Annotated in this window: 174 protein-coding genes (2 of these 174 only partly in view); 97 read left to right on the forward strand and 77 right to left on the reverse strand. The window is 53.0% G+C overall.

Annotated elements, in window-relative coordinates:
- Both FW415_RS19395 and FW415_RS19400 read right to left on the reverse strand, forming a co-directional pair.
- A protein-coding gene (locus FW415_RS19395) for a FecR family protein (protein ID WP_148388348.1) crosses the window boundary here: on the reverse strand, positions 1-166 show its 5' portion. Its footprint begins 848 nt before the window's first position; only the first 166 of its 1,014 coding nucleotides appear in the window; its start codon is at positions 164-166; the stop codon falls past the left edge of the window.
- An 82-nt stretch (positions 167-248) separates the two neighbouring features.
- Positions 249-797 (reverse strand): RNA polymerase sigma factor, encoded by a 549-nt coding sequence (locus FW415_RS19400; protein WP_256378920.1) that lies wholly within the window; start codon positions 795-797, stop codon positions 249-251.
- A gap of 285 nt (positions 798-1,082) precedes the next feature.
- Here FW415_RS19400 and FW415_RS25795 point away from each other — a divergent pair, with 285 nt between their 5' ends.
- Positions 1,083-1,631: an energy transducer TonB gene (locus tag FW415_RS25795; protein ID WP_371417007.1), complete on the forward strand. Its 549-nt coding sequence runs from the start codon at positions 1,083-1,085 to the stop codon at positions 1,629-1,631.
- Positions 1,632-1,637: 6 nt separating this feature from the next.
- On the opposite strand, the gene FW415_RS19415 is transcribed toward FW415_RS25795, so the two are convergent.
- On the reverse strand, positions 1,638-4,004 hold the full coding sequence (locus tag FW415_RS19415) for an ABC transporter permease (RefSeq protein ID WP_148388356.1): 2,367 nt from the start codon (positions 4,002-4,004) through the stop codon (positions 1,638-1,640).
- A 321-nt stretch (positions 4,005-4,325) separates the two neighbouring features.
- On the opposite strand from FW415_RS19415, the gene FW415_RS19420 reads away from it, so the two are divergent.
- Positions 4,326-6,767, forward strand: a complete 2,442-nt coding sequence (locus FW415_RS19420; protein ID WP_148388357.1) for a TlpA disulfide reductase family protein — start codon at positions 4,326-4,328, stop codon at positions 6,765-6,767.
- Between the two features lie 3 nt (positions 6,768-6,770).
- Here the strand turns inward: FW415_RS19420 and FW415_RS19425 are convergent, their stop codons facing one another.
- The 10 genes from FW415_RS19425 to FW415_RS19470 form a co-directional block, all read right to left on the reverse strand.
- Positions 6,771-7,229 carry a hypothetical protein gene (locus tag FW415_RS19425; protein ID WP_148388359.1) on the reverse strand — a complete coding sequence of 153 codons (459 nt, stop codon included), beginning with the start codon at positions 7,227-7,229 and terminating at the stop codon, positions 6,771-6,773.
- 45 nt (positions 7,230-7,274) lie between these two features.
- Positions 7,275-8,132, reverse strand: a complete 858-nt coding sequence (locus tag FW415_RS19430) for a sugar phosphate isomerase/epimerase (protein WP_148388361.1) — start codon at positions 8,130-8,132, stop codon at positions 7,275-7,277.
- Positions 8,133-8,175: 43 nt separating this feature from the next.
- Positions 8,176-8,523: a hypothetical protein gene (locus tag FW415_RS19435; RefSeq protein WP_148388363.1), complete on the reverse strand. Its 348-nt coding sequence runs from the start codon at positions 8,521-8,523 to the stop codon at positions 8,176-8,178.
- A gap of 114 nt (positions 8,524-8,637) precedes the next feature.
- Positions 8,638-9,747: a Gfo/Idh/MocA family protein gene (locus FW415_RS19440; RefSeq protein ID WP_148388365.1), complete on the reverse strand. Its 1,110-nt coding sequence runs from the start codon at positions 9,745-9,747 to the stop codon at positions 8,638-8,640.
- A 26-nt stretch (positions 9,748-9,773) separates the two neighbouring features.
- Positions 9,774-10,487 carry a ThuA domain-containing protein gene (locus tag FW415_RS19445; RefSeq protein WP_148388367.1) on the reverse strand — a complete coding sequence of 238 codons (714 nt, stop codon included), beginning with the start codon at positions 10,485-10,487 and terminating at the stop codon, positions 9,774-9,776.
- Between the two features lie 26 nt (positions 10,488-10,513).
- The gene (locus tag FW415_RS19450; RefSeq protein ID WP_148388369.1) at positions 10,514-13,813 is read right to left on the reverse strand and encodes a PVC-type heme-binding CxxCH protein; all 3,300 of its coding nucleotides are present in this window, start codon (positions 13,811-13,813) and stop codon (positions 10,514-10,516) included.
- Between the two features lie 40 nt (positions 13,814-13,853).
- Positions 13,854-15,413, reverse strand: coding sequence for a sugar MFS transporter (locus FW415_RS19455; protein WP_148388371.1), 1,560 nt, complete (start codon positions 15,411-15,413; stop codon positions 13,854-13,856).
- A 36-nt stretch (positions 15,414-15,449) separates the two neighbouring features.
- Positions 15,450-16,160, reverse strand: coding sequence for a DUF3823 domain-containing protein (locus FW415_RS19460; RefSeq protein WP_148388373.1), 711 nt, complete (start codon positions 16,158-16,160; stop codon positions 15,450-15,452).
- Positions 16,161-16,178: 18 nt separating this feature from the next.
- A complete protein-coding gene (locus FW415_RS19465) occupies positions 16,179-18,077 on the reverse strand; it encodes a RagB/SusD family nutrient uptake outer membrane protein (RefSeq protein WP_148388375.1) in 1,899 nt (632 codons plus the stop codon).
- A 21-nt stretch (positions 18,078-18,098) separates the two neighbouring features.
- Positions 18,099-21,296: a TonB-dependent receptor gene (locus FW415_RS19470; RefSeq protein ID WP_148388377.1), complete on the reverse strand. Its 3,198-nt coding sequence runs from the start codon at positions 21,294-21,296 to the stop codon at positions 18,099-18,101.
- A gap of 423 nt (positions 21,297-21,719) precedes the next feature.
- Between FW415_RS19470 and FW415_RS19475 the strand changes: the two genes are divergently transcribed.
- Both FW415_RS19475 and FW415_RS19480 read left to right on the forward strand, forming a co-directional pair.
- Positions 21,720-24,869 (forward strand): two-component regulator propeller domain-containing protein, encoded by a 3,150-nt coding sequence (locus FW415_RS19475; protein WP_148388379.1) that lies wholly within the window; start codon positions 21,720-21,722, stop codon positions 24,867-24,869.
- Positions 24,870-24,875: 6 nt separating this feature from the next.
- Complete coding sequence (locus tag FW415_RS19480; protein ID WP_148388381.1) at positions 24,876-25,634, forward strand: response regulator; 759 nt, start codon at positions 24,876-24,878, stop codon at positions 25,632-25,634.
- Here FW415_RS19480 and FW415_RS19485 read toward each other — a convergent pair.
- Positions 25,585-26,715 (reverse strand): DUF6597 domain-containing transcriptional factor, encoded by a 1,131-nt coding sequence (locus tag FW415_RS19485; protein WP_148388383.1) that lies wholly within the window; start codon positions 26,713-26,715, stop codon positions 25,585-25,587. The genes FW415_RS19480 and FW415_RS19485 overlap by 50 nt on opposite strands.
- Positions 26,716-26,980: 265 nt before the next feature.
- On the opposite strand from FW415_RS19485, the gene eat reads away from it, so the two are divergent.
- Genes eat through FW415_RS19505 form a run of 4 tightly spaced genes read left to right on the forward strand, consistent with a single transcriptional unit; the run spans position 26,981 to position 31,140 of the window.
- A complete protein-coding gene (gene eat, locus FW415_RS19490; RefSeq protein WP_148388385.1) occupies positions 26,981-28,300 on the forward strand; it encodes an ethanolamine permease in 1,320 nt (439 codons plus the stop codon).
- 6 nt (positions 28,301-28,306) lie between these two features.
- Positions 28,307-29,680 (forward strand): ethanolamine ammonia-lyase subunit EutB, encoded by a 1,374-nt coding sequence (locus FW415_RS19495; protein WP_148388387.1) that lies wholly within the window; start codon positions 28,307-28,309, stop codon positions 29,678-29,680.
- Positions 29,677-30,426: an ethanolamine ammonia-lyase subunit EutC gene (gene eutC / locus FW415_RS19500; RefSeq protein WP_148388390.1), complete on the forward strand. Its 750-nt coding sequence runs from the start codon at positions 29,677-29,679 to the stop codon at positions 30,424-30,426. The genes FW415_RS19495 and eutC overlap by 4 nt, the downstream gene beginning before the upstream one ends.
- A 39-nt stretch (positions 30,427-30,465) precedes the next feature.
- Entirely contained in the window at positions 30,466-31,140 is a 675-nt protein-coding gene (locus tag FW415_RS19505) for a hypothetical protein (protein WP_148388392.1), read from the forward strand.
- On the opposite strand, the gene FW415_RS19510 is transcribed toward FW415_RS19505, so the two are convergent.
- From FW415_RS19510 to FW415_RS19545, 8 genes are all read right to left on the reverse strand, one after another.
- Positions 31,112-32,209, reverse strand: coding sequence for a hypothetical protein (locus FW415_RS19510; RefSeq protein ID WP_148388394.1), 1,098 nt, complete (start codon positions 32,207-32,209; stop codon positions 31,112-31,114). The two genes, FW415_RS19505 and FW415_RS19510, sit on opposite strands and share 29 nt — an antisense overlap.
- A 20-nt stretch (positions 32,210-32,229) precedes the next feature.
- Positions 32,230-33,540 carry an OmpA family protein gene (locus FW415_RS19515; RefSeq protein ID WP_168208901.1) on the reverse strand — a complete coding sequence of 437 codons (1,311 nt, stop codon included), beginning with the start codon at positions 33,538-33,540 and terminating at the stop codon, positions 32,230-32,232.
- Between the two features lie 137 nt (positions 33,541-33,677).
- Positions 33,678-34,550: a helix-turn-helix domain-containing protein gene (locus FW415_RS19520; RefSeq protein WP_148388399.1), complete on the reverse strand. Its 873-nt coding sequence runs from the start codon at positions 34,548-34,550 to the stop codon at positions 33,678-33,680.
- 21 nt (positions 34,551-34,571) lie between these two features.
- Complete coding sequence (locus FW415_RS19525; RefSeq protein WP_148388401.1) at positions 34,572-35,600, reverse strand: hypothetical protein; 1,029 nt, start codon at positions 35,598-35,600, stop codon at positions 34,572-34,574.
- Positions 35,601-35,697: 97 nt separating this feature from the next.
- Complete coding sequence (locus tag FW415_RS19530; RefSeq protein ID WP_148388403.1) at positions 35,698-36,156, reverse strand: SRPBCC family protein; 459 nt, start codon at positions 36,154-36,156, stop codon at positions 35,698-35,700.
- A 7-nt stretch (positions 36,157-36,163) separates the two neighbouring features.
- Entirely contained in the window at positions 36,164-37,372 is a 1,209-nt protein-coding gene (locus FW415_RS19535; protein ID WP_148388405.1) for an exo-beta-N-acetylmuramidase NamZ domain-containing protein, read from the reverse strand.
- Positions 37,373-37,460: 88 nt separating this feature from the next.
- Complete coding sequence (locus FW415_RS19540) at positions 37,461-37,955, reverse strand: hypothetical protein (protein ID WP_148388407.1); 495 nt, start codon at positions 37,953-37,955, stop codon at positions 37,461-37,463.
- 11 nt (positions 37,956-37,966) lie between these two features.
- A complete protein-coding gene (locus FW415_RS19545) occupies positions 37,967-38,443 on the reverse strand; it encodes a hypothetical protein (protein WP_148388409.1) in 477 nt (158 codons plus the stop codon).
- A gap of 694 nt (positions 38,444-39,137) precedes the next feature.
- Here FW415_RS19545 and FW415_RS19550 point away from each other — a divergent pair.
- The 6 genes from FW415_RS19550 (at position 39,138) to FW415_RS19575 (ending at position 48,384) form a co-directional block, all read left to right on the forward strand.
- Positions 39,138-42,374: a TonB-dependent receptor gene (locus FW415_RS19550; RefSeq protein WP_148388411.1), complete on the forward strand. Its 3,237-nt coding sequence runs from the start codon at positions 39,138-39,140 to the stop codon at positions 42,372-42,374.
- A 156-nt stretch (positions 42,375-42,530) separates the two neighbouring features.
- Positions 42,531-44,294 carry a RagB/SusD family nutrient uptake outer membrane protein gene (locus tag FW415_RS19555; protein WP_148388413.1) on the forward strand — a complete coding sequence of 588 codons (1,764 nt, stop codon included), beginning with the start codon at positions 42,531-42,533 and terminating at the stop codon, positions 44,292-44,294.
- A 217-nt stretch (positions 44,295-44,511) separates the two neighbouring features.
- Entirely contained in the window at positions 44,512-45,018 is a 507-nt protein-coding gene (locus FW415_RS19560; RefSeq protein WP_148388415.1) for a VOC family protein, read from the forward strand.
- 207 nt (positions 45,019-45,225) lie between these two features.
- A complete protein-coding gene (locus tag FW415_RS19565) occupies positions 45,226-46,383 on the forward strand; it encodes an NEW3 domain-containing protein (protein WP_148388417.1) in 1,158 nt (385 codons plus the stop codon).
- Positions 46,384-46,385: 2 nt separating this feature from the next.
- Positions 46,386-47,360, forward strand: a complete 975-nt coding sequence (locus FW415_RS19570; RefSeq protein ID WP_148388419.1) for an ABC transporter ATP-binding protein — start codon at positions 46,386-46,388, stop codon at positions 47,358-47,360.
- Complete coding sequence (locus FW415_RS19575; RefSeq protein WP_148388420.1) at positions 47,344-48,384, forward strand: ABC transporter permease; 1,041 nt, start codon at positions 47,344-47,346, stop codon at positions 48,382-48,384. The genes FW415_RS19570 and FW415_RS19575 overlap by 17 nt, the downstream gene beginning before the upstream one ends.
- Positions 48,385-48,390: 6 nt before the next feature.
- Here the strand turns inward: FW415_RS19575 and FW415_RS19580 are convergent, their stop codons facing one another.
- Positions 48,391-48,615 (reverse strand): hypothetical protein, encoded by a 225-nt coding sequence (locus FW415_RS19580; RefSeq protein WP_148388422.1) that lies wholly within the window; start codon positions 48,613-48,615, stop codon positions 48,391-48,393.
- A 177-nt stretch (positions 48,616-48,792) separates the two neighbouring features.
- Here FW415_RS19580 and FW415_RS19585 point away from each other — a divergent pair, with 177 nt between their 5' ends.
- From FW415_RS19585 to FW415_RS19620, 8 genes are all read left to right on the forward strand, one after another.
- Positions 48,793-49,389, forward strand: a complete 597-nt coding sequence (locus FW415_RS19585) for a sigma-70 family RNA polymerase sigma factor (protein WP_148388424.1) — start codon at positions 48,793-48,795, stop codon at positions 49,387-49,389.
- A gap of 66 nt (positions 49,390-49,455) precedes the next feature.
- Positions 49,456-50,655, forward strand: a complete 1,200-nt coding sequence (locus tag FW415_RS19590) for a FecR family protein (RefSeq protein ID WP_148388426.1) — start codon at positions 49,456-49,458, stop codon at positions 50,653-50,655.
- A 108-nt stretch (positions 50,656-50,763) separates the two neighbouring features.
- On the forward strand, positions 50,764-54,111 hold the full coding sequence (locus FW415_RS19595; RefSeq protein WP_148388428.1) for a SusC/RagA family TonB-linked outer membrane protein: 3,348 nt from the start codon (positions 50,764-50,766) through the stop codon (positions 54,109-54,111).
- An 18-nt stretch (positions 54,112-54,129) separates the two neighbouring features.
- The gene (locus FW415_RS19600; RefSeq protein WP_148388430.1) at positions 54,130-55,416 is read left to right on the forward strand and encodes a RagB/SusD family nutrient uptake outer membrane protein; all 1,287 of its coding nucleotides are present in this window, start codon (positions 54,130-54,132) and stop codon (positions 55,414-55,416) included.
- Positions 55,417-55,433: 17 nt separating this feature from the next.
- Positions 55,434-56,342, forward strand: coding sequence for a phosphodiester glycosidase family protein (locus tag FW415_RS19605; RefSeq protein ID WP_210420738.1), 909 nt, complete (start codon positions 55,434-55,436; stop codon positions 56,340-56,342).
- Between the two features lie 11 nt (positions 56,343-56,353).
- On the forward strand, positions 56,354-57,673 hold the full coding sequence (locus FW415_RS19610) for an IPT/TIG domain-containing protein (RefSeq protein WP_168208902.1): 1,320 nt from the start codon (positions 56,354-56,356) through the stop codon (positions 57,671-57,673).
- A 173-nt stretch (positions 57,674-57,846) separates the two neighbouring features.
- A complete protein-coding gene (locus tag FW415_RS19615) occupies positions 57,847-59,139 on the forward strand; it encodes a glycoside hydrolase family 2 TIM barrel-domain containing protein (RefSeq protein WP_210420739.1) in 1,293 nt (430 codons plus the stop codon).
- A complete protein-coding gene (locus FW415_RS19620; protein WP_168208903.1) occupies positions 59,136-62,927 on the forward strand; it encodes a glycosyltransferase in 3,792 nt (1,263 codons plus the stop codon). The genes FW415_RS19615 and FW415_RS19620 overlap by 4 nt, the downstream gene beginning before the upstream one ends.
- A 12-nt stretch (positions 62,928-62,939) precedes the next feature.
- On the opposite strand, the gene FW415_RS19625 is transcribed toward FW415_RS19620, so the two are convergent.
- Together FW415_RS19625 and FW415_RS19630 are read right to left on the reverse strand one after the other, a co-directional pair.
- The gene (locus tag FW415_RS19625; RefSeq protein WP_148388433.1) at positions 62,940-64,538 is read right to left on the reverse strand and encodes a hypothetical protein; all 1,599 of its coding nucleotides are present in this window, start codon (positions 64,536-64,538) and stop codon (positions 62,940-62,942) included.
- Between the two features lie 34 nt (positions 64,539-64,572).
- Entirely contained in the window at positions 64,573-64,899 is a 327-nt protein-coding gene (locus FW415_RS19630; protein ID WP_148388435.1) for a hypothetical protein, read from the reverse strand.
- A 241-nt stretch (positions 64,900-65,140) separates the two neighbouring features.
- Here FW415_RS19630 and FW415_RS19635 point away from each other — a divergent pair, with 241 nt between their 5' ends.
- The 4 genes from FW415_RS19635 to FW415_RS19650 are packed head-to-tail and all read left to right on the forward strand — an operon-like array spanning position 65,141 to position 67,795.
- Positions 65,141-65,719, forward strand: coding sequence for a hypothetical protein (locus FW415_RS19635; RefSeq protein WP_148388438.1), 579 nt, complete (start codon positions 65,141-65,143; stop codon positions 65,717-65,719).
- Positions 65,720-65,722: 3 nt separating this feature from the next.
- Positions 65,723-66,385, forward strand: a complete 663-nt coding sequence (locus FW415_RS19640) for a hypothetical protein (RefSeq protein ID WP_148388440.1) — start codon at positions 65,723-65,725, stop codon at positions 66,383-66,385.
- Entirely contained in the window at positions 66,361-67,143 is a 783-nt protein-coding gene (locus FW415_RS19645) for a sensor histidine kinase (protein ID WP_148388442.1), read from the forward strand. The genes FW415_RS19640 and FW415_RS19645 overlap by 25 nt, the downstream gene beginning before the upstream one ends.
- Positions 67,136-67,795 (forward strand): response regulator transcription factor, encoded by a 660-nt coding sequence (locus FW415_RS19650; protein ID WP_148388444.1) that lies wholly within the window; start codon positions 67,136-67,138, stop codon positions 67,793-67,795. Before FW415_RS19645 ends, FW415_RS19650 begins: the two co-directional genes overlap by 8 nt.
- A 98-nt stretch (positions 67,796-67,893) precedes the next feature.
- Here the strand turns inward: FW415_RS19650 and FW415_RS19655 are convergent, their stop codons facing one another.
- From FW415_RS19655 to FW415_RS19675, 5 genes are all read right to left on the reverse strand, one after another.
- Positions 67,894-69,582: an FAD-dependent oxidoreductase gene (locus FW415_RS19655; protein ID WP_210420740.1), complete on the reverse strand. Its 1,689-nt coding sequence runs from the start codon at positions 69,580-69,582 to the stop codon at positions 67,894-67,896.
- Positions 69,583-69,681: 99 nt separating this feature from the next.
- Positions 69,682-71,127: a RagB/SusD family nutrient uptake outer membrane protein gene (locus tag FW415_RS19660; protein ID WP_148388446.1), complete on the reverse strand. Its 1,446-nt coding sequence runs from the start codon at positions 71,125-71,127 to the stop codon at positions 69,682-69,684.
- Between the two features lie 28 nt (positions 71,128-71,155).
- Positions 71,156-74,395, reverse strand: coding sequence for a TonB-dependent receptor (locus FW415_RS19665; protein WP_148388447.1), 3,240 nt, complete (start codon positions 74,393-74,395; stop codon positions 71,156-71,158).
- Between the two features lie 236 nt (positions 74,396-74,631).
- A complete protein-coding gene (locus FW415_RS19670; protein ID WP_168208904.1) occupies positions 74,632-75,771 on the reverse strand; it encodes a FecR family protein in 1,140 nt (379 codons plus the stop codon).
- Between the two features lie 118 nt (positions 75,772-75,889).
- Positions 75,890-76,489: an RNA polymerase sigma factor gene (locus FW415_RS19675; RefSeq protein WP_148388452.1), complete on the reverse strand. Its 600-nt coding sequence runs from the start codon at positions 76,487-76,489 to the stop codon at positions 75,890-75,892.
- 275 nt (positions 76,490-76,764) lie between these two features.
- Between FW415_RS19675 and FW415_RS19680 the strand changes: the two genes are divergently transcribed.
- On the forward strand, positions 76,765-78,591 hold the full coding sequence (locus tag FW415_RS19680; RefSeq protein ID WP_148388454.1) for a T9SS type A sorting domain-containing protein: 1,827 nt from the start codon (positions 76,765-76,767) through the stop codon (positions 78,589-78,591).
- A gap of 203 nt (positions 78,592-78,794) precedes the next feature.
- Positions 78,795-81,167 (forward strand): ABC transporter permease, encoded by a 2,373-nt coding sequence (locus FW415_RS19685; RefSeq protein WP_148388456.1) that lies wholly within the window; start codon positions 78,795-78,797, stop codon positions 81,165-81,167.
- Positions 81,168-81,231: 64 nt separating this feature from the next.
- Here FW415_RS19685 and FW415_RS19690 read toward each other — a convergent pair whose 3' ends face one another.
- Complete coding sequence (locus FW415_RS19690; protein ID WP_148388458.1) at positions 81,232-81,762, reverse strand: hypothetical protein; 531 nt, start codon at positions 81,760-81,762, stop codon at positions 81,232-81,234.
- A gap of 533 nt (positions 81,763-82,295) precedes the next feature.
- A complete protein-coding gene (locus FW415_RS19695) occupies positions 82,296-83,033 on the reverse strand; it encodes a phosphatase PAP2 family protein (RefSeq protein WP_168208905.1) in 738 nt (245 codons plus the stop codon).
- Between the two features lie 202 nt (positions 83,034-83,235).
- On the opposite strand from FW415_RS19695, the gene FW415_RS19700 reads away from it, so the two are divergent.
- The gene (locus FW415_RS19700; protein ID WP_148388462.1) at positions 83,236-84,195 is read left to right on the forward strand and encodes an arabinan endo-1,5-alpha-L-arabinosidase; all 960 of its coding nucleotides are present in this window, start codon (positions 83,236-83,238) and stop codon (positions 84,193-84,195) included.
- Here FW415_RS19700 and FW415_RS19705 read toward each other — a convergent pair whose 3' ends face one another.
- Positions 84,196-85,293, reverse strand: a complete 1,098-nt coding sequence (locus FW415_RS19705; protein ID WP_148388464.1) for a site-2 protease family protein — start codon at positions 85,291-85,293, stop codon at positions 84,196-84,198.
- Positions 85,294-85,374: 81 nt separating this feature from the next.
- Positions 85,375-87,780 (reverse strand): phosphoenolpyruvate synthase, encoded by a 2,406-nt coding sequence (gene ppsA, locus FW415_RS19710; RefSeq protein WP_148388466.1) that lies wholly within the window; start codon positions 87,778-87,780, stop codon positions 85,375-85,377.
- A 215-nt stretch (positions 87,781-87,995) separates the two neighbouring features.
- Here ppsA and FW415_RS19715 point away from each other — a divergent pair, with 215 nt between their 5' ends.
- Positions 87,996-89,087, forward strand: a complete 1,092-nt coding sequence (locus FW415_RS19715) for an abortive infection protein (RefSeq protein WP_148388468.1) — start codon at positions 87,996-87,998, stop codon at positions 89,085-89,087.
- A 47-nt stretch (positions 89,088-89,134) separates the two neighbouring features.
- Here the strand turns inward: FW415_RS19715 and FW415_RS19720 are convergent, their stop codons facing one another.
- Positions 89,135-90,907: a carboxypeptidase-like regulatory domain-containing protein gene (locus FW415_RS19720; protein ID WP_148388470.1), complete on the reverse strand. Its 1,773-nt coding sequence runs from the start codon at positions 90,905-90,907 to the stop codon at positions 89,135-89,137.
- Positions 90,908-91,077: 170 nt separating this feature from the next.
- On the reverse strand, positions 91,078-92,190 hold the full coding sequence (locus tag FW415_RS19725) for an AI-2E family transporter (protein WP_148388472.1): 1,113 nt from the start codon (positions 92,188-92,190) through the stop codon (positions 91,078-91,080).
- Between the two features lie 209 nt (positions 92,191-92,399).
- Here FW415_RS19725 and FW415_RS19730 point away from each other — a divergent pair, with 209 nt between their 5' ends.
- The 4 genes from FW415_RS19730 to FW415_RS19740 all read left to right on the forward strand — a co-directional run bounded on the left by FW415_RS19730 (position 92,400) and on the right by FW415_RS19740 (position 98,035).
- The gene (locus FW415_RS19730; protein WP_148388474.1) at positions 92,400-93,140 is read left to right on the forward strand and encodes an ImuA family protein; all 741 of its coding nucleotides are present in this window, start codon (positions 92,400-92,402) and stop codon (positions 93,138-93,140) included.
- Between the two features lies 1 nt (position 93,141).
- A complete protein-coding gene (locus tag FW415_RS19735) occupies positions 93,142-94,644 on the forward strand; it encodes a DNA polymerase Y family protein (RefSeq protein ID WP_148388476.1) in 1,503 nt (500 codons plus the stop codon).
- Positions 94,645-94,878: 234 nt separating this feature from the next.
- On the forward strand, positions 94,879-95,772 hold the full coding sequence (locus tag FW415_RS25455; protein WP_246858815.1) for a PHP domain-containing protein: 894 nt from the start codon (positions 94,879-94,881) through the stop codon (positions 95,770-95,772).
- Positions 95,708-98,035, forward strand: a complete 2,328-nt coding sequence (locus FW415_RS19740; RefSeq protein WP_246858816.1) for an error-prone DNA polymerase — start codon at positions 95,708-95,710, stop codon at positions 98,033-98,035. The genes FW415_RS25455 and FW415_RS19740 overlap by 65 nt, the downstream gene beginning before the upstream one ends.
- A gap of 140 nt (positions 98,036-98,175) precedes the next feature.
- Here the strand turns inward: FW415_RS19740 and FW415_RS19745 are convergent, their stop codons facing one another.
- Positions 98,176-99,240 carry a phage tail tip lysozyme gene (locus FW415_RS19745; protein WP_148388478.1) on the reverse strand — a complete coding sequence of 355 codons (1,065 nt, stop codon included), beginning with the start codon at positions 99,238-99,240 and terminating at the stop codon, positions 98,176-98,178.
- Positions 99,241-99,425: 185 nt separating this feature from the next.
- Here FW415_RS19745 and FW415_RS19750 point away from each other — a divergent pair, with 185 nt between their 5' ends.
- The 5 genes from FW415_RS19750 to FW415_RS19770 all read left to right on the forward strand — a co-directional run bounded on the left by FW415_RS19750 (position 99,426) and on the right by FW415_RS19770 (position 114,547).
- A complete protein-coding gene (locus FW415_RS19750) occupies positions 99,426-100,400 on the forward strand; it encodes a DUF1080 domain-containing protein (protein ID WP_148388480.1) in 975 nt (324 codons plus the stop codon).
- Positions 100,401-100,649: 249 nt separating this feature from the next.
- A complete protein-coding gene (locus FW415_RS19755; RefSeq protein ID WP_168208906.1) occupies positions 100,650-102,506 on the forward strand; it encodes a sensor histidine kinase in 1,857 nt (618 codons plus the stop codon).
- A gap of 3 nt (positions 102,507-102,509) precedes the next feature.
- A complete protein-coding gene (locus FW415_RS19760) occupies positions 102,510-103,289 on the forward strand; it encodes a response regulator (RefSeq protein WP_148388484.1) in 780 nt (259 codons plus the stop codon).
- A gap of 200 nt (positions 103,290-103,489) precedes the next feature.
- Complete coding sequence (locus FW415_RS19765; RefSeq protein ID WP_148388486.1) at positions 103,490-113,947, forward strand: LamG-like jellyroll fold domain-containing protein; 10,458 nt, start codon at positions 103,490-103,492, stop codon at positions 113,945-113,947.
- A 159-nt stretch (positions 113,948-114,106) separates the two neighbouring features.
- Positions 114,107-114,547, forward strand: coding sequence for a hypothetical protein (locus FW415_RS19770; RefSeq protein ID WP_148388488.1), 441 nt, complete (start codon positions 114,107-114,109; stop codon positions 114,545-114,547).
- A 3-nt stretch (positions 114,548-114,550) separates the two neighbouring features.
- Here the strand turns inward: FW415_RS19770 and FW415_RS19775 are convergent, their stop codons facing one another.
- Positions 114,551-116,935 carry an ABC transporter permease gene (locus FW415_RS19775; RefSeq protein WP_148388490.1) on the reverse strand — a complete coding sequence of 795 codons (2,385 nt, stop codon included), beginning with the start codon at positions 116,933-116,935 and terminating at the stop codon, positions 114,551-114,553.
- Positions 116,936-117,232: 297 nt separating this feature from the next.
- Here FW415_RS19775 and FW415_RS19780 point away from each other — a divergent pair, with 297 nt between their 5' ends.
- The 5 genes from FW415_RS19780 (at position 117,233) to FW415_RS19805 (ending at position 124,747) form a co-directional block, all read left to right on the forward strand.
- On the forward strand, positions 117,233-117,655 hold the full coding sequence (locus tag FW415_RS19780) for an OsmC family protein (RefSeq protein WP_148388492.1): 423 nt from the start codon (positions 117,233-117,235) through the stop codon (positions 117,653-117,655).
- Positions 117,656-117,825: 170 nt separating this feature from the next.
- Complete coding sequence (locus FW415_RS19790) at positions 117,826-118,386, forward strand: RNA polymerase sigma-70 factor (RefSeq protein ID WP_148388494.1); 561 nt, start codon at positions 117,826-117,828, stop codon at positions 118,384-118,386.
- A 61-nt stretch (positions 118,387-118,447) separates the two neighbouring features.
- Complete coding sequence (locus FW415_RS19795; RefSeq protein WP_148388497.1) at positions 118,448-119,383, forward strand: FecR family protein; 936 nt, start codon at positions 118,448-118,450, stop codon at positions 119,381-119,383.
- Positions 119,384-119,487: 104 nt separating this feature from the next.
- On the forward strand, positions 119,488-122,865 hold the full coding sequence (locus tag FW415_RS19800; RefSeq protein WP_148388498.1) for a TonB-dependent receptor: 3,378 nt from the start codon (positions 119,488-119,490) through the stop codon (positions 122,863-122,865).
- A 19-nt stretch (positions 122,866-122,884) separates the two neighbouring features.
- Positions 122,885-124,747 (forward strand): RagB/SusD family nutrient uptake outer membrane protein, encoded by a 1,863-nt coding sequence (locus tag FW415_RS19805; RefSeq protein ID WP_148388500.1) that lies wholly within the window; start codon positions 122,885-122,887, stop codon positions 124,745-124,747.
- Positions 124,748-124,813: 66 nt separating this feature from the next.
- Here the strand turns inward: FW415_RS19805 and FW415_RS19810 are convergent, their stop codons facing one another.
- Positions 124,814-125,365, reverse strand: a complete 552-nt coding sequence (locus tag FW415_RS19810) for a hypothetical protein (protein WP_148388502.1) — start codon at positions 125,363-125,365, stop codon at positions 124,814-124,816.
- Positions 125,366-125,370: 5 nt separating this feature from the next.
- Positions 125,371-126,042: a LemA family protein gene (locus FW415_RS19815; RefSeq protein ID WP_148388504.1), complete on the reverse strand. Its 672-nt coding sequence runs from the start codon at positions 126,040-126,042 to the stop codon at positions 125,371-125,373.
- Between the two features lie 172 nt (positions 126,043-126,214).
- Here FW415_RS19815 and FW415_RS19820 point away from each other — a divergent pair, with 172 nt between their 5' ends.
- From FW415_RS19820 to FW415_RS19830, 3 genes are all read left to right on the forward strand, one after another.
- Positions 126,215-128,239, forward strand: coding sequence for a tetratricopeptide repeat protein (locus tag FW415_RS19820; RefSeq protein WP_148388505.1), 2,025 nt, complete (start codon positions 126,215-126,217; stop codon positions 128,237-128,239).
- A 6-nt stretch (positions 128,240-128,245) separates the two neighbouring features.
- A complete protein-coding gene (locus FW415_RS19825; protein ID WP_148388508.1) occupies positions 128,246-128,995 on the forward strand; it encodes a LytTR family DNA-binding domain-containing protein in 750 nt (249 codons plus the stop codon).
- A gap of 190 nt (positions 128,996-129,185) precedes the next feature.
- Positions 129,186-130,298 (forward strand): transporter substrate-binding domain-containing protein, encoded by a 1,113-nt coding sequence (locus tag FW415_RS19830; RefSeq protein ID WP_210420741.1) that lies wholly within the window; start codon positions 129,186-129,188, stop codon positions 130,296-130,298.
- A gap of 907 nt (positions 130,299-131,205) precedes the next feature.
- Here the strand turns inward: FW415_RS19830 and FW415_RS19835 are convergent.
- Entirely contained in the window at positions 131,206-131,391 is a 186-nt protein-coding gene (locus FW415_RS19835; protein ID WP_148388510.1) for a hypothetical protein, read from the reverse strand.
- Positions 131,392-131,599: 208 nt separating this feature from the next.
- Between FW415_RS19835 and FW415_RS19840 the strand changes: the two genes are divergently transcribed.
- Both FW415_RS19840 and FW415_RS19845 read left to right on the forward strand, forming a co-directional pair.
- Entirely contained in the window at positions 131,600-132,952 is a 1,353-nt protein-coding gene (locus FW415_RS19840) for a glycoside hydrolase family 140 protein (RefSeq protein WP_148388512.1), read from the forward strand.
- 78 nt (positions 132,953-133,030) lie between these two features.
- Positions 133,031-134,569 carry a PepSY domain-containing protein gene (locus tag FW415_RS19845; RefSeq protein WP_148388514.1) on the forward strand — a complete coding sequence of 513 codons (1,539 nt, stop codon included), beginning with the start codon at positions 133,031-133,033 and terminating at the stop codon, positions 134,567-134,569.
- Here the strand turns inward: FW415_RS19845 and FW415_RS19850 are convergent.
- Complete coding sequence (locus FW415_RS19850) at positions 134,566-136,266, reverse strand: glycoside hydrolase family 9 protein (RefSeq protein WP_148388516.1); 1,701 nt, start codon at positions 136,264-136,266, stop codon at positions 134,566-134,568. The genes FW415_RS19845 and FW415_RS19850 overlap by 4 nt on opposite strands.
- Positions 136,267-136,371: 105 nt before the next feature.
- Between FW415_RS19850 and FW415_RS19855 the strand changes: the two genes are divergently transcribed.
- Positions 136,372-137,184, forward strand: coding sequence for an NYN domain-containing protein (locus FW415_RS19855; protein ID WP_148388518.1), 813 nt, complete (start codon positions 136,372-136,374; stop codon positions 137,182-137,184).
- A 113-nt stretch (positions 137,185-137,297) separates the two neighbouring features.
- Positions 137,298-137,735, forward strand: coding sequence for an Hsp20/alpha crystallin family protein (locus tag FW415_RS19860; RefSeq protein ID WP_148388520.1), 438 nt, complete (start codon positions 137,298-137,300; stop codon positions 137,733-137,735).
- An 87-nt stretch (positions 137,736-137,822) separates the two neighbouring features.
- Here FW415_RS19860 and FW415_RS19865 read toward each other — a convergent pair whose 3' ends face one another.
- The 3 genes from FW415_RS19865 to FW415_RS19875 are packed head-to-tail and all read right to left on the reverse strand — an operon-like array spanning position 137,823 to position 139,854.
- Positions 137,823-138,425 carry a hypothetical protein gene (locus tag FW415_RS19865; RefSeq protein ID WP_148388522.1) on the reverse strand — a complete coding sequence of 201 codons (603 nt, stop codon included), beginning with the start codon at positions 138,423-138,425 and terminating at the stop codon, positions 137,823-137,825.
- Positions 138,426-138,436: 11 nt separating this feature from the next.
- Entirely contained in the window at positions 138,437-139,276 is an 840-nt protein-coding gene (locus FW415_RS19870) for a universal stress protein (RefSeq protein ID WP_148388524.1), read from the reverse strand.
- Positions 139,277-139,332: 56 nt separating this feature from the next.
- Positions 139,333-139,854, reverse strand: a complete 522-nt coding sequence (locus FW415_RS19875; protein ID WP_148388526.1) for a flavodoxin domain-containing protein — start codon at positions 139,852-139,854, stop codon at positions 139,333-139,335.
- A 215-nt stretch (positions 139,855-140,069) separates the two neighbouring features.
- Here FW415_RS19875 and FW415_RS19880 point away from each other — a divergent pair, with 215 nt between their 5' ends.
- The 4 genes from FW415_RS19880 to FW415_RS19895 all read left to right on the forward strand — a co-directional run bounded on the left by FW415_RS19880 (position 140,070) and on the right by FW415_RS19895 (position 142,443).
- Positions 140,070-140,303 (forward strand): hypothetical protein, encoded by a 234-nt coding sequence (locus tag FW415_RS19880; RefSeq protein WP_148388528.1) that lies wholly within the window; start codon positions 140,070-140,072, stop codon positions 140,301-140,303.
- Between the two features lie 38 nt (positions 140,304-140,341).
- A complete protein-coding gene (locus FW415_RS19885) occupies positions 140,342-141,352 on the forward strand; it encodes a hypothetical protein (RefSeq protein ID WP_148388529.1) in 1,011 nt (336 codons plus the stop codon).
- The gene (locus tag FW415_RS19890) at positions 141,349-142,077 is read left to right on the forward strand and encodes a polysaccharide deacetylase family protein (protein ID WP_148388531.1); all 729 of its coding nucleotides are present in this window, start codon (positions 141,349-141,351) and stop codon (positions 142,075-142,077) included. Before FW415_RS19885 ends, FW415_RS19890 begins: the two co-directional genes overlap by 4 nt.
- 159 nt (positions 142,078-142,236) lie before the next feature.
- A complete protein-coding gene (locus tag FW415_RS19895) occupies positions 142,237-142,443 on the forward strand; it encodes a DUF2892 domain-containing protein (protein WP_148388533.1) in 207 nt (68 codons plus the stop codon).
- 85 nt (positions 142,444-142,528) lie between these two features.
- Here the strand turns inward: FW415_RS19895 and FW415_RS19900 are convergent, their stop codons facing one another.
- A complete protein-coding gene (locus FW415_RS19900; protein WP_148388535.1) occupies positions 142,529-143,287 on the reverse strand; it encodes an SDR family oxidoreductase in 759 nt (252 codons plus the stop codon).
- A gap of 169 nt (positions 143,288-143,456) precedes the next feature.
- Between FW415_RS19900 and FW415_RS19905 the strand changes: the two genes are divergently transcribed.
- Positions 143,457-143,642: a hypothetical protein gene (locus FW415_RS19905; protein ID WP_148388537.1), complete on the forward strand. Its 186-nt coding sequence runs from the start codon at positions 143,457-143,459 to the stop codon at positions 143,640-143,642.
- A gap of 1 nt (position 143,643) precedes the next feature.
- Here the strand turns inward: FW415_RS19905 and FW415_RS19910 are convergent, their stop codons facing one another.
- Positions 143,644-144,144 (reverse strand): hypothetical protein, encoded by a 501-nt coding sequence (locus tag FW415_RS19910; protein ID WP_148388539.1) that lies wholly within the window; start codon positions 144,142-144,144, stop codon positions 143,644-143,646.
- A gap of 132 nt (positions 144,145-144,276) precedes the next feature.
- On the opposite strand from FW415_RS19910, the gene FW415_RS19915 reads away from it, so the two are divergent.
- Positions 144,277-145,209 (forward strand): 1-phosphofructokinase family hexose kinase, encoded by a 933-nt coding sequence (locus FW415_RS19915; RefSeq protein WP_148388541.1) that lies wholly within the window; start codon positions 144,277-144,279, stop codon positions 145,207-145,209.
- On the opposite strand, the gene FW415_RS19920 is transcribed toward FW415_RS19915, so the two are convergent.
- Complete coding sequence (locus FW415_RS19920) at positions 145,206-146,210, reverse strand: DUF6528 family protein (RefSeq protein WP_148388543.1); 1,005 nt, start codon at positions 146,208-146,210, stop codon at positions 145,206-145,208. The two genes, FW415_RS19915 and FW415_RS19920, sit on opposite strands and share 4 nt — an antisense overlap.
- Before the next feature lie 252 nt (positions 146,211-146,462).
- On the opposite strand from FW415_RS19920, the gene FW415_RS19925 reads away from it, so the two are divergent.
- From FW415_RS19925 to FW415_RS19940, 4 genes are all read left to right on the forward strand, one after another.
- Positions 146,463-147,446 (forward strand): hypothetical protein, encoded by a 984-nt coding sequence (locus FW415_RS19925; RefSeq protein ID WP_148388545.1) that lies wholly within the window; start codon positions 146,463-146,465, stop codon positions 147,444-147,446.
- Positions 147,447-147,519: 73 nt separating this feature from the next.
- Entirely contained in the window at positions 147,520-148,380 is an 861-nt protein-coding gene (locus FW415_RS19930) for an AraC family transcriptional regulator (protein WP_148388547.1), read from the forward strand.
- 74 nt (positions 148,381-148,454) lie between these two features.
- Entirely contained in the window at positions 148,455-149,180 is a 726-nt protein-coding gene (locus FW415_RS19935) for a siderophore-interacting protein (RefSeq protein WP_148388549.1), read from the forward strand.
- 11 nt (positions 149,181-149,191) lie between these two features.
- Positions 149,192-149,635, forward strand: a complete 444-nt coding sequence (locus tag FW415_RS19940) for an isoprenylcysteine carboxylmethyltransferase family protein (protein ID WP_168208907.1) — start codon at positions 149,192-149,194, stop codon at positions 149,633-149,635.
- On the opposite strand, the gene FW415_RS19945 is transcribed toward FW415_RS19940, so the two are convergent.
- The 4 genes from FW415_RS19945 to FW415_RS19960 all read right to left on the reverse strand — a co-directional run bounded on the left by FW415_RS19945 (position 149,605) and on the right by FW415_RS19960 (position 157,344).
- Positions 149,605-150,849 carry a glycoside hydrolase family 88 protein gene (locus tag FW415_RS19945; protein ID WP_148388553.1) on the reverse strand — a complete coding sequence of 415 codons (1,245 nt, stop codon included), beginning with the start codon at positions 150,847-150,849 and terminating at the stop codon, positions 149,605-149,607. The genes FW415_RS19940 and FW415_RS19945 overlap by 31 nt on opposite strands.
- 231 nt (positions 150,850-151,080) lie before the next feature.
- A complete protein-coding gene (locus FW415_RS19950) occupies positions 151,081-152,001 on the reverse strand; it encodes a DUF5017 domain-containing protein (RefSeq protein WP_168208908.1) in 921 nt (306 codons plus the stop codon).
- Positions 152,002-152,080: 79 nt separating this feature from the next.
- Positions 152,081-154,132: a RagB/SusD family nutrient uptake outer membrane protein gene (locus tag FW415_RS19955; RefSeq protein WP_148388558.1), complete on the reverse strand. Its 2,052-nt coding sequence runs from the start codon at positions 154,130-154,132 to the stop codon at positions 152,081-152,083.
- Positions 154,133-154,152: 20 nt separating this feature from the next.
- Entirely contained in the window at positions 154,153-157,344 is a 3,192-nt protein-coding gene (locus FW415_RS19960; protein ID WP_210420743.1) for a TonB-dependent receptor, read from the reverse strand.
- A gap of 224 nt (positions 157,345-157,568) precedes the next feature.
- Between FW415_RS19960 and FW415_RS19965 the strand changes: the two genes are divergently transcribed.
- The 5 genes from FW415_RS19965 to FW415_RS19985 all read left to right on the forward strand — a co-directional run bounded on the left by FW415_RS19965 (position 157,569) and on the right by FW415_RS19985 (position 167,072).
- Positions 157,569-161,567 carry a hybrid sensor histidine kinase/response regulator transcription factor gene (locus FW415_RS19965; RefSeq protein ID WP_148388560.1) on the forward strand — a complete coding sequence of 1,333 codons (3,999 nt, stop codon included), beginning with the start codon at positions 157,569-157,571 and terminating at the stop codon, positions 161,565-161,567.
- Between the two features lie 91 nt (positions 161,568-161,658).
- Positions 161,659-164,553, forward strand: coding sequence for a polysaccharide lyase family 8 super-sandwich domain-containing protein (locus FW415_RS19970; protein WP_148388562.1), 2,895 nt, complete (start codon positions 161,659-161,661; stop codon positions 164,551-164,553).
- Between the two features lie 236 nt (positions 164,554-164,789).
- Positions 164,790-165,608, forward strand: a complete 819-nt coding sequence (locus FW415_RS19975) for an AraC family transcriptional regulator (protein WP_148388564.1) — start codon at positions 164,790-164,792, stop codon at positions 165,606-165,608.
- A gap of 92 nt (positions 165,609-165,700) precedes the next feature.
- The gene (locus FW415_RS19980) at positions 165,701-166,552 is read left to right on the forward strand and encodes an SDR family oxidoreductase (protein ID WP_148388565.1); all 852 of its coding nucleotides are present in this window, start codon (positions 165,701-165,703) and stop codon (positions 166,550-166,552) included.
- 4 nt (positions 166,553-166,556) lie between these two features.
- Positions 166,557-167,072: a DUF1772 domain-containing protein gene (locus tag FW415_RS19985; RefSeq protein WP_148388567.1), complete on the forward strand. Its 516-nt coding sequence runs from the start codon at positions 166,557-166,559 to the stop codon at positions 167,070-167,072.
- A gap of 30 nt (positions 167,073-167,102) precedes the next feature.
- Here the strand turns inward: FW415_RS19985 and FW415_RS19990 are convergent, their stop codons facing one another.
- A complete protein-coding gene (locus FW415_RS19990; RefSeq protein WP_148388570.1) occupies positions 167,103-167,633 on the reverse strand; it encodes an SRPBCC family protein in 531 nt (176 codons plus the stop codon).
- Between the two features lie 169 nt (positions 167,634-167,802).
- Between FW415_RS19990 and FW415_RS19995 the strand changes: the two genes are divergently transcribed.
- The 3 genes from FW415_RS19995 to FW415_RS20005 all read left to right on the forward strand — a co-directional run bounded on the left by FW415_RS19995 (position 167,803) and on the right by FW415_RS20005 (position 169,932).
- Positions 167,803-168,345 carry an AAA family ATPase gene (locus tag FW415_RS19995; RefSeq protein ID WP_148388572.1) on the forward strand — a complete coding sequence of 181 codons (543 nt, stop codon included), beginning with the start codon at positions 167,803-167,805 and terminating at the stop codon, positions 168,343-168,345.
- Between the two features lie 107 nt (positions 168,346-168,452).
- Positions 168,453-169,037: a TetR/AcrR family transcriptional regulator gene (locus FW415_RS20000; protein WP_148388574.1), complete on the forward strand. Its 585-nt coding sequence runs from the start codon at positions 168,453-168,455 to the stop codon at positions 169,035-169,037.
- A 46-nt stretch (positions 169,038-169,083) separates the two neighbouring features.
- Complete coding sequence (locus tag FW415_RS20005) at positions 169,084-169,932, forward strand: alpha/beta fold hydrolase (RefSeq protein ID WP_168208909.1); 849 nt, start codon at positions 169,084-169,086, stop codon at positions 169,930-169,932.
- A gap of 135 nt (positions 169,933-170,067) precedes the next feature.
- Here the strand turns inward: FW415_RS20005 and FW415_RS20010 are convergent, their stop codons facing one another.
- Positions 170,068-170,811 carry a GNAT family N-acetyltransferase gene (locus FW415_RS20010; protein WP_148388579.1) on the reverse strand — a complete coding sequence of 248 codons (744 nt, stop codon included), beginning with the start codon at positions 170,809-170,811 and terminating at the stop codon, positions 170,068-170,070.
- A 162-nt stretch (positions 170,812-170,973) separates the two neighbouring features.
- Between FW415_RS20010 and FW415_RS20015 the strand changes: the two genes are divergently transcribed.
- The gene (locus tag FW415_RS20015) at positions 170,974-171,141 is read left to right on the forward strand and encodes a phosphatidate cytidylyltransferase (RefSeq protein WP_148388581.1); all 168 of its coding nucleotides are present in this window, start codon (positions 170,974-170,976) and stop codon (positions 171,139-171,141) included.
- A gap of 15 nt (positions 171,142-171,156) precedes the next feature.
- Here FW415_RS20015 and FW415_RS20020 read toward each other — a convergent pair whose 3' ends face one another.
- Entirely contained in the window at positions 171,157-172,152 is a 996-nt protein-coding gene (locus FW415_RS20020; protein WP_148388583.1) for a helix-turn-helix transcriptional regulator, read from the reverse strand.
- Positions 172,153-172,525: 373 nt separating this feature from the next.
- Here FW415_RS20020 and FW415_RS20025 point away from each other — a divergent pair, with 373 nt between their 5' ends.
- The 8 genes from FW415_RS20025 to FW415_RS20060 all read left to right on the forward strand — a co-directional run bounded on the left by FW415_RS20025 (position 172,526) and on the right by FW415_RS20060 (position 181,008).
- The gene (locus tag FW415_RS20025) at positions 172,526-172,912 is read left to right on the forward strand and encodes a VOC family protein (RefSeq protein ID WP_148388585.1); all 387 of its coding nucleotides are present in this window, start codon (positions 172,526-172,528) and stop codon (positions 172,910-172,912) included.
- 81 nt (positions 172,913-172,993) lie between these two features.
- Entirely contained in the window at positions 172,994-173,575 is a 582-nt protein-coding gene (locus FW415_RS20030; protein WP_148388587.1) for a Crp/Fnr family transcriptional regulator, read from the forward strand.
- Positions 173,576-173,687: 112 nt separating this feature from the next.
- A complete protein-coding gene (locus tag FW415_RS20035; RefSeq protein WP_148388589.1) occupies positions 173,688-174,140 on the forward strand; it encodes a DoxX family membrane protein in 453 nt (150 codons plus the stop codon).
- A 57-nt stretch (positions 174,141-174,197) separates the two neighbouring features.
- A complete protein-coding gene (locus FW415_RS20040) occupies positions 174,198-174,566 on the forward strand; it encodes a hypothetical protein (protein WP_148388591.1) in 369 nt (122 codons plus the stop codon).
- A 73-nt stretch (positions 174,567-174,639) separates the two neighbouring features.
- Entirely contained in the window at positions 174,640-175,905 is a 1,266-nt protein-coding gene (locus tag FW415_RS20045) for a TolC family protein (RefSeq protein ID WP_148388593.1), read from the forward strand.
- A gap of 8 nt (positions 175,906-175,913) precedes the next feature.
- A complete protein-coding gene (locus FW415_RS20050) occupies positions 175,914-176,990 on the forward strand; it encodes an efflux RND transporter periplasmic adaptor subunit (RefSeq protein WP_148388595.1) in 1,077 nt (358 codons plus the stop codon).
- On the forward strand, positions 176,990-180,076 hold the full coding sequence (locus tag FW415_RS20055) for an efflux RND transporter permease subunit (RefSeq protein ID WP_148388596.1): 3,087 nt from the start codon (positions 176,990-176,992) through the stop codon (positions 180,074-180,076). The genes FW415_RS20050 and FW415_RS20055 overlap by 1 nt, the downstream gene beginning before the upstream one ends.
- A 92-nt stretch (positions 180,077-180,168) precedes the next feature.
- Positions 180,169-181,008 (forward strand): hypothetical protein, encoded by an 840-nt coding sequence (locus FW415_RS20060; RefSeq protein WP_148388598.1) that lies wholly within the window; start codon positions 180,169-180,171, stop codon positions 181,006-181,008.
- Between the two features lie 80 nt (positions 181,009-181,088).
- On the opposite strand, the gene FW415_RS20065 is transcribed toward FW415_RS20060, so the two are convergent.
- Entirely contained in the window at positions 181,089-181,985 is an 897-nt protein-coding gene (locus FW415_RS20065) for a bifunctional 2-polyprenyl-6-hydroxyphenol methylase/3-demethylubiquinol 3-O-methyltransferase UbiG (protein ID WP_148388600.1), read from the reverse strand.
- 203 nt (positions 181,986-182,188) lie between these two features.
- Here FW415_RS20065 and FW415_RS20070 point away from each other — a divergent pair, with 203 nt between their 5' ends.
- Positions 182,189-183,697, forward strand: a complete 1,509-nt coding sequence (locus FW415_RS20070; RefSeq protein ID WP_148388602.1) for an NAD(P)/FAD-dependent oxidoreductase — start codon at positions 182,189-182,191, stop codon at positions 183,695-183,697.
- 4 nt (positions 183,698-183,701) lie between these two features.
- Positions 183,702-186,023, forward strand: a complete 2,322-nt coding sequence (locus tag FW415_RS20075; RefSeq protein ID WP_148388605.1) for an ATP-binding protein — start codon at positions 183,702-183,704, stop codon at positions 186,021-186,023.
- A gap of 2 nt (positions 186,024-186,025) precedes the next feature.
- Here FW415_RS20075 and FW415_RS25195 read toward each other — a convergent pair whose 3' ends face one another.
- The 3 genes from FW415_RS25195 to FW415_RS20085 are packed head-to-tail and all read right to left on the reverse strand — an operon-like array spanning position 186,026 to position 187,626.
- Positions 186,026-186,205, reverse strand: a complete 180-nt coding sequence (locus tag FW415_RS25195) for a LytTR family DNA-binding domain-containing protein (protein WP_210420744.1) — start codon at positions 186,203-186,205, stop codon at positions 186,026-186,028.
- Positions 186,177-186,746 carry a LytTR family DNA-binding domain-containing protein gene (locus tag FW415_RS20080; RefSeq protein WP_210420745.1) on the reverse strand — a complete coding sequence of 190 codons (570 nt, stop codon included), beginning with the start codon at positions 186,744-186,746 and terminating at the stop codon, positions 186,177-186,179. The genes FW415_RS25195 and FW415_RS20080 overlap by 29 nt, the downstream gene beginning before the upstream one ends.
- A gap of 49 nt (positions 186,747-186,795) precedes the next feature.
- Positions 186,796-187,626 carry a sensor histidine kinase gene (locus tag FW415_RS20085; protein WP_148388607.1) on the reverse strand — a complete coding sequence of 277 codons (831 nt, stop codon included), beginning with the start codon at positions 187,624-187,626 and terminating at the stop codon, positions 186,796-186,798.
- Between the two features lie 127 nt (positions 187,627-187,753).
- Here FW415_RS20085 and FW415_RS20090 point away from each other — a divergent pair, with 127 nt between their 5' ends.
- Together FW415_RS20090 and FW415_RS20095 are read left to right on the forward strand one after the other, a co-directional pair.
- Positions 187,754-189,613 (forward strand): 7TM diverse intracellular signaling domain-containing protein, encoded by a 1,860-nt coding sequence (locus tag FW415_RS20090; RefSeq protein ID WP_168208910.1) that lies wholly within the window; start codon positions 187,754-187,756, stop codon positions 189,611-189,613.
- Between the two features lie 15 nt (positions 189,614-189,628).
- A complete protein-coding gene (locus tag FW415_RS20095; protein ID WP_148388611.1) occupies positions 189,629-190,261 on the forward strand; it encodes a response regulator transcription factor in 633 nt (210 codons plus the stop codon).
- Between the two features lie 256 nt (positions 190,262-190,517).
- Here the strand turns inward: FW415_RS20095 and FW415_RS20100 are convergent, their stop codons facing one another.
- From FW415_RS20100 to FW415_RS20130, 7 genes are all read right to left on the reverse strand, one after another.
- Positions 190,518-191,738 carry a thioredoxin family protein gene (locus tag FW415_RS20100; protein ID WP_210420746.1) on the reverse strand — a complete coding sequence of 407 codons (1,221 nt, stop codon included), beginning with the start codon at positions 191,736-191,738 and terminating at the stop codon, positions 190,518-190,520.
- Between the two features lie 3 nt (positions 191,739-191,741).
- The gene (locus tag FW415_RS20105; RefSeq protein WP_148388613.1) at positions 191,742-192,560 is read right to left on the reverse strand and encodes a thioredoxin family protein; all 819 of its coding nucleotides are present in this window, start codon (positions 192,558-192,560) and stop codon (positions 191,742-191,744) included.
- Between the two features lie 12 nt (positions 192,561-192,572).
- Entirely contained in the window at positions 192,573-193,991 is a 1,419-nt protein-coding gene (locus FW415_RS20110; RefSeq protein ID WP_148388615.1) for a RagB/SusD family nutrient uptake outer membrane protein, read from the reverse strand.
- Complete coding sequence (locus FW415_RS20115) at positions 193,988-197,104, reverse strand: TonB-dependent receptor (RefSeq protein WP_148388617.1); 3,117 nt, start codon at positions 197,102-197,104, stop codon at positions 193,988-193,990. Before FW415_RS20115 ends, FW415_RS20110 begins: the two co-directional genes overlap by 4 nt.
- Positions 197,105-197,115: 11 nt before the next feature.
- Positions 197,116-198,492 (reverse strand): DUF6242 domain-containing protein, encoded by a 1,377-nt coding sequence (locus tag FW415_RS20120; protein WP_148388619.1) that lies wholly within the window; start codon positions 198,490-198,492, stop codon positions 197,116-197,118.
- A 129-nt stretch (positions 198,493-198,621) separates the two neighbouring features.
- On the reverse strand, positions 198,622-199,707 hold the full coding sequence (locus FW415_RS20125; protein WP_148388620.1) for a FecR family protein: 1,086 nt from the start codon (positions 199,705-199,707) through the stop codon (positions 198,622-198,624).
- A gap of 77 nt (positions 199,708-199,784) precedes the next feature.
- Positions 199,785-200,357, reverse strand: a complete 573-nt coding sequence (locus FW415_RS20130; protein WP_148388622.1) for an RNA polymerase sigma factor — start codon at positions 200,355-200,357, stop codon at positions 199,785-199,787.
- 520 nt (positions 200,358-200,877) lie between these two features.
- Here FW415_RS20130 and FW415_RS20135 point away from each other — a divergent pair.
- From FW415_RS20135 to FW415_RS20150, 4 genes are all read left to right on the forward strand, one after another.
- Positions 200,878-202,116 carry an NAD(P)/FAD-dependent oxidoreductase gene (locus FW415_RS20135; RefSeq protein ID WP_246858817.1) on the forward strand — a complete coding sequence of 413 codons (1,239 nt, stop codon included), beginning with the start codon at positions 200,878-200,880 and terminating at the stop codon, positions 202,114-202,116.
- A 90-nt stretch (positions 202,117-202,206) separates the two neighbouring features.
- Positions 202,207-204,123: a PAS domain S-box protein gene (locus FW415_RS20140; RefSeq protein WP_148388625.1), complete on the forward strand. Its 1,917-nt coding sequence runs from the start codon at positions 202,207-202,209 to the stop codon at positions 204,121-204,123.
- Between the two features lie 54 nt (positions 204,124-204,177).
- On the forward strand, positions 204,178-205,764 hold the full coding sequence (locus FW415_RS20145; RefSeq protein WP_148388627.1) for an FMN-binding glutamate synthase family protein: 1,587 nt from the start codon (positions 204,178-204,180) through the stop codon (positions 205,762-205,764).
- Positions 205,765-205,906: 142 nt separating this feature from the next.
- A complete protein-coding gene (locus tag FW415_RS20150; RefSeq protein WP_148388629.1) occupies positions 205,907-206,938 on the forward strand; it encodes a winged helix DNA-binding domain-containing protein in 1,032 nt (343 codons plus the stop codon).
- 34 nt (positions 206,939-206,972) lie between these two features.
- Here the strand turns inward: FW415_RS20150 and FW415_RS20155 are convergent, their stop codons facing one another.
- The gene (locus tag FW415_RS20155) at positions 206,973-207,785 is read right to left on the reverse strand and encodes an ABC transporter permease (RefSeq protein WP_371417064.1); all 813 of its coding nucleotides are present in this window, start codon (positions 207,783-207,785) and stop codon (positions 206,973-206,975) included.
- A 97-nt stretch (positions 207,786-207,882) separates the two neighbouring features.
- On the opposite strand from FW415_RS20155, the gene FW415_RS20160 reads away from it, so the two are divergent.
- Entirely contained in the window at positions 207,883-209,076 is a 1,194-nt protein-coding gene (locus FW415_RS20160) for a DEAD/DEAH box helicase (RefSeq protein WP_210420747.1), read from the forward strand.
- Positions 209,077-209,165: 89 nt separating this feature from the next.
- Positions 209,166-209,978, forward strand: a complete 813-nt coding sequence (locus tag FW415_RS20165; protein WP_148388633.1) for a DUF1080 domain-containing protein — start codon at positions 209,166-209,168, stop codon at positions 209,976-209,978.
- 120 nt (positions 209,979-210,098) lie between these two features.
- Here the strand turns inward: FW415_RS20165 and FW415_RS20170 are convergent, their stop codons facing one another.
- From FW415_RS20170 to FW415_RS20190, 5 genes are all read right to left on the reverse strand, one after another.
- Positions 210,099-211,175 (reverse strand): erythromycin esterase family protein, encoded by a 1,077-nt coding sequence (locus FW415_RS20170; RefSeq protein WP_148388635.1) that lies wholly within the window; start codon positions 211,173-211,175, stop codon positions 210,099-210,101.
- Positions 211,176-211,248: 73 nt separating this feature from the next.
- Positions 211,249-211,638, reverse strand: coding sequence for a DoxX family protein (locus tag FW415_RS20175; protein ID WP_246858818.1), 390 nt, complete (start codon positions 211,636-211,638; stop codon positions 211,249-211,251).
- Between the two features lie 39 nt (positions 211,639-211,677).
- Entirely contained in the window at positions 211,678-212,268 is a 591-nt protein-coding gene (locus FW415_RS20180) for a YdeI family protein (protein WP_371417009.1), read from the reverse strand.
- A gap of 12 nt (positions 212,269-212,280) precedes the next feature.
- Positions 212,281-212,748 carry an SRPBCC domain-containing protein gene (locus FW415_RS20185; protein ID WP_148388639.1) on the reverse strand — a complete coding sequence of 156 codons (468 nt, stop codon included), beginning with the start codon at positions 212,746-212,748 and terminating at the stop codon, positions 212,281-212,283.
- A 6-nt stretch (positions 212,749-212,754) separates the two neighbouring features.
- Complete coding sequence (locus FW415_RS20190) at positions 212,755-213,078, reverse strand: helix-turn-helix transcriptional regulator (RefSeq protein ID WP_148388641.1); 324 nt, start codon at positions 213,076-213,078, stop codon at positions 212,755-212,757.
- A gap of 148 nt (positions 213,079-213,226) precedes the next feature.
- On the opposite strand from FW415_RS20190, the gene FW415_RS20195 reads away from it, so the two are divergent.
- The gene (locus FW415_RS20195; protein WP_148388643.1) at positions 213,227-213,556 is read left to right on the forward strand and encodes a hypothetical protein; all 330 of its coding nucleotides are present in this window, start codon (positions 213,227-213,229) and stop codon (positions 213,554-213,556) included.
- Here FW415_RS20195 and FW415_RS20200 read toward each other — a convergent pair.
- Positions 213,534-214,100 carry a 5'(3')-deoxyribonucleotidase gene (locus FW415_RS20200; RefSeq protein WP_148388645.1) on the reverse strand — a complete coding sequence of 189 codons (567 nt, stop codon included), beginning with the start codon at positions 214,098-214,100 and terminating at the stop codon, positions 213,534-213,536. The genes FW415_RS20195 and FW415_RS20200 overlap by 23 nt on opposite strands.
- Before the next feature lie 94 nt (positions 214,101-214,194).
- On the opposite strand from FW415_RS20200, the gene FW415_RS20205 reads away from it, so the two are divergent.
- Positions 214,195-214,941, forward strand: a complete 747-nt coding sequence (locus FW415_RS20205; RefSeq protein WP_148388647.1) for a DeoR/GlpR family DNA-binding transcription regulator — start codon at positions 214,195-214,197, stop codon at positions 214,939-214,941.
- Here FW415_RS20205 and FW415_RS20210 read toward each other — a convergent pair.
- The 3 genes from FW415_RS20210 to FW415_RS20220 all read right to left on the reverse strand — a co-directional run bounded on the left by FW415_RS20210 (position 214,936) and on the right by FW415_RS20220 (position 220,812).
- Positions 214,936-215,883 (reverse strand): YihY/virulence factor BrkB family protein, encoded by a 948-nt coding sequence (locus FW415_RS20210; protein ID WP_148388648.1) that lies wholly within the window; start codon positions 215,881-215,883, stop codon positions 214,936-214,938. The genes FW415_RS20205 and FW415_RS20210 overlap by 6 nt on opposite strands.
- A 49-nt stretch (positions 215,884-215,932) precedes the next feature.
- On the reverse strand, positions 215,933-218,338 hold the full coding sequence (locus tag FW415_RS20215) for a glycoside hydrolase family 127 protein (protein WP_148388650.1): 2,406 nt from the start codon (positions 218,336-218,338) through the stop codon (positions 215,933-215,935).
- Positions 218,339-218,451: 113 nt separating this feature from the next.
- Positions 218,452-220,812: a S9 family peptidase gene (locus tag FW415_RS20220; protein ID WP_148388652.1), complete on the reverse strand. Its 2,361-nt coding sequence runs from the start codon at positions 220,810-220,812 to the stop codon at positions 218,452-218,454.
- Positions 220,813-221,040: 228 nt separating this feature from the next.
- On the opposite strand from FW415_RS20220, the gene FW415_RS20225 reads away from it, so the two are divergent.
- Together FW415_RS20225 and FW415_RS20230 are read left to right on the forward strand one after the other, a co-directional pair.
- Positions 221,041-221,934, forward strand: a complete 894-nt coding sequence (locus tag FW415_RS20225) for an AraC family transcriptional regulator (protein WP_148388654.1) — start codon at positions 221,041-221,043, stop codon at positions 221,932-221,934.
- A 109-nt stretch (positions 221,935-222,043) separates the two neighbouring features.
- Positions 222,044-223,450, forward strand: coding sequence for an APC family permease (locus FW415_RS20230; protein ID WP_148388655.1), 1,407 nt, complete (start codon positions 222,044-222,046; stop codon positions 223,448-223,450).
- Here the strand turns inward: FW415_RS20230 and FW415_RS20235 are convergent.
- Positions 223,437-224,576 (reverse strand): aldose epimerase family protein, encoded by a 1,140-nt coding sequence (locus tag FW415_RS20235; RefSeq protein WP_210420748.1) that lies wholly within the window; start codon positions 224,574-224,576, stop codon positions 223,437-223,439. The genes FW415_RS20230 and FW415_RS20235 overlap by 14 nt on opposite strands.
- A gap of 301 nt (positions 224,577-224,877) precedes the next feature.
- On the opposite strand from FW415_RS20235, the gene FW415_RS20240 reads away from it, so the two are divergent.
- The 5 genes from FW415_RS20240 to araA all read left to right on the forward strand — a co-directional run.
- Positions 224,878-227,244, forward strand: coding sequence for a glycoside hydrolase family 127 protein (locus FW415_RS20240; RefSeq protein ID WP_148388657.1), 2,367 nt, complete (start codon positions 224,878-224,880; stop codon positions 227,242-227,244).
- Positions 227,245-227,275: 31 nt separating this feature from the next.
- The gene (locus FW415_RS20245) at positions 227,276-227,986 is read left to right on the forward strand and encodes an NUDIX domain-containing protein (RefSeq protein ID WP_371417010.1); all 711 of its coding nucleotides are present in this window, start codon (positions 227,276-227,278) and stop codon (positions 227,984-227,986) included.
- An 81-nt stretch (positions 227,987-228,067) separates the two neighbouring features.
- Entirely contained in the window at positions 228,068-229,708 is a 1,641-nt protein-coding gene (locus FW415_RS20250) for a ribulokinase (RefSeq protein ID WP_148388660.1), read from the forward strand.
- A complete protein-coding gene (gene araD / locus FW415_RS20255; RefSeq protein WP_148388662.1) occupies positions 229,698-230,399 on the forward strand; it encodes an L-ribulose-5-phosphate 4-epimerase AraD in 702 nt (233 codons plus the stop codon). The genes FW415_RS20250 and araD overlap by 11 nt, the downstream gene beginning before the upstream one ends.
- Before the next feature lie 35 nt (positions 230,400-230,434).
- Positions 230,435-230,686, forward strand: partial view of an L-arabinose isomerase gene (gene araA / locus FW415_RS20260; protein WP_148388663.1) — the 5' portion only. It continues 1,245 nt past the right edge of the window; only the first 252 of its 1,497 coding nucleotides appear in the window; it begins with the start codon at positions 230,435-230,437; its stop codon lies off the right edge, out of view.

Genomic DNA, 230,686 nt, shown 5'->3' on the forward strand with positions numbered 1-230,686 from the left:
TCAGCTGCAGTATCTCCTTTGCCTTCAGCACATCATTTTTTTTGTCAGGATGCTGCTGCATCCAGTCCGCCCAAAAGGCGGCAGCCACGGCATCCTGTTCCAGTACCCACTTGCGAAAATCCGGGTGCTGCAAAAAATCCTCTGTAGAAAAATCTCGAAACGTCATTATAGATACTTAACTGATAAAGCAGGCAACGGGCAAAATCTTAGCGCCTCCGGCCGCTTTTTTTAAAAATAATTTCAAGGGGCTAAAAATGAATGACTTGCAGAACGATGAGAATGTGTATCATCAGCTGGTCACTGTTCTTTTTCAGATAACTCAGCGCCTTTGACAATAGCACATAAGTGGAGTTCACGCTCAGTTCCATGATGGCAGCGGTTTCTTTCGTATCCAGCCCTTCGTAGAAGCGGAGATAGAGGATCTCTTTCTGGCGCGGGGGCAGTTGCTCCATTACCCTGGCGAGCTTTGCCCGCAATTCCAGGGTGGACTGCTCCCCGATGAGCGCCTCTTCCGGAGAATGCGAGAAGGCTGTTTCCCGGAGCGCCTGGGCAAAAAGCTGCTCCGGCTGCGCCTTCTGCGCCTGGCTGGCGATCTTCCTTTTCAGGCTGGCCAACAGGTAATATTTGATGGAATCGGTCAGGGACAGGCGTTCCCGGCTTAACCAGACCGAGACGAAAATATCGTGGATGCAGTCTTTCACCAGGCTTTCGTCCGGATTAAGCTTCATTCCATATTTAAAGAGAGACGGGAAATATGACCGGTAGATGAAAGCCAATGCATCCTTATCGCCTTCCATCAGCTTACGCCAAAGCGCTTTATCAGGCAGGGCGGCATATGATTCGCCCGGATTTAAGATTTTGTTACTATTGGTCACGCACCGCTAAAGATAAATATCGGATCGTTACCATGCAAACCTTGTTCTTAGTGCAGTGCTACCATAAAATTATACATCAAATTAACACTTAATATCATAAATTCAGGATGACTGTCTGATTTATCAACCCGTAACATTATAAATTACCGGCATCTGTCCTTGCCACATCTTCCAGGTATTGTCATCGGTTAAAAGTGTTGCCATAAAATGCGCCACGTTTATGCGGCTTGTTTTTCCCGGATTAAAAATGGCATCTCTTGTGGGGGAAGCGTGCAGCGAATATCCGGACACTTCTTCTTCATCAAACAAGCTATCCGGGCGAACGGCCACCCATTCCACAAACCGGTCCTTCTGCCCGATATTGACCCCAACCACCAATATTGTCATACTCTCCTTAACGAAACACCCCCGCGGTTCAAACAGGGAATCCCGGCATTGGCGAAAATACTTAAAGATAGCATCCGCTATCCCCTTACGGCAATTCAGGATGGAGTTGGCGGTACTGTTGAAGTAGGGTTCGTACTGGATACCTCCGGCAATATCAGGGATGTTCACATACTGAAAAGCGTCCGGGACGATATCGACCGGGAAGCAGCAAGAGTGATACAATTTATCAGCACGGGGTGGGAACCGGGCATCCAGAACGACAAAAAAGTGGAGGTCAAATTCCATATGCCGATTAAATTCAGCCCTCCTACCGGGAAGCACAAGAAAAGATATCTGCGAAAACACCATCCCGGATATCTGGACAGATAACCTCTCTCACGCTGCCTTCAGGCTCTTCACAGGGTTCATCAAAGCAGCTTTGATGCTTTGCATGGATACCGTCAGCATCGCCGTGAATACCGTGAGCGATCCGGCCAGCACCAACACCCACCACTCCATGCCGTTCTTGTAGGCGAAGCCATCCAGCCAGCGTTCCATCGCGTACCAGGCCATGGGCGAAGCCAGGATAATCGCTATTAGAACGGGTTTCAGGAAGTTGGCGGAAAGCAGCACAAAAATATCCGGAGCGGAGGCACCCAGTACCTTGCGCACCCCGATCTCCTTCATACGCTGTTCGGCCATAAAAGTGGCCAGGCCGAACAACCCCAGGCAGGAAATAAAAATTCCCAGAAAAGCAAAGTACCCTGAAAGCCTGCTGACGATCTGCTCGCTTTTATAAAGCTTCAGATATTCTTCATCCGAAAACTGGTAGCTGAACGGGAAATGGGGGTTGACCGACCGGCATAGCTTTTCCAGCCCGGCCAGCGCTTCCTTCGTTTTACCGGCTTGTACCCTTACCATGATCGTGCCCCAGGTCCAGTTTTCATCCAGGCGGATAATAAGCGGTTCAATAGCATGATGCATGGAATTGAAATGAAAATCCTTCAGTACGCCGATGATCTTCCCCTGCCGCCCTCCCCAGGATATGGGCTGGCCGACGGGGTCAGTATAACCGGTTATGGCTGCGGCGGCTTCATTCAGGATAAAACTGGCGGAATCCATTCCATATTCCCGGGAAAAATCGCGGCCTTCTTTCAGTTGCAGATCCAGGGTCTTCACAAAATCATATCCCACAACCGCATCGGCAAAACCGGTTTCCAGCGCGGGATCTTTACCCGGCCAGCTGACGCCGTTGGTATGATGCTCTATGTATGTTGGCGAGTTCCGCATCTTTGAGATATGCAATACGCCCGGAATGGAAGCGGCCCTTTCTTTGAAAAATGGATAGTTCTTCGCCAGCTCACCCTCTATGGGTAGGTACACCAGGTTTTCCCGGTCGTACCCCAGGTTGCGGGACTGGAAATAATCCATTTGCCGGTATATGACAATCATGCCAACGATGAGCATAATGGAAAGCGCAAACTGAAAGACCACGAGGCTGCGCCGGAAAATAACGCCGCCGGTACTGAACTTCAGGCTTCCTTTCAGCACCTGCACCGGTTTGAGAGAAGACAGGAATATGGCGGGATAACTGCCGGCGATCAGGCCGGTGATCAGCATCAATCCGGATAAAAGCACCCAAAACAGCGGTTGGTCAACGGGCAGCGCCAGCTGTTTCCCCGTGAGCAGGTTAAATGCCGGCAAGAACGCGACTACGGCCGTCACCGCAATGATCACAGCAAAAGCGGCAAGCAAAACCGCCTCGCCGGCAAACTGCCCGGCAAGTGCAAACCGGCTGGCGCCAACCACTTTACGCACCCCTACTTCTTTCGCGCGCTTGGCGGCTCTGGCGGTGGAGAGATTCATGAAGTTGATACAGGCGATCAGCAATATAAAACAGGAAACGATCGTGAACAGCCTTACATATTCGATGCGGCCACCAACGATCTCACCGTTCCTGAATGTTGAATGCAGATACCTTTCCTCATATGGCTGCAATTCCAGTTCCGTTGTCACATTCCCGTTTTCCTGCAAATACCCGTCGAGGAACTTTCTGATCTTTGCTGCTGCCTTAGCAGCATCCGCATTGGCCTGCAGCTGTACAAATGAAGCCGGACTGGTATTTGCCCAGTTCTCTACCCAGCGGTTCTCCTTCACATAGGCCGCCCAGCTTCTCAGAAAATCGAATTGCAGTGTTGAATTGGCGGGAACATTTTCGAATACGCCGCTCACCCGCAGATCGTCCCGGTTCTCATAGCGGATCAGCTTGCCGATGGCAGCTGCCGGGCTTCCGAAAAAGGTTTCGGCCATTTTACGGGAGATGGCGACCGATTCCGTTGTGGCCAGCGCGGTTGCAGGGGACCCGGCCAGCAAGGGGTAACTGAACATCCTGAAAAAATCCCCGTCCGCAAAGGAGCCCATCATCCGCTGCACATTCCCTTCCCGCTCAAATGTATAAGGCCGTATAGCCTCCAGCCCCGTTGCATGCTGTATCTCCGGTATATTCCGCTTTAGCTCCCCCGCCAGCAATCCCTGTGTAAGATAACCCGCTTCCGCCTTTCCGTCGGATGCCCGGCGGATATACACCTGGTACAGATCGTCCCCATTGGCATGAAAACCATCCACACTCCGCTCGTCCTGCACCCATAACATAATGAGCAGGCTGCAGGCAAGGCCTAATGCCAGACCGGAAATATTGATGGTCGAATACACTTTATTGCGGCGGATGTTCCGCCAGGCAACGAGAAAGTAGTTCTTTATCATGCGGATGCTGGCAGGAATAATATGCCAGTTTGGTCAGGCTATGACTATCAATGATTTGCATAACGGATTTTACTTAACCTGTCCGTATGCGAACAAGGACCGTCCGTAATTGAAAACTCCCGATCTGCGAAATGCTTTGATTGGAATATTGGCATGTTTGCCAAAGAAGCGCTTACCTGATTTACCGGCAGCAACTCCGGCACTGAGTCAAAATAGCCATTTTTAAAATAGCGACAAAAATAAATTACCTTAAATTTGAGCGCCGCCAGACAACAGCCTGAAAACACTGTCAATGCCGGTCACACCACCCAAATCACCGCCATGAAAATCAAGACACTGCTATCCCTTCTCCTTTGTACCGCCTTTACCGGTACCGCTTTTGGACAGGTTGTAACCTTGCAACCCGGTACGATAGTTCATTACAGAACTACGCTCAATTACAAAGCGCTCAATATGGAAAAAAATGAGCAGCTCAATGCCGGTTCCAACACCGCCATCTACCGCTTCAAGCTACTTGAAAAGTTGCCGGGTGGCCGCCTGCGGGTGGAAAGCACCTTGCTGGATTGCCGCAATATCTCCGGTGACATGAACTTTGATGCCCGCCGGTTGACGGAGGCCCGCATTAACAGTACCAGCGAGCTGTTCCAATTAACATTGCTGCAGGAACCCGTGGAACTGATCATCGGCAATGAACCTTCTGAGCAGCCCGCGCTTAAAGCTTTGCTGGAAAAACATGGAAAAGCATGGAGCATCCGGGAAGAATATAATAACATCATGGCTACCGGCATAAACATTTACCTGCTGAAGGAGACCAGCGCCGTTTTCTTCCGCTTCCCGCAACAGCCGGAAAGGCAAAGCAGCGAATGGCTGAGCCCCGATTCCACCCTGAAGTATTCCCTAAGCGCGGCCTCAGGCGGCGTAAGGCGTATCACGGCCACTAAGAATCCGGCGGCAAAAGGATACAATAAACAACAGGAATACCGACAGGAATATGACTGGAACGAAGCCAGCGGAAAGATAACAAGAGCGTTCATTACACAGCGCAACAATGATTCGGCCATGGTCAACGGCGGAAAATTTGCTTTTCAGTATGCAGACACCCTGTTGCTGGAACTGCTGGATGATCCCGAATCCTTACCCCGGATACCCGCCGATCTGAAAGACATGCTGGCCCTGTCCTCCAGCTGGAGCGACGCGCTGAAGGACGGGTTTGATACGGACTCCGCAAAGTTTGCCGCCTTTACACAAAGGTTCGATCCTATGTTCAGGCATGAAAAACGATATGCCCAGCAGAAGCTGGATATGATCCAGCACCTGGCCGGCCGGGACCACCATGATGTATATAGCGATTCCCTGAAAGCTACGCCTAACTATCTGCTGGAAGGCGCCAGCATACATCTGCACAACAAACTGCAAAGCATGGTATCCCGCGATGCGGACAGCGCCATGATGCTGATGCACTATCTTTCAAAGGCGCGGCATTCATCCTTCGCAGGCTGGATGCAACATAGCTTTGCGCAGCATCTCTTCCCGCCGGCAGACAGGAACCTGGATGAAGCAATAGCACACTTGCGCAAAAACGGCGTACCGGAAAAACGCATCAGGGAACTGATCTACGAAGCCAATAACAGCGAACGCGTAGCGGGTTTGCTGGTCAACAAAATGATCGGGGACGAAGACAGCGTTATCCGTAACGCCGCCTACCCCATGTACCTCACCAGCACCGCAAGAAAGACCCGGGATACGGATTCCCTGCGGGACATCGTACAGCAATTCAAATCCCTTTCCCCAGCCATCATCAAAAGCGGCAATGCCAACCGGTATGCGTTGATGCTGAGCAGGCAGCTTGCGGATAGCGGACGTGCGGCAATGGCGGACGAACTGCTGAATGACGCCATCGGAAAGCTGGAAAAAGGTGCGGAAGATTCCCTCAACAACACCCGGTATGCGGATAAAAATATGCTGGCCCATGCCTACAAACTCAAGTACGACCGCCTGGTGAAAACCAACCGGAAGGAAGCCTTCGTTTATCTTGCCAAAGCGGCGGCGGCCTCTCCCAAAACACCGGAAGAATCTGTGCATGACAGTTTCTATGACCGGGTATTCCTGCAATCAAAAGAAAGCTACCGCCGGGATTTCTCGGACGAGCTGCTGAAGGAAGGCGCTACCAAAGAAGCGCTGCAGGTGCTCAGCCAGCAGATCAAGGCGGAGCCGGGCATGCTGCCGGAAGTACAACAGTCGTTCAAGCAATACCTGCCCGAACGGGATTTTTCCGAATTTCTGCATGAGGCAGTCATAAGATCCTGGGACACGGCGCCCGATTTCACGCTGCAGGGAGCTGAGGGCGAGGTTTTCAAGCTGTCTGACTATGCCGGCAAATGGCTGCTGCTTGATTTTTGGGGAACCTGGTGCCAGCCCTGCCGCGAAGAGCTGCCGGAGATCAATAAAATGGTGGCCCGCATCAAAGACGATCCGGAAAAAGCATTCCTTTCCATTGCCTGCTTCGATACGCCGGAAAAGGTGAAAACCTTTTTCCGCAAGGAAGGATATGCGCTGCCCGTGGCGATGTCTGACCAGAAAGTGCAGGAAAACTACGGCGTGAAAGGATATCCCTCCAAGTTCCTCATTTCCCCGGAAGGTAAAATGATCTTCCTGCGGTATGGGAGCGAATGGGAAAAGGTCTTCGAACTGTTCAGCAATATTAAACCGGGGACTGATGCCGCTGGCGATAAAAAAACGACCGTTAGCAAAGACCTGCAATGATCATCAGCCGGATGATTTGTTGCGGAGCGGCAACAGGGTAGCAATGGCATATATCGCCGCGGCGAACTGCAGCATACCTGAACTCTCGAAAATGAAATCATCCGGCATCTCATACAGGTCCGAAGGATACAGGCGTTTCATGGTTTGCATGGAGGCGCCGCCGAAATAGACCACATTCTTGACCACATGATTATAACCTCCTTCGTAAAGACCGATCAACGCCACGGGAACAACTATCGTGATGAGGAGGAAAGCGACCAGTGCCGCTTTGCCGCCGGCTGTAGCACCATACCTGCGGTACAGCCAGTGGGTGAGCCATAGCAGCAGGATGACCGGAACGGCAAAATATACAACGTGCAGGCGGAAGGGAGCATCGTAGATCATGGCGCCGTACAGGTGGTGAAGGATCGTCAGCACCATGATGCCCATACCGGCGGTCAGTATTTTACTTGTGTTTTTCATGCCGGTAAAATTAGCCGGCATACCGTTGCGGAAATTGTATAAATTTTACATTTCCTGCGGGAACGCGCTTTTATAGAACTTCAGCCCTTCAAAAGCCAGTTCATCCGCACTATTGGCCAATGGCCGCCAGATACAGGCCGCACGGGCCAGTTCTTTCGACGGTGCGCCGAAGGTTTCCAGCACAATAGCCCCCTCATAACCGATCTCTGCCAGTGCGGCGTTGATGCCCTGCCAGTCCAGATGCCCGGTGCCCGGCGTTCCGCGGTCGCTTTCATTGCCCTGAATATGGCATAACAGCTTTTTACCAATGCGGCGGATAGCATCCGGGATATTCTTTTCCTCTATATTGGCATGAAAAGTATCGAGCAGGATGCGGATATGCTCCGTCCCTGTTTCATCTACCAGCGCTATCGCCTGATCTACCGTATTGATCATATCCGTTTCAAAGCGGTTGAGCGGCTCCAGCCCGATGATAACCCCATGGTCCCCCGCGACCTTATCGGCCTCGCGGAGATTCTCCACACACCATGCCCGCTCCTGCCGCTTCTGCTCTTCCGGCACGATCCGGGTTTTGCCTACCGCGGAATATACCGGCCCTCCGAAAACGGGACTGCCCATTTCTGCTGCTATCTTCACGCATTCCGTAATGTATTGCAAGCCGTTCCGGCGGATACGGGCATCGGTGGAAGAAATATCCCGGTCCGGCCCAAAAGCCCCGCTGACCGTGATTTTCAGATCAAGGTCCGCAGCCCTGGATTTCAGCTGTTTCCAGTCGATCAGCGCGGCATCTTCCACCGCCACTTCCACGATATCATACCCTGCTCCCTTTATTTTGGGCAGCAGATCAAATGCCGCTGTGGAAAAGGGAGATACCCAGACGAATGTGCTTACACCAAAAGTCATCAATTGTTTTTTAAGTTGAAAGAATAACGGAGAAAGCCACTTTCTAATAATAGATGTAATAGCGGGCTACCACAGTAGACGGGTAACTGCCGGGAATATAGAACTGGATGGCGATCTCATCCGCATACTGCGCACTGAAAACCGGGTAACTGATGGCCATGCTCCAGAAATCCCAGGGAGAATGCCTGATAAAATCCACTCTTTGTATCGATGCGCTGTAGCCGCTCAGGCCGCTGATGGTAACCTGGTTATAGTCATCGATAGACGCGGTGATGCCGGAGGGAAAACCGGAAGGTGCGCTGTAAAGAACAATAGAGGCTGCTGTCGATCTCAAAGAGGTCAACAGGCAGGAAGCTGTGATTAAAAAAGCAAACATCATGGATTTTTTCATAATAAACATGTTAGACGTGATGGAATCGGGTTTGTCATATCGGGCTTTCTCCGTTGAAATACTTGTTGTCACAATATGTATGCAGCAGGCGGAGAACCGCCTGCCTTTTCGCTATTATTCAAAATCCGGGATATCGATCCTTGCACCGCCTTTCATGGCGGATTCGTGTGCGCAGATGCCCGCGCAGGTGTAGTTGGCCGCAATGTGCGCATCAACGGCGGAATCTCTCCCTTCCGTGATCGCGGCCAGGAATTCCTGTACGAGGTGAGGATGGGAACCGCCATGCCCCGCGCCCTGCAGGAAAGAAACATGGTTCGGGTCGTCGATCTTTTCCCTTTTGGTAAAATGCGCGATCTCCGGTATCAGCAAGGGATCCGTATCCGGTACATCCAGCCGGTACGCATTTTCACCACCATCGAAGATCACATGATGCTCATCCTGCAGCTGCTCCCATTCGAAGGACATCTTTGTGCCGTACACATCGTAACTCTCTCTGTACTGGCGTACCACATCGAAAAGGGAACGGGTGGCCTCGGCGATCACATCCGAATTTTTGAGGGTGAAAGTGGCGGTTTCCACCGCGAAAGGCGAGCCATATCTTTTAGCCAGGTCATCACTCAATTTTCCGGAGCCATGGCAGACAACCGTGGCGGCTTTGGTGTTGTTGATCCGCAGCAGCGGTGAAATGGCATGCGTGCCATTCAGCATCGGGGGAAAACCTTTCCAGTATTCGTCCCATCCTTCCATGCTCATATCCTGTATATGCGATCCGCGCACGAACTGTATGCGGCCCAGCTGACCTGTTTCCGCCAGATTGAGACCGTACAGGAACTCGCGGGTGTACAGCGCGGTTTCCATCATCATATATACTTTGCCCGCCTTCCGTTTTGCTTCCACGATGGCCTGGCAATCGGCTACCGTCATGGCCATGGGAATAGTGCAGGCAGTATGTTTCCCGGCGTTCAGGGAAGCCAGTGTCATTTTCGCATGCTCCGGCACCGGTGTTACGATATGAATAGCATCTACATCATCGCGTTTGGGCACATCTTCATAGTTGGTGAACAGCAGATCCTCATCCAGGTTGAACTTCTCTTTCAACGCATCGAGCGTGGCCCGGTTGCGGGTGCAGATGCCCACCCGTTTGATAGCGGGGTGCTGCTGATAGATGGGAATAAACTCTTTACCAAAACCCATTCCTACAATAACTACGGTGATCTGTTTCATTACAAAACTTGTTAAGTATTAAAAAATTATTTCCGTGCGGCCCATTTTACCGCGTTCCGCAAAATGGCCTGATAGGCAGGCAGCTCATGTGATGCAGCATCGTGGCCCAAAGCGAAGCCTACGATCCTGGCAGCGGAGTGATTGACGATAAAAAGACTGGGACGGGTTTTGCCGTCTTTGTCCGCACTGGTAGTGGCCAGTACTTTGATGCCCGGCCCGGTGGTATCTTCCTCATAGTAATACAGCTCGTCTTTCAGCGTGAAAGTGGCCGGTACTTTTTTGGTAACGGGATGTTTTTTGTCATTCACCGTTACGGTAAATTCCCCGTACCTGTCGTGCCCCCTGCTGCCGCCGCCCACCAGCTGATGATTGTATGCCGGCCAGTCGGCCCAGTTATACCAGATGGCGGCATGGGCCAGCACGAGACCTTTTCCTTTGGCCGCAAAATCCATGATGGCTTTGCGGGTGAGTGAATCTTTGACAGGCTGGTTATTGCAGAGGAACAGCACATCGGCATGCGCCAGCTGCGGCAGGATGGTAGCGGGATCATCCGTATAGGTCACGGTAGCCAGCCCGTCTTTTTGCAGGGTTTCCGCATCGGCCTGTTTGTACCAGCGGTCAAAATCGTGGGAGCCGCCGCCGCCCACCATCAGCACCTGTATGCTTTTTGAATGGCGCTGGGCGCATGCTGCCGTACAGATCAGCATAAGGCCCATTAGCAACTTGATCATCATTTTCATACTTCCGGATTTTATTGATGTATATTTTATTTCGTTACCGTCATGATGCCGTTCATCCCTCTCCAGTGGCCGGGGAAAGTGCAAACGAAAGGATATTCTCCCGGCACGGCGGGCGCGGTGAATTTCAGCGACACCATTTCACCGGGATTGAGCAACCGGGTGGCGAACAGTACTTCCGGCATTTTGGGGACGTACTGCAGCTTCGAGGCATTCGGATCTCTCACCATGGCATCCGCGGCAGCGCCTACCTTTTCCAGCGTTCCGGGTTTGATGATGAGGAGATTATGCTGCATGCCATCCGGATTTTCCAGGCGGATGGTCACCTGCTGCCCGGCTTTTACGGTGATCTTTTTTTTGTCGTACTGCATAATGTCTTTCACCACTTTCATGTCTATCACCAGCGGCGGAATGGTTGAAGCGCCTGTTTTAGCTGTTGTACCGGGTGTTGCGGCCGGCAGGTTCAACTCAAGCGCCAGGCTTTGCATTCTTCCGGAGAAACGGAATTCTTCCGGATATGCTGCAATGTGGCTGTCTTCCAGCGGGTCTTCCCCCCATCTTACCGGTGCTTCCGGTGTAACGGTGAACATTCCCGGGGCTTTGGCCCTGGCGGTTTCCCTGCCATTCACGGCCAGTATCATTTCCCCGTTCTTCAACAGCGAGGCGGTGATCTCCAGTTCACCGGGCAGGGTCACTTTACAGCTGGCGGTATAATGCTGCCCTTTCTGGTTAACGGTCATATGCAGTTTGCCGTCTGCCATATACAGCCCGTAGCCGTTCTGCGCATCGCCATGCGCGAGGATGATGCCTTCAGGCATACGTTCCCGGCGGCTGTTGACTGCTGCACGGATCACGATCTCCCTGCCGGCCACATCGGCAACGAACGGCGTGCCGCCTCTGGCATCAAGGGTATAAACGGCCTGTTGCAGCCCTTTCATGATGGCTGTTCTGAATGCGCCGCGTGCCGAGGGTTGTGCGGCATGCGCTGCGGCCAGGAAACCTTTCTGATGGGTGTTGGCCGCTGCGAACAGGGCACGGGAAAGCCAGGGATCTGTTGCATTCGGGCTGTTAGCCGCTACGCGGTACAGCAATGCCCCTGCCTGCGCTGAAGCGGGAAAATCCGCCAGTACGCGGATAGCGGCTACCCGGGCATGAAGGTCCTTATCCTGCAGAATACCTGACTTCGCCATGATGCCAACGCTCTTCTCCTGCTTCGGCAATATTTCCACCGCAGCTTTGCGAACTCCTGCGGCAGGGTGTTTCAACGCGTTGCTGACTACCGCCAGCGCCGCCGTGCTCAGTTCCCCGAGGCCGTGCAGCGTCCATAATGCGTGTACAGCGGGACTGTTCAGCCCGGCTTCATCCACGGCGGGGTTCATAATGATATTGTACAGTTCGGGGATCACTTCCTTTTTTCCGGATTCCACCAGCAAACGCTGCGCGGTCATCCGCCAGAACATGTTGTCGTTCTTCAGCGCCGCCACCAGTCCGGGCACATCGTTCACCGACAGCGCCATGGGGGTATAGGGCTTTGCCTTTTTGTACACGATCCGGTAAATACGCCCGTGGGCATCATCCCGGAGATCGCTTTCGAAGGCATTCCCTTTGCCCTGCGGCTGCTCGGTGAAGGGCAGCACGGTTTCACGCGGGGCCTGCTGTTCCACGAATACGTTATGCTGGATGATGAAATTGTACCAGTCAGCCACCCATACCGCACCGTCCGGCCCCACCTCTGCCTGCACCGGTCCGAACCATTCGTCCGAGCTGGCCAGCAGGTTCCAGCCGTCCTTTTCCCTGAAGCCCGCGCCATCCGGCGCTATGATGGCGTTATGCACCAGCCGCACGGTAGGCTCATTGATGAAGGCAATGCGGTTCCAGTATTCCTTCGGGAAATCGCGTGCGGTGTACAGGTGATGGCCCGTTGCGGACGTAAATCCGCCCACAACATCCACCTGCCGCAGGTTGGGGGTCATGGCATGCACATCGTAATGCCCGTCGATCTTCTGCACAGCATCCACGGTTGGCTGATCTTTCCCCGGCAGGCTGCGCTGCATATGCCAGTAGGGCATGGAGTAATATGCGCTGTGCGTGTTGTTCGCCGTGGAAAGGAATACATGGTTATCTTCCGAAAAGCCCAGCCCCCAGGTGTTATTGGAACTTCTGCCCAGGAACTCGAACGCCGTTACATCCGGCTTGAAGCGGTACACGCCCATCGGGAAACGGAAAGCCTTGCCGTTGATCTTTCCGGAAAAACCGGAATAACCGACCACGCCCCAGATCTTGTTATCGAAGCCGTATTGCAGGTTGGAGGGACCCGCGTGAGTATCCTGTTTTCCCCATCCCGTCATGATCACTTCTCTTACATCCGCTTTATCATCCCCATCCGTATCTTTCAGGAAGATAAAATCCGGCGCCATGGACACGATGGCGCCGCCGTTGACCAGCACGATGCTGGTGGGGATATTGAGACTGTCCGCGAAGATGGTGAACTTGTCCGCCCTGCCGTCCCCGTCCGTATCCTCACATATCTTGATCCGGTCATTCGCCGCGCTGTCGCTTTCAATAAAAGCATTCGGGTAGTCAACGGACTCTACGATCCATAAGCGCCCTCTTTCATCCCAGGTCATGGCAATGGGCTTCGTGATATCCGGTTCCGCAGCAAACAGCTGAATATCAAAATCCACCGGCACCTGCGTGAGCTTGCAGGATTGCTCCGGAGAAAGGGCTTCCTGCATTTTGGGAACGATGTAGCGCTTTGTGTAATCGGAAATGGTATCTGAATTGTAGATGTCCACATCCGGGATGTTCAGCGCAGCGATGTTATCCCTTACTTCCGCGCCGAGCGACCATAACACACCATCCTTCAGGCGTCGCAGGAAATCTCCGTCCTTCCAGGTGGCATCATCGTTTTCCGCCGAGATGGAAAACAGGCGGCCTTTGCCGATATCGTGACGACCGCCGGCAAGGCCGGGAATCCAGGACGGTATTTTACCACCGGTTACATTCACCAGCACCAGCCCTTTGCCGCTTTCCACAAAACTGCGCAGAGCAGCGTCTGAAACCGGGGACAGCGCGGGATAAGTACCGTTGACCGCTACCGCATCGAACCTGTTCAGCATGATCGCGTCCAGGTCCCTTCCGGGTTCGGCATAGGTGAGGTTGACCCCGCTTTTAAACAATTTTGTGGCCATCCAGGTAGCGTACCTGCCTGCATCCTGCGATTGGCCATTCCCCAGGAACAGCACTTCCGCCCTCCTGCCGTTCTCCTGTGCGGAAAAGGCAAATAAACAGATCACTGCTGCCATCCATAAAACAAAACTCCTTTTCATGATCTCTATCGGTTTGAATATTGATTCTTTTCTTTTCCTGTCAGGTTTTCTGCTGTACCGGCGGCAACAATACCGCCTTATAACCGCCTTTTGAGCGGAAGTACAGGATCATGAAAACATATCCTGCCAGCATCACGAAGGGGAATATCGATACCGTTCGCAGGGCATCTTTCTTCGCATCTTCCCGAACCATATTGATGGTCTGTTTCGTCTCCGGCGGTGCAACGGCCAGCCGGTCCGGATCAATGACCCGGTAATCCCCGAAGAAGCCGGAGCGCTCTTCCGTAACATAGGTGCTATGCAGTGCCGTGCCATTGCCGGCATCATACTTTGCGAGGTTCGCATCCAGCTGTTTATCCTGTACGAAACCGAGGATGACGGCGCCGATGACGCCCACGCCCACCTGGCCGACGGCGCCCGTGAAGTTCAGCGTGAGCACCCCGCCTTTGGGGAACTGCTCGGCCACCACGCCAAGCATGGTGCCCCAGAGAAAAGTTTTTCCGAGGGCATACACCGTTGCGGCAATGATGATGAGCAAACCGGTTGCATAGGAAAGAAATTGCAGACCCGCCATCGCCACCAGGGCGCTGACCGCCAGCAGGCCCAGCGGAGCGAAGCGCTCCACAAAGGGCCCGGAGTAGAAGCGCAATACGGCCATGATAAGCGAGGTATAGATCAGCACCCATCCGCCGCGAAGGCCGATCTTCGCCATTTCCGGCGTCATCAGGTCCGTGATCCAGCTGTCTGTCCCCAGCTCCGTGGTGGCCAGCAGGATCATCAGCAATAACAGGAGGATGAACATCGGCCGGCCCCAGGAGCGCACAAAAGCACCCAGTATAACCGTTAACGTTAGGGTGATCACGATCTTCCAGGTCAGCGACCATTCAAAAAGGCTGCCCAGCTGGAAAGTGCAGAGCGACACGATAATGAAGATCCCGGCGATGCCTACTTCCTTCACCATTTCCAGGTAGCTCACACCGGCCTGTACCCGCTCGCTCACCGGGAATTTCCGTTTGAATATCATGATGCCGTACAACAGCACGGGCACCAGTATCACCGTGATGATCAGTTCCCAGCTAACGCTGAAGTGCATCATGGCGATGCCTGCAAGCCCCGCCAGCAACATTCCCGAAGGCCAGCCGGCATGGAGGATGTTCAGCCACTTGGTCTTCTCCTTCGGGTACATGGTGGCCACTACGGGATTGACGACCGATTCCGCGGCGCCATTGCCCAGTGCGAACAGCAGGGTACCGGCATACAACATCCAGTACCCGCTGGCCATGACCGTCAGCACTACGGACAGTACATGGCAGATAAAAGCGAAGATCATCGCCATTTTATATCCCACCTTGTCGATGATCAGGCTGAACAGCACGATGCTGATCCCGAAGGGCCAGAAGCTGACACCGAATATCTCTCCCTGCTGCGTTTTACTAAGACCGAACTGGATGCCCCATCCATCCATCAGGAAGGAGCGGAAAACAAAACCGAAGGCGGAGGCCACCAGCACCGTAAAACATCCCCAGAACAAAATGCGCTTGTCCTTTTCGTGATACAATGCCGGTTCCGTTACGTCCTGTGCCGTTGCAGATGATGCCATTCCCATTACGATGATTTAAATGTTCTGCAATGCGCTTTACAGTGTCAGCTTTACGACCGGCGAAAAGATCATATCCTCCACGCCTGCCATTTTCAGACCGATGCGTGCGAACACATAGGACTGTGCCGGCACAATGGCCGGTACGTTCACGGTCATGGATATATTGGCCGGATCAGTGATAGCCCCGCCGCTGATCACCGCGGAGCCTATGTTATAGTTGGCATTTCCGGACACAAAGGCCGTCTTGTTGATATAGAGATTCACCCTTTCAATATTCTTTGCATTGGCATCCGTCACGATCCTTTCCAGGCTGCAGGTGCCGGTAACCACACCGGAAGCAACGCTGAACTGCGGATTGCGGATCATATAATAGGGGGTTACCTCAATGTCCCTGGTCTGGCTGCCTTTCAGATTGATCACAATGGTATCGGAATCTCCCGCGGCATTCTTTGGCCAGAGAAAGGGGCCCTGGTTCTGTGCAACCGTGAACTTGTATTCACCGTCGAACACCAGCACGGAATAAGTGCCATCCTGTGTGAATGTGGTATTGGCGACCGGCCCCACTTTCCCGAAGCCGTACTGGAAGAGCTGGAAGGGCACCTGGTTGAATTCCAGGGGTATCGGATCACCATTGTACACAAGGCTGCCGCTCAGCACCGAACCGGGCGGATCGTAGTTGTCCTTCTCACAGGCAAACAGTGCAACAGCACTGAAAAAGAGTATGATATATCGCAATTGTGTTCTCATAAAACTTCTTTTTTTAGATTAATCCTGGTTCGGTTGTCTCACGATCTTCGGGTTGTTGGACAGGATATCGTTATTGATGGAGGAATAGTAGTTGCCGATACGGAAGCGGTTGGCGCCGGTAACGAGCGGTGATTTCAGTATCCTGTACAGCCATTTGCCGTTATCTGGACTGCCGGGGTTGTACAGTTTGTAGGACCAGAGGGCCCAGGGTTGCGTATTTCTTGTGGAAGCCGTGCCGATATTGGCCAGCAGGTCCGCTTCGGACATGGGCTGGCCATCCCACAGGGTATGCGCCTTTCTCCAGCGTTTGTTATCGAACAGCACATGCCCTTCAAAGCAGAGCTCCACGCGGCGTTCATGCATGATCCTTTCCAGGGTGATGTCGGCTGCGACCAATGGTATGGTCAACCCGGCACGTTCGCGCACTTCGTTCATGTATCCTGCGGCTACGCCTGGCTGGTTAAGCTCAAAGGCGGCTTCCGCTGCGTTCAGCAATACCTCTGCATACCGGTAACGGATAAACGGCGCTTCACTGCCTGTACCGCGGGAGCCTGAGCCAGCGGCGGGATCGAGATACTTGCGGATGTAAAAACCGGATTGCGCGGTAAATTCCATGCCGTTGATCGGCCCGTCGAAACCCACTACCTGTACTGGTGTGGTGGTACCGGGCAGCGGTTTCAGCTGGCCGCGCTGGTCGCCGGAGAATACGCTGCCATCCGCCAGGATGTACCCGGCCCAGATATCAACTGCCCTGCCTTTGAAGGTAGTGCCGGGAAGAATGACGGTACCGGCCAGGCGCGCATCACGACCGGCGAAAATATCCTGCTGGTTCGTATAGTAGATGGGGTTGCCCGCGCCATCGGTCACCGGCAGGGGCGCAAATGTATTGTCCAGCCGCTCGAAGGCGTGCACCAGGTTCAGCGAGGGATTGGTACGCCCGCCTTCTTCTTCTTCCGCTCCGAACCGCGGCTGATTGGAGATCGAAAAGCCATGCACTTTTCCGCTCCGCAGTTTGAAATCTTCAATGAAGATCGATTCCGGGTTGTTGGCCTTGTCGTAAAATATAGAGGCGAAATTCTCCGCGAGGTCCGGTTTCTTTTCATACAAGGCATACGCGCCTGCACTGCCGCCGATGATCTCCTGCGCCGCCTGCAGCGCTTTGGTGTAGTAAGCAACTGCCTGCGCTGCGGGAATGCCTACCTCACCGCCCGGTAGGGTCACCTGCGGGGTATTCACATTATAGCGGGCAATGGACCCTGCGTACAAAGCCGCACGGGCCTGCATGGCAAGGGCTGCGCCCCTGGAAGCCCGGGATTTCGTATTCGCATCCGCAGGCAGATCCATTTTAATGGCCTCTGCTTCACTGATCACAAAATCATATACCGCGGCTTCCGTTGCGCGCGGGTGCTGCAGGTAAGTGGGATCGCCCTTGAAATCATATTCCATGGATTCCAGGATCAGCGGCACACCGCCCAACCGTTTTACCATTTCGAAATAATAATTTGCGCGCAGGAAACGGGCTTCCGCCAGGAAACGGCTTTTGTTGGCATCCGACAATGCCGGTGCGGCAGCACATCTTTCGAGAAAAAGATTGAGGTGACGGATGTAGGTATAATCCCAGGTCCCCCACTCTCCATATCCCCAGTCTGTGCGCTGCACTTTACCAAGGTCGCCGTTCGAGGAAGGGAATGCTTCCGCAAAATCAGCCATCGTTCTCCAGTCTTTGATCGTGGCAATGTCCTGCTGCCGGTTGTACAGGTTGGCGAGAATGGACAATACCTGCGCCGGGTCGGAGAAGGCCTGCTCATTCGTCAGAATGGAGGTTGGCAGTACATTCAGGAACTCGCTTTCTTTTTTGCAACCGCCTGCGCCCATCAGCGTGGCGGCGAGTATCGTAACGGATAATATCTTTCTCATGATCTTCATAATAAGCGTGAATTAAAAGGACAGGTTGACGCCGAAGTTGAACACTTTGTTCTGCGGGTATTGCAGCCCGTTCGTATCGTTCACTTCCGGATCGATACCATACTCCTTCACATTATCAATGGAGAACAGGTTGAAGGTGTTCACATAAAAACGTGCGCGTTGCATCCTGGCCCGGTTGATGAGCGATACGGGCAGCGTATAACCCAGCTCGATGGTCCTGGCCCTGAGGTAGGTGATGTTGTGGGCCCAGAATGTGGAGGGGCGGGTATTGCTATGGCCGCCTTCGTTGTACCGGAGGGCGGGATATTTTCCCGGTATCCAGGCGCTGTTGCGGTCAAACGGGTCTTCCCGATGCCAGCGGTCCGTAAAGATCTTGCTGATGTTGCCGTCGTTCTGGAAAGGGTTCTTCAGTTCATTCTCCTGGAACCAGGTGTACTGTGTTGCCCCGGAGAAGTCCGCTGTAAAATCAAATCCCCTGAAAGTCATTCCCAGCTGCAGACCGATGCTGATATTGGGTTGCGAGCCTGTCGCCCATCCTATCGGGCGGCGGTCGTTATCCGTGATCCGGCCATCGCCGTCCATATCCTTGTAGATCAGGTCTCCGGGCAGCAAAGTCCTGTTGCCCTGCCCGTCTATATTCACGGGATAGTTGTTGATCTCTTCCTGGGAGGTGAAGCGGCCGATCTGTTCGAAGCCCAGCACAAAACCTCTCAACCGGTCGATATCGGAATTGAAATACTGGTCCAGCGAGTTGAAGAATACACGGCGATATGCGGTCAGGAACTTTGCGCGGGAATAGGACACATTGCCGCCTACCCTGAACTTCACTTCACCGCTCTGCCCGTTATATACTGCGGAGAACTCATGCCCGAAACGGGCGTCGCTGTTCAGGTTTTCGTTGGGCAGGCCGTAACCCAGTTCTGAAGGTATCAGCACATCTGTTTTTACATCACGCAGGCCGGTGCGTTTGCGGTAGAAGTAATCATATGAACCGGAGAGCTTTCCGCCGAACAGGCTGAAATCAAAACCCACATCGAACATGGAGCTTTTCAGCCAGGTGATATTGGTGATCGGCGCACCGCGGTCTTCCGAACCGATAACGGCTACACCATCCAGTATCGCAATACCGGCATTGTAGTTATAGCCTTCCACATAAGTAAAATCAGGCAGGTTCAGCGCTGATCCGTCATCACCCAGGATACCGTAGGAACCGCGGATCTTCAGGTCAGACAGTACTTTATTGCTGCCCAGCAGGCTCTTCATGAAAGGTTCTTCCGTTATCCGCCATCCGGCCGATACACTGGGGAAATAACCGATGCGGTGATCGGGAGGAAAGAGATAGGACGCATCGCGCCGCATAATGCCTTCCAGGAAATATTTATCGTCATATGCATAGTTGATCCTGGCGGCAATACCGGTCCTGGCCTGCCTGTTATCAGAATCCCGGTAGGTATCCGCCGTAGCAAAATAGATCAGGGGCAGCACATTGGTGGTAGGCACTGCATGTATCCAGTTTTCCAAAGTCTGGCTCTGCAGGCGCTCGGATACGATCATGGCGGACACGCCATGCCGGCCGAATGTTTTGTCGTACGACAGCCTTACCTGTGAGGTCTGGTTGATCACTTTCCGCTGGTTGCGTTCCCGCCAGGGGTTGGTGCTGCCGCCGGTCCTCGTGTAAGTATCGTCCGCCGGGTTGTACGTATAGGTATCGTATGTGTACTCGTGGTTATTCAACAGCTGGTCCGCCAGGTAATACGAATAGAGGCCGGACAGCTTGAGGCCTTCGATGCCGGGTATCTCCCACTCCGCATCCAGGTTCACCTGCATTACCCGCCAGTCCTCTTTGTACTTGCCGGCATATTTGGTATTGAGATATCCCCAGTTCGTTTCGTTATGCTTGATATCGTTCAGGTACATGGGGTTGTCATTGGCGAAAGGCCGTTCCAGCGGCGTATTGCGGATGATGGCGAACCGGGCCTGCCAGTAGTCGTCCACCTGCGGCACACCGGGGTTCTCCCGTGTTTCGATCCTTCCGTTCATATTGGCGCCTACTTTCAGCCCATTGGCCACCTTTGCCGAGATATTGGACTGGATATTTGTCCGGTGGAACTTGTATTCCCTCCCCAGCACAGAATTCTGGAAGGTGCGTGTAGCGGAAACGTAATACGTGATATTCTCCGCACCGCCGGTAAAGTTGAGATTATATACATTGAGCGGCGTATTGCCCTGCACGATATAATCCCGCCAGTTAAAGCTCTGGTAGCCGTACTCTGTGCCTATTCTGTATTTCTCCAGTTCAGCCGGCGTAATGTTGGTGGTGATGGGATTGCCACCAACCGGCGGCACGCGGTTCATTTCCGCTTCGGCTCTCAGGCTCATGTAGTCATAGGAATTTTCGAGCGGATCGATGAAGCGCGTCCAGTTCTGAATGCCCATGCTAACATCCAGGTTGATGGTGCTTCTTGCACCCTGGCGGCCTCTTTTGGTGGTGACCACCACAACGCCGTTCGCCGCCCGCACACCATAGATAGCGGCGGCTGCATCTTTAAGAAAGGAAATGCTCTCGATGTCCTGCGAAGCAATATTATTGAACTGCCCTGCATCCTGCTGCACACCATCGATCACATACAACGGATTCCCGAGGTTGCGTATCTGGATGTTGGCTGATGCTCCCGGCCTGCCGTCTGGCATCCGGAAAGACACGCCCGGTACTTTACCCGCCAGCGTGGAGCTGGTTGTGGAGCCGCCCCGCACATTTCCGATATCCTCTGCAGATATCGTGGAAATGGCATTGGTCAGCGATTTCCTTTTTGTGGTGCCGTAACCTACCACTACTACATCGGACAGTTCTGTTGCCGATGTACGGAGCACTACATTCAAAGTGGCCCGGTTGTTTACTGATACCTCTTCGGTGCCGAAGCCGACCATGGTAAACACCAGTATGCCATCTGGTTTCACCGAAATGGAGAAGCTGCCATCAGTGTTGGACAATGTACCATTCCGGGTGCCTTTCTCATAGATCGTAACATTGGGGAGCGTACCCCCTGTACTGTCCTTTACCACGCCGGTGACTTTGATCGCACCTGTTTGCGCGAATGCCGGCATAAAGACCGAAGAAAGAAAGAACAGCAGCAGCAACAGCCGTTGATCCCGGACAATGTTGCCGTAGCGCCATAAAACATGGAACTTTTTTTGTTGAATTGTTTTCATACGTGAAACTGATTTTGGTAGTTAAAAAGCATAGCATTCCCCTGCAGGCCGTTTACATCTTTTTTAAACGCCAGTCACCTTGTGTTAAAATATTTGTCAGCGGAATTGAATCACCTGCATAGCGATCCCGGACTGTATCTCAATTCCTGTTTACGTGGAAAAAATGTTACTGGTTTTTTGATTGAAAAAAAATAACAAAACGCTTGTCCGTATTGGTTTTCTCCGTGTCTGGTAATTTCGGGCGCAAAACATCTTCAGGTATAAATACGGCATTCAAAGAAAGAACAATGATTTCAGAACGATTCGCAGATTTCTTTCATTTTTGGGTTAAAATGTAACATTTTTACATCGCCGCATACAACGAGAACCAAAATCAAATTTCCCTTCAGTATAATTGTATCTGAAAAACAGTAAACAACCATCTTGTTGAAACGCAAATTCCACTGTTCGTTATTTATCGCGGTGCTTTTCTTTCTTTCCGGAAAGGCGCAGCAATATTATTTCCGTCATTACCAGGTGGAAGACGGGCTTTCGCACAATACCGTTTTCTGTGTATTGCAGGACCAGAAGGGATTTTTATGGATGGGCACCAAAGACGGCCTGAACCGGTTCGATGGTAATATATTCAAAGTGTTCCGGAATGATGAGCAGGACAGCACCACTATCGGTGAAGGATATATCTATTCCCTGCACGAAGACACTTTCGGCCAGATGTGGGTAGGCACAAGCAACGGGATATACAAATACATTGCGGAAACCGAAAGCTTTGCGCTGGTCAGGCAAACGAAAGGACAAGGCATCGGCACTATGGGGAACGATGCCAAAGGCGATATATGGTATATCTCCGGCGGCAGTCTGTATCAGTATATACCGGTGAGGGACACATTGCTGAACCATGGGACCGCCGGCGCGCCGGACTATGTTACGGCCATGAGATTCATGAAAGACGGATCACTGTGGACCGGCACTTACTCCGGGCTCGTGATGCAGTATGGCCACCCCGGACGTTCTTTTTATGTTTTCGGTCATTCACCGGCATCATCCTCACGCATCATCAACCGGCTGGAAGATGCAGGCAACGGCCGGATACTCGTGGGCACAACCAACCAGGGATTGAAGCTGCTGCATACGGACGAAGGGACGTATGAGGATATCCTGAGTTACAAGACGGATAACATTCCCATCTATATCCGGCATATTCATCAGACTGCCGAAAACGAATACTGGATCGCCACCGAATCCGGCATATATATTTATGATCTGGCCAAACGGCAATACATCAATCTCCGCAAACAATACAACAATCCGTATTCCCTGTCGGACAATGCTGTCTATTTCCTGGAACGGGACAAGGAAGGCGGCGTATGGGCAGGCACCTATTTCGGCGGGATCAATTACTATCCGCCGCAGTACACTTATTTCGAAAAGTATTTTCCTGACAACAGCAACCGGAGCATCAGCGGCAATGCCGTACGCGAGATATGCGAAGATCATTACGGCAATATCTGGATAGGCACGGAAGACAACGGCATCAATAAACTTGAGCCTTCCACCGGTAATATCACGCAATACAAACCGGGGAAAGACGGTTCAGGTCTCTCTCACACCAACATTCACGGGCTGCTGGCGGAAGGCAACAATCTGTGGATCGGCACGCTGGACAATGGCATCGACCAGATGGACATCCGCACCGGAAAGGTCATTCATCACTATTCCGCCGGTGAAGGTTCCTTCAGCCATAACTTCGTTGTAGTGTTCTACAAAACACGCGCAGGCGATCTGCTGACCGGCACCGGCGCCGAACTGGCCCGGTACGATCCAGTACAGCAGGCATTTGTGAAAGTAGAGGCGCTACCGCACTGTGCTCCCCGCGGCATTGATGAAGACACCACCGGTACGGTATGGGTAGCCACGGCGGACCAGGGATTGTTCTGCTACAACCCCGCCACAGGAGAGAAAGCACAGTTCACAGCCAGCCGCGGAGAAGCTTGTGCGCTGGTCAGCAACGAACTGCTGACGGTACTGGTGGATAAAGCGCAGAACGTCTGGGTAGGCACGGAAGGGCATGGCATGATGCAATACGATCGGAAAACGCAGTGCTTCAGGCGTTACACCACTGCGCACGGCCTGCCGAGCAACTACGTTTTCCGCATACTGGAAGACAACAGCGGCAGGCTCTGGATCACCACGTCCAGAGGCCTGGCCTGCCTGAACCCCGCCTCCGGAAAGATCCGTGTATTCACCACCATCAACGGCCTGCTGAACAATCAATTCAATTACAATTCCGGGTATAAGGACAAGCACGGTAAAATGTATATCGGCAGCGTGAAAGGAATGATCGTTTTCAAACCCGATGAATTCCGCAAAGACACCTTCGTAGCGCCGGTGTACATCACCGGTTTCACGCTCTCCGGCGGCGGCACCGCAACGAAAGACCGGAAATCCATTCTCTATACCCGAAAGATCACGCTGCCATACGACCAGGCCTCCTTCAACATAGATTTTTCCGCGCTGAGCTTCACCGCGCCGGAGATGATCTCCTACGCTTATAAAATGGAGGGGCTGGACCGGGACTGGACGTTTTTGAAATCGAACCGGCTGGCCTACTTCACGGACATCAAACCGGGAAAGTACATTTTCATGGTCACCACCACAGATGCCAACGGGCATCCCGGAAAACATCCCGCCACACTGGAGATAGAGATCACACCGCCCTTCTGGGCTACTTCGCCGGCCTACCTTTTCTACGCCCTGCTGGGGATCAGCCTGCTGTATTACCTCATCAGCCGTTACCACTACCGGCAGAACCTGAAGCAGAAACGGAAAATGGAAGAACTGCGGTACAAGAAAGAAAAGGAGCTGTACCAGGCGAAAGTGGATTTCCTCACCAATGTAGCGCATGAGATCAATACCCCGCTTACGCTCATCAAAGGCCCGCTTGAACAGGTTATCGAACATCCGGACGATGTGCAGGGCAATCAGCAGCATCTGCGGATCATGGAACGCAATACGGACAGGCTTGTGCAGCTCACCAACCAGCTGCTGGATTTCCGGAAAACGGAATCATCCAGCTTCAGCCTGCATTTCACCCATCTTAATATTTCCCGGATGCTGCAGGACACCTGCGATAACTTCAGGCTGCCTGCCCGGCAAAAGCGACTGGATTTCCGGCTTAAGCTCCCCGGCAAGGCGCTGTTCGCCTATGCCGATGAAGAAAGCATCAACAAAATATTCAGCAACCTCTTCAGCAATGCCGTGAAATATGCAGAGAAAACCGTACTGGTGGAACTATCGGAAACCGATCACGGCGCAACCATCCAGATCGAGATATCCAACGACGGCAACCTGATACCCGACGATATGCGGGAAAAGATATTTGCTCCTTTTGTACGGCTGAAAGAAAATGAAAAACAAAAAGGCACCGGCATCGGGTTATCTATCTGCCGCTCGCTGACGGACCTGCACAACGGCAACCTTTTCGTAACGCAACGCGATGGCAGGTTCAACACTTTCGTGCTCCGCTTCCCGGTAACCGCCGGTAAATTCAAACAACCTGCAAACCCTTCAAAATAATCACATATGCCCCCAGTTATTTTACTTGTAGACGACAACGATGAGATCGTGGAATTCATTTCCTCCATCCTTGCCCCGGCATATACCATTGTTACCGCGGAAAACGGGCAGGACGCCATGACCATCCTGCACGAAAAGACGGTTGACCTGGTGATCAGCGATGTGATGATGCCGGTAATGGACGGATTTGAACTGTGCAAGCAGATCAAAACATCTTTCGACATCAGCCATATTCCCGTGATCCTGCTCACCGCCAAGAACACGCTGCAGTCAAAAATAGAAGGGCTGGAAACCGGCGCCGATGCCTATATCGAAAAACCATTTTCTCCCGCCCACCTGAAAGCGCAGCTGACCAGCCTGCTGAAGAACAGGGACCACATCCGGCAACATTTCGCCAGTACGCCACTGGCGCATATCAACACGATTGCGCATACGCGGGAAGATGAAAAATTCCTCGAGCATATCCACAACTGCATATTGAAGGAAATCGAAAATACAGAGCTGGATGTGGAGTACCTGTCCAAATACGTGAACATGAGCCGGATCAGCCTGTACCGGAAGATCAAAGCTGTTTCGGACATGACGCCGCATGAGCTGATCAATATCACGAGATTGAAGAAAGCCGCGGAACTCCTGTCTTCCCAGCAATACAAGATCTATGAAGTGGCGATGATGGTGGGATTTAAATCACAGAACCATTTTGGCAAGAGCTTCATCAAGCAGTTCGGGATGAGCCCGAGCCAGTACATGACGCAGAAGAAATAGGGCGGGATGTGCGGATGCACTTGGGGCAGGAGCTGCCTGTTTCCAGGAACTTTGTGGGGGAATGACCCGAGAACTGGCTGAATTCCCGGATGAAATGCGCCTGATCGTAATACTGATGCCCGTGAATGATGGCGGACCAGTCAACCTTCCCTTTGATCGCCAGTATATCATTCAGCGCGGCACAATAACGATACAGGCGATGGAAAAATTTAGGGCTTGCGCCGACGTGTTTTTTGAAAAGATCGATGAGATGTTTCTGGGAATACCCGGTTTGTTTGACCAGCAGGGGAAACGGCGTAAAGATATTGGCCGATACATGCCGCACAACAGCCGCCTCCATTTCCCGCCGTTGCAGTCGCAGCAAAAGGAATGCTTCCGCCTTTGCGAACATCGGCCGGGGATCGGTGCAGCCCATGATCTTTTCCCGCAGCTCATCCACCTGTGGCCCGAAAAGGTGCGTGGCTTCCAGCAGTCCGTCTTTCAAAAGATGCTGCGGAATACCGGTAACGGCATACAGGCCGCCCGGCCGGAAACGAATGATCAGCGTTCTTTGCCGCATGCCCACATCGCAGGTGATGGCCTGCCCCTGAATCCCCATCACCCGGGCTTTCGGCAATACCCGCCGGTCCCGGCCCAAAAGCAGGTGCCGCTCCGCTCCTTCCAGCTCAAAGATCAGCTGCGTCGTACCGTCCGGCTGAATGATCTCCAGGGAATGACCGAAGTTATGGCCATCATAATACACCATGCTTTCAACACAATGGTCCAGCTGAGGAGCCGGACGGTGGACCTTTACCCGGAGTTTGCCATTCACCATTTCGGACAGCTCCTGCTGCATATGGCCGAAGAGGGCTCCGGCAGCGTGCTGCATCCGCTGGTACTGGTGGGCAATGAGTAGCCGGTTCTCATCCACGCCAAAATAACCGGCGAGGTGCAGCAATTGTTGACGGGTGGCATACCTGCGGCCGGATTCAATACCTGCCAGCTGTGCGGAGGTAGTGCCGGCAAAAGCTGCGGCATCCTGCAGTGAAACCCCTTTTCGGCGCCTCATCGCTTGCAGATAAAGTCCCGGTTCCTGTATCATATCCGCAAATTACGATCTCCTGCAAAAGAAGGTTTATATCCTTATGATGAAGATTTACATAATTTCTCCAGGCAGCCGTCCATTCCTTTACAGAAAAGAAAAAGAGCCGAAAAATATGTCAAATACAAATTATTTTTTATAAGAATAATTCCACTTAAAATAGGCATTTTTATTACGTCAATGGCAAAATAATTTGAGACCTGTACGGTTTTTTGTACTTTATTGAAATATTGAACAATATCACCATTTAAAAAGAGATACGCTTATGCCAGCCACCGACAGTTCCCTGAAAAAAGCCATCCGTCCGGTACATTTATGGGCCATCGCTGTAGGGTTGGTGATATCCGGCGAGTATTTCGGCTGGAATTACGGCTGGGGAGTGGCAGGCACGCTGGGGTTCCTGCTGGCCACCCTTGTCATTACCGTGCTGTACGTCACTTTCATCTTCAGCTTTACCGAACTGACCACCGCCATTCCGCAGGCAGGCGGACCCTTTGCGTATGCTCAAAGAGCGCTTGGCCCCGCAGGGGGACTGATAGCAGGTTACGCCACCGTGGTAGAGTTCCTGCTGGCCACGCCGGCCATTGCCTTTGCCCTGGGGAACTACCTGCATTTCCTGCATCCCGCCCTGCCCGTTTTATGGACAGCCATTGCCGTTTATCTCCTACTGACGCTGATCAACCTGTTGGGCATCAAGGAATCCGCATCTTTCACCCTGGTATTTACCCTGCTGGCCGTGGTGGAACTGCTCGTGTACCTGGGCATTGTGGCGCCGCATTTCAAAATGGAGAATTTCCTGAAAGACGCACTGCCATTTGGATATAGCGGCATCTTTGCCGCGCTGCCCTTTGCCATCTGGCTATATGTTTGCATTGAAGGGGTGGCGATGGTAGCGGAAGAAGTGAAAAACCCCTCCCGCAACATTCCCCTCGGGTATATCTCCGGCATCCTCACCCTGGTGGTGCTGGCCATTGCCGTGATGGTGTTTACCGGCGGTATTACCAACTGGCAAAGGCTTTCGGATATCGACTATCCGCTGCCGGAAGCTATCGGCATCGTGATGGGCAAAGACGCCGGCATTACCAAAATATTCGCAGGTATTGGTCTATTCGGATTGATCGCTTCTTTCAACGGCATCATCATCAGTTATTCCCGCCAGATCTTTGCACTGGCAAGGGAAGGTTACCTGCCCGCGATACTCGCCCGGATCAGCCGGAAGAGACAGGCGCCTTACACTGCGCTTATTGCAGGTGCGCTGGCGGGCATCCTGGCGCTGTGCCTCGGGAATACGGCGGAACTGGTGGTCATGTCCGTACTCGGGGCCATCGTCATGTATATCATCAGCATGATCAGCCTTTTTGTGTTGCGCCGGAAGGAACCCGACCTGGCAAGGCCGTTCCGCTCGCCATGCTACCCCTGGTTCCCGGCCATCGCACTCGGCCTCTCCCTGGTATCGCTCTTTGCGATCATCTGGTACAACCGCTGGATCAGCGTGATCTTCTTTTCGGGATTACTGCTGACATGGCTTATTTTTATGCTGGTGCAAAAACAGAAAATTAAACCAGCGCCAAAGCCGCTAACCTGATACAAGATGGCTTACCGCACAACAATACGGCAACACACATATCAGTTCAGCGACCTGAAAACGCTGCTCGCCAAAGCTACGCCCTATCGTTCCGGGGATGCGCTGGCAGGGCTTGCCGCGGAGACGTACGAAGAGCGGGTGGCGGCGCAGCTGGCGCTGGCGGATGTTCCGCTAAAGACCTTCCTGCAGGAAACAGTGATCCCTTATGAAACGGATGAGGTCACCCGGCTGATCATCGATACGCATGATGCCGCCGCTTTCGCCCCGGTATCGCACCTCACCGCAGGCGCTTTCCGGGACTGGCTCCTGAGCGACCATGCAGACGCTGCCAGCCTGCAACAGGTATCCAAAGGCATCACCCCGGAAATGGCCGCCGCCGTTTCCAAGCTCATGCGTAACCAGGACCTGATCAGCGTGGCCCGGAAAATATCGGTGGTCACCCGCTTCCGCAATACGATCGGACTAAAGGGGCGGCTGTCCGTCCGCCTGCAGCCCAATCATAATACAGATGATCCCAAAGGCATTGCGGCGGCGATCATCGACGGGCTGCTGTATGGCAGCGGAGACGCCGTGATCGGCATCAATCCCGCTACAGACAGTCCCGCCGCCGTTGCCGGCCTCCTGCAGCTGATCGATCAGTTGCGGCTGCAATACGACATTCCCACACAATCCTGCGTGCTCTGCCATGTGACCACCGCCTTGCAGATCATGCACCAGGCGCCGGTAGACCTCGTTTTCCAGTCCATCGGCGGTACGGAAAAAACGAACCGCAGCTTCGGCATACAGCTATCCCTGCTTGCTGAGGCCAGCAGCGCCGCCCTTTCGCTGCAACGCGGCACAGCAGGCAATAACGTGATGTATTTCGAAACCGGCCAGGGCAGCAGCTTATCCGCCAACGCGTATGAAGGCGTAGACCAGCAGACCTGCGAAGCCAGGGCCTATGCCGTAGCCCGGCATTTCCATCCCCTGCTGGTGAATACCGTGGTGGGGTTCATCGGGCCGGAATACCTGTTCGACGGCAAACAGATCATCCGCGCGGCGCTGGAAGACCATTTCTGCGGCAAGCTGCTGGGATTGCCGATGGGCGTGGATGTATGTTATACCAATCATGCGAATGCGGACCAGGACGATATGGATAATCTGCTGACGCTCCTGGGCGTGGCCGGATGCAATTTCATCATGGGCGTACCGGGGGCTGATGATATCATGCTGAACTACCAGTCCACCTCCTTCCATGATGCCCTGTATGTCCGGCAGGCACTGGGCCTGCGGCCTTCGCCCGAGTTTGAGCAATGGCTGGTTAAAAACGGGTTGATGGATGATCAGGGGCGGTCGCTGCCCGTGCCGCCTTCCCATCTTTTACTGAAATATACTGTATGACAGACCTTACCGTACCGGGGCCTTTTACAACGCCCGATCCCTGGGAACAACTTCGCGCTTTCACCTCCGCGCGCATTGCGCTGGGCCGTACAGGCGCCGCCGTGCCGCTGCGGGAAGTACTGCAATTCAGGCTGGCGCATGCGCATGCCCGTGATGCCGTGTATTCTGCGCTGGATACAACCCTGTTCCTGCACCAGCCCTGGGAAGTGAACATCCTCCACAGCCAGGCCGCCGACCGCTCCGAATACCTGCAGCGGCCGGACAAAGGAAGAAAACTGGAAACATCCTCCGCTGCGTCTTTATCTCCTGTGCATACAGACCTCGCTATTGTGCTGGCGGACGGACTTTCCGCCACTGCGGTCAACCGGCACGCCATTCCCGTTATGACATATCTCTATCCCATGTTGCAGGCCAAACACATCTCCTGCGCACCGGTACAACTCGTGCAACAAGGGCGTGTAGCCGTTGGCGATGAGATCGGTGCATTGCTCGGGGCAAAACTGGTACTGGTACTGATCGGGGAACGGCCGGGATTGACGACACCGGACAGCCTCGGCGCTTATCTCACCTGGCAACCCAGGCCGGGACTGACAGATGAGGCCAGGAACTGCATTTCAAATATCCGGCCGGAAGGACTGCCATATAGTACAGCAGCCGAAAAAATTTTTTACTTTGTGCAGGAAGTGCTCCGGCTGAAGCTCACCGGTGTAAAGCTGAAGGATAATTTTCGTGCTGCGATCTCCTGATATCATGGGGTTGCCGGCTCTGCAAACAAATATTTTACGATGTATATTGATCCGACCAACGAAATCGTAAAGCTCTGCGTAAAAGGCATAGAAGCTGAAGCGGCAGGTGACAGCGAGTATGCCAGGCAATTATCGCAGGAGGCGTGGGACAAGGCCTCCAATGATTTTGAGGCATTCATTGCCGCGCACTACCTGGCCAGGCACCAGAACCCGGAGGGTGCGCTGAAATGGAATATGGAAGCGCTGATCCTCGCCACGGGGATGAAAGATGACAACATCAGATCGCACCTGCCTTCTCTTTACCTGAATGTTGCCCGCTCTTTTGAAGAGCTGAAGGACCCTGCCGGGGCGGTGGGGTATTATAATCTGGGGGCGGATAATTGCGTTCATCTTCCTCCCGGCCCATACGGCGAGATGATCAAATCCGGCATACAGGAAGGGCTCAAACGCTGCGGGGCAAGCCGTTTCGCCAACCCGGCCCTTGAACGCCTCATAGACCGGTGGTGCGGGCGGAAAGAGCTGCGCCCGCTGGCGATGGTGCTTCCGGCCTATTTTGGCAATCTCGGCACCTTGCAGGAACGCAACAAACTGATCAGCGCCCTTTCCCGCCTTGCCGCAAGCCGGCAGCTCCCTGCTGATGAGCAGGATGAACTGAACGGGATCATCCGTTCTCTTGCAAAAGACGTCATGGTATCAGACCATGCTTCCGCTTGAATGCATCCACCTGTTCCTTTACCTCCTCTTTCAGTTGTTTGATCCGTATATCCAGCGCTTCGCGGCAGGCAGACCCGGCCGTTCCTTTCGGGCAGGCTTTCCGCTGCTGCTCCAGCTGTGCTACGCGCTGCAGCTTGTCCTGCATTTCGGCGGAAAGGGTTTTGGCGTCATTGATCCCTTTTTGAGTGCCAAATGTGGTGATGCGATAAGGTGAAGGATCGAAAACGGCCTCGGCGCGGTAAAGCCCCAGCAATTGACTGGTAATGTCCACCCGGCCGGAACCCTCCACCGGCACCTGTTCTGCGATGGAATAGATCAGCAGGCGGTTGGCATGATCGCGAAAATGTTTGAATACGCCAACACCGATGCCCATTACGGGCACGGAAGTATGCACCGATGAGGGGAAGTTGACGAAATACATTTTCAGGTATTGGTCCCGCCGCTCTTCCGGCAGGTACACCTTGCCGCGATAGGCCGTTACCGTATTCGCCCAGGCATCGTCAGGCGGTGTTACGGGATGCTGGGGCGTACTGGCAATGCTTCCCAGCCATTGCATCTGATCCAGGTAAGTATTGGTCCATAGTTCATTCGGATCGGCATCTGCGCCCAGCTCCATCCCTGCCCTTCCCAGCTGTGCATGATTTCCGCAGATGATAAAATCACCATTCGCTTTACGGATAGCAAAGTGCAGGTCAAAATCCAGGTTGGCCGTTGCGGGGAGATACCTGCGGAGCGCCTCACCCGGAATAGCGATGGAGCCGTCACGGCTGTTCACATAATACGTCAGCTCTCCACTGAAGCTGCCCGCATTGGTGAACTGCCGGATGGAAAAATCGAAGCGCCAGGGGGAGGTGCTGCCTGTGGGATTCTGCGGGAAGCTGCTCTGTGCTTCAAAATCCGCCCGGGCATTTGTCAATGGCCCATTAGCCGTTGCATCGTTCCGGGTGCCGTTCAGTTCCCATACGGTAGCCGTAGTACGTGCGGTATAACCTTGTTGTGCGATTGCCTCAGCCCCAGTAAAAACGGCGGCCAGGCACAATATCCTGGTAATACGGAATTGTCTTTTCATCTTCCTTTATTCATTTACGGTTACAGGCGGGTAAATTCCACTCTTCTGTTCTGCGCCTTCCCTTCCGCGGTAGCATTATCTGCAACCGGTGCGGCCGCTCCTTTCCCATCCGTTTCCATCCGCGCAGCGGCGATCCCGAACTGCCTGGCCAGATACGCCTTTACAGCCGCCGCGCGCTGGGCGGAGAGCTTCATATTCTGGTCGCTACCGCCATCACTGTCCGTATGCCCGGTTATCCTGACTTTCAATGAACCATTCTCCTTCAGCACTTCCGCGATCTCTTTGATCACACCATGGGACTCCGGTTTGATCACTGCCGAACCGGAATTGAAGTAAATGCCGGTGGTGCTGAATTTCCCTTCATTCAGCAGCTTGTGCCGGGTATCCGGATCTCCTGCGGCAAGGCGTATATTCGTGATATAATAGTGGTTGCCATCCTTCGAATTATGCTTGCTGAACACCAGGCTGTTGTACTTGCCGTTTGCAACAAAGGCCCGTGGCAGGTCCCATATCTTGTGCTCACCAACATATACCCGTAAACGTTGTTGCTGCCGCCATACGGATACATGAACGGTATGCTCCGATCTGCTGAAGCCCGGGCTCTCGCTCCGTTTATTCTCCATGATCTTCTTTCCGTTCTCCCATACCTGTATTTCCGTTCTGCCCGCATTATGCTTGTTGCCGGCATCAACAGGATGCAGGGTGAAATATGTGCCCGTTTTTCTGCCGCGCCCGAAATGCTGCCAGGCCGTAAAACCGTTCTTCCCTTCGGACTGTGCTATGGACACGAAAAGCGGAGCATCATAATAGCTGTAATCCGGGGAAACAGCCAGGTCGAATTCTATCGTGGCGTTCTCCGGAATACTGTTGATGAATTCCGGCGTGACGGCGCCCTTGGAAGTCAATGCCAGCCAGTGCTGACCGCTGCCGCCGAGCTGCACGATCTCTCCGGATGCATCGGTATTCCATTTACCCGGAAAATCCCCCACGGCATCCTGGGAGAAGTCCTCCAGGGCGATTACTTTTTCACCGGGAACGAAATCGTATTTCGACTGTGCGGAGAATACCTTCCCGGCTGCTGGGGCACCTGCGTCATTGATCCCGGTTCCCTTTCCTCCCGGAGCGGGACTGCTTTTACTGCCGCTTTTCTTTGCCGTTCCATCTATTTCCTCCTCCACTTTGTCAAGCCCCTTGTCGATCGCCCGGTCTGTTTTGCGTTCTACACGCTGTTCAACTTTTCTTTCTACTTTCTTTTGCAGTTTCTTCAATACCTGCGCATTGGCTGAAAATGCGGACAGGACAGTCAGTATCACGATACAAACACGCTTCATGATGATGATATTTACAGATGAATAGTTCCAAATGCGGCGCATAGGGCAAACGGGGTTAATTCCGGCCGCGCGGGCCGGTTAAATACTGATTAAAAATAAAGAGATCGGAGCATTGCCCTTGGTAAAAACCCGACAAATCATTTCATGCTTTCGAGATGGCGTTTCTGCACTTCGAGCAGGTAGGGGCTGTCAGACACCAGGTCGCGCAGCAGTGCGAATTTTTCCAGCAAAGGCTGGGTAGGCGCTGCATTGAAAAAGAACCGGTATTCCTTCGCGAAGTGCGGGAGATCGTAGTAGTTGTAGAGCATGGCCATGGAACCGAGTTGTCCGGCTACCTTTTCCCTGCTCAGTTCTATGAAGATGTTATTGAAGCGGGTGGTTTTGATATATTGATTGGGGCTTACACCGATCTTGTCCCGGAACAATCGTTGCAGATATCTTTCATTCAGCCGGAAGCGCTCACATAATTGTCTGACGGTAATGCATCCTTTTTCGGAAAAGATATGCCGCAGCACCTCCTGCAGCAGGCCGGTCTCAATGTTCACCTGCCGGCTGAGCTGCGTATAAAAATCCGTCAGCACTGCAATACGGGCGGCGAGGTCCCCGGTCTTACGGTACCGGTCGATAAACGCTGAAACCCCGGCCCAGCCGAAAAGCCCGGCCGTCTGCTGTATGCAGCTGGTAAAAGCAGTGGCGGGTGTACGGCACAATTGCGCCAGGGAACCGGGCTGCAGGGCTGCTCCACAAATTCCCGCCAGCGTTCCTTCCACAGAAAGGGTGTAACCCATCGTTTGCTGTCCTACCGTATAGAAATCAGGCAGCACATAGTCAAAAAGCTGCTTTTGATAGGTATATTTCACCCGCCAGTTGCCGGAATACTGCCAACCCATGATCTCCGTGCCTGAAGGCAACAGGGGTTGCAGCTGCTCATCCGCACTGTGATGCTCCATCACATAAAAAAAGCAGACCAGGTGCGCCAATGCTTTTGGAGGATCAATTTGCTGATACATGCTGCGCTAAAAAACGATTGATCATTGAACAATAAGCTGATGAAAACTTCCTTCCGGAATATCATTCGGCACAAGCTGAAGATTCTTCCACAACAGCGGTTTGCCGTTCAGGCTACCGGTGATATACAGATCGTTGTTGTACATGAACAGGGAACCGGCGCCGCCATCTCCATCCGCTTCCGCTGTCAGGTCCTGCCCCGTGCCATTCTTCCAATACCGGGCTTTGTAGTCAAGAGAGGCGTATTCATTTCCGCTGATATGCACATCATTGCCGGATACCAGTATAGCGCTTGCACCGGATGATTTGGTCCCGTTCCCCAGAACGGTCGCTACGCCGTTCTTCCAGTACTTTGCAACGGATACCGTTCCATTCGATTCGCTGCCGCAGACATACACATCGTTGCCTGATACGGCAATATCCATTGCAAAAGCTGAATGAGGACCATCGGTAAGGTTCACCGGCACGCCATTCTTCCAGTACTTTGCAACGGGACCTCCGCCCGGCCCGTTCTCATTCCCGCATATATATACATCCTTCCCGACAACAAGCACCTTGTAGGCATAAGACCAGTTACTGCCATCTGTGAGCGGCATGGAAACGCCGTTTTTCCAGTACCTCGCATTCATTCTCAACGTTGCAGTATTGTATTCATATCCCGCTACAAAGATATCGTTTCCGGCAATAGCAATGCTGTAGGCAACAGCATTGCTATTGCCGTCCGTCAACGCCACAGGCACCCCATTCTTCCAGTATTTAGCCACAGCCATATTGCCGGCATCATCCTTCCGCTCATAACCCGCCACATAAATATCGTACCCTGATACCGCGATGCCCAGCGCTTCAGCATCCGTATTTCCGGACGTCAACTCCTGCAGCACACCATCTTTCCAGTACGCAGCCACACTGGAGCCGGTCCCGCTCACGAGCATGCCTGCGGTGTATATGGCCGCCGGTCCGGTCGCCTTTGACGGGTTATTTTTCCGGCAGGCTGTAAATGATATCAGGACAACGAAAAAGTACAGGGCGGGGTTGTTTAACAAAGATCTCATCTTCATAGCTTATTTGGTATCATCGAAATTAACGCTGCTGTCATGCATGAGCAGGTATAATCCCGACAAAAAAACAGGCTTGCCGGACGGGATGATGCTACAACAACGAGGGGACGATCTTCCGGCGATAATCGAATATCGCCTCCAGCCGTTTACGGACGAACAGCCGATGCGCCAGTGTGCCCAGGGGGCCAAGAGGGAGCCGGTAATGTACAATATCTGTCATTTCCGTACCACCGTCCTTCGATTCAAAATGATGCTGATGATGCCAGAAGCTGTAGGGGCCAAACCGCTGTTCGTCTATGAAATACCGAAGCGGGGCTACCTGTGTGATCTCCGTCATCCAGTACACCGGGATGCATAGTAAAGGGCGAATACTGTATTCGATGATCAGCCCGGGATACATCTTTCCGGTATGCGGGCCGTTTTTCACGGTAAACCGCATATCCGGCGGGGTGATATGCCGCAGATTATCGGGATCGCAAAAAAATGTCCAGGCTCGTTCCAGGGTAACCGGAAGGAATTGCGTGGACCGGATGACATATGTTCTGGCCAAATGATGTTTATTTATACAACAGGTATTTTTGCCGCATGGTCTTGTAAGCAGAAAGCCCCGGTTCCCAGGACTGCTGTATTTCCTGCACAGATCTGCCCTCCTCGATCTGCTTTTTGAACGCATAATCCCCCGAGAGCTTGTTGATATCCCCGATCTCCCTGCTCTGTGACCGATCGAAGAATCGCTGTTTGTCCGGATAAGCCTTGTACATATCGATCATCCATTGAATGTGGATGCGCCCGGACCGGCGAAGCTTGTTGATATCGTATGCTCTGAAATCCACGCCATAACACACCTGGTCCATATGCAGCGGTGCTTCCTTCATGCCGGGTATGCTTACCGGTGTAAAGGAAAAGTCGTAGCGGCCTTTCAGCGCCGGACTGCCCAGTACGGTGAAGGGGAAATAGGTGCCTCGGCCCTGGCTGAGAATGGTGCCTTCGAACAGGCACATCGCGGGATACAGCATGACGCTTTGCTGGGTGTTCAGGTTGGGCGACGGCGGGACCGGCAGCTCGTAAGGCATATCGTGCGTATAATTGGCTACGGGGATGATCTTCAGCCGGCAGGGCTTTTTGACGGCCATCCATCCCTCGCCATTGATCATTTGCGCGAATTCGCCGTTGGTCATGCCATGAGCGATGGGGATGGGAAATTTCCCGATACCGGAAGTCAGCCGCATATCCAGCACGGGGCCGTCTACCAGGTACCCATTGGGATTGGGCCTGTCCAGTATCAGCAGTTCCTTGTCATACTCCGCGCAGGATTCCATCACATCGCGCAGCGTATTGATATTGGTATAGAACCGGCAACCTACGTCCTGGATATCAAAGATCATGACATCCACATCGGCGAGGTCCGCTTTTGTGGGTTTGCGTTTGGCGCCATACAGGGAAATGATCTTTATGCCGGTTGCCGGATCGGTCTCGTCATTCACTACGGTACCGTTGCTGGCATTGCCCCGGAAACCGTGCTCCGGCCCGAATACTTTTACGATGTTGATACCGGCAGCCATCAGGCTGTCCACCAGATGACGCTTGCCGATGATGGTGGTAGGATTGGCCAGCACGGCCACTCTTTTGCCCTTCAGGTATGAAATGTATTTTTCCGTCTGGTCCGCGCCGGTGATGATGCCTGTGGGCGCAGGGGGAGTATTATGGACATGCTGTTGTGATGTACAGATGCCTGCAAACAATATCAGCGCGAGGATTGCTTTCATACAATAAAGAGTATTTAGAGTTGTAATTTAATACTTTTATCGTATAAAAGACCGGTGAGCCTCGGGACAGTTCCGCTCGTTGCAGATACTAATTCTCTACCCTGTTCAGCGTATAGCTGAAATCTGCATTCCCTTTCAGAAAATGCCGCTGCGGGTCCAGAAAGAAAAGCACATGCTCATCTCCCTTGAAAAGGAACAGTTGCCCATTCTCCGCACCCAGGTCCAGCTGATACACCGTTGCCTGCGGGCGCCCGGCTGCTCCTTTTAGGATCCTCCATTTGCCCTCCCAGGTTTTGCCCAGGCCCTGCAGCCTGAAACCAGCAGGATCTTTGCTGATGGAATCCCGGAACAGCACGAGCCTCCATTTTACTTTAAAGCATTCCGGTCTCACCGGCACTTTGTAACTCACCGAAAACTCCCTGCACGGTGTTTTGGCATCAAAAACCCCGTAAACATCCGGCCCCTCCGGTACCAGTCGCCCGGAGGAAGCCGGCATTGGTTTATTGTCATAAGTGGCCGTTTGCGCGTACGCGCCCGCCAGTGCATAACAAAGTCCGGTCATCAGCAGGATAAAGATTTTCATAACTCCTTGTTTTAAGGGATACGGTTTAAAGTATAACTGGCTGAACCATCTCCGATCATCAGCGCACCATTTTTGTCCAGCACATGCAAATGGTCCGGCGAAAATTTATACAAACTGATCTGGCGCTGCGGTATGCCCGGATCCAGCTGATAGACGATAGCTTCGGGATCGTTTTTTGTTCCTTTGATGATGATCCATTTGCCTTCCGCGCTTGTTGCAGTGCCGGGCTTGGAATACATATTCGTTGCCTTGACCACAAAGCGGTGAACAGCTTCCAGCTTGTAGGAAGAAGGTTTCTGCGTAACGGGATCGCGGTACAAAGTCAGCTTCCATTCCACCAGTGCGCAATCGGCTTCAGGAGGAATGTTGAGGAGCGGCCTGATGATGCCGCCACATAACGTACTGCCGGCGAAGACTTCCGTACCCGGGCTTACGTCCCGGGCGGAAAGGCAGGCGACAGCGGCCAGGATGAATAGCGTTGATCGCATAATTCAAATGTTAGTTGCTCAAACGTAGCGAGAAAACAGGTATGTGTTTGGATATTTACATCAAAGGTGGTATTGGCTTGACGACCGGGGGATAATTATTCCGCATTCGCCAAAAATGAACGCATGGCTATACAATATCAAATTGAAGATGATATCGATAAAAATCCCCACACACTCCACCCCTCCCGTCCAAAAAATCCCCAACCGTTATAAAAACCCGCCGATTTGTTGTAATATTATAACGGATACCAAAAGATAAACCCGAGAAACCCGCCAGCACCGATAACCCGGCGGCGAACAGCGCAGAGAGTCAACCCGGTTTCCTTTTATAGACTGCAGTGAAGATGTTAGCCGTGCAGTATTGGATCATATGCTTTTGAAAAACATTAAAACCAGATTTAAACCAGACAAGTATTTTTTCGCTACTCGACATTGTTAGTACCGGTCATCTTTATTGACCTGTTTCTGACTCCGTTTTAACCGCAGCAGACCGCTGCGGGAAATCTCAGATTCAAGACCTTATGTGCGGAACAATTGCTCCGCCGATGCTATTGTTATGCCTTCCGGGCAATGACAAACCCTTTCGCTATTCGCAAAAAAACCGTCCGTATGATACCAACATCACGCAGCCCTTGAAGCAGCCAACTCACGCCATCTGCAAAACATTTAACCATCAACTAAATCCTCATTCATCATGATCAATTCTATCCACAGACCATTCCGGTCTTCCGGCAACTGCCCACCGGCCTGCCGGCTATTCATGCTGACTATTTCACTGCTTTTTTGTACAGCTGTTTCCCTGGCACAGGGCCAGCGCATCACCGGCAAAGTGACGGACGAAACCGGCACTACCCTGCCGGGCGTAAGCGTTGGCATAAAAGGCAGCAGCCAGGGCACGGTCACCGATGTCAATGGTGAATTTGCCATTGCTGTACCGGATACCAGCGCCGTACTGGTACTCCGTTTCATCGGCTACAATCCCCGGGAAATTACCGTCGGCGCAAGAACACGCATAGACGTAGTGCTCTCATCCAGCGCAGAGGGACTGGATGAAATAGTGGTGGTGGGTTATGGCACCCAGAAAAAGGTGAACCTTACCGGCGCCATAACTGCTGTTAACGCCGCCGACCTGAACAACATCGCCCCCTCCAACCTCTCCAACACACTGGCCGGGCGGGCGCCGGGCGTGAACGTAACCAATACCTCCGGCCTCTCGGGCGCCACTTCCTCCGTACGTATCCGCGGCAGCTTCGGCGATCCGCTTTTTGTGATCGACGGAATCGTGCGGGATAAGGAGGCTTTTGACGCGCTGGAAGCGGCGGAAGTAGATCAGATCAGCTTCCTGAAAGACGCTGCCACGGCCTCCATTTACGGCTCCCGCGCGGGCAATGGCGTTGTACTGGTCACCACCAAAAAAGGTGTCAGCCAGAAACCGGTCTTCAATTTCCAGTCCAACTACACCACCGCCCGGCCTACCATGACCTTGCTGTCAGACCTCACCACGGCGGAAGATGAGCTGATCTACCAGAACCGTGTTGCAGAATTCAACGGCACGCCCATTCCCAACGGCCAGGAGGAATTCGATTACTTCAGGGACAAACGTTATAATGTGCATGACTTCATCTGGCAGAACCCTTACAGCCACCGTCATTCCCTCAGCGTAACCGGCGGCAGCGAAAAGATCTCCTATTACTCACTGCTTAGCTACCGCGGGGAAGAAGGCTCTTACAAAAGCCTCGGCCATAACAAATTCAATATGCGCAGCAATGTTACCGCAAAGATCTCCGATGCCGTCAGCGTGAACCTCAATATCTCGGCCAACCAGCAGAATCTCGACCGCTTTTACTGGCCGTTCACGGGAGATGACGACTTTGATGTATCCGACCTCTACCGCGTAACCTTCAACTGGCCCAAGACCTATCCTTTTTATACGGAAGCGGACGGCACTCCGGCCAACTACGTAACGCCGTATCCCGTGCAAACGCCCATGGGCAGCTGGCAGGCCTGGAGCGTGATAGACCAGGTTATCGGGGACCGCTATATCCGTACCCGGCAGCGGCAACTGAATTCCATCCTCTCCCTGGACATCAAGCTGGACCAATTCATTAAAGGGCTTTCCACAAAGGTTACCGGCAGTTATACCGGGGAAGATTTCATGCGCAAAAAATACCTGACCTTCCAGAAGAACTATGTATTCAACCAGGCGGACCCTGACGGCAACCGCTTCATTCCCGGCCCTCCCGATCCGGACAAGATCAACATCTTCACCTTCAGCCAGAACCAGCCTTTCATGAGCTACGAGATCACCACCGGCTGGAATTATCAGCTCAACTGGTTCCTGAACTACAACCGCACTTTCGGCAAACACGGCATTGACGCGCTGCTGGTATTCGAGCAAGCGGAGAACGGCGGATATGCGGCCTTCGCGCGGGGAGAAAACCCCGTAACTTCATTTGACCAGATGTTCGTGTATTCATCAGACCGCCAGATGCGGGAAGCGAACGGATGGGAAGAACTTGGCGCGCGCCAGTCGTGGATAGGCCGTGCGAACTATAATTACGACAGCCGCTACATTGCGGAATTTTCATTCCGGTACGACGGGAACACCCTCTTTCCGAGCCATAAACGCTGGGGCTTCTTCCCTTCGGTTTCCGCCGCATGGCGCCTCTCCGAAGAAGCATTCCTCAAGAACTCCACCCGCATATTTGACGATCTGAAACTACGTGCCTCTTACGGCACAACGGGTAATGACCTGGATGTGAACAACGAGAAGATCGGTGCATTCGCTTACAACTATATTTACACCAATGCCGGCAGCTATATGTTCGGGGACAGGTTGTACCGCAGCATTGCACCGGGAGCAACACCCAACCCCAACCTCACCTGGGCCACTTCCACCACCTACAATGTGGGGCTGGACGTAGCGGTGCTGAAAAACAGGCTCAGCGGCACGCTGGACCTCTTCATCAAAAAGGAAACCGATATCCTCGGCTCAAGACTGGTGACCCTGCCGGACAATTACGGCCAAAGCCTCGCCCCGGAGAACTATGCGGCGCGCTCCTGGCGCGGAGGCGAACTGTTCCTGGAGTGGCGGGACAGGGCCGTGGGCAACCAGATCAATTATTCCGTTACCGCCAATGTGGGATACGCCCGTGACCGCTGGGATATTTACGATGAAACCGCGGCTTTCGGGCCCGGCGGGCTTCGCCATTTCGAATCCAGGATCGGCAGGCCGGCCAACCGTATCATCGGGCTGAAGGCGCTGGGCATCATCCGCACACAGGAACAATTGGATGAGCTGCTGGCAAAAGGTTTTACACAATACGGCCGGCAACCTTACCTCGGCGGCCTCTACTTCGAAGATGTACGTGGCGATGGTTATTCACCGGAGCCGGATGGCAAGATAGACGGGAACGATGTACAACTGCTGTCCGAAAACGCAGCACCGCGTATCAATTTCGGGATCGGGCTGAATGTGGCCTGGAAGAATTTCTCCCTGCAATCGCTGTTCCAGGGTGTGAGCGCATACGACCGGATCATCAGCAACCAGGAAGGCGCCGGCATGCGCCAGCACGGCGGTGCGGTAAGACCGTACTATCCCATCTGGGCTTCCGATGTATATACGCCGGACAACCCGGATGGCAAATACCCCCGCCCGATCGGCCAGAACTGGTTTGAATCGGGCACAGGCGCCACCTCCTTCTGGATACGAAACGGCGCATACCTCCGGCTGAAAATGCTCAACCTGGCCTACAACCTTCCCAAATCATGGATGTCCGCCATGCGACTGACCAGCGCACAGTTCTATTTCAATGGCACCAACCTGTTCGCCATTTCGAAAATGAAAGAATTCCATGATCCGGAACAGAAAAACTACGATTCATACCCCGTGATGAAAACATTCACTTTCGGGGTGGATCTGAGATTCTAGAAAGGCTGACACCTGAAAATATTTCCCTGGAAATTGTTTTCCCGGTTATGCCATCAAAAATAAACTGATGAAATCGAGCATGACGCATTCGACACACACTGAAATGATTATCCACCATGCGAGATTCCATGTGACCACTAAATGAATTATAAGCACATGAAAAAGATAGTCTATACAATCATGCTGATCGCCGGTTTATCCGCCTCCTGCAAAAAGGTGCTGGATATCGAAGATATCAACAACTACAGCCCTGAGCAGGTATGGAACGACGCAAACCTGGCGAATGCCTATATGGCCAACCTCTACACCATGTTCGGCAACTGGAGCCCCGGTCTGGAACAGAAAAGCGAACAGCTGGCGGGGATCTACTTCTACCCGGACAGGATCACCGTCTCCAACGGGGAGTTCAAAAGCTGGAACTACAGCCGCATCCGGCTGATCAACCAGGCCATCGTAGATATTGAACAGGGCGGGCTGGCGCAGGATGTGAAAGATAACATCTCCGGCCAGGCACTGTTCATGCGGGCCTGGACCTATTTCCAGATGGTGATGTACCACGGCGGTGTGCCTTACATTACTGTACCGCAGGACCGTTATGAGGACGACCTGTACGTACCGCGTAATTCCACCGCCGAGTGTTTCGACTTCATCATCAAAGACCTTGACGATGCCATCGCAAAGCTGCCGCCGCATATTCTCTCTTCCTCCCCGGACTTTGGCAAGATAGACGGGAATTTTGCGCTCGCCTTCAAAGCGAAGGTATTGCTGTACAAAGCTTCGCCCCAGTTCAATCCTTCCAATCCCTGGAACAATGCTTATTGGAATGATGCATATACCGTCAACAAGCAGGCATACGATGATCTGCTGGCGCAAGGCTACCGGCTGACGGACGACTACAGCAATATTGCGCTGGAGGAAAAAGGGCCGGAGGTAGTGTTCTCCGTAATTAACGCCTATCCGAATAAATCCACGGAATGGGACAATGGCGTGAGGCCCGGATCTGAAAGCCGCGGCCCGGCCAACTCCTGCCCTACCTGGGAATTTGTAAAAGCTTTCCCGATGAAGGACGGGAAATTGTACAATGATCCCGCCGGTGCTTACTACAAGACGGATGCGGCGTTTCTGCAGGACTACTGGACAGACCGGGACCCGCGATTCGGGAAATCCATTGTATGGAACGGCAAACCTTACCCGGTATCCGGTAAAGCGGGCAAGCGCCAGTACACCGCCCTGGGCGTTGCGCATGAGCTGGATGACTTCGGCATCAACCCGGCAGCCGGGGTAAACTCCACCAACCTGAACCGGTATACAGGTTTCTTCATTCTCAAGAACAGCCTGTTGCGGCTGGCGCAATCGGAAGTACAGCAATATGATGTGGACTTTGTGCTGATGCGGTTTGCGGAAGTGATGCTGAACTATGCAGAAACGGCCAATGAAACCGGCAGGCTGGCCGATGCGATGGACATCCTCCGTCAGATAAGGCAGCGTGCGGGCATAGAACAGGGAACCGATGGCAACTACGGCATTGTGGCCACTACCCGGGAGGCGATGCGCGAAGCCATTCTGGCGGAAAGGAATATTGAGTTCTGTTTTGAAGGCCATCGTTTCTGGGACCTGCGCCGCCTGCGCATGCTGGACCGGCTGGACGGCCTCACCAAACACGGCGTGGAAGCGATCGCCATTCAGCCAAACGGGCAGGATATGCCCATCAGCGAAGCCCGCAACAAAGCAGATGCCTACGAGCTGACGGAAGAGGATTTCAGATACAGCCTTCTGCAGGTGCCACTCTCCGGTGTGCGGACCACCTCGCTGCCGGAACGGTATTATTTCTTCCCCATCCAGAGCGATGTACTGGACCGTAACCACAACCTGAAACAAAATGCCAACTGGGGAGGGGATTTTGATCCCACCCTGGAATAACCCGGCATAACAAAAAAGCGCTGATCAAAAGTCTGCCGATATACGGACTGCTGATCAGCGCTTTGTTTTAAGCTTTATTGGACGCCTTGCTGTATCCGGTAAATCATGTCGCAAAAACCCCGTGAGAAAGTCCTTTTAGCACCTCGCAGGGCGAAATGAACAACGCTACTTTTGCATAGACAACATCAAAAATTTCCTAATGCTAAAAACACAACATATGAAAAAGCGAATCTCAAACCAGAAAATAACTCCCAATCTCTGGTTCAACACCAATGCGGAAGAAGCCGTGAATTTCTACCTGTCCATTTTCAAGAACTCCAAAATCAGCAGGATAGCCCGGTACGGCAAAGAAGGCGTTGACATTCACGGCATGCCGGAAGGCAGTGTAATGATCATAGAGTTTTTGCTGGACGGACAGGAGTTTGTGGCGCTCAACGGCGGGCCGCATTTCCGGTTCAATGAAGCCGTTTCTTTTATCGTTAACTGCGACACGCAGGAAGAAGTAGATCATTACTGGAGCAAACTCGGTGAAGGCGGTGATCCCAAAGCACAGATGTGCGGCTGGCTGAAAGACAAATTCGGGCTCTCCTGGCAGGTAGTGCCCACTATCCTGACGGAACTGATGCTGGACAAGGATCCCCGCAAGGCTGCCAACGTGATGAATACCATGTTGAAAATGAAAAAGCTGGATATCGCACCGCTGGAAGAAGCGTATGCACGATAGAAAAACTGCACGCAGAAGCGTATGACAATAGAAAAAATGCGGTTTTTCAGACCGCATTTTTTCATTCCCCTTTCCTCTCAAACATGCTTGCGAGAAAGGTTTCACTGCATCGCAAAAAAAAATTCCAAATATTTTTTTGATTTTTGAATCATTTTATAAATTTGCTGCCGTACCTGTTAGTCACTGAAAGTTATACTGAATTTTCTTATGCCAGCACGTGCCAACAAACTGACGCAACCATTACGCGCATTATTATTCGCGGGATTATTACAGAGCGGATTCCACAGCATCTCTTCAGCGCAAAACGTAACGCTGTACACTCCTTACACGAAAATTTCCGTTCCTCCCGGCCAGTCTATCGATTATTCCATCGATGTGATCAATAACGGCAAGACGGTAAAGAACGCCGATATTGCCGTAACAGGATTACCGAAAGACTGGACCTATGAACTGAAATCCGGTGGATGGAGCGTTAACCAGATCGCTGTACTGCCGGGTGAAAAGAAGAACCTCTCCCTGCAGGTGCAGGTGCCGCTGAAGATCAACAAAGGCGCCTACCGGTTCCAGGTACTGGCAAGGGGGCTCACACAGCTGCCGTTGTCCGTGATCGTATCCGAGCAGGGCACCTTCAAAACGGAATTCTCCACAGGCCAGGCCAATATGGAAGGCGCTGCCAACTCCACCTTCACCTATACCGCCACCTTGCGGAACCGCACGGCGGATAACCAGGTGTACGCGCTGCGCGCCAATACGCCGCAGGGATGGAATGTGGTGTTCAAAGCCAACTACAAGCAGGTTTCCTCCGTGAGTGTGGAAGCCAACCGCACACAGGATATCACTATCGAAGTAGACCCGCCGGACCAGCTGAAGGCAGGCAATTACAAAATACCGGTTGTGGCCGCATCCGAATCCACTTCCGCAGGCCTGGAGCTGGAAGCCGGCATCACCGGTTCGTATGCGCTGGAACTGACCACTCCGCAGGGATTGCTCAGCACGGATATCACCGCAGGCGACAGCAAACGCGTGGAACTTGTTGTCAGGAATACCGGTTCCGCCGCCCTGAAAAACATCGATATGCAGTTTGCCGCGCCCTCCAAATGGGACGTGACCTTCGATCCCAAAAAAGTGGAACAGCTCGGGCCGGGCGAATCAGCAAAGGTGTTTGCTACCATCAAAGCCGATAGAAAAGCCATTGCCGGGGACTATGTTACCAACCTCGAAGCAAAAACGCCGGAGGTCTCCTCACGGGCATCTTTCAGGATCTCCGTAGAGACGTCGATGTTATGGGGATGGGTCGGCATACTGATCATACTCGTTGCCCTCGGCAGCGTGTACCGTTTGTTCAGGAAATACGGAAGAAGGTAAATATGGAACAAAGCATCATCGCGCTCAACGGCCTTACCAAAAAGTACGGGACGCTGACAGCTGTTGATCAGCTGAACCTCTCCATCCGGAAAGGCGAAGTGTTCGGGCTGCTCGGCCCTAACGGCGCCGGAAAATCCACAACCATTCTCATGATGCTCGGGCTCACAGAACCCACCTCCGGGTCCGTAAAAGTCTGCGGCATCGATTCCACCGTAAATCCCCTCGAAGTGAAACGCAAGGTCGGCTACCTGCCGGACGAAGTGGGATTCTATGATAATCGCACGGGATTGGAAAACCTCGTCTATACAGCAAGGCTGAACCGGATACCCGCCAGCGAAGCGAATGACCGCGCCATGGAACTGATCAAACGGACAGGGCTATACGGAGCGGAGCATAAGAAGACCGGCACCTATTCCCGCGGCATGCGCCAGCGGTTGGGGCTGGCGGATGTGCTGATCAAAAATCCGGAGATCATCATCCTCGATGAGCCTACGCTCGGCATCGACCCGCGGGGCGTACGCGAGTTCCTGGACCTTATCCTGCAACTCAGCCGTGAGGAAAAACTTACCGTACTGCTCTCCTCCCATCACCTCCACCAGGTACAGCAGGTATGCGACCGGGTGGGCATTTTCGTTGCGGGCAAACTGCTGGCCGAAGGGGATATCCCCTCTCTTTCCGCAAAGCTCTTCACCGGAGAGCCATTTATCATCCACGCCGGTATCACTGCCGCAGCCGGGCATCCTCCTGCAACAGACCAGCTGCAACAGATGCTGAAAGATATCCAGGGCATCAGTTCGATACAATTCAGGGAGGGTATGTTTCACATCGGCTGCTCACGGGATGCCGCGGCGGACATTGCCAGACTGACGGTACAGTCCGGCCTGCAACTCTTCCATCTGCATAAAAAAGAGTACGGGCTTGATGATATATATAACCGATATTTTGAAGGAAGCACAGCTTATGAACAAACTGCATAATGCCATTTCGCTGCTGAAAGACTGGCGGACGATGATCAGTCCGGCCTTCCTTCGCCTGCAGGGCGAAGCGGATAACGCACCTCATCCCTTCGTGGTAATGGTGCGCAAGGAAATATCCGATCACGTCCGCAGCTGGCGTTTCAACATATTATTGGGGCTGATCCTGTTGACATGCCTGGCTTCGTTATATACTTCGGTCACCAATATTGCCGGGTCGCTGAAGCCCGATGATCCTGATGGCTCATTCCTTTTCCTGAAACTCTTCACCGTCTCGGACGGCAGCCTTCCGCCGTTTCATGTATTCATTGGTCTGCTTGGTCCCCTCTTAGGCATCAGCCTGGGATTCGACGCCATTAATGCTGAACAGAACAACGGAACGCTCAGCCGCATTATGGCGCAGCCCATTCACCGGGACTACCTGATCAATGCCAAGTTTGCCGCAGCCCTGACGGTGATCAGCGTACTGTTCTTTGCGCTTGGTTTCCTCGTGATGGGCACAGGGCTGATCATAACGGGCATCCCGCCTACGGCCGGAGAATTCCTGCGGGTTATTTTCTTTCTCTTCCTGAATATCCTGTATGTAGCGTTCTGGCTGAACCTTTCCATCCTGTTCTCCGTAAGGTTCCGGCAGGCTGCTACCTCCGCGCTGACCGCTATTGCGGTATGGCTGTTCTTCACCGTTTTTTACCCGATGATCATCAACCTGGTAGCCAAAGCCATCATGCCGCCGGAAACAGCAGCGCCGCAGCATATTGTACAATACCGGGAGCTGGTGCAGAACCTCTTGCGGATTGCGCCCAGTCAACTCTTCAGCGATGCCACCGTTACCTTGCTGATGCCCTCGGTGCGTAGCCTCGGGATATTAACGATGGAACAGGTGTACGGCGCCATCCCCAGTCCTTTGCCGCTGGGACAAAGCCTGTTGCTGACATGGCCGCAGCTTACGGGTCTCGTGGCCGCAACGGTGCTGTGCTTTGCCCTGTCGTATTTTTCGTTTATGAGAAAGGAGATACGCTCGAGGTAGGCGGGATCACAAATACCGGAACACCCGTTCGCGGTATTGCCGGAATCCGGTTTCATCCGTAATAGCATCGAATTTTTCCTGTTTGCCGCCAGCGCTCTCCCTGACGAGAATAACGGCAGCGCCGCCGATAATAGCACGCCTGGCCCGTTCCATGATGCTTTCCAGCGACTGGATATCTTTTATCATTTGCAATTCTTCGATCCTGTTGACCGATATGATGTAATCTTCCATAATATAAACGGCCCGATGGCCGGAAGCCCAATATACAAAGATCCCTAAAACCGGCCGGCCGGGATTTTAGTGCCGGATGTACGCCGGATATTATTTTTGTATTAATTTGGCATTATTCGTCTGGGCAATCAACCAATATTTCAAATATTTGCTGTCGCCTTAAAACAGTTCCAGCGCATGCAGTTCAGTGAGTCAGCAGAAATAGCACTAGTCAGGGCGTTAAGGGAAGAAGATAGTATGACAGCGTTCGACGCATTGTATCATCAGCACTTTCCTGCCGTATATGCCAATATTCTTCGTCTGGTCAGGGATGAGACCGCGGCGCAGGACATTGTGCAGGAAGTTTTCATCCGGCTATGGGAACGCCGGAAGCTCCTGCAGGAAGGCCAGCCGGCCGGCAACTGGCTTTTTGTGGTCAGCTACAACCGGTCTGTCAACCACCTGCGCTCCGTACTGCGCATGCGGCTGCAAACAGCGGACCTCAGCAATACCCCCGGCACTGAGGACGACTGGCAGGTCCATTCCATTCAGCTGGATATGCTGGAGAAAGCCATCGACCAATTGCCCCCGCAGCGGAAAAAGGTATTCCTGCTGTGCAAGATACAGGGCAAAACCTATGCGGAAGCCGCCACCGAGCTGAAGATATCCCACTACACCGTTAAGGAGCATATTGTGAAAGCCACCCGTTTCATCCGAGAATACATCCACCTTCAGCCCGAATGGCAGACGCTGGTAGCCACCATCCCCTTTTTTACCGCCATTCTGGAACAATAAAAAAAATCTGCACAGGGCAGCCCCCCTTTTTGTACACCCCGGTGTATTTATGGCAAAACGATCTGATTGAAGCATCCGGAATCATATATACGTGAGCTGCTGGCCAAAAAAAACTGGACAGACGAGGAGTGCCGCTGGCTGCTGCATTACCTGGAGCATACGCCGGGCACGGAGCTGAAAAGCTACCTGCTGGAGCGCTTCAGGGAGCAGGGCGTCGCTGTGCCGGAGGAGGAAGCGCATCCCCGCGGACAAGGGGCTGCCGTCCCGGATAACGGGCTTCAGCAAACGATACTGGAAAACATTCACCGGCACATTCAACCGGAAAAAACGAAGATCGTGCCGATGCACCGGCGCTTCCGGACCATTGGTGTGGCCGCCGCGGTTGCAGCCATCATCATCACCACCGGCGTGCTCATTTTCCCGCGTTCATCATCAACAACCCAACAGGCCATCGCCTATACTCCCGCTACGGAAGACATCGCACCGGGCGGCAACAGGGCGCAGCTTGTACTCGGCAACGGACGCGCTCTCCTGCTTGAACAGACAGCGGATGGCCCCATTACAGCCGGCAGCGAACAGGTGAATAAAGAAGGAGACGGCCTCGTGTACGGCTCCTCTTCCCATACCGGCATCAACAAACTCATCACTCCCAAAGGAGGGCAATACAAAGTACAACTGGCCGACGGTACAAAAGTATGGCTGAACGCAGCCAGCTCGCTGCAATACCCGGCATCTTTCAATGGCAGCGACCGTACCGTGGAGCTTTCCGGAGAAGCATACTTTGAAGTGGCTAAAGATGCAGCCAGACCGTTCTTCGTTAAAATGAACGGCATGAACGTACAGGTGCTCGGCACACATTTCAACATCAATGCGTATCCGGACGAAAAACGCTTTACCACTACCCTGCTCGAAGGCGCGGTAAGGGTGGTAGCCGGCGGCCGCCAGGCTACATTATCCCCGGGTGAACAATCCATACTGGAAAACGCTTCCGGCGTGCTGCGGCATAAACCTGCGGATACGGAAAATGCCGTAGCGTGGAAGAACGGCATCCTTACTTTCCGTAACGATGAACTTGCGGCCGTTATGCGGAATATCAGCCGCTGGTACGATGTAGATATCCGGTATGATGAAGGAATAGACGAAAAAATCCATGTAACAGGCGCCATGCGAAAACAGGAATACCTGTCCCAGGCGCTGAAAATACTCGAACTGACAACGGAATTGCATTTCAGTTTACAGGGGCGTACCATTACGGTCAGCAAATAAACAGCGCTATCACTAACCACAGGCTGAGCGGGCAGATCACTGCCGGCAACGCCATACGTATGCACAAAACCGATTTTCTCATTGCATTTATAAAAACCGGCGAAAATTATGAAACGATCATTACACAGGAAAGGCAGGAGAGGCATGCTCAAGGCACTGTTCGTTCTCGTGTTCCTCAGCGGGCTGCAACTGACCGTTGTGGCCAGGGGCAAGGGGCAGGACAAACGGCTGGATGTCCATGTGAACAATGCCAGCCTGGAAACGGTGTTCGACATCGTACGCAAACAAAGCAGTTATCTTTTTATGTTCAGAGATGAAAACCTTGCCGGGCTTGGTAAAAAAGTCACCCTGCGCCTCAAGGATGCTACTATAGAGCAGGTGATGGAACGCTGCCTGGAAAATTCGCCGCTGACCTACCGGATCGTAGACAACACGGTCATACTCGTCAGGCGTACCGGCGCTGATGTTCAGCCACAGCCGGTAAGGCTCACCGGTATGGTGAAGGATGCCACGAACGGCGAACCGCTTCCGGGTGTGACCGTTAGCGTGAAAGGCACCACCAATGGTACCCTCACAGACGCGGCAGGGCAATTCGCGCTGGATAACGTCAACACACCTGCCGTACTCGTGTTCTCCTATATCGGATTTACGTCCCAGTCCATTGATGTTGGCGACAGGAAGGAATTTTTGGTACAGCTGCAGCGCGAAAGCCGTTCCATGCAACAGGTAGTAGTGGTCGGCTACGGCACGCAGCAGAAAACGGAGCTGACCGGTTCCATCGGCACGTTCCGGCCGAATGAGCTGAATGCCCGCCCGGTGCTTGGTCCAGACCAGTTGCTGCAGGGGCGCATTGCCGGCGTGAATGTATCTTCCTCCTCCGGCATGCCGGGCAGCGCCGTGCGGGTAAGCGTGCGCGGCATCGGCTCGCTCAGCGCCAGCAATGAGCCTTTATATGTGATCGATGGGGTGCCGCTCATTCCGCATAGCGCGGATATGACCAGCCTTGGCACACCCATGAACCAGCTTTCGCAACTCAATCCGAATGACATCGCTTCCATAGAAGTATTGAAAGACGCATCCTCAGCGGCCATCTACGGCTCCCGCGCCACCAACGGCGTGGTGCTGATCACCACCAAAAGCGGGCGGAAAGGCAGCGGACAACTGGCGATCAACGCATGGGCCGGTATGCAGGAAGTCCCTAATCTCCGCAAGATCAAAATGGCCAGCTCCGAACAATACCTGGAAGTGGTCAATGAAGCGATCGACAACTATAACCTGCAGTACGGTTACATGCCGGGCAACAGCAGGTTCATTCCTGGTGTGGATCATCCCTATCCCGGCCTGCCGGATACTGATTGGGCCAATGTGGTGATGCGGAAAGCCTATACGCAGAATATCGATCTGTCTGTTTCCGGCGGCAACGACAAAACCACCTATTACATCTCCGGCGGCATGCTCAACCAGCAGGGAACTGTGATCACTAACGACCTGAAAAAATATTCCGGACGCATCAACCTGACCACCGAACCTTTGTCATGGTTACGCACCGGCATCAATGTCAGCTTCAGTTATTCCGACAATAACCGTGTGCCGGGCTCCAACATCGGCTCCACGGTGATGGGCAGAAGCATTCCGCAAAGGCCGTTCGACAGGCCCTACAAACCGGACGGCAGCTATTACGTTGGCGGTACGCCTGACCTGGTGTACCACAACCCGCTGCAGATCCTGAACGAAGAAGTTGCCAATCTCAAGAACTACCGTTTGCTCGGCAATGCCTTTGCGGAAGTGAAGTTCACGCCCGAGCTGACCTATAAAACATCTTTCGGTTCGGATATCGGTTATACACATGACTATATCTACTACAACCAGAAACATCCCTACGGCACCGGCAACGGGCGCATTGTGGATGAAAGCAGGCTGCTGACGAACCTGCTGCTGGAGAATACGCTCAGCTATTCCCGCACTTTCGGAGAGCTGAAAGTGGACCTTCTCGGTGGCCATTCATTCCAGCGGCTGTCGGTATCCACTACCGGCATTGACGGCAACGGGTTTCCCGCGCCTTCCTTTGATGTGCTGGCTGCCGCTTCGGTCATCAATAATGCCTCCACGAACCTGTACGGCAATGCCATGGAATCCTATTTCGGCCGGGCCAACCTGGCCTGGAAAGGCCGCTATCTCTTTGGCGCTTCTATCCGTACGGACGGGTCGTCCCGTTTCTCCCCGGATAACCGCTACGGCTACTTCCCTTCCGTTTCCGGGGGCTGGCTGGTGTCCCGCGAACCGTTCTGGACAATGCCGCGCACCGACCTCAAACTGCGCCTCAGCTACGGTTCCACCGGCAACCAGGAAGGCGTCAGCAATTATGCGTATCAGTCGCTTACCGGAGGCGGGTACAACTACAACGAAAAAAGCGGTATCGCCATTACCGGTTTCGGCAACAACACCCTCACCTGGGAAAAGGCCAACCAGTTCGATGCGGGGATGGACCTTGGGCTGATGGGCGGCGCCGTGAACCTTACGCTCGACTACTTCCGCAAGAACACCACTAACCTGCTGTACAATATGCCGATACCCGGCACTTCCGGTTTCACCAGCATAACCAGCAATATCGGATCGATGCTCAATCATGGTCTTGAAGCCGCGGTGAGCACAAACCTGACCTTCGGCAAGCTAAGCTGGAGCTCGGATTTCAACATTGCTTTTGTGAAAAACAGGATCACTTCCCTCATCGGCAATAACGATGTACTGTCCATCGGTGGCAACCGTGCATTACAGGTCGGATACGATATCGGCAGCATCTGGGTGTACAGGATGACCGGGATCTTCCAGGATGACAAGGATGTGCCGGAGCCTCTGCATACCATCGGTGTAAGAGCGGGTGATGTACAGTATGAGGATGTGAATAGCGATGGGAAGATCGACATCAATGACCGGCAGATCGTAGGCAGCTCCAATCCCGACTTCTACGGCGGATGGAACAACACGTTCCGCTACCGGAATTTCGACCTGTCTGTTTTCCTCAACTACATGTACGGGCAGGAGGTGTATGCCACTTACCGGATCACGATCGACCGGCTGGGCCAGAATGCGGTGAATGTCCGCGAAAGCGTTGTAAAAGACCGGTGGACCGGTCCGGGTACGAGCAACACCGTACCGCGCGCCATTTACAGCCATGGCTACAATCTTTATAATTCCAGCCGCTGGATGGAAGACGGTTCCTTTCTGCGGGTAAGGACGGTATCATTGGGATATGAGCTGCCATCCTCCTGGCTGTCCCGCATCAAAGTGAGCCGGTTGCGCCTTTATCTCCAGGCCGATAATCTCTGGCTGCTCACCGGTTACTCCGGGCTCGATCCCGAGGTCAGCGCCAATATGGACCCCCGTTTTATCGGGGAAGATAACCTGGTGCTGCCGCAGCCGCGTTCATTCAATGCAGGGATCAATCTGAATTTCTAAACGATGCAAAATATTCTCATGAAACGAAAACTTTTTCCCGTACTGTTTTCCGGCATGTGCCTGTTCACCTCCTGCAGTAAAATGCTGGATGTAAAATCACATTCCGCAGTAGGTACCAACACGCTGTCCGCCGCCGATGTGGAGGCATTCCTTGTTGGTATTTACAACCGTGTGCAGAACGCGCCCGGTGCGGAGGCCTATATTTCTTTTGATATCGTCGGCGGCAACCTGATCAACTCCGGCGCCACATCTGACGGAGGGCTGAATACCTTCATCAGCAATGTGCTGCGGCCGGAGAACGGGCTCATGTCAGCACCCTGGAACGGATACTATTCCGCGCTTTACCAGGTGAACAACCTCCTGGAAGTCGCCTCCTCCCTGCCGGAATCCCAACGCAATACCGAGATCGCGGGCATTGCGCATTTTTTCCGCGGATACATTTACTATAACCTCGTTGCCCGCTGGGGCGGTGTGCCCATCCTGGAAAGAAATACCAAAGAAAAGGTAAAGCGCAACACCGAGGCGGAAGTATGGGCATTCATCGAAAAGGAATTACAATTGGCGGTGGACAATGCTCCCGCCTTTACAACAGGCCAGTATTACCAGGTATCCTCCGTTGCCGCAAAAGCTTTGCTGGCAAGGGTAAAACTGGCGCAGAACAAAAAGGCGGAAGCAGCCGCGCTCGCAGAAGAAGTGATCACCAGCGGGCTTTTCAGTCTGGATGCCTTTGAAAAGATCTTCCGCGCACAACAGAACAATGAAGAGATCTTCTCCTTCAGGAACCTCACCATCGAATCATCCATCCGTGTCAGCACGCTCTTTTACACCTACGCACATGATGTCAAAGGCAGTTATGTGTACCGGCCGGTGCAGGAGGTGATGGATATGTTCAGCAGCGATGACAAGCGTGCCGCTATGTCTGTAGACACCTACCAGGGATTACGGGTACTGAACAAATATCCCAGCGGCCAGTCCGGCACAGACCCCATTGTGGTCATCCGCCTGGCGGAGATGTATCTGATCAGCGCCGAAGGGCAGGGATTGAACGGGCTTTACCGGCTGAACGAGCTGCGCCGCGAAAGAGGGCTTGGGGATATTGACCCTGTGGATGAAGCCGCTTATCTCGATGCCGTGTTGCTGGAGCGAAGGAAAGAGTTCCTGGGGGAAGGGTTCCGCTGGTATGACCTGGTGCGCACGAACCGTGCGGTAGAAACACTGGAGCTGCTGGACCGGGAAGTGAAATTCCCGCTTCCCATGAACGAACTGGCGCTGAATAACCTTCTGGACCAGAATGATGATTATTAACGAATAAAAGCAATGACATGAATACCATCAGATTTTTCGCCCTGCTCCTCCTGCTGGGTATGGCGGGAGCAAGCTGCAGGAAAGACACCCAGGCACAGATACCGGCGGTGACCATCAAAAGTCCGCTTACACAAAAGATAAAAGACAGTACAGACCTCATTGCACAGGTATTCTCCGATACGCTCTTCCAGGTCAGCGAAGGCATACAGGAAACAGATATCCATTACCTGAGCAAAGAAGGATATTCCATGCATGTGTATATCCTGGAAATAGATACGCGCCATCCTTCCCTCAAACTGGAAGCCGCGTCTCCCTACAACAATACCGCCTATGCGCTGCAAACCGTACCGGAGATGGCGAAATACATGCATTCGGCAGACAGCAGGGTAATCGCCGGCGTAAATGCGGACTTCTTCAGCACGGCAGGGGAACCGCGCGGCATCTATGTGAAGGACGGGCAGGTCATCAAGACCACCTGGGCCAGTGAGCGCAGCCGCAGTTTCCTTGGTGTGCGTAAAGATGGAACGCTGTTCATGGGAGACCGCAGTGACTTCGTGAATATACAGGATGAGCTGGAAGACGCACTCGGCGGCGGGCCGATGCTGGTGAAAGACAATATGATACTGCCGCAAACAGATCTCACCATAGAGCCGCGCACGGGCATTGGCCTGAATACGGATGGCAAGCTGTATTTCGCGGTGGTGGACGGGCGCAGTTTTTACTATTCCAATGGCATCACCATTACCCGGCTGGGTGAAATGCTGAGAGCCTGCGGCGCCACCAAAGCCATCAATGTAGACGGTGGAGGTTCCTCAACGTTCATGATCCGCCATCCGCTTGCGGAAGTATGGCAGGTACGCAACCGGCCTTCCGACGGAACAAACCGCGCCGTAGGCAATGCATGGCTGATCGTTTCCAAACCCTAAACCTGAAAAACATGAAGCAACTGAATATTTGTCTGCTTATACTGGCCTGCATACTGACACATGGCTGTGAAAAGAAAGATGGTGAAGAAGCGGCGGCCGTTCCGGTCATCAAAACCGTATGGCCGCAGGAAGGCACGCCGTCCACCATTGTAACGATCCGCGGCAAACACTTCAGCCCTGTGCGTACGGAAAATATGGTACAATTCAATGGTGCAGCGGCCATCGTGATCGAGGCTTCGGCCGGAGAGCTGCAGGTGGTAAGCCCTGCATCCGGCAGCACCGGCCCGATCACCTTATCAGTACGTAATACGGATATAACAGGGCCGGTATTCACCTATACTGAAGCGCCGGAAGAATACACTGTAAAGATATTTGCCGGTAACGGCACGGCCGGGTCGGTGGACGGCGCCCTCGCGGACATCCGGCTGAGAAGCCCCGAAGGCGTAGTGATGGACGCTGCCGGCAACCTGGTGATCACAGACCGGGGCAACAACCGCATCCGCAGGATCACACCCGGCGGGACCATGACCACTGTAGCCGGGGCCGATGCGGCCGGTTATGCGGACGGCGGTGCCGGCAATGCCCGGTTCAGGCTTCCCTGGCGCTCAGCCGTGGACGCAGCCGGTAATATTATTGTAGCGGACCGGGACAATCATTGCATTCGCAGGATCACACCCGATGGCACCGTCAGCACTATTGCCGGAACCGGGACCGCGGGGTTTGCTGACGGCGATAACAATACCGCTCTCTTCAACCAGCCGCTGGATGTGGCCGTGGATGCCGCAGGCAACATTTATGTGGCGGACAACCTGAACCACCGCATCCGCAGGATCGCGCCCGATGGTACGGTGAGCACCATTGCGGGCAACGGCACGGCGGCATTTGCGGATGGCACCGGCGCGGAAGCGCGGTTGCGCAATCCCAGCGGGATCGACATAGATGCGGAAGGAAATGTGCTGGTAGCGGACCGGCTGAACCACCGCATCCGCAGGATCACGCCCCAGGGTGTTGTGACCACCGTTGCGGGAGATGGCACGAAGGGCTTCAGCGACGGAGAAGCGCTGCTCTCCCGGTTCGCGGACCCTTACGGCATTACAACGGACAGCAAAGGCAATATCATTGTTGCCGATCTCAATAATGCAAAGATCAGGAAAATCGATACGGACATGCGTGTCAGCACCATTGCCGGAACCAGCCAGGGCCTGGCGGACGGCGCGGGCATTACCGCGCAGTTCAGGTCTCCGGTGGATGTTTGTGTAGATGCTGCAGACAATATCTACGTGGCCGACCTTGGCAACCATTGCATCCGCAGGATATCCCTGGTCAAATAAACCATGTGCTTCATCGACAAAGAACCGGCATGTTGCAGACAGCATGCCGGTTTTCTATTGTATGGCCGATCCCTGCTGCAACGGAAAAAAAATCTATATTAGTGCCGGAGAAATGTTACCTGATGGCCGGCCTTCTTATGAATAAACCGCGATTTCGAATCACCAATATCTGTTTGACTGTTTTCCTGGTCACCATCATGATGATTACCGGTTGCACCACCGTTCCTGCACCGCAGCAACACCGGAAGGTGTACATCAGTGAAGAGAACGGAAAATATGTGCTTTACCGTAATGACAGCCCTTATGTTATCAAAGGTGCGGCGGGGTTTGAGCAGCTGCAGTACCTGAGGCATGCCGGGGGAAATACCATCCGTACATGGGACACGCTGGACCTTGGCCGGATACTCGATGAAGCGCATGCCAACAATATTGCCGTCATTGCAGGGTTTCCCATGCCATCCAGCAACTACCTCCCCTTTTATAACGATAGCGCCAGAGTAACCCATCAGTATTCCGCCTTCAGGGATATCGTGCAACGATACAGGGCACACCCCGCCCTGCTGATGTGGTGCCTTGGGAACGAAATAGACTTTCCCTACAGCCCGCGGTTCAGGAAATTTTACAAAGCTTATAACCGCCTGCTGAAAATGGTCCATGCAGAGGACCCGGACCATCCCGTTACCACCGCATTGATCAACTTTAACCGCCGGTGCCTGTACAACATACGCTTTAAAGTGACCGGGCTCGATCTTGTTTCCTTCAATATATTTGGTGAGCTGCCCCGCCTGCGGCACAATCTCGATAAATTTTCCTGGTTCTGGAAAGGCCCTTTCCTCGTTTCCGAATGGGGCATCAACGGTCCCTGGGAATCCGCGTCCACCGCATGGGGCGCTCCCGTGGAAAATACCAGCACCAAAAAGGCGGAACAATACCGGCAACTGTACGAACAATTCATGCCGGTGGAGCATCCCCGCTTCCTCGGCGCCTGCATCTTTTATTGGGGCAGCAAACAGGAAGGTACGCACACCTGGTTCAGCCTCTTTTCGGAAGAAGGCGCGGTTTCCGGAACGGTGCAGGAGATGCAGTATCTGTGGACCGGCAAAATGCCGCCGCACAAAGCTCCGGCATTAAAATACATGCTGCTGAACGGCAAAGGAGCGATGGACAATATCATTTTCAGACCAGGTACAACACAGACGGCAGAAGTATTGCCGGACGGCATATCCGGAGATTCCCTGCATGTTCGCTGGGAAATACTGGAGGAAGACTGGTACACGAAGAACAGGTACGAGCCCAATACGCGAAAGCCTGCCGTTCCGGACAGCCTGCAGCTTTCCGCGCGGGAGCTGCAAGCGGTATTCCGTACACCGGCCAAAGAAGGGCCTTACCGGATCTTTGCCACTGTTTTTGACAACTATGGAAATTTCGCAAGCACCAACACACCTTTTTACGTAACAGGCCAATGATCAAAAAAACGGCACCTATCACCCCGCCTTCGCGGAAAGAGCGCCTCACATTGCGGCTGATGATCCTTCTGGGCGTTTGCAGCATCATATACCTGCTGTACCGCCTGTTTGACAAGGGCCAGATCGGCTATGCCCCGTTCTATTGGATACTGATGGCGTGCCTTGTTTTCAATTGCCTGCGGATACTGCACGAATGGTATCATTATTTCTCGATCTCGGTCCCCTCCACACCCGAGCTCCGGTATCCGTTTACGGTAGATGTACTCACAACATTTTGCCCGGGTGAACCGTATTCCATGATCGAGGAAACGCTGACAGCTATTCAGGCGATCCGTTACCCGCATACGACATATCTCTGCGACGAAGCCAATGACCCTTACCTGATCGAAGTCTGCCGGCGCCTGGGTGTAACGCATGTCACCCGCTATACCCATGAAAATGCCAAGGCTGGAAATATCAATAATGCATTACGGCAGGCTAAAGGCGAGCTTTGCGTGGTCATGGACCCGGACCATGTTCCTGCTCCGGATTTCCTGGATGCCATTGTACCGCACTTCAATGATCCGGAAACCGGTTTTGTGCAGATCGTACAGGCCTACAGCAACCTGGGCGACAGCCTCGTAGCCAAAGGGGCGGCGCAGCAAACATTTCAATTCTACGGCCCTATCATGGCCACCATGAATAGTTACGGCACAGTGCTGGCCATCGGCGCCAACTGCACTTTCCGGAGAGCGGCGCTTGACTCCATCGGCGGGCATGCAGCCGGCCTCGCGGAAGATATGCACACCGCCATGCAATTACATGCCAAAGGCTGGAAATCAGTTTACGTACCTGCCGTACTTACAAGGGGGCTGGTGCCTTCTACCCTCTCGGCATATTATACGCAACAACTGAAATGGGCCCGCGGCACGCTGGAACTCCTGGTCACCTCCTATCCACGGCTATTCCGGCATTTTACATGGAGACAGCGGATACATTACGGCACTATCCCCTTGCTGTATTTTTCCGGCATCGTTTTCCTGATCAATTTCCTGATCCCTGTGCTTTCACTGCTGACAGGGCGGATACCTTTCCAGGTGGACATGATCGATTTTGCACTGTTTGGCCTCCCAGCCGTGGCTTCCATTGTACTGATCCGCCACTATGTACAAAGATGGGTGATGGAAGAGACGGAAAGAGGGTTCCACGTCGTCGGTGGCCTGCTCTTCATCGGCACCTGGTGGATCTATATCCTCGGTGTTGTTTATACCCTGATCCGCAAAAAGGTGCCCTACATCCCCACGCCCAAAGACGACAGCGAGCCGGATAACTGGCAACTCAACATACCAAATATCCTGGTACTGCTGATATCTCTGGGCGCCATCATTTATGGATTGTGGTACGATATGAACCCCTATTCCCTTGTGATGGCGGGCATTGCAGGCATCAACTGCCTGATCATGGCATTCAACATCCTGGCCAGCCTGAGGGTCTACCGGCTGTCGGCACAATTCAGCTGGGTAAGAACAGTGCTTGTTTATCCCCTGCTGCTGAAGAAACAATTCTGGCTGTTCAGGCACCTGCATCTGTACACAGGCTTCAGAAAGCTGGGGCTTTCCCTCCTGCTGCTATCTGTCCTGATCACCTGGTACGCTACGGGAACCAGCACTGAGCCGGCGGCAGAAAACACGCCGGCATACCGACAAGGTGCATTCTATACCGGAATATATAGTCCCGGTGAAACCGACGGCCTTACCTCTACCGCCAGGATCAAAGATTATCAGCAACGGTACAATGCCCGTTTTGACATCATATCCCTGTACATCCCCTGGGGCGATGCTCCCGGTTGTTACCCGCAGGATTCTTTGCTGCAGCGGATCTACAGCAGCGGCGCCATGCCGATGATCACCTGGGAACCCTGGGCGGCACTGTTCAACCGCACAACCGCCAACAAGGAACTGGCCGGAGAACAACGGATATTTTCCTATATCCATTCCGGTTTTTTTGATGACTATCTGCATCAATTTGCCAACCGGATAAAAGCACTGAACCGCCCTGTGTTCTTACGCTTTGCGCATGAAGCGGACAATCCGGCATATCCCTGGTCCGCGACCGGCAACAATACGCCCGACGCATTCAAAGCAGCCTGGAAATATGTATGGCACTTTTTTGCACAGGAAGGGGTTGACAATGTTATATGGGTATGGAACCCCTGGCGCCCCGGTGCCGCAGCGGATTACTTTCCCGGGGAGACGTACGTGGACTGGATCGGCGTCACCTGCCTGAATTATGGTCAGCATAATGAAAATGAAACCTCTTATTCCTTCCGGGAGCTTTATACCCCTTTCCACCAGCAACCTGTTTTTCGTTCAGGCCTTCCCGTAATGATAGCAGAGATGGGCTCCCTTGCGGCCGAAGGCAGGCAGACGCAATGGCTGGATGAAGCATTCCGTTCGGTCTCCGGCAACTTCCCGGAGATCAGGGCCGTCGTGCTTTTTGACAGTGACAGGGATAAAAATATCCTGCGGCCGGTGGAAGGGAATGTGCTGGACTGGAGCCTTCAGCAACCGGAACAGGTATTTGCCGCACAACAAAAACAGGTCCCAGTCACTAACAAGCAATTCACATCCGGTATCCGCATCCCCAACAATCCAACCACCCAAACCCGGCGCCTGACGTTCCCGGATACCATCAGGGGATTGAACTATCACAAGGGAGAAAACTGGTTCAGGAACCTGCATGCGCTGACCAGGCGGAGGATCGCCAAAGACCTTCGGGGCATGAAAGCCCTGGGAGCGAATACGATCCGCAGGTACGGACCCGGGGTATATGACAGAAGCATCCTGCGGGAGGCGAAAGACCTGCACATCAATGTTCACTACGGATTCTGGATACCGGAAATAGCCGATATGCACAACACCGCCGAAACACTGGCAAAACTGGAGGAATCGATCATTCAGCAGGTAAAGGAACTGAAACATGACAGCACCATCAAAGCCTGGAATATCGGCAATAATCCCTGGCAGCAACTGGCCAAACGTTACTATAAACCAGGCCTGCAGGCCCACCAGCAACATTGCCTGGCATGGCTGCAGCAACTCACGGCCAGGATCAGGACAATAGACCCCGGCAGGCTGCTGACCCTTGATGTATATCTCACGGAAGATATCGCCGGCACGCTGCACACATTGCATCAGGCCTTGCCGGAGGCGGATGCTTTCGGCGTGGTGATCGACAGGGATTCATCCGGTCTCGCTACCCTCCGGAATGTAAATATTCCGCACTATCTGAGCCAGGTATCCGCGGATATCTATGCCAGCCTGCCGGACAAGGCCCCGTCCGCTTTCATGGTGTCGTGGCAGGACCAGGAAACGCGCGATTTCGTTACGTTCGACGGGCTGCTGGACCATTGGGGAAGGTACAAGCCGGCTTATTATCAGCTGGCCGTATCCTGGCAAAAAACACTACCATCACCAGCCCTGCCTGACATCCGTATCCTTCGCCCGGCCAAAGTGACTTACCCGGGCAGCCGGCTGACCTACCATGCCCTGATCTTTGACCAGGGCGAATGGCAGCTACCCGCATCCACCGGAAAAGACCTTCAGTTTGAGTGGCACCTCGTTAAAACAGACCGTTACGGCAATCCCATATTCCTTGAAAAACTCGGGACAGGCCCATCCCTTACCGTCAGCATCCCCGAAAACCCCGATCATTACCGGCTGTACCTGCAGGCGGTCAGCGGCATGCGGGTAAAAACGGTGCAGTCTACCCTGAATACGCCGCTCAGCTGGTATGCAGGAAACGAGTGACCTGCAATTTCCCTACCGCATAAAATTATAATTCAGCGATATGAACCAGGACACCACGCCCCGATTGCTCATATCGTTCTTCAGCTCCGCATCATCCTTTACCAGGTCGCCTACCTTCAGGTCCGTCAGGTCTTTCCGGTAACCCAATATGCCGCCGCCGCTGAACGAGAACCGGTTGCTGATCGCGAGGCCGCCGCCGAAGGGTACGAGGAAATCATTCACACCGGTAGACAGACCTACCTGCAGGAAAGGATAAAACCAGTCACTGCGCGTTTTGAACAGCATGTTCAGGAATACCGCAGGCCGTACCCGCACATGCGTAGCGCCGGTTTCCGCCACCCGCCTGATGCCTTCCTCTTCTGCTATCGCGTAATTGGGATAACTGAAGCCGGTGTAAAATGCGCCGGTGGATACAAACGGCACGATGGCCTGATCCTTGGCTATGGTGAATTCACAGGTATGATGGGATTTTTCTACTTCATTGCCTTCGATATCCAGTTCCCTTATTTCATACACGAAATTGCGGATGGTCTGCGTTTTCCAGTCGAAGGACGGTGCATTTTCCAGGCGGTAGCCTTTCTTGTCGGTCATGAAATCCCCGGTGAATTTTTTCAGCCGTGTCACCAGCTGATCGTATTTCGTCAGCACTTCCTTCTGCGGATCTGCCTTGCCGGCGAAATTCATTCCGAGCCAGTATGCGGCAGATGAAGAATAGCGGCTGAATGATTCCTTCTCATCCTCCCTTATAAGCGGCCTTATCTTCGCATTAAAATCGTCCGTCAGCAATTGCTGCAAGTGTTTCAAGGCCCCTTCGGCATCCTTGCGGGACTGCTGCAGCGCCTGCAGAACGGCATCTGCATCGCCCAGTTTGCTGCTGAACAGGTCCACGTCCGCCGGGCAGTCGAACAACATCTGCTTCTCGCCGGTGACCCAGCTGTTGAAGACTTTCTTCTCCGTTCCGCTATTGAGAGAAATGGATATTTCGCGGAACAGATAGTCTTCGGTCTTTTTTGTTTGGAGGTTGATGTCCTTTACCAGGGCGTTGAACAGGTTGAAACTGGCGACATCCGACTGCAACAGGTCATAGTCCACCTTGCCTGTAAATTCCTCCGCCCATTGAAAGAGCAGGATCGTTGCCTCGAACTGTTCCAGGTCATCCAGCGAAACCCTCCTTTTCTCCTCCTTTGTGGCCTTTGCAAAGGCCATTAACTTCATTCCCTCCTGTAGCTGCGGCGCTACCGTCGCTCCGGCCAGCGCCTCTCCTTCCGGCAGATTGGAGAGGAACTGCGACAATGCCTGGTACACCGGGTCTTCCACATCCGTAAAACTGGATTTGGTCACATATTTCAGCGGGTTGTAAAACCGTATGTGAAAACCGACGGTATTCCCGTGATTGTTCCGGGCATTGTACAAGGTACTTTTCCTTACACTTCGCCACAATGCGGTATCATTGTCCACCACATACTGAAATTCATCCGTCGCGTCGTTCCAGCGGAGCAGGAGGTTGTCCTTTACCACGGTGCCATGCAGGCGCCGCAGCGTTTCATCGTCCTGCGCGATAGCCTGACTGCTTATAATGGCCAGCAGCAGGACCGGTAACATGTGTTTCATAAGAGAAGATTTAGGGAATGAAGAATACAGCGGATCATTCGGCCCGCTGCGGAGCGGGCGCAAGCAGACCGGCCAGTGCGCCAATGGCCCCGGACCCGATGGCGGTGAAAATGGTCGGCAACTTGCCATCTCCATCGACACTGTCATTGAGCATCAGCACAACGACGCCAAGAATGATCAGGAGGATCGCCGCTCCAAGGGCGGACACCACCAACCGGTAGACCCATACATCATTACGGGGGTTCTTTGGTTCAAACTGCTGAACAGCTTTTAAAGGATCTTCCTTAAATTCGTTCTGGAGCTCGGAGTTTTTTTCCAACTCTTCCTTGAATTGCTTGAAGGTTTGCATTTCTTTGTTCATAGTGGGAGATTTTTATGTCTCAAAGCTACCTTACCCGTGAAAGGCCGTCAACGGGGAAAACACGGTATTAAAGGGGGGTGTTTTCCACGGTGCACTGAGCGAAGTTCCCGTTTCTGCCCGTTTTAGATTAAGTTTACATACTGATTATCAATCAAATGAATAAATCCCAGGCATTATCCCTTTTCCCGGTTCAAAACTCCGGCCTAAATTGATCCCATCATTAAACCTCAATCACTTCATCATGAAAACAACACACCTTTTTGCAGGCGCCTTTTTATCCCTTGGCGTACTCTTTTTAACCAGCTGCCGCAACTGTCCTGATAGCGGTGGTCAGAAGGCTTTGCAGGACTCATTGAGTTCCTACCGGGCGGCATTTTTGCAGGATGAGGCATTCGCGAAGATGTTCGAAGGAGCGGATGACGATGGGCAGGAAGTGCGGCTATCAGAAGCCAGGCAATGCATCGCCCTTTACGAGGAAGAAATGAAAAAACGCGGGATACTGCATAAAGACTCCAGCTTCAGCCCGCCCATTGTTATCAACAACAGGATGGACATTACCTATGCCGTCAAATTCAACGGCTTCAAATTCAAGGAGTGGATGCTGCGCCGGTATTATGGCAGAACCGGAGAGGTCCATTTCAAACTGGCTTTCGGTATTTACACGCCTGCATTCCTGAGCACTTATTTCCCAAATAGTCCCACTGCCAGGGGAAGCAGGTTGAACAGGATCACAGCTTTTGTCATTCCTTATTCCACAGATTCCACCCAATCGCTGAGAGACGACGAATTTGCCTATAACCTCGGCGGATTAGAACCCTGACCCATGCAACTTTACACCTACCAATACTTCCAGTTACTAAGCCTGCTGCTGGCAATCATTTGCTACAGCGGGCTTGGTAGATACCGGCTGTCCATGTTTCTGCCCATGCTGTTGATCGTTAACCTGATAGAGATCACCGGCACCAATTACCGCATGCTGGGCTGGCTCCCCTGGCTGTCCAACCATGCGATATACAATTACAACCTGCTGCTGGAAACACCGCTCCGGCTTTACCTGTTTGGACAAATGCTGCAGCTCCGGCCGAACGAGCGGCATACCTTCACCGGCATCGCCTTTATGTGTTTGCTCGTGATCGTACTGAACTACCTGTTTTTGCAGGGACCGGCCGTATTCAATACTTTTTCCTTAATATTGATACAGATCGTCACCATTGTGCTTTCCTGCTTTGTCTTGTTGCGGCTGGCCCTGAAAGAAGATATACAGTCAAGTCTCTGGAAAGACCCCTATTTCTGGATCAACGCAGGATTGCTGCTTTTTGCCCTGATCACGCTGGTATTACTTGGATTGCAGCAGTTCCTGCAGGCGCAAAAAGTGATGCTTTGGGGAAAAAGCCTGTACAAAGTCATCATGCCCGTCCCGAATATCATATTATACCTGTGTTACAGTTACGCATTTATATTATGCAAGACAGTCAAAGCCAGATAATCATCATCATTATCGCCATAACGGTGGTACTGCTTTTCATCGGGATACTTTTCCTGGTGATGATATGGTCTTACAACAACAAGAAGATGCAGATGGCGCGTGAAAAGCAGCAGATACAGGATGCTTTTGAGAAACAATTGCTGCAATCGCGGCTGGAAATGCAGGAAGAAACCTTTAACAACATCAGCCAGGAGATACACGACAATGTAGGCCAGTTGCTCAGCTTTGCCAAGGTGCAGCTGAATATCATGGAGCAGCAGGCCGCTAAAGGGCCGGAGGATATCAAAGCGGTAAAAGAAACGATCGGCACCGCCTTCAGCGCATTGCGCAACATTGCCAGAAGCCTGAGCAGTGACAGGATACAATCTTTCAGTTTGACCGAGAATATCCGGGAAGAGATACGGCGGATGGAACGCGCCGGGATCAGCATCGGCTTTACCGTAGAAGATACCGAACAACCGGTTAACCCCCAGTCCAAACTCCTGCTGTTCCGCATGATACAGGAAGCCCTGCAGAATATCCTCAAACACAGCAGCGCTACCAGCGTTGATATCCGCTTCTCATACCTTCCGGAGCGCCTGCATATCGTAGTGCGGGACAATGGCGCGGGGTTCGATGTAGACCAGGAGATCAGCAAAAAAGAAGGCCTTGGCCTGCAGAATATCCTCAACCGGGCGCGCCTGATCGGTGGTACGGCGTCCATCACGAGCCAGCCCGCGGAAGGAACATCCATTCACATAACCGCACCATATGCCTGATACCAGATATATCGCTATTGTAGACGATCATACCATGTTCCGCAAAGGCCTGGCAGCGCTGATCAACCTGTTCCCCCGGCATGAAGTGCTGTTTGAGGCATCCGATGGCCGGGAAATGATCGAGCGGCTGAAATATCAGCGCCTGCCGGATATTATCCTCCTGGATGTGACCATGCCCGGAATGGACGGGTATGAAACGGCCGACTGGCTGCGTACCCATCATCCGGATATACATGTGCTGGCGCTCAGCACCATGGAATCCGAGATCGCCATCATTAAAATGGTGCGCCACGGCGCCAAAGGCTATATCCTCAAAGATGCCGAACCGGATGAGCTGAAACTCGCCTTTTCCGAAGTATGCGCGAAAGGCTTTTTCTTCAACGATCTCATCACCCGGAAGGTCATGCAATCCATTACCCAGCTGGTGAATGAAAACTCGCCGCTGAATACCTTCGTAAAGTTGTCGCAACGTGAACTGGATTTTATCCGCAAGGCCTGCAGTGAAAAAAGCTACCAGGAGATCGCCAAAGAAATGTTCGTCAGCGAAAGAACAGTGGACGGATACCGGGAAGCGCTGTTCCGGAAGCTGAATGTCTCCACCCGTGTGGGACTGGTGATGTATGCGGTGAAGAATAACCTGGTGGTGCTTTGAGCAAATAGCGTACAGCAAACGGAATAAGAAGGGCTGTATCAAGATCGCATTACTTTTGATACAGCCCTTAATAGCATGACTAAAGTACTTGCAACACCCTAGGCCGGCAATTTCAGCACCTGCCCGGCTTTCTCCAGTCTTGCCGCCAGTTTCGCATAATCAAGTTGCTGCACCGTTACGCCTTCTTCTATTGCCAGTGCCGCAGCAATGCCCGCGCTCTGCCCAAGCACGATCCATGCCGGTTCTACCCTGACGGAGGAGAATGCCACATGCGAAGAAGAAAGGCATACCGGTACCAGCAGATTACTGCACTCCGCCGCTTTCGGCGTAATGGCGCGGTAGGGCATCTGGTAAGGCGGCCCGATCTTCCTTGTTTTCAGATGTTTCGGGAAGATGGTGCCTTCGTTGATAAAACCATCTTCCGTGGCAATGCGCTGGCAATCGTGAGAATCTATCGGGAAGGAACCGATGCCTATGGAATCCGGCTTCGCCAGATCATGCAGTATATCCTTCTCCGTTAGAAAATATTCTCCTTCCATTCTTCGCGCTTCCCGCACATACAACACAGGCGGAAAATGCCCGAAGGAAGTGAATTCATCCTTTGCATAACCCAGTCCGTCCATCTGCTTCCGGACCTTCTCCGGTATGTCCGGATCGGTTGTCAGGAAATGAAAAAGCCCTTTGCAATATTCCGTATGTGCGTCCCATATAGCCTGCCGCTGACGCGCCGAACCGTCGGGATAACCGGCATTCAGCCCTACCAGTCCAATTGACAATTGCAGCCCGATGCCATTGTTGCCGTCCAGCTTATTGCCGGGCAGCGGGTAAAGATCGATCAGGCGTTCCGTATCCGGATAGGCTTTCAGGTAGCGGCGGATCAGTTCATATGCTGCGGGGTCGTAGTTCTCCGGTTTCGTAAAGGGTACGCGGTTGGCGGGATCCCTGGTGAAACAGAAGCGGAAGCTGTAGGTCATGATCATGTTATCCCCCTGCCCTTCGGGGGCCAGGCGGGTGGTGGAGATGTACGGCAAAGGTTTCCCCTGCGCATCATACACATCCAGCTTTACCGGTTTTTTCGGATAGATGGCGCCGGCCAGCGGTTCATTGAACTCGTCCCTGCTTTCGCGGCCCACCCGGTATTTCACCCCGGCGGCGGCCATCAGGTCACCTTCATAACTCGCATCGATGAACACCTTTCCGGAGAATGTTTTGCCGGACAAGGTGCGCAGCGACCGGATGGCCGTGCCTTTACGCTTTACGCGGCGCAACGTTTCGCCCAACATCACTGTCACCCCTGCTTCGTCCAGCATCTGGTGGAAAATGCGTTCTGCTACATGCGGTTCATACGTCCATGGCTTGTTATCTTTTACGCTGACGCTGTATGGCAATTTGACGCCTTTGCCGGTATAATGATTTTCCACCCGCAGATGGAATTCCTCGAATATTCCTTTCAGCGCTTCGCGGGCCATCTGGTTGGAATCGCTGAAGCTCAGCCCTCCGCTCATCACGCCTCCTGCTATCGGAAGCGGTTCTATCAGCACAGCCCGTTTCCCTTCCCGGCCCGCTGCTACCGCTGCGGCAATACCGGCGGGTGTGGCACCATATATCACCACATCAAAATCATGCTGCAGGCCGCTCAGCTTCATCACAAAATCGGCGGCACTGGCTTTACCTGTTGAAAACAACTGCGGCAGTACCGTTGCTGCGAGCAGGGATGAACGGATGAATGTACGGCGGTCCTGTCCGGCGCCGGCATTTTGTTGATCAATTCCTGTTTTATGTTTCATCTGTTAATATAATTTTTCACGGGTCAGATGGAATGTTATTGCATCTGTTAATATAATTTTTCACGGGGCAGATGGAATGTTATTGCATCAATTCATGTTTTAATTATACCCCGGGTTCTGGTCCTGCGCAGGATCCAGCGCCTTATTGTAATTCATTTCCGAACGCGGGATCGGCCAGAGATAATTTTTCTCGGCGATAGAAAGACCTTTCACCGCCATGATGATCTCCTCTGCCCTGCCGGTACGTTTCAGCTCCAGCCAGCGTTTGCCTTCGAACTGGAATTCGTAGCTGCGCTCCTTCATCACCAGGTCCAGGAAACTGCCGGCGTTATAATCCTGCCAGTTAAAATCAACCGGCGAGGGCGTTTCCGGATCGAAGCCATAAGCGCGGCGATGCACTTTGTTCAGCGCTTCCATGGCGTCAGCAGTAGGCCCATTGCCGGCGCGGCTGGCGGCTTCCGCGTAGATGAGCAGCAATTCGGAATACCGGTAAATGGGCAGATCATTCCCCGCGCCCCGCTGGCTGACCGCCTGATTGTCCCGGTACTTGCTGCTCACGAGCGAATTGGCGCCCAGCCCGATATTAATATTGTTCCATAGCCCTTTCCGGAAATCGGCATCATCCCAGGTCTGGTACACGGGGTTGCGGTTGTCGCCATAAATAGCATAAGCCCCGCCAAAGTTGAAGTAACCGGTACTTGGGTGATTGGTGATCCAGAGCATGTAGTTGCCCTGTCCGTCCTGCCGCATATATTTCATGTAGAAGATCTCTTCCGGTGTGGTGATCACAGCCGGGCCGTATATTTTCTGATAGTCAGCGGTACTGGCCACCGGTACAAGCGCGTATTTGCCCGCAGTGATCACTTCCTGCGCTTTATCCCTTGCATCCTCGTAACGTTCCAGTTGCAGGTACACATCCGCCAGCAGGGTCTTGGCCGCCCATTTGGAGGGGCGCCCGGTTTGCGGTGCATTGTCCGGCAGGTCCGTTTCCGCTATTTCCAGATCTTCCAGGATCAGTGCGTATATCTCTTCCGGCGTGCTTCTAGGCAGATCGGTTTCCGAAATATTGTTCTCCGTGCGGAGCAGTACACCACCCCAGTTACGGACCAGATGGAAATAGCTGAACGCCCGCAGGAAACGCGCTTCACCTACGTACCGGGTAATGTCCGTTTCACTGATGGCGTTGCCGTTGGGGGCGTTGCGGATCACAAAGTTGGCGTTCCGGATGCTGAGATAAAAATCACTCCAGAACCCGCTCACACGGGTGGTATTCACATCATTCAATCCCTGGTATTCGTTCATCTGCGCCCAGCTGCCGCGGCCATAACCGTAATCCGACTGGCATTCCAGCGTGGCAATATAATTGGGTATGGTATTGGCCCGCAGGGGCGTATAAATCGCATTCACGGCTGATTCCACTTCTTCCCTGGTATTGTAAAAAGTTTCAACAGCCACTGTCTTCGGCCGCTCCTCCAGCGATTTCTGACAGGAAATCAGCGATAGCGGCAATATAAACTTCAGTAATATATCTCTGGTATTTTTCATGGCACATCGTTTAGTCGTTCAAGTGATTCTAGAAACCGGCCCTGATGCCGAAGGTGAAAGATCGCGCTGTGGGATAACTGTAATTGTCATATCCCTGTGCGGTTGAGTTCTCGCCGCCATTGGAATTCACCTCCGGGTCCCACCAGGAATATTTGGTGAACGTGAGCAGGTTCTGCCCGCTGGCGTATATCCGCAGGTTTCGCAGCCAGTTGATCCCCGCTTTCTGTACCGGAAGGTCATACCCCAGTTCCACATTTCTCAGCCGCATGTAGGAACCATCTTCCACAAACCTGTCCGATGCCCTTACCGTAGTGTTATAGCTGATGACGGGATATTTCGCATTCGGACTGGAAGGCGTCCAGTGGTTCTCGTAGACCTCCCGCGGCATATTCAGGCCAAAACCATAATCGATCGTATTGCCGATTGAGCTGATATTGAAGATGTCGTTACCCTGCGAACCCTGTATAAAAATGCTTAAGGAGAAATTGCGGTAAGACATGTTCGAATTGATGCCATAGATGAAATCCGGGTTGGGATCACCAATATAGGTCTTGTCCTGCGCAGTGATCGATCCGTCCTTATCCACATCCACAAAACGGATACGGCCATTGTCGTCATACCCGTCCTCCAGGTATCCCCAGAAACGGCCGATCGGCTGGCCTTCCCGGAGGATGTTGCTGATATCGCTCACAACAACGGCATTCACGCTTCCGCCCAGGATATCTTCGCCGTCATACAGTTTCAGCACTTTATTACGGTTCATGGAGATGTTCGTGTTCAGGTCCCATTTAAATGCACCGGTCAATATCCTGGCATCCACACCGAACTCAAATCCCTGGTTCCTGACCTCGCCCACATTGCGCACCGTTCTCTGGAAGCCCATGGAAGATGGCAGGATCACATTGTTGAGCAGGTCCTTTGTCGTCTTTACATAATAATCCGCGGTGACTACTACCCTGTTGTCCAGTATGCCGATATCCAACCCTATATCCTTCTGTTCGGTGGTCTCCCATTTCAGGTCACCTGGCAACACGGTGCCGGGCGCGTAGGTAGTGGCGAGCGCATCGTCAAACACGGTTTTCCCGGAGCCAAGCTGGTTAAGCGTGGCATATGGACTGATGGCCTGGCTGCCGGTATAGCCCCAGCTGGCACGGAGCTTCAGGTCTGAGAAGAAACCGATATCCTTCAGGAAATCTTCCTCCGAAACACGCCATGCAATGGCTGCGGAAGGAAACCCTCCCCATTTATTGCCCTCACTGTAACGGGAAGATCCATCCTGCCGGAAACTGATCGTTGCCAGGTATTTATTGTCGTAACTGTAGTTCACCCTTGCCAGCAATGATACGAGGGCTGATTTTGCATACCCTGAACCGGGTATGCCCGGCGCATCGGCCGCTCCCAGATCATAGGTTTGGGACGCATCGCTCAGAAAGCCAACGCCTCTGCCGTTGACAAAGGTGGTCAGAAAGTCCTGGTAGGTAAAACCCGCTACAGCTGCAATATTGTGCTTGCCTGCGGTTTTATTATAGCTGATGGTGTTCTCGCTCAGCAGGCTGGTGAACTGGCTGGCGCCCACGCTGGCCACACCCTGGGAATTGACGAAGCGGGTGGTGGTGTACGTGTCGGTCCGGTCGTCCCGGTTCTCTATGCCGCCGGAGATCTTCACGGTAAAATCAGGCAGCGGATGATAGATCAGTGCGGCATTCGCCAGTACCACATTCGCTTTGGTGCTGGTCGTCTGCTCATTGATAAAATTGATGGGATTGATAAGATCTGTTGCGATGAAAGGATAAGCCGTTGCCAGTACCCGGTAAGAGCCGTCATCGTTATAAGGCGTCAGCGTGGGCGGCGCTGAAATAGCCGCGGCGATCATGGAATTGCCCCGGCTTCCACCGCGACTATCCTTACGGTCTGTCTGCAAACGGGAGAAGGTGCCGGAGAAATTGACGCTGAACTTTTTGCTGATCTCATGATTGATATTGGTGCGCAGGGAATAGCGGTTATAATCGCTGCCCTTTACAATGCCGTTCTGTGCAAATACGCTGCCGGAAAGGGAGAACTGCGTTTTTTCATTCCCGCCGCTGACGTTCAGGCTGGTCAGCTGCATGGGAGCGGTCTGGAATACCAGGTCCTGCCAGTCATACCCTTCCCCGAAATTATCGATCTGTTCCTGCGTGAAATAGGGTTGCTGGTTATCGTTCACTGCCCTTTCATTATAGAAAATGGCATATTCCTTTGCGTTCATCAGGTCCAGTTTTTTACGCAGGGATTGCGTGCTGTAGCTGGTTTCGAAGTCCACTTTCGTTTTACCCGCTTTCCCTCTTTTGGTGGTGATGAGCACAACGCCGTTGGCGCCGCGGGAACCGTAGATCGCTGTGGCGGACGCATCTTTGAGGATGTCGATGGTCTCGATGTCCATATTGTTGAGCACGGTTGGATTGGTACCGGACACCGGAAAACCGTCCACCACATACAAAGGCTCGTTACTGCCCATGATGGAGTTGGTGCCCCTGATCCGTACGCTCACCGGGCCACCGGGCGAACCGTTGTTCTGCAGCACATGTACACCGGCGGCGCGGCCGGAAAGCGCCTGCAACACGTTGGCGGCAGGCACGGCATTGATCTCTCTGGACTTCACCTGGGTCAGCGAACCGGTAAGGTCTTTTTTCATCACTGTACCATAACCTACTACCACTACTTCGTTCAATCCTTCATTGGATGGCTGCAGCGTGATGTTAAAAACCGTTGTTGTGCCTACCGGGCGTTCCTGCCGGGCGAAGCCCAGGTAGGAGAATTCCAGCACGGCGTCACTGCCGGACACGGTGATGCTGAACTTCCCGTCGTTATCCGTGACGGTACCGGCAGAAGTGCCTTTTACCTGCACCGTAACCCCGGGCAGCGCCTGCCCCTTGTCATCGCTGACCAGTCCGCTGACCGGTATGGATGGCACCGTATCCCGTGTAGCGGGACGTTCATACAATTTGACGATCACGGTCTTTTCCACGATGTTGTACGCCAGCGGCTGATCTTTCATGACCAGGCGCAGCACCTCATCCAGCGTGGCATCCTGTACGGAAACGGAAACCGGCCTGGCAGAAGCCAGCACTTTGTTGCTGTAGAGAAAATCGTAGCCCGTTTGTTTGCGGATATCCTGGAATACCTGCCGGATGGCGGCATCCTTCCTGGAAAGGGTGATCCGCTGTTGCGAAAAGCCTTCAGCGCTTGATTCCATAAGAAAAGTCAGCAGAAGGATGGTTGTTAATCGCATACGCCATAAGATTTTGGATCGGTAAGAGCGCTTTATGCAATAGTCTTTGCAGCGTGCATAAATTTGCATACTTTTAAAAAGTTTAGGTGTGGAATGATGAATTCTGTCCGGAATTTTTAATGAAGCACCTGATCGGCCGGGAACACTTCCGATGTCCCGGCTTTTTCATGCGTGGCAGAAGCTTATGTTTTCATACGTGGTGTATTTATGATGTATATATCGATGTGGAACCTGGATCAGCGCCGGCCGCTTACCGTCACCTTTCTCCCCGTAGTGCTGAAATGCACTTCTCCCGTTAACTCAAGCATCCTGAATACCTGCGACGCGTTGACGCTCTTGCGGATATTCCCGTTGAGAAAAACGCGCAGGGAATCTTCATAACTGATCTCTACATTGTACCATCTGGACAATTGCCGCATGATGCTGTAGATGTCTGTATTGGAAAAATAAAATTCGTTGTTCTTCCAGGCAATCGCCTCTTCCAGGCTGGCCTTGCCCACCCGGATATCCTCCGGCAACGCCCTGTCCATCACTGCCTGCTGGCCCGGTGAAAGCATGGTCGTCCTGCTCCGGCTGGTAACCTTTACACTTCCTGTTACCAGGGTGGTTTTAATGAACGGCTCATCCTGGTAGGCCATGATATTGAAACTTGTGCCCAGCACTTCCACCGTTCTTTCCGGCGCACCATCCGGCTGCAGCAGCCTCACCCTGAAGGGCCTGGACGCATTCGGCGCCACCTCAAAGAACGCTTCGCCGTTCAGCACCACTTCCCTTTCCTTTCCCGGAAAAGCCACCGGGAACCGCAGGGAGGAAGCCGCATTCAATAAAACAGCAGTACCGTCAGGCAATACCACTTCATATCTGCCCCCTTTGGGTGTGGTGAGGGTATTATACTGCACGATGCCCGCGGCCTCATTCTCCACCTGGTAAGCCAGCTTTCCGCCGGCCTGTTTCATCACAATGGTATGGCCCTGTTTGGACAGGGAACCGGCGCCTGTGCTGTCCAGCGTAATGGTAGAGCCATCCGCGAGCGTCAGCACCGCATTGTCGGATCCGGGCGGTATCTCCTCCGGAAGGGTAGTTATATTTTCGATCAATGATTGCGGGCCTTCCCGCTGCTGCATCAGGTAAAAACCACCGCCGGCCAGTAAAATTGCGCCCATCACAGCCGCGGCCAGCCACATCCTGTGCAGGACAGGCCGTTTTAGCGGCATTTCCTTTCCTGCGTCATCCGGCAACCGGTCCATATACGCGATGATATACTCATCCAGCACTCCCTGCTGCTGCAGGTGAAAAAAAACTTCCAGCTCCTCATCCGAGGCCTGGTTCTTCATATATCTTTCCACCAGCTGGTGATAAAATGCTTTTTCTTCCATGGGCTTCATGACAATATGCTACACTGCAACACTACCCGATCACGCAGGCTTAGCGGCAGCTTGTAACTATACGACAAAAAAAACGGTGCTGAGGGTACCCCAGGGGAGAAAAAAAAATTTAAAGGCGGTGTATAAAAGTGAGGAGCAGGCCGAAAGAAATGCCCAGGTCCCTTTCTGCGGCGGATCGCAACGTTTTCATGGACCTTACCATATGCTTCTTGACAGCATTCCGGGAGATGCCCAGGCGCCGGGCCACATCTTCATAACTGTACTGCTGATCCCTGCAAAGACGGAATACCTTCCGGGTCTGCGGCGGCAGGGTTTCCAGTATCCGGGAAAAATGGTCCAGGTATGCCTGGGTGAGCATACCTTCTTCTGTATCGTTGCGCAGTGCTGAAAAATGATGGATGATCTCTGCCTTCACCGCAAGTTCGGATGAAGCCCGTTTCAGGCAATTCAGCGCATGATTGCGTGCGGAGATAAATACATATCCCTTCAGCGACTGCACGTTCGCAAACTGCTGTTGCGCTTCCCAGAGACTGATAAAGGTCTCCTGGGCCAGATCTTCCGCCAGTGCGGGCGATTTGACCAGTTGCTGAATGAATTGCGCCACAGGCCGGTAATAGCGGTCATACAGCAACGCAAAAGCCTGCTCGTCCCCTTTCGAAAGGCGAATCAGCAGTTCTTTGTCATCGTAATATGAAATATGCGCTGTCAATACCGTGGAATTTGCATGGTTGGTTAGTTAAAGCTACAAAAAACCGGCTAATCGGGCAAAGAAACACAGGGAATGGCCCAAAACGGCTATAGCGGCTCCGGTACTGTTATTTTTACAAACCCGTGAAAAAATCGGGTACTGCCTTCTCCCGTAATAAATGCAATACCACCGCAGTGTAATCCCAGTTTCGTGTTATTGCAGAGTTGATGCCGGCCTGCTTTCTTTACAGATAAAACCCTTTCCCTTTTCAACTTTAACCCGCAAAAAAACTATCAATGAAAAAATCTTTACTCTTTTCCCTGCTTCTCCTGCTCCATTTTGCCGCCATCGCACAACCCTCCGGATACACACCGGGCGAACAGGTATGCTGGAATTTCAACGGCCGTGATCACGGCTATTTTAAAGCGGCCGGCAACGGAGAAAGACATATCCTTATTTCCTTTACGGGCGATGGGGAAACCAATTGCTCCAACTACCAGAATCAGGCGCCGCAAAAATGGCTGAACGATGCGGGCCTTAACTGGGACGGGCGTACCGTACGGGGCCCAGGGGATACCATCATCTGGGAAGTGCTCACCATTCCGCATAACTCCGCTACTTTCATGGCCAATTATGCGGCGGACATCAACTATTTTTTCGCCAATATCGCTTTCATCGACACATCCGACTATTCCAGGTTTCACATGGAAGGATTGAGCGGCGGCGTAGGCCGGATGTGGGGCTTTATGACCAATTTGCAGGATCACAACAGTCCTTATCGCCATATATTTTCCACTACCATCAGTCAATCCTGTGCCTGGCTGGGCCAGACTACCGAGATGGCCGCTTACAGTCATAACCGGCGGCACTGGGTATGGTACGGAACTGCGGACGCCAATCCCGGCACTCCCCCCGCGGCATCCGTTTCATTGTACAATACGCTCAATGGCACCAAACACCTCACCGCCCAAAGCGGCTCAGGCCACGGGGCTTCAACCTGGGACAGCTGCATGTCCCTTCATGGAACGGATACCCTCACCAACCGCTGGCTATGGATGGTTGCCAAAAACGATACTGCCGTGCCTTGCGATATCGGTGGTGGTCCGGAGGGTTATGTGCCCGGCACACAGGTAAACTGGCGATTCAATGGGCGCGATCACGGCTATTTCCGCGCTGCGGGATGCGGAGAAAGGCATATCCTCATCAGTTTTATCGGCGATAGTGTGATTGATAGCACCAATTACCAGAGCGAATCCCCGCAGAAACTGCTGAACGATCTGGGGATCAACTGGGATGGCCGTACCGTGCGCGGCCCCGGGGACACCATCATCTGGGAGGTGTTCTCGATCCCTTACAACAGCGGTTACTGGCTCCCGAATTATGCCAGTGATATCAACTACTTCTTCTCGCATATCGCTGAAATCGACACCACGAATCGCGACCTGTTCCATATTGTGGGTGTAAGCGGCGGCGTGGGCCGCATGTGGGGGTATATCACGAATGACCAGTCTCACAACAGCCCCTACCGCGACCTGTTCTCCACGACCATTAGTGTAGCTACACACTGGTTCTCCAACTATGCCCCGCTTGCAACCTACAGCACCGGCAGACGGCACTGGGTATGGCATGGCGCGGACGATGCCAGCGGCACCAATCCGCCCGCTGCCTCCACGGCATTGTACAACACGCTCAACGGCGACAAGATACTTACGTTCCAGGCCGGAGCTGGTCACAGCGCTGTGACGGTGGACAGCGTTTTCAGCCTCGCCGGCACAGACAGCAGCAGCAACCGCTGGATATGGATGGTGCAATCCGGTACATCGGGCGGCAGCTTGCTGCGTGGTGGTGAACTACTGTCCTACAAACAGCCCGCAGCCCCGCTAAAACAGGCACGCCTCTATCCCAATCCGGCGACGAATTACGTGTACGTTGAGCTGGATGCCCTCCCGCAGGGAGCCTATCGTATAGCCGTAACCGATATGAGCGGAAAGGTACAAACGGTCATGAACAATGTAAAAGGAACCAATTGCCAGGTAGACGTATCCCGGTTGCCCAAAGGAATGTACATACTGCAGGCAGAAGGCGGCGGAAAAAATATCCGGCTGAAATTCCTCAAGGAATAATAACCGGGACCATGAAGTTGGCAAGGGGTTGAGCTGATCAGCCCCTTGTTGTTTTCGGGCATGTCCAATGCCCGCCTGTTCATATCCGGACACCCATCGTCCATATCCGAACAAAAAAAATGGTGATATTTGCCCATACCTGCATCTGGCGGGGCGCTTATAAAATGGCACGCCGATTGGATCAGGCCGGTAAATGTTCCCTGATGTTTAAACAACACCTGTTACTGACCTTCAGAAACTTCAAACGCTATAAAAGCTCGTTCTTCATCAACCTGACCGGCCTCAGCGCAGGGCTTACCTGTGCTTTGCTGATCTGTCTCTGGGTGATCAGCGAAATGGAGACCGACAGGTTTCACAGCAGCCGCATTTACCAGGTAGTGCAAAATGAGCATCTCGGCGGCGCAGTGAACACCGTGGAGGGCACTCCCGGCATCCTGGCCGATGCGCTGGCCGAAGAAATACCCGGCGTGGAAAGTGCCGTAACCGCTTCCCCCGGCTTCTGGCTGGCACAAAGCAGGATAGGCACTAAAGGTCAGCCCGCACTTAAAGCCGCGGGCAGGTTTGCAGGAGCAGACTTCTTCAAAGTGTTTTCATACCCGTTGCTGTCCGGCAATAAAGAGAACGTACTATCCGGCCGGAATACGGTCGTGATCTCGGAAAGCCTGGCCCGGAAACTGTTCGGCACAACAAACGTCACCGGGAAAGAACTGATATGGACCAATACGGAAATGGAAGCGGAAAGCCTTGCACAGATCACGGGCGTATTCAAAGACCTGCCTCCGGCCGCATCGGAAAAATTCGACTTCCTCGTTTCGCTGGATGTAATGCTCAGGGCCGGCAACGGCGCATACACCAAGTGGGGGAATTACGGGCCGCAAACATTTGTGTTATTGAAAGACAACACTGATCCCGGACAATTCAACGACCGCATCAGCGGCTTTATGAAAAGCAAAGGCCAGGAAAATTATACCTTGCTGGCCAGGCCATATGCCGATGCCTATCTGTACAACAGGTTTGAAAATGGCAAAGTGGCCGGCGGAAGGATAGATTATGTGCGGTTATTCTCGCTGATCGCGGTTTTTATTGTGCTGATAGCCTGTATCAATTTTATGAATCTTGCTACAGCCAGAGCTTCACGAAGGCTAAAAGAAATAGGCGTAAAAAAAGCAATGGGCGCGCCAAGGGCTTCACTCATCGTGCAATATCTCCTGGAATCGCTGCTGATCACTTTCATGGCACTGATCATCTCGTTAGTGGCAACGGGCCTGTTGCTCCCGGAATATAACAAGATCACGGGCAAGGCGCTTTCCCTGCAATTTGACGCAAGGCTGATCACGGGTCTGCTGGCCATTGCCATTGTCACCGGCCTGATATCGGGAAGTTACCCCGCGCTTTACCTCTCCGGCCTGAAACCGGTGAGAGCTTTGACCGGGAAGCTGAACCTCTCCGCCCAGGCGCTCTGGGCAAGGCAGGGGCTGGTAGTGTTCCAGTTCGCTTTCTCCGTGATACTGATCGTGGCCGTACTGATCGTGTACAAACAAATGGAATACGTACAGCACAAAAACCAGGGGTACGACCGGGAGCATGTGCTGTATTTCGAGATCGAAGGTACTTTCAGGAACAGGGTGAACTATGTTGTCGATGCCGTAAAAGGAATGAATGGCGTGGTCAATGCTTCCAGTATTGATCGTGAGCTGCTGGGAGATCTCAGTTACACAACAGGGACTTTCGGCTGGGAAGGGCGTAATGAAGAAGAGATGATCAGGTTCCAGCGCGCCGATGTGAACACCGGCCTGATAGAGACCTTAGGCATAACAATGAAGGAAGGGCGCAGTTTCTCGGAGAAGTTCGGCGCTGACACCACCGCCATCATCATTAATGAAGCCGGCATCCGCGCCATGCGGTTGAAAGACCCTGTGGGCAAGGTATTCACCCTCTGGGGAAACGATATGCAGATCATCGGCGTGATGGCGGATTTTCATTTTGAATCGATGCATAAAAAGGTAGGCCCGATGTTTATGCGATACAAACCGGGCAACACCAACAGGGTGATGGTAAAGGTGGCAGGCGGCAAGGCAAGTGAAGTCGTGACCCAGCTGGAGCGGTTCACCCGGGCCCAAAATCCCGGCTTCCCTTTCGACTACAAGTTCCTGGACCAGGATTTCCAGGCGCAGTATGCCGCTGAAAACAAGGTTGCGGCGCTGTCCGGTTACTTTGCCATACTGGCCATCGTGATCTCCTGCATGGGCTTATTCGGCCTGTCGGCTTTCGCGGCAGAACGGAGGTTCAAGGAAGTGGGGATACGGAAAGTACTAGGCGCAAGCAGCCTCAATGTCATCTTCCTGCTGTCCCGGGACTTCACCAGGCCGGTATTGCTGGCCATCCTGATCGCGTTGCCGTTGGGTTATGTATTGAGCCGTAACTGGCTGTCTTCCTACGCCTATCATATTGATATGCAGTACTGGTTCTTCCTGGCAGCCGGAGGCGTAGCATTCCTGATCTCCGCGCTGGCCGTATTGTTCCAGGCCTGGAAAGCAGCGGGCGCCAATCCTGCCCGGGCGATGAGAGCGGAATAATAATCAATTGCCATTTGCGCCCGCATCCTGAAATTGCAGACACAAATGGCATCGGCAGTTTCTTTTATAACTGCGTTACTTTTGCTTTGAATTTTCCATTCGTTATCTGTACAACTCCTTCGTCAATAGTGTAAGCTTCCCCGGAGAAGGTACCGTTTACCGTATTCGTAGTGCTGTCATAAGTATCTATACTGATATTTACGACTTGGCCATCCAATGGAGGCAAGGGCGCTGATGAGAAATTAGCAGCATAGATAACGGTCCCTTCCGGCAAAGTCATCAGTGCAAAGTCCGTTCCTGTTTCCTCCGTTTTATAGGTCCCCGTCTCGATCTTGCTGCCGGGAAACGCTACTGACAGGTTAAATGTGCTATCAGTAGTCCCATTTTCAAAGATGCCATACAAGGTCATTCTGGCGCCAATCAAATTCAGAAAGGCGGCGGTAACAATTTTTCCGCTGAAAGTCCTTCCATCTGCGGTAAACTGCCAGGTACCGATCGTTTCATCAAGAGGAATATCATCCTCTTTGCTTTCATTCTTTTTACAAGCTGAAAAGGCAATAAGGGTCAACAGTGCCACATACAACAGGTTCTTCATAAATAGTTAATTTCAAGGGTATAGAGATTATTTCAAAATACTTTCAATAAGAGCTTCGAAATATATAACATTTTTATATATTATTTTGATTCAAATTCACACAAACGTCAACCCATATCCAATCGTACTAAATATCAGCGCTACCATTAACATGGTTACGATGGAAAATATTCCTTTAGCCTCCCTGTGTAACGCCGGATTTTTACTAAATGCACCCATACGTGCTGACAGCCACAAGCCAACAGTAGCATCATATAGACCAATCAGGCAATTCGTGCCAATTGCAGGTTCCAGCCCAAAGTCCAATGAAACTATATAACCGATGTACGTGTACACTGACAATGAAAGGACTGTCAAGTACCCATACTCAAATCTCAATTTTCTGGAAGCAACTGCCCCCAACGTATCAATAACGGTGACACTTGCCATTCCGATAAGCAAAACCGGAAATAAACCCCTATAATTATCCATAATTGTCAGGTTCCATAAATATTGTATTTCCCTTCATACAACACAGCCCAAACACACCACACCTACAACTTCACACTCAGCGTAAACCCGCTCTGCTCCGTGCCATAAAATGGCGATAAGGACATCCGCTGACTCTTCCTGATGCTTTTATGCAACTGCGGCACAACAATGCCGGTGCCCGCCCCGATCAGGAAACCGGTGATCACATCCGTTCTGAAATGCTTTCCCGCCCGCATACGGTAATGCCCTACCAGCGCCGGAGGAACAGCTGCCGCCGAAAAGATGGCGATCCGCTTCCAGCCCCTGATCTGCTTGTAATCCGTCAGCACCTTCGCCAGAAAAAAAGTAGAGGTGGCCGCAAAGGAAACATGCCCGCTAAAGAAGGAATTGCTTTTGGCTACGCCGGTTTTCTCCTCCATCGTCAGACCCGCGTTATAGGTCAGCGGCCTGGCCCGGCGGATGGGAAAGGCGGCCGCAAAATACAAGGCATTATCTACCGTATGGGAAACGAGATATAAAGTAAGCAGATCGAGCCAGTCTTGCCGCATCTGTTTGTCCAGCATCAGCAGTACCGGGCTGAGAATGGAGATATTCAAAAAGAGATCGGAGGTCTTGTGCGATTGCTCAAACAATGCCGGGTCTTTGAAAGCGGCCGGCCGGTCAAATCTGTTAATATCGGCGGGATCAAGCCGGGCAACATCCTCCGGATCAAAAGCCGAACTGCGGTCCAGCGCCTGAAAACCGAAGGAGGACGCTCCTAATGCTACCACTGCCGCAGGCAACTCATATTTTACGTGCATGCGGTACAGTTTCACTTTTTCCGGGGCGGCCGAATCGCGCTGACACAAAGCCTCTACTGAGGAAAACAAAGACAGGAGCAGGATACAGCTTATTCTAATATATTTTGACCATAACATAGGCGGACATTATCTGCCTGTAAATGTAAAAGAATATTCTGATTTGCAGGATGCTGCGGTATCCCGGATAGTATTATTTTTACCCATGCGAAAATCCCTTTTCATCCTGTTGCTGCTCCCTGTAGCTTTGTCCGCACAGTTTACCGCGCGCCAGATCCGTGTGCATGATCCGGTAATGTTCCGGCAGGATAGTACCTGGTATCTGTTCTGCACAGGTCAGGGCATTGCCGTATGGTCATCCCCGGATATGAAAATATGGACACCGGAAAAACCCGTATTCCCGCAAGCTCCCGAATGGGCCGTTGCAGCGGTACCGGGGTACAAAGGCCATACCTGGGCGCCGGACATCAGCTTCCATAACGGTACCTGGTACCTGTTCTACTCCGTATCCACTTTCGGCAAGAATGGTTCCTGCATCGGTCTCGCTACCAATAAAACACTGCATCCCGGTTCACCGGATTTTAAATGGACAGATCATGGCAAGGTACTGCAGTCCGTTCCCGGCCGTGACGACTGGAATGCCATAGATCCCAACCTGGCATTCGATGAACAGGGCATTCCCTGGCTGAGCTTCGGGTCATTCTGGAGCGGCATCAAGCTGGTGAAACTTAATCCGGAGCTTACAGCGGCGGAGGGGCCTTTATTCTCCCTCGCCAGCCGCAGACCCAACGGCAACAGCGCCATTGAAGCGCCGTTCATCTTCAGGAAAGATGGGTTTTATTATTTGTTTGCATCGGTCGATTTCTGCTGCCGGGGGGAAAGAAGCGACTACAAAATGATCGTTGGCAGATCACGCCATATTACCGGGCCTTATACGGATCAAAAGGGCGAGGACCTGATGAAAGGCGGCGGCACCCTTGTGCTGGAGGGTGACAAAGACTGGTACGGCGTTGGCCACAATGCCGTGTGCACGTTCGATGGCAGGGATTATCTCGTGTTTCACGGGTATGATGCAGGAAACAGGGGCCGGGCCTGCCTCAGAACGGCGGTTTTGCATTGGGAGGACGGGTGGCCGAAGCCGGAGGCGCAACCGCTCCTGCCGTGATCACGCAGACCGGCCGGGTGAAGCCGCGGATGCATTCATTACCATAATATATTCAAGTATATTCTCCATATCCAGTATCCCGAGCAGTTGTTTGTTCTTTGTTACGATCAGCATGGTATGTTTATGCTGTTGCATCATCTGCAGCGCATTTTCCACGGGCTCGCCGGCCTCGATGAACCCGGGGTCCCTTTTTGTGGCCACATCCACAGCCGCATTTCCGGAATGTTGCTGCAAAGCCCTGATGATCCCGTCCCGGTCCAGCGTTCCAAAGGGCTGGTCCCCATCCATCACGAGAAAGTTCCTGGCCTGGCCGTTCAGCAACAGCTCCACCGCTTTGGCAATGGTATCCTGTCTTTGCAGCAGGGGTATTTCTTTCATGGTAACTTCCGCTACGGTATGACCTTTCAGCACAGTCTGCGTTTGTACCTGCTCCGATTCCGCCATCGCGCCAAGGAAAATAAACAGACCGATAAAAATGAGGAACGGGTTATAGAAAAAGCCGACAAATACAAACCCGATGGCCAGCGCCTGGCCGATCCTGGCGGCAATATTCGTGGCCACCGCTCTGCTCAGGCGGATGGCTAACAACGCGCGCAGCACTCTGCCGCCGTCCATCGGGAAAGCGGGAATAAGATTGAAGATCGCCAGCCACAAATTGACAATGGCAAGGCTCAGCAGGAAATTATCCGGACCAACGTGCGCAATGACGGAAAAGTCCGTGGGCAGTTTTGTGAGCTGCATGATCGCGAACAGCACAATAACGATCACCAGGTTCACGGCCGGTCCCGCCAGCGCCACGATCAGCTCCTGCATGGGCTTTTCCGGCATTTTCTCCAGCCGCGCCACACCGCCGATGGGCAGCAGGGTAATATCTTTTGTCTGGATCTGGAACCGGCGGGCCGCGAGCGCATGACCCAATTCATGTAATACAACGCAGACGAATAAGCTCAGCACAAAGATCACAGACCAGGTGATCTGCATGCTGTTCAGCCCCTGCCGAAGGTTGGCGAAGATGATCCAGAATATAATGATCGGGAACGTCCAGTGTATAAAAACCTGTATGCCTGCAATCCTGCCTATGTAAAGGGAATTTTTCATCGGTTTGTTTTTAGCTATGAATGAATCTGCCGCGCCTTCTGATCTGCCGCTGTACACAACAACCTTGTCCATTCCTGTTCATCATAGTTTATGAACTAATTCGCCTGTTGCCGGAACAAGTTCCGCCTGCGAGATATTTTCGATCCCTTTGATCAGCGCATCCGGCGTAAAGGAAATGGAATCGATACCCTGCTCCACCAGGAACCGGGAAAACTCCGGGAAATCACTGGGCGCCTGACCGCACAGCCCGATCTTGATACCGGCGCGCTTTGCGGCAGCAATCGCCTGTGCGATCATGGTAGTGACGGCTTCATCATTCTCGTCGAACAAATGGCTGACGATATCGGAATCCCTGTCCAGCCCCAGGGTCAATTGTGTAAGGTCATTGGAGCCGATGGAAAACCCGTCGAATAATTCCGCGAACTGATCCGCCAGTATCACATTGCCGGGGATCTCTACCATCATGTACACCTCCAGCCCCTGCTCGCCGCGTTTCAGTCCGAATGATTCCATTGTTTGCAGTACTTTCCTGGCTTCATTAACGGTGCGGCAAAACGGTATCATCACTTTGATATTGGTCAGCCCCATTTCATTCCTGACTTTCAGAACGGCATCACACTCCAGCCCGAAACCGGGCGCATACCGCGGGTCATAATACCTGGAAGCGCCTCTGAAACCGATCATCGGATTTTCTTCCTTCGGCTCAAAGAACTGCCCTCCGATCAGTGAAGCATATTCATTGGTTTTGAAGTCGCTCATCCGCAGGATCACTTCTCTTGGATAGAACGCAGCGGCGCATTTTGCAATGGATTCCGCCAGCTGATTTACAAAATACCCGGTTTTGCTCGCGTAACCTGCAGTCATCTGCGCAATGACGTTCTTCACCGGGCTTTCCGGCAGCTGGTCAAATTGCACCAGCGCCATGGGATGTATGAGAATGCTGTTATTGATAATGAATTCCATCCGCAACAGCCCAACACCGCCCACCGGATAATGCGATAATTCAAATGCCCGGTCCGGGTCCGCCAGAATGAACATCGGCGTTGTTTTCACCTCCGGCACTTTCGACAGATCGGTGGTGGCAACCTCGAAAGGCACGTTGCCTTCCAGCACCTGCCCTTCATCTCCTTCAATATTGGCGACGGTGATGATCTGCCCGTCTTGAATCACCCGGGTAGCGTCACCGGTACCCACAATGGCAGCGATGCCCAGTTCGCGTGCTACAATAGACGCATGACTGGTGCGGCCACCCTTGTTGGTCACAATACTCACCGCCTTGCGCAACAGCGAATTCCAGTCGGGATTCGTAATATCCGCCACCAGTATGTCCCCCTGCTGCAGTTTATGCGCTTCGCTCAGGGAATGGATGATGCAGGCGCGGCCGCTGATGATCTTTTTACCGACCGCTTTCCCCTTGCAGATCACTTTTCCTTTTTCCTTCAGCGTATAGGTCAATACTTCTCCGTGCTTCCGTTGAGAATGAACGGTCTCCGGCCTCGCCTGCAGGATGTATATCTTGCCGGTAATACCATCTTTTCCCCATTCAATGTCCATGGCCTGCCTGTAGTGCTTTTCGATCTCAAGGCTCCATCCGGCCAGTTGCAAAATCTCGCTGTCGGACAGTATCCACGCATTGCGTTGCTGCAATGGGGTTTCAACATTTTTTACCGGCCGCTCCGCTCCTCCTTCGTTATCATACACCATCGCATGTTCTTTCGCGCCCTTCTTACGGCTGATGATGGCATTTTTCCCCTGCTCCAGCGAAGGCTTGAACACCCAGTACTCATCAGGACTAACAGCCCCCTGTACAACATTCTCACCCAGCCCCCAGGCCCCGGTGATGTAAATGGCGTTCTGAAAACCGCTTTCCGGATCGATAGTGAAGATCACGCCTGCACAGCCTTCATCCGCGCGCACCATGTGCTGGATGCCGACGGACAAACCCGTTGTCATATGGTCAAATCCATTGTCGATACGGTATTTAACAGCCCTGTCGTTGAACAGGGAAACATAACATTTATGTACGGCAGTCAGCAGATTATCTTCTCCATGAACATTGAGAAAGGAATCATGCTGGCCGGCAAAACTTGCTGTGGGCAAGTCTTCCGCGGTGGCGCTGCTCCGTACGGCCACCGGCAGTCCTGTCCCGCCGCCGGATAACTCCCGGTATGCGGTGATGATGGCTGTTTTCACTTCATCCGGCAGTACCGCTTCGGAAACCAATGTCCTGCAGCGCCCGGCTACTTCCGGGAGATTGGAAAGCGATCCGCTATCCACCGTATCCAGCAAAATGCGAAGCTTGTCCGTCAGCCCGTTGTGCGCCAGAAAAGCCCGGTAGCCCGCTACGGTCACCGCAAAACCGTCCGGCACTTCAATGCCCAGGGGGTGCAGGTTGTTGAACATTTCGCCCAGTGAGGCATTCTTTCCGCCTACCTCGGGTAAATGAGCCAGACCGATACTGTTAAAAGGAAGGATGTATGTATTCATGATCATGATGTTTGAAACAGGATATTCCGCAATGCGGACAAGCGCAGGTAGCCAAATATGCTGCCACGGTTACCGGTTAAAATTAGCGGATACCCTGCTCCGGAATGATGATGCAGATCAACAGGTTCGCTGATCCGGGAACACTGTAAAAAGGATATTAATTTGATGTAATTTTAAATAAGGTAACCTTATTTGCATGATGCAAACAATATCCTGTGAACAGACGTGAGATCATTCGCCAATTAAGTCTTGCCCTGACGGCAGTCAGCCTTCCGATGCGGAATATCGCCCGTCCCTTCATCCGCTCAGGGGGCATGACATACAAAGGCATCAATTATGATACCGGTACACACTTCGATCCTTCCCGGCTTTCCGTAGAATGGAACAGCAGTGCCATGCAGCGGGACGTTAACGTCATCCGGGATGAGCTTCATTGCAATACGATCAGCCTTTTCGGCGCGGAGATAGCAAGATTGACCGAAGCGGCCGCTTTCGCCGCTGAAAAGGGCATGCATGTGTGGATACAGCCGCGGCTCTTCCATGCAAAGCAGGCCGATGTGCTGCAACATCTTGCCGCCACCGCCAGGGCAGCCGAACAGCTCAGGGAACGTTATCCGTCTATCATACTGAATACCGGCTGCGAAGCCAGCCTTTTTACGTCAGGGATCATTCCGGGGAACAGCCTGGAAAGCAGAATAGCCAGGCTCAGCAGCAACTGGCAGGAGATACCGGTTTACAATAAAAATCTGAACACCTTCCTGGAACAGGCCGCCGCCACCGCAAGAACACATTTTACCGGAACCATCACCTATTCCGCCGGCCTCTGGGAAGAAGTGAACTGGGAAAAGTTCGATATCATCGGGCTGGACCATTATATGGATGCATCCAATGAGCAAAGTTATGCCAGCAGCCTCCGCGCTTTTAAACGATACGGCAAACCGGTAGTGGTCACTGAATTTGGTTGTTGCTGTTATGAAGGGGCCGATAAAGCCGGTGCCGGCGGCCATGATATTATCGACTGGAAGATCAGCGGGCCGGTGATCAAACCCGGATATGTGCGGAATGAGCAGGTACAGGCGGATTATATTGCGCAGCTGCTGGAAATATTTTCGGAGGAACAGGTAGCGGGGGCATTTGTGTACGTTTTCAGCAACCCCTCACAGCCGCATACTGCTGATCCGGTATCTGATCTGGACATGGCCGGTTATAGCCTTGTCCGCACCATAGCCGCGACCGGCGGCAAGCCGGAACGCTGGGAACGGAAAGCAGCTTTTGAAACAGTAGCCGGATTTTATGACCGGCATTAAACCCGGCCACTGTTTGATAAAATCTCATCGGTGTTGTACCTGGAAGATCAGCGGATTACACGGAAGCTGCAATTGATAGGAATGGTGTTGCTCGTGAGCGAATCGCGCAGCATTCCCGCAAAGGTTCCGGTGATATAGCTGCCAGGGGTAGTCCCGTATTCAGACAAGGTGGTGGTGAAATTTCCTTCCCTGACATACAACAGCCTTCCTTCATCACTATATATATCCACCAGAAAAACAGGATAAGTGCCCGGCGCCTGTTCACCGGTGAACAAAAATATTATGTTCTCATACTGATTCCTGCCCCATCTGCCGCCAATGGCAGTGATACTGGAATTCTGCGACGGCCGGGAGAAAAAAACGGTATCCGCAGGCGGTAAGATCTCGTATTCCACTCCATTCAGGGAATATTTAATGTATGTGTCGATGGGCGTCCCGCAGGCAGCAAGCACACCCGCATCAACCGTTACGCCGGCAACAGACCGTTCAACTTTCGGGCCTGACTGACGCCCGTCAATGTCATATGCAGTCAGCGTAGCCGTAGTGGGACCGCTGCCGCAACGGGTGATCGTGGCATTAAAATTCCCGTTCTCAACAGGAATATTATAGTACATACCTTCCAGTGCAACCGTTACAAAACCTTGCGCCAACGGTGTATCAGCACAGTTTTTCACCGTGCCGGAAAAGGCGACCTGCGAGGGAGAGTAATTGACCGTTATGACCCCAAGATCAGCAGAGGCAGTAAAAGGCCCGATATTTTGGGCATGGATCAGCGCACGGCATTTGTCATATATATTCAGCTTCATTATCCTGTTAGCAGGGAACTTGCCCTTGATAACACCTTCCGCATTGGTAAAATCATGCCCTGAAATACTTCCGGATGTGTCATTGCCGGATGGCACGCTGATCACTACTTCCACCTTCTCCATATTGTCGCCTGCCTGGTTCCTGATGATACCGGTAAAATCCACAATGGAGAAAGGAGCATCACAATTCCAGAAAGAGAAATGGCTTACTGCACCCACGTATTCCGTACCCTCCCGGGTAGCCTGTCCTTCTTCTTTCCAGAGGCCCGTAGTTTCATCCAGGCTCCATAAAGGGATCGTTGCCGGCGCTTCCGCCTGCAGTTTAGAAGGGATCGGGAAATGCAGGGTGGCCTTTTTGCCGGGGGCCAGTTGCAGCTGCTCTCCCGCGGCACCAGTCAGTTCCACGGCCATCATACCAAAGGACTGCAATCCCGTTTCCTCGTCATTGGCAGTGATGCCACGCAACGCACCCGGCATGATGTCCCGGAAATCAGCAGCTTCCGGATCAATAAAAAAAGCGCTTACCGCTACAGCGCCTGTATAAGCGGCGTTGCTGACCGGATCAACAATGCTGTTGGCCTCAAAATTAATCGTACCTCCCTGGGATGGCACCATAACAGTTCCGCCACCGGAACCCGAAATTGTGCCGGCCAGTCTTTTCCGGATAAGCCGGATCGCCACAGGATTGTTCTTATTCGCACTGATCACAAAGGTTTTAGTCCCCATGAAGAATCCATTCTTCTTCACTTTCACAAAAGCAGCCTCTCTGCTTAAAGTAACATTGCTGATGGTAAATGCGCCGTCCACATCCGTGATCGTAGAATCGTCACCGGCTACCACCACAGCGCCGGCAACAGGCTTCGCCGCATCATCTGTTATCCTTCCGGAGATGGTCGCGGTTACATATTCGGGATCAGGGCCTCCATCGGGACCAGCCCCTCCTGTTTTATTGCAGGAAAAACAGGTGATAAGAACGAGCAGGCATAGTGGTGCAAGCAGGTGTAATTGTTTCATGGGATAGGGTTTTACGGAATTTTGCACAGCAAGATATAAATAAAACCTTATTTTATATTACATTTTATTTTAATTTATTTTATACTGTGAAGGGATACTCTGATTATCAACGGGGAAGTAAGACAACAAGTGTGGAGAATTCTACCTATAAATGACCTCCCGAGTGTGGCCTATCTTTTCCTTTTGAACAGGGCTTTTATCTTCTCTGCAAATTCCCCTGCTTTTTTCTTCCAGCGGCTTTCTTTTTTTTCCTGGCCGATGAGATAAGCATACGGCTCCAGGGCCGGAACATGCTCACAAACGATCCTGGCGATGCCCATCAGAGGGATAGCCAGGATCATCCCGGGAATGCCCCAAATCATTTCACCTGCCACCAGGCCCATGATCGTGGCCATCGGGTTGATATTCACCTCCGCTCCCACCACCAGCGGTTCCAGCAGGTAAGTCTGAATGAACTGCACAAGTGCATAAGTGATCAGAATACCGATCACAAGGTTCAATCCCCCTCCCTGAACCAGCGACATCGCCAGTGTCAATATCGTTCCGGTAATATTGCCAACGAAAGGAACAATTTCCAGCAGTCCGCACATCATCGCAAAAAAGAAGGCATTCTCCACACCAATTATGGAAAACCCGATACTATACATGACCCATAAACAAACGATCATCAGGGACAAACCGGACAGGTATTGCTGTACCACCTGCTGCGATTCATGAATGGTGGCCAATGCTTTCTTCCGCCGCTCCTGTGGCACAAGACGCAGTATAAACCCTTTGATCCGTCCCCGGAAATAAATAAACAGGAAAATATAGACCAGGACCAACAGCAAATTGGTCAGCAATGTTCCCAGTCCGCTTAAAAAGCCGGTTATCATGGCGCTCATCTTGCCGCTGGCTGAAGATTGCTGCGTTTCGATCATTTGTTGCTGCTCTTTAGGGCTGATGCCAAACTCCTGTGCCACAAGCTGTTGCACTTCCTGGTATTTCTCCCGGACCCGGGTTTCAACTTTTGATGCATTTGCTGCGATATCAGAAACCTGCCAGCTCACCAAAAAGATGACCAGCGCGAGGAAAGCCACCAGTGCAAGTATGGAAAGCAATACAGCCAATGCCTCTCCAATTCCCTTTGACTGCAGCCACCCGGCAACGGGCAGCAGCAGCATGGCCAGCAAAGCCGCAAAGGTGACAGGGACCAGGAAGGGTCTGGCATATACCAGAATAACAACGATCAATGCCAATATGGCCAGAATAGCGGCGGCTTTCAAAACTTTGGTGTATTGCATGCTTAGGCATGTCAATAAACATACCATCGGCCATGCCGGCAAAGCGTTTAATGATCTGAAAAATGATATACAGGGAAACCATCCTGCACAAAAAGTAATCTCCCCCGCTGAATTTTAAACACTTTTGATGAACTAATTTTTTTAGCATAAATTGCCAAAGAATTTAGCACACACGGACTTGCCGGTTTAGTGCCGGGAAATATTGAGACATGAGCGCTACGAAGAAAGAGATCATTCAGCAGTTGCAAAAGGAGTTGCTGCTTTTGCAGGGTTACAAACCACCGCCTGCAGGCAAGATCGGTTTTGGTCTTGGTCCGGTAGAAGCAGCTTTCCCCAATGCCGTTTTCCCAGTGGGCGCATTGCATGAATTTGTAAGTGCGGCAGCTGAACATACTGCCGCTACTGCGGGCTTCGTTGGCGGGCTGCTTGCTCCGCTGATGAAGGATGGCGGAGCCTGTATATGGATCAGGGCATCGCAGATGCTTTTCCCTCCTGCGCTGAAAACTTTTGGTATTGAGCCGGACCGGATCGTTTTCGTAGATCCGGCAAGGGAAAAAGATGTGTTGTGGGCCATGGAGGAAGCGCTCAAATGCGAGGGGCTTGCCGCGGTTGTCGGAGAAACCAGGGATATTGGTTTTACAGCGTCCCGGCGCCTGCAATTGGCGGTAGAGCAAAGCAGGGTGACCGGGTTCATCCTTCGTGACCAGCCGCGTAATCTCAACCCTGTGGCCTGTATAGCCCGGTGGCGGATCACCCCGCTGGCCAGCGACCCCGGAAACGGGCTGCCGGGTGTGGGATTTCCCAGGTGGCGTGTGGAGCTGATGAAAGTGCGCAATGGCAAACCGGGCATATGGCAATTGGAATGGGCGGAAGGGCGGTTCCATACGCTTGTTGAGCATGCTGACCATGCTGCGCAGCAACCGCTGATACGTGTACGGAAAACAGGATAAAATGCCGAAACGGTTCGTTGCCATATGGTGCTGTCATCTGATCACGGACTGGTTTGTGATCCGCAAACCGGCACTTGCAGGGAAACCTTTTGTGCTGGCTACACCGGATCATGGGCGAATGGTCGTTACCGCCGCCAGCACTGCTGCACAGGCACAAGGGATCAATGTTGGCGCTGTTGTCGCAGATGCCAGAGCGATCATCCCGGGCCTGGAAGTGTATGACGACAAAGCGGGGCTATCCCGCCAGTTGCTCAGGACCATCGGTAAATGGTGCATACGGTACACACCGGCAGTGGCGATCGATGAACCTGACGGGCTGCTCCTGGATGCCAGTGGTTGCGCGCATCTTTGGGGTGGTGAACAACCTTATCTGGAAGATATCGTTGCACGGCTGCGCAATTACGGGTATGATGTGCGCGCAGCAATGGCAGGCACCATTGGCGCAGCCTGGGCTATCTCCCGGTTTGGTGAACATGGGATGATCATCAGCAATGGCGCTCAGTCAGACGCATTGCTGCCTTTACCCCCTGCTGCTTTACGGCTTGAACCAGGCATATTGGAAAGATTGCATAAACTCGGGCTGAATAAGATAAGCAGTTTTATCGGCATGCCCCGTCCCGCGCTGCGCAGGCGTTTTGGCGGGGAGTTGCTGCTCCGGCTGGATCAGGCTTTAGGCCTGGAAGAAGAAGCGATACAACCGCTGGAACCAGTTCAGCCTTACCTCGAAAGATTGCCCTGCCTGGAGCCGATCCTCACGGCCACCGGTATTACGATAGCCCTGGAACGTTTGCTCGGTCAGCTTTGCAACCGCCTCAGGCAGGAAGGGAAAGGACTGCGCGCTGCTATTTTCAAATGTTTCCGGGTAGATGGCAAAACAGTACAGATAGAAATCGGAACAAACCGCGCATCGCAAAACGCCACTCACCTGTTCAGTCTGTTCAGCAACAAAATATCTTCTATTGAACCCGCACTCGGTATAGAGGTCTTTGTACTGGAAGCGCCGAAGGTGGAGGAAATGTCCGCCCCCCAGGAAACATTATGGGCAGGAGGATGCAGCGTGGACAGCATACGGTTGTCGGAACTGATAGACCAGCTGGCAGGCAGAGTAGGCAGTCAGGCGATCCGCCGCTATTTACCGGCCCAGCATTATTGGCCGGAACGATCGGTCAAACCGGCTTCTTCCCTGCATAAACAGCCCGATACAATATGGCGGGATGACCGGCCACGGCCGGTACGGCTGCTGCCGGAACCTGAACCCATAGATGTGGCTGCACCCATCCCTGATTATCCGCCCATGCTGTTCCGCTATAAAGGGAAACTGCATCGCATAAAAAAAGCGGACGGCCCTGAACGCGTGGCCTGCGAATGGTGGCATGAAGAAAAGCAGCATCGGGATTATTACATCGTGGAAGATGAGGACGGTTACCGGTATTGGCTTTTCAGATCAGGGCATTATACCGGGGATAAAACCCATCAATGGTTTATTCATGGATTTTTTGCATGAATGGATGATGCCGATGCAGTACACCGAATGACTGGTATTCAGGGAATGGATGCAATACACTTAATGACGGACATCCTTGGCGTTTCATTACAAGATGATGCCGATGCAGTACACCGAATGACCGGTATTCAGCGAATGGATGCTATACACTGAATGACGGACATCCTTGGCGTTTCATTACAAGATGCTGCGGATGCAGTAAACCGAATGACTGGTATTCACAGCATAATACGAATGCAATACACCGAACTGCAAATAACAACGAATTTCAGTTTTCTCCGGGGCGGCTCCCACCCGGAGGAACTGGTGGAACAGGCCGAGGCGCTGGGTTACAGGGAAATTGCGATCACAGACCGCAATACCCTTGCCGGTATCGTTCGTGCCCATACCGCCGCGAAAGCAAAAGGCATGCGCATCCTTCCCGCTGCCCGGCTCGATCTGCAGGATGGCCCCGCCCTGCTTGCCTATCCGGTGGATAAAGATGCATATGCCCGGCTTTCCGGCTTGTTGACCATCGGCAATCTCCGGGCAGAAAAAGGGGATTGCCTGCTGTGCCGTGCTGATGTGTACCAGCATGCAAAAGGGATCAAATTCATCGTTGTGCCACCGGCGGCGCTCAATACCACTTTTGATTTCGATCATGCATTTCTGCAAACGCTCGGCGAATACCGGGAAGCCTTCGGCCCGGAGCTTTACCTCGCAGCCTCCCGCGCCTACCAGGGCGATGACAACAAGCAACTCTACCGCCTCTCCCAACTCTCCGCGCAACTGAACATACCCATGGCAGCCACGAATAATGTGCATTACCACCATCCCGCACGGCGCCAGTTGCAGGATGTGCTGACCTGCATCCGGGAAAAATGTACGATCCAGACCGCTGGTTTCCGCCTTTTTGAAAACGCCGAAAGGCATCTCAAACCGATCCATGAAATGCACCGCCTGTTCCGCCAATACCCCGACGCGCTCCGGCAAACACAGGAGATCGCGCAAGCCTGCCGGTTTTCGCTGGACAGCCTGCAATATGTTTACCCGGAAGAGATCACATCCGAAGGGCGTACCCCCCATGGAAGAACTGACCTTTCTTACCTGGCAGGGCGCCAGGCGGCAATTCAGCGATCAGGTCCCTGAAAAAACAGTGAAAGCCATTCATCATGAACTGTCATTCATCGAACAGATGAATTATGCCGCTTATTTTCTGACCGTCTATGATATCGTGCGCTTTGCCAGGGAACAGCACATCCTTTGCCAGGGGCGAGGGTCCGCAGCCAACTCCACCGTTTGCTATTGCCTCGGCATCACCTCCGTCGATCCTGAAAAATTCGACCTTCTGTTTGAACGGTTCATTTCATCCGCCAGGAATGAACCGCCGGATATTGATGTTGACTTTGAACATGAGCGCAGGGAAGAAGTGATCCAGTATATCTACAACAAATATGGGCGGGACCGGGCGGCCATCGTTGCAACGGTCACCCAGCAACGGCAGAAAGGCGCCATCCGGGATGTAGGAAAAGCCATGGGATTGTCTGTAGACACCATCAATCGTCTGTCCGGCGCTATCCGGGATTTTTCGGAAGAGCGGTTCGATGAACAAAGCATCCTTGAACAGGGATTGAATCCGCATGATCCGCTGCTCCGGAAAGTATTGCAGCTCACCGGCCAGATGATGGGCTTTCCCCGGCAACTCGGGCAACATACCGGAGGCTTTGTGATCACCCGGGGCAAGCTTTCCGATCTCTGTCCCGTGCTGAATGCCCGTATGGAAAACAGGACCTGCATCGAATGGAATAAAGACGATATCGATGCTTTAGGCTTCCTCAAGATCGATGTGCTCGCCCTTGGTATGCTCACCTGTATCCGCAAGGCTTTTGACCTGGTAAAAAACCATTACGGCCGGGACCTGACACTCACCAATATTCCGCAGGACGATGCTGCCGTTTACGAAATGGTCAGCCATGCTGATACTATCGGCGTTTTCCAGATAGAAAGCCGGGCACAGCAGGCCATGCTGCCAAGATTAAGACCGACATGTTTTTATGATCTCGTGATCGAAGTTGCTATAGTACGCCCCGGCCCCATACAAGGCGATATGGTGCATCCTTACCTGCGCCGCCGCAACAAGCTGGAAGCAGTGGAATATCCTTCCAAAGAACTGGAAGATATCCTGCACCGCACTTTGGGCGTACCGCTTTTCCAGGAGCAGGCCATGAAGATCGCTATCGTAGCGGCAGGGTTCACGCCTTCCGAAGCCGACGAACTTCGCCGCAGCATGGCTACTTTCAAGGCGCATGGGCAGGTAAGCCGGTTCGAGGAAAAGCTGGTGAACGGCATGACCGCCAAAGGTTATACGGAAGACTTTGCCCGGCGTATTTTCCGGCAGCTGGAAGGCTTCGGCAGCTACGGTTTCCCGGAAAGCCATGCCGTGAGCTTTGCCCTGCTGGTATATGTATCTTCCTGGATCAAATGTTATTATCCGGATGTTTTTGCCACAGCCCTGCTCAACAGCATGCCTATGGGGTTTTACCAGCCGGCACAGATCATTATCGATGCCCGGAAGCATGGCGTGGAAGTGCGGCCTGTGGATGTCAACCATTCCTGCTGGGATAATACCCTTGAAGAAAAAGCCGGCAGCCATTGTGCGGTGCGCCTTGGCTTCCGGCAGGTAAAAGGAATCCGGGAAGAAGATGTACAAGTGCTGGTATCGGCAAGAACGGCAACCTATACCAGCATCCCGGCACTGCGCGATGCCGGTGTGCCGCATACGGCGCTGGAAAAACTCGCCGATGCGGATGCTTTCCGGTCAATGGGACTCGACCGGCGCCGGGCATTATGGGAAGTGTCCGCACTGCATGACCGGCCTGTTGCGCTGTTTGCCGGACAGTCTTCCGAAAGCGCTGCGGAAAAACAGATCTCATTACCGGAAATGTCCGCCCCGGAACATGTGATACAGGATTATGCCTCAACATCATTGTCACTAAAAGCCCATCCCGTCAGCTTTACCCGGGAAAAACTCCGGCTCCTGCATATCGTAACGGCACAGGAGCTTTCTGATATGAAAGACGGTGCACCGGTGAAAGTAGCCGGACTTGTACTGGTGCGGCAACGCCCCGGCACTGCCAGCGGAATATGTTTTGTTACGATTGAGGACGAGACCGGATGCGCCAACCTCGTTGTTTTCGAGAAACTGTTTGCCCGGTACCGGAAAGTGATCGTACAGGCTAAGTTGCTGATGGTAGAAGGAAAATTACAGCGCGAAGGGGAAGTGATCCATGTGATCGTGCAGCAATGTTACGATCTGACAAAATTCCTGCGGCAGATGAGCGCTCCGGCGGAAGAAGATGCACAGGCGACGGCGCAAAAGGATGTGTTTTATGGCGGGAGGAATTTCCGGTGAGGTGTGCGAGCATTAAGGCTTAACGCCCGGTTCCGGCAGACAGGTCACAACCTCGCTTCCCTTACGCATACATATAACCGCATTGCGGATTGATGCCCATTCCTTATCACCGGCCATCCACTTATATTCATCAAGCCTCATCAGGGATGTGCTTCACGATAAGTATTAAAGGCCGACTGGCTCAGGTTTCTTCGTCTCGTCAACACTCCCGCGATCGCCGGATCTGTTATAGGCCGCAATGCTCCGGCATTCAGCACAACGCCCGGCACTTCGAATCTCCTCAGCACGATATCGCTTGCATCGTTTACACTGGTAGCCGGATTGGTGATCGTGCTATATACAGCCCTGTAACGGGTTTGCAATTCTGTTACGAGGTAGTCTATCTGCGCATCCATGTTAAAAAGTATATCCACACCCTGCGTCATGCCGCAATACTGATGTTCGAACAAACCTGACCGACGGGAACCGGATGTCCACTGGGCTATTCCCACACCCGGCAGCAGGGGGCCGGTACCGGTAGCTGAGCTGCGGTTCATGATATCTTCCGGTGTAAAATCATGCACGGCACCATCAAAACCCTCCGCGCGCATGGGCGTATCACCAGCGCTGCCTTCCACGCGGCTGGGGATCACGCCGGATTCCGACCGGAGATTCCCCACAAGGCCCGCAGCGCCATTCACCGGAAAATTATACCGGTCGATCAGCCGTTCCATGGCATACAACACCGGGTTCGCAATGGTCCGCTGCTCCCAGCTGAGTATCGGCCCACGGGATGCTACATGCGTGGCAAGCGTCTGCACACGTGAATCTGCCATGGTCACTTCCGGATGGATGCACAACAGCGGGTCTTCCTGTGATTCATCAAATTCAGGAGAAAAAAGCATCCGCTCGCAGAACAGCGCCGCCGCCATCAGCAACGCATTCCTGTCCGGATCATCCGTGAGCGGGTCGATACCCACAAACCCGCAGGAACTCCAGGTTTCCACGGACCTCCATTCCGAATCCGTTAAGGGTGCACTGAGCGTACCTCCGGCCGTTGGTGCTGAAGCTGGCGGCGTGGCGACCTGCCGCTGCACAACAGGCGGTGAACCGAAAAAACTGTTTGCGGCATTGACGGGCTGAAAAAAAGGGCCCTGGACATTGGAATGAACTGCAGGGGACGATGCGGTCCGGCTGCCGCTCCGGGTTACTTCCGGGGTAGACATGATGCGGGGTTTTATGTAAGGAAGTTACACCTTTTTTCAAACTATCGTTGCAACAACCTGCCGGGAAAAAACCCGTAATACAGCAACATCCCCATTTGCGCAACAGGCAAATAAACCTTATCTTGTCATTTATTCTTCGACAGCTGCTCACATTATCTGATGAATATAAAAAATCACTCATTCTTATGTATAAAAAATTTCTTGTTTTGGGATTGAGCTATGCATTGATGGCATGCTCAGGCCCGTCAACACCGGATTCAGACCAGCATGCACCCGCTAACACGCAGACCATGACAGATACCACAAAACTCATAGGGCGCTGGGACATCACGATCGATCAGGACGGCAAACCCGCTCCCTCCTGGCTGGAAGTAAAACTTTCCGGCTATCGCACGCTTGTCGGATACTTCGTAGGCGCTTCCGGCAGCGCGCGCCCTGTTTCTAAAGTAACCTTCGAAAACGGCAAATTCAGCTTTTCCATTCCACCGCAATGGGAGAACGGTACGCAGGACCTGGTGATCGAAGGCCAGCCGACAGCGGAGGGCATCGAGGGCACGATCACTACCAGCGAAGGGAAGAAACATAACTGGAAAGGCGTAAAAGCACCTTATTTAAAGCGGACCTCAGCGCCGGAATGGGGCGAAACCATCGACCTGTTCAACGGAAAGGACCTCAGCGGCTGGAAAGCCATGGGCGAAAATCAATGGGAAGTACGGGACGGCATTCTCACCAGCCCGCGCTCCGGCTCCAACCTCATATCAGAACAAAAATTCACGGATTTCAAACTGCATGTGGAGTTCAGATACCAGAAAGGCAGCAACAGCGGCGTGTACCTGAGAGGCCGTTATGAAGTACAGATAGAGGACAGCCCGAAAGAGGCGCATCCCTCCAGCGTACTGTTCAGCGGTGTGTACGGATTTATTGCCCCCAGTGAGATCGCGGCATTGGGACCGGACCAGTGGCAAACTTATGATATTACACTTACCGGCCGGATGATAACCGTTGTCGTAAATGGCAAGACGGTGATCAGCAACCAGGAAATACCGGGCATTACCGGTGGCGCGCTGGACAGTAATGAAGGCGAACCAGGGCCCATCTATATCCAGGGAGACCACGGGCCGATCGAGTTCAGAAAGATCGTGATCACACCAGCTAAATAATTATCCAAAAGGCTGTCAGCTGTAAATACCTCTCCTTTCAGCATGAGGAATATGCGCCTGACAGCCTTTTATTTTCCTCCCGTTCTTCGCCGGCCATTCGCCTTCAGCATTTCCCCGCACCCCGCAACAGGTTGATAGTCTGTTTATTACCATGCTCCGGGCCGCCATTTTGGTGTTGCTGTCGCAATGAATTGCCGCAACCGCCCGAATAAAAGTGTAAATTTGAACTGCCCTGACTATGCTATCCTGATGCAACCAATGCTTTCCTTATATCGTTCGTTCATTCCACCACTGTTCTTTCGGGGCAATGCCAGGCTTCTTTTTGCAGCTTTCCTGTTGTGCATGATGTCCTGCAGGCAGGCAGCCCCTCTCACCCCGCAAAAGAAAGACAGCAGCGATACCGACAGCCTCAAAGCACTTGGCGCATATTACTGCAACTCGGGGAATGATTCGCTGGATATCGTTGCCAAACTCCTCATACAGGCAGGAACGGAACAGGGGAACGATGAACTGGTCGTAGACGGAAAGGTGCTACAGGCGAATTATGAATGGATGCGGGTGAACTATCCTGCCGCTACGGCCATTATCCTGGAAGCGCTGGACATTGCGCAACAGGCTGAACTGGATGCAAAAGTGCCGCGTATCTATGCCACTCTCGGCAATCTGCACAAAGAGAATGAAAACTATCCCATGGCGCTGGAAGCTGCCGAGAAAGGGCTCATACAAGCCCAAAGGAACAGGGATACCGCCGCCATCATTTACCTCACGCTCGTCCGGGCCATGTTCACGCACAGTTACGGCATGCTGAAAAAAAATGATTCCCTCCGCGATGCTTCGCTGCGTTTACATGAGGAAGGCTTGCGCCTGGCAGAAGCCAGCCCGCAGTATGAGCGCAACAGGATCGCCTACTACGATAACATCAGCCAGTACTACAAGATCAACAAAGATTACGAAAAGGCATTGCACTACGGCCATAAGGGCGCCGCCCTGGCCGAAAAATACGAACAGCGCCGCTCGCTCACCTTCGCCTACAACTGGCTGGGAGAAAGCTATTTCTATATGGGAGAACGGGAAAAGGGCATCCGTTATCTCCGGGATGCGTTGAAGATCGCCGGCGAGCTGAAATCGCCTTACCGCGAAGCGGAGATCAATTGTTCGCTGTACGAATGCTTCCAGGCTGCGGGTGACCACCGGCAGGCGCTGATGCATTACAGTCGCAATGTGGCCATCCGGGACTCCCTGCAGGTGCTGACGAACCACCGGCATATCGGGCAACTGCATATCGAATATGAATCCGGGAAAAAAGACGAGCAGATCGCCTCCCTGGGAATACTCAGCCGGGAAAAGACCAAACGGACCTACCTGGTACTTTCCGGGCTGGCTATTTTCGTTGTGCTATCTGTTATCCTGTACATACTCTACCGCGCCAACCTCCGGCGCAACCGGCAGCTGACAGAAAGCAACAGGAAGATCAACGAGCAATCGCAGCAGTTGCAAACACTGATGAAGGAACTGCATCACCGGGTAAAGAACAACCTGCAGATCGTTTCCAGCCTGCTGGAGCTGCAATCCAGCCACCTGAAGGATGACGATGCCAGGCAGGCCATCAGGATCGGGAAACAGCGCATCGAGGCCATGTCGCTCATACACCGCAGCCTCTACCGCGAAGATCAGCCGAACATGGTGAACATGCAGGAATATGTGACAGACCTGACCGAGAGCATTATGCAGACGTTCGGGATCGAAAAAGAGGCATTCGATCTTCAGCTGAATATAGATACCCTCAGCCTGGATGTGGATGTGGCGCTGCCCCTGGGTCTGATCATCAACGAATGGGTCACCAATGCCTTCAAACATGCTTACCGCCATACCGCCCATCCCCTGCTGAGCATATCCCTGAAACAGGGAGCCGGCCTTCACCTGGAGATCAGCGATAACGGCCCGGGCATGACCAGGGAAAACTGGGAACAACCCACCGGCTCATTCGGCATCCGGCTGGTGAAAGTGCTGAGCAAGCAACTGAAAGGCCGCTGTGAAATGGCATCCGGCAGCGGAACAACATTGATCCTGCAGATACCGCCAGAACCGCTTAAAAAAACAGTATAACCAATGGAAGAAAAAGTACGGATACTGATCGTGGAAGACGAGGGCATCGTATCGCTCAGCCTGGAAGATACCCTGACGAATGAAGGCTATCATGTTGTGGCTGTGGCCGACAGCGGAAGGGAAGCGCTGGAGATCGTCAAAAACCAGGTCATCGACCTCGTATTGCTGGATATCCAGATCAACGGGGAATGGGACGGTATTGAAACGGCCCGGCAAATATCCGCCGTAAAAGATATTCCGTTCATTTACCTCACCGCTTTCTCCGACAGTGAAACGCTGGCCCGCGCCAAGGAAACCGTTCCCGCTGCCTACCTGCTCAAACCCTACCAGGCCAAGAACATGCTCATCACCATAGACCTGGCACTGAATAATTTCGCATTCCGCAAAGTGCCGATGGCAAAAGTATTACCGCTTGCCTCAGCGAAAAAAACGCCGGATACGGGAGAGCAGAAAGAAGCCATCCTGTACTACAACGATGCCGTATTCATCAAACAAAATTATCGCTTTATAAAAGTCAACCTGGATTACATCTGCCACCTGGAAGCGGAAGGCAATCATACCGCCATTTTTACGCCGGACAAAAAATACGTCATCCGGCATGCCCTGAACACCATGCTGGAAAAGTTGAACCAGCAGACCTTCATCCGGGTACACCGGTCATATGCCGTGAATGTCAGGCATATCGACACATTCAACGACAACACCATCTGCATCGGCCGTTATGAGATCCCCATCGGCCGGGCCTACAAGGAAACCTTCTTCCGGCATTTTGATTTTCTGTAAGCTGTCCGCCTTTTTACATACGCACTCTTGTCGTTCACATACATAGTCCGGCTGCCTGCATATATTCCCCCCTTTTCCGCATCCCCGCATAGTACTTTTATCCGCAGGCACTGTTACCAGGACTGTTCTTACGCTTTTTTAACGTTTGGAAGTGCCGCTTTCCCCGTGTACAATCTCCCTTGCGGAAAATATAACTGATCATGAAAAAAATTTACTTCCTCCTCTCCTTTCTTTCCTTGTTCATGGCGGCCAGCGCCCAGTCTTATCAACCGGATGTGAATGGAACGCTCTATGTGAATGCAGCGGCGGCAGGCAATGGCGGCGGCAGCAGCTGGGCCAATGCCATTCCTCACCTGTCCGATGCGCTGGTGGCAGCACAAAACCTGAATGCCGTAACAACCGGCAGGGTTGCCCGGATATGGGTAGCACGCGGCAGTTATGCTCCGAAATATAGTGCAGGAGGCGCTACAGGATCTTATCACCAGGCTTTTGTGATGGTAAAGGACGTGATGCTTTACGGCGGTTTCAGCGGAACGGAAACCACGCTTGCCCAGCGCGACACCACCCTGCTTTTTACAACGAACCGCACCTTGCTGGGCAGCGAATCCCAGATCATGCACCACGTAGTTATCGCCGCCGGTGACATGGGCGTCATTGGGCTGGACGGGTTCGAGATCACCGGAGGCACCCCTTTCGGCAGAACCGGCACCATCACCGTCAATGGTGAAACCATTGATATCACAAAAGGCTCGGGCATATATAACGCCGGCACATCACTGTCCGTCCGGCATTGCTACATACGCCGGAACAACGGTTCCACCGGTGGCGGGATGTACAATGCAGGCGGTTCTCCCCTGATCGATCAATGCCGGTTTTCGGACAATTATGGTAACGGCGCAGGCATCTATAACGATATCGGCACAAACGCCGTGATTCAGCATACGGTTTTCAGCAACGGTATGGGGAGTAATGGCGGCGGTATTTACAACCGGCAATGCTCTCCCCTCATCAGTCATTGTACATTCAGCCAGAACAAGGCATCAAGTGGCGGCGCAGGAATATACAATATCGCATCTTCTCCGGTGATCACGCACTGCACGTTTACCAATAATACGGAGACCACCGGCGACCCGGCGACCGGCGGAGGCATCCACAACGCCAACGGTTCCTCACCGCAGATCAGCCACTGTACTTTCACCGGCAACTCCGCCCTCAGCGGCGGCGGCGCTATCTATAACGCAAACGCGTCCATGCCGGCCATCACCAGCTGTACATTCCTGAATAATATCGCACCGGGCAGCAGCGGCAACGGGGGCGCCATTTTTAACTCCGCCTCCTCTCCGGTGATCGCGCTCTGTATATTGCGGGGCAATGTGGCCGAAATAGGTGGCGGCGCCATTTACAATACCGGTAACGCTTCTCCCCGGATCATCGGGTCTGTGTTCTCCGGGAATAATATCGGAGTCGGTGGCGGCATCAATATCTATAACCAGAATTCCAATCCTTCCATTATCAACTGTACGTTTTCCGACCTTCATCTTGCTACGGAAAAAGGCGGCATCTACAACAACAGCGCTTCCCCTGTTATCATCAACTCCATCCTGTGGGGCAGGAACAGCAGCATTATCAATTTAAACGGCAGCAATCCCACAGTGAGCTACAGCATTGTGCAGCAGGCGCAGAATGCGATCTATCCCGGCACAGACAACCTGAATACCGATCCGCTGTTCATTGCACCGGCAACGGGCGATTACCGGTTACAGCAGAACTCCCAGGCTATTCATAACGGGAATACCAACATCACGCAATACGGCGTGCCGGCTGTTGACATTGAAGGGAACAGGCGGTCCGTTGGCGGCCAGATCAATATCGGCGCCTATGCATCCGCCTATGAATGGCCACAGGTGTTGACAGCCGCTTATGACGGACGGGATACGGTGATGCTCTCCTGGCAGGTCAACAAACCGGGCGCCAGCTACCTGGGGGGAGACAACTTCGAGCTCCGCCGGTCTACCGACAGCCTGTTCGCCACCAATGTAAAAGTGGTGACGGCCAGTTACAGCTATGATCCCGACATCAGCGACTATTCATTTACAGACGATATTACCGATATCCGCGGCGGGCAACGCCTCTTTTATCAGCTGCGCCGTACCGCTACCGCAACGGACTGGGGCTGGGATACCTCCCGCAGGGCCGGCACACCTGTAACCATACATACCGCGCTTGCTGTAGATACCAGTATATTGACAGAGTCAGACGGCCCCAAAGGCATCGTCACCTGGGAAGGCATCAAAGGCGTTTGGGTGACCGGCACAAAGCTGACCATCCGGAAGATGAACGTGACCACCAGCGCCACACAGGAAACCATCGAGCTGAATGAAGAACAGGCCCGCTCGGGAGAATACATCGATGAGAACATTTCCTATTGCAGCGAGTTCAGGTACTACCTGAAGCTCACACTGGGCAACGACTACGCTTCCCCTCCCGAAGCACAGGTGCCGGGTACCGTACTGGCCGTGAACATCGGCACGATACGCGACCTGGTGGCTTCCAAAGGATATTTCCCGGACCGCGCGGAATTGCGCTGGAGCGCACAGGGCCGCTTTGAGAACTATATCATCAAAAGGAAAGTGTACGGATCGGCGGATGATTTTGTGCAGATAGAGATCGTGCCGGGTACCAGCACCAGCGAGATACAGACGGACGACCTGAAAGGTGTGCCTGGTGTGTATTACCAATACATGGTCGTTGGTGCGGTCAACTGCAACAATGCCATGAAACATTCGCGGGACACGCTCTACGCTATCGGCTTCCGCAGTCCCACCGGCACCATCTACGGCAGGGTGACCTATGAAAGCGGCCAGTCGGTAGAGAATGTAGCGGTCAGACTGCAGAGCAATGACGAAACAAGCCTGGGGCGCAGCATTTATCTGAACGGGAATAACAACAGCTACCTGAAACTCGATTCCCTGTACACGCCGTTTACTGACACGGCATTTTCTGTAGAAGCCTGGATACGTCCTGATGATGCGGCCCCGGCCAGCCAGACCATCTTTTTCCGGGAAGGAGTATGCGAACTGGGCTTTGACGCAGCGGGACAGCTGGCTTTTCAATATAACGGTGTTAGCGTAACAGGCGATTACCGGAACCCCAATCATACCTTTGTGCATGTTACCGCCGTATGCGCAGCCGATTCGCTCTTCATTTATCTGAATGATTCCCTTCTCGCTAAAACCGCTTATCAGCCGGCAGCCATGCCGTCTCCGGGAAAGGCCGTGCATATCGGTCGCCATGCCACCGGGAATAATTTCAAAGGGCATATCGATGAAATGCGCGCCTGGAATGTTGCCCTGAGCCGGGAGCAGATCGCGCGCAACCATACCCGCCTGCTGGCAGGCGATGAAAAAGGCCTTGCCGCGTACTGGCGGTTCGATGAGACCATCACCGATCAATTCTACGATCTCTCCTATCGCAATCATCAATACCACAAGAATGACGGCGGCATGGACCCTGCATCGGTAATCCGATCCGCACTGGTGCCAACACCGGAACAGCTTTCCCTGAAATCCTACACCGATGCTACCGGCAACTATATGATCACCGGCATTCCCTATACGGGGAACGGCATCACCTATACCGTTGTGCCGCTGTTCGGCACACACCAGTTCGACCCGGTATCCGTGAACCGGCTGGTATCCGCCAGCACCCCATCTTTCACGGTGGACTTCAAGGACAAATCATCCTTCCCGGTGTCTGGCTATGTATATTACCAGCACAGCACCGTGCCTGTAAAAGGCGTGCAGTTCCGGATAGACGGGATGTTTGCGCAGCAGAACAACGGCGATATCATTGAAACGGATGCTACCGGCAGGTTCACGATCGCTGTACCGGTAGGCACACATGAAGTAAAGGCGGTAAAAGTGAACCACGTTTTTGCCAATGAAGGGAAGATCACGGACCGCTTCGGGCGCAATCTCAATTACCAGGAACCTTTGAGCGAACGCGTGTTGTACGACAGTACCACCATCCGCTTCATCGGCCGTGTGGCCGGCGGAGCGATAGAGGAGGCAAGGCCGCTGGGGCATTCACTGTCCGTCAACAACCTGGGGAAAGACCTTAGCGTAGTCATGGAACTGCCCTCCGGCAGCGTGTACGAGCTTTACAAAGGCACACCGGAAGCGCCGGAGAAAACGGTGACCGTCAATCATCTGCTGCCCTCCAACGAAACGGACTCCGCAAAGATCCACCGGTCCACCGTCGTGTACCAGTCCACCCGCATCGTGATCTACCCGGACCCGGAGACCGGCGAATTTGCAGCAGACCTGATCCCGGAACCATTCCTCGCTACCACGGTCAATGCCACCGGCTGGGGCGACCTGCTGGACGGACAACCGGTAGCGCTGAATTTCAGCAACAAATTCGTGGAACAGCAATCCCCCCACGGTTACAAGGATTCTACACAGAACAGTACCGGTGACTGGATATACACATCATACGCAGACACCGTAAAATATAACGATGCCTACCAGTTCATCAAACGGGTCACGCCATCTGTGAGCATTACGCAGGTGACCAACAGCGGCCATCAGCTGCCGTATTTCGGCGATGCAATGTACGAGGCGCGCTCCGTCAGCGGCATCCTTACGCAAGTGCCGCTGGTAGACAGCCTGCAATCCGGAAAGGACATGTACCGGTTCGGGCATCCGGTGTTCAGCCAGAACGGCCGCTACCGTTTCAGGATCGCCGCGTTTGAAGCTTACCCTTACTACGAGAACGTACTGCCCGACGGCACCAAAGTGATCGCGCAACAGAACGGCAGTGACCGTATTGACGAGGTGCCCACGCAGGACGGTCACGTTTCCCTGCTCAACGGGCTGCGCGACGGGCCGGCGAGCGCGGATACCATTTCCCTCGATGCATCCGGCGTTGCGCTGTACAATTTCGTTGTGGGCGAACCGGATATCGCTACCGCCGGACTGAAGAACTTTGCCGCCAATATCCGTTTCGGGCAGGCCACCAATATAGGCTGGCGCTGGCATGGTGAGCCGCAGATGCAGGCCTATGGCATGGGCTTCAGAATGAGCGGCACCACCTTCGTCACCGCCGGTCCGGATAACCTGCTGATGGTCTTGCGCGACCCTCCCGGCTCCAGGAGCTTCTCCTTTGCCGAAAGCGGCACCACCTTCACCTCCAGCAGCACTTACAGCGGGTCGGTGGACCAGGTAGGCGAAGAAACGTTCGTCAACCAGCTGGGCTTTGTACTATCCACTTTCACCGGTGTGGGCGCAGGCGTGATCAAACAGGTAGATGCCGCCACCGGCATCGGTTTTGGCCTGCGGCACGAAGAGCATTTTACCGGCACCAACTCCAAAACCGTTACCTCCACGCTCACAAGCCGTTACCAGACCAGTGACGCCCCGGTGTTCGTAGGCGCCGCGGCGGACCTCTTCGTAGGCTACTCCACCAATATCACTTACGGAGAAAGCAGGAACATTACCATCATCAAAAGAAGCGACCTGAAGGCGGCGGACATCCTGTTATATGAACCGGGCCCCGCCAGTGAATACATCATCATACAACGGGATGGTGTGAACTTCGGCGAAAATTTCGGCACGCTCTTCGCTTATCCGCAACAGCATATCGAAAAAGTGCTGATCCCGGACCTGCTGCGCATCAGGAACTCCGCCCTGCTGCCGCCCACCACACCGGCCGCAGAAGCGCAGGCGGCAGCCGACAATACCGGCAAACAGGTGTACGTTTCCAAACTGGCGGCGGATGACCCGCGCTTCGGCAAATCCAATAACGACAGCATCACTTTCGGCGCAACAGGTAAAAACGCGGTGTTCGGGGACGGGCCGAGCTACAAGATCTACATGCCGCAGCAACCCGGCTACCGCAACGATACCATCATGACCCTCAACCAGTTTGTGGACAACTGGAAGAGAAGGATGGCCGATAACGAAGAAGCCAAACTGAAATCCTCACTGATCCAGAACTATTCCTTCCACGCCGGCTTCCCGGTTTCCCACACGGAGCAAACCTCGGTGAAAAAGGATACCACCTATTCCTTTAATATCATCGTATCCGGCAGCGTCTTCGGTTCCACGGAAACAAAAGTGGATGGCACCGGCATCGAGATAAAGTTCAATGAATCCATCGGCACGAACCAGGGCGGGTCTTTCGGATCGTCCACGGACAATGTATCCACTTTCGGCTTTACCCTGGCATCGGACGGCACGGATGATTTTGTAAGTGTGGATGTGAACCGGGCCGCGGATTCCAGCTTTGTGTTCCGCACCAAAGGCGGCGCTACCGCCTGCCCCTATGAAGGCGCTGTTGCTACAAAATACTATCAGCCCGGAACGCTCATCGATCAGCCGACGCAACGGATAGAAGTGCCGCGGCTGTCTGTGGAAAACCCGGTGGTCAGCAGCATTCCCTCCTCGCGGAAAGCGGCCTATACGCTCTACCTGAGAAATGAATCGGAAGCCAGGCTGCCCGCCATCTTTGTGCTCGGCTATACGGATAACGACAGCGTAAAAGGCGCTACCATCGCCGTGGACGGCACGCCCATCGGCGGTTCAGGCAGGGCTGTAGTGGTGCAATACGGCGAAACAGTGACCAAAGTACTGACGCTGACCAAAGGTCCCGATGCAATGGATTACCGCAACATACAGGTACTGTTGCGCTCTTCCTGCCAGTACGATCCTACCGGCTACCAGGAGACCATCGCGGATACGGTGCTCATCTCCGCGCATTTCATTCCGTCCTGCTCGGACATCCATATCAAATCCCCGGCGGACAAGTGGGTGCTGAACCGGGAATCCCCCGTTAACACCCAGGGTGAGCGGTACCTTCCGCTGACGATAGACCAGTTTGATGTCAATAACAGTCTCTTCAGCCATATCGAGCTGCAATATAAACCGGCATCGGACAGCCGCTGGATCACCGCAGTGAAGTTCTTTGCCGATTCCGCCAGGCTCAATGCAGCCGATGGTGAAAAACAATTCATCACCAATGCCGAAGCGATCCTTTACAACCTCGTGATGAGCGATGGCAGCTTTAACGATCAGGCATACGACATACAGGCGGTGAGCTATTGCGAGATCGGGCCGGCCAATTTCGTGACCACCGTTTCCAACAGGGTCAGCGGGATAAAAGACACCTACGCACCGCGGCTTTTCGGCAGCCCGCAGCCGGCCAACGGCATTCTGGGCATACAGGACGAGATACTGCTGCGCTTCAATGAACAGGTATCGGCCGGGCTGCTGACGTTCGCGGACTTCCAGGTGACCGGCATCCGGAATGGCGCCAAAGGCGACCATACGGTGTCCGTAAAACTGGATGGTGAAGGGGATCACCTGGCTACGGAGTTCTCCAAGAATCTCCATGGAAAAGATATCACCGCCGAAATGTGGATACTGGCGGACAGGCCGCAGAACAGCACCTTGTTCAGCCACGGCAGTACCGGCGAATCCATGGAAATGGCAATCACTGCGGACCATTACCTGGAAGTGACCATTGGCGCAAAAGTGATCCGCAGCGACCGGCCGCTGCCCTACCGGCAGGGAGAATGGGCGCATGTGGCCATGGTGTACAACGCCGCCACGGCCAAAGTATCGGCTTACTACAATTTCACGGAAGTCATACACGATGCGGAAGCCGCAGCCTATACCGGCACCGGTCACTTTGAAATGGGCAGCAGCATTAAAGCACAGGGCAATACTTTCGCCGGAAGGATGCATGAAGTGCGGATATGGTCTGCGCGCCAGACCGCCACGCAGCTGCAGATCAGCAGCCTGGCCCGCCTCTCCGGCGCCGAAAGCGGACTGATGGCCTATTATCCCATGACGGAAGCCAAAGGCAGTGTTGCCTTCGACAAGGCGCATGGCGCCAATGCAAGGCTTCAGGGCAGTTGGAGCCTGCCTCCCGGAAAATCCCTTTCCTTCGGTAACGGCAACGGCTATCTGAAAATAAACACTGCTTTTGCTCCGGTCACTTCCGCCATGGATTACACCATTGAACTATGGTTCAGAGGCGCTCCGGACCAATCCAATGCCGTGCTGGCCTCCAATGGCAAAGGCGACGGACAGGACCCCGGCGGTTCATTCAATTGCTTCACCCTGGGCTTCGAGAACGGCCTGCTCACCTTCCGGCAGAACGGGTTTAAAACGCAGGCGGAAGGCAGTTACCTGGATAACAACTGGCACCATGTGGCCATCGCCGTGAACCGCAACGCCGGCAACGGGCAATTCTTTGTGGACGGGGAACTGAAGCGGTACTTCGATGTAGATGGACTGGGAGGCATTGCCGCCGCGCATATGTACCTGGGCGCAAGGGCATGGCAGGATGAACAGGATGTGACCCTCACGCATTTCGACCGGCATTTTAGCGGCCGGGTAGATGAATTCAGGTTGTGGAATTCCTATCTCAACCACGCTATCATCAACAGCAACAACAATGTGCGGCTGAAAGGAGACGAGCTTGGACTGCTGGCATATTATCCCTTTGAACGCTACTTCGAATTCCAGAACAACGTGGAAATGGGCTATACGCTGTCGGATATGAAGATACAGGAACAGCCCAACGTAACCGTGCCGGATGCCATAGCGCTGAATGCCGCTGAAGACGATGAAACCGCCCCGGTGAAAGACAGGGGCCCGGTAGAGAACCTGCAGTTCGATTATGTCGTGAATAACGATGAGCTCATCATCAACATGCTGGAGCCAAGGCAGGCGATTGACAAGACCATTGTGACGTTCAAAGTAAAAAGAGTGAGGGACATGAACGGCAATGCCATCGTCTCCCCCGTTACCTGGACGGCGTATATCGACCGTAACCAGCTGAAATGGAGCGAGGATGCGCTGAACCTCACGAAAGCGCTGTACGCATCGCTGGAATTTGAATCCGATATTGTGAACAGCGGCGGCAGCATTCAGCATTTCCGGCTGGACAATCTGCCCGCATGGCTCACGGCAACACCCTCCAGCGGTGTAGTGAACCCGGCCAGCCGGCAGAAGGTGACCTTCAAAGTGAATGAAGGATTGAATACCGGTACTTACGATGAGATCATTTACATGCATAATGACAACAACGAAGCGGAGGCGCTCTCCGTTAACCTGAAAGTAAAAGGCAACGAACCGGACTGGAAGGCAGATCCCGCCATGTTCAAATACAGCATGACCATCTACGGGAAGATCCGCATTCAGCAGACCTTCTCCATTGACCCGGAAGACATGCTGGCTGCGTTCAGGAACGGTGTATGCGTGGGCGTTACCAGGAACACCTATTTCTCTTCCAACGATATGTGGTACGCTTTCCTGACGGTGTACAGCGATTCCCTGCAGCACGATGGACTGGAGTTCCGCATCTGGGACGCCAGCACCGGAAAGACCCTGCAGGCCCTGCCCTCCATGCCGGTGAGCTTCAGCAACGACGCCATTGCCGGCACACCGGCCAACCCGGTGATCTTTGATGGCCTGGACCTGTTCTTCCGGGACATGGAACTGAAACGTGGCTGGAACTGGGTATCCTTCAATCTCGCCAGCCCCTCCCTGAACAGCACCGGCGCTGCACTCGCCAATGGCAGCTGGAGCTCCGGCGATATCGTCAAGAACAACGACCTGGGCTTTGACCAGTATTCCGCCACACAGGGCTGGACGGGCTATCTGCAACGTTTCAACAACATCAATATGTTCATGCTGAGCACGAACAACGCGCAGACACTGAGCATCAGCGGCACGCCGGTGAATGTGGCCGCAACGCCCATTCCGGTGAAAGGCGGGCGCTGGAACTACATCAGCTATCTGCCACAGGTGAACCTTACGGTAAAAGAAGCGCTGGCGGGTTATGCCGCAACAGCGGAAGATGTGATCAAATCGCAGACCGGCTTTGCCATGTATGATCCGCAGAACGGATGGGTAGGCAACCTGCAATACCTGGAGCCCGGCAAAGGATATATGCTGTACCGCAAAGATGCGGGCAACACACAATTCATGTACCCTGCCATCACCGGCGGGCAGACAGGCGGGCGGCTCAACCCGCTGGAAATACCGGTACAGGGCAACTACGGCTATGCGGAGAACATGACCGCCGTAGCTGTGGTGGACAAAGACTTTACACTCATGCCGGATGACAAGCTGCTGGCCTTTGCAGGGGATGAACTGCGTGGCAAAGCGCAGCTGATAGACAACCGCGCCAGCGGCGAACGGGCCCTCTTCTTCAATATTTCCGGGGACACGGAACTGCCTTTGCATTTCAAGGTGGAACGCGGCGGCGCCGTCATCGCGGAATCAGGAACGGCCACCGTCTTCCGGGCAAACGGCACACTCGGCACACTGAAACAACCTTTTGTGATCGGCATGGAACAGCTGTCCAATCACATATCCATCTATCCGAACCCTTTCCGGGAACAGCTGTACATCAGGCTTAACCTGGGCAAACTGCCCTCCGGCGGCACACATGACATCGCCATTGCGGTACACAACGCAAACGGGCAGCTGGTTTATCAACGGCCTCTGGAAAAAGCCGCCACAGGCCAGTTGCTGATAAGCTGGAACGGAAGGAATACGGAAGGTGCGAAAGCAACGCCCGGCATTTACTTTATCCGGATCACGATAGACGGAAAACAACAGGTGTACAAGGTCGTGAAGATATGATGAATACCCGGCACGGCGGGTTAGCCATTCCGCTGTGCCGGTTTTACCGCGTTGATCATTTAAAAGATCAGATCGATGAAGAGATCCATGGAGGCAATTAAAAGGGCATAACGGACGAGATAATCGTAATGCCGAAAAACAATGAATAAATATTAACAGATGAAAACTTTCATTACCACCGGACTGATACTGCTGTTGATAGGCGCCGGCAGTTGCCGGAAAGATAAAAAGTCCGGCCCGAAAACAACACCGGCCCCCACCTGGGCGGCGGACACTACGGGAAAATATGCGTCCAGCATGACCGCCGTCATGCGGTTGCCGGATGATCTGCAACCCTTTGCCAATCCATCAGACAAATATGCGGCCTTTATGAAAGAGGAATGCCGCGCTACCGGTACTATCGTCAGTTCCGGGGGAACCACGCTGGTGTATTTTCTTATACAAGGCTCCGCTGCGGAGCAGGACAAGATCAGCTTCCGGTATTACAGCACCCGGCGCGCCTGGCTGTTTGCCACCGGCGGGATGCTGGACTTTGTGGCGGACGGGAATCATGGCACGGTTGACCAGCCGGTAGTACTGCAACTGAAGCAGGTGGAATGATGATCATTCCGAACGGAGGCTCTTTACCGGGTCCATCAGCGCCGAGCGGATACTCTGGAAACTGACCGTCAACAGGGTCAGTCCCAATGCGCCCAGGCAGGTAGCCCCGATGATCCACCAGGATATGCCGGTACGGTAATCGTATTGCTGCAGCCAGTTGTGCATCAGGTACCAGGCAGCCGGCACCGCCAGCAACAGGGAGATGACCACAAGCCTTACAAAATCCCTGGTCATCAGTCCCCATAGATTGAAAACGGATGCGCCAAGCACTTTTCGTACACCGATCTCTTTCACCCGTTGCTCTGCCATGAAAGAAGCCATACCGAACAGGCCGAGACAGCTGATGAAAATGGCAAGCAGGGCAAAGCAACTGGACAGTTTGCCAATACGCTGCTCGGCATCGAACTTGTCAGCATACATTTCATCCACGAAGCTGTAGCTGAAAGGTGCGTCCGGATTAAACTTCCTGAAAACCGTTTCCATCTGCGCCAGTGCTTCCGATGCAGGTTTCGCCGGGTTGATCCGGGCATTGATGCTGGCGGGATCTTCATAGTCCAGTGTAAAAACAGTACGAAATACCGGTTTATAGGGCGATTGCATGATCATGTCCCTCACCACACCTATCACGGTAAACGGGCGGTCGTCTTTTCTTACGATTTCGCCTACCGGGTCTTCGAGGCCCATGAACTTCGCTGCGGATTCATTCAGGATCATAGCGGAGCTGTCCATTGCAAAATCCCTCGAAAAGTCCCTGCCGGCAATGATCTCCCAACCGATGGTCTTGCCGTAATCGTGCGTTACGCCAACGGCCCCGAAATTCCCCTGCGTTCCCGGCTGTATCCCCTTCCAGGTATAGCCGTTATTGATAGCATTAAGACCAGTCGGGGAAGCAGATGAATAGGCCATATCCGTCACCGCTCCCGTTGCCATCAGCTCCTCCCGGATCAGCGCGAAGCGCTCTTTCAGCTCGGGTGTGGTCATGGGAACGGAAATCAAACCCTCACGGCTATACGCTACCGGTCTGTCCTTGGCAAAATGTATCTGCCTGAATACAACGATGGTGCCGATGATCAGGATGATGGATACCGTGAACTGCACCACTACCAGCACTTTTCTCGGGAAAGCCGCGTACCTGCCCGCCCGGAAAGTGCCTTTCAATACCTTAACCGGCTGGAAAGATGACAGGTATAAAGCCGGATAGCTGCCTGCGATCAATCCGGTAAAAAATGTGAACCCGAGGCCGGCCAGCCAGAACACGGGGCTGCCCACCGGGAGGCTGACCTTTTTATCCGCCACTTCATTGAACAGCGGCAGTGCGGCCTGTACCAGCAACAGTGAAAATGCAAAACCGATAAAAGCCAGCAACAGCGACTCCGTAAAGAACTGCGTGATCAGCTGCCCGCGTACAGAACCGATTGCCTTGCGTATGCCCACTTCTTTTGCACGTTTCTCAGAACGGGCTGTACTGAGGTTCATGAAATTGATGCAGGCCAGCAGCAGCACAAATATGCCAATGGTCACAAAAAGCCATACGAACTGTATCCTTCCGCCGATATTCTTTCCATTTTCCCAATCGGCATACAAATGCCATTTACTCATAGGATGCAGAAATACTTCCGCCTTGAACACCTTTTCCTCTTCCCGGACCTTGTTCAGCTTCACATCTTTTATTTTGGCGGACACTTTTTCCAGGTCGGCATGATCGGCCAGCTGTGCATAGGTCTGCGTAAAATTGGAACGCCAGGGATTGTCCATCTGCCTGATCTCCGGGAACGTCTGCAAATACAATTCCCAGGGAGCAATAAACTCCAGCTCCCGGAAAGCGGAATTGTATGGAAGGTCTGCATACACGCCCGTTACCTTCACATCCGTACGGCTGTCAATTTTCACCAGCTTGTCCAGCGGGTCCGCATCCCCGAACAATGCCTTCGCTGCGGAAGCGGACAGGATGATGGAAGCAGGGTCTTTCAGCGCATCACGGGTGCCTTTCAGCATCTTCAGCGTCATCATCCCGGGAAAATCAGGCTCAAAGTAGTTGCCCACCTTGGAAATGGCCCTGTCGCCATACTTCAGCACATGCTCATTCGGCCAGGAAGACATGATCACGTATTTGAAATCACTGCCGTATTTTGCCCTGATCTCATCTCCCAGCAGATAGGGATTGGCCGTTTGGGTGGACTTTACGCCGTTGGAAGTCTGGTGCTGCATCACCGCTACTATGCGGTCGTAATTCGCATGGTTCCTGCTGAAGGTAAGTTCATCGCGGGCCCACAAACCGATCAGTATGGCCACGGCCATTCCTGCTGACAGACCGGCGATATTCACCAGCGAGAAGGTTTTATTCTTCAGGAGGTTTCTCCAGGCGATCCTGAGGTAATTCTTGATCATGCCGGGGGTACAGCCAAGAGAATGCCAGACAGAAGAGCGGTTTTCAAATAAGACGTTATGTATTAAAAAATAGTTACAACTGTCCGGTTTTGATACATGGGATGTCCGGTTCGGGGAGCTGCGGACCGTTCAGGTATCTGCGATTAACGCCGGCATAAACCTTATCTTAGGCGCATAATTTTAACCCGGGTTAAAATCTGTTCCCTTTTTTCGCCCCAATTTTACATCAGCAAAAACAATTCACATGAAGCCGTCAGCAAAGGCTCCATCTAATTCGTAAAAATTAAATACAAACACATGAAAAGAACTGCAAACGCCCATTGGAACGGCAACCTTAAAGAAGGTAAAGGTAATATCTCCACCCAGAGCACGGTGTTGAGCCAAACGCAATATTCATTCAACACCCGCTTCGCGGATGGTGTAGGCACAAACCCCGAGGAACTGCTCGGCGCCGCGCATGCGGGATGTTTCACCATGGCGGTGAGCGCCGCCCTGGCACAGTCCGGCTTCACGGCCGGGGATCTGGACACCAAAGCCATCGTGGAACTGGATATGGTGGCGCTGAAGATCGCCGGTATAAAACTGGAGCTGAAGGCTGCGAAGATCGAAGGCGTATCCGAAGAACAATTCCTGACCATCGCCAATGGCGCCAAGGAAAACTGCCTTATCTCCAAAGCGCTGGGCGGCACGCCCATTTCGCTGGAAGTGATTTACGGGTAATATCATGATCGGGGGCTGACGGAAAAGTATCCCGGTCAGCCTCCGATTCTCATCCGAAATTTTGGGGAATGGTAAATTAATTATAATTTGATCCCGCGTAGAGCAGACTTCTTTTAGCTTTACACCCACGGAATGAGATACCTAACCATCCACACGCTTCGGGCTGTTTTATGAAAACAGGGGAAAACACGTTCCTCCCGGACGATATGCTGCTCGAAAGGATCAGGCAGGACGATGCCGCCGCCTTCGAGGTTGTGTACAACAGATATGCAGCCCGGCTTTTCCATGTTGCACATGGCATCCTTAAAGACCGGGAAGCCTGTGAAGATATCATCCAGGAGCTTTTCACCACCTTCTGGATCAAGCGGCAGCGCCTGAACATCCTTGATCTCAAAGCTTACCTCTTTACCGCTGCAAAAAACAATGTGCTCATGAGCATCCGCTCCGGCAAAGTGAGGATAGACCTCACCGAGCTGGAACAGTTGGTGGAAGGCCGCAGCGCATCCGATACCGTTATGGAAAAAGAACTCCGGCAGCATATTGATGACAACGTAGCGCAGCTCCCCCAAAAATGCCGCACCATCTTTACCCTCAGCCGGGAAGAAAAGCTTTCCCATAAAGAAATAGCCAGCCAGCTCAATATTTCCGCCAAAACAGTGGAAAACCAGGTGACCATTGCCCTGAAAAGGCTAAAATCCTCCCTTGGAGACTTCATGTCCTTCTTTCTCTGAAAAAAAATCCGTCCTGTTTTGGGGGATAGGTCCAATTCCTGCATCTTAATGTATATCGGCAATGAAAAGAAAAAGAGTTATAAAGAAAACGGATGATGGCAAACTGGAAGATCTCGTAGGCAGATACTTCCGGGCAGCAGCGGAATCCGGCGCACAGCAAAGCGGGGATTTCGACAGTGAAGGCGTGTTTCGCCGGATACAGGCCGGCATTTCCGGCGGTGCGAGGCGGATAAAGATGCAGACCAGGATGTTCTGGGCGGCGGCGGCCGGTATTGTGCTGCTCCTCGGCGTGCTGGGGATCATGCAGCAGCGGCCTGCAGGAGAGCAGGCCAATACGGTGATGGCCGAAAGATCGGCCGGCGCGGGGGAAACCATACAGGTCACCCTGCCGGATAGTTCCGTTGTATGGCTCAATGCCGGCAGTACGGTAAGCTATCCCGCAACTTTTGCATCAGACAAAAGAGCGGTGTTCATTGAAGGCGAAGCTTACCTGGAAGTGCAGCAGGACCCGGAAAGGCCATTCCTCGTGCATACCGGCAAAGTAGTCACCACCGTGCTGGGCACTTCTTTCAATGTAGCCGCATACGCCGCAGACCAGCAGGTGGAGGTGACGGTACTGACCGGCAAGGTCAGCCTCTCCACTACTTCCGGCAGCGCCCCAGGCACATTGCTGACGCCGGGCCAGCAGGCAGCCTGCACAGCGGATGGAAAGCTCGTGGCTTTCCGGGAAAATATCGACGCTGCGGAAAGCATTCTCTGGAAAGACCATAAAATGATATACAACGGCAAAAGGCTGTCGCAGGTCATCGCGTCACTGGAACACTGGTATGATGTAAAGATCATTGCCGATGCTCCCCTTTACGGATGCACCATCTCCGCAGACTTTACCGGGGAGCCGGTGGAAAGCGTTGTGCATGTACTGGCGCAGCTCGTCAACGGCAAAGCCGTACGTGATGGCGATACTTACCGCATTACGGGCGAAGGATGTACAGACTAGACTAACCAATATGGAATAATGACATAAATACAGCAAGCCAGGGAAATTCCACGTACCTGAAATGCCCGGGAACAATCTCTATCGTACACTTTAATGCTTGAATCATGAAAAGAACTCTATCTGCAAAGCGTAGAGCATGCCCTCTTTTGTCCCATACCAGGGGATACCTGATGTTACTGGTGTTTTTGCTGACCGGCGCAACGGCCGGCGCTGCACAGGATATATTGCAGCAGGGCGTTACTGTCACACTGAAAGAAAAACCCTTGCAGGAGGCGCTGCAGGAGATATCTGCCGCCGCAAAGGTCAAGTTCGCGTATCCAGACAAACTGGTAAAGCAATCGGCGCTGATCTCCCGTCAATATAACAACACTCCCCTGCAACGGGTGCTGAACGATCTCCTGCAAACCAACGGCATGCAGTATGCGCTGGTGGGCAATATGATCGTTATCAAAAGAGCTGTCGCCAGCCAGGTGCCCGCATCCGGCGATGAAGAAAAGATCACGGCAAGGGGCCTCATCACGGATTCCCTTGGCACGCCGCTGTTCGGGGTTTCCGTCATGCTGAAGGGCAGCCCCGCTACCGGCACCAGCACAAACGAAAGCGGCGCTTTTTCCCTGCAGGTGCCGCAAAATGCGTCCCTGGTGATATCGATGATCGGGTTCGTGCCGCAGGAAGTTGTCGTAATGGGTACGCAGCTGCTCCGCATTTCCCTGAAAGAGAACATGACGGGGTTGAACGAAGTGGTCGTAGTGGGCTTCGGCACGCAACGCAAGATCACGCTCACCGGTTCGGTGGCTTCCATTCAGACCAAAGAGCTGAAACAATCCGCCGTATCCAACCTGTCCAGCGCCCTGGTGGGCAGGCTGCCCGGCCTCATGGCCCGCCAATCCAGCGGTGAGCCCGGCGCCAACGGTTCTGCTATCTGGCTCCGCGGCCAGTCCACCTACTCCGGCGGCAACGGCCCCCTGATCATGATAGACGGCGTGCCGCGCGATGGATTTGAATTCATCGATCCCAACGAAGTGGAATCCATCACCATTCTCAAAGACGCTTCCTCCACAGCCGTGTACGGCGTACGTGGCGCCAACGGCGTAGTGCTGGTGACCACCAAAAGAGGCACCGTAGGCAAACCTGTTGTGCAGTTCAATGTGGAATCCGCCACCAACACCCCTACCCGGCTGCCGGAATACCTCAACTCCGTGGATTATTTCCGGTACTTCAGGAACGGGCTGATCAACGATGGCCGTTTGACCGAAGCGGAGAAATATACGGATGAATATATATCCCGGTACGACCGCAGCATCGACTGGCCGGCGGAACTGGAATACGAATACCTGTACCCCAGTGTGGACTGGCTGGATTACATGCTGAAAGACAATTCCTGGCGCACTACCGCCAATGTGAACGTAAGAGGCGGCGCACCGAAGTTCAAATACTTCATATCCGGCTCCTATTTCACGGAAGACGGCATCTACAATCATGATAATGCCATCAAGGATTATAATATCCAGGCCAATGAAAAGCGGTTCAACTTCCGGTCTAACGTAGACCTGGAGATCAGCAAATGGTTCCGGGCGGAGCTGGGGCTGTCCACCATCGTACGGTACCGGAACTACCCCACACCCACCGCGCAGGATTATTTTATTTCACTGAAGACCACCGCGCCGTATGAAATGCCCGTATTCAACCCCGATGGTTCCATTGCCGAGCCTACACGCGGCAGCAGCAACCCCTATGCACAGCTGACGCAAAGGGGATATAAAAGGATGCTCAATTCCTACCTGCAAGGCACCGTAGGTTTCACCGCCAACCTGGGCTTCATCACGAAGGGCCTTACCGCCCGCACCAGGTTTTCCTACGATGCGCAAAGCAACGGAGGCTTCAGCCGCACAAAAGATTACTGGTCTTTTCTCTATGAAGGGAACGGGGATTACGAGCAGGTGAAACAGGGGCAGGACTTCCTCAACTATTCCGCCAGCAACGACTACTGGCAGACGCAGATCAACCCGGAATTCTATATCAATTACGACCGCCGTTTCGGCCATCACGATGTTTCCGCCATGATCCTGTACCGTTTGAAGAATGAGTCCCGCAGGGCTACCAACTTTGTGGACGCGCTTCCCAGAAGGGAACAGGGGCTGGTAGGCCGGCTGGCTTACGGTTACAAGGAGAAATACTTTGCGGAGGCCAATTTCGGGTACAACGGCTCCGAGAACTTCATCACCGGCAGGCGCTTCGGTTTTTTCCCTTCGTTCTCCGCAGGATGGGTGATCAACCGCGAAGCCTTCCTGGAAGATGTTAGATGGATAGACCTGCTGAAGGTCCGCATTTCGCATGGCATGGTGGGCAACCAGGACCCCGGCACCCGCTTCGCTTATCAAAGCCAGTGGAACCTTTCCGCCGGCGGTTATAATTTCGGGTACGATTACCAGAACAATAAAGGCGGCGCACTGGAAGGCAAGACCGGCAACCCGCTCACCTCCTGGGAAACCGCGCGCATGACCAATATCGGGCTGGACTTCAACATGAAGAACAGCCTCCTGCAACTGACGGCCGATGTGTTCTATGAAAAGCGCAGCGGCATATTCACCACATCCTCCCGTATTACCTCCGCGCTGATGGGCATCCCCGCAAACAACCTGCCCACGATCAACGCCGGCATGGTAGAGAACAAAGGATTTGAGGTAGACCTGAAACACCAGAAACAGCTGGGCAGATATTTTTCCTATTTCGTGCGCGGCAACTATACGTATGCCCGCAACAAGATACTGGACTACCTGGAAGAGCCCACATCAGACCGTCCCTGGCAGACCCGCCAGGGCCGCTCCCTGAGCGATATCCAGACGTATGTGTCCATGGGCTACTTCCAGAGCTGGGATGAAATTTCCAAAGCGCCCTCCCAGGCATTTTTCGGCGCCGTGCAGCCCGGGGATATCCGGTATAAGGACATCAACGGCGATGGCATCATTGATTCATACGACATCACTTATATTGGTAAGGATTCCGAACCGACCTCCATTATGGGCGCATCCACCGGCTTTTCGTACCGCGGCCTGGATTTCAGCATCCTGTTCCAGGGAGGTTTCGGCAGATGGCTGTTCACCGATGGCAGCACCATGTTCGGCTCCAACTACGAATTCCGGCAAGTGATGTATGCCGTAGGCACGGATTACTGGACGCCGGAAAATCCCGATGCCGCCTTCCCCAGGGCCATGAGCCAGAAAACGCCCAACAATACGGAACGCAGCACACATTATCTGCGTAATGGCAACTACGTCAGGCTGAAGAACATGGAAATAGGATACTCCCTTCCCTCCACGCTGATCAGCCGGTTCGGCATGAGCAACGTCCGCATCTATGCCAATGGCAACAACCTCTACACCTGGGACAAAGTGAAGCTTTTTGATCCCGAGGAAAACTACGGTTCGCCTACTTATCCGCTGATGACAACTTACAATTTCGGGATCAACGTAGGATTCTAGGATATTAAAAACTACCGGTATGAAAAAATCAATTGCATATATACTCTCCTCCGCCTTCTTTTTTATCTCCTGCAATAAATTCCTGGATGTAGTGCCCCGGGAATTTCACCAGGAAGAAGACCTTTTCACAGACATCCAACAGGCGGAAAAAGAAATAGCGGTACTGTACAGCCGCCTGCCCTGGGACCACAATGCCGGGGACGGCAGCAACGGCATGATCCTCGCTGCCGGCTCCGACGAAGCCTATCACAACTGGGACCAGAGCAACGCACGCCTGTATGAACAAGGCGCCTGGAACCCCATTTCCAACCCGCTCGGCAACTATAACGCCATGTACGAGAACATCCGCATCGCCTGGCATTTCCTGGAGAATATCGACAAGGTGCCGGTGCTGGAGGAAAGGATACGGGAACAATATGAAACGGTGGTCATACCCCGATACAAGAACGAAGTGAAGTTCCTGCTGGCCTTCTATTACTTCGAGCTGTTCAAGCGTTACGGGCCCGTGCCGATTGTAGACCGGTATTACCAGGTATCGGAGATAAATGAACTGCTGCAAAAAGATCGCCGCCCGGTGGATGAATTGGTACAGTTCATTACAACACTTTGCGATGAAGCGGCAAGCGGCCTGCCGTTATCTTATGATGACGACCCGAACGAGATCGGCCGCGCGACCAAGGGGGCAGCGCTGGCATTGAAAGCGAAAACCCTGTTATACGCCGCCAGCCCGCTGTTCAACGGCGGTGAGGTAGACGGGCAACCGGTATCTGTAAATGGGCAGAATGTGAAAAGCACGCTGCTTGGCGTAAAGAACAGCGACGGAACGCCGCTTTTTAATCCGCAATATGACGCCAATAAATGGAAACTCGCCGCCGATGCGGCCATGGATGTGATCAACCTCGGCATTTACAACCTGCATCCGGTGCAACAGGAGCTTTTCTACAAAAGGAACCTCACGGAAGTGATCTGGCACAAACAGGGCGGATCTTACAATGCCGGTGCATGGGACCGCCAATTGATGCCCAATGGTACGGATATGGGCGGTTCCGGCGCCCTGAGCATGACCAACGCCATGATCAATTCCTACGAAATGGATAATGGCCTCCCGATAGACGATCCCCTTTCCGGATATGTTGACAATGCCTGGGTAGACACTACGATGCGGGTATTCCGCGACCGTACCTGGAAAACGGCCAATGTGCGCATCCGCAGCATGTATCATCACCGGGACCCGCGTTTCTACACCGATGTGTACTTTAACGGCATGCCGCTGCTGCACCGGAATGTGATCACCGAGTTCGTGACCAACGTAGGCAGCAATAACGATGGATGGGGCAGCAAGACAGGGCAGAATACCCGCACCGGTTACTATGTGCAGAAATGGGTAGACCCTACACAAAATCCGAAAGACCGCCCCAATACCAATATGCGGAATTTCCCGATCTACCGGCTGGCGGACGTATATCTCTGGTATGCCGAAGCCATGAACGAATTCCTGCCCTCCCCCAATTCAGCTGTTTATTTCTATATCAATGAGGTGCGCAACAGGGTAAATATGCCGGCGCTTCCCATCAGCGGGAGGGTGGAAGATGCCACGAAGCAGGGTATGCGCCAGCGCATCCGTAATGAAAGAAAGATCGAATTATCGATGGAAGGGCACCGGTTCTTTGACACCCGGCGCTGGCTGATCGCCCATACGCCGGAATGTACGGAGCTGATGGGCCTTAACATCAACGGCAGCGGGGAAAATTTCTATACGCCCGTGCCTGTCCGCAGCGGCGCAAGGGTATTCAATAGCTATCACTACCTCATGCCTTTGCCTACGGTGGAGATCACCAAAGCCCCCGGAGTGCTGGTACAGAATTTCGGCTGGGAACGGTAATACCGGACTGACGCAGGGCAACCGCCCCGGAAGCGATACAGCGATGTGTTGCTTTTGGGGCGATTGTCATTTATAGACGGCGAGATAGAACTCCCCGTCCGTCACCTTCAGCTCCGCCCGTTCCGGCAGCATGGAAAATGCCAGCCCTGAGAAAGTGCCTCTTACATATTTGTCCGTGATCTCCGTGAATTTCACTTCCGCGGCATCATCGAACTGAAGGCCGGTAACCGGCAGGAACTGTGCAGTATAGGGTTTGCCGCTTTCCGTGAACATGGATATCATCACCTGCGGCATGATGGCATTGGTCTTGGGCATTTCGATCTCGTTGCGCAGATGATAGCGCTCCCCGGTTTTGTAGGCCGTTTTGCTTAGCAGGAACAGGGAAAGCGCATCTTTGCCCAGTTCCGCCGTTTTGAGACTGGAGGTCATATTACAGTGATAGGAGAGATTCTCCGGATCGTAGTACAACTGTGCCAGCGTATGCGCCTTGTATTCCTTCTGTACCCCGTCGGCTTTGAACCGGAGGTAGTACGTGCCCGGCGCTGCCGGGTTATCTGATTTCTTTGAACAGCCGGCCAGTAACACCATGCTGAGCAGCAGAAGCGTATATTTTGTCATATCAATCAGTTTTTTGTCTGGTTCTTATCCGGCAGCTCCCTGATCTTGTCCACCAGGTCCGCCCCCGCTTTCCCGGCCTGTGAGGCCAGTCCCGCTATTTTGCTGCCCGCGCCGGAAAGCAGTTGCTGAAGGCGTTCCCCGTCATCTGTTTTGAAAGCCTGCAATGAAGTAACGTCCTGGTTCCCGGAAATATCGAACTGGAGGTAAGGCGCTTCAGGGAATCCCATGGTTTTGGCGAAGAAAACGGTGGGGATCTTTGAGCGGCGGGTATTGTATTCCTTTACGGCATAATTGTATTTCTCCCGGCAGTCCTGGATGTTCTGCTCACATTGCTGAATGCTGTCCACCAGCCGGTGATATTGCTCGCTGGCCTTAAGGTTTGGAAACTTGTCCGCAATACCCTGAACGGCCGCCATGATAGCCCCGGTTTGCTGATAGGAATTGGCCAGATTTCCGGTGGTGGCATCCTGCGAAATTTTCAGCTGCACCAGCTGCTCCCCTTCCTGGTAATTTTTCACCACATCGATGAGCTGGTTGATGAGCGTCAGCTTCTTGCTGATGGCCACCTGCGTGTTGGAAGCCTTCTCCCGCACATTCTGTCCCTGTTTCTGCAATGCGTTGTAAGAAATGACCGCCATGGCGACGGCAACGATCAGGAGAAGCACTAAAAAGATCATATTATCATATGGTTTAGAGATGGCAAAAAAGTGTGGATATTCTTCCTGTTGTCAAAGAAAGACCTTATTTTGAACCCGTTGAGCGACACCTATTACCTGCTGAATACAACCTATTAACTGCGCCGGCTTGACGGATAAGTGTTTTCATGAGCCATCCCTAAACCACGGCAAGATGATAAAAAGAATATGGATGCTGGTCTGCCTGATCTCTGTCCTCAGCGCCACTGCGCAACAACAGGCGGTAGATTCCCTGCGGAAAATGCTGGATGGGCATCCCGGGCAGGACACCGTACGGCTGCATCTCCTGAATGAACTGGCCTTTGCGTATTATGCCGTTGATCCGGCCGAGGGAGTCACCATCGCGGAAGAAGCCATTGCCCTGGCCCGGCGGATAGATCACCCCCGCCTGCTGGCAGCCGCCTACAACAGCAAGGGCACGAACCTCTGGGCGAAAGGGGAAGACTCCCTGGCGATGGAAGCCGGAGAGACCGCCCTGGGCATTCATCAAAAAGCAGGCAACAAGCTCGGCGCTGCCAAGGCATTGAATAACCTGGCGCTGAACTATTACAATCTCTCTGATTTCGGCAAAGCGCTGGAATACCATGAAACAGCGCTGGCGCTCTTCCGGGAACTGAACCATCATACCGGTATCGCACATTCCTTTTCCAATATGGGCGTTGTGTATCTCTCCCTTTCGGATTACCCGAAAGCGCTCCGGCATTTTCTGAATGGTGCGCGCTACTGGGAAAACGGGGACAGCGCGGCGCTGGCGAATACTTATCTGAATGTGGGCCTGGTGTACAAGAACATGAAAGACTATCCCAGGGCCATGCAGTACGCCAGCGATGCGCTGGATATCTACGTACGCATCGGCCAGAAGCAGGGAGAAGCCAATGCCTGTGGCAATCTCGGCACCATCAGCAGCGAGAACGGCGATACGGCAGCTGCCTTGCGATATTATGAACGGGCGCTGGAACTGAACAATGCCATCGGCAATAAACGCCGGATAGCCAGCGACCTGGTGAACATTGCCGTGGCCTACCGGAAAATGAACGATATCCCGGCCGCGGCCGCCTACCTGCAAAAAGGCCTGCAGCTGTATGAGCAGACCAATGACAAGGAGAATACCGCATTTACGCTGATCAACCTGGCGGGGCTATATCCTCATGCCCCCACCACACTCCCTACGCTCCGGAAAGCACTGCGCCTCGCCGAAGAAGCCGGTTCCCTGCAGAACCAAAGCCTTGCCTGGGAAACCATGAGCAAGACCTATGAAAGGTCCGGCCGGCATGCCGCCGCGCTGGATGCCTACCGCCGGCACATTCTGCTGCGGGACAGCATCTACAACTCCGCCAAAACGAAAGAGGTCGCCAGGCAGCAGATACAGTTCGAATTTGAAAAGAAAGAAGCCCTGCTGAAAGCCGCGCATGAAAAGGACAATGCCCTGGCGCAGGCAGAGATAGAACGCAGGAAAGCCATAGAGGTCGCCATCATGGCAGGCGCCATCATTCTGCTGGCCGCATCCGCCGCCGGTTACGCGCTTTTCCGGAAAAAGAGGAACGCGGAATTCCGTGCAAAGATCGCCGATACGGAAATGAAAGCGCTGCGCGCACAAATGAACCCGCATTTCATTTTCAACTCCCTCAACGCCATCAGCAATTTTATTGACCGGAACGAACCGCAGCTGGCGGATGATTATCTCATGCGGTTCTCGAAGCTGGTACGGATGATCCTCGAAAATTCCGGGTTGAAAGAAATATCTTTAACGGACGATCTGCAGGCGCTGCAGCTGTACCTGGAACTGGAAGCCCTGCGGCTGAAAGACCGCTTTACCTACGAGGTGAAGGTAGATGAGGCCGTTGACCCGGACAACACGCTGGTGCCCCCGCTGATATTGCAACCCTTTGTGGAAAACAGCATCTGGCACGGCGTATCCAAACGGGAAAACGGCGGCAGAATACTGATCGATATCCGTCAACATGACGGAAAACTCCGCTGCCGGATAGCGGATAATGGCCCGGGAAGGAATAGCGGCAAGCCGGCGGAAGCCGGTAAAAGATCGCTCGGCACGCACATCACGCAATCCAGGATCGATATTCTGAATGCGCAGCAGAACGGCGGGGCGGACATCACCTTTACCGATATGCCGCAAGGCCTGCAGGTTACCGTCAGCCTCCCGCTGATGCTTAAATTTTAAAGGAACATGATCAACGCGATAATCATAGACGATGAAGCACACTGTATCGAAAGGCTGGAACGCCTGCTAAGGGAAAACTGTGACGATACAGTAAGGTTGCTGGGAAGCTGCACGACCTTTGAAACAGGAGAAGAAGCCATTGCCCGGCTTAAACCGGAACTGATCTTCCTCGACATCCAGCTGCACGACAAAAGCGGCTTCGATCTCCTGCAAAAGATCGACCTAACGCAGGCGCGCGTGATCTTCACGACCGCATTCGAGCAATATGCCATTACCGCATTCAAATTCAGCGCAACAGATTATCTGCTGAAACCGGTGGACAGAGAAGAGCTGATCCGCAGCGTACAAAAAGCCGGCGACAGCATGGAACGGCAACAAGCCGCCATGAAATACGAAGCGCTGCTGCACAACCTGAAACCCGGAGCCGAGACGGCAAAGAAGATATGCCTGCCCACAGCGCAGGGGGTGGACTTTGTGCTCACCAGCGACATCATCCGTTGCCAGTCCAGCGGCAACTACACCGTTTTCTTCCTGAACAACGGCCAGAAGATCACCGTAGCCAGAACGCTGAAGGAATATGAATCCCTGCTGGAAGCGCATCAGTTTTTCCGGGTGCATCACTCCCATCTCGTCAATCTCGCCTATGTGAAGAAATACCACCGGGGGAAAGGCGGGTATGTGGTGCTGGCGGATGATACGGAGATTGAAGTGTCTGTGCGGCGGAGGGAGGCGTTTTTGGAGCGGATTGCGATGTAGGCACCTGATATGACATCGCGGTTAAAGACGGATAGCAGACGTGAAGTTGAATAAAAGGAGGGAAACTTGTATATTCGTTACAAGCATCAATCTGTGAAACCCAAAAACAGTTCCCAATGAAAAAAACATTCCTTCCCGTTACACCAGGTTTCTTCATTTATTACCTTATTGCATGACCAGTTCGGCCGGAATGAACACTCTGATTTTCAAACTGGTAAAAACAGCCTCCTTCAACAGGTTACGGTGTCTGTTCATGCTGTTGCTGATACATTGCCCCGGCTTTTTGTCAGCGCAGCAACCCGATACAACATCTCCTCTTAAAGTAGGCGTTTATGTAAGCCCGCCTTTTGTGATGAAGACGGAGCAGGGGTTTACCGGCATGTCTATAGAGCTTTGGGAGACGATGGCCGATGACCTCCATCTGGCATACCGTTATGAAATGGTGCCTACTTTCCGGGAGCTCGTGCAGCGCACCGCGAAAGGCGGGTTTGATATAGCCGTTACGAACCTCACGATCACGCAGAACCGGGCTAAACAGATAGATTTCACGCAACCCTGGTATGATGCAGGGCTTAGGATCATGATAGATAAAGACCGGAAAACCGGCATTTCCGATGTTATTGCCGGCTTGTCCGATGCCGGGCACCTGAAAGCATACGCCTGGCTGGCACTGGTTATTCTTCTGGCAACAATTCTCCTCACATTATTTGACCGCAGATTTGACGAAAGCTATCCCAGACGATGGCGGGAAGGCCTTGCTGAAAGCTTTTACCAGGTAATGTCTGTCGCCACCTCGGGGAATGCCGGCAGAAAGAACCTTTTCGGCTGGCGGGGGCGTATTTTCTCCGCTTTTTGGCTGGTATGCGGAGTAGCCGTTCTGGCGTATATCACCTCCTCTGTTACCAGTGTTATGACCACGCTGTCTTTAACTAATCAGATCAACAGCCTCGCCGACCTCTCCGAGAAAACAGTCGGGGTTTTCGCAGGGAGCACTTCCGAGGAATACGCACGTTCCAAAGGGCTGGAGATCCGCTCCTACAACAATATCGATGATGCAGTAAGCGCTTTGCACCAGCAAAAGATAGCTGCTATCATCGGGGATGCACCCGTACTGGAATATTATGAGCACACACATGTGGAATCTCCTGTTGCAGTGGTAGGCCCTATTTTCAGTCCGGATAAATACGGATTCGGACTCACCCTTCACAGCAGCCTTTCCGACCGCTTGACCATAGAGCTTTTGGGCGCTCATGAACGTGGGTTGATAGCCAGTTTGCGCAGAAAGTATTTTGGAGAAAGGTGATGCCGGCAAGTGCCGGCGGCTTGCATAGGGTTTTTAATGGCCCCGTGATAAAGCCGTGATTTACTCCCTGGTATTGCTGCTCCTTGTGGCGTTGCCCTTTGTTTATCTTGCCGCCGCACGGGGCCGGTATGCGCAAGCTTTCGTGGAGCGACTAGCGATGCAGGACTAGGCCCGGGAAGGCAAAGGATCAATAACAATATCCTCCCCCATCATATCCTTCAAATTAACTGAAGGAACGATTATCGAACCCATCGGAAGATGCTCTGCTCAGCCGGGGCCGCTCCGCTTAAAACAGTATGGTCTTCGTGCTGCAGTCCTTTTGGAAGATCGATTGCAACTAATGTAGTATCCAAAAACATACGATAAAGATACCGTAACCTTTTCCCTGGTGGGTTACTCGGAATATAATCTTCCGCTTCAGACACTGAAAAGCAACAAGCCATTGCACATTCAACTCATGCGAAAAAACATGACATTGGAAGAAGTCAACATAACCGGCCACAAGCCTGAAGAACACCGGTTCGGAATAAAGCGCAGAGGCTCTTTGATGCATTTCTCAGACGGCATGTTTAACCAGGATGACAGTTTCCAGATCGGTCAGTTAATTAAACTTGGCAATACGTCTGTAAAGCTTACCACTTTAAATCTATACATACTGAATTCACGCGACGACAGTGCTACTTTCCGTATCCTTGTACGATCCTCCCACTATGCTGCTGATCCATCTGCTTTATGCACTATTTAAAACCACACTATTGATCTATCACCTCTGCCATGCGCTATCGCCAGATCCCATTATAAAACGATGCTACACTAACAGCAGTAATCTGCTTCGATCCAACTGATCCACTCACTCCCGGCAGCATCACCGCAAAAAAAATGCACCAGCCTGAACTGATGCATTCATTTACTCCTCTTCTTTCTTCTCAGTATCTTTCTCCTCCTTATCCTCTTTTTTCTCTTTCGGCACAACGATATTCAATGTATCGTCCTGCTGTTTCTCCCGGGTGATATTCCGGCTGTAGTCGTTTCCGAGATTGGCGCCGCCCTGTTCCAGGCCATCACTGCCAATCGATCTGTCTCTGGGTGCCATAACATTTGATTTTAGGTGAATAAAACCATTATCGCCCCAAAACCATGCCGCCGGAAAACAACCATAACACCGGCCGTTAACAGGGAAAAACCTCGCCATTCCGTGCATATTTTCCCCGGGGCATTATCTGCACAATCTCTTCCCGATCTCACCTGTCATTATCTGCAATGCCGGATTTTTCCTATCTTATATTCCTCATTCCATGTCTATGCGCAAATCCCTTCTGCTCTTCTTTGCCCTTTTCCATGCCGCTACGCTATCCGCTCAGTTACAGGTCAGCGATAACCAGCGCTACCTGCTGTATAACGGCCGCCCCTTCTTCTGGCTGGGCGATACGGCCTGGGAGCTCTTTCACCGCCTCACGCTGGATGAAACGGACCATTACCTGAAACATCGTTCGGAACAGGGCTTTACCGTGATACAGGCGGTTATCCTCGCGGAGTTCGATGGATTGCATACTCCCAACGCCCACGGCGCCCTGCCGCTGACCGGTGATGATCCGGCCCGCCCGGATGAAGCCTATTTCAAACATGTGGATGAAGTGATCGCAAAAGCAGCGAAATACGGCCTGGTGATCGGGCTATTACCCACCTGGGGCGACAAAGTATGGAAAGCTGGATGGGGCAAAGGACCGGAGATATTCAACCCCTCCAACGCCAAAACGTACGGCAAATGGCTGGGTAAACGTTACGGGCAAACGAAAAACATCGTATGGATCATCGGCGGTGACCGCAACCCGCAAAACAAACAGCATGAAGATATCTGGCGGCAAATGGCCGCGGGCATCCTCGAAGGCGCGGGCAGCAACGTAAAGCCGGTCATGACCTTTCACCCGCAACCCACCCCGCTTGGCTCCGCCACCTGGTTCCACAACGATGCCTGGCTGAGCTTCAACATGTTCCAGAACGGGCATTGCCGGAATGCGGCGGTGTACGACAGGATACAGGCGGTCTACCATAAAACGCCCGTTAAACCGGTGCTGGACGGGGAGCCGCTGTATGAAGACCATCCCGTTTGCTTCAACGCGAAAGACCTTGGTACATCAAACGCCTATGACGTAAGGATGTATGCGTACCTCGACCTGTTTGCCGGCGCTTTCGGACACACTTACGGCTGCCACGATATCTGGCAGTTCTTTGCCCCCGGCCGCGAAGCGGTCAATGATCCGCATGTGCCCTGGCAACAGGCGATGGACCTGCCCGGCGCCAGGCAAATGGCCTTCGTGCGGAAATTGATGGAAGCTGGTCCCATCCTGGAAAGGGTGCCGGACCAGTCCGTTATTGTGGAGAACGGCCTCCCGGCAGCCGACCGCATACAGGCCACCCGCGGAAAAGATTACCTCTATGTGTACGCCTGCACCGGCAGACCGTTCACCGTTAACATGGGCAGGATCAGCGGCAGCATGCTCCAGTCCGGATGGTACAACCCCCGCGATGGCGTTTTCAAACCTGCCGGAAAGGTAAAGAACGAAGGAAAGCTGAAATTCTCGCCGCCGTCTTCCGGGTATGGGCAGGACTGGGTTTTAGTACTGCAGGATGACAAGCGCAGGATCGCGCTGTAGCATCATTTCCCTTTCGCGTAAATCATTTTCCCTTTTGCGTAAACAGCCCGTCGCTTTTTTTGGCAGCTTTACGGCTTTATGGGCTTTCTACGATCACTCCGCCTGCAATGGGCAAGACACCAGCAACGCTGGTTCGGGAAATGGCATGTGTACCTCGGCATCATCGCCGGCGCCATCGTGGCGTTTGTAGGCGTTACGGGCAGTATCCTCGTCTTCCAGGATGAAATAGACCGGGCATTGAACCCGGAACTGTTCTATATCATGGAACAGGAAAAGAAAATGTCTTTCGACGAGATCATTCCCGTCATCCACCGCCGGTACCCTGATCTGTCATTCAATTACATCATGAGCGATCTGGAAGAGCGGCCCAACCGCGCGTACCAGCTGTTCAACTTCGCTACGGAAGACGAATATTTCATCAACCCCTACACCGGCGAGCTGAGCGGAAAACGGCTGCATGAAAGCTCCTTTATCCATATTGTAACGGAATTGCACCGCACTTTGCTGATACCGGCTGCGGGAAGGTACATCGTTGGCCTGGCCACGCTTTGCCTGCTGATCCTGACCATCAGCGGCCTTCGCTTGTGGATCCCGCAAAAATGGAAGCAGCTGAAAGATGTGTTGACCGTGAAGTTCAGCGCCGGGCTGAAGCGGCAGAATTACGACTGGCACAATGTGCTGGGCTTTTATTCCGCGCCGGTGGTCAGCCTCCTGTCTTTAACTGGCATCTGTTTTACTTTCTCGGCCCCGGTGATCGCCTTGCTTTTTATGCTGGATGGCCGTTCCCCGCAGGGCGTGGCACAACTGCTGGGCGCAAAGTCCGCATACACGGAAAATGCAAATCCCCTGCCGCTTGAAAATATCATGGAGATCGGCCAACAGGCCATGCCGGACGGCAGGATCGGCGGAATAAGCCTTCCGGCGGACAGTCTCGGCAGCTACCGGCTGGATATGCTGGGTAAAAATCCCCCGAAAAACGGCAAACGGGAAATGCTCATCATCGATCAGTACACCGGTAAAGTGCTGCTGAACAGCCGGCTCGACTTCCCGGAATCCGGGGACGCTTACCTCGGCTGGCTGGCAGCCCTTCACTACGGCAGCTTTGGCGGAAGGCCTACGCAGATACTCGCCCTGATAGGAGGGCTGATGCCGCTGATATTATTTGTCACCGGGTTCATTATCTGGTGGCCGCGTTACCGGAAACAGCGCCGCAATGGCAAGTCCCGCCCCGATGCACCGCCCGTTCCCCGGCGGCTCGCTAACAACCAGGCTGCGGTTCCGCAGCAGGCCTTGCCGGCCTTTATGGCCAACCTGAAAAAAGGTTTCCGCTATGCGTTATGGGTTTTGCTCATCACCGCGCTGATGGGGGCTTTATATGGATTGATCTCCGGCATCATCATACCGCCTGCGGTATTCGCCGTGATCTACACCGCCGTATTTGTTATCCTCAACTTCGTTGTGGCATTGGCGGTATGGGTGTTCAACCTGCTTTTCCTGGTGCCTTTCCGGAAGGGAAGCCGCGGTATCAACCGGTATTTCGCACTGTCCTTATCCTTCACCATCGTATTCCTGGCCAGCTATCTGCTGCTGATGAATACGGGCATGCAGATCTTTTAAAACTCTTCCTCCAAGGCTTCCAGCGCCGCTGCGAGGTACACCAGCGGCGCGTTCCAGTTGATGGCGATCTCGTTGGAGGCATAGGAGCAATCATCATCTGTATAGGCTTCGTCCGCCGCGGCGGATGGATATTTGCAGCCATCCTGCCGCCCGGGGTTGGGGCCGCCGGCCAGCAATCCCGGTACGGGTGCTGTAATGCCGTCTGCCTGGGAGGGGCGGTGATGCGGATGCATGGGCGTTCTTGTACCGATGCCGGTCACGAAGGAATACCCGGTAGCATTACGGCCCAGGAGATAATCCAGGTTAGCGAGCGCGTGATGCAGGTATGATTTGTTGCCCGAGATCCGGTAAGCATACAACAAGGCAATGCCCTGGTTAGCGGCCACCGCATTACTGCCCCAGACGAAGTCCCGCGCCGAAGCGCCCATTACTGTCCGGTAAGGGTTTTGCGCCGCCTGCTTTACCCGGTCCCCTGCCCACTGTTCCAGCTCCCGCTTCAGGCTATCCGTTGCATATCCGGAGCGCAACACCCTGTAGCAGCCCAGCCAACGTACCTGTGACCATGTGGGTATTTGCAAAGGCATTGGCATCTCCGGCCGGTATTGCTCCTTTTTTGTGGTGATGAACAATTCCGCTCCGGCCCAGGCGAACTCGTCACGGACATTCCTATCGCCATACCCGCCTGTGCTGATATCGGGATCGGAATGCCGATTGATCTTTTGCTGGTCATAATAGATTTCAGGATGTTGAACAGCCCATTGCCAGGCCCGCTCCGCGGCTTGCACGCAGGAGTCTGCCAGGCCGGGGAGCTCATCGGGGAAGGATGCGAACACTCTCGCCGCCTGCGCCGTCACGGCCGCAAAATCCAGCGCCGCGGCAGTACTTTTCTGCACGACATACCTGGGTTTTCGCGCCTCATGCGGCATCACCGTCCCATCGAATGCGGCATTGGTCAGCTTGTGATAAACACCACCATCATCGGGGTCCTGCATCGTCAGCATCCACCGGAGATTGAACAGTATCTCGTCCAGCAGGTCGGGCAAGGCGTTCCCGCTTTCCGGGATGCCGGTACGCAGCTGCCTGCAATAGGCCGGATGATCTTCGTATAGTGATAACAGCGTACCCATGGTGATCCCGCAGTTGACGATGTATTTATTGTAATCCCCGGCATCGTACCAGCCGCCGGGAGAAGAGATCACGGTGCCGGATACACGTTTGGGCCCTGCGGCGGAGGGATGCACCAGCACTGCCGTGTCCGGATGCCCCGCCGGCCGGCTCCACGGCCCGGCGTACGCCTTTGTCAGCTCCGTGGCCGTACGCTGATAATAGAACCCTTTCAGCGCCGCTACGACCAGGGGAGCATGCACTGCCGGACGGATCACGAACACGCCGGAAGTACCCGCACCCGGCACCTCCAGCACAAAGGAACCGGTATCCTGCAAGGCTGAAAAATCCGCCACCCGGCTCTCCCTGCCGGAATAAGCGGAGCGCTGCGCCGCGCCGGCTGCTCCCCGGAACACCACGGCCATATCCCCTGCCCGGCGAACCATGAAAGTTTGCCCTGTTACCACTGCCATCTTCGGTGCAGCGGGATAAAAGCCTGCCTGGTTCAGCCGGATATCGCCGGAAGGGGACTGCGCTTGCAGGAATGATATTGGCGCCAGCAACAGGATGGAAAAGAAACGGGAAGTCCGCATAACGATGGTATTTATCATATCAAAAATAAGCGCCGGCCCGTTAAAAAACGACCCCGAAAAAAAATACCGCCGTACCTTACTCTGCCGAAAACCGTATATTTAAAGATGGAAAATACAGACCTTAGACTGGCTGTGCTGATCGATGCCGAGAATGTTCCCCCGGCAAAAGTCAAAGCCATGCTGGAAGAAATAGCCAAATACGGCACCCCTACTTTCAAGCGTATTTATGGCGACTGGACGCAGCCCAGGGTAGCCGGCTGGAAATCTACCCTCCTGCCGCATGCCATCACGCCCATTCAGCAGTACAGCTATACCTCCGGTAAAAACTCAACGGATTCCGCCATGATCATTGATGCCATGGACATCCTCTATTCAGGGAAAGTGGACGGCTTTTGCATCGTATCGAGCGACAGCGATTTCACCCGCCTCGCCACCCGTCTCCGGGAAGCCGGCATGCGGGTGTTCGGCATGGGAGAGAAAAAAACGCCGGTTTCTTTCATCGCGGCATGCGACAAGTTCATTTACATCGAGATACTGGAAAACGATGAACCGGTCACCAAACGCACCATAACCGTATCCCGGAAAAAATCAGCCGTAGTGACCACCCCGCCGGAGCCCGTAGCGCAGGAACGCCCCAAACCCATGTCTACCGTCACACCCGGACTGGTCAGACTGATCGCGGACAGCATCAACGATATTGCCAATGAGGACGGCTGGGTATTCCTGGGCGTATTGGGTGGCCTTATCCTTAAAAAACAGCCGGACTTCGACCCCCGGAACTACGGTTTTAAAAAACTGTCGCTCCTGATCAAAAGCATGCCGCAGTTCGAAACCCAGGAACGCGTTTCGGGGAAAGACAACGAACAGCAGTCGGTGTACGTCCGCGTCAAACCCTCCGCCACCAGGTCCCGGCGCTGACGAGGATCATCCTGCTTACTGACCGCCATCCTTTATCCTCCCTTTACGATGGATTAAATTTGTGATGAACGTTAATCAAAAACTTCATCACAACTTTAAAAAAGGAGGTCGATATGTCTGCATTATCATTATGGAGAAAATCCGCATTTACCCCTTCACTGCTCGATGAACTGTTCCCCTGGTTCAATGACGAGAACCTTCCCGCCAGAACCATGACCGTTCCCGCTGTGAACATTACGGAAGAAAACGGGCAGTACAAACTGTCCATGGCAGCCCCCGGTCTGCAGAAAGAAGATTTCAGCATCGATGTGGATGACACCGTGCTTACCATCAGTGCCAGCAAGGAAGAAGAGAAAAAGGACGAAAAAAAGGAAAATGGTTACACCCGCAAAGAGTACAGCTATCATTCATTCTCCAGGAGCTTTACATTACCTGATTCCATCCAGAAAGACAAGATCGAAGCCAGCTACAAAGATGGCGTACTGGAGTTGAAGATGCCCAAAGTGGCGGCAAAGGCCAGCAACGGCACAAAGAAAATAAGCATAGATTAACCGGATATGGTTCTTAAGTGTGGGCCCCTGCAGCATTATGCGCAGGGGCCCTTTTTTTGCTGTTTGCCAATGAAAAGATATCAGCCGCTAACGTTGCCTGCGGATCACCTTGTGCTGCTGCATGCATTTCACTACGACTTTACCATATTCGTGAGACAGCTTTTCGATGGATTGCGGATCAAAAGTGGTGGTTTGCACCGCGTACAGTCTTGAACCGCTGGCAATATCATAAAAGCTGGTTTCCCAGGCATATTTTACGCCTTCCCGGTACCAGTCCGGCGCATAGAGGCCGTAGTAGAGCGAAGAATAATAGCTGGTCAGCAAGTGGTACATACTGCCGGGCAGAAAGAACCCCTCCGTCCGCTGGTCCAGCAAAACGATCGTCAACACCGCATCAATCCCCTTTTCACTGAATTGCAACAGGGCATCCCGGTCTTCCGTTCTGGTGAATGCCAGCGCGTCAAACTCATCCGATGCCGTAACAGCCACATAACCCAGCTCATGCAGATCTCCCGCGATGTGCAACTCCATCCGTTGCCGCATCAGCGAATCTTTCATCAGGCCAAGTACAAGTATCTTTTTATACTTTTTCTCCGGTTGGTCCACGGCACTCCAGTATCCGGTGATATTGGTGGAATAACAGCCGGTAAGTATCCCCAGCGGGATCAGGCATAAGAGCAGGTATTTCATGATAACAGGGTTTAGCAGTGTGTGATAAATACGGGAAAAGGAAGGTTGTTGATAAACAGGTCTGCCTGGCTTTGCCGGAAGAACCGGGAGACGGCATTGCGGCCGTATGCACCCATAACCAGCAGGATGTTCTTTTTCCTCAGCAGAAAATTGAACAGTTCATCTTTAGCATTACCCTGCAGCAATACAAAATCAGAGTAGTTATAATGACCGCTCAGCCATTCTTTCAGGCGCTTCTTTTCCTGCGGGCTGATCGTACTGTTTTTGCTCACTTCAACGATCGTGGCTTTCACCTCATCCAGCGAAGGAAACAGGCTGACCAGCTGTTTCATGGCGAAAAATGCGGAGGCGCCGCCATCGTAACAAAAAACGATCTCCTCTATGGGGTCCACCCCGGCCGCGGCGATCAGTACAGGGCACTCTGCGCGGGACAGCAATTCCCTGACAAAGGGAGTGGGAATTTCCTCCGTTTTTCCGTTAAAACCGGTGGCAGGGTCTACTATGATCATATCCGCAAAACGGCTCTCGCCCAACAGTTCATCAACAGATACCGTGCGGTCGCGGTACACGGCCGATCTCACGTTCTTCTGTTCGCATATCTTCTCAAAGATGCGGATATTGTTTTCCACTCTTTCATTATCCTTTGCATACCCGGGTATATCGGACGCCACAATGGTTTCAACATAGGGAACGCCCATCACTTGCTGCAATTCGGGTTTTTCACCGTAACGCAGGTTCTCCAGGAAAACACCCACCAGCTTTGCGCCGGAGAGAGATGCCATATAACAGGCAAAATCTGTGGCATGAAACGGCATCTGAAGGCCGTTCATGATGAAGAGTATCTTTTTCATCAGTTCATGTTTAATTTTTCACGGGTCAGATGGAATGTTATTTCATGAGTGCATATTTAATTTTTACGGGTCAGGTGGAATGCTATTTCTTCGGCCGCCGCAAGCACGGGATCCAGGTGTTGTTCCTTTACGTCATCATACTCCGTCATCATGGCCGCCCCTTCTTTCCCTGCCAGCATAGCCCCCATTTTGAGCATGAATTTATCTTTCCAGCTGAGCGCGGAAAAATTCATCCTTCCCGGTAAAAAGAAGCAACGGCAGCGGGCCAGCAACTCGGCAGGGACGTTCTGGCGCAGGTACTTGTCCAGTTCCTCCGTTTTACTGATGGATGTACCGCAGACCACGAACAGGATGATCCTTTTGCCGGACAACAGTTGCTGATGCTTCAACAGCCATTTCTTCACCTGGAATTCACCGATATAGATACTGGTGCCGATCATCAGCCAGTCGCAGGCGCCGATCTGCTCCGCTCCTGTTTCATCGGTGGTATTGACCGGCATTTGCAACGCCTGGCCTGCCCATTCGGCATACTGCCGGGTAGCGCCGTATTTTCCTTTATAAATAATGATTCCTTTCATCTGTGCATTTTGATTTTTTACGGGTCAGACGGAATGCTATTTCATCTGTGCATGTCACATAAAGGTATCTGCATATCACCGCCCGGGAAATGACTGCCGTTCGGGTACAGCAGGATATTCGTCGCCTCCGGGCATGACGACGATCAACAGCAGCGGCCTGCAGGGTCATTTCCCCGGCGGAGCGGAGGGGTTATCTTGCAGGAAAACCTTCAGTCATGAAAACGGAACAATATGATGTGATCGTTTCCTATAAAGGGAAACAGCAGACGATCCCCGTTGTCATCAAAACGGAAGAAGAAAATATCAGCATTTATGCCGAGATCGAAGGCTTCAAGGTGCACTTTGTGCCGGATATGCACAACGGGCTGCGCTGTGCCAGCACCGAATACTCGCTGGACGAGGAATTCCTCTACCAGGTAGGCAAAGCGATCCGGGAGCAGCGCCCATGACCGGGATGCCGGTTATACTTCATTTTGAATCTCTTTTTATGAAAAGGATCATCCAGGGCATCCTGTTCTCCGCCTTTACCAGCCTTCACTGTTCTTCGGCAGACTCCCGCCTGCAGGATATGCATGCCGGTGTGGCGCTGATACCCGGCGAACAGCCGCAGGTAGCCGACACTACGGGCTTTTACCGGGAAAGGATACTGTTGCTTGCGCATAACAAACCCTCCGAAAAATGGCCGGTACAGGCCCCCGCTCCATTGCCCGGCGCAATACTGCCCTACCGGCGTATCGTGGCATATTATGGCAATCTCTACACTCCCCGCATGGGCATCCTGGGAGAACGGCCACGCGAGGCCATGCTCGAAAAACTGCGGCGGGAGGCTGTGCGCTGGGAAACCGCTGATACTGCATTCCCGGTAAAAATGGCGCTGCATTACATTGCTGTTACAGCACAGCGCAGCCCGGGAAAAAACAGCAAATACCGCCTGCGCATGCCTTTCCACCAGATAGATACGGTGCTGACCATGGCGAGGGGCATCCATGCCCTCGTGTTCCTGGACGTGCAACCGGGACACAGCACCCTGCAGGAAGAGCTTCCGGCCCTGGAAAAATACCTCCTGATGCCGGATGTGCATCTGGGCATAGATCCGGAATACGCCATGAAGAACGGAGACGCTCCGGGCAGATCGATCGGTACGCTGGATGCGCGGGATATCAACTATGCCGTCAGTTACCTGGCCGGACTGGTAAAACAATATCAGCTCCCACCCAAAACGCTGGTGGTGCACCGTTTCACACAGGCCATGATCACCAATTACAAGGCCATCAACACCTGCCCGGAAGTGCAGATCGTCATCAACATGGACGGATTCGGGTTTGCCGCAAAAAAGATCAGCACCTATAACAGTTTTATTGCCCGGGAACCGGTGCAGTTTACCGGATTTAAGTTATTTTACAGGAACGATACCGCCGGTACCAAAGCGGCTGCGGTCATGCTACCGGAGGAAATACTGAAATTGTATCCCAAACCTGTCTATATCCAATACCAATGATGTGGCCGTTATTCATGATATGGGCCCTGATGAACGGACCGGCAGACCTTCCCTCCCTGCCGCAGGTGCCTGTATTATGCTATCACAACATGGTGCCGGAAAAGCACGCCAGCAACCCCTTCCTCTTCATTACGCCCACACAGTTCCGGGAGCAGATGAAAGGCCTGCGGGACAGCGGGTACCAGTCTATTCATCCCGACCAACTGGCGGCGTACATCCTTGACGGCAAGCCCCTGCCGGAGAAACCCGTACTGATCAGCTTCGACGATACCCGGACGGAACACTTCTACGTGGCCGCGGGAATACTGCAGGAACTCCGCTTCAGGGGAACGTTCTTCATCATGACCGTCTGCATCAACAAACCCCGCTACCTCAGCTCCCATGAAATAAAACTGCTGGCAGACAGCGGGCATACGGTAGCCGCTCACACCTGGGACCATCCCAATCTGAAAACCGCCCATCAGCCGGACTGGGAAAAACAGCTTTCCGCGCCCCGTAAAACGCTGGAAAAGATCACCAGCAGACCGGTACACCATTTTGCTTATCCCTTCGGCGCCTGGAACAGCCAGGTTGTGGAAGAACTGCAAAAAGCGGGATACCGCACCGCTTTTCAGCTGGATCAGGCGATGGATCCCCGCATGCCGGCATATACGATCCGCCGCATCATGGTTTCGGGTGAATGGTCTGCTGCCCGACTGCAGGAAGAAATGAAGAAACGCTTCTGAAGGCGCGTTATAAATCCCGCTCCATCCTGATCCCTTAGTCCCGTTTCAAGTTCAGCGGAACTTGCATTATTGCACATCCGGTATCATCAACAACACTGACGGCTGTCATTGCCCTGCTGCTGTATGGTGATTAACTTGCCTGTATAAAATCTCATTACCATGAAAATCAATATGGGCCTGCTGGACAGGCTGATCCGCATCGTAGTCGCCCTGGTGGTTGGCTACCTCTATTATACAGGCGTTATTTCCGGAACATTGGCAGTTGTGCTGCTGATCGTTGCTGGCGTTTTTGTATTGACCAGTCTGCTAGGCGTTTGCCCGATCTACCGGTTGATGGGTGTCCGTACCTGTTCCAGGAAGGATTGATGGGGGCTGCGGGTGTAAGGGGGTAGCAAACAAGGGACTGCCCGGAAAATCCGGACAGCCCCGCTCATTTCTATAACCATACTTTTCAACTCGCCAACCATCCGCCGTCTACCGGCATCGCATGCCCGGTCACAAACGAGGCCTCTTCGGAACAAAGCCACACTACAGCAGCAGCCACTTCTTCCGGTTTACCCATTCTGCCTATCGGCTCCATATCCTCATATTGCTTTTCCACCGCCTTGTCCTTTCCCGTCAAACGATCTACCATTGCTGTTTTGATCACACCCGGGCAAACGGCATTGATCCTTACCCCTTCTTTGGCATATTCCAGGCCGGCTGTTTTCGTAAGGCCGACCACGCCATGTTTGCTGGCAACATAGGCCGGCAGGCCGGGAAATCCCATCAATCCAGCTACAGACGCGCAATTCACGATAGCGCCGCCCTGCTTCAGCAAATGCGGCAACTCTTCCCTCATGCAAAGCCATACCCCTTTAAGGTTCACCCCGATGGTGCGGTCCCAGTTCTGCTCCGTACAATCCAGGGTATTGCCATTCTCTCCCTCCACACCAGCATTATTGAAAGCAAAATCAAGCCTTCCGAATGTTGCTATCGTTTTTTCCACCATGGCTTTAACCGATGCCGCATCGGCCACATCGCATTGTATGAAGACCGGCTTTCCGCCTGCGGCAGCAACAGCTTTGGCCGTTGCCTGTTCAGGGTCTTCCACGATATCCGCGATCACTACATTAGCGCCCCTGGACGCAAATGCTATGGCCGTGGCCTGGCCGATGCCGTAACTTCCTCCGGTAACGAGGGCTGTTTTACCCTTAAATGTATTCTGCATAAGGCATTGTTTTAAATGATGAAACTGAAGTAAAGATAACGCTCCGGAACTCCCTCTCCGGTGACGGCCATCAACGGAAAAGAGGATAGCCGTCATGATTCCTGCCGGCGTGACTAAAGTCACAAGCCGGAAAACGGGATACCGGTATCTTTATACAAAACACAGCATCATGACAAACGATGAAAAACTCTTTTTATGGGTAAACCGGATCATCCGCTGGGGAATAGGGCTTTCGCTGATATGGTTTGGCGGGGGACTGGAAGGGAAATGGCCTGCGCTTCTTTTCGGCGGCATATTCATATTATCAGGTTTCTTCCGGCCGAGGGGCTGCATGGGAGGCCAGTGCAACAGATGATCTACATCTGACCGCTATCCGCTACCCTGTTCTTCAATAAAGGCAGGTTCGTCAGCGAACGTTTCTTTTTGAAGATGAGAATGATACATGCCGCGGCCATCAATACTGTAGAAGGAAATGCAGATCCCGCGCCCAATGGCGCAATTGCCAGCAGGAAAAACGCTGCTCCCCCCAATGCGATATTCGATATTGCCGCCCTGCCGGTGATAGACATTCCCACGAACATCTGGGCACCCGCAATACTCAGCACGATCGCCCGTATGTGCCTGCTGAAAAAACCATTGATAAAATCCTCATAGACCGCCAAACCGGCGATATCCGCATATCCCAGGTAATCTTCCGGACTATACGCCGCCGTAAGCGCATTGAACGCCGCAGCACCGGTGAACACAAAACTGAATATCCAGCGGGTAGTGTTCGGCCTGGTTATTGCCAAAATAATAAGGGTAAAGCCGGCAAGATTGGCTATCATGTACGTAGGGGAAAAGATATTACCACTCATGGAACAGGATTTAATAACCACCAAGTTACACCCACTGCTGGCGGAGCGCAATGACTGCGATCAATACGTTGCTTGAAACTGGTCATCCCGCATTTACCATATTACTGTAACTTCAGGGCATAAAACAGGCATATGATCCTTACCATTACCATGAACCCGGCTGTAGATAAAAGCACCACCATTGAACAACTGGTGCCGGATAAAAAACTGCGCTGTTCCGAACTGCAAATGGATGCAGGCGGCGGCGGTATCAATGTCAGCAAAGGCATCAGCGAACTGGGCGGCAAAAGCATTGCCCTGTTCCCTGCCGGTGGCCCCAACGGCGAAACGCTGAAAAGGCTGCTGTCTGAAAAAGGGATCGATTGCGCCATCATAGCTGTAAAGGCAGAAACAAGGGAAACCTTTATGGTCACCCAGCTGTCCGGCAACAAGCAATACCGCTTCGTAATGCCGGGCCATGAGCCGGACGCCGGAACAACGGAACGCTGTTTATCGCAACTGGCATCCATGGACCCATTTCCTTCCATTGTTGTAGCCAGCGGCAGCCTGCCGCCCGGCGTGCCGGAAGACTTCTATGCACAGGTGGCCCGGACCGTCAAGATGAAAGGCGGAAAACTGATCGTGGATACATCCGGCGCAGCACTGAAAGCCGCGGTGAAAGAAGGCGTTTTTCTACTAAAGCCCAACCTTGGGGAACTGGCGTCACTGACCGGTACAGCTTATTTGCAGGAAGATGATATATTACCAGCCGCAAGGCAGCTGATCAGCGCAGGAAGTTGTGAAATAGTGGTGGTATCGATGGGCGCTTCCGGCGCCATGCTCGTCAGCCAGGACTTCCACGGCACCGCCCCTGCCCCGGACGTGAAAAAACAAAGCACGTCCGGAGCCGGAGACAGTATGGTAGCCGGAATGACCTGGATGCTGGAGCAGGGGAAAACGCTCTCGGAAATACTGCGGTTCGGCATTGCCTGTGGCTCCGCAGCTACGATGAACCCCGGCACTCAGCTTTTCAGGAAAAAAGATGTTATGCAGCTGTTTGTCGCAAATGAAGAGGAAAGACGTTAGTGCGTACACTCATGATAGCTGTCCCCGGCCGGATAACTGAAAGCGTTCACCAGCTTCCAGCGGGCCTTGTATAAGCCGAAGGAAGAATTCATGTACACAGCACTGCCGGTAACCAGATCAGTAACACGGTCGGTACGCCATGTTTCTCCGCCATTGCCATTCGCAACGGCTACGATCGTTTGATAACCTGCCGGGCCGGAAGTAACGGACTTCACCTTACTGAGGGTCTTCACCAGCGTGAACGTTCCCGTCACCACATTAAACTTATATACATAATTGGAGTTGGAGAGCCAAAGCTCCGTTGTGCTGCCATGCACCGGAAAAAGGTCATGCGCATTGCCCTGCGGCAACGTATAGGTCGCCAGCAAGGTCAGTGACGGGGACATGCAGCTGCCGTTGTAGCTGAATTTCTTCAGTTTGTTTTTTCCTGCGGCATATAACACCTGCCGCTGATGGTCCCACACTACATTATGCACATCCTCAAATGCAATAGGCCCGGTCTGCGCAGACTGGTCATTAATGTAGGAGTCCACAGAGAAGATCCGCAGGTAACCTCCGGTGGAGGAGGCCGTCACCACATTCCCATTGGGCAGCAGCTCGGCGGAATGAGTGTTGCCACCGGCATAATCGTACCAGACGGCCTTTTTGGTAGATACTTTGATCAGCGCCACACCGCCGCCGGATGCCGTGGCCAGCACATACGTGCCATTATATACCAGTTTGGCGTCACTAAGGTTGGAAAACCAGGCTTCCGCCGCCGTATGGATCATCGCATACGAGGCATTGGCCTTCCATTCCCAGGTAATGGCATTGCCATTCGCAATGTCCACCATTACGATGCGGGCATTCTTCTGATCACAGATAATGATCTCTTTCGGGGTGGCCGCTGCAGTTACAGCGGATTGAAGGGTTTCGGGCAAAACAGTGCTCACGGCATCAGCATTATCGCGCTTGCAGCCGAATGACAGCATTACTGCTGCTACAACAAAGAGTGATTTCATGAAAAAGGGTTTTGGGTAAATGAAGGTTAAATTATCATACAAACAGCTACATAACGGAACTGAAAGCAATATAGCGATTAAAAATCAATAAATGCAGGCTCACTGCCACACACACGGAAAAAGAAAGCCCAACAAATGGCTTCCGAAAATATCATTCTTAGTATTGACCATGTTAAAAATAGATGATAATTTACTTGCTGAAATCCACTGCAATACCAGAAACCTTATATGCCACCTCTAGACAACACAACAATGAAACAACTGATAGAAAAAATATTGCCAGCCAACCACAATAAACGCAAATGGACAGCAGTCGGGCTGACGGTTGCAATTTCTGGGCTATTGACACTTTGGGGCATTTACGGAATTGGGCAGTACGGAATTGCATTGTTCATTTTGACACCTCTTTTCATTGGCACAGGTTCTGTAATTTTATACGGGTTTAAAAAAGAAATAACTTATAAACAGGCCTGGAGAATTGGATTTTTGACACTTGGAATTTATACAGCAGGGCTTTTAGTGTTTGCCATTGAAGGAATAATCTGCATTGCAATGGCTGCACCAATTGGGATTCTACTAACTTGGGCAGGAAGCTCGATCGGCTACGCAATCATCAACAAGACACCAGGCAACGCACCAACAACAATGCTTTTCTTAATCGGCATCATTCCGACAATGGCGTTTATTGAAAAAGACAATAAGCCAACTTTGATCTCAGTTGTAACTTCAATAGAAATTAACGCAGACCCGCATGCGGTTTGGAAAAACGTAATAGAATTTCCGCAACTTGACGAGCCGACTGAATTTATTTTCAAGACAGGAATTGCATATCCGATTGACGCCAAAATTGAAGGGACAGGAGTTGGCGCGGTCAGACATTGCAACTTTACAACAGGGAGTTTCGTAGAGCCGATAACAGTTTGGGACGAGCCTCGACTTTTAAAATTTGACGTAGCGGAACAGCCCGAACCAATGAAAGAATTGAGTTTCTGGGACATTGACGCACCCCACCTACACGACTATTTTGTTTCTAAACAAGGACAATTCAAACTAACTGAATTACCAAACGGGAATACGCTTCTGGAAGGAACAACTTGGTATTATCACAACATCAGACCAACTTTTTATTGGCGATTATGGAGTAACCATATCGTTCATAAAATACACGAACGAGTATTGGCACACATAAAGAAAAATGCCGAGGCTGAAAAGAAACCGGCATACAACAAACGTTAGGCCCAATGGCGGATAACTCCCCCCACAACCGCCATATCCCGTTTTATCCCTACTTTAGCCGCCAATTGCACCCATGAGCAAACGATCCTCCATACCACTATACTCGCTTGACAGCAACGCGAAGCAAGGCCTCTACCTGAAGAAATTCTCCGGCATCAACGCGGAAATGCCCAGGGTCAGGGAGGCCCACCGGGACGATCACTATATCTTCATCCTCCAGGAGAAAGGAGATAGCAGGATGATGGTGGATTTCCGGGAAGTAAAGGTGAAAGGCCGCCAGGTGTTCTGCATTCTGCCCGGACAGGTGCATCACGTTATTTCGGTGAAGGATACGGATGCCTGGTTCGTTGCCATGGATGTAGCGCTTGTGCATGAGGGCTGCCGCCAGGTGTTCGGGCAACGGCTGCAACCACTTCCGCCCATGCCGGTCAAACGTGCGGATGCGGAAAGGATCAGCGGCTGTATCGGCCTGCTGGAAAGCTTGCACCGGCAGGTAAATGACAGCGTGCTCCACCAACAGGTGATCCGTTCCCTCACGGATGCTGTTACCGGGATGTTTGCCGCAACGTATATGCCCCTCATGCCGGAAGGCAATCCCGGCGGACGGCGCCCCGCCATCATCACCCGCCAGTTCAAAGAACTGCTGCAACGCAGCTATAAAAACATGAAAACTCCATCCGCCTATGCCGCCGCGCTGAACATCTCCCCCTCCTACCTGAATGAAGCGGTGAAACAGACCACCGGCCTTCCCGTAAGCTACTGGATACAACAAGAGATCATGACGGAAGCGAAACGGATGTTGTATTATACCGATCTGACCGTAAAAGAGATCGCTTATGCGCTGGCGTATGAAGACCACACTTATTTCTCCCGGCTTTTTCACAAGACGACCGGCATGCCTCCCCTCAGCTTCCGGAAAAAATACCGCGAATAGTCCAATCCTTCCAACCGTCTGCCCATTGTTCAAACAGCCGGCATCACCGTGCTTTGCAGGGTAAATAAAGTACAATGCCACATGTTCCGAAATGGATGGGCGATGTCATGGAAAATCTGCTGGCATCCAAATTATTGCACCTGCGGGTGACTGATACTACTCCTTTAAGCACCGCTGTCAGACTAGTCCGATTTACGGGAGACCTCCGCGGAGCATCGAACGAGGCCGGTTATGCCATGGCCTTCAGGGTTAACGGCACGGAGTTCAGGAATTATACGCCCTCGCTCTTCCTGCCTGAAAAAGGCATCTGCGAAGTCATTTTTCATCTGCATGGCAACGGCCCGGGAAGTGAATACGCATCAAAACTCACCGTTGGCGATACGCTCAAGGTTAGCCTTCCTCGCGGGCGGAAATTATACCGGGAGAATCCTTATCATTTTTTCTTCGGTGACGAAACGACCCTTGGTGTGTATAAAGGACTGCAGCGGGAAGTGACCCGGCAGGGCGGTTTATGCACCGGCATTCTGGAGCTGGATGCTGCCAATGCATTTCTGCCCGGCGACATGGGGCTGACCACGGATATTGTGGACAAAGGCAAACCGGATAAAGCAGATCACCTCGGCGAATTGCTGGATAAAAATCTAGGCGCCTCCGGCATGCCTGCAGATGCTTTCCTGTACTACCTGATGGGCAATGCCAGGTCCATACAATCCTTCCGTAACATACTCAAAGCCCGCGGCGTGCAAAACCGGAATATCCGCACACAGGCCTACTGGGCGCCGGGGAAAAGAGGATTATAAAACACATGCCCATGAAAAAACTGATCCCTCCGTTTCTGTTATTCATTTGCCTCCTGCTGATGGTTGCCGCATCCCTGCTCATTCCCCAACCGCATTTCATCAACCCGCCCTGGCATCTCACCGGCCTGACGCTCCTTGCCGCGGGGGCGGCTATGGCCATATGGACCAGCCGGAAATTCCGCCAGCGCAACACGGCCATCCATACCTTCCGGGCGCCGGGAACCTTGGTCACGGACGGCCTGTTCCGCTTCAGCCGGAATCCTGTCTATCTGGGTTTTTCGATGATATTGGCAGGTGTAACGCTGCTGCTCGGTGTGCCATCCTCCTTATACATACTCCTGCTCTTCATACTGATCACCGACCGGTGGTATATCCGTTATGAAGAACAGGAGATGGAAAAGATATTCGGTGACGCGTACCGGCTTTACAAAGCGCGCGTCAGAAGATGGTTGTAGCGCTGCAGGGCTTCTATGAAGTAGTAATCAGCATACACCAGCGGCACATCTATTTCTGTGTTATGCGGAATGCTGCCTACGCTGTGCATCAACAGGAAATTACCGTTTTTGCCCGCAGGTGCGCGGTAAGCGGAACTGGCCAGGGAATGCAATATACGGATGGCAGCTTTGCGATATTTGTCTTCCTTCCCTTTCGCATAACCGCTCAGCTCAAATAGAGCAGAAGCGGTGATGGCTGCGGCCGATGCATCCCTGTACCTGCCAGTTACCTTGTTAGCGTTCGAGTTGATGCCGGGCGTGAATCCCGGTTGATTTGCATTGAAATCCCAATAAGGCACTTTGTCTTCCGGCAGGTCCGAATGGTCGAGGAACCAGTCCGCCATCCCTTCCGCAGTCCGCAGAAAACGCGGGTCACCGGTTTCGCGGTACACCATGGTAAAACCATAGATCCCCCAGGCCTGGCCCCTGGCCCAGGTAGAGTTATCGGCATAGCCCTGCGCCGTTTCGCGCCCTTCCACTTTGCCGGTGATCGTATCGTAGCACACCACATGCCAGGAGCTGTAATCCGGCCGCACCTGGTTTTTCATCGCCTGTTCCGCATGCGTCACCGCAATATGGCGGAAGCTGGTATCGCCGGTGACCTTTCCGGCAAAGAACAGCAGTTCCAGGTTCATCATATTGTCGATGATCACCGGGTAATAATAATTGCGGTTGCCATGCCATGATTTGAATACGTTCCAGGATTTGATGCTGCCGGTCACTTCATTGAACCGGGTGCTGAGGGAACGGGCTGCCTGCACGAGAATATCGCGGTAGGCGGTATTGCCGGTGAGCCGGTAGGCGTTCCCGTAGCTGCAATACACCATAAACCCAAGATCGTGATGGCGGGTGAAGTCTTTCAGCGGCTCCAGCTTTTCCGTCCAGGCTACGGCCTGCTGCCGCAGCTTGCTGTCTTTCGTGTATTCGTAGGCGTACCAAAGGCTGCCGGGAAAGAAGCCCGGCGTCCAGTCATACATATTGGTCAGCACCATTTTTCCTGTTGCATTGATGGTCCGGGGGAATGTGAGGGCCTTTTCGGCCCCGGTTTCCCGGAGCATCAGCTTCAGCTGTTGCTGCGCGAAGGAAAAGTTGCTTTTCACAAAATCATCTTCGCTCCTGTCTGCCGTAAATGCAAGCAGGCCTGTCGTCACTAAAAAATAGGTCCAAAGTTTCATCTGTTCATTTAATTTTTACGGGTCAGATGGAATGTTATTTCATCTGTTCTTGCTTATTTTTATCAATCAGATGGAATGTTATTTCATCTGTTCTTGCTTATTTTATCAATCAGATGGAATGTTATTTCATCTGTTCTTGCTTATTTTATCAATCAGATGGAATGTTATTTCATCTGTTCATTTTAATTTTTATCGATAAGATGGAATATCAGTTCATCTATTCATAAGCTGTTATGGTATCACTTTGATAATAAACTCCCTCATTACGCTCTTCTCCTCATCCAGCGTATGGTTAAACGCTACAAAAGTGGCAGTGTAGATGCCGGCAGCAGTGTACATATAATTATGCCCTTCCTTGTCCGGCTCATTGATGCTTTTGATGCCGGTGCTGACATCCGGGGCGATGCGGCCCACGTACATCGGTTTGCTTACGATCCAGCTGGTATTGGTAGGACTGGTACCGCCGCCGCCAATGATCTTCAGGTCGGAAGCCGTTGCCGTCCACCTGGCGCTCGCAGGCGTCCAGACGTTGCCATACCGCAGCCAGTAGCTGGCATCCGTAGCCAGGGAAGCAACGGTGTATTGCTGGTCAGGCAGTATATTTTTGACGAAAAAATTCGTGATCGTCCAGGTGCGCTGCGTGGTGCCTGTTACTCCACTGTATTTGAATGCAATGAACAGGGAATCATCGGCGCCGGACACGAGGTCCGTCAGATCGATGTTCCCGGAATTCACTACCGTGGCATTTACGGCAATCGCTCCGCGGGAAGTGATATCCGTCCAGTCCGCATTCACAACCGTAGCAGAATCCGCGGAAGCCAGCTTGTTGGTCGCCAGTACCTGCAGGGTATTGGTCTGCGTGCCCCATTCCGCTTTGGAAGCAAAGGAAAGCATTACGGTGCCCAGGCGGGAAGCCACGCTCCTGTTCGCATAACTTTTGCCGGACTCCCCGGAATAAAAGGCAATATTCCCGGCGCTGCCGCTGAAGATAAAACGGGTGGTATCCCCCAGCCTGTAGGTGAATGTATCGGCTACAAGCCTGGCAGGATCTAGGCTCACCTGGAAAGACGGCACATCCACTTCCATATTTTTATTGCAGGACGCGGTAATAAAAGCGATACCAGTGAGTATGATGATGAATGATCTTTTCATCTTTTTATTTTTTGTTTTTGAACAGGCCGGATGATATACTGCCGGCTTTTTCATTTTGTTATACTGTTGTTTTCGAACATCACCACCCGTCGTTCTGTATAAGCGCACGGTTCAGGTTCAGTTCATAAGTAGGCTTGGGCAGCAGCACATGCCTCGGCGCTACGTTCTGCACGCCCTGCAGTCCGTTTGGATTGCCGCTGGCGGCAACGGAGGCGCCATTGGCAGCGGCCCAGGACGCGAACGTCTGCATATCTTCATAAAAATTCCCCCAACGGATCAGGTCCGCTTTACGCACGGCTTCAAAGCAAAGCTCTCTCATCCGCTCGTCCCGTATCGCCAACTGAAAGGCCTCCTTGCCGAGACCGGGCGTCAGGTCCGCTTCATTGCCCACGGTAATGGTAGCCGCGGCTGTAGCGGCTTCGCCGGCCCAGGTAAATTCCGCGCCGGTCAGTACCGGGTCGGAAGCGCCGGAGGTATGCGTGGGTGCTGTGGTTGTTGCCGTACCGGCTGTGGTAACGGTGTACAGGTTACCGCCGTTGGTGATCTGCGTACCGGCGGCATAAGTAGCGCCGGGCATCCATGCGGTGCCGATCACGACTACGGGCGCGGAAGAATAATAGGTGCCGGGAGCCAGCGCACCGGGACTGTTCAGGTAAATGCCGGTCACCTTCCCACCGGTCACCACTGCCGACGCTGTTGCACCGCTTCCGCCGCCACCGGAGATCGTTACCGCCGGAGCGGCTGTGTAACCGCTTCCCTGGCTGGTGACCGAAACGGATTTCACCACATTGCCGTTCATGATGCCGTAACCGCGCTTCCTGACGAGATTGATATCTTCATAGGCCGCAGCGGGACCGTTCAGATAGTTCTCCGCTTCCGCGCGCATCAGCAATACATCCGCGTAACGGATCACCGGCCAGTTGATATTATACGTTCCGCCAACACCATTGGTATTCCTGATCGAAGCGGGACAATACTCTCTTCTGAATTTTCCGGCGCTCATCTGCCAGGGGTTAGTTCTGGCCCTGCGCAAGCGGGGATTGCCGCTGAAAATGTAATCGGCACAGTTCCAGTCCCGCCGGGTATCCAGCGATGATTTATTGGGAGTGGCCGTGCTGGCCGGGTCCACTTCATACGCGTCATAGAGTTTTTTGGTGACCCATACCCATCCGGCGCTGCCGTATGAGCTGGTATCCGCCGCCGTAAGGTTGGACGTGATGCCCACAAAATTCCCGATATCATTCCCCCCTTTGTTCACCACACCTGCGGCTGCGCCTACGGAACCCAATTCCCAGATGTTCTCCTTCACATCATACTGGTCCTGGCAGAGATTGATGAATATCTGGCGGTAACTGGGGTTCAGCGCATGCATGCCGGAACTTTCCACTTTGTCAGCATATTTGATCACTTCTGCATATTTGGAAACATCGTTCTGCGGATAACCGGCCCAGTAGAGGTACACCCTTGCCAGCATGGCCTGCACGGCGGTGAGCGTCACCACATCGTTATACCCGAGCTTTGCTACGGTATAATCCTGCAGCAGGGTCTCCGCTTCCTTCATGTCTTTTTCTATCTGCTCATACACCTGGCGCTGCGGAGCGGCAGGAACCGTTACATCACTGATGCCCAGCGGGCTCAATACCAGCGGCACATCCCCGTAATTGCTGGTAAGGATGAAATACAGGAAGCCGCGCAGGAACAGCGCCTGGCCCCGGATAATATCCCTTCTCGCCTCATCCATCGCCGGTTTATCGATATGCTGCAACAGCGAATTGATGTTATTGATACCGAGATAGGAAAAACGCCAGATGCCGCCGACGTACACCAGCGAAGCATCATAATTATAGCGCAGCCCTCTCGCATCGCCGTCCGCCGTGCGGCTGGACATAACCTCGTCCGTAGTGGACACAAAATTGAAATGCATCACCTGACCATACATCTCGGACCGCATCAGGTCGCCGTAAATACCGTTCAGCGCCTGTTGCAGCTGCGCTTCGGTAGTGTAGTAGTTACCCGGTGAATAGAAATCGGTCGGCTTCGTATCCAGGAATTTTTTGCAGGAAGTCAATCCCGCTGCGGAGACTGATGTGATGATACAGATACGGATGAATTTTATCAAACTCGGTTTCATGCTGTAGAATTTTGTGTTGATCAGAAGGTTACGTTCAATCCCGCCACACAGGAAAGGGAATGCGGATATACGGCGTAGTCAAAACCAGGCGTGAGGTTGCTCTGGCGGCCGGATACCTCCGGATCCTTGCCGGAATAGTTCGTCCACGTATAAAGGTTCTGTGCCGATGCATATATCCTTACACTGTTGATGTTGGCGCGTTTCAGGATGGATGAGGGCAGGTAATATCCGAGCGATACCGTTCTCAGCTTCAGATAAGAACCGTCTTCCACCACACGGGAAGAATACGCTGCGTTGCCCATACCGCCTGCGCGGAACATGGTGTTGCTGGGGTTCTCCGGCGTCCAGCGGTTGGCGTAGCTGGCAAACTGGTTCAGGTTCGGATTGTTCACAATACCGCCTTCAAAAACGTAGCGGTTGGCATTGATGATATCGTTGCCGTAAGACCATTGCAGCAATACATTCAGATCGAAATTGCCGTAACGGAAATTGTTGCTGAAGCCGCCGACATGTTTAGGCAGGCCGCTGCCGATAATGGTATAATCCTGGTTATTCACCTGCAGATCGCCGTTCAGGTCTTTATACTTTATGTCACCGGGGCGAATGCTCGCTCTTGCCGTGCCATTCGCCGTGATCTCCGGTTTCAGCTGGTAGCTGCCATTGGGCATCACATTGAAATCCTCAAACTGGTACACACCTTCGAACACCAGCCCGTACATCTCTCCGAGCGGGCGACCGGTCACGGAAATATAGGGGAACAGGCCGGAGTATGTAGTATTGAAGAAGGTGCCGGAACCGGAGAGAATGGAAGCCTGCCCTTCTGCCAGGGCCAGTATCTTGTTGCGGTTAAAGCTGATATTGAAATTGCTGCTCCAGTTGAAATTCTTCTGCTCCACAATCACGGCATTGACCGTAAATTCCAGCCCCTTGTTCTCCAGGCGGCCCACGTTCTTGAAGCCCCGGGAACTTTCAATGCCGTGCATGTAAGGCAATGCGGCTTCCAGCAGCAGATCTGTTGTGGTGCGTTTATAGGCGTCCACCGTCAGGCTCAGGCGGCTTTTAAAGAAAGCCAGGTCAAGCCCGATGTTCGTCTGCTCATTGGTTTCCCATTTCAGGTTGCTGTTGCCGGAAGAAGTGATCACCGAGCCGATAGCCAGCGGGTTGCCGCCCTGCGAATACCAGTAGTTCATACTGGTCAGCTGCAGTTGCGGCAGATAAGCAAAATCGCCCACCCTGTTATTGCCCGAAGCGCCGTAGCCGATACGGATCTTGGCATCGGAAACGAAACGCAGCTCCTTCATGAACTCCTCGCTGCTGAAACGCCATGCTGCCGAAGCGGAAGGAAAGTACCCCCATTTATTGCCATCGGAGAATTTGGATGAGCCATCCGTGCGGATGGAGGCAGTGAGCAGGTATTTCGATTTGTAATCGTAATTCAGCCTGGCGAGCAAAGAAGCCATCGTCCAGCGGGTGCTGCTGGAGGTAAGGGTAACATTGGCCGCCGGTGCGAGGTCGATAGCATCCAGACCGAGGTCTTCATTCGGTATCTGGGTGGCGTACAGCCTGCGGTCCGAGCGGTTGTTGCCCTGTGCTTCAAAAACGCCCAGCACGGTAATATTGTGTGCATTCGCAATACGCTTGCGGTAAGTGAGCGCATTCTCGCTCCGCCAGGTGACATTCGGCTCAAAACGAATGGTACCGTTCACGCCCGCGGCACTCCATTTGCTGCCGGATTGCGTTTTGGAGTTATTGAAAATGTTCGTTTCCCTGTGGATACTATTGATACCTCCGGCTACCCGCAGTGTCAGCTCTTTGGTAAAAGCGTATTCTGCGTAGGCGTTAGCGATGAGATTATTGGTCTTGACACGCGTCAGCTGGTTCTCGATGTTCTGCAGCGGGTTCACCCGGTAATCCTGGTTGTTCCCCAGTTCATTGGTAGGGTCATAAAACTGGTCCAGCAGGTCTACCGCGCTGTCACGCCCCGCAATACTGGTAGTAGGGCGGTATCCCCATACCGAATACAAGGTGGTGGCAGAAGCATAAAAATTGGTGGCGGACACCGGTATGCCGTAGGATTCATTGTAGGCGTAGTTCACATTCACCCCTGTTTTCAGCTTGCTGCTCACCGTCTGGTCCAGCGTGATCCGGCCCTGGTAACGCTTGAAACCGCCATTGATGATGATGCCTTTCTGGTTGTTGAAGTTGCCGGAAAGAGAATACCTGGTCTTGTCCGTTCCCCCGCGCACAGAGATATCATGGTTCTGGTTCTGACCGGTCTGATAGATATAGTCCTGCATATCCAGCGTTTCCCTGTTCCTGTAATCTTCCAGTTTTACGCCGTTGGCGAGATAAACGGAATCGCGGATGGCAGGGTTGATCTCCCCTACATAACGCACAAATTCATAAGCGTCCATCAGTTCCACTTTTTCCGGTATCATCTGCCAGCCGTAATAGGCATTGTAATTCACCACCGGCGGACCCTGTTTGCCTTTCTTGGTCGTAATAAGGATAACGCCATTGGCACCCCGGGCGCCATAAATGGCCGTTGCCGAAGCGTCTTTCAATACGTCGATGGACTCGATATCTGCCGGGCTGATGGCATTGGCATTGGAGCTTTCGGTGGGGAAGCCATCGATCACATACAATGGTGAATTATCCTGTGTGATGGAGCCGGCGCCGCGGATCACGATATTGGCAACGGAACCGGGCTGCCCGTCGTTGCTGGCTACTGCCACTCCCGCTACCCGGCCGGCCAGCGCTTCATCGAATGATTTCACCGGCGCCTTTTCGAAATCCTTCATATTCACGCTGCCCACCGCGCCGGTGAGATCTTTACGGCTTTGCGTGGCATAACCTACCACCACCACATCGCTCAATGTACCGGCTTTCTGTTTCAGCCGCACATTATACACGATTTTACCATCTACGGCAGACTCCGCCTTCTCAAAGCCTATAAAAGTAAATACCAGGGTAGCTCCCGGTGCGGCGGCAATGGTGAACCGGCCCGCCGCATCGGTAGCCGTACCGCCTTTTTCATTTTTAATGGTCACCGTTACCCCCTGCAACGGTGTGCCCTCATCGTCCAGCACGGTGCCGGTAACATTTTTTTTCTGGGCAAAAAGTAAAAGAGGAAAGAGTAGCATCCATATGATCCCTCCAAAGAGCTTGATAGAAAAACGCGAATTTTCTACATCAATTTTCAGCAATTGCATATCAGAAAGTTTAGTGGAACGGTTGAATTTGGTTGAATTGGTTGATCCTTGCCGTACAAATATGTAGTTACCGGAGGGGAAGACGGGGGGAGTATCGTAAATGATTAGGGGGAATATTATAAACGTCTTGTAATAAATTGATTATCAATATGCTGAAAAATCAGGTTTTTACAAAAAACACCCTCCGGGAAATGAAAAAGTAGCATCAATGCTTATATTTAGGTATGATTTTCCGGCGTGGGGCTTTTATCAACCTGATCATTTTATGGGTATTCGGGAATGTTGCGGGGCAGAACATTGCTTTCAATCACCTGATGGTGGAGCATGGCCTGTCCCATAACGCGGTGCTGTCCATTGCGCAGGACAACCGCGGATTCATGTGGTACGGCACCCGTTACGGCCTGAACCGGTTCGACGGGCAGCGCTTCAGGATATACAGAACACAGCCGGATGATAGCACCAGCCTGTCCGACAACCTTGTGCTGTCTGTTTTCTCCTCTTCCCGGAACGGCCTTCTGGCCGGCACTACACGGGGACTGAACCGGTATATCCCTGAAAAGGATGCTTTTGAACGGATACCCGTGTACCCCGGCGCACAACAGGCCGGCATCTTTTCCATTATGGAAGACAGCAAAGGCAGACTGTGGCTGGGCACATTATCCGGACTCTTCATGCAGCCGGATACGGGAAGGACGGCCTTTACCACGCTGCCGGGAGTGGAAGTGGCCGGAAATATGGTGCGCTGCGTGCTGGAAGACCGGAAAGGCAACTTCTGGGTAGGCACCAATAACGGCCTCACCCTGTTAACGGAAACCAGCGGCCGGTTCACGGCCGAAACCTTCCGGCATGAAGAAGGGAACCCGGCGAGCCTGCCCATGAACTATGTGGCCACCATTGCGGAAGACCAGACCGGCAGGATATGGATCGGTACGCAGACCGGCGGTGTCTGCCTGTTCGACCCGGAAAAACGCGTGTTCACCCGCCTCGTTCGCCCCGCTATCGTGAATAATATTGTCCGCCGGATCATCGTTGACCGTTCGGGAAAGATATGGATCGGCACACAGGAAGGCCTGAGCCTGATAGACCCGGTCACCCAAACGGCCACAGCCTACCAGCATAACCCCGGCAACAAAAAAAGCCTGAGCCAGAACTCCGTTCACAGCCTTTTTGAAGATAACAGCGGCTCCATCTGGATCGGCACTTACTTCGGCGGGGTGAACATGATACATTCCTACGGCACCTATTTCACCATCTGGCAGAACGGGGCCGCCCGTTCCGGCATCAGCAACAACGTGGTCAGCAGCATCGTGGAAGACGAACAGCAGCACCTGTGGATCGGTACGGAAGGCGGAGGGCTGAATCATCTCGACAGGGAAAGCGGGACCGTTACCTGGTATAAACATGATCCGGCCAACCCCGGCAGCATAGGCTCCAACCTGATAAAAGTGGTGTATGAGGATGGTGATCATAATATATGGGCAGGCACACACGGCGGCGGGCTCAATCTCCTGCAGAAAGACCGGCGGTTTAAAAAGTTCTTTTATAATAACAAAGATCCGCAAACCTTCGCACTGGAAGTCACCGCCCTGCTGGAAGATACCGAAGGGCGCTTCTGGGTAGGCACCAATACCGGCCTGCACCTCATGCATCGCAACGGGCATTCCCTGGAAAAGATGCAGGATTCCGGCAAAGCCGGTATCGCGGCAGACCGGTCTATCCGCTATCTGCTCCAGGATTCCCGCCGCAGAATATGGATCGGCACCACCCTCGGCCTGTACGCTTTTACCGGCGATACTCTGCAAACGGTGCACAGGAACTGTTACGTCAATTCCATACAGGAAGATCACCGCGGCAACATCTGGGTAAGCCTGTATTATGGGGGGCTGGCAAAGTACACGGCGGACCTGCAGCAGATGACGCTCTACACGGAAAAAGACGGCCTGCCCAATAATAATGTCATGGGCTTGCTGGAGGATGATCAGCGGAACCTCTGGATCAGCACGGACAACGGCCTCGTGAAATTCGATCCGGGACAGCAAAATTTCCAGACCTACACTACCAGCGATGGCATTGCCGGGAATGATTTCAATTACAATTCTTTTCTGAAAGACAGCCGGGGGGAATTTTTCTTCGGCGGGTACAATGGCATGACCAGTTTCTTTCCGGCAAAGATCATCGCCAATAAATACTCCGCTCCCATCGTGTTCACGGGCCTGCGCCTGTTCAACGAACCCGTAGGCATCGGTCGGGAAGACGGACTGCTGCAGCAGGACATCGGGCTTACGCCGAGCCTGCGCTTCCGGCACGACCAGGAAGTGTTCACCATAGAATTTGCCTTGCTGAACTATATCAAAAGCAACAAGAACCGCTATGCCTACCGGCTGGAAGGCGCGGACCGCGACTGGATCGAAACCGGGAACCCTGCCGTGACCTATACCAACCTGGCCCCCGGCAGCTACACCTTTTGGGTAAAAGGCGCGAATAACGACGGCATCTGGAGTGAGCCCGCGCGGCTGGACATCCGTGTACTGCCGCCCTTCTGGCGCACCTGGTGGGCCTACGGGATTTATGCGGTACTGCTGGCCGCCATGTTCTTCCTGCTGATCCGGTTCATCTTTCTCCGCGCACTCCTGCGCAAAGAAGAAGAGCTGCACCAGGTGAAGCTGAACTTTTTCACGCACGTTTCCCACGAGATCCGTACGCACCTCACCCTGCTGATGGCCCCCGTGGAAAAAATGAGCGGAACGCTGAAGAAGAACGATCCCCTGCAACAACCGCTCTCCCAGGTCCGCAACAACGCCAACCGCCTGCTGAAACTGGTGAGCGAACTGATGGATTTCCGGAAAGCGGAAACCCGTCACCTGAACCTGCATGTACAGCAGGAGGACCTGGTCCCTTTCCTGGAAGATATCCTGGCCAGCTTCGGGGAGCTGTCGCAACGCCGCGGTATCCGGTCATCTTTCACGCACGACCGGCATGAAGCGCCGGCGTACTTCGACCGGGAGCAGCTGGACAAGGTTTTCTTCAATCTCCTGAGCAATGCCTTCAAATTCACGCCGGACGGCGGCAGCGTGCGTTTGCACCTCTCATCCGGGCGGAATGCTTATACTGTGACCGTAACGGATAATGGCCGGGGCATTGCACCGCAGTACCTGGACAAGCTGTTCAATAACTTTTTCCAGGTGGACGACCATGGATTGCAAAATACCGGTTACGGCATCGGCCTGGCCCTCTCCCGCAACATCACGGAATTGCACAAAGGAAAGCTGACAGTGGACAGCGAGCCGGCCACCGCCACACAGGAAGGCCGCACGACCTTTACCGTCACCTTGCTGCAGGGAAAGCAGCATTTCGAAGGAGCGCGGCATGTAATGCTGGAAACAGCAGAGACGCCGGAACCGGTGGAGACGCCGCCCCAATCGCCGCAGGTGGAGGAAAAACCCTCCCGGCAACATTTTACCATACATATTGTGGAAGACAATCCGGAACTGCGGGCGCTCGTCCGCCAGACCTTCGGTGACCGCTACCAAGTGCTGGAAAGCGCGAACGGCGCGGAAGGCCTGGCACTCGCCACCGCACAGATACCGGATCTCGTGATCAGTGATGTGATGATGCCTGAAATGGACGGCCTCAGCTTCTGCTATCAGCTCAAGACCGATGAGCGCACCAGCCACATCCCCGTCATCCTGCTGACCGCCAAAAGCTCGCAGGAAGATCATGTGAGCGGCCTGGAAACCGGGGCCGACCTCTATCTGACCAAACCTTTCAGCACCAGGGTACTGGAACTGAACGTGAGGAACCTGCTGGCCTCCCGGGAAAAGATGCGCCGCCGGTTCAGCCGCCAATTGCAGACCGGCAGCCAGCCCGTTGCGGGAGACGCTGTGCCCAACACGGTAGACACCGCCTTCCTCGAAAAGGTCATCCAGCTGGTGGATGAGCATATGGACGACCCGGAATTCGGGGTGGATATGCTAGCCCGCAAGGTAGCCATGAGCCAGCCCGTGCTGTATAAAAAGCTCAAAGCCCTCACCAATATGTCCGTTAACGACTTCATCAAATCCCTCCGCCTGAAGAAAGCCGCCGGCCTCATCCGCCGGAAACAGCATACGGTGTATGAAGTGGCTTATATGGTGGGGTATAACGACCGTAAATATTTCAGCCGCGAGTTCAAGAAACAATACGGAAAAACGCCCACCGACTTCGCCGCGGCACCCGACTTATAATAATCCCCCCCTTTAGTCGGGATATTCACCCCTCCCCCGCGGGATTGTTCCTTACATTTAATGTTATATCCACGAACCAAAGTCAACCACTATGAAACGAACACTACTCGTCCTCTCCTGCCTGTTTTTATGTATGATGCCATCCAGGGCACAAACGGAATACCATACCATTATGGAGCGCATCCGCACGGATCAGCTGGCCATGGTATCCAATGTCACCACGCTGGACAACGGGGTCACCAGCACCCTCGCCACCCTGCAGACCAACGGCTCCTGGCCGGACGTGAACTATACCTACAGCTCCACCACCTACACGGCAAATGTGCATCTGACCAGGGTAAAGAACTTCGTGCTGGCCTATTCCCACACCGCCAGCACCCATTATCACAGCACTACCCTTTTCAATGCCATCAGCAGCAGCCTGGGGTATTGGGATACGGCAGACCCGCAAAGCTGGAACTGGTACCATAACCAGATATCCAACCCGCAGATGCTGGGGGAAATCCTCATCCTGCTGGAAGCCGCCCCGCTTTCCCTGTCCACCACCCTCCGCAGCAACCTGTTATCCCAGATGAACAGGGGCAACCCCGCTGCACAGACCGGCGCCAACAAACTGGATGTGGCCACACACTTCATCTATCGCGCCTGCCTGACGGCGGACAGTGTGTTGATGCAGACCGGGGTAAGCGAAGCCTTTTATCCCATCTCGCTCACTACCCAGGAAGGCATGCAGCACGACCTGTCTTATCAGCAGCACGGCCCGCAGCTGTACATGTTCGGCTACGGCTTCGTATTCGTTGGCGGGGAGGTAAAGATCGCCTACTACCTGCGCGGCACCTCCTATGCGTTATCCGGCAGCCAGTTATCCCTTTTCAGTGATTTTGTGCGTAATGCCTACCTGAAAGTGATGCGCGGCCGGTATATCGATTTCAGTGTAAATGGCCGCAGCATCAGCCGGGTGAACAACATGGGCCAGTCCGGCGTAGCCTCGCAGCTGACCAAGCTGAAAGCGCTGGATACGGCCTACACCGCTGCTTACGATCAGGCCATTGCCCGCATCCAGAACAGCCAGCCGCCTTCTTATATGATAACGCCAACGCATACGCATTTCTGGCGATCCGATTATACCGTACACCACCGGCCGGGGTATTTCTTCGGCCTCCGCAATGTATCCACCCGCACGTCCAAATCGGAGAACGGGAATGGGGAGAACCTGAAGGGATATTACCTGTCTGAAGGCGCCACCAATATTGCGGTAAGCGGCAGCGAGTATCTGAATATCTTCCCGGTATGGGACTGGGCCAGGATTCCCGGCACCACTACGCCTTACATCACCACTTTCCCGCTGCGGGCAGCCTGGGGCGGCAATTACGGCACTTCCACGTTCTCCGGCGGCGTATCCGATTCGCTTTACGGCGTTACCGCGCTGGCCTTTTCCGATTACAATACCCAGGCCCGGAAAGCCTGGTTCTTCTTCGATAACGAGATCGTTTGCCTCGGCGCCAATATCAACTCCACCGCCGCCCAGGCCATTAATACAACGGTGAACCAGTGCCTGCTGAGCGGCAACGTCACCGTGTCTGCAAACGGCACGGAAAGCACGCTTTCCATGGGTGCGCACAGCTACAATAATAACCTGAAATGGGTATCGCATAACGGCATCGGCTACTATTTTCCCGCCGGAGGCAACATACAGTTGAGCAACCAGGCCCGTACCGGCACCTGGAGCAGCATCAACAACGGCGGCGCCACCACAACGCAAAATATGAATGTTTTTACGCTGTGGTTCGATCATGGCGTACAACCGGCAAACGGCAGCTATGCCTACTACGTGTTGCCCGGCCAGCACATGCCGTCCTACGACACTACCGCTGTACGCGTATTACAGAACGATGCGGATATACAGGCCGTGCGGCACACCGGTCTCAACAACTGGCAGCTGGCTTTCTACAAAGCCGGCACTTTCAGTCAGGATTCCGTGACCATTACGGCAGACAGACCCTGCGCACTGATGTTGAAACAAGTAGGCAGTACCAGCGTCACCGTGTCTGTGGCGGACCCTTCACAGTCTTCTCTCCCGGTCAATCTTTACCTCAATCTCCCCGGCATCCCGCAGACACGCCACCTGGCCTGTACGCTGCCCTCCGGCCCGACAGCAGGATCTACCGCCACTTTCCAGGTGAATCTTTCCACACCGGTCTATCAACCCTCGCTCGTCACTGCAATAGCAGACGCTTACGTTCGGAACGGCAGCTATGCGGGAACGAACTACGGTTCCGTTACCTCGCTGGTGATTAAGAAGGATACAGAAGGTTACGCCCGTGAAGTGTACCTGAAATTCAACATCACCGATATTCCTTCTACTACAGACAATGTGAAGCTGCGTTTATATGTGCCTTATGCCAACACCGGCATCGCTGCCGTGCCATGGATATTGCAGTACGTCAGCAACGACAGCTGGACGGAATCCGGCATTAACTGGAACAATAAACCCATCGGCACATCCGCCATAGATACGGTAACCGGCAGGCCTGCAGGCAATTATGCGGAATGGGACGTTACCGCTATCGCATTATCGCAGCAACTGGCGGACGGCATCCTTTCACTCAGGGTGATCTCCGATGCTACCGGCAGTACAACGGATGCGTCATTCAGCTCGCGCGAGACGGCGAATACGGACTTCCGGCCTGTGCTCGTTTGCACCAGCGGGTCTTCTTTTCTGTCCAGTCTTCCTGCTGTGAAATCCGCCGCATCGTCCGCCGTCAGTATCTATCCCAACCCCACGCAGGGATCTGTGCGGGTGGAAACGGACAAGCTTTACCGCAGGGCGGCAGTGCTGGATATCAGCGGCAGGCTGATCAGCCTCGAAGAGTTGGGGGGCCGCAAACGCTTTGAGCTGGACCTGCGGCATGTGAAACCCGGGGTGTACACGCTGCAGCTGAGCGGGGACGGGGAACCTGTGGTGAAAAAGATCGTCAAGCTTTGAGATATTGGCAATATGCCTTTATACAAAAGCCCCGGTGAAACCGGAAATCTGTGATGAAAAGATACACAAGCACTGGGATACCGGCAATATGCCTCTATACAAAAGCCCCGGTGAAACCGGAAATCTGTGATGAAAAGATACACAAGCACTGAGATACCGGCAATATGCCTTTATACAAAAGCCCCGGCGGAAACCGGGGCTTTTGTATGCCCGTAATTCCTTAAATTGCATCAGCGATGGAATATCAGAAAATACTCCCACCCCCGCAGCTCAGGAACCATGTCCGCTATTTCTGGACACTGGAAAGCCATGCCGCGGAAATCACCCCCAAAACATTCAAGACCTTCGCAGACGGGTCACCCGGGCTGATCTACCAGCAATCGGACAAAGGCTGCTTCTATCAGGAAGAAAAAAAACTGCCCCCCATTTTTCTGTACGGGCAAACAACGAAACATACCAATATTTACTCCCCCGCCACCTTCCGCACCGTGGGCGTGTACTTTTACCCGCATGCCCTGCAGTCCGTTTTCGGCCTCAATGCCAGCGAACTGACGGACACCTGCCTCGACCTTGATGCCCTCGCCCGGGAAGAACGCGCGCCCCTGTCGGAACAGCGGCTCGTGGATTCTGGTTCATTCGGCACCCAACTGGATCTCCTGACCAATTACATTCAGCACCAGATCAATAAGTACGACAAGCCGGGCGCTTCCGTCCTGCCGCATGCCATATCCCGCATCATCGGGTCAAAGGGAAACATCCCTTTAAAAACATTGCTGCAGGAACTGCAGCTCACGGAAAGGAGTTTTGAGCGGAAATTCCAGCAGGGCGTAGGCATGTCTCCCAAACTGTTTGCCCGGATATGTCGTTTCCAGGCCTCGCTGAGCCAGTTGCGGAACAATGCATTCAATAAACTGTCCGATATCGCTTTTGAAAATGAGTACGCCGATCAGTCGCATTTCATCCGCGCCTTTAAGGAATTTACCGGGTTTACACCCAACAAATACCAGCAGCGTTCCAGCGAACTGGTGGAAAATTTTCCGGAAATGATATTCTGAGTCCCTGATTACCCCTCCACCCGTACTGTCGGTTTTGTTCTATTTTACGTTTACGCCCCATCCTAGTTTTGCTGCATAAAAAATAACAGACCATGATAGCAATTACAGGAGCCAGTGGCAATCTCGGCAAGGCCACCATCTCATTCCTCTTGAAGAAAACAGATCCTTCCAACATCGTAGCCGTGGGCAGGGATGCCGCTAAAATGCAGGAGTACGCAGGTATGGGCGTTCAGGTCAGGATAGCGGATTATAATGATCCCGCCTCACTCCGCAAAGCGTTTGAGAACGTTAGTAAAGTGATGCAGGTATCCGCCGCCAGTTACGGAGAACAGGCCAAACAGGAAGAGACCAATGTGGTGCAGGCCGCGAAGGCACAAGGCGTAAACCATATCGTCTACACCAGCACCCTGCAACCCGGGGAGCAGGCGCTTTTCCACGCGGGGCGCACCTGCATGCATACCGAAAAAGCCATCACCGCATCCGGTATGCCGTACACCATATTCCGGAACAGCATGTACATTGAAACGATCCCCCTGTTCATCGGCAGCGCCATGGAAAACGGACAGGTATATTATCCCGGCGGGAGCGGCAAAGTGAGTTTTGTGTACCGGCCGGATATTGCCGAAGCACTAAGCAATGTGCTGACCGGAAGCGGGCATGAAAACAAAGTGTACAGCATTACCGGAAGCGGATCTTTCAGTTTCGGGGACATTGCCGGGCTGCTGCGGTCTGAAAAAGACATGGAGGCATCTTACACAGACATCCCCAATGAAGCCTACCGCGAAGAACTGGTAAAATACGGCATGCCGGAACCGGATATCGAATTTTACATGAGCATGGCGGACAGCATCAAAGGGAATGAATTTTCCAAAGCAGATGATACACTGGAAAAGCTGTTGCAACACCAACGCTTTACCGTACAGGAATACATTAAAAGTATCTGATCATATGTTACTGACACCCGTGAACATAACACTCATCATTACCGCTACCGTTACCGCGCTGATAGCCGGACTGTTCTACGCCTGGTCTTGCTCCGTTACGCCGGGGCTGGGCCGCCTGCTGGATGCATCTTACATCGAGGCGCTGCAAGCCTGCAACCGGGCCATTCTGAACCCGGTATTCTACGCCTGCTTCTTCGGCGCCATGTTCCTGCTGCCGGTCAGCACCTACCTGCATTACACGCCATCGCCCTCCATCCGGTTCTGGCTGTTGCTGGCAGCTTCCGCATTGTACCTGGGCGGTGTGATGGCCGTGACCATCGGGGGAAATATTCCGCTGAACGAAGCGCTGGATAAATTCGATCTGCGGCATGCCTCCGCAGAAGCCATTTCGCAGGCCAGGCAGCAATTCGAAAAAAGATGGAATATGCTGAACAACATCCGCACCGTTACGTCCGCATTGTCCGTCACCCTCATCGTTATGGCCTGCCTTAGTCATGATAACACACAGGGGAGCCGGTAAAGCTCCCCTGTTGTATCGTTGCAAAGCCCGTTATTTTTCGAGGATGGCCTTCAACTTCCCAAGGCTTTCTTCCAGGTCGCTGCCCAGGGAACCGCTCATCAGATGCGTCATCAGGTTAAACGGATAAGGAGATCTGCCTTCCATGCTCCATTTTACCAGCGTCTGCTGCGGGGACACCTCGGTAGTGCTCATGTGCGTATAGGCAACGCTTTCCATGGGCCGCTTGAAGCGCAGTTCCATATCTATTTTTTCGCCTTCCGTCAGCCGGATGATCTCCATCTCCCCCTCTCCCGCTTTTTTGTCCCCATTCCAGCTGTAGACAAAGCCCTCCGTTGCGTCCGTGCCGCTGTATGCCTTCTTCATTGCCGGGTCCATCATCAGCCATTTGTTGTAATTATCCTGGTTGCGCTGCACTTTTACATAATCAAAGACAACCTGTTTCGGCTGATTGATCGTGATCTCCCGTTCGATCTTGTACGACTTGCTGACGAATAACGCAATGATCAGGAATAAGATGATCAGGCCGGCAATAACGCCCAGGATACCGATAAGTATTTTCATAATTCAAGGTTTTAAAAAATGGTCAATTGGATTGTGTTGCAAACATATCGTCAATTATCGGGTTTGAAACTGTGCAAATGCGACAGCATGAGGGGCTGATTGCGACATATTTATTATCTTCACGTATCTACACTTCATTCCGTTACCGGAACCCTTTTCCATCAATTTTATGCAACACAATAATTATTACATCATTACGGGCGGGCCTGGCGTGGGTAAAACCACTTTGCTGCACGAGCTTGGCCGGAGCGGTCTGCACTGCGTACCCGAAGTGGCGCGCCGGATCATTCAGGAGCAAATGGCGCAGCACGGAGACGCCCTGCCTTGGGAGAACAGGGAGTTATACAAAGCGCTGATGCTGGAAGGATCATCAGATGCTTACCGGCAGGCCGATCCGGCAATTATCACTTTTTTTGACAGGGGTATACCCGATGTGCTGGCCTATGCAAAACTGGCCGGCCTCACCATCACGGATACACTGTTATCCGCCACCGCCCTGTTCCGTTATAATCCCGTGGTATTCATCCTGCCGCCCTGGAAAGCGATCTATACAACAGATACGGAAAGAAAACAGACCTGGGAAGAAGCGCTGGCCACTTTTGAAGTGATGAAGGAAACCTATTCAGCCTGCGGGTATACGCTGGCCGAAGTACCGAGGTTGCCCCCAGCGGAAAGAGCCCGCTTTGTGCTGGAACATATTTCCCTCACCTGATCTTTTTCCACATTAACCGCACAGGCATCTTCCTGCAACCCATCATCAAAATTAATTTTGTACTTATCAGTACACAATATACCTTTGCTGTAACAAAAGCGAAGAAAATGGCAGGCAGACCAAGGGTATTCGATGAACAGGCAGTGATAGACCGGGCTATTGACGTATTCTGGATGAAGGGATACGAAGCGGCCAGCGCGGATGAGCTGCTGGCGGCGATGAACATGGGCAAAGGCAGTTTTTACCTCGCGTTCAGGGGCGGTAAAAAAGAGCTTTACGAGCGGTCGCTGGAACAATTCAACCGCGTGGCCATGAAGAAATTCGAAGCGGACCTGGCAAAGAGCAACGACAAGATCCTGTTCATCCGCAATTTTTTCCTCTCGCTGGCCACATCTTCCAAAAACCGGCAGATGAAAGGCTGTTACCTGGGCAATGCCCTGGTGGAAATGGCCGGTCAGGATGCCCCGCTGCAAAAGAAAGCCGCACATTTACTTGGCGTGCTGGAAGATCACTTCCTGGATATCATCCGGCAGGCACAGCAGGAAGGAAAGCTGAAAACGAAAGAAAAGCCGGAAACCCTGGCCCGGCATCTCATCAACCTCTGGAACGGTATCAATATCACGAGGCGAATGCACCCCTCCGATCCCGGGCTGGAAGCGATGATACAACTCAACCTCAGTGTGTTGCACTGATTTTTTTTACTCATTTATGTACCAAATAGTACAAAATAAACATCGTATGACATTTAAAACACTACAGGTCAATGACCTGCACATTTTTTACCGGGAAGCCGGCGACCCGGCACAGGAAACGATCCTTTTCCTGCATGGCCTTCCCTCTTCCTCACACATGTACCGGGATGTGATGGCCGGTTTATCAGAACGGTATCATGTTATTGCGCCGGACTACCCGGGCTTCGGGCTTAGCTCCCTTGTACCGGTCACATTTGACCGGATAGCGGAGGTAATGTTGCAGTTTGTGGACAAGATCGGCCTGGAAGCAGCATACTTTTATATGCAGGATTACGGCGGACCGGTGGGTTTCAGGATGGCCGGCGCACGGCCCGGCCTGGTGAAAGGCCTGATTATCCAGAATGCGAACGCTTATATGGAAGGGCTGGGGGAATTTCCCATGCAGCTCGCAGAACACCAGCAAAAGAACGATATGGCGGCGGTAGAAGCCATGAGGCAATACCTGTTCTCCTTTGAAGGGATCAGGGACCAGTACGTACATGGCGTGAAAGATCCCCGAAAGATAGCCCCGGACGCCTACCTTTCCGATCATTATTTCATGCAACGCGAAGGCGTGCTGAATATTCAATACAATCTGTTCGATAATTACGGCTCCAACTTCCTCTTATACCCGCAATGGCAGCAATATTTCAGGGAGCATCAGCCGCCGGCGCTTGTGACCTGGGGAAAAAACGACCCCTTCTTTACGGTGGAAGGCGCAAAGGCCTATGGCAGGGACCTGCGGAATATCAGTTACCATTTCTTTGACAGCGGGCATTTTTTGCTGGAAGATCATTGCCAGGAGGTGGCGACGTTGATCGATACATTTATCAGGCGGCAGGAAAGCAGCATGTAAATACGTCAGCGCATTTATCCAGTGAAAGGAAGGATGCCGTCATGTACAGCAGACCGGTGGCTACACCGCACAAACCGGCAGCGCTTGTGCGCCCTTGAGCCGGAACATTGCTGTTATTGAAGAAGCCGCCGCCGGTCATGGAGCAGCTTTTATACTTCCCTTGAGCCGGAACCCGCAGGTGCGGAATCCCGCTTTCAGCAAAGTGGCTTTGGAGGCATGATTGCCGATGTTGCAACGCGCCGCCGGCACACGGCCCATAAGATAGGCTTCGCGTTTCAGCTCCTGCACGATCAGGCTGCCCAACCCCATTCTGCGGAATGGTTCGCGGACGTTCATGTAGATATCCGCATAGGGCAGATTATAATTCAGCATCAGCCCTCCACTCGCAGCGATCCTGCCATCCTTCACCAGCACATAATCGCTGTCATCATCTCCCATGTCGTCATCCGTTGACCGTTTTCGGAAGGTCACACCGGATACCGGCAATGCCGTGACCGCATCATCTTCAAACAGAACGGCTTCTGCATGAATATGCTCCGCATAGGCATACAGCATGGAGGCCAGCAAAGGGTCATTGCTTTGGCATTCGATATACGTCGCCGCCGTCAGGGCATGAAATTGCGGAAAAATAGTATCGGCAAGATGCCGGAACGGTCTGGTGAGAAAATATTCGAATATGGTATCCCTGTCCTCCCGCCGGTCGGTGCCCCATACTGCGCCATACCCGGCCCCTTCACCGTCAACAATAAACAAATAGGTATCCGCCCAGCCATAATCATGGCATTTATTGCAGATGAACTGGAAATTCCTTTCCTGCAGGAAGACAGTGCGGAAGGAACGAATCTCATCCAGCGGAACTTTAACGATCCTGATCTCCATGAGCGTGGTTTTGACGGCCGGGAATGATCGAAATTAAACATCTTTTGTAGAATAATCTACCCGGAATGCCCATGGCGCCCCCCTTCCATACAACGCTGGCAGCGCTATTCCCGAAACGGCACAAAATATGTTCCTGTACCGGTGTCAACAAAACAAATGCTCATGAAATATGCTCCCTATTATTCGATAATGGCCTTTTTGCTCATTATGCTGACCGGTTGCGAGATCGTAGGCGGGATTTTCAAGGCCGGGATATGGACCGGTTTGCTGTTGGTAGCTATTGTAGTGGGGCTGATCATCTATTTGCTGTCGAGAGGCCGGGGGAAATAAAATTCCCCCCAGGCATTATTGTGCGTTTCTCAGTTCGAGAAAACCAATACCATAGTAATCCCGGAACGCTTTGTAGAATACCTGAACATCGGAAAAACCCGTTTCCACGGCGATCCTTTCTGAATAAAAATCCGATTCAGCCATAAGTTGAAAAGCGCGTATCATTCTCACCATATGAAGAAAATCAGGGACAGTGATGCCATAAGCAGATTTAAATGCTTCCTGAAGAGTGATGCGGGGTAGTCCCAATCTGAATGCCAGTTTACGGATGCTTAACGGCAGATGAAACTCTTCAAGTATGATCCTGAAACATTTTCTTATCACCTTTTCTACAGAAAGATCGGGGACAATTACAGCATCTGCTGCAGAAATATCCTGCTGTAGAAAATTGCTGAACAGGTCGGCACCCACCTTAGTGAGAAAATACTTTGCCTGAATCTCAATGTATTTACATTTTTCCACCTCGCGACGCAGGAATTCACAAACGGCGTTAAGCCGGAAAGGTTCGAAATTAAGCGGGCCGCTTTGCTCCGGAACAGGCCGGTCAAGAAGAGGCCTGAGTGCCGGGTAACGACGGACAATGCCGGGAAGATCTTCGGGAAAAACATTTACGTGAAAACTTATGAATTGCTGCCCTGCATTCACGGGCGCCAACTGCGCTTCTGCCAGAAGACTGAAAAGGTTACCCTCTTCTTCCCGTAATTCGAACGGAGTTCCATCCGGCTGCAATACCGCGGTCACACTATCTCCCAGCATGATATGTGCAACATAAATATGACGGGGAGTTCTGGGCGAAAGGTAAATATCCTTTTTCGCGAATATCCGATGTATCCATATCCTGAATCCGAAGAGTTCCAACTGCTGACAAAGAATATCGCAATCCTCGTCACTGTAGTAGTACACCTTGGCGAACCGGATGATATGTTCATGATATTTTTGCGGAATACCCGTAAGGGATGTCGGAACTCCATTCAATCGCTCGATCCACAATGCTTTTACCGGTCTATACATTTCGCAAATAAATAAATTAACGATTAATTTAACGTTTAATTCAGTTTATTGTCAGAAGCTGAAATGTGGAGAAAAAAGCCCGGAAAAAACACCGGATGGTTTATGATTAAAAGACACTCAAAATGCTAGTTAGGGTGAAGAAAATGACGAATAAATTTTTATCACTACCGGGAAAAATCCAGTATCCTTCCTCCGCCATATTCCATCTCTAGCTCTCCTGCCATTACATTATTCTGTCCGATACTTCCCACAGGATAGAGTCGTTGTCAGAACTTTGCACCCACCCCTTCATCTTGTCCCAATCCCCCCGTTTGATTGACCAATATACCCCGCAGGACAGTCTGCAAACCACCTATCTTTACCAAAAAGAGTTATGAGCAGACTTATCACCGGTTTCGGCGGCTTTTTCTTCCGCGCCAAAGACCCCAAAGCATTGGGCGCCTGGTATGAACAATATTTCGGCATCAATTCCATGCAAAGCGGCGAAATATGGAAACAGGATCACGGCCCTACCGTGTTCGCGCCCTTTCGTGCGGATACCGACTATTTCGGGCAGGAGCAGCAGTTCATGATCAACTTCCGCGTTACGGACATGGAAAGCCTGCTGGAACAATTAAAAGCCGGTGGCGTGCGCATAGATGAGAAACGGACGGACGACAGCATCGGAAAATTCGCCTGGGTGTACGACCCCGAAGGGAACAAGATAGAGCTCTGGCAACCGGCCCCCGAAAGCGAATGGAGCGCAGGCTCCGCAACATAAAGCAGCTTCTCTCCGGCGCAGGCATTCAGCCCCTCCGCCGGAGCTGCCGGAAACCTTGGGAAATCGTACCTTCAGGGCTTTATGGATCACTTTTCAGCACTGAAACAGGCTATCGCCGCCATTGCCCCGCTGTCCGCCGAAGAATGGAACGCCTTCAGCGAAGCCCTCACCACCAGGCGCTTCCCCAAAGGCGAATACCTCTGCCGCGAAGGACAGGTGGAACATTACATCTATTTCCTAGGCAAAGGCGCTACCCGTCACTATTTCCAGCGGGAGGGCAGGGAGTTCACGGTAGACTTCCATTTCGAGGGCGAATTTGTAACTGCTTATTATTCCTTCCTCACCCGCAAACCTTCCCCCGTCAGCGCCACCGCTATTGAAGACACGGAAGCCATACTCATCCCTCACCAGCAGCTGCATGAATTTTATGACCGTCACCATATGGGCGAACGGATCGGGCGGCGCATAGCCGAATACCAATACATCCGCCGGCTGGAAAGGGAAATGGCGCTGTTGTCCCTCACCGCGGAGGAACGGTACGCGGCGCTGGTGATGCGGAATCCCGCCCTGGTGCAACAGATATCCGTCAAACACCTGTCATCCTACCTGGGCATCCAGCCGGAAAGCCTCAGCAGGATCAGGAAACAGTTCGGGAAACCCTGAACATACAACCGCCGGCAGTAATACCTCGCGGAACAGGCGCAAAATAAACTAACATACATCATTTTCTCCCGGCCACGCATGGCTCAACTTTGCGGTAAATAACACGCTAAAAATGGTCGAGATCATTCTTATTGCCACGTTCTTCCTTTCCCTGGCCGTTATCCGGCTCACTACCCGCAAATGGGACTTCCCGCGCAGCGGCCGCATCGCCATGTTCGCCATGCTGAGCTTTACCGCGCTCGGGCATTTCATGTTCCCGAAGGGCATGGCCATGATGATCCCGCCGTTCATCCCGTTCCGGCTGCCCCTGGTCTACATTACCGGCCTGCTGGAAATCGCCGGCGGCATCGGCCTGCTGCTGCCCAAATTCAGAAAGATCACCGCCATATTACTGATCATATTTTTTGTGATCATTACCCCGGCCAATATCTATGCCGCCATGCACCACATCAACCTGCAGACAGCCGCCTATGACGGCAACGGCCCCGCCTACCTCTGGTTCCGCCTGCCCCTCCAGGTTTTCTTCATCGCCTGGGTCTGGTATTTCAATTTAAGAAAGCCTTAACATCATTTTAAGGCTATTTTAAGGCGCACCGGCCGGTTTCGTATTATCTTTGCCCCCATGCGCAAAGCACTGGCATACATATTCCTTGCCCTGTACCTGAATACCGCCATGTTCCTGCCGGTAACGGGCGACAATGCGTATGAGACCAGCGGACCGGTGAAAGATCATATCAACAGCGGTGTGGAATACCTGGTACAATCCCTCCTGGGCTGCAGGGATACTACCCCGGAGGATGAAGAAGAAGACAACAATTCCGCCAATTACCTTTCCCAGGCCGGCGCACTGGTTTACATTGCTGCCACGCCCATTCAATTAGAGGAACAACCCGGATACGGTCATAACAGGATATCCTATCCTCCCGGCATTACGGAAAAATTGTACTGCGTACCGCTGGACATCCTGTCCCCTCCCCCTGACATCGCCTGATCTTCCCCATTTCCATTACCTCATTCTTTCATGACCGAGGGGCATATAGTCATGCCCTGAAAAAAGCAGCAACATGTACTGCATTCGTATATTCCTGTGCGTTACCAGCCTGCTGGTAACTACGGGCCTGCATGCACAGGACACCCTGCATATTACCCTGCAACAGGCAGAACAGCAATTCCTGGAACGCAACCTCGCACTGATGGCGGAGCAATACAATATTTCCATCGCACAGGCAGAAGTGATACAGGCAAAACTTTACAACAATCCTTCCATCTCCTTCGGCGGGAGCATTTATAATCCGGACCTTCGAAAGTTCGCCGATATCGGCAACAGAACAGGCCAATATACCGTTGGAATAGCGCAGCTGATAACGCTGGCGGGCAAACGCAACAAACAGATCACGCTGGCCGGAACAGAAGCCGCCATGGCGGAAAGCCGTTTCTTTGAATTGCTGCGCACACTCGGCTACACGCTCCGCAGCAACTTCCACAAAGCCCGGTACCTGCAAAGCTCCATCCGCGCATTTGACGTACAGGTAAGAACACTGGAGCAACTCGCCTCCACTTACCGCGATCTGCAAAGCAAGGGACTGGTAACGCCGAAAGACGCGATCAGGATACGGTCGCTCTTATACAGCCTGAAAGCGGAGCAAACCACCCTGCAAAACGAATTCAACGACGTTGAGGGAGAACTGCAACTGCTATTGCAGGATAACCGGAACCGGTACATTCCCGATGCGCAAAACCTGCCGATAACACCGGTAAAATCCGTTGCCTTGCAAAGCCTGCTGGATACGGCATTCGCCAACCGCCGGGACCTTCGCCTTGCACAACAGGGCCAACAGTACAGCGAAGCGGACTATTCCCTGCAAAAGGCACTGGCCGTACCGGATATGACCATCGGCGCCATGTTCGACAAACGCAGCGATTACATCGAAAATGCCAGCCTGCTCAACATCGCATTCGACCTCCCCCTTTTTAACCGCAACCAGGGCAACATCCGGGCAGCCAGACTCCGCATTGCGCAAAGCAAAGCTTTACTGGAACTGCAGTCCGCCACCGTGGAAAATGAAGTGCGCACCGCCTATGCTAAGGCAGTGAACGCGGACAATATGCTCTGCTCCGTAGACCCCGGCTTCCGGGAAGAATTTGAGCAACTGCTGCAAAGCGTTACGGAACATTTTATAAAGAAGAACATCAGCCTGCTGGAGTTTACGGACTTCTGCGAATCCTACAAGGAAAACCTGCTGCAACTCAACCAGGTGCATAACGAAAGGATGCAGGCCATCGAACAGCTCAACTTCGCACTGGGAAAAAATCTATTCAACAACAAATGATCATTCACATGAAACCGCTTTTCGCATTTATCATACTCCTCATGCTCAACGCCTGCAGCTCCGGCACACCGGCCACGGACAAGCATGATGACCCGCTTACCGACAGCCTGATACATCAGCTGCAAACCGCTCCGGTAACCCTGGAAGAAATGGAAGACGTGATCAAGCTGAACGGGAAAATAACAGCGGCGGAACAACAACAGGCCAGAGTCTATGCTCTCGTGAGCGGGCGGGTACAATCCGTCAAAGCAGAACTGGGAGACAAGGTGAAACAGGGGCAGGTGCTCGCAGTTATCCGGAGTCCGGAAGTTGCCGGCGTAACGAATGAGCGCTCACTCGCGGAAGCCAACCTGGAAATGGCGAAAAAGAACCTGGACACACGGAAATCCCTATACGAATCCAACCTGGTCACCGAACAGGAATACCTGGCGGCGCAGATCGAATACAACAAAGCCAGGTCGGAATACATCAAGGCGGAGCAAGTGTCTGCTATCACCGGAGGAAATACGGCAGGGGGATACACATTGAAAGCTCCCATCAACGGGAGTATCATCGAAAAGAACATCACCGGCCATTCGGAAGTAAGGCAGGACAATGACAACACCCTCTTCACGATAGCAGACCTCTCCACCGTTTGGGTCATCGCCAATGTTTACGAATCGGATATCCCGAACATCCATACCGGCGATCCGGTGAAGGTAACCACCCTTGCCGGGCCGGACAAGGAATACTCCGGGCGGATTGACAAGATCTATAACGTGCTGGACCCGGCCAACCGCACCATGAAAGTACGCATCAGCATGCCCAATCCGCATGAAGAACTCAAACCGGAAATGTTCGCCCGCGTTTATCTCACTTCCCGCAGCAAAGGCGGTAAAAGGCTATGCATTCCCGCCCGGGCTATTGTGCTGGACAACAGCAAACGATATGTGGTCGTAAAGAAAGACGGCGCCCTGTCCATACGCGGGATAACACTCATCAAACGCATCGGTGAAAAAGCCTTTATCGAAGGGCTGCATGAAGGGGAGCTGGTGGTTACGCAGACCCAGGTATTCATTTATGACGCATTAAATGTTAAACAGTAATGACCAAAGCCATCAAAAGGATCATCGCCTTTTCCCTGAAGAACAGGCTTTTCATATTTCTGGCTACGCTGCTGCTGGTGATCTGGGGCAGCATCGCCTACAAGAACATTCCCATAGAAGCTTTTCCGGATGTAACCAATACACAGATCACCATCATCACCCAATGGCCCGGCAGAAGCGCGGAAGAAGTGGAAAAATTCGTGACCGTACCGATAGAAATAGCCATGAACCCGGTACAGAAGAAAACCTCCGTCCGCTCCACTACCGTATTTGGCCTCTCCGTCGTAAAAGTGATCTTCGATGATGGGGTGGAAGATTATTTTGCCCGGCAGCAGGTGAACAACCTCCTGCGGGACGTGGAAGTGCCGGACGGCGCCGTTCCCAACGTACAGCCGCCCACCGGCCCCACCGGTGAAATATTCCGTTATACGCTCCGCAGCGAAACAAGAACGGTGCAGGAACTGAAAACGCTGCAGGATTGGGTAATAGAACGAAGGTTGCTCGGCGTTCCCGGTGTGGGCGACATCGTAAGCTTCGGCGGCGAAGTGAAGACCTACGAAATAAAGGTAAACCCGCATAAGCTTGCTTCCTATGACATTACGCCGCTGGATGTGTACGAAGCCGTTTCCAAAAGCAATATCAATGTTGGCGGTGATGTGATCGTGGATAATTCCCAGGCGTATGTCGTGCGCGGCATCGGCCTGCTGAACAATGTGGAGGAGATCGGCAATATCATTGTCGATAATATCAACGGTACACCTATCCTCGTAAAGGAGATCGCGGAGGTGGACATCTCTTCCCTGCCCCGCCTCGGCCAGGTAGGGCGCGACCTCTCCAACGACGTGGTGGAAGGCATAGTGGTGATGCGCAAAGGCGAAAACCCCAGCGAAGTGATCCGGCGGGTACAGGAAAAGATCGATCAGCTGAACGAGAAAATACTGCCGCCCGATGTGCAGATAGACACTTTCTACAACCGCAGCAACCTCATCGGGTACGCCACAAATACGGTGTTGCACAATATGCTGGAAGGCATCATCTTCGTAACGGTGATCGTCTTCATCTTCATGGCGGACTGGCGTACCACCCTGATCGTAGCGCTTGTAGTGCCGCTGGCCCTGCTGTTCGCATTCATCTGCCTGACGCTGAAAGGCATGTCTGCCAACCTGCTCTCCATGGGGGCTATCGACTTCGGCATTATCATAGACGGCGCTGTGGTGATGGTGGAAGGGATCTTTGTGCTGCTGGACCATCAGGCGAAGAAAGTGGGAATGGAAAAATTCAACCGCATGAGCAAGCTCGGGATCATCAAGAACACCGGCGGAGAGCTGGGCAAGGCGGTATTCTTCTCCAAGCTGATCATCATTGCGGCACTGCTGCCCATCTTTGCATTCGAAAAAGTGGAAGGCAAGATGTTCTCCCCGCTGGCCTGGACGCTGGGCTTCGCCCTGCTCGGCGCATTGGTGCTCACCCTCACGCTCGTTCCCCTGCTCAGCAGCCTTTTGCTGCGCAAAAATGTGCGCGAACGGCATAATCCTTTCGTGGAAGCCATCACTAATGGCGTGATGAAAATGTTCAGCTTCACGTACCGCCGGAAAGCCTTTACCCTGCTGTTTTCCACGGCGGTCGTGGCTATTGGCCTCTTCCTCTTCAGGTTCCTGGGCACGGAGTTCCTGCCGGAGCTGGATGAAGGCGCCATCTATATCCGCGCCACTTGTCCGCTCAGCATTTCGCTGGAAGAATCCCGCGACCTGGCGAACAGGATGCGCCGCAGCATCCGCGAATTCCCGGAAGTGAGGCAGGTCATGTCACAGACCGGCCGGCCCAACGACGGAACAGATGCCACAGGTTTTTACAATATCGAACTGCATGTGGATATTCACCCGAAAAAAGAATGGAAAAGCGGGAGGACGAAAAAAGAACTGATCGCCGCCATGCAGGAAAAACTTGCAACTCCGGGGGTGAACCTCAATTTCTCCCAGCCGATCATGGACAATGTGGAAGAAGCCGTGTCCGGCGTAAAAGGCTCGCTATGCGTGAAGATCTACGGCGACAGCCTGCATTATACCGAAGCCCGCGCCAATGAAGTATATGAAGTGATGAAAGATATCGCCGGGGTGGAAGACCTCGGCGTGATCCGCAACATCGGCCAGCCGGAGCTGCGTATTGAGCTGGATGAGAACAAGCTTGCCCTCTACGGCGTTACCACAGCGGATGCCAATGCCACCATCGAAATGGCCATCGGCGGCAAAGCTGTTTCACAGATATACGAAGGGGAACGCAAGTTCCAGCTCCGCCTCCGGTATATGGACAAGTACCGGGAGAATGCGGAGAACATCCGCAACCTGCTCATTCCTTCTATCCACGGCACCAAAGTACCCATCAAGCATATCGCGGACATCAGCACGCTCACCGGTCCAAGTATCGTATTCCGTGACGATAACGAACGTTTCACAGCCGTGAAGTTCTCCATTCGGGGCCGTGATATGGGCAGCACTATCGCAGAAGCACAACAGAAGGTCAATGCGGCCGTACAGCTGGAAAAAGGCTATGAAATGCAATGGGCGGGTGATTTCGAGAACCAGCAGCGGGCCACCGGCCGGTTGACCCAGGTAGTGCCGGTGAGCCTGATCATTATTTTCCTGATCCTCTTCGTCATGTTCGGGAATGTCAAGGATGCGGGCATGGTATTGCTGAATGTGCCTTTCGCCATCATCGGCGGCATAATGGCGCTGCTCATTACCGGCACCAATTTCTCCATATCCGCGGGTATCGGCTTCATTGCCCTGTTCGGCATCTGTATCCAGAACGGTGTGATCCTGATCTCCGTATTCAAGAAGAACCTGCTGAACAGCAGGGAGAATATGGAAGACGCGGTTAAATCCGGTCTGCGCACAAGGGTACGGCCGGTGGTGATGACGGCATTGATGGCTGCCATCGGGTTACTGCCTGCCGCCATGTCTACCGGCATCGGCTCGGAAACCTCCAGGCCGCTGGCCATTGTGGTGATCGGCGGGCTCATCACCGCTACTATCCTTACCCTGCTGGTATTCCCGCTGTTCTTTTATATCGGCTACCGCAAAAGGTAACATACGGGGCCGGCTGAACGAATTTGGTTAATCATTTGTGAATTAACGGTCGTTTGGCCGGCTGCCTTATGTTTTGTTGCTATTTTCACCGCATGCGATGCCTTTGGTGTTTACTACTGCTGGCGTTCAACAGCAGCTACGCACAATCCAGCCATTTATTACAGGGTACCTGGGAAGGTGTGCACCATATCGCGCACATCAAAGACAGCGCTTACATCAGCATTACGATCCATAACGTTTCCGGACAAACATTTAGCGGCACTTCCTATGGGCACTTCTTTGAAAATCCCGGCCAAAACTATTACCGCAGCAACATCAAAGGCCATATCAACGGCAACAAAGTGATCATCGATATGCTCCCGCACAGGGAAGCAAAACTGGCATCCTACCCTACCTTCTACTGGTGTACCGGCCGCTCGGTGCTGCTGCTGCAAAAGGATAGCAACAACTATGTACTGGCCGGACAACCTGATCCGGACGGATGCCTGACCGGCCCGATGCAGCTGAGGAAAAAGGTGGAGGCGCAGGCTGATGAAGCGGACAAAAGAGCGGAACATATCCCCGGTGCGGCAGAAAAATACATGACGCGCCGCAACATCCTCACGCAAACCATTCCGCTGCAAAACCGCATTTTCCGCATCGCCTTGTCTGATAACGGCACCATCGATGGCGATACCGTTTCTGTTTACTTCTCAGGAAAGCTGGTGGCGGACCGGCTGGCATTGACGGCAACACCATTCATCATTCACCTGGAAGCCAGTGACACAACAGACAATGAGCTGATCATGTACGCGGAGAACGAAGGCAGCGTGCCTCCCAATACCGCATTGATGATCATCTATGCCGATAACAGGACTTACCCGGTGAACCTGAAAGCCGGATACCGGAACAATGCGCTCGTCAGATTCGTGCTGCCATCCAATCCAAAATAACGATCATCTGTACTGGTAACAGTCCCTGTTCGATAACCCTGAAAGCAGGTTGCCGGACCAATGCCGTCGTCAGCTTTGTGTTATCCTCCCACCCGCACATGCAAGAACAGGTTCACGCCTTCCAGCTCCTTCCCTACGCGGATATGCCGCCTGTCCGCCCCGGCTTCCAGTGCCATGGCCTGCAACGATTCCGCGGAGCGGTGATGCAGGTACCAGTCCCCTGCCAGTTCCATACAGCTGCGGCTGGGGTTCTGATCGCTGAAATTACCGATGATCACTTCGCCGCCGGGCTTCGTCCAGCTGATGAACTTGCGCAACAGCTTCACGAACACACTGTCCTCGAAATAATCGAACAGGCCGGCGCTCCACACCAGGTCGAACTGCTCGTCCGTCGCAAAACGGAATATATTCTGATGGATGAAACGGATGTGCTGCAGGTTTGTCTCATTCAGCTCAGTGGCATAAGCGATCGCATTTTCATCGGCCTCCACACAGGTGGCCTGCAAAGCGCCGGAAGGAATGCGGGTGAAAACTTCCGCAAGATCACGCGCCGGGCCGCTGGCGACATTCAGCAGGCGCAACGGGGCGGATGAGAGACGGTTGAGGATCATCCGGATAAAATAATCCTTCCTGTTCCTGACCGCTTTTGTTGCCGGCTGATTGTTCCAGTAGGTGTCCCATTTCGCAAAACGGCGGTCCGCCGAAACATGCTGGCGGTAGATCTTGTCGATGATCAGGAAATCGCCTGCATAACCGAAGGGCTTCTGCCGGCAATGGCCGTGCAGCGTGTTTTCCATGCCTTCCACATCAAAACCGCTTTGCAGCTGCTCCATTTCTCCGGCACTAAGCCTGCCGCACTTGTAATCATGGGAAAGCTGATCGAAAATACTGTTGAGGGCATCATACTCTTTCGTATCAGGACCGCCCTTGGCGATGACCTCCTGAAGAAAAGCGAGGGGTTGATAAACTGTTTCCATTCGGGGTTGTGTTTTAAGATTTTCAATACGTGTTGACGGTGTAAAGATGGGATGATAACGGGGCGGGAAGTTGGCACGATTAACGGAAAGGGCATTCCGGTTAATGACTTGCAAATCCGTTAAGTGAAACGGCAGCTGCGTTAATTCGCCTGCTTCTGCATCTTTGACCGGAATTAGTTTAGCGGTATAAAACACCCCAAATCATGAAAAACATCGGCATTATCGGGGCAGGCCTCAGCGGCCTGGCAACCGCGAAAGCATTCTTACAGGCGGGATACCGCGTTACCGTTATTGAAAAGGCCGCAGCCATCGGCGGCGTATGGGAAAAAAGCCGTTCCTACCTGGGCGTGGCCACACAAACCACCCGGGATGAATATGCTTATTCTGACTATCCCATGCCTGCGGATTATCCGCTATGGCCTTCCGGGGAACAGGTGCAGGCATACCTCACCGGTTACGCCCGGCACTTCGGCATCCTGCCGTTTATCCGCTTCCGCACAGAGCTGGTCAGTCTTCAGTATCATCATGGCCAGTGGTACATGCAGGTCCGCAATCTCAACGAAGGCACAGACGATATCATGAGCTTCGATTTTGTGGTGATCTGTACCGGCACGTTCCACAAACCGCACATCCCGGCTTTTCCGGGCCTGCAATCGTTCCGCGAAGCGGGAGGGCAGGTGTTGCATTCCAGCCAGGTGAATGATGAAGCATTATTGAAAGACCGGTCTGTAGCCGTTATCGGGTTTGCCAAGTCCGCCACGGACATCGCCACGCTGGCAGCGGACCGCAGCCGGGACTGTGCGCTGGTGTACCGCAAGGCGCAGTGGAAAGTGCCGCGGTATTTCGGGAACCTGGTGAACATGCGTTACCTGCTCTTCTCCCGTTTTTCAGAAGCATTTTTTGATGCGCCGCACAAAACCGGTTTCCAGCGCTACCTCCATTCAGCCGGCAGGGTGATGGTATGGATGCAATGGCGCGGACTGGAACTGCTGCTGAAAAAACAGTTCTCCCTGAAAACCTGCGGCATGGTGCCATCCCACCGGATAGAAGACCAGATCAGCTGCAGCCTGGGCGTAGCGCCGGAAGGTTTCTACGAAAAAGTAAAGAGCGGCCGCATCAGGGCTATCAGATCGGAGATCGCGCATTTCGAGGGAAGGAAAATGGTATTGCGCAACGGTGAAGAACTTACGCCGGACCTGGTGGTTTGCGGCACCGGCTTTACACAAGGGCTTCCCTTCCTGGAAAAGATCCACCGGGAGAAGATCATTGCGCCGGACGGCAGCTACCAGCTGTTCCGCAATCTCATTCATCCGGACGTGCCGCAGCTGGGCTTTGTGGGCTTCAATTCCAGCCTCTTCACCACGCTGACCTCTGAAGTGGCCGCCAACTGGATGGTGCAATACGAAAAGGGCATCCTGCAGCTGCCGGGCCGCGGTAAAATGGCGGAAGATATGCGTTACATCGCCCGCTGGCGCAAACAGGGCCGGCCCATATCTTCCGAGTTCAGCGGCACCTGCGTGGCGCCTTTCAACTTCATGCACCTGGACCAGCTGATGCGGGATATGGGTTTGCGTACCAGGGCTACACGCTGGCTGCCTTATGAATTTTTCAAGCCTATAAACCCGAAAGATTATCGTATTTTGCTGGAGCAAATACGCCCCGGGGGCCACAAACAGGTCCATGTCCACCCCCAACCAGGTCTAATCCGTTAATTGTATGCACGAATCCACCAGCATAGCCATGCTGCAGCAAAAGATCAGAGCGCTGGAAAAAGAGAATGCCCTGTTACGCCGCCAGAATATTCACCAGGCGAGTGGCAGCGCCGTAAAGGTGCCGGAACATTTTAAACCTTTATTCGTTGAAGCCGAAGCTGCCGTAAAGCAATATTTTTCCGACGTCAGGATGGACCCCACCAAAGGCACCATCGAGATCAGCGATGAAAGATATGTACTGGTGCGCGCCTCCGCTTTATCCAAAGACTTTCTGGGCAGCGTGCTGAACCTGTATGCGGACAGAGGGGAAACAGAGGCCTTCAACATCGGGCGGAACTTCCTCTTCGATATATCCCATGCCATCGGCATGAACGATGCCAAGGCATTCCATGAAAAGATGCAGCTCACCGATCCTATTTCAAAACTCTCCGCCGGCACGGTACACTTTGCCTATGCCGGATGGGCCTTTGTAGACATCCTGCCGGAAAGCCATCCATCCCCGGACGATAATTTCTACCTGGTGTACAACCATCCGTATTCCTTTGAGGCAGATGCCTGGAAGCGCGCGGGAGAATTGTCCAAATGGCCGGTATGCATTATGAGCGCCGGTTATTCCTCAGGCTGGTGCGAAGAGAGTTTCGGCATTCCGCTGACGGCGGTGGAAGTAAGCTGCACAGGGCAAGGGCATGAACAATGCACCTTTATCATGTCTCCCCCGCACATGATCGAAAAACACCTGGAGCAATATCAGCAGAAGCAGGTAAAAAGAGAGCAGACGGCCATCCCGGCATTCTTTCAGCGGAAGGTGGTGGAAGAGCAGATGGAAAAAGCGCGGATGATGGCGGAGGAATCATCAAAGGCCAAATCCGATTTCGTAGCCAATATGAGCCATGAGATCAGAACGCCGCTGGGGGCTATCATCGGGTATGCGGACCTGCTGAACAAAACGCCGCTCAGCGCCCGGCAGCAGGAATATCTTCATGCCATCCAGACCTCCGGCAACAGCCTGCTGGCGATCATCAATGATATTATGGACCTCTCCCGGCTGGACGCCCGGAAGATAGATATAGAATGCAGCCCGGTCTCCCTGCCGGACCTGTTCCGGAATGTGCAGACCATGCTGGAATCCAAGGCCAGGGGCAAAGGCCTGCAATACCGTTCGCACATCGATCCGCGCCTCAGTTTTCCTGTGCTGGGAGACAGCCTGCGCCTGACGCAGATATTGCTGAACCTCATCGGCAACGCCATCAAGTTCACCGAAAAAGGAGGAATAGATATTCAGTGTTTGATCACATCTGCCGGCGCCACATCGGTGCAGGTACAGATACGGATATCGGATACCGGCATCGGTATCGCTCCTGAAAAACTGGCGTTGATATTCGACCGTTTTACCCAGGCGGACACCACCATCACCCGCAAATATGGCGGCACCGGGCTTGGGCTGGCCATCACCCGGGAACTTGTTGCCCTCCACAACGGCACCATCGATGTCAGCAGTGAAGAAAACAAGGGCACCACTTTCCTGATCAGCATTCCGTTTGAAAAGGCCGAACCGGCCCAGGTCACCACCGTTTCCCGGAAGCCTGCTACCTGCAGGGAGCACCGGCATGTGCTGCTGGTAGAGGACAATCCCGCCAACCAGCAAGTGGTAGATTACATGCTGAAACAAAGCGGCTACACCGTGAGCGTTGCCAGCAACGGGGAACAGGCGATCGACTATCTTCGCACGGCGCATGCGGACATTATTCTGATGGACCTCCATATGCCCGGAATGGACGGCTATGAAACCACGGTCGAGATCAGAAAGACCCTCGGGCTGCATACGCCCGTCATCGCCTTTACCGCGCACGTCTTCGGCAAAGACGACGACAAATACCTGGAAGCCGGCATGAACGGCTATCTCACCAAACCCGTCAGGCAGGAAGAAATGGTGGAGATGATCACCCTGCACACGCAGCCGCCTGTAACGGACCTGGGTTACCTGCTGGAGCAGACCAGGGGCAATCATGTTTTTATCATGAATATGATCGGAACGTTCGTAGCGGACAATCCCCCCGCAATAGCAGCCCTGGAAAAAGCCATCAGCGCAAATGACCGGGAGAACATGTACAAGATCGCCCATACCCTGCGTACATCCACGGGGCTTTTTGGCCTGCAATCGGCTATCGGAGAAGCTTTGCAGCATATAGAACAGGCCGGGCCGGATGTGGCCGCGGCATTGGATAAGGTAAAAGCGATCTGTGCCAGGGCAGTGGAAGAACTGCAACGGATGACACCGGAAAAACTGCAGCGGCTTACACCGTCCGGTGAGACATCAGCAGAATGAACTCATCTTTTTTCTTGGGGAGAAATAGCCACCATGGCTTCATCGCTCATAACGGCATAACCGCCGTCCGTTTTGATCCAGCGTTTTACTTCCTTCAGGTTGATGATATAGGAATTGTGAATGCGGAAGAAACCATGCCCGCCCAGGATCATCTCATATTCCTTCAGGTTCTTGCTCACCATGATCTGGCGGCCGCAGGAAAAAGATCGTGTAGGGACCTTTGGCTTCCAGCCGGATGATATTGGAAAGGGAAATATAATCCACTCCTTCCGAAGTAGAGAGGCTGATGGAATAGTCCTCATCCGAAGCCTTCCGGAAATTCCGGAGCAATACCTCCAGCCGCTGGTCCTCTCCCTGCCCGCCAAGTTGCTTCACCGCTTTGGCTACCGCCTGCTCCAGCTCCTCCAGGTTGATAGGCTTGAGCAGGTAATCCACCGCGCTGAACTTGATGGCCTGGATGGCATAATGATCAAAGGCGGTGGTAAAGATCACATGGAACTGGTGGTCGCTGACCTGCTGCAGCACATCAAATGCAGTACCTGTTTGCATTTCAATATCCATGAACACAATACGGGGATGATGCTGGTTGATAAAAGCAACGGCTTCATCCACGGAAGATGCGGTACCGGCTACTTCCAGCTGGGGGCAAAAGTCACGGACCAGGTTGCTCAGAAAATCACGGCTCAGTTTTTCATCTTCAACGATCAGCGCGCTGTGTTTCATACATGCTTGTTTGAGGTTTGGACAAAAATATTAAAACAGGTGAATATATTCAGGTAATGACCAGTACGGCCCTGTTCCCCTCCTCCCCGGATTCCAGGTGGCGGCTGATCTTGCGGTCGTGCTGCTTGTTGAAGATCTGTATCCGTCTGCCCAGCAGGTCTTCCCGGTTATCATAGATCCCTTTCATCTGCTCCTGCCGCAGCGATTGCGGGCGGTTGCCGCCGTTGTCCGTCACCTCGATCTGAATCCCTTCCTCCGTACCAAAAAGCCTGATATGAATGCGGCCGGTCACGGATTGGTCCAGGTTCAGCACTCCGCGGTACAAGGCATCTTCCAGCAAGGTATGGGTGATCAGTGGCGGAACGCCGGTTTGCTCCACTTCTTCATCCAGTTCCACATCAAATTCAAAACGGCCCGGAAAGCGGTATTGTTCGAGGCGAAGATAGGCCGCGATCAACTCACTTTCATCTTTCAGGCGAATGAACACCTCGTCCCCGAAAGCGATCACTTTCCGCAGAAAGCCCGAAAACTGTCCGATATATTGCAGGGATGTACGTTTATCGTCTTTCGCGATAAAATACTGCAAGGCATTGAGGGAATTGAACAGGAAATGCGGGTTCAGCCGGGCCTGCAGTATCTTCAGCTTCAGCAGCTGGTTCAGCTGCTCTATTTCTTCCTGCTGCTCCCGCGCCCGCCGGGCCAGCCGCCGGTACCGGAAAAAGCACCCTGCAACCGCCGCCAGCAGCAGGCATAAAACAATCCCCCCCAACGGCACAAGATACCCCGGCACTTCCTGTTGTAATGATTCAGCCCGGACCCTCTTTACCAATAGCAGCAGTGCAATACAGCCTGCCGGGCAAACAATCCTTACGATGCGCATATAGGCCAAATATCCCCAAAACGTCAGGAATACAGCCGTTCACTTAATGGAAACATAATTTGGCTTAACGAATGCACATCTGTCTGATTATATGTATCTTGACAGCTTAAAGACATTGGCCATACCTATGCCTGGATACCTTCTTTCAGTGCTGTTCCTTTTTATATTTACCGCGGTCCCGGCGCAGCCGGATCACCCGCAGCATACGGACGGGGCTGCCCGCACATTCCTCGTATGGGAAGACAGCAGCCGCGCAGCTACCGTCAGCGAAGCACTGGAAGCATACCATACCGGCAGGTTCTCCCCGCTGGACCCGCCTTACCTTAATCCCGGCTTCACCACATCCGTTTACTGGGTAGCGCTGGAAATGCCCCCGCAACAGGAAGCGCTGATCCTCGTGGCGGACAATGCGCATATCAATCATCTTGAATGGTATGCCGTAACGGATGGTCATGCGGATTCCCTGGCCGTAACGGGCGATTTTCACCCTTTCCGCCAGCGGCCGGTCATCTATAACACCTTTGCCTTCCCGCTGCAGCCCCGCGCGCCCTTGCACCTGCTGAAAGTGGACAAGGCATTCGAATCCCTGCAGGCACCGCTGAAGATCGTAACCCGGCAGGAGCTGCAGGACAACCGTTCCGAAGAAGCGCTGATGAACGGCATCCTGACCGGTATCATCCTGCTGATCGTGCTGTTCGGCATCTTCCTTTTCCTGACCACCCGCGAGCCGGTATATGGCTGGTATGCCTTGTATGTGCTGAACATGCTGGGCTGGATATGGGCCAACAAGGGGCTGGGGTTCCACTTCCTCTGGCCGGACTCCTACTATTTCCCCAGCCGGTCCAGGCTCGCTTTTGCCACCGCCAACCTCATCATCGGGGTACAGTTTTTAAGCGCGTTCATCGGGCTGGATAAAAATAGCCGTATCAGAAAGGTCATGCGGGTATTCCAGGTCATCTGGGGTGTTATCCTGCTGCTGATCCTCTGGCCGATGGATTACAGGGTGTTCGGGGAATACAGCATGAGCCTGCAAAGCAGCATTCCCGTGTTCACCCTGATCGCGGTACTTTTCATTGCCGCCGCGCTCGTGCAGCAGATCAGGAAAGGAAATACTCCTGCACTCATTTACCTCGTGGCCACCCTCGTGTTACTCGTTTTTGTGACACTGGAAAGCCTCTATCACCTCGGCTCTGTGAAGCTGCCGGAATTTTTCGCGCACTTCGGCATATTCACCGGGGTAGTGCTGGAAATGATCATCATCACCTTCGGGCTGGCCGCACGTTTCAACTTCTACCGAAAAGAAAAGGAAGCCGTACTGGTGCAGATGCATGAACAGCAAAAAGCATTGACGGATACCATCATCACGGTAGAAGCGGAACAGCGGAAAGCGCTGGCAGACAAGCTGCACGATGAGATCGGCTCCATGCTCTCCCTCACTTCCCTGCATCTTGGCGCAGCCAGGAACGGCGGACCGGCTAACGGGGAAAAGCTGGAACAGGCTTCCGGTTTGCTGATGACCATCAGCCAGACCATCCGCAATATCAGCCACCAGCTGACTCCCGTAGCCATTGAAAAATACGGGCTGCTGCATGCCATCAGCGACATGGTGCAGATCGCCAATTCCTCCGGCAGGGTCAGGATAGAACTCGTGCTGATCGGCTTCCGGAACGAACAGTCCTATCCATCGAATTACCAGCATACCATTTACCGTATCATACAGGAGCTGCTGCAGAATATCATCAAACATGCCGATGCCTCCAATGTATTGATACAGCTGGTGGAGCTGGAAGAAAGCTGCACGATCATGGTGGAGGACAACGGCAGGGGTTTTGATCCTGCCCAGGCCGGGCCCGGCCTTCTCCGCAGCGTACGCGCGAAAGTAGATTACCTGCAGGGCCGCATGGATATTGACAGCCAGCCGCAACAGGGAACCATGACCAATATCGAGATCCCTTTACCGGGAAAAACATTGACAGAACAGCACTAAACCCGCGTTTGTATTATGCCGCACAGTTTGATTATTGCCGATGACCACCAGTTACTGATCGATGGACTGATTGCCGTACTGCAGGAACCCGATGAGTGGGAAATATTGCCGCCGGTCAACGACGGCCGCCAGTTGCTGGACAGGTTGGCCGAAGCGCCGGTGGACATTGTGCTGCTGGACCTGAACATGCCGCATATCGATGGCATCAAGACGCTGGAATTGCTTAAAAGACAGCATCCGCACACCAAAGTACTGGTGCTGACCAATTATAACCAGCCACAGCTGCAGGCCGAGGTGCGCCGGCTGGGCGCCAACGGCTATCTCCTGAAAAATGCCCCGGCGCTGACATTAAAAAGCGCTATCCGGGCCGTGCTTGCCGGAGAAGAATGCTTTGAAGAGCTGACCCATCCGGATACCGCTCCTCCGGCCTATTTCATTGACGAATTCATGAAAAAATACCAGCTCACACGCCGTGAAGTAGAGATCATCAAAATGGTGGGCAGTGAACTGACGAGCAAAGAGATCGGCCATCAGCTGTCGATCAGCGAATTCACCGTCAACACCCACCGCAAGAACATCCTGCGGAAACTGGAAGTGAAGAATACCGCGGGGCTGCTGAACTTTGCCAAGCAGCACGGGATACTGTGATGCCAAAACGCCTGCGTCAAAAGGGTAATGGGGCCGGCGAACGATGCGGATACCCTCAGGCAGCTCCCAGAAGCTGGAGGTAAAAAACACGGCGGGACTGGTGAAAGAGGCTTATATGAGAGGCCTGATCTCCTGACCGGTATAATAAGAACATTTCCTCATTCCCGCTTTATCCGGAATGGCCGCTTCGATGAATAAAAAAGGACTGCCCGCGGGAGTATGGACAGCCCTATAGTTTTCACAGGATAGTAATCAGTTATTTGCCGGGGGCAGCCGGCTTTACAAGCATCTGGAAAGGGCGGCCGGACTTGGCGGCTTCCAGCTTTTCCTTATCCAGGTTCTTGCGGACGTCCACGGCCAGATCATGATCCCCTTTCTGCTCCAGCAGTGTGGCATACAGGTCCAGGTACAATACTTTCTGGTTGGCATTCAGCCCGGGAATATCCGTTGTCAGTAATTTGGCCCAGGCCGTAGCCGCTTTCACGGCCTTCTTATTCTCCGCAGCAAAACGCTGAATGTTTTGCGCATAACCATATAGCCAGTCCCCCCCTTGAATATTCATCGGGATGAGTTTGGCCGACAGCATGCGGTTCACCACGGCTGCGTATTTGTTCCAGTCGCGCAGCGCATAGTGTATGGTCAGCTGTGACTTGGCCCTGATCTCGTCTTTCTTTGCATAGCTGCTTTTTTCCAGCTTCGCCATAAAATCTGAAAAACCTTTTTCATCCAGCAAGGTCTTGCCCTGCTCAGGATAGGAAACATAGTTAATGGGCCAGGCCAGGAAAGTGCTGTAGAGTTTCTGCGCTACCTCGTCCTGTCCATAGCGTTCCCCAAAGGTCTTTTCGTTTTCCACAACATACAGGAAAGGTGCGGAGGAAGCATCTTTCACATAATCGTTGATCAGCTCCCAGTTGGCCGCTTCTATCCAGGTGGATGGCGGTTGCGCCTCCAGGCTGGCAAGCGCCACTTTGCCGGCTTCCGTAAGGTCATAGGCGTTTTTCAGCGCCTTGAGATAACCGGTTGTATTGTCACCGGCATGGCGACTTAAATACAGCAGGTTGCGCGTCGGGCTGATCGCATCCAGCCCGTGCTGGATAAAGCTGGTGGTATCCGTTTGTCCCACTACTTTATGCACCACCTCGCCATCGCCATTGATGAACAGATAGGTAGGATAGTAACGGACGTTGTATTGTTTGCGCAGCGCAACACCTTCTCCCCTTTCCATATCGATGTAGGCATTGACGAAGTTGCGGTTATAGAGCTGCCCCACTTCAGGTACGCCGAAAACGTTCTTCGTCATCCATTTGCAGGGGCCGCACCATACGGCATAGGCGTCCATGAAGATGAGTTTGTTCTGCGCCTTTGCTTCCGCCAGCATGGCTTTCCAGGTCCAGCTGCTATCCTTGAAGGATATCTGGCTCTTTGCGGGAAAGCTCATGCCGAGCAGCAGGCAAAATATCAAGGTATATTGTCTCATAAGTTATTTTTTGTTTTGGTTGGCTTCTTTTCCAGTTGCGATAAACTCCGGCGCTTCCTGGTATCCGCTGCTGCGATGGGCCAGTTTGCCATCACCGTCAACAAACAGGAAATCAGGATAGGCCTTGATCTTGTATTTCTTCGCGATCGCGGGCCCGTCGCCTTTTTCCATATCCATGCTCACGTTGATGAAATGCTGGTTATAGTAGTCCGCTACGTCATTCAGGGTAAATACGTTTTTGGCCATCATGATGCAGGGGCGGCACCAGGTCGTATAAGCATCCAGGAAAATGAGCTTGTTCTCTTTCTTTGCTTTGGCAAGCAGTTCTTTCCAGGAGCCTTTGGTAAAGGTGATGGCGCGGGTGTTGGTGGCGCGCATCTGCGCTTCGGACAATGCTTTCCTGGCCTTTCCCATCAGCAGGGAATGATCTTTGGCCACCATGCCTGCGCTCACATAATCGATCTGCGTGGTATCCTTGTCAAAGAACACGTACACCGGATACATGAGCATGGCCAGGTGCGGCGCGAATTTCTTTCCTTCTTCAGAGTTCATGTTCACCCTGATGTTGATGCAATTGCTGTTAAAGAAACCGGCTACGGAATCCTGGGTAAACACCTGTGTTTCCACGTCTTTCATTACCTGCTGAACGTTCATGCCCCGGACATCCACAAAAACCAGCTTGCCGGTGGTTTTGGCTTTTGCCACTGCTGCTTCAAAACTCAGGTCTTCAAACTGAACGGATTGTTGTGCATAGGTTACCGAACAACATAACGTGAACATAGCTGCCGCTATCGTTTTAATCATTCCTCTTACTGCGTACATATCAATTGGTTTTTAATTTTTATAGCCTGTATTCTGCTGGATCAATCCATTGGAAATATCAATTTCTACCTGCGGCACTGGCAATACCTTCCGGTCTTCCGGCACATCCGGCGACCGCAGCGGACTGCCGGTACGGATCAGATCGTAGCGGAGCTGCCCTTCGAATGCCAGTTCCCATCGCCGCTGCTGCAGAATGGTATCGATCAGCGCTTCCGGGCTGGCGAAATCGTTGATCGTATAAGGCGTAGCGCCCGGCACCGCGCGATTGCGCACGTTGTTCAGGAGTGTGACCGCTTCCTGGGTCACCCCTTCCGAAGCGGCGATCCCTTCCGCGGCGGTCAGCATCACCTCCGCCAGCCGGATCAGCGGCACATTGTCCCGGCCATTCGGATTGTTGAATTTGAATGTGGTCAGCTCATTGAAATGATCGGGATTATATATCTGGTCTCCTTTGTACATCAACTCGCTCACGCGTTTATCGTCCGGCTCAAAAGACTGGATGAATGTGCTGTTGATCCAGAAAGACCGTTTGAAATAATACCCGTTCCCCAGGTTGTTGTTGGTGCTGGTGGAAGAGCTGACCATATGGCTGACGGGAAATGCCAGTACATATTCTTTGGTGAGCGTTTGGGCTGTGCCGCCGGGATTGGCAGGGAAAAGCGCGGTCAGTGAAGGTGTCAGCTCATAAATGGCCGGCACCTGTTCCAGTACCTGCCGCGCTGCCGCCGCTGCAGCTTCCCGGTTGCCCATGTAGAGGTATGTTCTGGCCAGCAAAGCCCTTGCGCCGCCTTTGGTGGCCCGGGAGCGGGTACGGAGATCGCCGGGCTGGTTGTTCTTCAGGAAAGGGATGCTTTCCTCCAGGTCTTTGATGATCTGCGCAAACACCTGGCCGTTGGTGGACCTGGGGATCACCTCGCCGGTATTGTATCCCTTGAAAGGGGTAAGCTGCAAAGGCAGTCCCAATCCATCCATCCGGCCGCTCAATGCGCCGTCGCCGAAGAATTTCAGTAGGTCCAGGTAAGCATAGGCGCGGATAAACCGGGCTTCTGCGATCAGCGGGTCCTGTATATCCACGGCATAAGCGGCATATTCCGGAATGTTGGCGATCACGTTATTGGCCAGGTTGATGGCTTTGAAGTAGGCCGTCCACATACTGGCGATCACTTCATCATCCGGTGTGCTTTCCCCGATGGCGTAGATCTCGTAATAAGCGCTGTGATGCAGGTTACCGGTCGTAAAATCGCCATAGACATATGCAATATTGCCGGTCACTGCCCTGAGCAGGCTGAAGTAAGCTTCCGCCAGCGCCTGTTCCGTACCGGCTTCCGTTCTGAACACTTCCCGGTCCGTCAGCGTATTTTCGGGCGCCAGGTCCAGTTGCCGGTTGCAACCGAAGAAGCATACTATCGATATGATAAACAACTTTCTCATAATCCTACATTGATTCCGAATTGAAAGGTTTTTGTTTGCGGCATGGTCAGTTCATCGTAACCCGACCGGATGGCGGATGATCCGAAGGCATTCACCTCCGGGTCCAACCCGGAATAACCGGTAAGGGTGAACAGGTTGGTGCCGGTTGCGAACAGCTGCAGAGAACGCAATACTTTCAGTTTCCGCGGAATGATGTTGTAAGACAGCCGCAGGGTGCGCAGACGCAGGTAGGAAGCATCTTCCAGGAAACGGCTGTTCGTTCTGCTGGTTGTGAAATCCCGGATACTTGAGCTTCCCGGGGAAGTGGTAACGGACGGGTTCACCAGCTTTGGAATATCCGTTTCATGCCCGGGCACCAGCCAGTAATTGAGTATTTCGGTGCTGAGGTTGTAGGCATCTTCCGTCACGTAAGTCAGCAATGTAGCCCTGGAGCCGTTGATCATCTTGTTGCCTACGGAGAAAGAAAAGAATGCATCCAGCTCCCAGTTGCGCCAGCTGAGGGTGTGCCCCATACCGCCGTAGAAATCCGGCAGGCTGGACCCGTAAGTTCTCCTGAAATCGTTCACATCCTCCACAACGGAGAACAGGGATGCGGGAGGGGTAAAACTGATATTGCCCTTGTTGTCGCTCCACTGGGGGTTGCCGGACATCGGGTCCACACCGCGCCAGTCATACAAAAAGAATTGTGCGGCAGGCTCCCCTGCCTTCATGTACTTGAAGGCGTCATTCGCCAGGCCCACTTCATCGCCGCTGAAATTCAGGCGCAGTATCTTGTTGGTGTTGCGGGAGATATTGAAATTGGTGGACCACACCAGGTCTTTCCGCCGGATGATCTCCGCTTTCACCGTCAGCTCAAGCCCGGCATTCATCATATCCCCGATGTTCTGCGGTTGCGAGACCCAGCCCTGGTAGAGGGGAATGGCGGAGGAGAGGACCATGTCCCGGATGCGGCGGTGATAATAGTCCAGCGTGATGTTGATGCGGTTATCCCATACGGTGGCATCCAGCCCGATGTCGATAGACCTTGTTCTTTCCCACTTCAGGTTAGGGTTGTCCGGCTGCATGGTTTGCAGAATGGGCGTACCCGCATAGCTGAGGTTATCGCTGTTCAGCTGGTATTGCCCCTGGCTGCCGTAGTAGGAAGTAGAATTGTTATTACCCGTAAAACCGATGCTACCGCGCAGTTTCAGATCGTCCAGCCACTTCCGGCCGCTGAGGAACGCCTCTTCGGAAAGCCGCCATCCGGCGGAGAAAGAGGGGAATCCTACATACCTGCGGTTCCGTGAGAACCGGGAAGAACCATCCAGGCGGTAAGTGACGCCCGCCAGGTATTTGTCCCTGAACTCATAGTTCAATCTTCCGAAGTAGGAACTGAGCGCCCATTGCTGGGTAAGCGATGCTTTTACATATTTGCTGTTGGCCGCAGCGATGCTTTTGATGGCATCATTGAAGAAACCGTACCCGCCAAGTGAGGTCAGCGATTCGGTGGAATGCTCATAGCTCTGGCCTGCCACGGCGTTGATATAATGATCGCCGGTGGTGTGCAGCACACTGATCGTATTATTGGCAACGATCTTCCGGTTCTGGTTCACGGAGCTGACGGCATCGTCCCCAAACCCGCTGGGCCGTTTCACGCGGCGCGTATAGGCATCCCCGTTGCTCAGCTGCGTACCGAATTCGGAGCGCAGGGTGAGCCATTGCAGCGGCTTCAGTTCCAGGTAGATATTCCCCAGGCCTTCCGAGGTTTTCAACGTATTGGTGTTAAGCCGTGCATCTGCAACAGGGTTCACATCCATACTCCCGAAAGGATTCGTACCGCGACCGTAATTATAGCTGCCGTCTGCGTTGAAAACGGGCAGGTTAGGCGCTTTCTGCAAGGCGGCGCGGTAGATCTGCATGGCGTTCATGGAGGAGTTGTCCGCAAAGCTCATGGACATGCTGACGCCCGCCGTGAAAAGCGGAGAAGGGCGGTAAGTCAGGTTCACGCGGCCGCTGTACCGTTTGTAATCATTATTGATCACATAGGAAGGCTGGCTGGTGTAGGACCCGCTGATGTAATACTGCGCCTTTTCGCCGCCGGCGGACATGGAAGCATCCACCTGCTGCGAGATAGCCGTACGGGTAACCTCATCCACCCAATCCGTATTTCCCTGTTCGCTGAATGTATAGCTCTGCCCCAGTTCCCGGTAGTACTTGTTATATACCTCGTTGTATTGGGGACCGTTCAGCAGTTTGTATTTCCCGATGGGCTGTATGGTGCCCGTCATCATTCTCACGTTAAAAGATTCCGATCCTTTTTTCCCTCTCTTTGTGGTTACCAGTATCACGCCGGCGGAAGCCCTGGAACCATAAATAGCGGTGGCATAGGCATCCTTCAGTATTTCGATGGACTCGATATCCGCCGGGTTAAGGGCGGACAGCGGGTTGTTCTCGAAATCCTGCGTGGGCGTATAGTTGTCCGATACGGATGTACCGCCCAGGCCGACTACCGGTGCGGTGGAGTTGTTAAAATTCCGGTTGTTCACATCTCTGCCCGAACCATACACCGGAATGCCATCGATCACGATGAGTGGTTGGTTTCCATCCGGGTTGAGCGAGCTCAGACCCCGGATGGTAATACCAGTAGCAGACCCCGGCACGCCGGAGCTGGATATAATGTTCACCCCTGCCGCTTTGCCGATAATGGCATTGTCGAATGACAGCGCGGGGGATTTGGCGAGTTCTTTGGCATCGATGGATGCAATGGAGCCGGTGATATTGCGTTTACGTTCGTTGCCGTAACCGATGATCATCACTTCACTGAACGTACGCTGGTCTACCGGCAGGGCCAGTGTCAGCAACGATGCCTTACAGGCGGATTCCAGCTTGTGGAACCCCACGGCGGAAAGCACCAGCGTATCCGTAGGTTTGGCCAGTATCTGGAATTTGCCGTTCTCGTCCGTGATGGTGCCTCTTGAAGCACCTTTCACCTTGATCGTGGCAAAAGGCACAGCAACGCCGTCTTTGGCGGATTTCACCGTACCATCGATCTTTCGCATGGACGTATCGCTTTGTGCCTGGAGCGCCTGACTTCCGCCAAGAAGGAACAGGGCCAGCAACAGTGTATTTCGCATATCTCCCTGTTTTAGTTAAGACCGCCCTTCCAGATATCGCTAACGATCACATGCTGATTGCCGTTCTTCATCAGACCGCCCATCAGCCAGATCACATTCTCGTTCACAAAAACGCTGAAATGTGCGCGGGCGGGGAAGTTACCGGGCAGTGCGCGAACATCTCCGGCTTCTATTTTCGTCCAGTTCACACCATCATCTTCTGATACCCAGAGATCAGCCTGTGTGCCGTCTGCCGTTTCGCCGCCAATGAGCAGCAACTGACCGTTATGCGCTACCACGCGGTGGCCCTGCCTTGCCGTAAAATCGCTGGCGGTGGTCACCTGCGTCCAGTTCAGGCCATCGGCGCTGTTCCAGACATCGTTCAGGTAATTTCTGCCGTTATCGATACCGCCGATGAGCCAGATCTTGTCTTTATACACAAAAACAGCAGGATTGGAGCGGGGAAGGAAGTCTGCAGCATCGGTTATTTTCGTCCATGTTGCGCCATCGGTAGTATTCCATACGTCGTTATAGGCTGTACCGTTGGAATTGGTATTACCGAATGCAGGATACCCGCTGCCGCCGATCACCCACATCTTGTTGTTGAATACAACTGCGTTGATACGTTCCCGTATGCTCCAGCGGTCTGCCGGGTCAGCAGGTGCGGAAACCGTCCAGGTAACCCCGTCCGCCGAGCTCCACACTTTATTGGTCACGGCGCTGAAAGCCATGGCAGTACCCGGGAGCAGACCTCCCAGCATCCACATCTTATTATTGAAACCGGTGACCAGCTTGCCATGCTCCGCCATCGGGATGGAATCGTTGTTATTGTCCGCTGCTTTCAGACGCGTCCAGGCTACACCGTCAGCAGATTCGAATACGCCGAACGTGAAGGCGTTGAAGGAACCGAGCGTGGAATTGACCGCATAGAATTTGCCGTTGAAGAACCCGGCCTGCACATCATGGAAGGAACCGAACCCGGCTTCTCCGGAACGCTGCCAGGACACGGTTTTCGGGTCCAGCTTCGCTACGTTCACCTGTACCGTGTACTGACGGGTGGTCACCCCGTCTTCCGCCACTACCGTGTACACTACAGGATTCGTGTAGTCGTTCACCGTAGTCCCGGATTGTTGCACCGCAGAACCGATCTTCACGGTTGCTCCGGCTACAGCGGTAAAGCTGGCCGTCAGTGCGGATACATCGGATTCAAATGGAAGGCTGTCCGCATTCGAGATCTTCAGCGTGGTCTGGTCCACTGTAAAGTCCACTCCCGTGGAAGGAATGCTGAATTCGGTGATCCCGGAAAGGTTGCTGCGTTTGTCCTCTTTCTTGCAGGCGGAAAAAAGCAATGCGCCCAGCATCAATGTACCGGGCAGATAATGGTTGATTAAAATGTTGTTAAAGCGCATAGTATTTGATTGATATTATTGGCAATAGTATCCCGCACGGCCTTTTGCCGCGATTTTTTCAAATGCGTTCTGTGATCATAAACTGCACAGCGGCAGCCTCACTGTACGTGAGCGGGGAATAGTGATATCCTATTTCTTGATCAGGTACACTACGTTGCTGTATATCTTGCATTCCAGGTGCATGGACCGGCTGATATCGGTCAGCACTTCCTCCAGCTTTGCATCCTTGAATTCTCCGGTATAGGTCTCATGCGCTTCCAGCGGTACGGTGAAGATCACCTTCATGCCATACCAGCGGTTCAGCTTGTCCATTATTTCTTTTTCGCCGGCCTGATAAAAGCTCAGCTTTCCATCTTTCCAGTTATATATTTCATCGTCCGTATGCAGGCTTACATCCGTAAGGCCGCTGTTCTTGTTGAAGGTCATCAGCTCCTTTTCCTTTACCACTACCGGCTTGCGCAGCTGAATAAGCGGATGCGGCTCTCCTTCTTTGATCCGGGTGATAACAGCGGCCGAATCTTTTTGCTTCACCGGGCGGATCTTTAGCATCGGCCAGGTTTCCTGGTTGTGCGCGATCTCCGCTTTCCCTTTTTCCACAGACACCGTCACCGTACTATCGGTGGGGAAGGCCGAGATATTGATCTGCGAGCCTCTGGCCGTGGTCACCAGTTCCCTCGTCTTGATCACCAGTGAGCTGGAGCTGTCCCGCAGCTTGAAATAGGCTTCCCCCTGCAGATATACAACGGGATGCAGGGTCATCTCAGAAGGGAACATCAGTTCCGATTCCGCATTCAGAAATACTTCCGAGCCATCGCTCAGCATGAGCTGGGTACGCTGTCCCTTGCCTGTCTGCGCGCTGCTGAGCACCCATTTATGATGTTCCGCTGCAGAAGAGCGCGTTTTCATATAGTTCCCCATCCAGATGCCGGTGGCAAAGAAAGCTATACTGGCGGCCGCTGCGTACATCCATACCCGCCTGTTCTTTTTCATGGCCACTACTTTGCCGGTCTGCTTTTCCACGGCCAGCGCCTTGCCGAACATCTCTTCAAATGCCGGTACCGGCGCCGTTTCCATCCGTTCCTCTTTCCAGTACGATTCGATCCATGCCAGTATTTCGGGCCGTTTGGAAGTATCGGCCAGCCAGGAATTCACCTTTTGTATTTCTTCAGACGAGGCGGTGTTTTCAAAATACCGCTTCAGGAGGTCCTTTTCCACAAATGCTGTTTTAGATTTTCTGCCGGTACATATAGCATACACTTGAATATGCCTTTGCACCTACGGGGTTTTAAAAATTATTTGAAAATGATGAGCGCGATGGTTACCAGTGCACCGCCGTAACCATGACTTTCCAGGTTCTTTCGTATGATCTTCAATGCTTTATTCAGCTGGTTTTCCACCGTGCTGCGGGAAATATCCATTTCTTCCGCTATCTGTGCATTGGTATATCCTTCCAGCCGGCTTTTGCGGAACACCATCCGGCATTTTTCCGGCAGTTGCTGCATAGCCTTGCCGATCAGTTCCTGCAATTCCCTTATCTGCACTGCCGGGTCTTCCTGCCGGAGGCCGGACTGCAGGCTGACTTCCCGGAGATAGTTCTGCCGGTGGCCTGTTTTACGCAAATGGTTGTAAATGAGATTTTTGGCGATGGTAATGATATAGGCTTCGAAAGGCAGTGACGGGTCGATACGTTGGCGATGCACCCAGGTACGGATAAATGTTTCCTGAACGATCTCGTCCGTTTCCGCGCTGCTGGCCTGGAATTTTATGGTAAAAGCTGCGAGGCGCGGGGCGTACCGCTCGTAAAGCGTACGGAAGGCTGCGGGATCGCCCGAAATGAGTTGCTGCACAAGCGCCTGTTCGTTCATTGGCTGATACGTGATTGTGATCCGGTAGTGCGGTAAAGATAGGGAATAAGACGGTGTGATACAATGCCGGGAGAGATCCGGCGCACTCCCGGGATATTCCGTTGCAGCCCGGATCAGGGAAAGGCCGGACAGGAGCAATCCAAAACGCTCCTGCCGCCGGGACAGCGGAAATAAAAACAGGGCTGTATCAAGACAGATACAGCCCCCTGGTCATTCAATTGTGCTCCTCTTTTGGGGTTCGGAACGGATGCTTTTGGGGTGTTGAATGGACTATTTTGGGGATACAAATGGATGAGGAGCGTTTGATAAATCTCTTTTGATGACACAAAGATGCTATGCATTTTTCTCTTATAAAACCGGTATTTGGTATCTGGCCGGATTTTTTGGATAGCTGGCAGCGATAGCGCAATAACTGTTCAGGTGCTGCCGATGTGCGTTGCAACTCTTTTTTTACTGATGAACAAAAAAACCTGTCTGCAAATGCCTAACTTGCCGCGATCAATTGCCTAATACCGGAATCATGAACATCAAACATACCGCCGTCTGCATCATCGGCGCGGGCCCTGCCGGAGCAGCGGCCGCATTACAATTACATCAATACGGCATTGCCTGTACCGTAGTGGACAAGGCGGTATTTCCCCGGGACAAGGTCTGCGGCGACGGGCTCAGCGGCAAGGTGATAACACTGCTGGACCGTATTGATCCGGCCATCACCGGAAGGCTCCGGGAGATGCAGGCGAAAACGGACAGCTGGGGCGTTACCTTCGTGGCCTCCAACCGGGCTTCCCTGAACATCCCCTACCGCGTGAAAGACGATGGTCTGGCACCGGGCCTCGTATGCAAGCGGATGGACTTCGATAATTTCCTGGTAGAGGAAATGAAACGATGCAGCCATATTGAACTGATACAGGGACAGGCTGTGGATCAATATACCTTGCAGGAAGACGGATACCTGATCGCCGATTCAAAAAGCGGTTTCCGGATAAAGGCACAGCTCCTGATCGTGGCCAACGGCGCACACTCCGGGTTTACCAAAGACGTGGCCGGCATCCACATGGAAGCCAGTCACTACTGCGCAGGCCTCCGCTCCTACTACAAAAATGTCAGCGGCCTGGATGAGAACGGATACATCGAGCTGCATTTCCTGCGTTCCCTGCTGCCCGGATACTTCTGGATATTCCCCCTCCCCGGAGGCGAAGCCAACGTAGGCATCGGCATACTCAGCGAAATAGCCCGGAAGAAAAAACTCAACCTGAAAAAACTGCTGCTGGAAACTATCGCGACAGACCCCGTATTGAAAGAGCGTTTCAAAGACGCGGAACTATGCGGCAGCATAGATGGCTATGGGTTGCCATTGGGCAGCAAAAAAAGAGGGTTGTCCGGCGAACGGTACATGCTGGCCGGAGATGCGGGCCATCTTATCGATCCGTTCACGGGGGAAGGCATCGGCAATGCCCTGTATTCCGGCCGGTATGCCGCGGAACAGGCGCAGCAGGCCATCCTGGCCAATAATTTCTCTGCGGCGCAGCTCAAAGCGTACGATGAGATGATCTATCATAAACTCGGCCCGGAACTGAAACTGAGCAGCCGGCTGCAAAAACTTGTGCGCCGCCCCTGGCTTTTCAACTACCTTTTAAAACTGGGCATGGGCAACAAACAGCTGCGTGAATTGATGGCCTGCATGTTCTACGAACTGGATCTCCGGAAAAAACTGACGCGTCCTGCTTTTTATCTTAAACTGCTGTTGAACAGGAATTAAAAACTGCGATAATGCTGTCTTTTTTTTCTCTCCTCCGCGAAATTATTTATATTCAGGAATGGCTTTTGGCTTGGCCAGAAAAACCGTTCCATGTTTAAACCGATTACACCGCTTACAACTGTTATTATCTACGCGATTTGTGGCATCCTCTGGATACTGGTCACAGATACTTTGCTGATACAACTTCCCTGGCAACTGTCTTCCTTATGGCTGGGCCAGCATTTCAAGGGCATTTTATACATATTATTGTCCAGTTTCCTTTTATATGGATTGATCAGAAGGAATATCGCGCGGCTGGAACTTTCGCAAAAGGCGTATATGAGAATGTTCCGGGAAAACCCGCAGCCGATGTGGATATTCTCCAAAAAGACATTCCGGTTCCTGGAAGTGAATGATGCGGCCATACTGCTGTATGGCTACAGCCGCGAGGAATTTCTTCAAATGACGATCCTGGACATCCGCCCTCCTGAGGATATTCCAAAGATCCGGGGTAACCAGCAAAAACAGGGGAACAGCCCCATTACCTCGGGAAATTGGCAACATTATAAAAAGGACGGCAACCTGATGTACGTACGGGTGGAAGCATTTGCCACTACTTACGAAAAGGAGCCCGCCGAAGTGGTCACCATATTTGATATTACCGGTCAGTACCTGGCCGATGACGCGTTGAAGAAACAGGAGCAGCTGCTGAAAACCATGATCAACAGTACCCACAACATGGTATGGGCGGTGAGCACGCGACTGGAACTCATCGCCTTCAACGATACCTTCCGGCGCCACTCCGGCCTGTTCGAGGGCATCAGCGAGCCCAGCGACTACTGGCGGATGTATTACGAAAAGTGCCTGGCCGGCGAAAAACAGCTGTTCGAATACCGGATGGAAGACAAGGACGAGGACTGGCAGTTTGCCGAGATATCCTTTGAGCCGATCCTTCATAAGGACAGGATCACGGGGGTGGCTTGCCTCGCGCAGAATATAACAGAAAGAAAACGTCACGAGATAGCCCTGAAGAAAGCATTGGAACGGTATGACCTGATCTCGCTGGCTACCAATGATGCGATCTGGGACTATGATCTGGCATCGAACAAGATCTCCTGGAACGAAAAAATGCAGCAATATTACGGATTCGCAGGCCTCGAAGCGGACGTTTCCTACTGGCAGGACCGGATACATCCGGAGGACAGGGAGATCATGATGCGCAGCGTGGGAGAAGCGGTATATAAAAAACAGTCCCGCTGGCAAGGGGAATACCGCATGCTGGGAGTAAAAGGCGAATACCGGCATGTGATCAGCCGTGGTTATATTCTTTATAATGAAAAAGGAGAGCCTTACCGGCTGATCGGCGCTTTGCAGGATGTGGAAGACAAGGTACAGCAACAGGAAGAGATCCGGAAACTCTCCCTGATCGCCAGCATGACGCACAATCCCGTTATCATTTCAGACCCGGAAGCACACATCGAATGGGTCAATAAAAGCTTCGAAGACCTTACCGGTTATACATTGGAAGAAGTCAGGGGGAAACAACCCAGCAGCTTTCTGCATGGCCCGGGAACCAACCCGCGCACCCTGCAGGAGATACAGGAAAAACTCAGTACTTCCCAGCCTTGTGTTGTGGAAATACTCAACTATACCAGCGACGGGGAGCCGTATTGGGTATTAATGGACATTACGCCGGTAGTGGATGCCTCCGGCAAAATAGAGCACCTCATTATTATACAGACCAATATCACCGAAAAGAAAAAGTTCGTGCAGCAGCTGGAAGAAAAGAACAAGCTGCTGATGGAAGTGGCGTACATCAGTTCCCACCGGCTGCGCAAACCGGTTGCCTCCATGCTGGGCGTCATTGCCCTGATGGATAAAGCCGATCTTTCCAACCCCGAAAACGAACGCCTCATCGCGTACATAGAACGCCTGACCAACGAAATGGATACCATGCTGCATGAAATGGCGGATAAATGCAACCGGATCTACGAAGTGGAGCTGCGGCAAAATGATCCCTTGTTCTAAACAGCAGTAAGACTTTATTGCCTACATTTGCCATTGGTCAAAAATAAGTTAGCCATGCGTAAAGGATTTATCATCAGTGCGCTGACAGGGATCATTGGCGCAAGCCTCCTGGGATGGTACGCTAGTCCCTGGTGGTATGTTGTACTGGCAATGATTGCAGCACTTTTTATTATGGGGATCAATGATATGATGCAGACGAAGCACTCCATCATGCGCACTTATCCCGTTTTCGGCCGGATGCGTTACTGGATGGAAGCATTACGGCCCAAAATGTACCAATATTTTGTAGAATCGGATATCGATGGCCGCCCCATCAACCGGATAGACCGGTCTACTATCTACCAGCGCGCCAAGCAGGAAATGGATACCATGCCGTTCGGCACCCAGCTGGATGTATATGAAGAAGGCTATGAATGGATGAGCCATTCCATTTCTCCCAAGGATTTCCACAAGCTCGATCATAACCCCCGGGTGATGATCGGGAACAAAGATTGTACACAACCCTACTCCGCCAGTATCTTCAACGTATCCGCCATGAGCTTTGGCTCGCTCAGCAGCAATGCCATCGAGGCGTTGAATGCCGGCGCAAAGATCGGCGGATTCGCCCACAATACCGGGGAAGGCGGCATCAGTCCATACCATCTCCGGCACAACGGCGATATCATCTGGCAGGTGGGCACCGGCTATTTCGGCTGCCGGGACGATGACGGGAACTTTTCCCCGGCGGTATTCACCAAAACCGCCTCCCTCCCGCAGGTGAAAATGATAGAGCTGAAACTGTCCCAGGGCGCAAAGCCGGGGCATGGCGGCATTCTGCCGGCAAAGAAAAACACGCCGGAGATCGCCGCCATACGGCACGTGAAACCCAATACCACCGTTTATTCCCCACCTTTTCACAGTGCATTCAACAATCCGAAAGAGCTGGTGCAGTTCCTGCAGCAGATGCGGGAATTGTCCGGCGGCAAACCCGTAGGCTTCAAGCTCTGCATCGGCAGGAAAAGCGAGTTCATCGGTATCTGCAAGGCGATGATGGAGCTGGACCTGTACCCCGACTTCATCACTATTGATGGTGGCGAAGGCGGTACCGGCGCCGCGCCGCAGGAATTCTCCAATCACGTTGGCGCTCCCCTGCTGGACGGGCTGGCTTTCGTTCACAATATGCTTACAGGCTTCAATATCCGTCACCACATCAGGCTCATTGCCTCCGGGAAGATACTCAGCGGGTTCCACATGCTGAGAGCCGTTGCACTTGGCGCGGATGCCTGCAACAGCGCCCGTGCCATGATGATGGCCCTGGGATGCATTCAGGCCCTGCAATGCAATTCCAATAAATGCCCGACCGGTGTAGCCACCCAGGATCCCGCGCTGACCATAGGGCTGGTAGTGGCCGACAAGAAGCAGCGTATCGCCAATTATCACGAAGATACCCTGCGCACCTTTGTAGAGCTGATGGGCGCGGCCGGGATCGATGACTATAAAAAGCTCACCCGTTCGCATATCTATCGCCGCGTTTTCATGAACGAGGTCAGAACGTTCGAGGATATTTTTCCTTCACTTGAAACAGGCTGTTTGCTGATCAACAAGATACCGGAAAAATATAAGCAGGATTACGAGATGGCGAGTGCGGACAAATGGTATTAAAAAATTAAATGACAGATGAAATAATATTCCATCTGCCCCCTGAAAATTAGATGACAGATGAAATAACATTCCATCTGGCCCGTAAAAAGTTAGATGACAGATGAAATAACATTCCATCTGACCCCTGAAAATTAGATGACAGATGAAACCCAGAGACATACTGCTGCACCGCCTTTACCATCAGCAGATCGCAGCCACCCGTTTCACGAAGCCGGAAGAGATCGTTTCATGGCTCATCGCCATGCAGTCCCAGGAATATGCGCAGGCCAAATGGGCCATCGGTTTGCGCATACCGGGACTAAAGGATGCGGATGTGGAAAATGCCTTCAACCAAGGCCGGATACTCCGCACGCACCTGATGCGGCCCACCTGGCATTTTGTATCGCCCGGCGATATCCGCTGGCTGCTGCAGCTGACTGCACCGCGCGTTCAGCAGATCAATGCCTATTACTACAGGCAAACAGAGCTGGATGCGGGCATTTTCCGCAAAGCCCATACGATCATCTCAAAAACACTGGAAGGCGGCAGGTTTGCCACCCGTTCCGTTTTACAGGAGGCCCTGCAAAAAGGGAAGATCAAAGCTGAAGGAGTCAGACTATCGGGCATTATGATGCATGCGGAACTGGAAGGGCTGATCTGCAGCGGGCCCCGCAGCGGAAAACAGTTCACCTACGCCCTGCTGGAAGAACGTGTGCCACCAGTAAAACAGCTTGCTGCTGAAGAAGCGCTGGCAGGCTTCGCGAGTAGATATTTTACCTCCCGCGGACCGGCCACCGTGCAGGACTTTGCGTACTGGTCCGGCCTCACGGTGAAAGATGCGCAGGAAGGGGCCATGCAACTGCCGGCAAATTTCATCCGGGAAAACATCAACGGCCGCGATTATATTTACCTGCCCATTGATCCGGATAAAAAATTAAAGAACGCCAACTTCATTATGCCGGATTACGACGAATACGGCATGAGCTATAAAGACCGGGAAGCGTTGATGCCGGCAGAAAATGCCAACAGCGTATTCGACCATTGCTTTGTACTGGACGGCAGGATCGCCGGCAGCTGGAAGAAAGCGCCCGGGAATGGAATTACGGTGACGCCTTTTACAGTATTAAGCGAAGCCAGACAAAAGGCGCTGGAGAAGGCAGTGCAAAGGTACCTGGCGTTTCAGGGAGGAATTTGACCGCATCAAACCGCTCCTCTCCGCATAATACCGCTCACTCCGCCCGCAAAGACCCTACCGGGTCCATCAGCGCAGCCTTTACCGATTTGTACCCGACGGACACCAGCGCCACCAGCAACATGATCAACACCGACAACGCGAACACCCCGGCGCCAATCTCCACCCGGTAAGCAAAGCCTTCCAGCCAGTTGCTCATCGCCCGCCACGCCAATGGCGCCGCTAATACAAAAGCGATGAGCAGCAACCCGGCAAACTCCCGGCCGAACAGCCACAGAATGCTCCGCAAACTCGCGCCCAGCACTTTGCGGATACCTACTTCCTTGTTCTTCTGCTCGGCAATGAAGGATACCAGTCCATATAACCCAAGGCAACCAATAATGATGGCAATGACAGCAAAAGCCTGCACAAGCTTCAGCAGCATATGATCTGCCTTGTAAAAACGGGCGATCCTGTCGTCCAGGAAATCATATTTATAAAGATGATCCGGGAAGATGCTGTTCCAGGTGCTTTCGATAGATGCCAAAGCGGGCTTCAGCCGTGCCGCGTTGATCCTGATCGCGCATCTGCCGTACCAGTTGATACCGGTAACGATGCAAAGCGGCGTAATGGCATCGTGGAACGACCGGTGATGAAAATCCCTGACAACGCCCACCACAGTGCCCTGCCTTCCGTTGATGCGGACCGGCCTGCCGATCGCATCTGCTGCGGCCGGCTCGTCAAGTTTCCGCAGCGCTGTTTCATTGAGCAGGAATTCCCGCCCGGTATCCGAAGGATGCATATTGCGCCCGGCCACCAGTTGCAGGCCGAAGGTGGACAGGTAACGATCATCACCGGCCTTGTAATAGATATCAAAGTTCTCCGGGTTGCTGCGCCTGCATCGGCATTATCGCCCATACACCATAATCAAAGGCATTTCTCTACCTTTGTGCCGTTAAAGCAGCGACATGAAATTTGAGCAATACCGCATTTCCGAAGAGATCAAACGCAGCCTGGAAGAACTGGGATTCAAAAGGCCGACCGATATTCAGTATAAAGCCATCCCTTCCATCCTGAAGGGGGATGATGTGCTGGCGATCGCACAAACGGGAACGGGCAAGACCGCTGCCTTTGCCATTCCCGTACTCCATCTGCTGCATCAGCAGCGCCGCTCCCGTACCAAAGGAGAAGTAAAATGCCTCGTAATGGTGCCTACCCGGGAGCTGGCGATCCAGATCGCGGAAGTGTTCAAAAAACTGGGCAAATACACCAAAGTAGATATCATGGGCCTTTTTGGCGGCGTGGAACAGGAAGCCCAGATCAAAAAACTGGAAAAAGGTGTGGATGTACTGATCGCCACCCCCGGCCGCATGTTCGACCTGATCAGCCAGGGGCATCTGGACCTCAGCCATTTGCGCACCCTTATCCTTGACGAGGCGGACCATATGCTTGACCTCGGTTTTATACGGGACATCCGCGATGTGATCAAACATCTTCCCCGCCAGCACCAGACCCTCTTTTTCTCCGCTACCATCGACACGGAGATCAAGGAGATCGCCTACTCTATCGTTCGCAACCCCATCCGCATACAGATTTCGCCGGAAGACCCTGTGTCCAGGAACGTCAGCCATTCGGTAGCTTATGTGGAGATGGATGACAAACGTTTTTTCCTGGAGAGACTGGTCAAAGAGTTCCCGGAGAACAAAATACTGGTATTCGTACGCACGAAAGTCCGCGCCGAACGCGTGCACAGCGCTATGCAACGGGTAGACATCCCTACACTGACCATGCATGGCGGCAAAGAACAGGACGACCGGCTTTCCGTGATGAATGAATTCAAAAAGGGCGATATCAAAGTATTGATCACGACAGACGTGAATGCCCGCGGCATCGATATCCCGAATGTGGATTATGTGGTCAACTACGACCTGCCGGACGAACCGGAAAACTACGTGCATCGCGTGGGGCCGTACCGGCAGAGGCGTACAGAAAGGACAGGCCGTATCCTTCTGCAGCACGGAGGAAAAGCCCGTGCTGGAAGCCATCCAGGCTTACCTGGGCAAGGAGATACAGGTGATGAAGATCGACAAGAACGACTACCGCGAAACCATCAGCTTCTCCGAAGATATCCCCAACGACAACTGGCAGCTCCTGATCGATGAGCATGAGAAAAGGCCTGAAAGAAAACAAACGGAAAAAGAAAAAGAAATAAGCACTTCCTTTTTGTGCAGCAAAACGCTATTTTAACGGAATGATCCGCAAAAGATTCCCGTTCGCCCTGCCCGCGCTCCTGCTGGCCATATGCTGCTCCGGTTGCGCTGCCGCGCAGGAAGAACCCAAATGGGTGCCGCTTTTTAATGGTACAGATATCAACGACTGGATCGTGAAGATCCACCACCACGAGACCGGTGAGAACTTCGGCAATACCTTCCGGGTGAAAGACAGCATCATACAGGTGCGGTACGACCAGTACGGCGATTTCAACGAACAGTACGGCCATCTTTACTACAAGCAGCCGTTCTCTCATTACCATCTGAAAATGGAATACCGTTTCGTAGGGGAATGGTGCAAAACAGCACCTTCCTATACCATCCTGAACAGTGGTGTGATGTACCACTCGCAGGATCCGCGCACCATGCCCAGGGAGCAGGACTGGCCCATTTCCGTAGAGATGCAGTTCCTCGCCGGTCTTGGTGACGGACAGCCACGACCCACCGGCAACATGTGTTCCCCCGGCACCCATATCGTGTACCAGGGCAAGCTGGACCCAAGGCATTGCATCAACTCTTCTTCCAAAACCTATGAAGGGGAACAGTGGGTAAAAGCGGAACTGATTGTACTGGGCGATTCGCTGATCACCCATATCATCAACGGAGATACCGTGCTGCAATATTCCCGGCCGCAGATCGGCGGGCCGGTGGTGAATAATTATGATCCCGCCATCAAGACAGACGGGAAATTGCTGTCGTCCGGATTCATAGCCCTCCAAAGCGAAGGCCAGCCTATTGATTTCAGGCGGATAGAGATCATGGACCTTTCACCGAAGGCAGTTACCGCACCATAACATCCTTGCCGGCAGGCGGATCATAGCGATCATGTACCTTTCACCGAAGGCTGCTACCGCACCATAACATCCCTGCCGGAAGGCGGATCACAACGATCATGTCCCTTTTGTTGAAGGCAGCTACCGCACCATAACATCCCTGCCGAACAGGATATGATCCGCGGTGGCGGACATTCTTTTATGCCCGATATCCGCCGCGGGCACCACTACCGCACGGCAACCTTCCACCATGAACCGGTGATACAACACCCGCAGCAAGCTTTTGCGGAACATTCCGGTATAGGATATCAGTTTATTCCTGCCGCCCTGGGCATAAGCATCCTTGTACACGGTGCCGAAAGTCAGCACCTTACCCGTAAAGCCCGGCATCTTCCGCAGCTGGTTAGGCAGCGAACTGCGGGAGCTGTAAGTGGTATGCGCCTGCCCGAAAAAACCCGCGAACCGCCTGATCCCGTTAACCTTCAGCGCAGCCGAAAGACTGGCGAACATCGCCGCGTTCCTGGGTATGGCACGCGCCGTAACGGGACAATCATTGCGGATAATACGCTGTACGATGTCATAGTTCCCTTTATACAACGCTTTAACAGCATCGTCATGTTCCATAAACGTCATCCTGATCTGCGCCCACAATTCCCGGAATGCCCTGCTGAAATCAGGCAGCAGCTCCCCTTGCTCCATTTGTGTAAAAACAGGTTCCAGCACAGCCGGCACCACGGCCTGACCGCGCAACATCGTCAACACCCTGATAGCCTCCGGCCTCTCAAAATCAATACCATGAATGATCAACCGCTCCTGCTCCGGCAGGCCGAGATTGTACGTATAAAGATCCTGCCAGAATTCACGGTAATAAAATTCCGTGTACACCAGTCCCTTTATGAGTGAAGTATCTCCCGTCAGCAAATATTGATTGTAAAGAAAAGCCGCAGCATGACCGATCTCCATGAACACATCCCGTACCTCGTAACGTTCGTGCAAATGGCGGATGAAATGAAACTTCCAGGCCGGCTCAAAATCAGCATTATGCGTTTCTCCATAAAAGTAAGCAGAAGCCTGCTCAAAGCCCGGCAAGGCTTCCATATGCCCGGCATGGTACACCATGCCGTTGCTACCGGGAACAAGCGTCGCCGCGCAACGGGATTGTGCGGATAACCGGGAAGATAGCAGACAGAGCGCGCAGGCGATCAGGTGTATTTTCATATACAAGGAACCGGGCAGGTAAATGCCCGGTCAAACATAGTATATTTTTACAATATAATAAAGCGGACGACATTTACGGGGTAACGGGAGCAACCCTTCTGTCCGCCGGCCTGAAATACCATGAAAGCACTGTCAGGACCAGGAGCAGCAAGGGAGGAAGGGTATCTTTTACGGGATTGCCAACGGCAATATGCGAAAATATCGCACCGGACATCGCGATAAAAAAACCTGCGTACGCCCATTCCTTCAGCAAGGGGAATTTAGGCACGAGCACAGCCACAACGCCCAGGAGCTTCCAGATGCCCAGTATCGTCAGCAAATAAAGGGGATAGCCCAAACCGGTGAAGACCGCTGCCTCCTCTTCCACTTTCAGTAACTGTACGATGCCGGTGGATACCATTCCCAATGCAAGCCAGAGAGTAGCGATCCAATAGATGATCTTGTTCCTTTTTGAAATATTCATTGTTCCAATGATTTTGGTGTGCGTTAAAAACGATGATTTTTACTGGTCGTTCAATCCTTTTCCGTTGAGGATATGCTGCATGCTTTTTTCAATCCTCGACTCCCGGGTCCCGGACTGTTTGGGAGCTGCAAAATGAAGAAGATAGGCCCTTTGCCGTCCGGGTGTCAGTGCCTCAAAAGCAGCTTTCAACGCCGGCAAGGCATCCAGCTTATGCTGAAACTCTTCCGGGACCGGGAATGCTGCAGGCTCTTTCAGTTTTACTTTCAATCCGGCGTTCTCCACTTCAATGGCTTCATGAATGTAGGCTTTCAGCACAGGCGTCATGCGGACGATCTCCCGCGTATTCGTGAACCGGATCTGCCGGGCGGCCTGCACATTTTCCGTCTGCTGTATCAGGATGCCATGGGCATCATTCAACAGCGCTCCCTTGAAAAACAGCAGGGCACAATAATCTTTGAATCCGTGTATCAGCACGATGTTCTTCTTCCCGGAGGTATAACAGGGAACGCCCCATTTCAGTTCCTCCGTGAGTCCGCAGTCCAGCACAAGCATTCTCAATTTGTCATACTCCTCCTGCCACTTGCCGGCTTTATGGAAGTAAAAATCAACCTTCGGATTAATGCTGCTCATTGTCATGTTGTATTATTTTAATTGCCCTGCAATGTCCTGCAAACGGTTATGCGCCATATTCAGGCCCTGCGCAAAAGGCATTTGCAGTAATTGGTCCCTGTATTCGACCGACCTGAAAACGATATGCATATTGAGCCTGCTGGTATCGTCCGTGAGCTTCTCGAATTCCAGGAACTCCAGCTGAACGGCAAAAGCAGTATTCTCCATTTCAAACGTACGGGTGATCTTCCGGTCCGGAATAAATTCATGGATCACGCCATTTGCCTGAAACACCACATTGCCGTGGGCGTCGCTTGTTTCAAACCGCCAGCTGCCGTGCTTTTTATTTTCCAGTTTCAGCACTTTGGTGCCCATCCACTGCTCAACGATCTCAGGCTCCACATAGGCTTTAAAAAGCAATTCCAGGGGCAGATCGAATTCCCTTGTTATCACTATTTCCTGTTTGCCGGCTTCGGCATTGACCTTGGTCTTTCGTTCCATATCAGGTTATTTTTTGGGTTTGTATTTTTTCATGATGGCCTCCAGCTTGTTGAACCTGTCGTCCCACAATTGCCGGAACGGCTCGATAAAATCTGCTATTTCCCTCATCTTTTGCGGGTTTAAATGATAATAGATCTCCCTGCCGTTCTGTTCCTGCTCCAGCAATTCGCATTCGGTAAGTATCTGCAGGTGTTTGGACACCGTGGGTCTCGCTGTGTTGAAGTTTGCGGCTATTGCCCCTGCTGTCATGGCCTGAGAAGCAACCAGCAGAAGGATGGCCCTCCTTGTAGGGTCTGCTATAGCCTGAAAAACATCTCGTCTCAGATTCATTGCGTAGCTATTTGACTACGAAAATACGCGTAGTCACTTAACTACGCAAATTTTTCTTCATTTTTTCCGGCATATGCCGTTGCGGCAATCAACGCCTTGTCTCCCGTATAGGGAGCATTAGCCACTACGGACAAGCATATGGCCAAAGATGCAACGGGATTTCTTCACCTACCTGTTGCTGCCGGGCTTCTTTTATGTGAGCTATTTTGTGCTGATACCGCGGCTGTATTTTCCAAAAAAAATACCCGGTGCAAGCAATGCACTCGGGCAATCTATTCCTTTTGACAATTATCAGTTCGAAATACTGGTGTCGGATATCAGGAATCCGAACATTCATGCCGCGGCGATCATCTACACCACACGCCACTCGCATTGCTGGACGCTTTCGGCTCCTGCTGCAGAAAGATACGGAGACGTTCATGGTGGAGATACAGCCCGGGCATATCCATCGTGCACTATGAAGCGGCCTGATGCATGACCACCGGCTCTTCAATGGCCGCAAAATAATCGGCCACATCGTGCCAGGTATCCATGCGCTTGTAATCCTTATACAACTCATGCCCTACATTATGCGGGGCGCTGAAAAGCAGCGGCTTTCCCTTGAAGAACCGCAGGTTCTTGTCGTAATCATCGATCATATAATCCGCTTCCACGATCGTTTTCAGGCCGCAGAACACCATGTGTTTCCAGCTGATGAAGGGGAAATGCTCATTCAGCCATTCGATCTTTTCGGATAAGGACTGTGGAAATTCGACCGCAGCGGACACAATGAACACCTCATGCTGTTCCATCAGCTTCCTGATCACCTCCTGGCTGCCCGGCATTACGGGAGCGGTGCGGAAGAACCCCGGCGTATGCAGGAACTGCGGCACGATGCCTTCCTGCGGGAAACCCTGGGTTTCGGGTACCCCGATCAGCGCTTCCGGGCTGATCCGCTCACCGGTACGCTCCGCATACCAGTTGATATAATGCTGCGTCAAATCCGCCATTACGCCATCCATGTCTATTACAATTCTTGCCATATTCTGCTATTTGATGCAAAATTATGCAATATTCATCAAACTTCCATGTTAAAAGCCGCAAAATTTTACATAATATTGCATAAAACAGCAAATTATGTTAAAGGAAGAGCGGCTGGATTATATACTGAAGAAGTTACGCACAGACCAGAAGGTGCTGCAAGCAGAGCTGAGCAACGACCTCCGTGTGTCGGAGGATACGGTGCGGCGGGACCTGGAATCCTTGGCGCAGAATGGCCTGCTGATAAAAGTGCGGGGCGGGGCGATCCCCCATTCCCCCAATCCCTATTCCTTCAAGGAAAGGATCGTTTTCCATGAAGACGATAAAAAGACCATCGCACGGAAAGCCCTGTCCCTCATAGAGAACGGGCAAACGATCATCCTGGACGGCGGCACCTCCACCCTTTCGCTCGCCAAACTTTTCCCGCTAAACCTTCAGCTAAGGGTCATTACCAACAGTGCCCCCATCGTGATGCAGCTGATGGAGCATCCGGCAGTGGAAGTGATCTTTGCGGGCGGCAGGATCGTGAAGGATTCGCAGACGGTGGTGGGCATAGAACCGATCCGGATGTTCCAGCGCGTACGGGCGGACCTGTCTTTTCTCGGTGTTTGCAGTTTACATACAGCCGTTGGCGTTACAGGGCCGGACCTGGAGGAAACAGCAGTAAAATCCACTATTGTAGCCGCTTCCAGCAGGGTCATTGCGCTGGCAACGAGCGACAAGATGGGTACTGCGGAACATTTCAAGATTTGCGAGATCACGGATATCGATACCATTGTAACCGACCAACCGGAGGATGACATTTTTATCCCCTACCGGCAAATGGGCCTGCAGGTATTATGAGGGCAACGTTTTTTTCTCCGGCAGATTACCTTCGGATTCCATTTCTACCTGTTCTACCCATACCGCATAGTCATTCGGGTAGATACGCTCCCCTTTCTGCTGCACGTACTGCCTCGTGAACTCCGCCCCGAAATACAGGATAGCCGCAGAATAATATACCCACAACAAGAGGATCACAATAGACCCGGCCGCGCCATAAGTGCTGCCGATGGAGCTGTTGCCAAGATACAGGCCGATGCCGAATTTGCCGATCATGAACAGCACAGCCGTTGTCATCGCCCCTACCCAAACATGCCGCCACTGGATGCGCGCATCAGGCAATACCTTAAATATGACGGCGAACAGCACGGCAATGGTCGCGAAAGTAACGACCAGGTTGATGATATATACCGCTACCACCGTGATCTCGGGGAAAATAGCCGTCAGCCTGGCCAGCAATAACTCTATCAGCCCGTGTAATACTAACGATACCACCAGCACAAAACCAAGGCTGATCACCATGGAAAAGGACAGCAAGCGGGTCAGCAATATCTTGATCAGTCCTTTGCCTTTGTTGGGTTTTATTTTGAGGCGCCAGATAAAATTGATGGAGCTTTGTATCTCGGTGAATACCCCGGTTGCGCCGATCACTAGTGTAATCACGCCGATAATGGTTGACCATCCGAAATCGGATGAAAGGGTGGTATTCCTCACGATCTCCTGTACCTGCGCGGCGGCGGAGCTGCCTATCATTCCTTCCAGCTGCTCGTACAATTTACCTTCCAATGCATCCGGTCCAAGGAGGATATCACTGGTATAAAGCGCAATGATGAGCATCGGCGCAATGGAAAAAATAGTGGAATACGCCAGGGAGGCGCTCAGCTTCAACACCCTGTCATCCATAAAATCGAGCGCAGCACATTTGAACAGGCTCCACCAACGTTTGATACGTAATGGTCTCATACCGGGAAGAACACAAAAACCCGGCCGGAACGATCTGCTTCCGGTCCCCCTACTTCACGGTCCATTCATGCAGACCCGCAGCATGATCGACAGACTGCTGTATCTCCATTTTCAGGGCAGTTGTTTCCACCGGTTCAAAACGAACGGTGTTGTAGCGGTCTTTGGCAATGGTATAATCCCCGATCGTTTTCACCGGCAGCCAGGCACCGTCCTTTTTGTAGAACAGCTTCCAGCCGGCGGGAATGCGGCAGCCACCCCAGGGGCCATCGTCATACCAGTAAACGCTGGATTCGGAGACGGTATAAGGCTGGTCGAAATCATATTGCACCCATTCCAGGGAATTTTTCTTTGGCCACCAGTGCAGGTACGGCGCATTATTGTCCTTTGCGTCCTTTGGCTCGTACTGGTCATTCAGGGCTTTGAGGGTGCGGGCATTGCGGAGTGATGCGCTTACCCTGCTTTTGGAAGCGATGGTAGGTGCGGGTTGCGGCTTTGCGGCCGAGGCTTCATAGGGTATCCAGACGGTCATATCACCGGGGCCGCGGTTGGCCCAGGCGTAATACGGGATCGCGGTCACCTGCTGGCGGGAATAGATCAGCTCATCGCTATTCAGCTGCCGTTTCGTGGATGTTCCGTCCATCTGCAGCACGGTTATACCATTGAGCATATCCGGGCGCTGCACAACGTTTACGGCAGCCTGCTGGTCCACCACAATATTATGCACCGCACTGTCCAGATTATCCGCACCTTCCAGGCAGTACATCAGCGGGCCGCGCTGCAAGGCAAAACGGAAGCGGTCATCTTCCACTTTTTCGTCCGCCAGTATTTTGCGGGGGGCCATCGGCAGGGTCAGCACGATCCTGTCCCCTTTCTTCCAGGTACGCTTCAGCACAGCGTATCCTTTTTCCGTGCTGAAAGTATAGGGCTTGCCATTCAGCTGGATGGATACCGGCGCGGCTGTTGTTCCCTGCATATGATACAGACCGCCCGGCACGGGTTCCTGCTGCGCCCATCCGGGGATGCGGATGCGCAGGGTGAAGGCGGCCGTTTTTGCGGGATCGATGATGATCTCGTTCCGGCCATCCCAGGGGTAGTCCGTTTGCTGGGTAATACTGACCGCCGTTGCGGGCAACACGATCTTCGCTGTGTTACCGGCAAACAGATTGATGTAGAGATCATTTTTGTCCTGCGCATAGATGTATCCCGGCATGGATGGGAGAAAGCGCGTCATGTTGGAAATGCAGCAGGCGCATCCGAACCAGGCGCTGCGCTGATGCTGCCCCATGGATGCAAGCGGATTAGGATAAAAGAAACGATCGCCGCTCAGGGACACACCGGAGAGCAGACCATTATACAGCGTACGTTCCAGCACATCGATATATTTTGCGTCCCCGTGCAGCAGGAACATGCGGCTGTTCCAGTACACATTGGCAATGGATGCGCAGGTTTCCGCATAGGCGCTCATATTCGGCAGCTGGTAGGGTTTCCCGAAGGCTTCGCCTGCCCCGGTGGCGCCGATGCCGCCGGTGATGTACAGCTTTTTCTCCACCACATCATGCCAGATATCGTCAATCGCTTTCAGGTAGTCGCTGTTGCCGGTCAGCGCCGCAACATCCGCCATGCCGGTGTACATGTACGTGGCGCGTACGGCATGGCCTACGGCCTCATGCTGCTCCGTTACCTTCTTGTGGGCCTGGTTGTATTCTTTGCTGTCCGGTTTACCCGGACCACGAACGTCCAGGAAGAACTGTGCCAGCTCAAGGTATTGCCGGTTGCCGGTAACACGGTATAAACGCGTGAGGCCCGTCTCGATGATCTGGTGGCCGGGGAAACGCTCTTCTTTCCCGAAACCGAAATCCCTCACCAGCAGGTCTGCATTCTTTATCGCAATATCCAGCAGATTCCTTTTCCCGGTTGCCTGATAGTGCGCTACCGCAGCTTCGAAGAGGTGGCCGGAATTATAGAGTTCGTGGCTGAGGTCTTCTTCCTTCTCCCAGCGTTTCGCGCCTACCCAGGGATGCGGCTTCGGAGCGTTCATGGTGCGGAAGGTATACAGGTAGCCGTCCGGCTCCTGGGCTGCGCCGATATAGGCGATCAGCGTATCCAGGTAACTTTCCAGTTCCGGGTTTTTCTGCACCTGCAGACCATAGGATGCACCTTCGATGATCTTGTAGATATCCGTATCATCAAAAGTGAATTCGGTGAACTTGTCCCCGGGCATCTTCCCCGCCGCGCGCAGGAAATTATCGATCCTGCCGGTATTGCGGCATTGCTCCAGGGTGTAGGGAATGGTCACTTCTGCATTCACTTTTATTTTCGGCGCCCAGAACCCGTCATTCACCTGCACCTGCGTGAAGGCAACAGGCTGTATGGGATAATCCGGCCGAAGCGGTATGTCCTGCGCATATACAGCGATGCAGCAGCAGGAAAACAAGGTTGATAATATCTTTTTCATCTGTTCATATTTTTACGGGTCAGATGGGGCCTTTGATGATTAAAATGATCATTCCCCTGTCTATTTAATGATAATTTTAATCATGCCGGTTTCATAACGAATAAATGTCAATACTACAATTTATTTTCCGCATTATTCCTGTCCGGCGGGTCCACCCCCAGCAGGTGCTTCACGAAGAAATCCCGTTTTTTCAGCCGGCCGTAGGGCCCGCCATCGCTATGCCCCAAACCGGGAACAGGCAAAAAGTCGAACGATTTCCCCGCCCTGATCAGTGCGTTGATCACGCGGTAAGTAGATTCGGGCGGAACATTGGTATCGGCCTCGCCCACAATGAGCAGGAGGTCCCCGCGCAGTTTGTCCGCATTAGTGACGTTGGACTGCTCCTCATAGTGTTTGCCAAGGGGGTAGCCCATCCACTGCTCGTTCCACCACTGCTTGTCCACCCGGTTATCGTGGCAGCCGCAGGAGGAAACGGCGGCTTTATAAAAATCAGGATGAAAGAGCAGTCCCCCCAGCGCGTTCTGTCCACCTGCGGAGGTGCCGTAGAGCCCCACGCGGGTAGTATCCACATAAGGATATTTTTCCGCCAGCGCCCTGATCCACAATATCCTGTCCGGGAACCCGGCATCCGCCAGGTTCTTCCAGCAAACATCATGAAAAGCCTTGGAGCGGTTGGCCGTGCCCATGCCATCTATCTGCACCACGATGAAGCCCAGCTCGGCCATGCTCTGCATTTCGCTGAAACTGCCCATGAAGCTCTTGGGCACAAATGCATCCTGCGGCCCCGCATAAATATTTTCGATCACGGGGTAACGTTTGGCGGGATCAAAATCCGAGGGCCTGCAAACGATGCCCCATATATCCGTTTTCCCATCGCGCCCCTTGGCGGTAAAGCTCTCCACAGGCCGCATGCCGGTGGCAAAAAACGCCGTGGCGTCCGCTTTTTCCAGCTCCATGATCTTTTTGCCGCTGCGGGTGCTGCGCAGCGTGGTCACAGGAGGTACATCCACTTGTGAATAGGTATCGATATAATACTTTTTATCCGGTGAAAAAACAGCGGTATGATGCCCCTTTTCGGGAGTCAGTTCCACCAGGTCCTTCCCGTCAAAGCCAATGCGGTAGTAATGCAGGAAATAAGGGTCTTCCCCTGCATGCATGCCGCTGGCCCTGAACCATATTTCCCGTTTTTTTGCATCCACGCTGTCGATCTGCCGCACTACCCAGGGACCTTTGGTGATGGGGTGCTTTATGGCTCCGGTGATGCCGTCCACCAGGTAGAGGTGCCGCCAGCCGTCCTTCTCGGAGGTCCAGATGATCTCATTGGTGGCGGGCAGGTATTCCGTAAAGATGCGGGATTCATAAATGAATGTATTCGTCTGCTCGTCCAGCAAAGTTTTGGCGGTGGCGGTCTCCGTATCCACTTCAATGATCCGGAAACGCTGATGGCCCCGGTCCACTTTCTCATAAGTGAAATAGCGGGCGTCTTTTTCCCGCCAGTGCAGGTAAGGCGCGTCAAAGAAATCGATGACATCCGTATCTACTTTCAGGGCATCCTGCCGGTCAACGGGAAAAATATACATTTCGTAGGTGGAGAACGGGTCTCCGGGCTGTTTGTAAGGATGGGAGCGCAATTGCCCGCGGGTGCCGTCCTGACTTGTGAGAATGTAATACACGGCGGAATCCTCCACCGGGTTGATATGATACCCCACCACATACCGGCTGTCCGGCGACCAGGCCAGTGCGCCGTAAGGCTTTTCCGGCGTGCCGTTGCTGGTGTATTGCACGGCCGCCGTTCCTTTATCTGCCGGCCCTCCGGCGGAAGGCGCCGCATTATTGATCGAAACATTCCCTCCGGCGGACGATGCTGCACTATTGATCGAAACATCTTCTCCGGCCGGCCGGATGAACACATTGCCGTCCTTTATAAAAGCCATCCATTTTTTATCCGGGGAAGTACGGTCGGTGGAAAATCCCCGCCAGCGGCTCCTGCCATAGCGGCCACGGAAGTTCCCCGCAGCCGGGAAAGAATCGGCCGGCGCACAGGTATAATTTGCCAGATCGCAACGATAACATTTACCGTCCGTCTGCAGCTTTACGCTGTTCTTCGCAAACTCCATGCGTTGTATGGAAAGCCGCCTGCTGTCCATTTCCCTGCCGCTTGCCCTGCCCAGCGCTTCCGCCATCCTTGCGTGATCAAATGCCGGGCCTCTGCGGCCGGCTGAAGGTTGTACATAGATGTATTCCATGACTGAATCTTTCAGCACATTGCGATACCAGAAACTGCTGCCATCCGCCTGCCAATGCGGTTGCACAGCGGCGCTGAACACCGTGTTCCTGACAGCTTCCTCCATCACGGCGGCGCGGCGGTAACGCTCCAGCACCTCTTCCCGCGAGGGATTCCATGGCTCCTGCGCCAAAGCGGAAAATCCCGCCGTCAGCAGCAAAAAAAGGATGATTATCCGTCTGTAGATCATACCATACAGTTTATATGCTGCAAAGTCATTTTTTTTCATTTGATTTGCTTTACACATTTTAACTTTCTATCTGCTGATTTTATCGGTACGGAAAATTAAAGTGTCAATGTGACCATTAAATAAACGGATTTTCTTAACTTCGGCATGCCAGTATATCGGAGTTTATTTTACAGCCTTTACAGCGATCTTGCCGACTATTCGTTTTATCACCAAATAACCGCTCCACAGATGAAAGTGCTACAGTTTACCATACCGGTTGCGCACGACAAAGCCATCATTACGCAGCATGACGTATTGCCGCAGTTCTATTCCTGGCTGCACCGCCATGAGGAGATACAGCTGACCTGGGTAATGAAAGGGAAAGGCACATTAGTGGTGGGCAACAATATGCATACGTTCCGTGAAGATGATATCTTCTGGATCGGAGGCAATCAGCCGCATGTTTTCAAAAGCGATCTTTCGGATGCCATACCGGGCAGCCAGGAAAATATACATGCCCTGACCATTTTCTTTAATCCGCACGGGAAGCTCGGGCCTGTATTTGAACTGGCGGAACTGAAAAAGATCAAGGCATTCCTGCAAAAATGCAAAGACGGCTTCCGGATACCGGATGCGCAACGGGAGGAGATCTCCGCCCGCATGTTGCAGATCGAACAGCACAGGGGCGCAAAGCAGGTGATCCATTTTATTGACCTGCTGCATTATTTCCAGAACATGGAAGAGCCACAGCCACTGATCTCCGGCTCCCGGCTGTTATCCATCAACGAACAGGAAGGTATCCGCATCGGTTATATCTATGATTATATCATGCAGCATTACGATTCAGATATCAAACTGGAAGATATTGCGCAGCATGCGAACATGTCCGCCCAGGCCTTCTGCCGTTATTTCAAGAAACATACAAGGCTGACCTTCATATCGTTCCTGAATGAAGTGCGCATCAACGAAGCCTGCAAAAAGCTGGCGGATGGCACGTTTGACAGCATCTCTACCGTGGCTTATCATTGCGGCTTCAACAGTATCGCCAATTTCAACCGGGTATTCAAGACCATCACCGGCAAATCCCCGCGTGACTACATCCGGGAATTCGGACAAGTGGGCGAGCAGGAGACTGCATTGTAGGGCTCATGCGCCAAAATGCCCCTTGCTGTAAAATATGCGTAATAACGGGTAATAATTGAAAAGACTTTGCAAGGATGCTTGCCTAGCTTTAATCAATTATTCTCTTTCTATGCAGCAACCCTCTTCCTTCAAACCAACCCTGAGCCTGCTGGACGCCACCATGATCGTGGCCGGCAGCATGATCGGCTCCGGAATATTCATTGTCAGCGCAGATATCACCCGTCTTACCGGCAGCGCCGGATGGCTGCTCCTTGTGTGGCTGATCACCGGTTTCATGACGCTGACGGCGGCGCTGAGCTATGGCGAGCTGAGCGGGATGTTTCCCAGGGCAGGCGGCCAGTATGTCTATCTCAAAGAAGCATTCAATCCCCTTACCGCTTTCGTTTACGGCTGGAGTTTCTTCACCGTTATCCAGACGGCCACCATTGCCGCTGTTGGGGTAGCTTTTGCCAAGTTCACCGCTTATATCGTACCGGCCTTCAGCGAAGATATCGTTGCGCTGGACCTGGGCTGGCTGCAGGTTTCCCGGGCGCAGCTGCTATCCATCGCGGTCATCCTCCTGCTAACGTTCATCAATACACGCGGGATAAAAAGCGGCAAGCTGGTACAGACTACCTTAACATTGATCAAGATCATCAGTCTCGCTGCATTGATCGTCTGCGGACTGGTGCTGCTGAAACCGGATATCTGGCAGGCCAACTGGACGGCCCCCTGGCACCTTCATCCCATATCTTCCGCTACTTCCTATACACTGATCGGTGCGCTGGGCGCCATTGCCGCGGCTATGGTGGGCTCCATTTTCAGCAGCGACTCCTGGCATAACGTGGCCTTCATTGCCGGAGAGATCCGCAATCCCAGGCGCAACATCGGCATGAGCCTGTTCCTTGGCACCATGATCGTTACCCTGCTCTACCTGCTGGCGAACATTACCTATATGGCCGTACTGCCGCTGCAGGAGATCGCCTCCGCGGAAAAAGACAGGGTCGCCGTGGCCGCATCACAGGCCATGTTCGGCGAAGCCGGCACCGTGCTGATCGCCGCCATGATCATGATCTCTACTTTCGGCTGCAATAACGGCCTGATCCTCGCCGGGGCAAGGGTATATTACACCATGGCGAACGATGGCCTTTTCTTTCGCCGGGCGGGACAGCTGAACCAGGCTGCGGTACCTTCTTTTGCATTGTGGATCCAATGCCTCGTGGCCTGCGCCTGGAGCGTCAGCGGCAAATACGGCGATCTGCTGGACATGATCTCTTTCGTGGTGGTGGGCTTTTACATGCTTACCATCGCCGGTATATTCGTGCTGCGCAAAAAAAGACCGGATGCCGAACGCCCTTATAAAGCGTTTGGCTATCCGGTCTTACCCGTTATGTATATCCTGATGGGACTTGCCTTCTGTCTTCTCCTGATCTTCTACAAGCCCCGTTTTACCTGGCCCGGACTGATCATCGCCCTGGCCGGTATTCCGGTATATTATGCAGTGATGGCTAAAAAGAGGCCCACTACTTCACGCTGAATGTGTACACGGTAGTCTGCGTATAACGCTCTCCCGGTTTCAGGATGGTATTGGGGAATGATGGCTGATTCGGTGAATCAGGATAGTGCTGTGCTTCCAGGCAGAGGCCGGCATGCTGCACATATTTGGCGCCATCGCGGGTATCGGTGAGCGAGCCATCCAGGAAGTTGCCGGAATAGAATTGTACCGCAGGCTCCGACGTGGCCATGGTCATATATCTTCCGCTGGCTTCATGATACAGTGAGCCAACGGTGGCAAATCCTTCCTTGGCGAATACCCAGTTATGATCGTAACCGCCTTCCACTTTCCCGATGTCCTGCCCTACTTTCTTGGCCGAGGTAAAATCCATGGGCGTATTCTTCACCGGTGCAACTTTGCCGGTGGGGATCAGCAGATCGTCTACGGGCGTATATTCCGGTGCTTCCAGCTGCAGCACATGGTCCAGGATAGTGGCATCCTTGCCTGCGGAAAGATTGAAGTAGGTATGCTGGGTGAGGTTCACCGGTGTAGCCTTGTCCGTTGTGGCGGCATATTCGATCTTCAGGGCATTGTCTGCCGTAAGGGTGTAAGTGACCTGCACCTGCAGATTGCCGGGATACCCTTCTTCGCCGTCCTTGCTGGTGTATTCCAGTAACAGGCTGCTGTCCCCCGGCTGCGGTGTGGCTTTCCATACCACTTTATCGAAACCCTTCAATCCGCCGTGCAGGCTGTTGCCGTTATTATTGGCCGCGAGCGTATAAGTTTCCCCGTCAATTTTAAACGTGGCTTTGGCAATACGGTTGCCGTAGCGGCCGACCAGTGTGCCAAAGTAGGGATTCCCTTTCTGCCGGTAACCGTCAAGGGATTCGTAGGAAAGTACGATGTTGCCCATATTCCCTTCCTTGTCCGGCGTAATGATATCGGTGATAACACCGCCGTAGTTCAGCACTTTCACAATAATGCCGTTCGCATTGGTCAGGGTATATTGCAGCACTTCCTGCCCGTCCACATTCCCGTAGGGTTGCGGTGCGGTGGCGGCTGTGGCGGTGCTGTCTTCGCCTTTGTTTTCCGCCGAAGGATTGTTGCAGGAAGTTGCGGTAAGACTGCCGGTGATCATAGTCATGAGTGCAATTTGTTTGATAAACATGATAGTCCTTGATTTAAGGGTGAACGTGGTTAAGCACTAAATATCCGGAATAATCCGGTAAAAAAAATGCTAAATATTCCCCTGAAATTTTCCCAATTTAGCTAAAATTGTCAACCGCACATTTAATAATTTCATTTGTCGATATCAGCACCTCGTACTGACATGGTCCAGTATGATAAATGTATATTATGCCCGGTTTCATCCCGGCAACTATTTATCAATATCCGTTCACAATCGGCGAAGAATTGAAAAGCAGCACCGCCAAATCCATACTAGTTTTAGGTATCATAACATTTATAGCATGAAAACATCTGTTATCCGATGCCTGCTGACAGCTGCCTGCATTGGAACGAGCGCCCTGTGCATGGCGCAATCGTATTTGCCGGAATGGAAAGACAGCCGGATGAAGGTAACGCCGAAGGCGGATATCCGGGCTTATGCCTTTAACCTCCGGGATGTTCGTTTGCTGGAAAGCCCTTTTTATACCGCCATGCAGGCGGAAGCAAAATACCTGTTGCAGATTGAACCGGACCGCCTGCTGTCCGATTTCCGTACGCATGCGGGGCTGGCCGCCAAAGCGGAGAAATACGGCGGCTGGGAATCTTCCGGGCTGGCGGGGCACTCCCTGGGCCATTACCTATCCGCCTGCGCGCTGCAATACGCCGCTACGGGAGATGAAGCTTTCCTGAACAGGGTCACTTATATTGTGGATGAGCTGGAGCTTTGCCAGCAGCATCGCAAAACAGGGTACGTTGGCGCCATACCAAATGAAGACAGTATGTGGATGGAAGTGAAGGCGGGGAATATCCGCACCCGGGGTTTCGACCTGAACGGCGCCTGGGCGCCATGGTACACGGTGCACAAGATCATGGCCGGCCTGCTGGATGCCTGGCTGTACTGTCACAATCCCAAAGCGCTGGTGGTCAATGAAGGCATCGCCAACTGGGCGCAGGATATCATTAAAGACCTGGATGACGATCAGCTGCAGCGTATGCTGTTCTGCGAATACGGCGGCATGAGCGATGCGCTCGTCAACACTTACGCCATCACGGGCAATAAAAAATACCTGGACCTGTCCTACAAATTCTACGACAAGCGCATCCTCGATTCACTGGCGGCGCAGATCGATATATTGCCGGGGAAGCATTCCAATACCCAGATACCCAAAGTGATCGGCGGCATACGGCGGTATCAGCTGAACCTGGATCAAAAGGATGCGGACATTGCGCATTTCTTCTGGAATACCGTAACCCGGGACCATTCTTATGTGACCGGCGGAAACAGCAATTATGAATACTTCGGCGCCGCCCGCCGGCTGAGCGAAACGCTGACGGACAATACGACGGAAACCTGCAACACCTATAACATGCTGAAGCTGACCCGGCATCTCTTCGCCCTGCAGCCTGAAGCGCAGTATATGGATTATTATGAAAGGGCGCTGTACAATCACATCCTGGCATCCCAGCACCATGAAACCGGTATGGTCTGCTATTTTGTGCCGCTGCGGATGGGCGGAACAAAGCACTACAGCAATCCCTGGCATTCCTTTACCTGCTGCGTGGGCACCGGCATGGAAAATCACGTAAAATACGGCGAGAGCATCTATTCCCGCGGGAAAGACGGCAGCCTTTACGTCAATCTCTTTATTCCTTCCGTGCTGGACTGGAAAGAAAAAGGGGTGCAGATCAGGCAGGAAAGCACCCTGCCGGACACGGAAGACATCCGGATCATGGTTTCCGCCGGGAAGCCCGCCGCCTTCCCCATCCGCATCCGGCAGCCCCGCTGGGCAAAAACCGGTGTAAAACTGACCGTCAACGGGCAACAGCAGACCGTTACGCCCGATGCACAAGGTTATCTTGTAATAGACCGCACCTGGGAGCAGGACGATGAAATACGGTTAACCCTGCCCGTTAGCCTCTACACGGAAGCCATGCCGGACAATCCATCCCGGCAGGCGGTATTCTACGGGCCGGTATTGCTGGCCGGTGTGCTGGGAGAAAAAGAGCCGGACCCTGTTAGCGGGGTACCGGTGTTCGTGACCGGCCAGCCGGATGTTTCCGCCTGGATCAAAAGTACCGGAGGGCCGGCCCTGGAATTCACCTCCGCTGCCGTTGGCCGGCCATCGGATGTGAAGCTGGTGCCCTTCCATGATACCAAGAACCAGTACTACAGCGTTTACTGGGACGTGTTTACACCGGCCGCCTGGACGGAACAGCAACAGGTGTATGAAGCCCGGAAAAAAGCGGAAAAGGAACTGGAAGCCCGTACCGTGGATATCCTGCGGACAGGGGAAATGCAGCCTGAACGGGACCATGCATTCACCGGGGAAAAAACTTCCACGGCGGAGGACCACGGGCGGAAATGGCGGATAGCCAGGCCCGGCGGGTACTTCTCCTTTACCATGAAAGTTGCGCCTGACGGCGGGAATACGCTCATCTGCACCTATTGGGGCATGGACAACCGCGACAGGAACTTTGATATACAGGTAGATGGGCAAACTATCGCTACGGAAGATCTGAATAAGTATAAAGCCAGCAAGTTTTACGATATTAGCTATAAAATTCCGGAAAAGCTGACCAAAGGCAGGTCCGCTGTTGTGATAAAATTCGTTCCAAAATCACAGCAAAGCGCGGGACCTTTATACGGCAGCCGGATAGTCCGAGAGTAAACAATATTCACCACGAGAAAACTGAAGAAAAGTGAAAATAGCGCAATACGCTGGAAAGAACAAAATGCTGCTGGCAGTAGACTGTATCATTTTCGGGTTCGATGGCACCGACCTTAAACTGCTGCTGATCAAGAGAGGATTCGAACCGGAAAAAGGCCGCTGGAGCCTCATGGGCGGGTTCGTACAGCCAAAGGAAACACTGGAACAGGCCGCAGCGCGCGTACTCAAAGAGCTGACCGGTCTGGAAGATGTGTACATGGAACAACTGCACGCCTTCAGTGAAGTAGAGCGGGACCCCATCGAACGTACGGTGTCCGTTACCTATACCAGCCTTATCGACATCAATAAATACAAAAAACAGCTGGATAACGATTTCCATTCCGAATGGTTCCCGCTGAAAAAAATACCCTCCCTCATCTTCGATCACCGCGACATGGTGGAACTGGCCAAGGAAAAACTCCGTTACAAAGCCGCCTTCCACCCCATCGTATTTGAAATGCTGCCGGAAAAATTCACCCTGCCGCAACTGCAAAGCCTGTACGAAGGTATTTACGGCTCACTGATGGACAAACGCAATTTCTCCCGTAAAGTATTGTCAACCGGACTATTGGTCAAGCAAAAGGACAAAGAACGGCTGAGCTCCAAACGCGGGGCCTTTTACTATAAACTGGACAAACGGAAGTACCAGACGAAATTCAACGCTTTCCTGAATTTTATTCCCAATCCAAATAACCTGAACTGATATTTTTTTTCCGGGGAAAAAGAAATCATGAATTTTTTTGCTACCTTAGTTAAGTGTTAAATTGACACTCATAAATTCCACATGAAAGACAACTACGTTATCGGGGTGGATTACGGCACCGATTCAGTCCGTTCCATCATTGCTGATGCCCGTACCGGCGAGGAGGTGGCAGCGGCGGTTTATTATTACCCCCGCTGGAGAGACGGCCTGTATTGCAACGCAGCGCAAAGCCGGTTCCGCCAGCATCCGCTGGACTATATGGAAGGCCTGGAAAACACCATCCGCAGCTGCCTTGAAAAAGCAGGCAAAACAGTGGCCGCCAATATCCGCGCCATTTCAGTGGACACTACCGGTTCCACGCCGGTAGCGGTGGATGAAACAGGCACTCCCCTCGCATTGCTTCCCGGCTTTGAACAGAATCCCAACGCGATGTTCGTATTGTGGAAAGACCATACGGCTGTTAAAGAAGCGGCGGAGATCAATGCGCATGCGGAGAAATTCGATATCAACTATCTGCAGTTCGTCGGCGGCATATATTCTTCTGAATGGTTCTGGGCAAAACTGCTGCATGTGTTAAGGGCGGATGAGCAGGTGCGCGGCAAATGCCATTCCTGGGTAGAGCATTGCGACTGGATACCTTTTCTGCTCACCGGCGGGCGGCATGTGAAAGATATGAAACGCGGCGTTTGCGGCGCGGGGCATAAAGCCCTCTGGGCAACGGAATTCAACGGGCTGCCCCCGGATGCGTTCTTCACTTCGCTGGACCCGCTGCTGCATTGTTATACTTCCCGCCTGTTCACCCAAACCTATCCGGCGGACCAGGCGGCCGGCCATCTCTGCCCCGAATGGGCGGAGCGCCTTGGCCTTTCCACCGGCGTGGTGATCGGCACCGGGGCTTTTGATGCGCATATGGGCGCCGTGGGCGGTCAGATAGAACCTTATCATCTCAGCAAGGTGATGGGCACTTCCACCTGCGATATGCTGGTAGCGCCGCTGGAAGAAGTAAAGGGCAAACTGGTGAAAGGCATCTGCGGACAGGTACCCGGCTCCGTAATTCCCGGCATGATGGGCATGGAAGCGGGGCAAAGCGCCTTCGGGGATGCTTATGCCTGGTTCCGCGATCTGCTGAGCTGGCCTTTAATGCACTTTTCCCAGGGTAAAGAACTGATAGACCGCCTGATACCGGAACTGACACAAAAGGCCACAGCCGCCCCGCCGCAGGAAAACGACATCCTCTCGCTGGACTGGTTCAACGGCCGCCGCACACCGGATGCCAATCAACTGCTGAAAAGCGCCATCACCGGGCTGGACCTCGCCAGCGATGCGCCTAAAGTTTTCCGCTCCATACTGGAATCCACCTGCTTCGGCGCCAAAGCCATTGTTGACCGGTTCAACCAGGAAGGCATCCCCGTCCGCGGACTGATAGGCATGGGCGGCGTAGCCCGTAAATCACCGGCTATCATGCAAATGATGGCGGATGTGATGAACATGCCCATCCGTATCCACAAAACAGACCAGACCTGTGCCGTGGGCGCTGCCATGTTCGCCGCCACCGCAGCGGGACTTTACACTAAAGTGGAAGATGCCATGGATGCCATGGGCCAGGGATTCGACCGCACTTACCATCCCGTTCCCGCTCATGCGGCCATCTACGCAAAACGTTACCGCCGGTACCAGGAACTGGGAGATTTCACCGTACAACAGACCATGTATGCACGATAAATATCAACATATCAGAGCAGCTGCCTACGAGGCCAATATGCAGTTGCCGGAGCTGGACCTTGTGATCTTCACCTTCGGCAACGTCAGCGCGGCGGACCATGACATGGGCGTATTCGCCATCAAACCCAGCGGCGTTCCCTATAAGGACCTGTCCGTAAAAGATATGGTCATAGTGGATTTCGATGGCAAAACAGTGGACGGCAGCCTGCGCCCTTCTTCGGATACATTAACGCACGCCGTATTGTACAAACACTGGAAAAAAATTAACGGTATCGTACATACGCATTCCACCTACGCCACCGCCTGGGCGCAAACGCAAAAGGACATCCCGGTGTATGGCACCACGCATGCAGACCATACCACGGCGGACATTCCCTGTGCAGCGCCCATGAGCGACGAAATGATCGCAGGCAACTACGAATACCAGACGGGTTTCCAGATCATGAACGCACTGAAAGAGAGAGGACTGGATTATGAAGAAGTGGAAATGATACTGGTGGGCAATCACGCTCCCTTCACCTGGGGCGCTACTCCCGCCAAGGCCGTGTACAACAGCGCGGTGCTGGAAAACATTGCCCGGATGGCCTACATCACGCAACAGATACGCTTTGATGCGCCGAGGCTGAAAGAAGCCCTCATCAAAAAGCACTTCGAACGCAAGCACGGTCCCGATGCCTATTACGGGCAATAGCGATTTACATTTTACTCACGTACATATTCAACAAGATGGAACTTAAAAAACTGGAAGTATGGTTTGTGACGGGCAGCCAGCATTTATACGGGGAAGAAACGCTCCGGCAGGTAGCCGAACACAGCCGTCAGATAGCAGCCGCACTTGATAACGCACCACAGATACCCGTTACCGTAGTCTGGAAACCGGTGGTAAAATCCCCGGAAGAGATATATCAGCTGATCATGGAAGCGAATGCGGCCAGGCAGGTGATAGGCATCATCGCCTGGATGCATACCTTCTCCCCC

It is taken from the genome of Chitinophaga sp. XS-30, from assembly GCF_008086345.1.
Lineage (GTDB): Bacteria > Bacteroidota > Bacteroidia > Chitinophagales > Chitinophagaceae > Chitinophaga.

What these genes read in the sequence shown, in the direction of transcription:
- FW415_RS19555 (WP_148388413.1), top strand. Translation starts at nt 42,531, where the DNA reads ATGAAAAAGATAGTCTATACAATCATGCTGATCGCCGGTTTATCCGCC.
- FW415_RS19720 (WP_148388470.1), bottom strand. Translation starts at nt 90,907, where the DNA reads ATGAAACAATTACACCTGCTTGCACCACTATGCCTGCTCGTTCTTATC.
- FW415_RS20035 (WP_148388589.1), top strand. Translation starts at nt 173,688, where the DNA reads ATGGTCGAGATCATTCTTATTGCCACGTTCTTCCTTTCCCTGGCCGTT.
- FW415_RS19560 (WP_148388415.1), top strand. Translation starts at nt 44,512, where the DNA reads ATGAAAAAGCGAATCTCAAACCAGAAAATAACTCCCAATCTCTGGTTC.
- FW415_RS19960 (WP_210420743.1), bottom strand. Translation starts at nt 157,344, where the DNA reads ATGCAATTGCTGAAAATTGATGTAGAAAATTCGCGTTTTTCTATCAAG.
- FW415_RS19645 (WP_148388442.1), top strand. Translation starts at nt 66,361, where the DNA reads ATGCAAGACAGTCAAAGCCAGATAATCATCATCATTATCGCCATAACG.
- FW415_RS20175 (WP_246858818.1), bottom strand. Translation starts at nt 211,638, where the DNA reads ATGAATATTTCAAAAAGGAACAAGATCATCTATTGGATCGCTACTCTC.
- FW415_RS20170 (WP_148388635.1), bottom strand. Translation starts at nt 211,175, where the DNA reads ATGAAAATACACCTGATCGCCTGCGCGCTCTGTCTGCTATCTTCCCGG.
- FW415_RS19635 (WP_148388438.1), top strand. Translation starts at nt 65,141, where the DNA reads ATGAAAACAACACACCTTTTTGCAGGCGCCTTTTTATCCCTTGGCGTA.
- FW415_RS20235 (WP_210420748.1), bottom strand. Translation starts at nt 224,576, where the DNA reads ATGTTTATCAAACAAATTGCACTCATGACTATGATCACCGGCAGTCTT.
- FW415_RS19585 (WP_148388424.1), top strand. Translation starts at nt 48,793, where the DNA reads ATGCAGTTCAGTGAGTCAGCAGAAATAGCACTAGTCAGGGCGTTAAGG.
- FW415_RS19930 (WP_148388547.1), top strand. Translation starts at nt 147,520, where the DNA reads ATGAGCAAACGATCCTCCATACCACTATACTCGCTTGACAGCAACGCG.
- FW415_RS19995 (WP_148388572.1), top strand. Translation starts at nt 167,803, where the DNA reads ATGCAACACAATAATTATTACATCATTACGGGCGGGCCTGGCGTGGGT.
- FW415_RS19420 (WP_148388357.1), top strand. Translation starts at nt 4,326, where the DNA reads ATGAAAATCAAGACACTGCTATCCCTTCTCCTTTGTACCGCCTTTACC.
- FW415_RS19640 (WP_148388440.1), top strand. Translation starts at nt 65,723, where the DNA reads ATGCAACTTTACACCTACCAATACTTCCAGTTACTAAGCCTGCTGCTG.
- FW415_RS20065 (WP_148388600.1), bottom strand. Translation starts at nt 181,985, where the DNA reads ATGGAAACAGTTTATCAACCCCTCGCTTTTCTTCAGGAGGTCATCGCC.
- FW415_RS20055 (WP_148388596.1), top strand. Translation starts at nt 176,990, where the DNA reads ATGACCAAAGCCATCAAAAGGATCATCGCCTTTTCCCTGAAGAACAGG.
- FW415_RS19680 (WP_148388454.1), top strand. Translation starts at nt 76,765, where the DNA reads ATGAAAAAATCTTTACTCTTTTCCCTGCTTCTCCTGCTCCATTTTGCC.
- FW415_RS19430 (WP_148388361.1), bottom strand. Translation starts at nt 8,132, where the DNA reads ATGACTTTTGGTGTAAGCACATTCGTCTGGGTATCTCCCTTTTCCACA.
- FW415_RS19790 (WP_148388494.1), top strand. Translation starts at nt 117,826, where the DNA reads ATGAAAACAGGGGAAAACACGTTCCTCCCGGACGATATGCTGCTCGAA.
- FW415_RS19845 (WP_148388514.1), top strand. Translation starts at nt 133,031, where the DNA reads ATGGGCTTTCTACGATCACTCCGCCTGCAATGGGCAAGACACCAGCAA.
- FW415_RS19540 (WP_148388407.1), bottom strand. Translation starts at nt 37,955, where the DNA reads ATGAAAATCTTTATCCTGCTGATGACCGGACTTTGTTATGCACTGGCG.
- FW415_RS19750 (WP_148388480.1), top strand. Translation starts at nt 99,426, where the DNA reads ATGTATAAAAAATTTCTTGTTTTGGGATTGAGCTATGCATTGATGGCA.
- FW415_RS19425 (WP_148388359.1), bottom strand. Translation starts at nt 7,229, where the DNA reads ATGAAAAACACAAGTAAAATACTGACCGCCGGTATGGGCATCATGGTG.
- FW415_RS20220 (WP_148388652.1), bottom strand. Translation starts at nt 220,812, where the DNA reads ATGATCTACAGACGGATAATCATCCTTTTTTTGCTGCTGACGGCGGGA.
- FW415_RS20060 (WP_148388598.1), top strand. Translation starts at nt 180,169, where the DNA reads ATGCGATGCCTTTGGTGTTTACTACTGCTGGCGTTCAACAGCAGCTAC.
- FW415_RS19805 (WP_148388500.1), top strand. Translation starts at nt 122,885, where the DNA reads ATGAAAAAATCAATTGCATATATACTCTCCTCCGCCTTCTTTTTTATC.
- FW415_RS19470 (WP_148388377.1), bottom strand. Translation starts at nt 21,296, where the DNA reads ATGAAAACAATTCAACAAAAAAAGTTCCATGTTTTATGGCGCTACGGC.
- FW415_RS19780 (WP_148388492.1), top strand. Translation starts at nt 117,233, where the DNA reads ATGAAAAGAACTGCAAACGCCCATTGGAACGGCAACCTTAAAGAAGGT.
- FW415_RS19940 (WP_168208907.1), top strand. Translation starts at nt 149,192, where the DNA reads ATGAAAAAACTGATCCCTCCGTTTCTGTTATTCATTTGCCTCCTGCTG.
- eat (WP_148388385.1), top strand. Translation starts at nt 26,981, where the DNA reads ATGCCAGCCACCGACAGTTCCCTGAAAAAAGCCATCCGTCCGGTACAT.
- FW415_RS19830 (WP_210420741.1), top strand. Translation starts at nt 129,186, where the DNA reads ATGAACACTCTGATTTTCAAACTGGTAAAAACAGCCTCCTTCAACAGG.
- FW415_RS20005 (WP_168208909.1), top strand. Translation starts at nt 169,084, where the DNA reads ATGACATTTAAAACACTACAGGTCAATGACCTGCACATTTTTTACCGG.
- FW415_RS20030 (WP_148388587.1), top strand. Translation starts at nt 172,994, where the DNA reads ATGGATCACTTTTCAGCACTGAAACAGGCTATCGCCGCCATTGCCCCG.
- FW415_RS19795 (WP_148388497.1), top strand. Translation starts at nt 118,448, where the DNA reads ATGAAAAGAAAAAGAGTTATAAAGAAAACGGATGATGGCAAACTGGAA.
- FW415_RS19600 (WP_148388430.1), top strand. Translation starts at nt 54,130, where the DNA reads ATGAAACGAAAACTTTTTCCCGTACTGTTTTCCGGCATGTGCCTGTTC.
- FW415_RS20195 (WP_148388643.1), top strand. Translation starts at nt 213,227, where the DNA reads ATGCAACGGGATTTCTTCACCTACCTGTTGCTGCCGGGCTTCTTTTAT.
- FW415_RS19825 (WP_148388508.1), top strand. Translation starts at nt 128,246, where the DNA reads ATGATCAACGCGATAATCATAGACGATGAAGCACACTGTATCGAAAGG.
- FW415_RS19730 (WP_148388474.1), top strand. Translation starts at nt 92,400, where the DNA reads ATGAGCGCTACGAAGAAAGAGATCATTCAGCAGTTGCAAAAGGAGTTG.
- FW415_RS19810 (WP_148388502.1), bottom strand. Translation starts at nt 125,365, where the DNA reads ATGACAAAATATACGCTTCTGCTGCTCAGCATGGTGTTACTGGCCGGC.
- FW415_RS20000 (WP_148388574.1), top strand. Translation starts at nt 168,453, where the DNA reads ATGGCAGGCAGACCAAGGGTATTCGATGAACAGGCAGTGATAGACCGG.
- FW415_RS19910 (WP_148388539.1), bottom strand. Translation starts at nt 144,144, where the DNA reads ATGAGTGGTAATATCTTTTCCCCTACGTACATGATAGCCAATCTTGCC.
- FW415_RS20140 (WP_148388625.1), top strand. Translation starts at nt 202,207, where the DNA reads ATGTTTAAACCGATTACACCGCTTACAACTGTTATTATCTACGCGATT.
- FW415_RS20025 (WP_148388585.1), top strand. Translation starts at nt 172,526, where the DNA reads ATGAGCAGACTTATCACCGGTTTCGGCGGCTTTTTCTTCCGCGCCAAA.
- FW415_RS19885 (WP_148388529.1), top strand. Translation starts at nt 140,342, where the DNA reads ATGAAAAGGATCATCCAGGGCATCCTGTTCTCCGCCTTTACCAGCCTT.
- eutC (WP_148388390.1), top strand. Translation starts at nt 29,677, where the DNA reads ATGACAGACCTTACCGTACCGGGGCCTTTTACAACGCCCGATCCCTGG.
- FW415_RS20145 (WP_148388627.1), top strand. Translation starts at nt 204,178, where the DNA reads ATGCGTAAAGGATTTATCATCAGTGCGCTGACAGGGATCATTGGCGCA.
- FW415_RS19935 (WP_148388549.1), top strand. Translation starts at nt 148,455, where the DNA reads ATGCCACATGTTCCGAAATGGATGGGCGATGTCATGGAAAATCTGCTG.
- FW415_RS20240 (WP_148388657.1), top strand. Translation starts at nt 224,878, where the DNA reads ATGAAAACATCTGTTATCCGATGCCTGCTGACAGCTGCCTGCATTGGA.
- FW415_RS19485 (WP_148388383.1), bottom strand. Translation starts at nt 26,715, where the DNA reads ATGATACAGGAACCGGGACTTTATCTGCAAGCGATGAGGCGCCGAAAA.
- FW415_RS19605 (WP_210420738.1), top strand. Translation starts at nt 55,434, where the DNA reads ATGAATACCATCAGATTTTTCGCCCTGCTCCTCCTGCTGGGTATGGCG.
- FW415_RS19880 (WP_148388528.1), top strand. Translation starts at nt 140,070, where the DNA reads ATGAAAACGGAACAATATGATGTGATCGTTTCCTATAAAGGGAAACAG.
- FW415_RS19970 (WP_148388562.1), top strand. Translation starts at nt 161,659, where the DNA reads ATGAAACGAACACTACTCGTCCTCTCCTGCCTGTTTTTATGTATGATG.
- FW415_RS20215 (WP_148388650.1), bottom strand. Translation starts at nt 218,338, where the DNA reads ATGAAAAAGATATTATCAACCTTGTTTTCCTGCTGCTGCATCGCTGTA.
- FW415_RS20190 (WP_148388641.1), bottom strand. Translation starts at nt 213,078, where the DNA reads ATGAATCTGAGACGAGATGTTTTTCAGGCTATAGCAGACCCTACAAGG.
- FW415_RS19985 (WP_148388567.1), top strand. Translation starts at nt 166,557, where the DNA reads ATGTTACTGACACCCGTGAACATAACACTCATCATTACCGCTACCGTT.
- FW415_RS20075 (WP_148388605.1), top strand. Translation starts at nt 183,702, where the DNA reads ATGCACGAATCCACCAGCATAGCCATGCTGCAGCAAAAGATCAGAGCG.
- FW415_RS20015 (WP_148388581.1), top strand. Translation starts at nt 170,974, where the DNA reads ATGAAATATGCTCCCTATTATTCGATAATGGCCTTTTTGCTCATTATG.
- FW415_RS19765 (WP_148388486.1), top strand. Translation starts at nt 103,490, where the DNA reads ATGAAAAAAATTTACTTCCTCCTCTCCTTTCTTTCCTTGTTCATGGCG.
- ppsA (WP_148388466.1), bottom strand. Translation starts at nt 87,780, where the DNA reads ATGAATACATACATCCTTCCTTTTAACAGTATCGGTCTGGCTCATTTA.
- FW415_RS20185 (WP_148388639.1), bottom strand. Translation starts at nt 212,748, where the DNA reads ATGGAACGAAAGACCAAGGTCAATGCCGAAGCCGGCAAACAGGAAATA.
- FW415_RS19905 (WP_148388537.1), top strand. Translation starts at nt 143,457, where the DNA reads ATGACAAACGATGAAAAACTCTTTTTATGGGTAAACCGGATCATCCGC.
- FW415_RS19495 (WP_148388387.1), top strand. Translation starts at nt 28,307, where the DNA reads ATGGCTTACCGCACAACAATACGGCAACACACATATCAGTTCAGCGAC.
- FW415_RS19815 (WP_148388504.1), bottom strand. Translation starts at nt 126,042, where the DNA reads ATGATCTTTTTAGTGCTTCTCCTGATCGTTGCCGTCGCCATGGCGGTC.
- FW415_RS19630 (WP_148388435.1), bottom strand. Translation starts at nt 64,899, where the DNA reads ATGAACAAAGAAATGCAAACCTTCAAGCAATTCAAGGAAGAGTTGGAA.
- FW415_RS19945 (WP_148388553.1), bottom strand. Translation starts at nt 150,849, where the DNA reads ATGAAACTTTGGACCTATTTTTTAGTGACGACAGGCCTGCTTGCATTT.
- FW415_RS19875 (WP_148388526.1), bottom strand. Translation starts at nt 139,854, where the DNA reads ATGAAAGGAATCATTATTTATAAAGGAAAATACGGCGCTACCCGGCAG.
- FW415_RS19755 (WP_168208906.1), top strand. Translation starts at nt 100,650, where the DNA reads ATGCAACCAATGCTTTCCTTATATCGTTCGTTCATTCCACCACTGTTC.
- FW415_RS20165 (WP_148388633.1), top strand. Translation starts at nt 209,166, where the DNA reads ATGATCCGCAAAAGATTCCCGTTCGCCCTGCCCGCGCTCCTGCTGGCC.
- FW415_RS20090 (WP_168208910.1), top strand. Translation starts at nt 187,754, where the DNA reads ATGCCTGGATACCTTCTTTCAGTGCTGTTCCTTTTTATATTTACCGCG.
- araD (WP_148388662.1), top strand. Translation starts at nt 229,698, where the DNA reads ATGCACGATAAATATCAACATATCAGAGCAGCTGCCTACGAGGCCAAT.
- FW415_RS19800 (WP_148388498.1), top strand. Translation starts at nt 119,488, where the DNA reads ATGAAAAGAACTCTATCTGCAAAGCGTAGAGCATGCCCTCTTTTGTCC.
- FW415_RS20050 (WP_148388595.1), top strand. Translation starts at nt 175,914, where the DNA reads ATGAAACCGCTTTTCGCATTTATCATACTCCTCATGCTCAACGCCTGC.
- FW415_RS19990 (WP_148388570.1), bottom strand. Translation starts at nt 167,633, where the DNA reads ATGAAAATACTTATCGGTATCCTGGGCGTTATTGCCGGCCTGATCATC.
- FW415_RS19505 (WP_148388392.1), top strand. Translation starts at nt 30,466, where the DNA reads ATGTATATTGATCCGACCAACGAAATCGTAAAGCTCTGCGTAAAAGGC.
- FW415_RS19690 (WP_148388458.1), bottom strand. Translation starts at nt 81,762, where the DNA reads ATGAAGAACCTGTTGTATGTGGCACTGTTGACCCTTATTGCCTTTTCA.
- FW415_RS19740 (WP_246858816.1), top strand. Translation starts at nt 95,708, where the DNA reads ATGGAAGAACTGACCTTTCTTACCTGGCAGGGCGCCAGGCGGCAATTC.
- FW415_RS19400 (WP_256378920.1), bottom strand. Translation starts at nt 797, where the DNA reads ATGGAAGGCGATAAGGATGCATTGGCTTTCATCTACCGGTCATATTTC.
- FW415_RS19580 (WP_148388422.1), bottom strand. Translation starts at nt 48,615, where the DNA reads ATGGAAGATTACATCATATCGGTCAACAGGATCGAAGAATTGCAAATG.
- FW415_RS19460 (WP_148388373.1), bottom strand. Translation starts at nt 16,160, where the DNA reads ATGAGAACACAATTGCGATATATCATACTCTTTTTCAGTGCTGTTGCA.
- FW415_RS19610 (WP_168208902.1), top strand. Translation starts at nt 56,354, where the DNA reads ATGAAGCAACTGAATATTTGTCTGCTTATACTGGCCTGCATACTGACA.
- FW415_RS25795 (WP_371417007.1), top strand. Translation starts at nt 1,083, where the DNA reads ATGCGCCACGTTTATGCGGCTTGTTTTTCCCGGATTAAAAATGGCATC.
- FW415_RS19570 (WP_148388419.1), top strand. Translation starts at nt 46,386, where the DNA reads ATGGAACAAAGCATCATCGCGCTCAACGGCCTTACCAAAAAGTACGGG.
- FW415_RS19965 (WP_148388560.1), top strand. Translation starts at nt 157,569, where the DNA reads ATGATTTTCCGGCGTGGGGCTTTTATCAACCTGATCATTTTATGGGTA.
- FW415_RS20010 (WP_148388579.1), bottom strand. Translation starts at nt 170,811, where the DNA reads ATGGAGATCAGGATCGTTAAAGTTCCGCTGGATGAGATTCGTTCCTTC.
- FW415_RS19735 (WP_148388476.1), top strand. Translation starts at nt 93,142, where the DNA reads ATGCCGAAACGGTTCGTTGCCATATGGTGCTGTCATCTGATCACGGAC.
- FW415_RS19620 (WP_168208903.1), top strand. Translation starts at nt 59,136, where the DNA reads ATGATCAAAAAAACGGCACCTATCACCCCGCCTTCGCGGAAAGAGCGC.
- FW415_RS19595 (WP_148388428.1), top strand. Translation starts at nt 50,764, where the DNA reads ATGAAACGATCATTACACAGGAAAGGCAGGAGAGGCATGCTCAAGGCA.
- FW415_RS19415 (WP_148388356.1), bottom strand. Translation starts at nt 4,004, where the DNA reads ATGATAAAGAACTACTTTCTCGTTGCCTGGCGGAACATCCGCCGCAAT.
- FW415_RS20130 (WP_148388622.1), bottom strand. Translation starts at nt 200,357, where the DNA reads ATGAACGAACAGGCGCTTGTGCAGCAACTCATTTCGGGCGATCCCGCA.
- FW415_RS19685 (WP_148388456.1), top strand. Translation starts at nt 78,795, where the DNA reads ATGTTTAAACAACACCTGTTACTGACCTTCAGAAACTTCAAACGCTAT.
- FW415_RS19975 (WP_148388564.1), top strand. Translation starts at nt 164,790, where the DNA reads ATGGAATATCAGAAAATACTCCCACCCCCGCAGCTCAGGAACCATGTC.
- FW415_RS19515 (WP_168208901.1), bottom strand. Translation starts at nt 33,540, where the DNA reads ATGAAGCGTGTTTGTATCGTGATACTGACTGTCCTGTCCGCATTTTCA.
- FW415_RS19920 (WP_148388543.1), bottom strand. Translation starts at nt 146,210, where the DNA reads ATGAAATCACTCTTTGTTGTAGCAGCAGTAATGCTGTCATTCGGCTGC.
- FW415_RS19840 (WP_148388512.1), top strand. Translation starts at nt 131,600, where the DNA reads ATGCGCAAATCCCTTCTGCTCTTCTTTGCCCTTTTCCATGCCGCTACG.
- FW415_RS20115 (WP_148388617.1), bottom strand. Translation starts at nt 197,104, where the DNA reads ATGCGAAATACACTGTTGCTGGCCCTGTTCCTTCTTGGCGGAAGTCAG.
- FW415_RS20210 (WP_148388648.1), bottom strand. Translation starts at nt 215,883, where the DNA reads ATGAGACCATTACGTATCAAACGTTGGTGGAGCCTGTTCAAATGTGCT.
- FW415_RS19695 (WP_168208905.1), bottom strand. Translation starts at nt 83,033, where the DNA reads ATGCACGTAAAATATGAGTTGCCTGCGGCAGTGGTAGCATTAGGAGCG.
- FW415_RS19915 (WP_148388541.1), top strand. Translation starts at nt 144,277, where the DNA reads ATGATCCTTACCATTACCATGAACCCGGCTGTAGATAAAAGCACCACC.
- FW415_RS25195 (WP_210420744.1), bottom strand. Translation starts at nt 186,205, where the DNA reads ATGGTGAGCAAGAACCTGAAGGAATATGAGATGATCCTGGGCGGGCAT.
- FW415_RS19670 (WP_168208904.1), bottom strand. Translation starts at nt 75,771, where the DNA reads ATGGAAGAAAAAGCATTTTATCACCAGCTGGTGGAAAGATATATGAAG.
- FW415_RS20070 (WP_148388602.1), top strand. Translation starts at nt 182,189, where the DNA reads ATGAAAAACATCGGCATTATCGGGGCAGGCCTCAGCGGCCTGGCAACC.
- FW415_RS19950 (WP_168208908.1), bottom strand. Translation starts at nt 152,001, where the DNA reads ATGAAAAGATCATTCATCATCATACTCACTGGTATCGCTTTTATTACC.
- FW415_RS19925 (WP_148388545.1), top strand. Translation starts at nt 146,463, where the DNA reads ATGAAACAACTGATAGAAAAAATATTGCCAGCCAACCACAATAAACGC.
- FW415_RS20045 (WP_148388593.1), top strand. Translation starts at nt 174,640, where the DNA reads ATGTACTGCATTCGTATATTCCTGTGCGTTACCAGCCTGCTGGTAACT.
- FW415_RS20200 (WP_148388645.1), bottom strand. Translation starts at nt 214,100, where the DNA reads ATGGCAAGAATTGTAATAGACATGGATGGCGTAATGGCGGATTTGACG.
- FW415_RS20230 (WP_148388655.1), top strand. Translation starts at nt 222,044, where the DNA reads ATGCAGCAACCCTCTTCCTTCAAACCAACCCTGAGCCTGCTGGACGCC.
- FW415_RS19575 (WP_148388420.1), top strand. Translation starts at nt 47,344, where the DNA reads ATGAACAAACTGCATAATGCCATTTCGCTGCTGAAAGACTGGCGGACG.
- FW415_RS19510 (WP_148388394.1), bottom strand. Translation starts at nt 32,209, where the DNA reads ATGAAAAGACAATTCCGTATTACCAGGATATTGTGCCTGGCCGCCGTT.
- FW415_RS20100 (WP_210420746.1), bottom strand. Translation starts at nt 191,738, where the DNA reads ATGAGACAATATACCTTGATATTTTGCCTGCTGCTCGGCATGAGCTTT.
- FW415_RS19775 (WP_148388490.1), bottom strand. Translation starts at nt 116,935, where the DNA reads ATGATCAAGAATTACCTCAGGATCGCCTGGAGAAACCTCCTGAAGAAT.
- FW415_RS19855 (WP_148388518.1), top strand. Translation starts at nt 136,372, where the DNA reads ATGGAAAATACAGACCTTAGACTGGCTGTGCTGATCGATGCCGAGAAT.
- FW415_RS19725 (WP_148388472.1), bottom strand. Translation starts at nt 92,190, where the DNA reads ATGCAATACACCAAAGTTTTGAAAGCCGCCGCTATTCTGGCCATATTG.
- FW415_RS20020 (WP_148388583.1), bottom strand. Translation starts at nt 172,152, where the DNA reads ATGTATAGACCGGTAAAAGCATTGTGGATCGAGCGATTGAATGGAGTT.
- FW415_RS19895 (WP_148388533.1), top strand. Translation starts at nt 142,237, where the DNA reads ATGAAAATCAATATGGGCCTGCTGGACAGGCTGATCCGCATCGTAGTC.
- FW415_RS19665 (WP_148388447.1), bottom strand. Translation starts at nt 74,395, where the DNA reads ATGCGATTAACAACCATCCTTCTGCTGACTTTTCTTATGGAATCAAGC.
- FW415_RS20205 (WP_148388647.1), top strand. Translation starts at nt 214,195, where the DNA reads ATGTTAAAGGAAGAGCGGCTGGATTATATACTGAAGAAGTTACGCACA.
- FW415_RS20250 (WP_148388660.1), top strand. Translation starts at nt 228,068, where the DNA reads ATGAAAGACAACTACGTTATCGGGGTGGATTACGGCACCGATTCAGTC.
- FW415_RS19770 (WP_148388488.1), top strand. Translation starts at nt 114,107, where the DNA reads ATGAAAACTTTCATTACCACCGGACTGATACTGCTGTTGATAGGCGCC.
- FW415_RS19860 (WP_148388520.1), top strand. Translation starts at nt 137,298, where the DNA reads ATGTCTGCATTATCATTATGGAGAAAATCCGCATTTACCCCTTCACTG.
- FW415_RS19865 (WP_148388522.1), bottom strand. Translation starts at nt 138,425, where the DNA reads ATGAAATACCTGCTCTTATGCCTGATCCCGCTGGGGATACTTACCGGC.
- FW415_RS19655 (WP_210420740.1), bottom strand. Translation starts at nt 69,582, where the DNA reads ATGAAACATAAAACAGGAATTGATCAACAAAATGCCGGCGCCGGACAG.
- FW415_RS20105 (WP_148388613.1), bottom strand. Translation starts at nt 192,560, where the DNA reads ATGTACGCAGTAAGAGGAATGATTAAAACGATAGCGGCAGCTATGTTC.
- FW415_RS19705 (WP_148388464.1), bottom strand. Translation starts at nt 85,293, where the DNA reads ATGAAAAATTCCCTTTACATAGGCAGGATTGCAGGCATACAGGTTTTT.
- FW415_RS19435 (WP_148388363.1), bottom strand. Translation starts at nt 8,523, where the DNA reads ATGAAAAAATCCATGATGTTTGCTTTTTTAATCACAGCTTCCTGCCTG.
- FW415_RS19660 (WP_148388446.1), bottom strand. Translation starts at nt 71,127, where the DNA reads ATGAAAAATACCAGAGATATATTACTGAAGTTTATATTGCCGCTATCG.
- FW415_RS19900 (WP_148388535.1), bottom strand. Translation starts at nt 143,287, where the DNA reads ATGCAGAATACATTTAAGGGTAAAACAGCCCTCGTTACCGGAGGAAGT.
- FW415_RS20120 (WP_148388619.1), bottom strand. Translation starts at nt 198,492, where the DNA reads ATGCGCTTTAACAACATTTTAATCAACCATTATCTGCCCGGTACATTG.
- FW415_RS20110 (WP_148388615.1), bottom strand. Translation starts at nt 193,991, where the DNA reads ATGAGAAAGTTGTTTATCATATCGATAGTATGCTTCTTCGGTTGCAAC.
- FW415_RS19440 (WP_148388365.1), bottom strand. Translation starts at nt 9,747, where the DNA reads ATGAAACAGATCACCGTAGTTATTGTAGGAATGGGTTTTGGTAAAGAG.
- FW415_RS19525 (WP_148388401.1), bottom strand. Translation starts at nt 35,600, where the DNA reads ATGAGATCTTTGTTAAACAACCCCGCCCTGTACTTTTTCGTTGTCCTG.
- FW415_RS20150 (WP_148388629.1), top strand. Translation starts at nt 205,907, where the DNA reads ATGAAACCCAGAGACATACTGCTGCACCGCCTTTACCATCAGCAGATC.
- FW415_RS20180 (WP_371417009.1), bottom strand. Translation starts at nt 212,268, where the DNA reads ATGAGCAGCATTAATCCGAAGGTTGATTTTTACTTCCATAAAGCCGGC.
- FW415_RS19745 (WP_148388478.1), bottom strand. Translation starts at nt 99,240, where the DNA reads ATGTCTACCCCGGAAGTAACCCGGAGCGGCAGCCGGACCGCATCGTCC.
- FW415_RS19850 (WP_148388516.1), bottom strand. Translation starts at nt 136,266, where the DNA reads ATGCGGACTTCCCGTTTCTTTTCCATCCTGTTGCTGGCGCCAATATCA.
- FW415_RS19650 (WP_148388444.1), top strand. Translation starts at nt 67,136, where the DNA reads ATGCCTGATACCAGATATATCGCTATTGTAGACGATCATACCATGTTC.
- FW415_RS19455 (WP_148388371.1), bottom strand. Translation starts at nt 15,413, where the DNA reads ATGGCATCATCTGCAACGGCACAGGACGTAACGGAACCGGCATTGTAT.
- FW415_RS19760 (WP_148388484.1), top strand. Translation starts at nt 102,510, where the DNA reads ATGGAAGAAAAAGTACGGATACTGATCGTGGAAGACGAGGGCATCGTA.
- FW415_RS19890 (WP_148388531.1), top strand. Translation starts at nt 141,349, where the DNA reads ATGATGTGGCCGTTATTCATGATATGGGCCCTGATGAACGGACCGGCA.
- FW415_RS19445 (WP_148388367.1), bottom strand. Translation starts at nt 10,487, where the DNA reads ATGAAAATGATGATCAAGTTGCTAATGGGCCTTATGCTGATCTGTACG.
- FW415_RS19465 (WP_148388375.1), bottom strand. Translation starts at nt 18,077, where the DNA reads ATGAGAAAGATATTATCCGTTACGATACTCGCCGCCACGCTGATGGGC.
- FW415_RS19450 (WP_148388369.1), bottom strand. Translation starts at nt 13,813, where the DNA reads ATGAAAAGGAGTTTTGTTTTATGGATGGCAGCAGTGATCTGTTTATTT.
- FW415_RS19980 (WP_148388565.1), top strand. Translation starts at nt 165,701, where the DNA reads ATGATAGCAATTACAGGAGCCAGTGGCAATCTCGGCAAGGCCACCATC.
- FW415_RS19625 (WP_148388433.1), bottom strand. Translation starts at nt 64,538, where the DNA reads ATGAAACACATGTTACCGGTCCTGCTGCTGGCCATTATAAGCAGTCAG.
- FW415_RS20040 (WP_148388591.1), top strand. Translation starts at nt 174,198, where the DNA reads ATGCGCAAAGCACTGGCATACATATTCCTTGCCCTGTACCTGAATACC.
- FW415_RS19565 (WP_148388417.1), top strand. Translation starts at nt 45,226, where the DNA reads ATGCCAGCACGTGCCAACAAACTGACGCAACCATTACGCGCATTATTA.
- FW415_RS19835 (WP_148388510.1), bottom strand. Translation starts at nt 131,391, where the DNA reads ATGGCACCCAGAGACAGATCGATTGGCAGTGATGGCCTGGAACAGGGC.
- FW415_RS20225 (WP_148388654.1), top strand. Translation starts at nt 221,041, where the DNA reads ATGAAAGTGCTACAGTTTACCATACCGGTTGCGCACGACAAAGCCATC.
- FW415_RS19480 (WP_148388381.1), top strand. Translation starts at nt 24,876, where the DNA reads ATGCCCCCAGTTATTTTACTTGTAGACGACAACGATGAGATCGTGGAA.
- FW415_RS19870 (WP_148388524.1), bottom strand. Translation starts at nt 139,276, where the DNA reads ATGAAAAAGATACTCTTCATCATGAACGGCCTTCAGATGCCGTTTCAT.
- FW415_RS19535 (WP_148388405.1), bottom strand. Translation starts at nt 37,372, where the DNA reads ATGAAAGCAATCCTCGCGCTGATATTGTTTGCAGGCATCTGTACATCA.
- FW415_RS19520 (WP_148388399.1), bottom strand. Translation starts at nt 34,550, where the DNA reads ATGTATCAGCAAATTGATCCTCCAAAAGCATTGGCGCACCTGGTCTGC.
- FW415_RS25455 (WP_246858815.1), top strand. Translation starts at nt 94,879, where the DNA reads ATGCAATACACCGAACTGCAAATAACAACGAATTTCAGTTTTCTCCGG.
- FW415_RS19820 (WP_148388505.1), top strand. Translation starts at nt 126,215, where the DNA reads ATGATAAAAAGAATATGGATGCTGGTCTGCCTGATCTCTGTCCTCAGC.
- FW415_RS19550 (WP_148388411.1), top strand. Translation starts at nt 39,138, where the DNA reads ATGATCAATTCTATCCACAGACCATTCCGGTCTTCCGGCAACTGCCCA.
- FW415_RS20160 (WP_210420747.1), top strand. Translation starts at nt 207,883, where the DNA reads ATGAAATTTGAGCAATACCGCATTTCCGAAGAGATCAAACGCAGCCTG.
- FW415_RS20080 (WP_210420745.1), bottom strand. Translation starts at nt 186,746, where the DNA reads ATGAAACACAGCGCGCTGATCGTTGAAGATGAAAAACTGAGCCGTGAT.
- FW415_RS20085 (WP_148388607.1), bottom strand. Translation starts at nt 187,626, where the DNA reads ATGCGCATCGTAAGGATTGTTTGCCCGGCAGGCTGTATTGCACTGCTG.
- FW415_RS19955 (WP_148388558.1), bottom strand. Translation starts at nt 154,132, where the DNA reads ATGAAACCGAGTTTGATAAAATTCATCCGTATCTGTATCATCACATCA.
- FW415_RS20135 (WP_246858817.1), top strand. Translation starts at nt 200,878, where the DNA reads ATGAACATCAAACATACCGCCGTCTGCATCATCGGCGCGGGCCCTGCC.
- FW415_RS19700 (WP_148388462.1), top strand. Translation starts at nt 83,236, where the DNA reads ATGCGAAAATCCCTTTTCATCCTGTTGCTGCTCCCTGTAGCTTTGTCC.
- FW415_RS19545 (WP_148388409.1), bottom strand. Translation starts at nt 38,443, where the DNA reads ATGCGATCAACGCTATTCATCCTGGCCGCTGTCGCCTGCCTTTCCGCC.
- FW415_RS20095 (WP_148388611.1), top strand. Translation starts at nt 189,629, where the DNA reads ATGCCGCACAGTTTGATTATTGCCGATGACCACCAGTTACTGATCGAT.